Raw genomic sequence first — 230,686 nt, forward strand, 5'->3', positions numbered from 1 at the left:
TGCGTTTTGACCGCGATAACGCAGCGCAAACTGCAGAGGTTGATAACCGGGAAATGTTAACAGGGAAGCATATTCTCGTAATAGATTCAGAAAGTTACTGCCCATACTGCGAAAAGTTTAAAGCCGAGGTGGCCAGCAGTTATCAGGGCGATATTCCAATGCATTTCCGGTTTGCCAGTCAGTTGCAAGGCCTGAGCATTAAAACCGAAACCACGGCAACCCCGACCATTATCCTGTTACAGGAGGGCCGCGAAGTATTCGCCTTTAAAGGTTATCTGGCGCCGGACGAATTTTATCTGTTGCTAGGTAAATTTAAACTGGGCGACAGTGAAGCCTTCGATGTCGCGTTTGACAAAGCGACCGATCAGCGGTTTTGCAAAGAATATCAGATTTTTAAAAACACGCCGGATGGTATTTTCATCGATAAATTAAGTGGTGCAGCGCTTTTTGATACCCGCGATCGCTTTAATTCCGGTACCGGTTGGTTATCGTTTACCAAAGCGGTCGACGGCGCGGTGACCGAGCGGCCTGATAACCGCTATGGCATGCGCCGTACGGAAATCCGCGCCAAAGTATCGGGTATTCACCTTGGCCATGTCTTCCCCGACGGCCCCAACGGCCAGCCGCGCTACTGCATTAATGCCACCGTACTCGACTTCGTGCCCCGCCCTGCTGCAGGCTGATATCAGCCTGCTTTGCTGGCAGCTTTATCGCTAGCGGCTGGCAGCAGGTTCTGTTCATCAGACTGATCTAACTCAGCATTTAACTGCTGCTCAATAGTGTCGTCATTGCCTACATCCACCGTGGCATCTGTCGTCGCCACCGCCTTGGTGGCTGTCGGTTCCGGGGTTAATGCTTCTGCTACCGCGTTGATTGCAGCATCGCCAGATTTTTTAGAGAGGTGAATACGATAAATCGGCTCTGGCATTTCGATGCCCGCGTCATCAAAGGCGGCTTTTACTAAGCGGATCGCTTCACTGCGCGCTTTTAAATAGTCGGTTTCACGCTGGTCTATCCAGGCCATTAAGCGCATCGACACTGCGCTGTCGCCCAATTCCAGCACCAACGCCCGTGGCCGGGGGTCTGTCAGCACCCCGGGCATCGCCTGCAAGGTATTAATGGCCAACTGTCTTACCGGCACTAAATCCAGCTCTACCGACACGCCAACGGTAAATTCAAAGCGGCGTAGCGGGTTACGGGTAAAGTTGGTCATCGGTGAGGTAATAATCTGGCTGTTGGGGATCCGTAAATGGTTACCATCTAAGGTCATCAGTACAGTATCGCGTGAGGTCAGCCGCATTACTTTACCGCTCATATTATCAACCTGAATAAAATCACCAATGGCGAAGGGGTTGCGGGTACTGAGTAACACCCCGGCCAGGTAATTTTCGACAATATTGCGAAAAGCAAAACCCAGGGCAATACCAATAACCCCGGCCACCCCCAGCATCGCGCTGACCAGCGCGGTAGCATCCAGCAACTCCAGCGCAATCAGAATACCAATGCTGGTTATAATTAACCGCACAAAGCGCATACCCAGATTGGTAGCCAACTCGCTCAGCCCTAACCGGCGCAACAAGCCATTGCGCCTGGCCAGCCAGCTACCCAGCAGCGAAAACAGCACCACCGCCAATACCGCCAGCAGTAACAGCGGTAACATTTGCACTGTGGTGCCGAGCATTTCCCGGAACTTTTCAGCCGCGGGCTCAAGCCGCGAGCGCACCGCCAGCTGCTCCTGCAACTGGTTCTGCACATGTACCACCCCTTCCAGCCGACTGGCAATCACGGTTATTTCGTCTTTCAGCTGGGCGTTAGCCACCTCGCCCTGCAAGGTAATCACCCCGGCATTAACGCTGATCTGCACACCCTCCAGCCCGGCAATAGAGCCGGCAATCTCGCTAAGCCGCGCGGCAATTGCCTGGTCCTGCGGCGCATTAACCACCTTTATTTCCGCATCGGGCTGGTCGCTGCCAGCCTGCTGCGCCAGCGCGCTACTGCAACACAAGCACCAAACTGTTACCACCAGCGTTAACCATTGCCGCATTCTCCCTCCAACCCTCTGTTATTGTGCAATACGTCAACTATAGCAGCTTCGTTAGCCCGAATTACGCATGCCGGCGGCGATACCGGCAATACTGACCATCAGCGCGCGGCTGATCATCGGGTTTACCCGCTCGGGTTGATGACGTACCCGGTGTAACAGTTCAGCCTGCAGAATATGCAGCGGGTCAACATAGGTATTGCGCAGCATTATCGATTCACGGATCCAGCTCTCTTTTGCCATTAAGGTATCGCTGTGAATCAGCTTGAGCAGCAAATCACGGTCTGCTGTCAGCTGGGCTCGTAGTTCCTGCCCCAGGTGTTTCAGCTCGTCGGGCACCAGCACCTTGTCATAGTAAGCAGCGATGTCGACGTCGGCTTTTAAAAACACCATTTCCAGCATTGACATCCGGGTGGCGAAAAACGGCCACTGCTGCTGCATTTCGTCCAGCAGCGCGGTGTTATGCTGCTGTGCTACTTTCGCCAGGGCAGAACCGGCGCCCAGCCAGGCCGGCAACATTAAGCGGTTTTGTGACCAGGCAAATTGCCAAGGTATCGCCCGCAGGCTCTCCACGCCACCGGTAGGGTTGCGCTTGGCAGGCCGGCTACCCAATGGCAACTGGCCCAGTTCCTGCTCAGGTGTGGCGGCCCGAAAATAGCCAACAAAGTCTTTATTATGCCGCACCACGGCCCGATAGGCTTCGCACGAGTCATCGGCCAGCTGCTGCATCAGCTCACGCCAGCTTTGCTTCGGTACCGGTGGTGGCAACAATAAACCTTCCAGTACAGCACTGGCATACAATGCCAGGCTGCGTTCGGCCAGTTTTGGCAGGCCAAACTTAAAGCGGATCATTTCACCCTGCTCGGTTACCCGCAAACCGCCGGCCAGCGAACCGGGTGGCTGCGATAATATCGCGGCATGGGCCGGGCCGCCGCCGCGGCCAATAGTGCCGCCGCGGCCATGAAATAAGGTCAGTTGCACCTTGGCCTGCTGACAAATGGCCACTAAGGCTTCCTGGGCACTGTACTGCGCCCAGGCGGCGGCAAAGACGCCTGCGTCTTTGGCCGAGTCAGAGTAACCAATCATCACTTCCTGCTTACCGTTAATATAACCCCGGTACCAATCGATACTGAGCAGGCGCTGCATGCACTCCGGTGCATTCTGTAAATCGCTCAGCGTTTCAAACAATGGTGCCACCGGCATCGGGAAACTGATACCGGCTTCTTTTAGCAGCAATTGCACCGCTAATACGTCAGACGGTTTACCTGCCATCGAAATGACGTAGGTACTGAGTGCTTCACTACCATGACGGGCGACAATATCGCAGGTATCCAGTACTTCCTGCACCTCTGCTGACGGCTGCCAGTGTTTTGGAAATAACGGCCGGCGGTTGGCCAGCTCAGTCAGTAAAAAGGCCTGGCGGGCGCTTTCGTCCCAGGCACTGTAATCACCCAGGCCCAGATGCTGGGTTAATTCGGCCAATACCTGAGCATGCCGGCCAGCGTCCTGGCGGATATCCAGCTTTAGCAGGGTTAAGCCAAAGGCATAAGCGCGGCGAAGGGTGTCCAGCAAGCGGCCATTGGCAATCACGGCCATACCGCAGTCGAGCAATGACTGGTAACACAGCTGCAACGGCTCAAGTAATTGCTGATTGTGCCAGATTAAATTGTCTGGCCGCTGCAGCCGCTCATGCTTCAGCGCTTCGGTTAACCAGTCACGGCTGCGCAGCAGGCCCGCCCGTAACTGGTTCAACACCATGCGATAAGGTTCATTGGCGTCGCCGGCAACCTGACGCAGTTGCTCATTAGCCTGATGCATCGACAATTCGCTGCTGAGAAAGTCTAAATCAGCGGCAAATAAATCGGCCGCTTTCCAGCGGCTTAACAGCAACACCTGGCGGGTCACTTTGGCGGTAACAAAGGGGTTACCGTCACGGTCGCCTCCCATCCAGGAAGAAAATTTCACCGGCGCCGCGTCCACTGCCAAACCAGTGCCGGTAGCGCTTAACAGTTTCTGATCCAGTTCCCGCAAAAAGTCCGGAATCGCCTGCCACAATGAGCTTTCAATCACCGCAAAGCCCGATTTCGCCTCATCGACCGGGGTGGGCCGCTGCTCACGAATTTCGTTGGTATGCCAGGCCTGAGCGATCAGCTCACTTAACCGCAGTTCGACTTTTTGCTGCTGAGCGGCGCTTAACTCCTGTTCCAGCTCAGTTAAGCAGGCGGCAATTTCGGTCAGCTTGTGAATAAGGGTACGGCGCGATACTTCGGTCGGGTGGGCAGTTAATACCAGCTCAATTGATAAATTGGCGACCGCTTGCTTTACTTTGCCATCATCCAGCTTTTTATCCTGCAGCAGGCTGAACAGCTCCTGCAGCGGCTCGGGCTTTTCAATACTGGCATGGCCTATCCGGCTGATAGTGTGATGTTGCTCGGCCAAGTTGGCCAGGTTTAAAAACTGGGCAAAGGCACGCGCCACCGGCAGTAACTCATCGTCGCTTAAGCTGCGCAGTACTTGCTTCAGCTTATCGGCCTGCAATTCCTCGCCCTGGCGGGCCGCTTTCGCCAGCCCCCGGATTTGCTCTACCCGCTCCAGCACAGCGTCGCCCAGTTGCTGCCGGATCGTCTCACCCAGTTGGGTACCCAGCAGGCCAACATTGGTTTTTAGTGCAGCATAATGGTCCATTTCAGCTTCTCTGTTGTTGAATAAGTATCATCGATAAGCTCACCCTAGCCTGTTATCAATTGGTACTCAACTCTGACAGGTTACAAAAACAACAACAGAATTGGTAAGACCAAATTACCAAACACTGAAAATTTGACGAGACAAATTTGATTGCTGTACTCCAATCGACAGTGCAGAATGAACGTTGCAAAGTGAAAATAATGAAAAACTGAGATCACTGCAGACATGGAAGTGAAATGCGCAACGTAAAATTAGCAGGATTAATTGGCATCGGCTTGTCAGCGGCAATACTTTTTTCCTGCCTGCAGCCAGCATCATCATTAGCAGAGCTTCAGATTAAAGCTCAGTTGCTGTTTAAAAAAACCATTCTGTTTCTAACGCTCCCCGAAGTCTCAGCAGGTATTGAGCTTAGTCGATTAACAGCTGACCGCTATCAAACTCTGGTTGCCACCACTTCACAGCAGTTGCAGCGCCAGTTGGATGCACAATTACAGGCTGCAAAACATGCAGATTCTGATACTGAGGCAAATTTGTATCTGGAAAAAGCGTTATCTTTAGAACAGAAAAGTGCCATAGCTTTAGAAAGCTCTGGCGCCCTGCTTTTTAGCAGAGCTATGCTTCGGCTTCATTTGCAACAATATCAACAGGCCATCGATTTGCTAATGGCCTCTATCGATAAATTTGATCAGTCGGAATCAGAGCAACTGTTAAAGGGAGACGCTCTGAACCATATTTGTAGGCTACAAACAGATCAGGGACTTATTAAGTCGGCTATACAATGGTGTGAACAATTTACCCGCTGGACCAGGCAGTCGGAGCTTGCCACGCAAAATCAGCAAAGCAACGCATTAGACTTAATGGCAAATCTAAAACGCAACTCTGGATTAGCCGAACAAGCAAGAGATTTATACCTTGAATCAATTCAACTGCGTCGTCAATTCTTAGAAGGGCCTGACCTCAGTCTGGCAAATAGTCTACAGGGGCTAGCTGCCGCCTACACTGAGCTGCATCAATTTTTTTTGGCTGAAAAAGCCTTGCTTGAAGCCCTACATATTCTCAACACACATCTGGCAACCACTGCTATTGAGCAAAGTCAGCTACTACACAACATTGCAGAAAATCAGAAAGCACAGGGCAAATACGAGCAGGCATTCGACTATGCTGAACAAGCGCGAGCACTGCTGGAAAACTCAACGCTACGCGATGAAGGTCTGATGGGCGCGATTTATAACCAGATAGGTTCGCTGGCACAAGATCTGACACGATATGACGCTGCTGAGAAATATTATTTGTCGTCGTTAAACAGCTTTCAATCACTTTTTAAACATGATCATCCGAACACTGCCGCGGTATTAAACAACCTTGGCTCACTGTATTCACATATAGAAGATTACGAAAAGTCAAAAGTTTACTATCAAAAAGCACTACTAATGCGCAAAGCAGTTTATGGTGAAGCTCATATAGATGTGATTGTCACTGAGCAAAATCTAGCTCTTGTTTACCAGAATATGGACGATATGCCGGCAGCTATCAATTTGTTTGAGAGCAGCCTGGCCAGCATGAGTGCTTTGGCAGGCCCAAACCATCCGCATGTCAGTGTTATTGCGGTAAATTTGGGCAGAGCATACTCAACGCTGGGTGATCCCCGGGCTGAAACATTACTGAGAAATGCTTTGGTAGCGCAACAAAGCCAACTCGGAGCCTACCACCCGCAGCTTTTGCCAACGCTATACGGTTTAGCACAACATTATCGACAGCAACAACAGTTTACCGAAGCCGAAATGCTTTACTTGCGCGCCCTTAAAATCGCTGAAGCTTCTTTACCCGAACTACATCCCGATATCGCCGCCTGTTTATACAGTTTGGCCAAGTTGTATCAACTCAGTGGAAATTACCCGGCAGCAGAAGAGTTTTATAAAAAGGAACTGGCTATCCTGCAGCAAATTAATAGTTCACCACAGGAAATTCGTGGCACGCTAAAACGCTTAGTCCAAGTGCTGGAAGCTGCCGGAAAAACCAGCGAGGCACAACAAATTAATCAGAAGTTGCAATAAAAAAACCCGCCATCAAGGCGGGTTTTGGTTACGCAACCCCTATTGTTCAGGGGTTACTCAACAATTATCTCAAACAAACCACGCATATTGGCTTTGGCGGTATCTGAACGTAGCACCGCAGGCTTTGCTTCACGCTCAGCCGGATTACGCTCTCCAAAACCGATGGTTTTAAAGCGGTTCGCTGCGATGCCCTCGCTCACCAGAAAGGTTTTAATTGACTCGGCCCGGCGCTCACTCAGTGCCTGGTTATACTCTGCGGTGCCACTGGCCGAGGTGTAACCAGCAATCCGTACCTTAGCGTTGGGGTTGGCTTGCAGGGTACGCACGTGCTGGCGCAAAATAACTTTGGTATCGGCATTTAACTCTGCGGTATCAAAATTAAAGTGGACATCTTCCAGCACCAGCACTTCAGCTGCTGCTACCACAGGCGAGGGTTGCTTAGCAGGCACTGCTGCAGGTGATGCAGGCTCAGGCGCCACTGTTGCCGCGTAGCGTTGCTGATTGTGGCCAAACCGATACACCAGCCCTAATGAATACAGGTCAATGTCACCATCGTTTCCTACTAAATCATCTACCCGATATCGCTCTGCCTCCAACCGCACCGTAAACGCGGCAGAAATGTCATACTGCAAACCCAGACCAAACTTATGTTGGGTGTCATTGTCCTGCTGGTTATAACGCGCGGTGCTAATTAAACCATTGCTGCTAAAGCGGGTTTTAGTGTCATTTTGGGTAACACCAATCCGGCCAAACGCTGAGAAACGGTCAGTAAATGGCAAAATGCCAACCACGTCCAGGTTCCAGCCCTGCAGCTTAAGATTGCCGCCAAACTGAGTTTCCGGTTCCGTAGCCGCCTGAAAGCCAAAAGCACCGAGGTCAAAAAAGCCGCCTTCCAGTGCCAGATAACGCCCAAACTGATAGCCCAGATAAATTTTATAACCTTCAGTACTCGCGTCGGTGGCGATGGCATTAACCCCGAAGCCATTACTTTCCAGACTGGCCCTGATGGCAGCACTATCAATACTGGCTTCAGATTTACCGATATTCATCCCCGCAGACCAACCATTTTCTTGATAGTTGCTGTAGTCAGCAGTCTGGGCACTAACAGCCATCGTCGCCGGTAAACAACCAGCGGCAATCAGGATGACAAGCACCCGGTTTAACTTTGTAAAATTTTTCATATCATTATCCATTTATCCTGGTAACAAGCCTTATTCAGGCTTAGTTACCATATTGGCATCCAGGGTGACTTGCTCGGTCACGGAGAACAAACGACCGGTTATTTCAGCCCCGGTACCCAGGTTGATTTGTGGCCAGGCAAAAACATTACCGGCAAAACTGGTATTGCTACCGAACACCGTAGCCCCACCGGTGCGCCAGTACACATTGCTGGCCTGTGCACCACCGGTCAGGATCAGGTTGCCGCCAGGTGCGCCCGTGGTAAAGGTACCGCCAATGACAAAGATAAATACCGAATCAGGGTCGCCCTGCGCATCTAACGTCAGGTCGCCCTGCTGAATAATGACATTGCCCGCATTGCGGTATACGCCGCGGGTCATCACCAAACCGCCCAGTTCCGAAGGCAGTACCTGGGTAGCGGCCGCCGGGTTAGGATCGGCTGCAAGAAAGGTCGCTGCTACGCCCAGATCAGTACGAACCTGGTTAATAAAGGCCACCATAGAGGCATAAGGTGCAGGTACTACGTAAGGTGGAGTAGTATCATCCGGCGCAAAAGAGATGCCGTTAGTTAGCTCGGCAAACTCACCTGCCACCGGGCCTGGGGTAAAGCCAGCATAGGCGGTACGTGCTAAATCGAGAATGGCCATATCACCGTCGCTAATGGCAGAGCCCGCAGTAGTGGTTATGGCCTGACTGGCAATGATAATAAAGCGCTGTAACTCGCCCATCACTGGTGCCTGTGGATTGTCGGCTAGCGCGGCATTAACCGTTAGTTCTGCACTGCCTTGTATTGTGTTCAGTGTTGCGACAATATCGGCCATCCCCGGTGACATTGCTGTCGCCAGACCGCTGTTAGCCTGGCCGCTGGCGTTCATTACGGCAACTGTGGTATCAGCAGATGTCCAGCTAACTGCGGTGGTGATATTGGCGCTGCTGCCATCGCTGTAGGTGCCGGTAGCGGTAAATTGCGCCGTGTCGTTTGCTAACACTGTTGCCGACGCCGGACTAACTGTAATAGCTGTCAGCGTGGCACTATTAACGGTAAGCGTAGTGCTGCCGTCTATTCCGGCATAACTGGCCTGAATTAACGCCATCCCTGTTGATATCGCCGTAGCCAGGCCGCTGGTCGCGGTTTGACTGGCATTCATAGTGGCCACTTCTACCGTATCCGATGTCCAGTTGGCGGTGCTGGTTAAATCGGCCGTGCTGCCATCACTAAAGGTACCAATGGCATTAAACTGGCGGCTTAAACCTGCCAGTACCGTCGGATTTTCCGGGGTGACGCTTATGCTGGCTAAGTTGGCCGCAGTTACTGACAGCGTGGCGGCACCGATGATGTCGTTACCAGAGGTGTTTGCGCCTGAGCCATTGGCTACGGTAGCGCTAATTTGCACTACGCCTGCTGCCTGCCCGGTGGCTAAGCCACTAATTGAGCTACCACTGCTATTAAGCGTGGCAATGTCATTGTCAGCCGATGCCCACAGCACGCTGGCAGTGATATTTACCGTTGAGCCATCGGCATATATACCGGTTGCGGTAAATTGCCGGCTTACGTCCACGGCAACTGAGCTGGTTAGCGGTGTGACACTGATTGACAGCAGGTTGGTGGCCCGCACTGTCAGCGTTGCTTCAGCCGTAATGTCTGCGATACTGGCGCTAATTTGCACCGTTCCGGCAGCAACGCCGCTAATCAGGCCACTGCTACTGGTCATACTGGCATTGGGTAAAGCAACTGTATTATCTGACGATACCCAGTCTACCTGCGAGGTCAGATTGGCTGATGAGCCATCGGAATATACCCCTGTGGCAGTAAATTGCAGGTTCTGGCCAACAATCACTCCGCCGTTCGCAGGCGTCACCAAAATTCCGGTTAAGGCTGCTGTTACCGTCAGGGTGGTCTCAGCTGACTTACCCCCTAAAGTTGCACTGATTTGGCTGCTACCTGCGCTGATGCCTGTTGCCAGACCATGGGCTGCATTGTCGCTGTCGCCCGGGCTATTAGTAATGGTAGCAATATCCGGCGCACTGGATGTCCAGCTTACCCGGTTACTTATATCCAGCGCTGTACCATTGGCGTAAGTACCGGTGGCAGTAAACTGCTGGTTTTCACCTTCAGCAATGGTTGGGTTAACCGATGCAACCTCGATAGATATCAGGCCCTCTATCGGATCGGGTCCGAGAATTGGATCCTGGTTGCCCACGTTGCACGCGGCAAGACTCGTTAATATCAGCAGGCTGAATAACCACCTGCAACTTCTGCTAATTAACTTTTTCTGGTACCCGACCATAATGTGTATCCTTTATCGTTTTATGCACCTGCATAAAACATTTGTAAGCTGCCCAGCTTGTACCACTGCTAACCGACGCTATCTATGCGGTACCACACTTATAGCTTTTTATATATTGTCATTGCTGATGGCACTGGGCAGAAAGACAAAGCTTGGTATACTGTTGCCAGATTAATGTCAGGAACACTAGTGATGACCACAGCAGAGAATACCCAGCCGAAACCGGTGAAGCAGAAAAAATCCGGCTTTTTAAGCAATATGATTTTTAATATTGTGATCCCGGCGGTTATTCTCAGCCGTTTTAGTGGCGAAGACGCTCTGGGCCCGGTATGGGGCGTGGTGGTGGCGCTGGCCTTTCCATTACTGTTCGGCCTGTGGGAGCTGCTGCAATCGGGTAAAGTTAACTTTTACTCCATACTGGGGATTATCAGCGTGCTGCTGACCGGCGGCATCAGCTTATTGCAGCTTGACCCGGCATATATTGCAATTAAAGAAGCGATGATCCCGGCAATTATCGGCGTTATCGTCCTGATAAGCCAATACACGCCCTTTCCGCTGGTGAAAAAGCTGCTGATTAACCCCGATTTACTGGATACCGACAAGTTATATCGGGCCTTAGCTGAGCAGGCAAACCGCCAGCTGTTTGAACAACGGGTCGCCCGCGCTGGCTATATCGTCGCGTCGGCGTTTTTTGTCTCCGCTGTGCTGAATTATGTGCTGGCTAAAGCTATCGTTATCAGCCAGCCCGGCACCACAGCTTATGCCGAAGAGCTGGGCCGGATGACCTGGCTCAGCTATCCGGTAATAGTGTTGCCGGTCATGGTCATGCTGATGGGCGCCATTATTTATATGTTTGCCCAGATTGGTAAACTGACCAAGCAGCCACTGGAAGCGTTTATTCTGCCGTAGGTTTTTTTAACTCGCTGCGAAGCATCTGCAGCTCTTGTTGTAATTGCTGCATTTGCAACAACAGCTGCTGCTGGGTAGCCTGCTCCGCATCGTGCTCTTGCTGATGCTCTTCGTCATGCATGCTTTGTACGGCATTGACGATAACGGCAATAAACAGGTTAAGCATGGTAAAGGTGGCGATAAGAATAAAGGGCACAAAGAATGCCCAGGCATAGGGGAACTCCGCAATAACCGGCCGGGCGATGCCCATCGACCAGCTTTCCAAAGTCATGATCTGAAACAGGGTGTATAACGATGCCCCGAGACTGCCAAACCAGTCGGGAAAAGCTTCGCCAAATAGTTTAGTAACCATCACTGCCGCTACGTAATAGATTAGCGCCAGCACCATGGCGATAGACAGCATGCCATTTAAAGACTTAATTAAGGCGCCAACAATTTTGCGCATTGACGGTACAAAGGTCAGCACCCGTAACACCCGCAATACCCGCAGCGCCCGCAATACTGCGAATGGCCCACTGGCCGGCACCAGCGCAATACCCACTACAATAAAATCGAAAATACTCCAGCCATCTTTAAAAAAGGCCAGCCGATGGACATAAATTCGCAGGGCAATTTCCAGCACAAACACGGCCAGAATAATTTTATCAAACAGCAACAGCGCGGGACCTGCAGCCTGCATTATCGCTGCGGAGGTTTCCAGCCCAAGAATTAAAGCATTAATTAAAATCAGCGCCAGCAAGCTACGCTGGACACTGGTGCGCTGCAAAAAATGACCAACTTTATGCCGCAACGGGCTGACACCGGGGAAGCTGTTACTACTCATACTGCACCTCAGAATTACATTGGCGCTATTGTATGTCAGCCGGGCAACAGATCAATCGATTAAACGTGCAGACAAATAAAATATCATCGCCCAGGCCCGGCAGTGGTGCCGGGCCAGACCATTAAAGCTGTAAGCCAAAAATCTGAATGACACCTACCGCGATCAGGTAAATAGCTACAACATAATTTAGGATCTTTGGCCGGATCAGGATCAGAATACCGGCAATGATGGAGAGTACGGGAATAAGGTCTAGGTGCAGAGTCATAATCTTGTCCTTTGATGATGAAGCCCAGCCGGTTAAGAGTGGGTTAAGAGTGAATAAAGCAAAAGCATTGTGCGACCTGGCGGGGTTTATAGCAATTGATTTAGAAAACCAGCTAAGGGCGCAGGCATGCAGTGGTAATGGCAAACAAGACAAAACTTGCAAGACAATAAAAGGTTACATAAGCTTAACCACTATATTTCAACAGATAAGCACCATTAACCTTAAATTCTTTTAGCAACCTAATGCACAAGGGAACTTGCGGTGAGAGATAGCTTAGCCTGGCTGGGAAAGCGGGAAAAAACATTCTGGATGTGGCTGGCGTTAGTCGCAATGGCACTTTGGCTATTTATGGCCATTGCCGTGGAAGTTGTCGCCGGTGATGGCTTTATGCTGGATGAAAGAATTCTGCTGTCGATGCGAACTGCTGACAATCTGGCAGTGACTGTTGGCCCTGCCTGGTTACAACAGGTAGCGCAAGATATTACTGCGCTGGGGGGGAATGCCGTGTTATCGTTGGTCAGCATCTGGGTAATGCTTTTTCTGTGCCTGATTAATAAAGGCCGGCTGGCACTGGTAGTGCTACTGGCAACGGGCGGGGCGTTGCTGGCCAGTCTGTTATTGAAAAGTGGTTTTGATCGGCCCCGGCCCGATTTGGTCCAGCACGCGACAATGGTTTATACCTCAAGCTTTCCCAGCAGCCACTCCATGTTAGCAGCCAGCGCTTATCTTACTATGGGAGCACTGTTGGCCCAGTCACAGAGTCGCCGTCGCGTTAAAGCGCTGATTATTATTAGCTCAGTGCTCCTAACCCTGTTAATTGGAATTAGCCGCATTTACCTTGGCGTACACTGGCCGACCGATGTCGTGGCCGGCTGGGCCGCCGGTGCGGTTTGGGCTGTAAGTTGCTTTTTTCTGGCGCGTCAGTTTACCCGCAGAACCCATGCAAACGACTAAACAAAGGGAAACATAATGGTTAAGTTAAGTAGCCCCAAACCCTGGGCCAAAATGGGCTACGCAGCCCGGGGCCTCATTTATCTGACCATCGGGCTATTGGCGTTTTTCTCTGCAATGGGCTGGCAGGGCGAACAAACCGGCAGCAAAGGTGCCATTTTAAACCTTAAGACTCAGCCGTTCGGAGAGCTGCTGTTAGTGGTTTTGGTGGTAGGCCTGTTTGGCTATATTATCTGGCGATTTATTCAGGGCATAACGGATACCGATAATCACGGCTATTCCGTTAAAGGGCTGGCGATCAGAAGTGGGCTCATTATTAGTGCCGTGTCGCACAGCGTACTGGTGTACTGGGTGATTAAACTGCTGCTGTATCAGACCGATGATGACTCAGGAAAATCGGCTTCGGCAACGGCATCTGAATATCTGAATTCAGACAGTGTCACCGTGCTCTTTGCCCTGATAGGTGTTGCGGTAGTGGTCGTTGGTATTGCCCACTTAATTAAAGGCTTCAGATCCGGCTTTAAAAAATACATCAATTTTCCGGCCGATAAAAAGCAGTGGCTTGTGCCAATCTGTAAATTCGGCCTGATTTCCAGGGGCGTGGTGTGGTGCATTATTGGCTGGATTATATTGCGCTCAACATTCTTCGCCGGCAGCAGTGATCAGAAAGGCGTCAACGAAGCATTTGAGTGGCTCAGCTCCGCGCCTTATGGGAGTTGGCTTATTATTATTGTATCGATAGGCTTATTCGCGTTCGGTGTCTACAGCTTTATCGAGTCACTTTATCGTCGGATTGAATCGTAACTCAGGCTTTGCCACTAAGGAATAAAGTGTTGCAGCACGCATTACTACTTGTAAATCCGCACAGCCGCAACGGTCAGGCTGAAGAGCTGGATGGCGCTATCGCATTACTCAGGGCATCCGGCTTTGAAGTGAATGTTGTCGTAACACAAAGTCATACTGATATGCTGACAGAAATTACCAATTACCGGCGGGACGACGGTATCGTTATTATTGCCGGTGGCGACGGAACCATTAGTTCGGCGTTAGAGTCTATTTATCAGCAACAATGTACCCTGGCGATTTTACCGCTTGGCACGGCGAATGACCTTGCCCGTTCTGTTGGCGTGCCGCAGGAACTGGACGGCGCAGCGCAGTTAATTATTGAGGGTAAGCGGGAACGGATAAGCTTAGCCAGGGTCAACAATAAACTGTTTGTCAATGTTGCGCATATCGGTTTAGGGGTAGATGTCACCCATGAGTTAACCCCGGATTCAAAAAAACACTTTGGCGTTTTTGCTTATTTGGGTGCCTTTATCAGCGCATTTAAACGAAACAAAAGCTTCAGAGTAAATATAAAAGCTGATGGCTGGCATTGTTCGGTCAGAGCCATTCATCTGGCTGTTGGTAATGGCCGCTTTTACGGGGGTGGCAATGTGGTTGACGACGCGTCCACCTTACTGGACGGGCAACTGAATTTGTTTTGCATTAAACCCCACAGGTGGTGGCAATTACTGTTGTTAGGGCCGAGCTTACGTACCGGCAAGTTAAAAACGGCACAGCGGGTTATCTGTAAAACAGCGAGCAGCTTCAGCGTGCAGACCACCAAACCAATACAGCTTGAAGCTGATGGTGAATTTAAAACTAATACGCCTGCCGAATTTACCGTGATGCCGCAGGCAATAGAGATGATTGTGGGCAATCTACCAGTGCCTGATAAGGATGAATATGGCGATAATACGCAGCGACAATGAAGCCGATGGCGTAGAAATCCTGAAGCTGATTATTGAAACTACTGACTACTACCGCTCAATGGCCGAGCTGTTAGCAGAAGATAATCTTGAGGCGGCAATCGCTGAGATTGCCGGTAACAGAGAGAGCTTTATTGCGCCGTTTCAAGAAGTGGTTAAGCAGTTAGGCGAATTACCCGCCCGGCCCGACCCCGATAAAGAGCTGATGCAGAAGATTGGCGGCGAATTAACCAAGTTTTTCTCAGCAGATGCAAAAAACGCTATATTAGACAAGTGTCTGCATGAAGATGACAAACTTGCCGATCTTGTCCGGCGTACCGCCCTGGGAGAGCAATCCGCGGCATTCCAGCAAAAACTGGATGCGCTGGCTGACAATCTTAACGACACCAAAAAAGTAATTCAGGCATTAAAAGATTAAACCTTGTCTGACGGTGTCGACCAGCCTATTTGCTAGCCGCCTGATTAAAACGCTCAAAAGCCGCCGCTAAATCGGCCAGTAAATCGTCGACATGCTCCAGGCCTATATGCAGCCGGATCAGCGGCCCGCGGTATGGCCAGCTGCTGGCGGTGCGCAGCTTTTGTAGCTGCATGGTGGCGGTAATTAAGCTTTCATAGCCACCCCAGGAAAAACCCATTTTAAAATGGCTCATCCCCTCAATAAAAGCGGCGACCTGTTGTTGACTGCCCTGTTTTAACACGAACGAAAATAAGCCATTACTGCCGGAAAAATCCCGTTGAAAAATGGCGTGGCCCGGATGCGTTGGCAATGCCGGGTGCAGCACGGTTTCAACTTCTGCGCGTTGCCCCAGCCAGCTGGCAACAGTCAGCGCACTTTGTTCATGCTGTTGCAGCCGCACCGCCAGGGTACGCAAACCACGCAGTGCCGTGTAAGCATCATCAGCAGAGGCACAATACCCCATTAAATAGCTGTGTTCGCGAAGTTTTGGCCAGTGCTTTTCATTGGCGCTGGCGGTGCCCAGCATCACATCGGAGTGGCCGACAATGTATTTAGTGGCCGCTTGTATGGAGACATCCACTCCCAGCGCAAAGGGCTGACACAGAATAGGCGAGGCCCAGGTATTATCTAAAATTGTCACGATATTATGCTGCTTTGCCACGGCGCAAATAGCCGGAATGTCCTGCATTTCAAAGGTAAGAGAGCCGGGTGATTCCAGAAAAATAACCTTGGTATTCGCCTTAATTAAACCAGCAATGGCGCTGCCAATTTGCGGATCATAGTAGGTGGTTTCGATGCCGAAGCCTTTTAACAGCTTGTCGCACAAGGCCCGGGTAGGTTCGTACACACTATCGACCATCAGTAAATGGTCACCACTTTGTAAAAAGGCCAGCAAAGCACCACTAACGGCGGCAGCCCCGCAAGGATAAAGTGCGCAACCGGCGCCGCCTTCCAGCTCACATATTGCCTCCTGCAAAGCAAAATGGGTATCGGTACCCCGGCGACCATAAAAGGGCACCCGGTTGCCCCGCTGCAAGGTGGCCTGCTTCAATTCACTAAAGGTATCAAATACGATGGTAGAAGCCCGCACCACCGGTGGGTTAACCGCATAGCCGGTGTATTTTTTTGCCCGGCCGGCATCGATAAGTTTAGTGTTTTTGTGCATGGGTACGCTCCGTTGCGACCTTAGTCGGATATAAAAGCCATCTGGATGTCTGTAGCATGCTAACCTGTTTTTCGCTAAAGATCACGATACTAAATTTCAGGTTATTGATCCCAAGGCTGTTAACAGCAGTATTGCACAACAGATACAAAGTTTGCTGAAGTTTGACAAGCCTGATTCTGCCGCCTACGTTTTAATGATAACAACAAGGAGCTTACTATGCGCAGTGCAGCGTTACACCCTCTGGTACTGGCGATCAGTGCCGCTTTGCTCAGCCCGGCGTTTGTTGTACAGGCGCAAAGTACCACTAACCAAACAACCGACGACGAAAAAATTGAGCAAATTGTGGTTACCGGTACCCGGGTTGCCGGCCGCTCGGTTGATGATACGGCTGTACCTATCGATATCGTTGGTGTTGAAGCGCTGGAACGCTCTGGCTCGACTGAGCTTAATCAGGTGCTGTCAGTAGCTTTGCCATCTTTTAACTTTCCACGTCCTGGTCTGGCCGACGGCACTGACACCATACGCCCTGCCACCCTGCGTGGCTTGGGGCCGGATCAATCTTTGGTGCTGGTTAATTCCAAACGCCGCCATGCCGCCTCACTGGTAAATGTTAACGGTACCGTTGGCCGCGGCAGTTCGGCGGTGGACTTAAATACTATTCCGACCGCTGCGATTCGCAGTGTTGAAGTGCTGCGCGATGGCGCCTCCGCCCAGTACGGCTCGGATGCGATAGCGGGGGTCATTAACGTGCGGTTGCGCGATGCAAGCGAAGGTGGCAATGTCACACTATCCTATGGCTATCGCGATTCGGCTTATACAGTGCCGACCACGCCGCCGCCCGCTGATGCCACCTGGAGCGCACCGGGCGAGATTAAACGCAGTGTTAATGATGGTGAAACCATTAACTTATCTGGCTGGAAGGGCTTTGCCCTGCCCAGCAATGGCTACCTGACCCTGGCCGCCGAATATAAAGATGGTGAGCGCACCGAACGCGGTGGTTACGACTATCGGCAGCAGTATCCGCTGGTGGAGGGTGAATATGATCCGCGCGAACAAAGCATCGAGCGCTTTAATGCCTGGTATGGCGAGCCGGAGTTGCAGCAATTCACCTTGTTCGCCAATGCCGGCATGCTGCTGGACAGTGGCAAACTATACGGCTGGGCCAGCTTTCAGGATAGATCCGCCCGCTCTGGTGGCTTTTACCGGCGGGCAATTGATGATCGCAATGTGATTGAAGTGCACCCGGATGGGTTTTTACCGATCATTGCCCCTGACGTTACCGACACCAGTTTTGCCCTGGGTTATGAGTGGGATCTGGCCGACTGGAGTATGGATGCTTCTGTGGTATATGGCATGAACGAAATGGCCTTTACCATTGAAAACACCGTTAACCGCTCCATTGGCCCCAGCAGTAAAACCGAGTTTGACGCCGGCGGTTTTGACTACGACCAATGGGTATTTAATTTATCTGCAGTAACCTCTTTTGATGTCGCCAGCTTCGCGTCGCCGGTTAACCTGGCAACCGGGGTTGAGGTGCGCCGTGAGGGGTACTCGATTTTTGCCGGCGAACCCGACTCCTACCGCAACGGCGGCGTTTTGTTACCAAACGGTAACCCTACCCAGTCCGGCGCTCAGGTGTTTCCCGGTTTCCGGCCAGCCAATGAAGTGGACGAAAGCCGGCGGGCAGTTGGCGTTTATGTCGATATGGAAGCCAACCTGACCGACAACCTGTTGGGTTCGGTCGCATTACGGGCCGAAGATTATTCAGATTTTGGCAACAACGTTACCGGTAAACTGGCGCTGCGCTACGATGTTAACGAGAGTGTCGGTCTACGCGGCAGCGTGCAGAACGGCTTTAGGGCGCCGTCATTGCAACAGCAGTATTTTACCAGCACTTCAACCAACTTTATTGACGGCATTCCGTTTGATATTACTACCTTCCCGGTAAATGACCCGGCCGCTGTTGCGCTGGGCGCTACACCGCTGGACGCCGAAGAATCGGTGAACTTTTCCCTGGGTGCGGTGTTCCGGCTTGGTGATCTGACCCTGACGATAGATGGTTACCGGATAGACATTGACGACAGAATCGTGCTGTCAGAAAACCTGACTCAGCCTAATGTACGGGCTTATCTGGAATCGCTCGGTTTAATTGGTATTGGTGGGGGTCGCTTCTTCATTAACGGAGTTGATACCGAAACCCAGGGCGTGGACATTGTCGCTAACTACCCGGTGTACACCGCCGATAAGGGCCGCTTTGATTTAACCCTGGTGGCCAACTTTAACAGCACCGACGTGACCCGGATCCCCGAAACTGCTGAACTGTCGGCGCTTGATCCGGCCCCTGAGTTATTTGGCCGGGTAAACGTACTGACCTTTGAGAAAGGTAATCCGAAGAATAAGTTAGGCGCTCATGTTAACTGGAGCCTTGACCGTTTTGGTGCAACCTTCCGGGCGACCCGCTACGGTGAGGTACTCACTCCCAACGCCAGTGAGGCTAACGACTTTACTCTGGACGCAACAACCCTGATTGACCTGGAAGCGCGGTATCAGCTTACTGACAATATGAAGCTGGCGTTTGGCGCCGATAACCTGCTGGATGAGTATCCGGACGCCTTTCCGATTAACTTAAATGGTACCGGTAATACGCCGTTTTCGAACTATTCACCCTATGGCCGCTCCGGCCGGTTAGTATATGGCAGAGTAAGTTACGACTTTTAAAACTGACTCTCGCTCAATAACAGAGGCGCGTAAGCGCCTTTGTTATTTCATGCCGCTTAACTCAGCAGTAGTAACAAGCCGCTCCAGCTCGGGTCTGGCAAAATAATAACCCTGATAGTATCGGATGCCCAAACCCAGCAGACAGTCCAGTTCGGCTTTGGTTTCTACCCCTTCGGCTAATACCATGGTGCCCTGCCGTTCACATTGGGTAATGGTTTCCTCAACAATGAACTGCTTGGCCGGGTTAGCTTCAATATCGCGGATAAGCTGCATATCCAATTTTAAAATGTGCGGTTTTAGTTCAACCAGCCAGTCCAGGGTGGCATAGCCTGAACCGTAGTCATCAATTGCGGTTTTAAAGCCCCGTTTGGCATAGCTGCGAAAAATCCGGTTTAAATGATCTTTATCCGGAATTTGCTCACCTTCGGTGACTTCAAACACCAGCTTGGTTAAATCGAACCCATATAAATCGGCTGCTTCAATAGTAGCCTTAATACAGGTTTCCGGGTTGTACACCGCATTGGGTAAAAAGTTGATATTCAAATAGGTATTACAGCCAAGCTTGGCTGCCGTTTCTATGGCTTTAACCCGGCAAGCCTGGTCAAAATAATATTTATTATCGTCGTTAATATGCTCGAACACCCAGCCGGCGCCCTGACCTTCCGGACCACGAACTAATGCTTCGTAGCCACAAATAACCTGATATTTCCAGTCAATAATTGGCTGAAACGCCATCCGGATTTGAAAGCCTAAAGACTGACCACTTAAACAGTCACTGCAAGTTTGTTGTTTAATTTGGGCGGGAAAATCCATCAACAACCTTATCTACGTTGAGAAACACATACCCAAACTTTAGCGATTATCAGCCACTTTTACCAACTATAAATCGGCAATTCTCGTCAGGCAGGGCTAATGTCAGGACTAAGTGCTGCAGCATAGCAGGTGATCAGGCGCTGTCCGGCCTCTGCGGCAGTGCTGCCAAAGGCCACTACGCCATCTTCATGGCCGGCCATGCAAAACAGACCTTGCTGCAACACCGCGGTCTCGCTAAACAGCCTTGCAACTTCGTCGGCCATTGCAACAGTACCATAAGGAACGTCAGCCCGGGTTTGCGGCACACCGAGCGCACTGGCATGCTGCCAGATTTGCGGACAATGGGCATGAATAACAAAGTTAATGTCATCGTTTAACTGATATAACTGGCCATGGGTCATCGCCTCTGACGAGGGCTTGGTTAGCCCCTGCGCACTGATCTGGTTTCGCTCAGGTCTGCACTCGCTGACCAATGCATAATCAGCGGCGGTCATGTCAGTAATGCCGCCGGTCTGGCTGCCACTGATTATAAACTGGTTAGTATCACGATAGCGCTGGCTGATATTACCAAAACCATAGTTGTCATAACGCGCCGGGGTTTGGCCGAGCATGCCTAATTGCAACATGATCTGACGCCAGCTATTCAGCTGAACGATATCAGCAGAGGTCAGCCGCGCTTTTTGCTGATAATTTAACTGATATTTTATAACCCCTTCCTGCTCTGTCATCGTATCACCCTGCTCTGACTACTTAACCGCTATTATAAAGCCGGCAAAATGCCAGACCAGCCGCATAGCAGGCCAAAACTGGCAAGCCCCGGCCAGAGCTGTATAATAGCCGGCAACAACTTACAGGGCCCAATGCCAAGTATGAAATACAAAGACCTACGCGATTTTATCAGCCAGCTGGAACAGCGCGGTGAGCTGGTGCGGGTAACTGCTGAAGTAGACCCGGTGCTGGAAATGACCGAAATTGCCGACCGCACCCTGCGTGCTGCCGGCCCCGCCATCTTATTTGAAAACCCCAAAGGCTATAACATGCCGGTACTGGCCAATCTGTTTGGCACACCGCAGCGGGTAGCGCTGGGTATGGGCCAGGAGAACGTATCTGCGCTGCGCGAAGTAGGGAAATTACTGGCGTTTTTAAAAGAGCCCGAGCCACCAAAGGGCTTAAAAGATGCCTTTAGCAAGCTGCCGTTGTTTAAGCAGGTGCTGAATATGTCACCGAAACAGGTGAAAAAGGCAGCCTGCCAGCAAATTGTGCTAAGCGGTGAGCAGGTTGATTTAAGCCAGCTGCCGGTAATGACCTGCTGGCCGGGCGATGCGGCGCCGTTAATTACCTGGGGCTTAACGGTTACCAGAGGGCCGCATAAAGAGCGGCAAAATCTGGGTATTTACCGCCAGCAAGTGCTTGGCAAAAACAAACTAATTATGCGCTGGTTGTCGCACCGGGGTGGCGCGCTGGATTTTTATGAGTTTCAAAAAGCCAACCCGGGCCAAAATTATCCGGTTTCTGTCGCGCTGGGTGCGGATCCGGCTACTATTCTGGGGGCGGTGACACCCGTGCCGGATACCTTGTCCGAGTATGGTTTCGCCGGTTTGCTACGCGGTGATAACACCGAAGTCGTAAAATGCATCAGCAATGATTTACAGGTACCGGCCAGTGCCGAGATTGTACTGGAAGGCTATATTGCGCCCGGCGAAATGGCACCGGAGGGCCCTTATGGCGACCATACCGGTTACTACAATGAGGTAGATAACTTCCCGGTGTTTACTGTTACCCATATGACGATGCGTAAAGACCCGATTTACCACAGTACTTATACCGGCCGGCCACCGGATGAACCAGCAATTCTTGGCGTCGCACTGAATGAAGTGTTTGTGCCAATTCTGCAAAAGCAATTTCCGGAAATTACCGACTTTTATCTGCCGCCGGAGGGCTGCTCGTACCGGCTGGCGGTGGTTACCATGAAAAAACAGTATCCGGGCCATGCTAAGCGGGTCATGATGGGTGTGTGGTCTTATCTGCGCCAGTTTATGTATACCAAATTTGTGATTGTCTGCGATGATGATATTAATGCCCGCGACTGGCAGGATGTGATCTGGGCCATTACCACCCGGATGGACCCGGCGCGCGATACCACGCTGGTAGAAAACACCCCGATAGATTATCTGGATTTTGCCTCGCCGGTATCAGGCTTAGGCTCGAAAATGGGGATGGACGCCACTAACAAATGGCCGGGCGAAACCAGCCGCGAGTGGGGTGAGCCCATTGTCATGGATCAGGCGACAAAGCAGCGGGTTGATGCCATCTGGGACAGCCTGGGTATTCCATTGCCAGCGAAGGACGCCAGGCGGTGAGTTACCAGGTTACCATCGCCCCGGCCCAACTCAATTTTACGGTGCAGGATGGGGAAACTATTCTGGCCGCGGCGCTGCGCAGTGGTATCGATTTTCCCAACCGCTGCCGGCAAGGCGTTTGTACCAGTTGTGTCTGCAAACTGAAGAGCGGTGAAGTGCGTTATAACGAGCCGCAACCATTAAGCGAAGTGGACAAACAACAGCAGTTTACTTATTGTTGCCTGGCGTATCCGGTCAGCGATGTAGTATTGCATCACCCTTTTATTAGTGGCTAACTGCTATTAAAAAGTAACCCACAGGCCACCAGAAAACGAGAGCTTTATGTCCAACACTGCCAACACTACTGCTATTGCCTGCAACGTGAATTCTATAGAAGCGCTAACCCCAGGGATCAGCAAAATAGTCCTAAGCCCGCAGCAAGCGGCGGGATACCAGGCCGGCCAGTATCTGCAGCTGGTGTTAAGCGCTGACGACAAAAGACCCTTCTCCATCGCCAGTATTGCCAGTAGCAAGCTGCTGGAGCTGCATATTGGCACACCGGCGGGCGATAGCTGGTCCAGTGCCGCACTTACCCATATTGAACAACAATTCCGCGCGGGTTTGCCGGTGATGGCAGAAATTGGCCTGGGCCAGGCGCAGCTGCGCCAAGACAGTAAAAGGCCGGTGATTTTACTGGCCGGTGGTACTGGCTTTTCTTACGTCTATGCCATCGCTCAGGCGCTCAGCGCTGCTAACACCAGCCAACCGGTATTTTTATATTGGGGCGTGCGCCACGCAGAGGCATTGTATTATCAGAAAGAATTGCAACAATGGGCCAGCCAGCATAAGCAATTCCGCTTTATCCCGGTAGTGCAGCAACCCGGTACAGCCTGGCAAGGCCGCACCGGTCTGGTACACGAAGCAGTGTTAGCCGATTTTGTTTCGCTGGAAGCCTACGATATTTATATCGCCGGCCCCTTTGCGATGGCCGGAGTGGCCCGCGAAGCTTTTGCCGAACAAGGCGCTCACCGCGAGCATATGTTTGCCGATGCGTTTGCGTATATTTGAAACCTGCATAACAGCAGTATCAGCGCTGGTCACCCTTAGTCAGCGCACTCTTTAGATCCTTAGCAGCAGGATAACCACTGGCAATAGCGCTATCTAGTATCAGGTTGCCCTGCTCAATATCGCCACCAATAATATGTGCCACTCCACGCCAGGCTAAAACCTGGCCGTCACCACGTTCAAACAGATAATTTGCCCACCTGCCATCATATATACTCAGCAGACGCTGAGCTTGCGAGTTACCATTTGCTGCTGCAGTTTGCCACCAGAAGTCTGCACTAAACATTTCTGGTATTTGGATATAATGGTGTTCTTTCCCCAGCGCTGGCCGGGTGAAAACAGACCAGTCCGGGTTTGCCGGGTCAAGCGGCATTGATGGCTCAACGATCAAATTATTGGCGTTGTACTTTCCCAGCAAACTGAGCATCGTACCCAAAGCTTCCTGATATTGTGGTGAGCCCGCTATCGCATAAACCCAGAGCTTTTGTTGTTCGACCACGGCCAGTAGCGCCTCAGGCGTGATAACACTGCCACCCTCCAGAGAGAAAGTCATACTGATTTCTCTTGTTTCGAACTGACCCGTTGCCGGGTACTCAAACTTAAGCAACGCCCGTCTCGCGGATCGTTCAAAAACCTCTTTTGGAAAAGCATCTACTACATCGACTACTCTGACGTTGCCATTACCATCGACTAAATACCTCATCCTGACATAGCCTGTCACACCATGCATAGCCGCATTTCGTGGGAAAGTAGGTTGTACGGTTTTGATTGCAGAAGTCAGTGTTCTATCAGTCCCGCTTGCAGAATCGATTGCCATCACATAGTGGGTAGCTTTGCTTGATGCTTTTACCGGTTGAATTTTCAACGACTGTCGTAACTGCAAGCTCACATCCTTAGCTTGCTGTTGTTGCTGCTCATCTAATTTTGCTACCAATTGCTGGTAGACCGCCTCAGCGTCAGGATGGTTTAAGTAGCTGGCAAAGTGAAAGTAGCCTGCAGCTGCAGGTAAATCTGGCGCCTGACCTTGCCCATGATACAACATGGCCGCCAGGTTGAAGGCTGCCTGCGCGTTGCCAAGCGGTAATAATTCAGAGAATTGCTGCCTGGCTTCGTCATATTGACTATTCTGATACGCTTTTAGTGCATCCAACATATCAGCCTGCGCCATGGCTGTCAGCATACCCAGTACAACCAATAAACCACGCATTCGGTAATCCTTTTAGCCTTTAGCTGACAGCATATCAGAACCTTTTAGCAACGCTAGCTGCTTTTTTATGCAACAACTGGCGCTGGCAATCTGGTTTGGCCAGTTAAACTATGCCACACTTGGTGCCTTTCGGTAGAGTAGGAACCTCTTTATGCAACATAAAACCCTGATTAAAGTTCGTGGGTATCATCTGGATATTTATCAGCACGTCAATAATGCCCGTTACCTGGAGTTTCTGGAGGAAGCACGCTGGGGCTATCTGGAAGACAGTGGTGATATCGAGTGGTTCGCCAAACATAAGCTGGCCTGGATTATAGTGAACATTAATATTAACTACCGGGTAGCCGCCACCATGGGCGATACCCTGGAAATATTTACCCGCTTTAGCAAAATTGGCGGCAAAAGCGCGGTGGTTAAACAGGAAGTACGGATTGCCGGCAAAGATGCCATTGCCGCTGATGCCGAAGTGACCATTGTCTGTCTGGATCAGAAAACAGGTAAACCCGTAGTGATTGAGGGAGAGCTAAAAAACCGGCTCGAACAGCATATTGCTGAAAGCTGATTAACGCTTACTATGTTTTTCCAGCGCCAGCTTTAACAGTTCACTGGTGCTGATTTCATCGCCGCACGGCACGCGCTTTGCGGCCATCATCCCCGCAAAGCCATCCAGAGTAGGGTCGCCAATAACACAAACTCCTTGCCTGATGTGCACTATATGCTTGCCATCATCCAAATGCGCCAGCACCTGCTGCGCCGGGTTCTGACTAACCGGCCAGTGCTTTTTGTCTACCGTTAGCCGCGGCTGTTGCTGCTGTTGAATAAATTGCTGGTAACTGGCAGTTGCGGCGCGGTCAATGGCTGCCTGATCAGGCATGGCGACCTGGTTCAAAGCTCGTTGTGCCAGACTGCTATGCTTTGCCGGCTTAGCCAGACTTTCAGCTACTGCAGGCACTGCCTGCTCAATTGCCGGAGGGGTTGCCGGGGAAGCTTCAGGTTGCGGGGTTGGCGTACCGGCATTATCCGTTAGCTTTTGCGCTCTGGTTGCTGAGCGCTTTGGTATGCCCTGCTCTGGCGTCTGTTCTGGAGCAGCTGGCAGGCTAGGCGGTGGTGGTTGGTATAAATATGACGCAATGGGCTCGGCCGGCAGCACAGCATGCTGACTAACCGGCAGGCTAAGTAACAAGACAAATATCAGGCCGTGGATCAGCAGTGCCAGCAGAACAGCATTGCCATATTCACTGATAAAACGCTGTAAAGGGTGTTTAACAGCTGCCAAAATTTGCTGCCCTGGCCTGATGCTATGTCGTCAGCGTCAGACCCTTAGGACAGCCATTAATTCCATTGCCGTAATAACTTACTACATAAATTGTTTTTTCAGTTCAGTGGCGGGTTTATAGTTTTTCGCGATAGCCTGCTCCAGTAACTGCAACCCACGTTCACGCTGCCCTTCCAGAATTAACCGGGTGCCGGTCCAGGCCATTACTTCTGCATCATCTTTACTCAGCAGGTAATTTTCCCATTGCTCATCGTAGGCAGCCATAATTCGCTGTGCCGTCAGGCTGCCATTTTTAGCTGCTTGCTCCCACCAGAACCTGCCAGACATTGAGCGGGATACTTCGATTGAGGGTTTTGCCGCCAACCGTCCGGAGCGAATATCGCTTCTGCGATGCAAGCGATAAACATCAGTCTCCACCTTACCTTTCAATTTTAAGCCCACTAAATTAGTTATCTCGCTGCGGGGTTCAAACTCGGTTTTTAGTTGCTCTGTTATGGTGCCATCTGCAGCTACCCGAACCACGGCATAACCCCAGAAGCCATCAAAGTCCGGCTGCAATTCAGCACGCTTTTTGTATATCGAAAAGTCTGCTTTTGCTGCCAGCGGCAACTCAGGGTTATACCAGAAGCCATTACTACTTTGAATTTCAATCAGCGATAGCAACATGCCCAGCGCCAACTGATGCTGTGGTGACCCTGCTACGGCGTAATCCCATAAATTGTGGTCAGCAACTGTCTCCTCGACCGCTGAAACCTTAACCCCACCGCTCAGTGAATAACTTAGTCGCACTTTCATTAAATGCTTTTGACCACTGGGCTCATAACGCCACCTTTTGATAGCGCGGATGGAGGCTCTGTCGAATACTTTTGCCGGGTAGGCGTCTAATGTATCGACAGCCGTCACCCGACCTTGCTCATCAACTAAAAAACGCAGCTGGACATAACCGTATTGGCCCTTTCTTGCTGCCTCTACCGGATACTCAGGGTTAACCCGTTTAACAGGCTGCGGCAAATTGTCCACTACTGGTTTATCCAAATCCGTCGCCACAATAACCAGCCTGCGCTTTAACTGTTCAAAAAGCTGATTAGCCTGCTCCAGTTGCTGCTCTGAGGTATTTGTTACCAGGTCACGTAGAATATTTTTTGCCTGTGGATGCTCAAGCTCGGCCGCCAACATAAAGTAAGCCAGCGCCTGATTCAGATCTTTTTCCTGCCCTTCACCCTGATAGGCCATCGCCCCAAGGTTGAATGCAGCTGATTCATTGCCTAGCGGCAGCAGCTTGATAAAGTCTTGCTGTGCCTCGCTGTAATTTTTGTTTTCATAAGCTTTTAATGCTTCCAGCATATCGGCTTGCGCCACATTGCACCCAAATAAGGCTGCAAATAACCACTTTTTCATTATTAGTCCCTTTTAATTAACCTGCCGATACCATAAACAATAATTATTTGAATGCAACCCTTGTTAGTTAAATGTTATCTGAAACAGTGAGGACTTACGGCAGGAAACTCAGGCGAACATGATGCCCGCCTGAGTCAGCTTTTTAGTATGGGTTGCTTGGATTATAAAAATTACTGTTGTTACCGTTAATACTCAACCGGCTGGGGCTGACTGTCGTGCTGTTGTCCAGCAGGTTATAGCTCTGGCCTGGTAACAATTTGTAGCGCAGTAAATCGTTAATGATTACCGGCTGGCCACAACTGGTTTGCTGATACTGGGTCTGGCCATCGGCACGCAGCACATAAACTTCATGGCTACCATCGACCACACCATTACCGTCTGCGGTGACAAACAGTGATGTTGCCTCTGATACCGCCACAACCCGGCCAGTGCTGCCCAGTTTGGCCTGGAACACCGCCGAGCGGCCCATCCGGTCACGCTGTTTAAAGTGGGTATCGGTAATAATACCGTCTAACAATGGCAGCCCCAGAAAGTTGCCGCTAATGTTAATCGTTTCATGACAGAAATCGGTTACTGCTTCCGAGCTGATCGCTCCCAGCACCCCGTCCGGATCATAAATAAACTCGCCCAGGACATGGTTTCCAGCTGAGGTACCGCCCACTGCACCGCCTTTGTTATACACATGCATTAAGGCGTCCTGTACCTTGGTACCCTGCCACTGGTTCAGATAGTCAGACTGATCACCACCGGCAATAAAGACAAATTCAGCACTGCGAATTGCCCAGTCAACGTAGTCACTGTTGGCCTTGGTCCGGGTATTTACAATTAAGGTTTCTACCGAGGCGGCATCGGTTAAATCCTGCAAATAATCGTTATATGCTGCGGTGCCAGAGGTACGCAGCACCACCACATTGCCGCCATTAATATGCGGCTTTATCCGGTTAGCAAAGGCAGCATCGACATCAGCACCACCGCCCATCAGCAACAGTGCCGGGTTGTCCAGGCTAACACAAACATCGTTGCTGCTACCAAGCAATGTGGCGCTTAAGCCACCCGGTTTCGAGGGCCTGCTACCATAATTACAGTTCTCCGGTTCAGGCTCTGGCTCCGGATCGGTGCCACCACCGCCAGCTGCATCGCTAAAATTTACCGTTAGCTGGTAGCTGCCGGTACCACTGTAACGGGTCACCTTGACAAAGTGTGGCCCGGCCGGAGAGGCTGTGTAACTGGCGGTTTCCGGGTTGGCACTGCTCTGGCCCGACGCAATATAGCTGCCACTGGCCCGGTATAAAAACCAGTCAAAGTCATCGTTGTTATCATGACTCAGGCTGACGGTGATATCGCCGGTGGCGCTGGTGTCGAAATAAAACCAGTCCTGATCGTTACGGCTGCCAATACTGGACTGCACCGCTACGCCACTGCACAGCGGGCCATCGGCGCCACTTTCGCTATTATTGTTTTCGCTTTCTTGTAATAAACAGGCCTGCGCATTGCCACATAGCAATAGCGCAACGCCGCCTAACAGACTTAGTGCTTTCATTTTTACTTCCTGCATATAGTTTTGTTTTAGGAATGGCCCACAGGCCAGGTTTCTTTGCACGGCAAAGCGCCGGGCAAAAGATTTCAGAGCTTACTCAGAGGGAGGTTGCTATTCGTCGAACCACTCAGACAAGTGATAGTCGGTGGCGCACTCATGCAAACAGTTGTGCAGATTGGCCGGTTTGGCAACCGACCACAGTATTTTACTGGCTCCGCATAACAGTTTTTGCATAAGATTGGGTTCGTAACATAATTTGATGACTGGTTAATTACTATTCAATATTGACCTGAATAAAGATACTGTCAAGAAAACTTGTAAATTAATGTAAAAAATACCGACAGGTACCTGAGGTAGGAAAAATCTGCCGGCAGAAACTGCAGCACAGAGGAGGGCGCGGTTTCAGTTAAGATAACAGCTTATTTTTTGCCATTGTTGTAATTTATCGGCAAAACGCAGACTGGCATGGGCCGGACTGGTCGAAGGAAGCTTAATAAGTTGTAATCCCTCCGGTAACTGCTGCTTACCGATAACCTGACGCCGGAAACTTTGCCAGGCTTTGCCACCATTAAAGGCAATGGCCGCAATTTGACGATGATGTTGCATAAACTCAGTAAAATCATTGGGCTGCTCAGCACTGATGGCACTGTCCAGGCTGCCTTGCCGCTGGCAGTAGCCAATCACGTCCCATAGTGCCACCTGCCGTGCCAGCATAGCCTGCAGCTTGTTCTGATAACTCAGCGTGGGGTCAAAACCCAGAATATTAGCCATTATTGGCCAGAATGCATTGCGGGGGTGGGCATAATATTGTTGCTGTTGCAGTGATTTAGCCCCCGGCATGCTGCCGAGAATTAACAGCCTGGCATCTGGCTGCGCCACCGCAGCCAGCCCACTTAGCAAAGCTGACATCAACGCAGCCCGGGCTGATACTGCCGTGCTTTTTGCCAGGCTTGCTGCGCCTGTTGCTGCTCACCTTCCTGCTCCGCCAGAAACGCCAGCACTGCATACAAATAACCATTGCTGGGGTTATCGCGTAGCCAGTGCTGAACTTGTTTCCGAAGCCTTAATACTGAATGGCCGAGCGGGATCTGTCGTAAATGGGGCCAGGCTGGTGCGATATCGGCCAGCGACAATACGGCCACCAGCCGTTTTTCTGCAGCATCTGCCTGGCCGGCATTGGCTTCGGCCCAGGCCAAACCCAAAGCTGCAGCGGCAGATTTACGCTCCTTGGCGGGTAAGCCCTGCCAGTAATCCTGTTGTTGATCAAAAGCTGTTTCACCGCTTAAATGGCGAATGGCCTGCGGATAAATAGCAAAACGTTGTTGCCGCCAGCTGGCTTTATCGAACCAATGCCCGGTCGCCGCCCGCCCCGCCGCCACTAACAATTGCTGCCATTGTCCGGCTTGCTGCAACGCCCGCAGATATAGTTGGCCCAATGCAGCGTCCACAGGCGGTTGCTGCAACAAGGCTTCCAGAATCACTGCAGCCTGACTGGCATGGCCCTGATGTAACAGCATCTCCGCTTCCAGATACTGGCGACTCGGGTCGTCCTCTGCTAACTCTGCTATCAGAGATTTCGCTTGGTCATACTCACCGGCATAAAACGCCGCATACGCTGCCAGAAAACGTTTTTCCTGGCGAAAATCACCGCCAGTCAATGACTGCTGCAACTGACTGGCAGCTTGCGGCCACTGCCGTCTCGCATAGGCATGCAAGCCACTGGCAAACGCTTTTCTGGCTTTGCGTTCGCGGCGGGAGCTGAAAAAATTTAATGACGAATGCTGAATTCGCAGTAAATGGCGTACTAGTTTGACCAGCAAATACAGTACCAGCAACGCCGCTACGAGCACGATGGCAAAGCCCAGTGCGGTCATTTCAATAACATAACCGGCCAGCACCAGTTTGATATAACCCGGGTTATTAGTTAACACCGGCCCTAATAACATCGCCAGAGCCAGTATTGCTATTAGCAGAATGGCCTTGATCATAACTCTGTCTCCGCCATGCTTTGCAGGTAATCCTGCAGTTGCGGACCACTTTGCAAAGCTGGCAGCTGTTGTTGACTGATATCAATCGCGGCCAGTGCCAGCAGCTTTTCACTTAGCTGCTGTACTGTAGGCTCTGTCGCCTGAAAATGACGTTGCAGTTGGTCACTGGCTTGTTGCAAAGCACTGCGATACACCACCGGCTCGCCCGATAACACGGCCAGCTGTGCCAGCAATAATTGCTGGTTCAGGGCAATCCGTACCATCAGTTGCTGTTCTGCCGTTAAGCTGAAGTAATCTTCCGGCATCGCAACCCTGGCGGAAAACAATTGCTGTAAACTGCTTTCCCAGTAATACTTTAAGGTACTGCGCCAGTTTTTCAGCTCGCCTTCTGGCTCTGCCACAGTAACGCTGAGCTTAGTTTGCTGCTGTTTCAACGGCAAGCCCATACTGGTTTTACGCATTTGGGCCAGCTCAACATGTACCGCACTCAGATCGGGGGTTTTTAACGCGTCCAGCGCTGATAGATCCGCGGCGATCGCCTGACGCACGTTAATTAACGAGGCATCGTCCAGCTCTGCCAGCTGTTGCTGTGCCCGTTGCAGCAACAGACGGGCACTATTAATATCTTTGTTTAACCACAGGCTGTCATCAGAGCGTTTTAACAAAAACTGAATTTCTGCCAAGGCCCAGTGGCGGGGCGGAGCACCGTCACTTTGCTGCACCAGCTCGCGTACGGCCTGCATTTGCTGCTGCAACTGTTGTTGCTGGCGCTGCTGCTCGCTGACTAATTCCTGCTCAAAGGCGCTCAGGCTCTGTTGCTGGCTACTCAGGCTTTGCTGTAACTGGCTCTGGCTGCTGCTCAGCAGCTCGGCACTTTGCCGTTTAACCTCCTGCTGCGCCTGCTGCAATTGCTGCTGCTGGCTTTGCATTTGCTGCCATTGTGGCCATAACCAGTAAGCGGCAGCCACCACAGCAGCTGCCAGCAACAGTGAACACAGTAACGCCAGCACAGCTATGGTGCGGCCAGCGCCAGCAGGGCGTTGTTCCTGTTCGGCAATTTGCTGTTTTAATTGCTCCAGTGGTGCTGCGGATTCTTCAGCCGGGGTTAACTCTGCCTGCTCACTCATAATATTTCCTTGTTAAGCTGAATAATTTGCTGCAGCAACGCCTGATCATTGGCATTTTCTGCCAGGCTGATCTGCTGCTGACTTATACCAAGCGCTAATGCCTGCTCCTGCATGCGCGGGCTTACCAGCAGCCAGTGTCGCTGCTGTAGCCAGGCCACACCGGCTTCTGGCATTAACGCAAACAGCTGCTGCAAAATTTCGTTACTGGTCGCTACAATACAACGTACCTGTTGTTGCTGCCACAACTGCCATAGCTGAGCACCATCGAGTGGTAGCGGCAACCGGTTGTAACTTTGCACATATTTAACGGTAGCACCCCGGGCCAGTAATTGCTGCTTAATCAGTTCACGGCCGCTGTTGCCGCGTACCACCACCACCTGCTTGCCACTAACCTGTTGCAACTGCGGTAACGCCAGCAGGCCTTCGCTACGCTGATCCTGCGGAACTATTACTTCCCGCCCGCTCCAGCGTTGTAGCAGCCCTGCGGTAGTGCTGCCAACGGCAAATAAGTGTCCTGACAGTTGCTCTGGACTAATTTGTTGCTCCAGCGCGTGGACGGCGCTGACACTAACAAAAACAATCAGTTCGGCTTGTTCCAGCAAGCTGATGTCTTTTGCTTTAAGTGACACCTGCTGTGTGGTGATCAGGGGCTGATAACTGTAGGCCACACCCAGCTCATCCAGGCTGGCCAGTAAATTGTCTGCCTTACCGGCTGGCCGGGTGATCAGAAAAGGCGTGGCGATGCTCATGCGTTTGCCTGATAAACCTGTTGCAAAATAGCACCGGCGCCCTGTGCCAATAACTGCTCGGCAACGGCCAGGCCAATCTGCTCAGCCTGCTCTGCGTTGCCGGTTTGCTCGGCGCGGATGATCTGGCTGCCATCCAGCGCCCCTACCAGGCCCCGTAACTGCAGCTGATTGCCGTTGAGTGTAGCAAAAGCGCCAATTGGCACCTGACAGCCGCCTTGCAAGCGGCGGTTCATAGCGCGCTCAGCCAGCACACATAAGCGGGTCGGCTGATGTTCCAGCGGCGCCAAAAGTTGCTGAATAGCTGTATCGTCACTGCGACACTCAATACCCACCGCGCCCTGACCATTGGCCGGTAAACTTTGTTCAGGCTCAAGGTAACTGGCAATTCGTGCTGCAAAACCAAGCCGGATTAACCCGGCCGAAGCCAGAATAATCGCCGCAAACTCGCCATTATCGAGCTTGGCCAGCCGGGTATTAACGTTGCCGCGCAAGTCGCGCACCGTTAAATCAGGCCGCAACGCTTTTAGCTGACACTGGCGGCGCAGACTGGAGGTACCTACTACTGCGCCCTGCGGTAACTGCGCAATCGTCTTAAACTGATTGGAAACAAAGGCGTCCCGCGGGTCTTCCCGCTGGCAAATCGTTTGCAGCACCAGACCGTCCGGAAAAGCCACCGGCACATCTTTAATACTGTGTACTGCGATATCGGCGCGGCCATCGAGCATGGCAGTTTCCAGCTCTTTGACAAATAAGCCTTTACCGCCTATTTTCGCCAGGGGTGTATCCAGAATTTTATCGCCCTGGGTCGACATTGGCACCAGCTCAACCTGCAATGCCGGGTGGTGGCGCAGCAATTCCGCTTTAACAAATTCAGCCTGCCATAAGGCCAACGCGCTTTTGCGGGTCGCAATACGTACAATCTGGCTCATGTTAGCTTTCCTTTACTGTCATTAAGCGACGTTGCAAGAAGCTGCTGATATCGGCCACTTCCTGTGCGCAAACGCTGTGTTGCATCCGGTAGTCCTGCCAGCTGACGTTAAAGCCAAGATTTTTTAAAGCATGAAACGCCTGCTGGCCGGCGGCCATCGGCACGACCGGATCCTGGCTACCATGGCCGATAAACACCGGGGTTGCCTTATTAACTGATGTTGCCTCTGTGGCCAGTTTTTCCGGCGCGCAAATGTAAGTTGATAACGCCATCACCCCGGCCAGTTTATACGGCAGGCGAGCCAGTAAATGCAACGCTATTACTCCGCCCTGGCTAAAACCGGCCAGCACAATTTGCTCACTACTCAGGCCATCGGCTATTAACTTATCCAGCAACTGCTGCACTGCGCTGGCTGATTCACGTACCCCGGTTTCGTCGGCCCGGTGCGCTAAATCCATGGTTTTAATATCGTACCAGGCGCGCATCCGCATGCCGCCATTGACTGTTACCGGCCGCTCTGGCGCATGCGGGAATAAAAACCGGATACCTGCATCGGCAGGTAAACGCAACTCTGGCACTATCGGCGCAAAGCCATGGCCGGAATCACCCAGGCCATGCAGCCATACTACGGCAGCCTTAATTACACCGTTTGGTTTTACATCAACGAAAGGAAGTAACGCCATTTATTCTGTTCCAGCTTGCTGCGGGGCCAGCACCACCGGGCTGCCGGCCTGTTTTGAGGCCGCGTCTGACAACAGTTGCCAGAATTCGCTGCCGGTACGGTTATCAATCCACTGCTGATTGCGCCATTCAAAGTGATGGCCATTGAATTTTGTGGCCACCCACAGCTGTTGCAGCGGCGGTTGTTTATTAATAATAATTTTGCTTTGATCAGGAAAGGTTATCGACAATAAGCCACCGTGCGATTCGTAGTCTAAATCAAGCTCCAGTTGCTCAATCGCCTCTTCTACCGCTAACAGGGTATTGTCGGTTAATTCGTCATATTCTAAGTCATTCATCTGCGTCACCTGTTTGCTTTTATCGCTAAGGATGCGATTATAGAGCGTCAAGCCGTTAAAGAAATAGAAACCATGCAAACGAAGCGCATTTCATCCCAGTTTCTTTTGCCTGCCTGCTTATTGCTGGGCAGCATTATGCTAACCGCCTGTGGTCAAAAAGGGCCTCTTACCTTACCACAAGCTGCACCAGAAGTGGCAGAGCCGGTTCAAGAAAAGCCGGCTAAGCCAGACGACAGTGAACAGCAGCCAAGCGTCAGTGAGGAGCAAAACCGTGGACCACTTTAATTACCAGCACGAGACCTTGCACGCCGAACAGGTCGATCTGACTGCGCTGGCCGCGGAGTTCGGTACGCCTTGCTATGTATATTCCAGGGCGACTATTGAGCGTCATTATCAGGCCTTTGCCCGTGCGGCGGCAGCTCATCCACACAGCCTGGTGTGTTATGCGGTAAAAGCCAACAGTAATCTGGCGGTGTTAAATGTCCTGAGCCAACTGGGTAGTGGCTTTGATATTGTCTCAGGCGGGGAACTGCGCCGGGTAATTGCTGCAGGTGGCGATCCGGCAAAAGTGGTGTTCTCCGGGGTAGCAAAAACCGCAGACGATATGCGTTTTGCGCTACAACTGGGCATTAAGTGCTTTAATGTTGAATCAGAAGCTGAGCTGGAGCGCCTGCAACAGGTCGCCAGCAGCCTGAATATTGTGGCGCCGGTATCTTTGCGGGTAAACCCCGATATAGACGCCAAAACCCACCCTTATATTTCTACCGGCTTAAAAGCCAATAAGTTTGGCGTGGATATTTTAAAGGCACCGCAAATCTACCGCGCCGCCCGCGAAATGAGCCACCTCAAACTGGTGGGAGTAGATTGTCATATTGGTTCACAACTGACTGAAACCCAGCCTTTTCTGGAAGCATTGGAAAAGCTGCTGCAGTTAATTGAAGCACTGAAACAAGATGGCATAATTCTAAGCCATATCGATATTGGTGGTGGCCTCGGGGTCACTTACGACAAAGAAACACCGCCCGAGCCTTATGCTTATATCAGCAAGGTGGTTGAGCGCTTGCAACAGTATCCGGAGCTGGAACTGATTATGGAACCCGGCCGCGCCATTATGGCCAATGCTGGCATTTTGCTGACCAAAGTGGAGTTTCTGAAGCCTGGTCAGGAGAAGAATTTCGCCATTGTTGATGCAGCAATGAACGACTTAATCCGCCCAGCGCTGTACAGTGCCTGGCAGAATATTGTGCCGGTAAAGCAGCAAAGCAGTGCAACCGCCCAGTTGTATGATGTGGTAGGGCCGGTGTGTGAAACTGGTGACTTTCTGGGTAAAGACCGGATGCTGGCCATTGCCCAGGGCGACTTATTAGCGGTGCGCTCGGCCGGTGCCTACGGCTTTACCATGAGCTCTAATTACAATAGCCGGCCGCGGGTGGCCGAAGTGATGGTAGCGGGCGACCGCTGCCACTTAATCCGGGCCCGTGAGCAATGGCAGGATTTATGGCGCGGCGAACAGCTGCTTAGCGAATAGCGATAAGGCTTTGATGATAATTAACTTTTCAAAAATGCATGGCCTTGGCAACGATTTTGTGATGGTTGACAGTGTTAGCCAGAACTTGTTTCTGACCAAAGAGCAAATTCGCCAGCTGGCAGATCGGAATTTCGGCATTGGTTTTGACCAATTACTGATGGTCGAGCCACCTTATGATCCGGAACTGGATTTTCATTACCGGATTTTTAATGCTGATGGCAGTGAAGTAGAACAATGCGGCAACGGTGCTCGTTGTTTTGCCAAATTTGTTCGTCACCGCGGCCTAACCAATAAAAACAAAATTCAGGTTAGTACCAAGTCGGGCAAAATTACCCTTTATGTTGAACAGGACGGCCAGGTAACGGTGAACATGGGCATCCCGCAGCTGGACCCTGCCCTGGTACCTTTTAAAGCGCAGAAGCAGGAAGCCACCTACATTATGCGGGCTGATGAGCATACCGTGTTGTGCGGCGTAGCCTCGATGGGCAACCCGCACGCTGTGCTGGAAGTGGACGATATTACCAGCGCCAATGTGGCTGAGCTGGGCCCGCTGCTGGAGGTGCATGAGCGGTTTCCGCAAAAAGCCAATATAGGCTTTATGCAGGTAGTATCGCCACAGCATATTAAACTGCGGGTATGGGAGCGCGGCGCTGGTGAAACGCTGGCCTGTGGTACCGGTGCCTGTGCCGCTGCCGTGATAGGTCAGCTGCAGAAAAAACTGGGGCCACAGGTGCAGGTAGATTTGCCCGGTGGAACCTTACATATTCGCTGGAATGGGCCTGGCCAGGTTGTGAAAATGACCGGCCCGGCTGAACACGTATTTGATGGACAACTTTCGTTATGAACGACAACCTGGCTCAGAATAAAGAGGCAATCGCTGCCAGCGTGGTACTGGATTATTTGCAGGACCACCCGGAGTTTTTTCAGCAGTATCCGCAGCTGCTACAGCAGATGCGCCTGCCACATCAGCAACGCGGCAGCGTGTCGCTGGTTGAACGTCAGCTGGAAATGCAACGGACTAAAATTGCCGCGCTGGAAGATGATATTACCCGCTTAATGTCGGTCGCCCGCCAGAATGAGCATATCTTTCATGCCCTTAATACGCTGCACTTAAGTTTGCTGCAAAACCCGTCGCTGGCCGATGCCGAGCAGGCGCTGCAGCAGTTTGCCAAAAGTATGCCGCAGGTGCATGCCTGCCGTCTGGTGTGTCTGCAGCCTGACAGCAGTGCGATCAGCCAGTACCAGTTGCTATTATCGCGCCGCTTAAGCAGTGACAATGTTTATCTGGGCCGGTTAAACAAGGAAGAGCAGCAGCCGTTATTCGGCGAGTCCATTCATTCAGTCGCCTTACTGCAAATTGGCAGCGGCCCCGGTTTGGCACTGTTAGCCTTTGGTAGCGAGCAGGATGATCACTTTCAACCGGCCATGGACCGGCTGTTTATCCGCCACCTGGCCAAACTGCTATTGCTGGTATTGCCCGGCCATGACGACAGCTGAGCCGCGCTGGCAACGTGATTTAGAGCAATATCTTAGCTATCTGCGCTTTGAGCGTGGCTATGCCAGCCGCACCCTACAAACTTACCGCCAGCAGCTTAACCTGTTCGCCTCCAGCCAGAGCGCCCAAGCGTTGGACACTGAGCCAGCAGAGTTCAGCTGGCACAAGCAAACAGAAACTACGCTGCAAAGCTATCTGGCCAACGGCCGGCGCCGTGGCCTGAGTGCCCGTAGCCTGGCGTTAACGGTTGCCTCATTGCGCGGCCTGTACCGCTATCTGCAGCAACAGCAGCAAGTTGACGACAACCCGGCCCAATACCTGACAGTGCCCAAACCCAAGGCCAAATTGCCGAAAAATCTTGATATCGATGCCCTGCAGCATTTGCTCAGCTTTGATAGCAGCAATGATGTATTAGCGTGCCGGGATAAAGCCATGCTGGAGTTGTTTTACTCGTCCGGCTTGCGTCTGGCTGAACTAGTGGGCAGCAATATCAATGATATCGACTGGCACGAGCAGTTAATCCGGGTGCGCGGTAAAGGCAGTAAAGAACGGCAAATACCGATAGGCTCAGTGGCATTAAAAGCGCTGCAGCACTGGCTCAGTCAGCGCCATCTGTTATTAGGCGCCGCCACGCCGGAGACGGATCAAAACGCGCTGTTTTTAAGTAAACAACAGCAGCGAATTTCCGCGCGCCAGGTACGGCAACGGGTCGAACACTGGGCCAAAGTGCAGGGCCTCGGCCAGCAACTGCATCCGCATATGCTTCGCCACTCGTTTGCCAGCCACGTACTACAATCCAGCGGTGATCTGCGTGCCGTGCAGGACTTACTGGGCCATGCTAACCTTAGTACTACTCAGGTTTACACCCACCTTGATTTTCAGCATCTGGCTGCGGTGTATGACAACGCTCACCCGAGGGCCCGGAAAAAGCCGTAATGACAGTATCAGTGCATTTAGCCTTGTTTAGTCTGCTGTTGCTGCTGGCCAGTATCCCTGGATCAGCGACTGCAGATACCCCTTACCAGCAGGTGCGCTTGCAGACCAGTGATATGGCGCAGTTTGCCAAAGCCAGTATCAGCCTGCACCCTTATATTCTGGCGACCAATCGCACGGCGTTAACCTTAGACGTGCGGCTACCCGCCGCTGAACTGACAGCACTCGCCGACTTCGGCATCAGCTGGCAGCCCCTGGCGGCCAATGCCTACCCCGAGCTCAGCATACAGAGCCAAACCCAGGCAGGCAGCGACACAACTTTTGATACTACTGCTGACACCATAGCCGGCTACCCGTGTTACCACACAGTAGAGGGTACCTATCAGCAGGCAGCACAACTAGCCGCCGACTATCCTGACGTTGCGCAGTGGTTCAGTATTGGCAGTTCCTGGCAACATACTCAGGGCGAAGGCGGCTATCCGTTGATGGTGCTGCGACTGGGCCGGCGCGAGCCGGTCGCTGAGCAGGCTGATGCCAGGCCCATCTTATTTGTGCAAAGCGCCATGCATGCCCGTGAATATGTAACGGCTGAACTTAACCTGCAGTTTGCCCGGCAGTTATTAGAAAATTACCAGCAGCAGGCCGATGCCAACTGGCTGCTGAATTTCACTGAAATTCATTTGTTGTTTCAGATGAACCCTGATGGTCGCAAGTATGCCGAGCAAGGCCAGCTTTGGCGTAAAAATGCCAACCTTACGCATTGTCCGCAGGATGAACCCGGGGTCGATTTAAACCGCAATTTCAGCTATAGCTGGAATATCAGTAGCAATGGTTCCAGTGACGATGCCTGCTCTACCGTGTACCGCGGCCCGCAGGCAGGCTCAGAGCCGGAAACTAAGGCTGTCGAAAATTATGTTCGCCAATTATATGCCGACCGTCGTGGCAGCAGCTTTCAGGATCCGGCAGCAGCAGACACCGCCGGGTTTCACCTCGACTTACACAGCGCCGGCGAGCTGGTGCTCTGGCCCTGGGGCCATACTACTGCCCCGGCACCCAACGCCAGCCAATTACAAACGTTGGGCCGCAAGCTGGCCTGGTTTAATAATTATTACCCCAGTCAGAGCATAGGCTTGTACCCGACCGACGGCACCAGTGACAGTGTTAGCTACGGTGAGCTGGGTGTGGCAGCGATTACCCTGGAGCTGGGAACCAGCTTTTTTCAGGGCTGTCAGTTTTTTAGCAATTCACTGCTGCCGGCCAATTTAGCGCTGCTGAATTATGCGGCTAAAGTCAGCAAAGCGCCTTACCTGCAGCCAGCCGGGCCGGAGATTACTACCCTGAACGCTAACGGGGCTAGTCATGCCTATATTCAGGCCGGGGACGAAGTAACCCTGAGCCTTACCGCCGATGATCAGCGTTTTAGCCAGAACAATGGCCGTGAGCCGGCACAAACCGTGGTTGCCGCCCGGATCTACCAGCATGCACCGCCCTGGCACAGTAGCAGTGTCGAACTGGCCACTGCTGACATCGTTAACAGCAATGACAATGGTACAGTGGCCAATATGCAGGCCCAGCTACTGAGCAGTGACTGGCCAGCAGGCAGACAGCTGTTATTTGTACAGGCAGAAGACAGCGATGGCAATGTCGGTGCTGTCAGTGCTGTGTTTGTTACTGTTGGTGATTTACGCAGCCCGGTCGCCGATTTCAGCAGCCAGTGCGACGCCCTTCGCTGCACCTTCGACGCCGGCGCCAGTAACGCAGATTCTGAGATCACGGCGTTCCAATGGCAGCTGTCGGATGGCAGCAACTTCAGTGGTGCCACGGTAAACCAAAGTTTTACCAACGCCGGCAGTTATCAGGTAACGCTAACCATTACCGACAGCAATGAGTTAAGCGCCAGCACCAGCAAAACCGTTACCGTTACCGCTCCTCCTGCCCCGCCGCCACCGCCTGCCGCGGCCGAAGGCAGTGGCGGCAGCAGCAGCCTATACGTTTATAGCGGCTTGTTATTGCTGCTGTTTGTCCGTCGTTTTTTTGGGAAAGCTCATGTACATTTATAAAGCTCTGACGCCACTGCAAGCGTTGTCATTTGATTTGGATGACACCCTGTACGATAACGCACCGGTTATTGCGGCCGCTGAACAGGCAATGCTGAGCGCGCTGGCAGCGCACGCACCACAAAGTAGCCAGACCGACAGTGACTTCTGGTGGCAGCACCGCTTAAAGCTGGCAAAAGTTGAACCGGAACTGCGGCATGATATTGGCCGCTGGCGCTTGTTGGGGATTGAAGCAGGGCTACTTGAGCTGGGCATAGCGCGTGCAGAGGCTAAAAAAGTGGCGCAGCAGGGGTATGATGCTTTTCTGGACGCCCGCACCAGAATAAGCTTATCAGCGGAGGTCAAAGCGCTACTCGCAGCCCTTGCTAGACAGTACCGGTTAATCGCCATAACCAATGGTAATGCCTGTATTAACAAAATGGGCCTGGGCGACTTGTTTGAATTCAGCTTGCAGGCCGGACCCGACGGTAAAATGAAACCTTACCCGGATATGTTTAACGTGGCGGCAGAGCGGCTTAAACTTGCCCCTTCGCAAATTTTGCATATTGGCGACAGCCACCGCGCCGATGTCATGGGTGCCTTAGCCGCCGGTTGCCAAACCGCCTGGCTTGATCATCATCAGCAAGTGGTAAACATCTTGCCGCACATCCGGCTAACCGATGTGCGGCAGTTAGGAGCTTTAATTACAGCTTAACTGGCTGCCTTGGCTGATGACCGGAAGCCGGCAACTACCCAGAAAATAATTAAGTAGATGAGGATCGGCGGCACTACCGCCAACAGCAGCGCAGTGGTTATGGTGGTGGTTTTAGAATCTTGCACCTGATTTAACTGCTGCCCATAGTGCTCTGCTAATTGTGCAGGGCTGTGCCCGTTAATATGATGTGTGATTGAGCCTGCCAGGGTGCCGTCCGGTTCCGGCTGTGCTTCCATTCGCTGGACAGCTGCAGTAAGTTCCACAATACGTTCATCCGCAAAACTGAGGTCCGAATGGGCTGCAAATGCCAGATAGCCAACCCACCCGACAACGAGAATACAATAAAGTCGCTGCCAGCCATTTAAGCGCATTTTTATTTCCCTATTTTTATTCCAGGCAATTTTTTAACAGATAAATAGCTGTTGAGCAACAAGTAATCAGAATAATGATTGTTGGCAGTTTATATGAAAATCGATAGCGGGTTCAGAACTTACCAGGCCCTGCAGCAGGCAATAATGCTTATCAGGTATTGCAGTAGTGCGCCAGTGTAGCTCTGGCAGCAAAAGCGGTAGTATTGGCACAGCGCAATCTGAAATACTGCCACCATTAAGCGGCTCAGCGGCATCAACATAAGTTTTATTTCTAATTTGCTCAACCGGAACAGTCAGGCTTTGTCTCTCAGCTAACTTATTGGCAACGACGTCTACTTCAGCTACAGCTGAAACCCGCAGGTCATAACTCAAATAAACCCTGGTGTAGTTATCCTGCTCCGGATAATTGACGACGATGCGCTTAACCTGTCGATTCACCTCAACCGCATGCTCTGAGTAACCAATCGAGAAATCGGTAGGGTTAAGCCAAATCGACTTAGGTTTAAACAAATCAACCAACGGTTGCCAGAAAGTATCGGCAGTTTTGTTATGCAATGTTTGCATCGCGGTATTTAGTTGACTCAGTCTGGTGCTATCAAAAGTATGTTCAATAGCCAGCAACTCACTACTATCATGGCAATTGGCTGGCACTGCACTGGCAAACCGGCTAAGCGTCATATCAAGCGGTAGGTCAACACTAAGCTGTTTATACGCCGTGCCGGTTACTGGTTGGTCTTCGCCGCCGATCGCCAGCGACAGCAAAACCACGGCTATCGCGACCATACCTGCAAGACTAATAATTAATTTAAAAGGCATGCTATCGTCCTGACGCTTGTTTTTTAAGCAAAACATAACCAGTTCCTGAATTAAATACCAGCCTTTTGTCCGGTACAAATGTTAAAACTGCGCAGGATACTGGTTATTTATCCACTAAAACCTGCGGCTTTACTTGGCGCTTACCACAGGGCTGTTATAATGGCCGCAAATGGTTTACTGAGATGTGCTGATGGATGTATCCAACCTGCTGGATGGTTTAAACGATAAACAACGTGACGCGGTGGCCGCACCGGCGCAGCATATGCTGATTTTAGCTGGCGCTGGCAGTGGTAAAACCCGGGTCCTGGTGCATCGTTTAGCCTGGTTAATGCAGGTGGAAACCGTCGCCCCTTATAGCTTGCTGGCGGTAACCTTTACCAATAAAGCGGCGCAGGAAATGCGCGGCCGGATTGAAAGCACTATTGGCGTTAGTTTAAACAACCTGTGGATGGGGACCTTTCATGGCTTGTCGCACCGGATGCTGCGGGCCCATTATCAGCAGGCCGGTTTACCACAGGGCTTTCAAATCATTGATTCTGACGATCAGTACCGCTTGGTTAAACGAGTGCTCAAAGCGTTAAATCTGGATGAAAAACACTGGCCAGCCAAACAAATTCAATGGTTTATTAATGGCCGCAAAGATGATGGTCAGCGCCCGGGCATGATCGACGCCGGTGGCGATTTCAGCCTGCAGCAGATGGTGAAAATTTACGCCGCCTATCAGGAAATGTGTGACCGCGCAGGTTTAGTCGATTTTGCCGAAATACTGCTGCGCAGCTTTGAGCTGTTAAAAAACCACGCCGATGTCCGCGGCCATTACCAGCAGCGGTTCCGGCATATTCTGGTAGACGAGTTTCAGGATACCAACGCCATTCAGTATAACTGGCTAAGGTTGCTGGCCGGTACCGCAGCCAAAGTAATGATTGTTGGCGATGATGATCAGTCCATTTACGGCTGGCGCGGCGCCCGGGTTGAAAATATTCAACAATTCTTGCGCGATTTTGATGGTGCAGAAACCATTCGCCTCGAGCAAAACTACCGCTCAACCGCCACTATCTTAAAAGCCGCTAACGCTGTGATTGCCAATAACAGTGGCCGGCTGGGTAAAGATTTATGGACTGACGGCAGCGACGGGGAAACCATTTCGCTGTATACCGCTTTTAACGAGCTGGACGAAGCCCGTTTTATCGTGTCGCGTATTCGCAGCTGGCATAACCAGGGCGGTAGCCTGACTGAAAGCGCTATATTGTACCGTAACAATGCCCAGTCGCGGGTACTGGAAGAAGCGCTTATTCAGGAAGGCCTGCATTACCGTATTTATGGTGGTTTACGCTTTTATGAGCGGCAGGAAATTAAAGACGCCCTTGCTTATTTACGGCTGATCAGCAACCGCCAGGACGATGCGGCGATGGAGCGGATTATTAATACCCCGGCCCGCGGCATTGGCGATACCACCATGAACAAAGTGCGGCTGCACGCCCGTAGCGAGCAGCAGACCCTGTGGCAAGCCCTGCAGCAGATGTTGCAGCAAAAACAACTAAGTGGCCGCGCCGCCAATGCCATTGAACAGTTTATGCAGCTAGTGGACCGGCTAGAGCAGGAGCTGACCGATTTACCGCTGTTTGAGCAGGCCGAGCATATTATTAAGCAATCAGGCTTATATGCTATGTATCAGGCCGAAAAGGGCGAGAAAGCCCAGACCCGGATTGAGAACTTAAACGAGCTGGTTACCGCCTGTCAGAACTTTAACAGCAGTACTGTCGAAGATATGACGCCGCTGGCAGCTTTTTTATCACAGGCCGCGCTGGAAGCCGGCGATTATCAAGCCGAAGAGCATTCCGATGCGGTGCAACTGATGACCCTGCACAGTGCCAAAGGGCTAGAATTTCCGTTGGTGTTTATTTGCGGCTTGGAAGAAGGTATGTTTCCCAGCCAGCAAAGTGGCGACGACCCCACCCGGCTGGAGGAAGAGCGCCGGCTTTGCTACGTCGGCATGACCCGCGCCATGCAAAAGCTTTACTTGTGCCATGCTGAAAGCCGTCGCTTATATGGCCAGGAGCAATACCATAAAGCCTCGCGTTTTATTCGTGAGATCCCGGCGGAATATCTGGAAGAAATCAGGTTAACCACGCAGGTCAGCCGGCCGTCCCAGGCTGGCCGTTTTGGCAGTGCCGCCAGCCATGTTGCCTTTGAAAACACCGGTTTTAAACTGGGTCAACGGGTACTGCATGATAAATTTGGTGAAGGCACAGTGCTCAATTACGAGGGTGTAGGGCCGCAATCACGTATTCAGGTTAATTTTGACCAGCTTGGCAGTAAGTGGCTGATGACAGCCTACGCCAGACTGCAGGCTGCTGGCTAAATGCCGGTAACAGCCTGCCTGCAACCGCTACTGGCTGAGGCTGCCGCCCGCCAAATCCGTTTGCCGGTGCTGCTGCAAGGCAAGCAGGATGAGCTGCTGCCGCAGTGCCAGCAGCTGATTGCCACGATAGCCCCACAAACTCTTTACTGGCTGGGTGAGCAAGCGCCAGCGGCCAGTACGCAGCTCAAGCCCGGCAATAACTATCAGCTCCTGGGTAGCGAGTGCGACATGCTGGTGGTTAATGCTTTTTCTGGTTTTAATGCTGATTTAACCGCTGCCAGCGCCGGTTGTTTAAAGGCCGGTGGCTTATGGTTAATTCTGGCGCCAACTGATGAACACTGGTGCCAGCAACCAAACCCGGCGCACAGTGCTTTGTTGCCTTATCCGCTGGATCCCCAGCAGCATCATGGCCAATTTATCCGGTTCTGGTTAGCCCGGTTGACTGAGTGTCAGCTGCTTAAACTCACCCTGAATAACTCAACGCTCAATCTCAGCCAGCCGCTGAAACTACCAGATCTTCAGCCGTCATCAGCTGTAGCAGCCCCTTATGCCAGCATTGAACAACAGCTGGCTGTAGCCGCCATTTTAAAAGTGGTGTCGGGCCATCGCAGAAGGCCGCTGGTTCTGGTGGCTGATCGCGGTCGCGGCAAATCTGCCGCGCTGGGTCTTGCTGCAGCCTTGCTGGTGCAGCAAGGTAAAAAAAGACTGGTAATCACCGCAGCCAGCCCGAATGCAGCGGCTACTGCTATTAGTCATTACCAGCAGCAATTACCAGACACACCTGGCTTGTGTTTTATAGCAGTTGACCAGCTACTACTGGAACAACCAGAGCTGGACCTTTTATTAATAGATGAAGCCGCCGCCCTGCCAACAGCAGTTCTGAAGCAACTGGCTGATCGCTACAGCCGGATCGTGTTTGCCACTACCGAGCATGGTTACGAGGGCACCGGTCGTGGCTTCCAATTGCGTTTTCAACGTTATCTTGACGAAACTCAAAAGGGCTGGAAACGACTGCAAATTGTGCAGCCGGTACGCTATCAGCAGCAGGACCCGCTAGAGCAGCTTATTTTTAACAGCTTCCTGCTAAAACAAGTTTCCGCAGATCCAACTTTTCAACCGGGCCAAGCCTTGCAGTTGCGGCAGTTTCAGCACAATCACTGGCTAACTGAACCTGAACAACTTGCTGATGTGTTTCACTTACTTAGTCTGGCGCATTATCAGACTCAGGTTAAAGATCTCGCCGCGCTGTTGGACAACCCTCAGCTTACCGTTGTTGCCCTGTATCAGCGGGACCAGCTGTTAGCATGTGCGTTATTAAGTTATGAAGGCGAGCTGGCCTCTGAACTATGCCAGAAAATTTATCAGGGCGACCGCCGGGTGCAGGGGCATTTACTGGCGCAAAGCCTGGCATTTCATCTGGCTCAGCCACAACTGGCAAGCCAGCGCCTGGTGCGGGTTATGCGCATTGCCGTTGTCCGGCCTTTACAACGACATGGTCTGGGCAGCCACTTACTGGCTGAACTTGCTAATTTACTGAAACAACAAAATATTGACTGGCTGGGTACGAGCTTTGGCGTCAGTCCGGGCCTGCTGGCATTCTGGCAAGCGGCAGATTATACCCCGGTGCGACTTAGCAACTTTGCCGACAATGCCAGTAGTGAGCCGTCAGTGCTAATGCTTAAGCCAATTAATGGCAATAAGCAATTAGTGCAGCAGCTTAATCAGCAATCTGGCAATGAACTGTACCACTGCCTGCAAGAATATCCGGCAAATCTGAGTTTCGATGTAATCAGAAAGTTGGTGCTGCCACCGACAGTAGCGCTGGATGAAACAGACATCGGACAACTGCAGTTATTCGCACAGGGAAAACGACCTTATCAGCTTGTCGCTCGCCAGCTACTTTACTGGTTTAATTTGCACTATCTTCAGCTTGAGCCTGCTGCGTCCGCGGTTTTGGCAGCCCGGTTATGGCAAAAGCAAAGCTGGCAAACCATCGGTAAGCGGTTTCAACTGGCGGGCAAAGCAGCCTGTATTAAACTGATCCAGCAGCAAATTAGCAGTAGCTTGGCGTAACTGCAGGTAGAAATGCTGTTTTAAACGCAGGAAAAGTGCTACTGTGCGGCGTTTTTATTTGAATCTTACTGACCCTAACCTCTATGACAATGATAGCGCCTCTTCTATTAAGTCTGGCTGTAAGCAGCACAGCAGGCTTCAGCCAGAGTGAATTGCGTACTTTGCAGTATGCGGTAAACAGTTATGCTTACAGCAGCGCTCTGGAGCAATTTTACCAGAATTGTCTTCAGCTCGATCCAGAACAATATATGGTAAAAAAGCCTGATAACACCCGTTTGCAAATTTTACTGCAACAACAATTACAACTTGAGATTGGCCAGTTTGCCAGCAGCGTCGCCGCCAACCCAAAGTTCAGCCAGCGCGCACCTGCTGATATTGCACTGACTGATTGCACTGATTATGCTGCTTACCAGAAAGTGTTAGATCGCTATGAACTTGAATTATTTGCCCTGGAAATTGCTACGCCGGTTAAGGTAGTTAATCAGAATGCTGCAAGCCAACGTAAACAACAGCAGCAGTTAGCAAAAAAAAGTGCAACGGAACTACTTGGACGTAGTAAAGCGGTGGCAATGGTGAGCATTATCGACCGCAACAGCCTGAGTACGTTGGAACAGAGTAATTTTCTGCATCCGGATTACCAAGGCCGTTATATTTACCGAGTTGATCAGGGCTGGCGCAACATCCCTTCCAGATATATGGGGATGCAAAGTTATCTGACCGAGCAACAGTATGCAACAAGCCCTAAGAATTGGCTGTTGTTGCTGGACCAGCACAATCAGTTTCTGAAAGTATTCGACGAAACTGAAGCAAAAGTTTATCTGAACCTACTCGGTAAACCGGACTGGCAATTCGATAATCAGGGTAACCTGCAGCGTAAGTAAAACTTCTCAATCTCCTTATCCCCGAATCCCCCTTTTGCAAAGGGGGAGACTATATCGAGCCCGCAACTGTTATCGACTAAATATATGATAGGTATTTAATACACGGAAGTAGCATGGCGACAAATTCGTCAGGAACGAATTTGGACTGCCGCAGGCAGGCCCGGAGGGGCTGTGGCTGCCATGCGAGTGTAGTGCGCCGCAGGATGGCCTGCCCCGAGGCGCTTCAACGCAAAAAGACCGACCGGTTAGGGTAGGCCTTTTGCTTGAATTGGGAGCCCTCATGCCCCTCGCAGAGCGAGGGGCGTTCTGCCGGCGACAAGCCAAACTGTTGGCTTGTCGAAAGACCGGCATCACTGTACTACTCTACGAGCAGTCCACCGCCACCAAATCTCAACCAATAAAAAAGCCCCTGCTCTGTCGAGAGGGGCTGTTTTATTGAATTGGGAGCCTGGCGGTGTACTACTCTCGCATGGCGAATGCCACACTACCATCGTCGCAGCTGCGTTTCACTTCTGAGTTCGGAATGGGATCAGGTGGGTCCACAGCGCTATTGCCACCAGGCAAAAACGTGTCAGGAACAACGTTTTAACGCACTTTAGTGCGGCCGGCTTGCCGGTCAAATACAGGGATGTATTTGATAATAACTGTCGTTCCATCTTTATTTAGCAGGCTGATATTCAGTTACTCACAACTGTACTTCTAAACGCTTTCTCGCGCTCTAAAACATCTTGGGCGTTGTATGGTTAAGCCTCTCGGGCAATTAGTATGAGTTAGCTTAACGTGTCACCACGCTTCCACACCTCACCTATCAACGTTGTGGTCTCCAACGACCCTTTAGTAGACTCGAAGTCTAAGGGATGACTCATCTTGTGGCCGGCTTCCCGCTTAGATGCTTTCAGCGGTTATCCGTTCCGAACATAGCTACCGGGCAGTGCCATTGGCATGACAACCCGAACACCAGCGGTTCGTTCACTCCGGTCCTCTCGTACTAGGAGCAACTCCACTCAATCATCCAACGCCCACGGCAGATAGGGACCGAACTGTCTCACGACGTTCTAAACCCAGCTCGCGTACCACTTTAAATGGCGAACAGCCATACCCTTGGGACCGACTTCAGCCCCAGGATGTGATGAGCCGACATCGAGGTGCCAAACACCGCCGTCGATATGAACTCTTGGGCGGTATCAGCCTGTTATCCCCGGAGTACCTTTTATCCGTTGAGCGATGGCCCTTCCATACAGAACCACCGGATCACTATGACCTACTTTCGTACCTGCTCGACGTGTCTGTCTCGCAGTTAAGCTGGCTTCTACCATTACACTAACCGTACGATGTCCGACCGTACTTAGCCAACCTTCGTGCTCCTCCGTTACTCTTTAGGAGGAGACCGCCCCAGTCAAACTACCCACCAGACACTGTCCGCAACCCCGATCCAGGGGCCCACGTTAGAACATCAAACATACAAGGGTGGTATTTCAAGGACGGCTCCATCTGAACTAGCGTTCAAACTTCAAAGCCTCCCACCTATCCTACACATGTAGGGTCAATGTTCAGTGCCAAGCTATAGTAAAGGTTCACGGGGTCTTTCCGTCTAGCCGCGGGTATACGGCATCTTCACCGCAATTTCAATTTCACTGAGTCTCGGCTGGAGACAGCCTGGCCATCATTACACCATTCGTGCAGGTCGGAACTTACCCGACAAGGAATTTCGCTACCTTAGGACCGTTATAGTTACGGCCGCCGTTTACCGGGGCTTCGATCAAAGAGCTTCGCTTGCGCTAACCCCATCAATTAACCTTCCGGCACCGGGCAGGTGTCACACCCTATACGTCCTCTTGCGAGTTTGCAGAGTGCTGTGTTTTTAATAAACAGTTGCAGCCAGCTGGTCACTGCGACTCTCTATTGCTTACGGAGCAAGTCCTTCACAACAAAGAGCGTACCTTCTCCCGAAGTTACGGTACTATTTTGCCCTAGTTCCTTCAGCCGAGTTCTCTCAAGCGCCTTGGTATGCTCTACCTGACCACCTGTGTCGGTTTAGGGTACGGTCGCCAATACCTGAAGCTTAGAGGCTTTTCCTGGAAGCATAGCGTTAACAGCTTCGTGTCCTTAGACACTCGTCTCGTATCTCAGTCTTAGACATCCGGATTTACCTAAACGTCCAACCTACATACTTTCACGCGGACTACCAACGCCGCGCCTGCCTAGCTTTCTCCGTCCCCCCATCGCAGTATTGGCCGGTACAGGAATATTAACCTGTTTCCCATCGACTACGCCTTTCAGCCTCGCCTTAGGAGCCGACTCACCCTACCCTGATTAGCATGGGATAGGAACCCTTGGTCTTTCGGCGGGGAAGTTTTTCACTCCCCTTATCGTTACTCATGTCAGCATTCGCACTTCTGATACCTCCAGCCATCCTCCCGGATAACCTTCAACGGCTTACAGAACGCTCCTCTACCACTTGCACAAGTGCAAGTCCGCAGCTTCGGTGAATGATTTAGCCCCGTTACATCTTCCGCGCAGGCCGACTCGACTAGTGAGCTATTACGCTTTCTTTAAAGGGTGGCTGCTTCTAAGCCAACCTCCTAGCTGTCTATGCCTTCCCACATCGTTTTCCACTTAATCATTACTTTGGGACCTTAGCTGGCGGTCTGGGTTGTTTCCCTTTTCACGACGGACGTTAGCACCCGCCGTGTGTCTCCCGAGTAGTACTCATTGGTATTCGGAGTTTGCATGGGGTTGGTAAGTCGGGATGACCCCCTAGCCCAAACAGTGCTCTACCCCCAATGGTATTCGCTCGAGGCGCTACCTAAATAGCTTTCGAGGAGAACCAGATATCTCCGAGCTTGATTAGCCTTTCACTCCGATCCACAAGTCATCCCCTACTTTTTCAACAGTAGTGGGTTCGGTCCTCCAGTTAGTGTTACCCAACCTTCAACCTGCTCATGGATAGATCGCCCGGTTTCGGGTCTACACCCTGCAACTATTCGCCCAGTTAAGACTCGGTTTCCCTACGGCTCCCCTATTCGGTTAACCTCGCTACAGAATGTAAGTCGCTGACCCATTATACAAAAGGTACGCAGTCACCCCACGAAGGGGCTCCCACTGCTTGTACGTACACGGTTTCAGGTTCTATTTCACTCCCTTTACAAGGGTTCTTTTCGCCTTTCCCTCACGGTACTGGTTCACTATCGGTCAGTCAGGAGTATTTAGCCTTGGAGGATGGTCCCCCCATGTTCAAACAGGATACCACGTGTCCCGTCCTACTCGTTTTCACTAAAAAGGCATTGTCGTGTACGGGGCTATCACCCTGTATCGCTACTCTTTCCAGAGTATTCCACTAACACCAATTTAGCTTAAGGGCTAATCCGCGTTCGCTCGCCGCTACTAACGGAATCTCGGTTGATTTCTTTTCCTCGGGGTACTTAGATGTTTCAGTTCTCCCGGTTTGCCTCGTTACACTATGTATTCATGTAACGATAACGCATAAATGCGCTGGGTTTCCCCATTCGGATATCTGCGGGTCTAACGCCTCTTACCGGCTTCCCACAGCTTTTCGCAGGTTAGTACGTCCTTCATCGCCTCTGACTGCCAAGGCATCCACCGTGTACGCTTAGTCACTTAACCATACAACCCCAAGATGTCTTGAAGTGCACAGCTGTGAGTAAGGTATACAATTAAATGTAACCTTAGTTTGTTACTTTTTACATCAGCTTGCCAAATTGTTAAAGAGCAGTTTGAGATAAACTCAAATCAAATCATTCTGTTAAGAACGCTTTGATTTGAATTCTTAGAGCAAGAAGTGGTGGAGCCAAGCGGGATCGAACCGCTGACCTCCTGCGTGCAAGGCAGGCGCTCTCCCAGCTGAGCTATGGCCCCCATCTAACAAGGTAATTCGTTGTCAGACAAGGCGCTTTGATGCGAAGCATACTGAAGTATGCGAGTATCAAAGCAACGCCGTATGGCAGCGAATTTGGTGGGTCTGAGTAGACTCGAACTACCGACCTCACCCTTATCAGGGGTGCGCTCTAACCACCTGAGCTACAGACCCGTTCTAACTGGTCTGTTTTACTTATTGCTTTGTTGCCAACCTCGCTCAATCAGTCATGTACTTCAGTACACTCCTTCTTTCGCTCGGCTGTCGCCTCGCACTAAGCAAAACATCCTGCGTTATATATCTCTATATCGCGCATTAAACTTTATTTGCTCTATCTCATGCAATCAATCATCTGTGTGAGCACTTAAAACTAGCTCGTTATAGGTAAGGAGGTGATCCAACCGCAGGTTCCCCTACGGTTACCTTGTTACGACTTCACCCCAGTCATGAATCACAAAGTGGTAAGCGCCCTCCCGAAGGTTAAGCTACCTACTTCTTTTGCAACCCACTCCCATGGTGTGACGGGCGGTGTGTACAAGGCCCGGGAACGTATTCACCGTGACATTCTGATTCACGATTACTAGCGATTCCGACTTCATGGAGTCGAGTTGCAGACTCCAATCCGGACTACGATACGCTTTATGAGATCCGCTCACTGTCGCCAGCTTGCCTCCCTCTGTACGTACCATTGTAGCACGTGTGTAGCCCTACTCGTAAGGGCCATGATGACTTGACGTCGTCCCCACCTTCCTCCGGTTTATCACCGGCAGTCTCCCTAGAGTTCCCGACATTACTCGCTGGCAACTAAGGATAAGGGTTGCGCTCGTTGCGGGACTTAACCCAACATTTCACAACACGAGCTGACGACAGCCATGCAGCACCTGTCTTACGGTTCCCGAAGGCACATCAGCATCTCTGCTAACTTCCGTAGATGTCAAGAGTAGGTAAGGTTCTTCGCGTTGCGTCGAATTAAACCACATGCTCCACCGCTTGTGCGGGCCCCCGTCAATTCATTTGAGTTTTAATCTTGCGACCGTACTCCCCAGGCGGTCTACTTAATGCGTTAGCTGCGATACTCACGGTACAAGACCACGAACATCTAGTAGACATCGTTTACGGCGTGGACTACCAGGGTATCTAATCCTGTTTGCTCCCCACGCTTTCGCACCTGAGCGTCAGTATTGTGCCAGGGGGCCGCCTTCGCCACTGGTATTCCTCCAAATCTCTACGCATTTCACCGCTACACTTGGAATTCTACCCCCCTCTCACATACTCTAGCTCCCCAGTATCGAATGCAATTCCCAGGTTGAGCCCGGGGCTTTCACATCCGACTTAAAAAGCCGCCTGCGTGCGCTTTACGCCCAGTAATTCCGATTAACGCTTGCACCCTCCGTATTACCGCGGCTGCTGGCACGGAGTTAGCCGGTGCTTCTTCTGCGAGTAACGTCAAAATGCTGTTCTATTAAAACAACACCCTTCCTCCTCGCTGAAAGTGCTTTACAACCCGAAGGCCTTCTTCACACACGCGGCATGGCTGGATCAGGCTTGCGCCCATTGTCCAATATTCCCCACTGCTGCCTCCCGTAGGAGTCTGGGCCGTGTCTCAGTCCCAGTGTGGCTGATCATCCTCTCAAACCAGCTAGGGATCGTCGCCTTGGTGCGCCATTACCACACCAACTAGCTAATCCCATATAGGCGCATCCGATAGCATATGGCCCGAAGGTCCCATACTTTGGTCCGTAGACATTATGCGGTATTAGCCACCGTTTCCAGTGGTTATCCCCCTCTATCGGGCAGCTTCCTATACATTACTCACCCGTCCGCCGCTCGTCATCACCCGAAGGCATGTTACCGCTCGACTTGCATGTGTTAGGCCTGCCGCCAGCGTTCAATCTGAGCCATGATCAAACTCTTCAATTAAAGTTTTTTCGAGACTTTCGTCTCAGCTCAGTATTACTGACTAAATCTTTATAACTTGGTCACTCATACTGATTTGTTTCGTTTACACGAACATCATTATAAGTGCCCACACAGATAATTGATTGCTAATTGTTAAAGAGCGTGCTTCAAACTCGTTTCTTGGGAGAGTGAAGCGGGAGGCGTATGTTACACTTCCCAGATTTTAAGTCAAGCGTGATAAGTTGTCTTTTTTACTAAACAGCTTGTCGCGTTTGACGCGTTTCTTACTTAACACTGCTAACATCGCTTTTCGGGGCTTTCGTTACCACCCTGAAGCGAGAGCGCCATTTTAGTGATTTAAACCTGACTGTCAAGCCTCTTTTTTAAAGATTTTTGCAATCCGGCTTATCTCACCCGAAGCCTGCTTAGCGCAGAACCCCTTGGCATGGCGCGCATTATAGGGGGTTTTAGAGAGGCTGCAAGCGATAAAACTATAAAACTTAGTTTTTAGCGATCGTTCGGATAAAGTTTCAGCGAAACGCGTTTTTTAACAGCATTTGCTGCATAATAACTCAGCATTGCCGCCGATTTGGAGATGAAGATGTCGATTAGAGCTTATAAAGGAATACTGCCAAAACTGGCAGCAGGTGTTTACGTAGATGAATCCAGCGTACTGGTCGGGGATATTGAACTGGCAGAAGATGTTAGTATCTGGCCTTTGGTCGCCGCCCGCGGCGATGTAAATTATATCCGTATCGGAGCCCGCACTAATATACAGGATGGGTCGATATTGCACCTGTCCAGGCCCAGTCCCGGTAAACCCGATGGCTGCGCCCTGTTAATTGGTGAAGAGGTAACAGTCGGTCATAAGGTTATGTTGCATGGCTGCACCTTGGGCAACCGCATTCTGGTAGGGATGGGTGCCATTGTGATGGACGATGCCATAGTAGAAGATGACGTAATCATTGGCGCTGGCAGCCTGGTGCCGCCAGGTAAGCGACTACAGAGCGGCTATTTATATGTTGGCAGTCCGGTAAAACAGGCACGACCATTAACTGCAGCAGAGAAGGCTTTTTTACCTGAGTCTGCTGCTAATTATGTTGTTCTCAAAAATGAATATCTGGCACAAGGTAGTAGTTAGAGCCAGATCTCTCCGGCTGGATTAAACGCGTCGGCGGCAATTGCCTGCTCGGCGCTGTCTTCCCAACTAAAGGCCTCAGCTTTAACTGCTGTTAAAAACTGGGCGGGTTCTGTGCTGGCCGGCAGGACAATAAAACAATTCACTTTTAAACCTGCTATCAGGCAACTAAAGCGCACAGCCTGGCGTTCGGGGTCATACTGAAAGTCATTATTAAAAATCAGTTGCTGGTTCATACCGCTAACTGCTTTTTAATGATTGCCATTACCGGTTCAACATCGGGTGCGACCCCGCGCCAGATAGTAAAGGCAGCGGCAGCCTGCGCTAACAACATCCCCAAACCATCAGCCTGCTGTGGCACGCCCTGCTGTTTGGCCCACTGCATAAAAGCTGTCGGCAAAGCGCCATACACCATGTCATAAGCGAGCTGACTGTTGTTTAAATGTTTTACAGCTATCTCTGGCCGACCGCCACTTAGACCAGATGACGTTGCATTAATAATAAGCGGATAAGCTTGTTCAGGAATATCGCTTAAGCCGCAAGCAAAAACCCGGCTATCAAAATTGGCGGCTATCGCCTGCGCTTTACTGACAGTGCGATTCGCCAGTACCAGCTGCTTTACTCCGGCTTCCAGTAAAGGTCCAATAGCACCACGACTGGCGCCGCCTGCGCCCAGTAGCAACACCGTGCAGCCTGCTAAGTTAACCCCTAGCCTTGTTAAGTCAGCTACCAGGCCAATGCCATCGGTATTATCGCCACATAACCTACCGGCGCTATCGACATAAAGCGTGTTAACCGCACCCGCTTGCCGGGCCCGCGCCGATAGCACCTCTGCCAGCTGATACGCCTGCTCTTTAAAAGGCACGGTGACATTACCGCCCTTACCGCCGCTGGTAACAAAGTCCCGCCAGCTGTCGGCAAAGCCATCTGTCGGTGCTAGAATAGCCTCGTACTGCATTAGCTGCTTACATTGCAAAGCAAACTGGCGATGAATAAAAGGTGACTTTGACTGGCCTATCGGATTTCCAAATACAGCATAACGGTCCACAACTGATGTCCATCAAGAAATTAGTACAGATGATTGTTAATAAAACCACAGCAAATAGCAAGCCACACCCTACGCCGGCTCAAACGCCTTATGACCTGATGGGTGGCGAGCCAAAAGTCCGGGAACTGGCCAACCGCTTTTATGACATTATGGCAAGTGATCCACAAGCAGCTGAGTTATATGCTATTCACCCGTTGCCGCTGGATAATATCCGCCAGAAGTTTTTTGAGTTTTTATCCGGTTGGTTAGGCGGCCCGGCGCTGTTTGAACAAAAGTATGGCCATCCACGGTTACGCGCGCGCCACCTGCCGTTCCAGGTAGATGACAAACTCAGAAACCAATGGATGTATTGTATGGATAAAGCGCTGGATGAAGTGATAGATAATAAAGTACTGCGGGATGGCATTCGCCAGTCAATCGGTCAACTGGCGAGCCATATGATCAACTGCTAGTTTCCTGTTCCTAACCAGTCCTGCGGTTTTAGATAACGCTCATAGAGTTTTGCCTCTGCACTTCCGGTTTCTGGCTGATAACCATATTGCCAACGTACCAGTGGCGGCATCGACATTAGAATTGATTCGGTACGGCCACCGCTTTGCAGGCCAAATAAGGTACCTCGGTCATATACCAGATTGAATTCCACATAGCGGCCACGCCGGTATAATTGGAATTGCCGTTCGCGATCGCCATAGGGTGTGTCTTTACGCCGCTCAATTAGCGGCAGAAACGCCGGCAAAAAAGCTTCGCCCACCGCCCGCATTAAGCCAAAGCTCTGCGCAAAGCCTGGCGCGTTCAGGTCATCAAAAAATAAGCCACCAACACCGCGGGTTTCGCCGCGATGCTTTAAATAAAAATAATCATCACACCATTTTTTATATGCCGGATAATATTCTGCTCCAAATGGATCTACCGCTGCTTTGGCCGTCTGATGCCAGTGCACAACATCTTCTTCATAAGGATAATAAGGCGTTAAGTCAAAACCACCACCAAACCACCATACCGGTGCTTCACCCTCTTTTTCGGCAATAAAAAACCGCACATTAGCATGAGTAGTGGGTAAATGCGGGTTATGCGGATGTAACACCAGCGACACGCCACAGGCATGAAAGCTGCGGCCGGCCAGTTCTGGCCGGTGAGCGGTAGCAGAAGCCGGCATCTGTGCGCCAAAAACATGTGAGTAGTTAACACCGGCTTGTTCAAATACCGCACCGTCGGTCAGCACCCGGCTGCGTCCACCGCCACCTTCCGGCCGTTGCCAAACGTCTTCGACAAAACGACCGCTACCATCCGCCTGTTCCAGCTCTGTACAAATTGTATCCTGCAGTGCCATCAAAAATTGCTGTACCTGCTGCAGCTGCTCGCTGTTACTGCCTGCCATACTAACTCCTCACTACCTGACCACTGATGGCATCACGAATTTGACTGGGCTGAGCTGCGCCGCCCAGAGCCCCCTCAACTATAGCCGCCACTTTCAACCCTAACGTCGCCAGTAGCTGCTGATAGTCTGTGATAGCGGGCTCGCCAGCCAGATTAGCACTGGTTGAAACGATTGGCTTACCATACTGCTGACACAACTGCTGCACAACAGGATGAGCACTGACCCTGACTGCGATGCTGTCAAACTGGCCTGTAATCCATTTAGGCGCAGTTTTACTGGCAGGTAATACCCAGCTGATATGACCGGGCCAGCTGGAAATAATCTGGTAGCGCTTCTCCAACGGAATAGCTTTATCGTCAACATAAGGTAAAAGCTGGGAATACGTCGCTGCGACCAGGATTAGGCCTTTCTCTACCGGCCGTTGCTTTATCGCCAGTAACTTAAGCACAGCGGCTTCGTTGTCCGGGTCGCAGCCCAGGCCATAAACCGCCTCAGTCGGATAGCAAATTACTTCACCTTGTTGTAATAGTTCTGCTGCTGTGGCTACGGTGCACCCACTCATCAATTTACCCCTGATATCAGTAAAAATTCTAATCAGTCTCAGATGCCGCTATAATAGCGCCTTAGTCATTTCAGTTCATTAAGTTCAGAAGGAAACCGGCATGCAAGTGGGTATTATAATGGGTTCAACCTCAGACTGGCCAACCATGAAGCTGGCAGCAGATATGCTTGATTCGTTTGGCATCAGCTATGAAACCCGGGTGGTATCCGCGCATCGCACACCGCAGTTGCTGGCAGACTATGCCAGCAATGCTGCCAGCCGAGGCTTAAAAGTGATCATCGCTGGCGCCGGTGGCGCAGCCCATTTGCCGGGTATGGCCGCAGCGTTTACCAGCCTGCCAGTGTTAGGGGTACCCGTGCAATCTAAAACGTTAAAGGGTATTGATTCGTTATTGTCGATAGTGCAAATGCCGAAAGGCGTTGCTGTTGGCACTCTGGCAATTGGCGAAGCGGGTGCAGCCAATGCCGGCTTGCTGGCAGCGCAAATTCTTGCCACAAGCAACCCGGCTCTGCTAAGCAAAATTGATGCTTTTCGCCAGGCCCAAACTGATACTGTACTAAGCCAGCCAGACCCATCTCAGGTGAAAGCATGAAGGTATTAGTACTGGGTGCTGGTCAACTGGCCCGAATGATGGCACTGGCCGGGGCGCCGCTTAATATCGCAATCAGCGCCTTTGATGTTAATTCAGACGCTATTGTGCATCCGTTAACTCAGCAACAACTGGGCAGCGGTCTGGCCAATGCGATTGCCGAAGCGGACGTAATAACCGCTGAATTTGAGCATATTCCTTTACCAATACTTGAGCAGTGCCAGCAAAGCGGTAAATTTCTGCCTGGCAGTGACGCTATTCAGGCCGGCGGCGATCGTCGGCTGGAAAAAGCACTGCTGGCCCGTTGCGGTGTAGCCAGTGCCAGTTACCAGGTGATAAACAATCAAGCAGATTTTAACCAGGCCATTAGCAGCCTTGGTTTACCACTGGTCTTTAAAAGTGCCTTGGCCGGCTATGATGGAAAAGGCCAGTGGCGCTTAAAAGATCCCGCACAGACTTCTGCAGTATGGCAGCAGATAGCCGATTTTCTCGCGGCCGATAGCAAGCAGGCGATTGTTGCCGAGCAATTTATCAGTTTCAACCGGGAGTTGTCATTGGTTGGGGTAAGAGCAGCTAGTGGCGAAGTAAGAGTGTATCCGCTGACCGAAAACCATCATGTCAACGGTGTACTTAGTGTGTCTTTAGCACGGCCGGTAAATATGCAACTGCAACAACAGGCAGAGCAAATGTTTGCCGCTATCGCCAATGGCCTTAATTATGTTGGGGTATTGGCGATAGAATTCTTTGAAGTAGATGGCAATTTACTGGTCAATGAAATTGCTCCCAGGGTGCACAACTCTGGACACTGGACCCAGCAAGGCGCAGACGTCTGCCAGTTTGAAAATCATTTACGGGCGGTTTGCGGTTTGCCACTGGGTAATACTGAATTATTACGCCCGACCCTGATGGTTAATATCCTCGGAGAGGACACTTTACCCCAGGCTATCCTGAGTCTGGCGGGGTTGCATATTCACTGGTATGGCAAAGAAAAAAGGCCAGGCAGGAAAATGGGCCACATTAATTTGTCCGCTAACTCGCTGGCAGAGTTAAAAGCGCACTTTGCGAAACTAATCGACTTACTACCGGTAACCGCGTTTCCAGAGCTAGAGCAAATGCTGGGGCAGATCAGCGATTAATCTACTGCGCCGGCTTTATCAGCCGGCTGCTTTTTTTCACAACCTTTCTTTGCACAATACAATGCCGATTTCTTTTCCAGCAATAACGGATAGCTGCAAAAGTGGCATGGTCCGGCCTGTGGTTTTTCATTCAGTAAAAAGCGGCAGTCTGGGTAGCGATCGCAACCATAAAAATGTTTACCAAATTTATTAATGCGCTCTGTTAACAGGCCCTTTTTGCATTTGGGGCAGCTGAGCTGTGGCTGGTCTTTATTGTCTTCCTGTTGATCAACCACAAAATCACAAGCCGGATAACCAGTGCAACCGATAAACATACCGTACCGACCGTTTTTTACCGCCAGTTCGCCACCACACTGTGGACACACTTCTGTCGGCAATACTTTTACAATCGCATGGTCGTGCTGGTGTAACGGTTTAATATAATTGCAGGCAGGATAAGCACTACAGCCCAGAAAGGGACCGTTTTTAGACGACTTTATCTGTAGTGCATGCTGACATAACGGACAAAGCTGCTGCTGTTGCGGCAGCTTAAATAACGGTGATTCTTCGGTCATATCAGCAACAGCCGCTTAATGCAGCGGCCCGTCAGGCTCATCAAAAATCAGGTCTTCCATTTGGGCATAGGCATTTTCCCGGCCTGGCACATTAAACAGCACCATCAGCACCACCCATTTTAAATCTTCCAGGCTAAGCGCGGCACTGTCGAGATCCATCGCCCGATCGATGACCATTTCCCGGGTATTAGCATCGAGCACATTGATTTGCTCTAAAAATAATAAAAAGCCCTGATCGGCAACGTCCAACTTGCGCTGCTCTTCCGCCGTGTAAATACGCACAGCGGTTGAGTTAACCTTCGTCAGGTAGGGCTTTATATGGCTTTCCTGCAAAGCCGACAGGCTATCAAGCCATTTTAGGGCTTTAAAAATATCGTCATCATGAAAGCCGGCACGGCTGAGCTCTTTGGTCAGATCCGCGTGGTTTACATAAATATCAGATTCGTTATGAATATAGTTTTCAAACAGATAAACGAGGATATCAAACATTATCAGGCACTCCTCACTCTAATGTAACCACCGGGTACTGCTGCCACCTCACCCGCTATTTCCAGCTGCAGTAAGGTTATGGATACGTCTGTCACTGACATGTTAGACCGCTCAGCAATAATATCTATTGCAGTAGCGTCATCTCCTACGTTAGCCAACAACTGCTGCGCAGACAAGTCCGGCGCAGACTTTTTTTCATCCTGGGCTAAAGTACTTAAGCCATTCTGGGCAAAAAACTGCCACTCTTCCAATATATCGGCCACGCAAGTAACAAGTTTAGCGCCTTGTTGAATTAACCAGTGACAACCTGCAGATTGCCGGCTGTATATCGGTCCGGGCACCGCAAAAAGGTCGCGATTATATTCAGCAGCTAAATTCGCGCTAATCAGCGAGCCACTTTTCAGCGCTGCCTCTACCACTATGGTAGCTGAGCTGAGTCCGACCACAATACGATTACGCTGCGGGAAGAACTCAGCCCGGGCCTGAATATCGGGGAAAAACTCACTAACCAAAGCGCCACTGGCGGTAATTTGCTCTGCCAGTGCTCTGTTGCTGGCCGGGTATATCTGTTGCAGGCCGTGCCCCAGTACTGCGATGGTAAAGCCCCCGCCGTGCAGCGCGCCTTTATGGCTCTCACTGTCAATACCCCGCGCCATGCCACTGGTAACCATATAGCCTTGCTGCACCAGTTCTGCGGCAAAGTTCTGGGCAACTTTCCGGCCGGTTGGCGTAGGCTGGCGGGTACCCACCATCGCCAGTTGCTGCCTCGGTAACAACTCTGCCTGGCCTTTAACAAACAACAGCAAAGGCGGTTGTTTGGTTTGTTTTAATAATGGCGGGTAACGCGGGTCGTGGTAGGTAACGATATGATGCAAAGGTGACTGCACCAGCCACTCCAGCGCCAGGTCAACCCGGCGCGGACTATGCACTGCCAATAATTCGGCTTGGCGGGGAGTAAAACCAATATTGCGCAATGTACTTATTGGTAAGCTGACCAATTCGGTCAGTGAAATATGCTCGCTTAGTCGTTGGAACTTCAGGCCATCCAGGCCATGCACAGAGGCTAAAGCGAGCCAGTTGCGTAGATCATCCATGGCAAACTGGCTCCATCAGTTTTATTACAGGTTGGCGATAGCGTCTCCAACCCGGATTGGGCGGCGGGTACTGGTAACAATACCAAAGCTTACCCGCTCGGCAACTTTAAACACCATTAGCTCGCCTACTTTTTCCCGTGGCATGCTGATGCTGTTATCACCAAAATTACGGAACATTTTTTGGAGTTTATTGGCATCTTCCACATAGACAGGGCCATTCTCACCATCAATCACCGAGGGCGACTGACGATATATTCCTAACATCTGGCCTGCTTTCAGATCGTTAATTAAGCCGCGGTTAAGCACCACAATATCCATTTTAGAAAACTCTCTGAGCTGAGAGGTAGTATCGATAATAGTGCCGTCAACGTCAAAGTCCGGTTTGCTAATCAGGAAAAATGCTGGCAGTGACTGTCCTTCTAACGCAGGCATAACTCTATCACCCTGCTTAATTTCCCGCTTTACGCTAAGCACCTGCATTGACGCAGCTTCCAGTGGGCTGTCTTCTGTCGCTTCACGACCTGGCCTGAAAGCGCGGGCAGTAGCAATTAAACTGGTTTCATAACCCAGTACAGAACCTGACTCTGGGTCAACGTAAGGTTTGCCTTTACGATAGACACCATAAGACGTACCGGGTTGCAAAACCCCTTTTACATATACCGTGTGCGTTTCTGCCGCCATCTTAGTGGCAGTATTGGTACCCAGAATATAAGGCATGGCGGCAATTTGTTCTTCATTAAGTGCTTGTTCGTATGTTAAAAACGGCCGAATCATGCTAAGGGGTAATGTGGTAATAGCGCCGTCGCCTTTCAGGGTTTTGCGCGCTTCCGGCGATAAACGTTTTACATTTTCGTTCACAGACAAACGTGGCCGTCCCATACTGTCGTAAGTCAGCGTAAGCACATCGCCAGGATAAATTAAATGCGGGTTGTCGACTTGTGGGTTCATTTGCCACAATTGCGGCCATAACCAGGGCTCATTCAGGTACAGTGCAGAAATGTCCCACAGGGTGTCGCCTTTTTTCACCACATAGGAAGCGGGTGCATCCTCTCTTATTTGCAGTATGTCGGCTTGCAGGCTAAAAGATAACCAACAAAACAGCGCGATTACAGATATTGCAATTTTTTTCAGCATGCCTGCTTCCTTGAACTTATTCTTGTTGTAATTATTGCACACTATGCTGTTAATACAGCGGATTAATGGCTAAAATTAAAACATATCACACCCTTTGAAATAAAGCATATTTTTGTAGGTATTATGGCAGTTTTAAAAGTATTACATTTTCCTGATGATCGGCTTCGCACCGTAGCAAAGCCGGTTGCAGAAGTTACGCCGCAAATCAAGCAGTTAGTCAGCGATATGCTGGATACCATGTACGATGAGGAAGGTATTGGTCTGGCCGCTACCCAGGTCGATGTTCACCTGCGGGTCGTGGTAATTGACTTATCTGAGCAGCGCAATGAACCGCTGGTATTGATTAACCCGGAAATCGTCGAACGCGATGGCGTGACCAGCTATGAGGAAGGCTGTTTGTCAGTACCGCAAAACTATGCTTCGGTCGAACGAGCGGCTACGGTTAAAGTGACAGCGCTTGATCGCGAAGGCCAGCCGTTTGAACTGAACGCTGACGGCTTACTGGCTATTTGTCTGCAACATGAGCTGGACCATCTGGTTGGCAAATTATTTATTGATTATTTGTCCCCATTAAAGCGAGATCGCATCCGCAAGAAACTGGAAAAAGAAGCCAAAATGGCCCAGCGCCACGCGCTGTAATACAGGACTCACAGTGACTCAGCCTTTACGAATTATATTTGCCGGCACGCCCGATTTCGCTGCGCGTCATTTACAAGCCTTAATAACCAGCCGACATCAGGTTATTGCCGTCTACAGTCAGCCGGATCGCCCGGCTGGTCGCGGCCAGAAACTGCAATCCAGCGCCGTTAAGCAACTGGCCGAACAGCACCAGCTACCTGTTTATCAGCCGAAGTCTTTGAAAAAGCCCGCTGCGCAGGCCGAGCTGGCTGCACTGGATGCTGATGTCATGGTGGTAGTGGCTTATGGCCTTATCCTGCCATTGGCCGTACTGCAAAGCCCCCGGTTAGGCTGTATCAATGTTCATGGTTCCTTATTACCCCGTTGGCGCGGCGCTGCCCCCATTCAGCGGGCAATCTGGGCTGGGGATCAGCAAACCGGTATTACCATTATGCAAATGGATGAAGGGCTGGACACCGGCGCCATGTTAAGCAAAGTAAGCTGCATTATTGAACCGACCGACACCAGCGCCAGCTTATACGCGAAATTAGCTGAACTGGGTCCCGCAGCGCTGCTGGATGCATTGGCGCAATTAGCCGAACTACAAGCAAATGCGAAGGCCCAGAATGACCAGGATGCCTGCTACGCTGAAAAGCTGCATAAGGAAGAAGGCCTGCTTGATTTTAGCAAAAGTGCCGAAGCCCTCGACAGAGAAATCCGGGCTTTTAATCCGTGGCCGGCCAGTTATCTGCAACTCCCCCAGGGTACGGTTAAAATATGGCAGGCCAGCTGGCATGGCACAGATCATCAGGCACCAGCTGGCCAGATATTAGCTGCCGGCAAAAAAGGTATTGAAATTGCCTGCGTCAGTGGTGTGTTAGTACTTACTACCTTGCAACCCCCTGGTAAGAAACCTATGGCAGTGGCTGACTTCTTAAATGGCCGGGCTGACTGGTTTCCTCTGGGGACTACGTTGCAGCCGCCAGCATTGCTGACCGAAGCATGAGCCGTGATTGCCGGGCATTAGCTGCCCAATGCTGCTATCAGGTAATTGATCAGGGCCGCTCGTTGTCAGATGTGCTGCCCAAAGCTCAGCAACAGCTTACTAATCCGTTGGACAAGGCCTTGCTGCAGGAGATCTGCTTTGGGGTAATGCGCACCCTGCCACAATTGGAACATGTTTGTGCCCGTTTAATGCAAAAGCCGCTGGTAAAAAACTTCCGGGCACTGCAGTTTCTGATTTATGTTGGCATTTACCAGCTGCATTTTATGCGGGTACCAGACCATGCCGCCATTAATGCTACAGTAGATGCAGCGCGCGAATTAAAAGGCCAGTCACTCACTAAGCTGATTAATGGTGTGTTACGTAATGTGCAGCGCCAGCCGCAGTTGTTCGATTTCAGCCAGGCCGGACAAGCGGTACAATTCTGCCATCCGGGTTGGTTAATCAGTAGCCTGCAAGCTGCTTATCCGGATAACTGGCAGCAAATACTTGATGCCAATCAACAAAAAGCCCCATTGTGGTTGCGGGTGAATACCCGGCAAATCAGTCCACAGCAGTTTTGTACTGCCTTAACTGAGGAAGAAATAGCGCATAGCCAGCCAATATCTGAACTGCCGGGCGCAGTGTTGCTGGACAGTCCAACTGATGTTACCGAATTGCCTGGCTATCAGCAGGGTTGGTTTTCAGTGCAGGATGCAGCAGCCCAGTATGCGGGCTTGCTGTTAGCGCCGGAAAATGGCCAACATATTCTCGATGCCTGTTGTGCCCCTGGTGGCAAAACCTGCCACCTGCTGGAGCTGGCGCCCGACGCAAAGCTTACCGCGCTGGATAAAGACCAAGCCCGTTTAGTGCGGGTGCGGGAAAATCTGCAACGGCTTGGCCTGAATGCTGAAGTATTAGCAGCAGATGCGGCGAATCCTGATAGCTGGTGGGATGGCCAGTTGTTTGACAAAATATTACTGGATGTGCCCTGCTCAGCCACCGGGGTTATTCGGCGTCACCCCGATATTCGCTGGCTGCGCAAAAAAAGTGATATCGCACCGCTGGTGCAGCTGCAACAGCAAATTTTGCAGCAGTGCTGGGCGCTGCTGGCGCCGGGCGGTAAGTTGCTCTACGCTACCTGCAGTGTGCTGCCGGCAGAAAACCATCAGCAAATCACTCAGTTTCTTAGTAGCCATGCTGATGCCTGCCTGCTGCCGATTTCATTGCAAAGCAACAGTGATAGCGCCGCTGAGCCGGGCTGGCAACTGTTACCGGGCCAGCTGAACCGTGATGGCTTTTATTATGCGCTGCTACAAAAAGCGCCACAGGATAACCACAACGGATGAAAATTATAATCTTAGGCTCAGGCCAGGTTGGCGCCACCTTAGCTGAAAACCTGGTTGGTGAGCAAAACGACATTACCCTGGTTGATACCAACCTGGATAAATTACGTAATCTGCAAGACAGATTTGATTTACAGGTGGTGCATGGTCATGGCTCCCACCCCGATGTGCTGAAAAAAGCCGGCGCCGAAGATGCCGATATGATAGTAGCGGTAACCAACAGCGACGAAGTCAATATTGTCGCCTGTCAGGTCGCCTACAGTATTTTTAATACCCCGCTGAAAATAGCCCGCATTCGCACTAACCAGTATCTAAAATATCGGGATGAGCTATTTCACAAAGATGATATGCCGGTTGACCACTTTATTGCGCCGGAAGCACTGGTAACCAATTATATCCGCCGCTTAATAGACTATCCCGGCGCCTTGCAGGTGGTCGAATTTGCCGAAGGCAAAGTCAGCCTGGTCGCAGTCCGGGCTTACTATGGTGGCTTACTGGTAGGCCATGCCCTGTCGGCGTTAAAAGAACATATGCCCAACATTGAGACCCGGGTAGCAGCCATTTACCGGCGCGGCAACGCTATCAAGCCGCTCGGTACCACCATTATTGAAGCCGATGATGAAGTGTTTTTTGTTGCGGCGACCAAACACATCCGGGCGGTAATGAGCGAACTGCAAAAACTGGAACGCAGTTACCGGCGGATTATGATTGCCGGCGGTGGTAACGTCGGTTTTGGCTTAGCCAGGGCATTGGAAAAAACCCACAGTGTCAAACTGATAGAACGCAGTAAAGAGCGGGCTGAGTTTCTGGCATCAAGCCTGGACAGCACCCTGGTGTATGTTGGCGATATCTCTGATCCGGAGCTACTGGAAGAAGAAAGTGTTGAGCAGGTTGATGTGTTTATCGCCGTAACCAATGATGATGAAGCCAATATCATGTCGGCAATGCTGGCCAAACGGATGGGCGCCCAGAAAACCATGGTGTTGATTAAACGCGGTGCTTACGTTGACTTGTTGCAGGGCGGTGAAATAGATATAGCCGTCTCCCCGCAACAAGCGACCATTTCGGCGTTACTTACCCATATCCGCCGCGGTGACATTGTTAATGTGTACTCGTTACGCCGTGGTGCTGCTGAAGCAATAGAAGCCGTGGTCCGGGGCGACAGCAGTACCAGCAAGGTCGCAGGCAAAACCATTGGCAACCTGAAGTTGCCACCTGGCACCACCATTGGTGCCATAGTACGCGGTGATGAAGTGTTAATTGCCCACGATACAACGGTTATTGAAACAGATGACCACGTTATTCTGTTTATGGTAAACAAAAAGCATATTGTCGAAGTGGAAAAGCTGTTTCAGGTCAGTGCTATTTTTATCTGACCCTGTTGCAACAAGCAACTAGCCCTGGCCACAGTCAGGGCTAGTCGCGCCAGAATGCCGGGGTAAACAGCACCAGCAAAGTAAATATTTCCAACCGGCCAAATACCATTGCTAAAATCAGCAGCCATTTGGCAGCGTCAGGAATAGCACCAAAATGAGCGGCGACCTCACCCAGCCCCGGGCCAAGATTATTCAGGCAGGCTGCAGTGGCAGTAAAAGCGCTAATGTTGTCCATGCCAGTTAAAATCAGGGATAGCATAATTACTACAAACACCACGGCATAAGCCGCAAAAAAGCCCCATACTGCTTCGACAATCCGATCTTCTACCGGCCGGCGGCCCAACTTAATGGCATAGACCGCCCGCGGGTGCACCAGCCGGTTAAGTTCACGCCGGCCCTGCAAAAACAGCAGCAGTACCCGTACCACCTTCATGCCACCACCGGTAGAACCGGCACAGCCACCGATAAAGCTGGAGAAAATTAACAGAATAGGTAAAAACAGCGGCCAGGTTGAGAAGCCATCAGTGGTAAAGCCAGCGGTGGTTGATATTGATACCGCCTGAAAAGCAGCATGATTCAGCGCTTCACCACCTGTTTCGTACACGTTGGTGTTTAACAGCACCAGAAAGCAAATAAGCACCAGGCTGGCCTGGATACCTAAAAATACCTTGAACTCCGGGTCACGGAAATAAGTGGAAACACTTTTACCGCGGATTGCGGCAAAGTGCAGTGGGAAATTAACCGCACTAATCAGCAAAAAAATCACGCAAATCATATTAATGGTGGCACTGTTAAAGTACCCCATACTGGCGTCGTAGGTTGAAAAGCCACCAATGGCTACGGTGGAAAAAGCATGACAAATGGCATCAAACACTGACATCCCTGCCAGGTGAAATGCCAGTGCGCAGGCGATGGTAATGGCCAGGTAGATATACCATAAATGCTTGGCCGTATCGGCGATGCGCGGGGTCATTTTGTTGTCTTTGACCGGCCCCGGCGTCTCGGCCCGGTACAGCTGCATTCCCCCTACGCCTAACAGTGGCAAAATGGCTACCGCCAATACAATTATCCCCATACCGCCCAGCCATTGCAGCTGCTGACGGTAGTACAAAATCGCTTTAGGCAAGGTTTCAATTCCGGTTAATACTGTTGCACCGGTGGTGGTCAGGCCCGAGAAAGCTTCGAAAAACGCATCAGCCAGCCCCAGATCCGGGTTGCTGGTGAGCAGTAACGGAATAGCGCCGACTGCCCCCAATACCGTCCAGAACAACACCACGATCAAGAAACCGTCGCGGACTTTTAACTCAGAACGGTGCAGGCGATTCGGATACCAGATGGCAAAGCCCATTGCCACGCATAACAGGAACGACAGGATAAAAGGTACACCAGCCCCGTCTTTGTAGCCAAAAGCGACCAGTGCCGGCGGGATCATGGTGATGCTGAAAATGGCGATCAGCAACCCCAGGATCCGGATGATAGAGCGATATTGCATAGCGTCCCTTAACGCCCCGTCAGGCGAGCTGCAAATCCCGGGTCATGTTTTCATTACGGTCTCGATGGACAATAATATCGTCCTCGATCCGGATGCCGCCAAACTGCCGAAACGCGCCAATTTTGTCCCAGTTTATACTGGCGGCCGCATCAGTTTGTTTAAGGTCGGCCAGCAGGCTGTCAATAAAGTACAGGCCAGGTTCAATGGTAAACACCATGTCTGGCTCAATCAGCCGGGTGCAGCGTAAAAACGGATGATTATCTGGTGGCGCAATGTGGGTGCCGCGCTCGTCCAGCATAAAGCCGCCTACATCATGGACCTGTAACCCCAAATGATGGCCCAGACCATGCGGGAAGAAAGTGCGGCTGATTTCACGCTCAACAATAGTCGCCGGGTCCAGCCGGACAAAGTCAAAATCATGCAGAATTTGGGCAATACCCAAATGGCATTGCAGGTGTAAATCGGTGTAATTAATACCAGGCTTTAACCCGTCAACCAGGGTTAACTCTAACGCGTTCACTGCGCCAATCAGCTCGGCGAACTCATCGTTCTTGTTAAAACTATAAGTGCGGGTAATATCAGCAGCATAACCGTTAAACTCGGCGCCGGCATCAATTAAAAATGAGTGGTGCTGTGCCGGCTTTTTCCGCTCCAGTGCGGTGTAATGCAAAATGGCAGCATTCTGGTTTAAACCAACAATATTGCCATACGGCACTTCGTTCTCGGTTTGACCAACCGCCGCCAGATACGCCAGCTGGATATCAAACTCACTGCCACCGGCATAAAACGCCGCTTTGGCCGCCCGGTGGCCAGCCACCGCCATTTGGTTTGCCTGGCGTAAACAGGCCAGCTCATAACCGGTTTTGTAAGCGCGATAAAAATGTAAATAGCTTAGTACCGGCTCGGGGTTGATTTCGGTAAAACCCAAAGCCTGTGCCACTTCCAAATACTCACCAATATAAGCCAGCCGGGCTTTATCGTAAGGCAACAGAGTTTCAACCTTGTTCGCTTTGTCTAACAGCTGAATATCAAAGTACTCCGCCCAATAATCAGTGGGTTCGTCAGGTACGACGTGCCAAAAATCTTTTGGCCGGTAAAAAATCAGCTTGGGTTTATTCACGCCATCCAGCAACAACCAGCAATGCGGATTATCTACTACCGGTAACCAGGCTTTAAAGTGCGGATTCGCTTTAAACGGGTAATCCATATCATCCAGAAATTTTCGCTTGGCCTGGCCGGAGTGAATAACTAAACCATCCAGATTTTCGCGAGCCAGCACCTGCCGGGTACGCTGTTGTAACTGCGCAATATGTGCCTGATATAACGCCTGATAGCCTGAGTTCATAGCGACCTTTTATACGTTGTATTAACTGATAAGCGCAATAATAGCACTATTCGACTACCACCCCAATCTTCATAGCCACCAGTGGTTTAAAAACATCCTGGGCCACATTCATCCGGATATTATAAATCTGATAATACGCCATTACCGCTTTAACATATTCGCGGGTTTCCTGGTACGGGATGGTTTCTACCCAGACATCAGCTGGCAGCGCATAATCCTGCGGGATCCATTGCATGACCCGACGGTAACCGGCGTTATACGCTGCTGTCGCCTTCAACAAATTACCGTCATTGCGCTGCTTTAAATAATTCAGATAATCGGTGCCATAGTCGATATTGGTGACCGGGTTGTACAGCTGGCGGATCTGCACCTGCTTTTTTGCAATCTCGTTGGCCGTGCCGGGCATAATCTGCATTAAGCCACGGGCACCGGCCGGTGAGTAGGCATCCGCCATAAAGGAGCTTTCCCGCCTGGCAATTGCCATACTCCAGCCTGAGTCGATGTTAAATTTATCAGCCGACAGCTGCATCTCCTGTTGATAAGCCAGTGGAAAACGTAATTCGACGTCATCCCAGTAGCCAACGTCAGCCAGCGAAAATATCGCCCGCTCATGCCACTGCAGCTGATTGGCCAGTTTGGCTGAGGTTATTTTCTGCTGCTCGTCTGAGGTATCCTGCAAATGATTCCACTCCCGCCGGGCTTCGGTCAGCCGGCCCAGCGCCAGAAACTGCTGCGCACGCTGCACCGCCGGGTGCTGCTGCAATTGTGCTATTTCTTCGTCCGATACCTTTACCGGGTTATGGGCCAGGCTGGGCGGCAGGCCAATTCTGGCAGCAGCCATAAAACCATAATAATGACGCTGGCCGGCAATAGCCGTAAATTCAGCCTTGGCCAGCTCGGCCTCACCCTGCTCTTCCAGCGCCCTGGCGCGCCAGTAGCGCCAGTTAATATCGCCCTGCAATTCCTCCGGCAATTGCTCAATAACTTTTTGAACTTTGGGCCAGTCCAGCTCCCGTAATGCATGCGCAACCTGCCACTGGGCTAAATTGGCATCAAACAATTCAGCCGGCAAAGTGGTTAACCAGTTATCGGCGCGGCTGTCGCCTTTGCTGGCCAGGGCAATGGCAAACTGGCGTTGTACATCTAGGCGCTGCGCTTTGGTAAAGTAAGGGTCATTGACATGGCGCTGCCAGGTGGCCAGGGCCTGGTCGGGCGAGCGCCAGACTAAGCGCTTTAAACCATAAGCCAACACATCACGCTCAATAATATGTTTACCCGGAAAAAATTTTGCGCGGCCAACCACCGCAGGGTTGCGCCGGGTTTGCAGCCATAAATCAGCCAGATACTGCTCGTTGGCCGGTAATAAGGTTTTTAAATAGGGAATAAGCTGGGCCTGGCCGCCTTCTGCCGCCAGTTGCAGCCGGCGGTGTACCGTTTCGCTTTGCAGCGGTTTACTGTCGCGCCAGGCAGTAAATAACGGGTCACAGGCGCGCGGTTGCGATTTACCTTCAGTCCAGATTTCTTCGGTTTGCTGCCATATTTCTGCTTCAGGCAATGCTTTGGTTGTTAATTGAAAACGCAGGGCCAGACATTTTAGCTCGGCATCTGATGAGCCGGGGAAATTCGCCAGGAAACGCTCAGCCTGTTGTTGCTCAGCTAAACGTAGCAACCAGGGTTTACGCAGAGGCCAGTCCATCGGTGTGCCCTGATACTCGGTCAGAAATGTCTCAATGGCATCATGAGCATTTAAAAATTTTTGCAACCTTTTCAGGCGTAAATAGGGTTGCAGCGGATAGTCTTCCAGCTCAGCCAGCCAGCTTTCAGCCTGCTTGCGACTGACATTATCAATGTTGTGTTCCAGCGCTAAAAACCGCTGGCGCTGCTGCTTAAATGTGTCCTGTTCAGCCGCCCGGGCTGTCAATGCGCAGGACGCCACCGTCGAAGCGACTACTGTGGCGATGAATAATGAACGAAAAGTTATCACGACTTACCTCTGACTCCAGCGAAAAATAGAAAAGCAACTATAGTTAGTTACGTCTAATGGCAACGCTTAGCTGGGTTTAGCTACCTTTTTCAAACACCTGTTTAAATAACGGTTGAAATTTTTAGTAAAGCACGACACACTGAACCTGTTAACCTCATCGTACCAGTTGCGACCATCACCCTATAACGCGACCAAGGAGCATATTTATGATCTACCAGAGTGACACTATCAGTGTTGAATATATTAAACCTGGTATCGCCCGGTTTACCTTTGCTGCCGCAGGCTCTGTCAATAAGTTTGATCAACAGACCCTGACTGATTGTAAGACAGCTTTAGACAAGCTGCACACTGACAGTAACCTGAAAGGTGTGATCTTTACCAGTGGCAAAGACACCTTTATTGTTGGTGCGGACATCACCGAATTCTTAAGTACTTTCCAGCGTCCGGAAGCAGAACTGGTACCGTGGATCAAACAAGCCTCTGATATTTTCGATTTATGTGAAGACCTGCCGGTTCCGACCGTAGTAGCAATAAAAGGTTTCGCCTTAGGGGGCGGTTGTGAGTGGACCCTGGCCTGTGATTACCGGGTCGCCGATACCAGCACCAGAATTGGTTTACCAGAAGTTAAACTGGGCTTAATGCCCGGTTTTGGTGGTACGGTGCGCCTGCCGCGGATTATTGGTGCCGATAATGCGATGGAGTGGATCACCACCGGCAAAGACCATAGCGCCGAGCAAGCCCAAAAAGCCGGCTTAATTGATGCGGTAGTCGCACCGGAAAAACTGGAAGCGGCGGCACTTAGCGTATTAGAAGATGCCATTACCGGTAGCCTGAACTGGCAGAAAAAACGTGCGGTGAAGCTGCAGCCGTTAAAACTGAATAAAACCGAAGCCACCATGAGCTTCAGCACCGCCAAAGGCATGGTATTTGCCAGTGCAGGTAAGCATTACCCGGCGCCGATGGCAGCCGTGCAAACCATTGAAGCCGCCGCAACGCTGGACCGTGCCGGCGCCATGGCGCTGGAAAATGCCGGTTTTGCCAAACTGGCAAAAACCGATGCGGCTACCGCTCAGGTTGGTTTGTTTTTAAATGACCAGTTGATTAAGAGCAAAGCGAAAAAAGCCGGTAAAGTTGCCACTAAGTCGGTTAAAAAAGCTGCGGTATTGGGCGCCGGCATTATGGGCGGCGGCATTGCCTACCAGTCAGCATTAAAAGGCGTGCCAGTGGTAATGAAAGACATCGCCGATAAAGCGCTGGCGCTCGGTATGGGCGAAGCCACTAAGCTACTGAGCAAGCAGGTTGAGCGTAAAAAGCTTGATGTCGCCGGAATGGCTAAAGTGATTGCCAGCATTACCCCTACCCTTAGCAACGACATGGTAAAAGACGTTGATATCGTGGTGGAAGCGGTCGTAGAGAACCCGAAAATAAAAGGCGCAGTGCTAAAAGAAGTAGAAGGCTTAATCAGCGACGACGCGATATTAACCTCGAACACCTCAACCATTTCGATTAATGCCTTAGCGAAAAACCTCAGCCGGCCGCAAAATTTCTGTGGGATGCACTTCTTTAACCCGGTACACCGCATGCCTTTGGTGGAAGTTATTCGTGGCGAGCACACCAGCGATGAAACCGTGGCTGCCGTAGTGGCATATGCGGCGAAAATGGGTAAATCACCGATAGTGGTTAATGACTGCCCGGGCTTCTTTGTTAACCGGGTACTGTTCCCGTATTTTGCCGGCTTTAGCAAACTGGTGCTGGACGGCGCCGATTTCGCCCAGATAGATAAGGTTATGGAAAAGCAGTTTGGCTGGCCGATGGGCCCGGCATATTTGCTGGATGTGGTAGGCCTGGATACGGCCTTCCACTGTACTGACGTCATGGCAGATGGCTTCCCAACCCGTATGGCAAAGCTGGACAACGATCCGGTTGCCGCCATGTACAAAGCAGACCGCTATGGCCAGAAAAATGGCGTGGGTTTCTATGCCTACAGTAAAGATGCCAGCGGCAAGCCTAAAAAAGATATCGACCCGAAAAGTGTTGAAATCCTGGCCGGTATTGCGGCAGATAAAAAAGAATTCACCGCCGATGAAATTATCGCCCGGGTTATGGTGCCGATGATTAACGAAACCATTCGCTGTTTAGAAGAAGGCATAGTACAAACTGCCGCTGAAGCCGATATGGGCCTGATATTTGGTCTGGGCTTCCCGCCGTTCCGCGGTGGCCCGCTACGTTATGTCGATACCATAGGTTTAACTAACTTTGTCGCCCTGGCCGATAAATACGCCCATTTAGGCGAGATTTATCAGGTTACAGATAAAACCCGCGCTATGGCCGATAACGGCCAGCGTTTCTTCCCGGTTTAAGCGCAGGAGCAGAATAATGAAAAACGCTGTAATAGTAGATTGTATCCGCACCCCGATGGGGCGCTCTAAAAATGGTATGTACCGCAACGTCCGCGCGGAGCAGCTATCTGCCCATGTTATGGCATCCTTACTGGAGCGTAACCCGGCGTTAAACCCGGGCGATATCGACGACATTATCTGGGGCTGCGTCCAGCAAACCCTGGAGCAAGGCTTTAATGTGGCGCGCAATGCCTCGTTATTAGCCGGCATTCCGCATTCGGTGCCAGCCGTAACTGTGAACCGCTTATGTGGCTCGTCAATGCAGGCATTGCATGACGCAGTACGGGCAATTCAAACCGGTATGGGCGACGTGTATTTAATTGGTGGTGTCGAGCATATGGGCCATGTGCCGATGAATCATGGTGTCGATTTTCACCCGGGCTTATCAACCACTATCGCTAAAGCCGCCGGTATGATGGGCTTAACCGCCGAACTGCTGGGTAAAATGCACGGCATTAGCCGCGAGCAGCAAGACGAGTTCGGCGCCCGCTCACACCGCTTAGCCCAGGAGGCCAGCGAGCAGGGCCGCTTTAAAAATGAAATTATCCCCACCGAAGGCCACGATGCCGATGGTGTGTTAAAGCTGATGGACTACGACGAAGTTATTCGCCCGGAAACCACAGTAGAAGCACTGGGTCAGTTGCGGCCGGTATTCGACCCGGCTAATGGCACGGTAACCGCCGGTACCTCGTCTGCGTTATCTGACGGTGCTTCGGGCATGCTGGTGATGAGTGAACAAAAAGCCAAAGAGCTGGGCTTACCTATCCGTGCCTATGTCCGTGGTATGGGTGTGGCGGGCTGCGACCCGTCAATTATGGGTTACGGCCCGGTACCAGCCTCGAAAAAAGCTCTGAAAATGGCCGGTTTATCCATTAACGATATTGACTATGCCGAACTGAACGAAGCGTTCGCCGCGCAGGCGCTACCGGTAATGAAAGATTTAGGCTTACTGGAAGTTAAAGATCAGAAAGTAAACCTGAATGGCGGCGCCATCGCCCTTGGCCACCCACTGGGCTGCTCGGGTTCACGGATCAGCACCACCTTAATCAATGTAATGGAAGATAAAGGCGGCAAGTTTGGCCTGGCCACCATGTGTATTGGTTTAGGTCAGGGCATCGCGACTGTTTTTGAGCGGCCATAAGCTGACAGCAACAGGCTGGTAGCAACCAGCACAATCGCATAGAATAAGGGCCGTTTTTACGGCCCTTTTTTGTTGTTTGCTATGCAAGTAACGGCTGTAGGTTGCAACACCCACTGTGCTCGCCACAGCAACTCGGCTTTGCTCGCGCAAAACCTCAGACACTCTGTGTCTGCGCAAGTGGGGTTCCAACCATCGCCTTAGCTTAGCGACAACAGCCGCGACCCGAAAAGTGCAGCTTACACCTGCTCAGCAGGTTTCGTTTTACGGTAAGATTTTGGAGTATGAAGTAACAATGGACCCGCTTTTTAACAGCGCCACCCAAACCCTGGACGCCCTTGGCCTGCGCTGCCCCGAGCCGGTAATGATGGTGCGGCTGCAACTGCGCAAAATGCAGGTGGGCGATACCTTATTAATTATCGCCGACGACCCGGCCACCACCCGTGATATCCCGGCCTTCTGCCGTTTTATGGATCATGAGTTACTGGCCAGTGATACTGCTGAGCTGCCATATCGGTATGTGGTTAAAAAGGTTAGCGGTTAACCTTGGAACCATCACGTAGATAGTATGCCGTGCCATCCATCATGCTTCTTATAACTGCAGAAACTGGTATTGAAACCTTTGACAAATCCACCTCTGCTGCTTTCTTGTATAGCAGATCCATGTCGATAACCTCGGAAAATGTATTGTGGTCAACTTTTGTATAAGGTCCATTTGTCGAATCTGAGCCGATGTTACCAATAATCTCAGCTACCCTTATCACACCCTGCTCTCCCAATAAAATATTTGAGATAAGTGTTTTTGCTTTTTCTTTTGATGACCTCTTCAGTTCAAAAAATATATGGGACTCCAGATGGTTATCTAAGAACATTTTGTCATTAATCGCTTTCAAGGCGGAAACCTGAAACAGGCACTCCAATTCATTGAGCTGGCTATCAGTAAACAGAAGGTTATTGTCATGCTTACTTTTCATGTCTTTCCTAATGGCATTTAGTAAGTCAGCGGCAAGAGGTGCATTTTCTGACCTACTTATAATCTGACGACACAGACCGAAGCGTTCAGGGTTATTCAAAACAACTTTCTCTGTTAACCACTCCATGAATCTATAAGGATCGTTACGTAAAAATCCATAATTTGACTGCAAAGATTTTTTTAAAAGGTCCGATCTTAGGTATCCATCATAAATACACGTAAGTATCTTAAAGTGATTATCGGGATTTTCTGCCCCGTAATGCATCATCAACTCAAAAAATCGTTCAGTCGAACCATTAGCAATCACTCTTTCAATAAACTCTCCGCGGTCACTCTCTCCGAAAATAAATTGTCTGACCTCACGGTCTGAAACATAGCCGACTGGAGTATGGTAGTGCAAAGCTATGTGCAATCTCTGTAATGACGAAACACGTCCCGCAGCATCATCATTGGAAACACCAAATGCTCGATACTTTTTCAAATCTGTTAGTGGAAATAACTCTGCTACTAAACCCTTTATTAGATTAACTTCATGAGGTTCCATACCACCAAGCATTTCATTTCTAACTGTTTCTAATTCATCAACAGTTTCGTCTCTTTTCTTCGGCATTAGACCGTCATTGCTGAGATTCAACCCAAGATATGCTTCAGGTACTTTTTTTATATTTTCATAAACTTGGTTTGCTTTGGTAGCAAGAATAGACAAGGAAAAAAGATCCGAGAAGCATACCTGCCCTTCTATTTGGTTATGGACAAACCTTAGATGATTAAAAGTTCTTTTTATATCTCTCGGACTTTTGACTAAATTTTTGAAGTAGTGATGATATATCCAGCCCAATCGGTCACGATCTTTTTCAAAAACATCCATAGCCTTAACAGAATCAAACTTTGAAAGCTCAATTTCTGCTAAGTGCCTTAGATCTCCGTCTGAAATGAGAGGGAGTGGCACTCGGAGCTGAATTATCTTATTTATGTATTCTGTAGAATTTTCTATACCGTTTTTTGACAAAACTGAAGTCAAATATCGTGCGTCAAACGCAAGCAAAAAAGAGGTTCCGGAAAAATCCGCAACAGCTTTCACAAGTCGGAGTACTTCAAATGTCTCTGAAGGTGTAAGCCTATCAATATCATCAATAACGACAACAATCGATGAGTTCAATTTGCTGATTGCTGACGTAACCTTTTTCTTTTTTTCAATTAAATCTAGCTCTTTCAACTCTGCGATCTGCTTCGTAGCGCTGCCAGTCGTAGAAACTGCCTGTTCGATCAAAGAGGCCCAGGGTTCTGCCCCTGGTATTAACTTAGCTACACTGAATAAGCTCGAATAGGCCAAAAGCTGCTTTGATGCGTTTAAAGCTGCACGATTATTATTTCCTAAATGCAGTTTTGCTGAAAATTGTAATAAAAAATCCTGGATAAGAGACTCAGATTTTCCTGCCAGCCAGGGGTTATATTCTACAACTATTGGCTTGTTCTTCATGTTATTAAGCTTTAACTTTACGAGATTGATCAACGATGTTTTTCCATAGCCCCACTCTCCCTCTATAGAGACCGTTAGACAATCTTTAGCTGGTTTAACTAACAATACCTCCGCCAAATGCTTAGAAAAATTATCTCTGTTAAGTAAATCAGGGTCGCTAGAAGTACCCTGAATTGGCTGATCGTTGTGGTACAAACCCATATAAAATTTCTCTAAATTAACAAGTGATACGAGGTAACTTTATATTCTGATGCTTTATCTAACGGCGAACTGCCTTTCACAAGGAATACCGTCACCATCGCCGTCCATCTTTGTATCCGGGCAGTTTCGTAAGAAGTACTCCGCTTCTGCGCGGGAGTTCATCTGGCTGCAATGCTGGCGGCCATCACAACGGAAGTTTTGTTAGCTGCAACGTCACGGGCTTTTTGGATGGGCACGGTATAGTCAGGAAGTACCCGCGGCGCAGGCTCAACAATTGGCTTAGGCGTGCTTTGTTTTTGATAGTAATTCCAGGCGTCAAAGGCAATCAGCGCTAAAAGTAATAGTTTCTTCAATGATGAGCTTCCCTGTTCCAAGCCATTTCGCTGCTCTTTGGCAGCTGCAAGGTTCTAACTTAGTTTATAAAATAGGGAACGGCAATAGTTTTATGATGGAATGGATAAGCGCTTTAAATATCAAGCAGTTATTTTGATTTCAAAGGTGGGAAGGTTTTTACTACTTCTAAATCAAATTCTGCCAACTCTTTGTTCGTCAGTTCATACAAATCCGGGTCGGCCACTATTTGCCTGGCAATATCGTCATCAATTGTCGCCGCCAGCTTTTGCCTGTTGGTCACGCTCTTGCGCTGCCGAATTTGTTGCAAAGAGTAACGCACGACTTCATTTGGCATTGCTTAGCGAGCCTGATTTTTGACTAATACTAGCTCTCATTTAGGCTATCAAACGGTGGTTTTAGCAACTCAGCGAGGGGGATATTCACATTACCATTGGCCTCTTCCTGCCGGTAAAGTTTCACCAGTTTGGCTAGTTCCAGCTCAAACATATAGGAGCTTTCTTCATAATCGTCGGCATCGACAGTGGCCGACTGCGACAAGAAATCATTATGTTTTATTGCCGTTTGCAGCGCCTGAATGCAGACCGATAGAGACCTGACGTCAACCTGTGGCATAAGATTTTCCTTTTACTTTAATGCCTGCATTTTGCGCCAGTTTATCTAAAGCAGCAACAAAGTCGTCTTTTGGCATGTCGAAATTGGGAGATATCGAATAGTGCCAGCATTTCTTTCTGGCTAAATAGTGATCTTTAGTGATGATCAGCTCTTTCGGAATAGTAGTTCCTTTTGGGATGACATAATATTCCCAGCTCTTGTGACCAAAAAGCCCTTCCTTGTCTGTCAGAGAAGTTCCAACTCCCTCTTCAGACTTTACGATTTCTTTTCCCGTCTTGGGATCTCTGACTAATGTAACATCCGGCTCACGAATATCACCGTTCGGTAAATTCCGCGTATAGAAATCAGGATACAACGGATTTATTTTATCGTCTGAATTATGTAGACCACGCCACAGAGTTAACGCGATATTGGCTTTGTAAATTTTCTCTATTTCGCCACGGCTAATAATTATCTCTTCTAAGGTCAACATTAGATCACCAATAATTGTTAATTAAAATTAACACAATTAAAACATAATTATTTTAGGTGAGCGAGAGTTTTATATTGCCTTGTTGAGTTCTGCTCACTAGCGCAGGCAATTAGGCTTTTACACCATGAAGCATCCCACTTTCACACAAATGTACACTTTCACATTAGTGTGGCGGGTTTATACTTAGCAAAGTTTGCAGCAACACCGGAGCATGCAGTGAGCCGACTCTCAATTGAAGTAACGCCAGAGCAACATCAGCTGTTAAAAGCGATGGCTGCCCTGCAGGGTAAAAGCATTAAAGACTTTATTCTGGACAAAGTGCTGCCACATCAAGTAACTGAGCAGGCCAAACACTATTCAGTGAAGCAACTGGAATATCTCTTGCAACAACGGCTGCAAAGCGCTAGGCAAGGTAATTTTTCAGAGCAAAGCGTTACTGATATTTTCGAGCAGGCAATAGCGGCCGATAACAAACGCTAATCAGCGTTATCACTTAACCACTGAAGCAGCAAATGACTTACTGAATGTTGCTCTCTACACTGTTAAGCAATGGGGCGTGGAGCAAAGCCGGCGTTATACTGCGGAACTTGAGTATAATTTTGCTTTGCTTGCAGCCAATAAACTACCAGCCACAAATACATCATGATTATATTTGTGATTTCTGCGAGAAAGCCCTTTAAGATACTTTTAAGTGTTTTGTCAGCATTATTTACAATTTTATTTCCATAAAATAAATATTGGTTAAATATCAAACGCCTAGCTTTAGGCACGTTTATTGCCTACTCGCATTGCTCTGCCAGAGCAATGCCGTATGTGCAGTAATCAGTGAAGAGTTAATATAATGAAACTAAAAGTAGTATCAGCCCTGTTTCTTGCTTTAAGCAGCTTTAGTGCCTCAGCTGCACTAATCAACTCAGAATTACCCGATAACGCTTACATCACCATTAATGGTTATGATATTGCGTGGATATCACCATGGAGTCAGAATACAACTCCGGGTGGTATTGATTTCAGTTTTCAGTCATTGTTTGGCTGGGCACCAATGACGTTAGATATCTATAACGAAATCGGTGGTTTGACAGGTTATGACTTCGCCTTTGCCGGCGCGAATGTTGATTATGCTACCGGCAACAACCTGGACGAGGCTTCCGGCGCCCGTTTGGCTTATGTGTTGCCCATTACAGCACCGCAGTTTGATGTTGCTGTTGCAACACCATGGTTTACAAACTACACCTGGATCGACTGGTCCCAAGGTACTGATGGACAGTGGAGTCTTGCAGATTTCGACTTCCACGGTTGCACCAACGCCTGTAATGAGTCACTGGCCTTTCGCGTCAATCAAGCAGTAGTAGCGCAAGTACCAGAGCCCGCAACTCTGGCAATATTGGGCCTAGGCCTGATTGGCATTGCAGCAGCCCGCCGACGCCGCAGCTAAACACAACGTTTTTCACATCAGACAAGTCAGCATTTTACTGGCTTGTCTGCTCATCTTCCCGAATCTTTATTTATCTGTGCTCTTCTGTATTGCTGTTATTTGAACCATCAATTGATCAAGTACTGCAAATTGACGCTCCCTCCCTGTGACGGTCCAATATTTTATAGCAAATTGCTAATTACAGTGGCATCGCTGATTCCTTTTGCTATGGTTGTGATTACCCTATTTCTGTTTTGGACAAAGCACTACTATGACGTCGCAGTTTTCAGCCGAACTTGACCAGCTTCACAGCGCCATTTACCAGCCTGATATCAGTGAAGATGAGGCCCGGCAGCAGTTGCTGCAGTGTTGTCTTGATGGGCTTCAGATCCAACAAGTCGGCTTATGGCAGTTTGTTGATCATGACTTACTGCGCTGTCAGCTGCTATTGGATAAAGATAATGGCTTTTCGCAGGAGGCCTTGCTGGTCGATCGCTGGAGCTTCCCGGGATATTTTGCCGCGCTGGACCAGAAAAAAATTATCCGGGCGGTCGATGCCCTGAAAGACCCTGCCACTAAAGACTTAGCCGAGTTGTTTTTAAAACCTTTTAATATTAAGTCTTTACTCGATGTGCCTATTTATCATGGCGATAAAGCCACCGGCATTATTTGCTGTGAACAAACGGCAGTGATTAAACGCTGGACAGAGGAAGAAGTCGCATTTGTGGAAGCATTAGCTGACATTTACCGTTCACGCTTTAGTTAAGGCGTTTTGCCGCGTTGCACTGGCGCCGTAGCTAAAGCCTTGGCACACTGATCCGTATCTGCTACCCCTTATAATTCGAAAGGACTTGCCATGCGTCTGCTGCTTAGCACCCTATTGCTGGTAATCAGCACTACTTGTTTACCTATATTCGCCAATGACTCTGAACGAACGCCCTCTGCACCTGAGCGTATTCAAGGTGAAGGTGATGGCCCGTATAAGCGGTTAATTCTGCGCGGCGGCACTTTAATCAGCGGTGAAGGCGCACCCGCTATTGGCCCGGTGGATATTGTCATTGAAAACGACCGGATCAGTCAGGTAGTTGTCGTGGGCTACCCCGATGTGCCGGTACTTCAGAGCGGCCGGCCGGTGGCAAAAGAGGGTGACACCGAAATGGATGTCAGCGGCATGTACATTCTGCCCGGCTTTATTGATATGCATGGCCACATTGGTGGCTCTGCTAACGGTATCCCGGCTGAGTATGTGTTTAAGCTGTGGCTCGCCCATGGTATTACCACGGTGCGGGAACCCGGCAGTTTTAATGGTCTGGCCTGGACCTTAAAACATGTTAAGGCATCAAAAGAAAACCGCATAGTAGCGCCAAGAATAGTACCTTATGTCGGTTTTGGTCAGGGCTTGGCACAGGCGGTATTTAACCCGGAGCAGGCGCGCAAATGGGTACGAGATATTAAAAAAGCCGGCGCGGCCGGGATTAAATTCTTTGGTGCGACTCCTGGCATTATTGCCGCGGCGCTGGACGAAGCAAATAAACAACAACTGGGTACCATGATGCACCATGCCCAGCTGAATGTCGCCCGAACCAATGTACTGGACAGTGCCCGGATGGGTTTAGGCTCAATGGAACATTGGTATGGTTTGCCAGAAGCATTGTTCACCGGTCAGACTATTCAGAATTATCCGGCAAATTATAATTACCAGAACGAACAGGATCGCTTTGGTGCTGCCGGTGAGCTGTGGCGTCAGGCTGCTGCGCCGGGATCAGCAAAATGGAATGCTGTGCGCGACGAGTTAATTGAGCTCGATTTTACCATTAACCCTACCCTGACTATTTACGAGGCCAGCCGGGATGCGGCAGCACAGCGTAATGCCGAATGGCATCAGGATTATACCCTGCCAACGCTGACTAAATTTTTTACGCCCAGCCGCTATGCCCATGGCTCCTACTGGTTTGACTGGACTACCGACCATGAAATTGCCTGGCGCGAAAATTACCGGATCTGGATGCAGTTTTTAAATGACTATAAAAACCATGGTGGCCGCATTACCGTCGGCTCTGACGCCGGTTACATCTATAAAATATACGGCTTTGCCTTTGTGCAGGAGCTGGAGCTGCTGCGCGAAGCCGGCTTTAATGCTTTGGAAGTAATTCAGGCCGCCACCCTGAACGGCGCGCTTGCCCTTGGGCTGGAGCAGGACATTGGCAGCGTGGTACCGGGCAAAAAAGCTGATCTGGTAATAGTCGGTGAAAACCCACTGGCGAATTTTAAAGTGCTGTATGGCACCGGCCACTACCGGCTGAACGCCGATAATCTGGCCACCCGCACCCAGGGTGTTCGCTATACCATTAAAGACGGCATCGTATACGATGCGCAGCAATTGCTGGCTGATGTGCGGAAATTGGTTGAGTTGGCAAAGCAACAGGAAAACAACCCCTGACAACTATTGCTGTTGCACCACCTTTCTGTGCTAGGATAAATAAAAACAGGGGGTGGTGCTGTTGCAGGTAGCTCTGAACAAGGATAGTGCTCAGCAAGCTGAGAAAATTGACGCCCGACGCCGGCGTTATATTTTATCTTTTGTCAGTTACATTACATCTGTCGTCATGTTTATCTACGGTTTTAAAAACCTCGGTGGTGAAATTGCTTTGCTGCCGGTGATCTTATTCGGCACGGGCGCTACCTTTCTTATTAATATCAGTTATTTTCGCTGGTCCGGCAATTTAAACCTCGCCTGTAATATTGAAGCTGTGCTGGTCGGTTTTTTCGTACTTGCCCTGGTATATCAGGGCGGCTTTAATAATACCGCCCTTTACTGGGTATTTCCGTTTCCGGCAATACTATTTGGCTTACTCGGGGTTAAAAAAGCCCTGTTAAGCAATGCGCTACTGCTGGCAATACTAAGTGCAATGTTATTTATACCAGACCTAATTATGGCAGATTATAAAGAAGCCGAGGCCAGCCGGTTTATTGCGTCATTGCTTATCGTCATTATTGTCTGCTGGATTAACGATCACTACCGTGAGCGCAGCCATGAGGCCATGGATTTACTGCAACAAAGTAAAGAAATACAGGCCAATACCGATCCGTTAACCTCATTACTTAACCGCAGGTTTATTGATTCATCGCTGAACACTAATTTGCAGCAACAAGCTGACGCTTTTCTGCCTATGGCCGTTATTATTTGTGATATTGACCACTTTAAGCGACTCAATGACCAACATGGCCATGCCGCAGGTGATGCCGTCTTGCGCCATCTGGCCAATCTATTCCGGCGTATACTGCGCCAGCAGGATATTGCCTGTCGGATAGGCGGCGAAGAGTTTTTATTTTTCCTGCCGAAAACTACTACTGATGATGCCATGCGGGTTGCCGAAAAAATTCGCCTGGCGTTACTGGACAACCCACTGCAGCTTGGCAAATTGGCACTGCCGGTGAGTGCCAGCTTTGGGGTAGCCGGCTGCCACGATAGCACCAGCCTGGCGACCGCCATTGAGCAAGCCGACAAGCAACTATACCTGGCGAAAAACAGCGGCCGTAATCTGGTGTGTTAGCCAGCCGTTAGCTTGGCAACTGCCAATTCCAGCCTTTTTAACTCGCGCAAAGTAGAGCTACGGTTAGTTTCCATCCAGATCCACAGTTTTGTTGCCACCTGGGCCTGAAATACCAGCAATAGCGACACGCCCCAGAACAACTGCTGCCCCGGCTCTGCGCTAAAAAAGTGATAGCCGCAATAGAAAATTGCTAACGCCAGTAGAGTCGCCAGGATATAGGCTACTATCATAATGCCGCCCAGCCCGCCTTTAAAACCAGAAGCTAACACTTTTTCCAGCCCCTGCTCTTCCCGCATTAGTTTATCCAGCTCGGCCGCCTGTTTAGCCAGTTGCTGTTTAATATCATTATCAAGGGTCATAACCTGTTCCTCATTGTTGTAGCTGCTGTTGCAATTGCTGTCGTGCCCGGTGCAAACGTGATTTCACCGTGCCAATTGGTATTTCTATAATTAACGCTATCTGACTTAGTTCTAGCTCGTGTAAATAGTGCAACTGCAACACCAAGCGCTCATCGACTGCCAGCTGCGTCATAGCCTTGGCCAAGTCACTGCTGTCATCTTGCTGTACCAGCATGTCTGGGGTGGCAATAGCAGCGAGCGTGTTGTCGTCAAGCGGCTGCCGCTTGTGTCGTAATGTCTGGCGCTGATAATCCAGAACTTCCCAACGTACCGCCCGATAGAGCCAGCTGGTAAAAACCGCAGGGTCATTTAACCGGTCAATTCGCTGATTTACCTTTAACCAGACATTTTGCACCAGGTCTTCTGCCGCTACAGGGCTTGCCAGCAAGTAAGCAGCAAACCGGCGCAAGTCGCGGTGATAATGCTGGTACAACAGGCCAAAAGCCCGCCGGTCACCAGCCTGCATGGCCATCACCAATAAATCGAGTTGTGCCTGCTGCATTATTATCCCTAGTGTTGTGATTGCCTGTAAAAGACGATGCGAAGCGTTATCAGGTTCACGCTACTGCGGGTTTATTTTGTCGTTATCTCAGGCCAGGTGACTACGTTTTGAAATGACCTTAGTTATTCATGGCAGAAAATAATCATGAAAACAACTTGCCAAAATGAATTACAGGTGTAATCTTAAATGTATTACAAATGTAATCTAAGGTGGTTTTATGGCAATCGATATAAGCAATGCTGAACTTGAAGTGATGCAGGTTATTTGGCGTACCCAACCTTGCAGTGCTGCGGATGTTGTTCAGTATTTGCAGCAACAGAAAGACTGGCATGAAAAAACAGTGAAAACCCTACTTAACCGACTGGTTGCCAAAAGCGCGCTTTCTTATCAGAAAAATGGTCGGGCCTATTTGTACAGCGCATGTATTAGCCAGCAAGATTATCAACAACAAGTCAGCGGCAGTTTTGTGCAGCGGTTATTTGCTGGACGGGTGGCACCATTGGTCGCGAGCTTTGCCCGCAAAAATGAACTCAGTGCCTCTGACTTAGCTGAGCTGAAACAACTAGTTGCTGAGCTTGAACAACAGCAGGAGGATAAGTCATGATGTTATGGCTATGGCAAAGCAGCTTGTTACTGGCTCTGATCAGTGGCCTGCTACTGTTAGCTCACCCACTATTGTTAAAACGGTTTGGTGCCCGCAGTTGTTATCTGCTATGGCTGGCGTTGCCTGTTGCGGTGTTTTTGCCATTGTTACCTGCGACCAATGCCGCTGCCAGCCTCAACTCTGCAGTTGTTGATACGCTAGTAATAACCGCTGGCCAGGTGCAACAACAACTTGATATCAGTTCTGCCCTGCCAGGCTTACGTTGGCTCTGGCTAACCGGCGCTGTATTGATGGCGTGCTGGTGCATAGTGAGTGTCATCCTGCTAAAACGACAGCTCCGCCCTAGCCGGCAGGTAAAACACGGTAACCTCCGATATTATATTAGCCGCACGCAACAAGGACCTGCTATTTTTGGCGTGTTACGGCCACAGCTGATCCTTCCCGCAAATTTTTGGCAGCGCTTTAACCGCCAGCAACGCAGCTTGATTTTGCGGCATGAGCTGCGTCATTGGCAACGTGGTGATTTACACGCTAACTGGTTGGCCATCACCCTGCTTTGCCTGTTCTGGTTTCATCCATTACTTTGGCTGGCTTACCGCCGCTACCGTGCTGATCAGGAGCTGGCCTGTGACGCCGATGTATTACACCACCAACCTTTATCAACTCAAGTTTGCTACGCCAATGCGCTGTTGGCCGCAATGCAGTCTGTTTCTACGCCATCAGCGACCTTTCAACCTTTTTGTCATCATTACGGAGCGAAACAATCAATGAAAGAACGTTTATTACAACTCAATCAACAACATGGTACCAGTAAAACCCCCTTGCTGTTCTTACTTGCAAGCTTGGGTATTGCCGCTTTATTTTGGCAGCAGCCAGTGCAGGCTGATAACACTGCTACAACGGTAAAGTCAAGCCCAACACCCATCGTGCGGATCGAACCAAGATACCCCATACAGGCAGCTGAAAACCGCATAGAAGGTTTAGTGCAGTTGCAGTTTAATGTTCAATCCGACGGGTCTACCAGTGACATTATTGTTGTCCATGCGCAGCCCGAAGGCGTATTTGAAAAAGAAGCAGTAGCCGCGCTGAAACGTTGGCGCTATGCGCCAATGGCTGATCCAGCAGCCAATATTGGGTTAAAGGTACAACTAAACTTTGCGCTGGATTACGACCCTGATTTAGATATTGAGCAGTTAGATGTCAGACCTAAGCTCTGAATTACAAAAAGCCAGCGGTTAAGCTGGCTTTTTTATTTCCGAAGTTGAAGCCTGTATTACTGCAAGACAGAGATATCAGCCACCTGCAGAAACAATTCGCGGAGTTGTTGCAACAACGCCAGGCGGTTAAAGCGCACATCGGTATCATCCGCATTGACCATCACCTGATCAAAGAAATTGTCAATCACGCTACGCATACCAGCCAAATGGGCCAGGCTGTCGCTATAGCTATGGCCTTCTCTCTGATAGGCCTGCTCAGCGGTTATTGCCTGATAAAGCGCTTGCTCTGCTGGCTCTTGCAGTAAGTTAGTGCTTACTTGCACTGGTATGCTGTCAGTTACTTTAGCCAGAATATTGGCAACCCGTTTGTTAGCAGCTGCCAGAGCTGTTGCTGCCTCCAGTTTACTGAATTCGGCCACCGCACTGACCCGCTTGTCAAAGTCACTCGGGCTGGTAGGCCGGCGTGCCAGTACTGCCTGAATAACATCAACACTGTAACCTTCATCCTGATACCAGGCGCGGAACCGGCCCAGCATAAAGTCCAGTACTTCGTCGGCGACCTTAGGGTTAGTTAACTTATCAGCAAAGGTTTGCTGGCTAAAGGCAATCAACTCTACCAGATCTAGCGCTAATTGCTTTTCCACCATAATCCGCAGCGCACCTATAGCAGCGCGGCGCAGTGCGAACGGGTCTTTATCACCTTTCGGCGTTTGGCCGATACCAAAGATGCCGACTAAGGTATCCAGTTTATCGGCAATGGCTACCGCAGCGCCTTCTAAACGGCTGGGTAACTGATCGCCGGCAAAGCGCGGCATATACTGCTCGTTCAGGGCCAGGGCAACGGCTTCATCTTCACCATCCAAGCGGGCATAATGCATGCCCATAATGCCCTGCACTTCCGGAAACTCGCCAACCATATTGGTCATTAAATCGGTTTTCGATAGTAAACCTGCCCGCTCTGCGGCAGCCTGGTCGGCACCAATTTTCGTGGCGACAAAACCGGCCACTTTGCTAATCCGCTCCGATTTTTCTGCCAGCGTACCCAGCTGCTGCTGGAACAACACAGTTTTTAAGCTATCGAGCCGCTCAACCAGTTTGGTTTTACGATCAGTGTTAAAGAAAAATTCAGCGTCAGCCAGCCGCGGCCGTACCACTTTTTCATTGCCACTGACAATTTGTTGCGGGTCTTTGCTTTCGATATTGGTAACGAAGATAAACTTATTCATTAACTTGCCCTGCTGATCCAGCAACGGAAAGTATTTCTGATTGTCTTTCATCGTTGATATTAATGGTTCAGCAGGCACCTGCAAAAAGCTTTGCTCAAAGCTGCCGACTAAAATTACCGGCCATTCCACCAAAGACGCGACCTCTTCCAGCAAGGCATCATCCATCAGTGCTACTGCACCCAAGCTTTCAGCAGTAGCGTTGACTTGCTTAGCAATTGTCGCTTTGCGCTCGTTATAATCGGCTACCACGTAAGCTTGCTGCAAGGTTGGCAAATAGGCGTCAGCATTGGCGATTTCAACCAGTGCCGGTGCATGAAAGCGGTGGCCGTAGCTTTTGTTATTGCTGTTGCGGCCCAAAATAGTGGCAGGGACTAGCTCGTTACCATACAACATAACAATAGTATGTACCGGCCGGATAAACTCCGCATCAGAGTTACCCCAGCGCATTGGCCGGGCAACCGGCAATTTAGCCAGGGCAGTTTTGATAACGTCAGCCAATAATGCCGTGGTGTTCTGGCCCTTTTGTAATTGCTTATGCAGCAACCAGGCACCTTTGTCAGTTTCCAGCCGCTCGGCTTGCTCAACACTGATACCGCAGCCGGCCGCCCAGCCGGCAGCAGCCTTGGTAGGCTTACCATCGGCATCAAAGGCTGCAGTAATAGCAGGGCCGCGCTTCTCGACAACTTTATCGCTCTGGCTTTGTGCCAGACTGTTTACCCGCACGGCTAACCGCCGTGGTGCGGCATACCAGATCACATCGCTATGGCTAAGCTCTTGTTTTGCCAACTCGCTGGCAATATTGTCGGCAAAGGCACTTGCCAGAGTTTTCAGCGCTTTTGGTGGCAGCTCTTCCGTGCCAATTTCTACCAGAAAATCCTGTGCGCTCATTTGGCCTCCTGCTGTGATGGCTTATCTTTTTTGCATAGTGGAAAACCAAGTTTCTCGCGGCTGGTAAAATAAGCTTCGGCGCACGCTTTGGCCAGCGTCCGCACCCGCAGGATATAACGCTGGCGCTCAGTCACCGATATAGCATGACGCGCGTCGAGCATATTAAAGGCATGCGAGGCTTTCATTACTTTCTCGTAAGCCGGTAGCGCGAGGCCCTGCTCAATCAGGTAATGGCTTTCTTTTTCGCACTGGTCAAACTGGGCAAATAATGCCGGCACATCGGCATGTTCAAAATTATATGTCGACTGTTCTACTTCATTTTGGTGGAACACATCACCATAGGTAACCCGGCCTAACGGGCCGTCGGTCCAGACCAGGTCGTAAATAGAATCAACGCCCTGAATATACATCGCCAGGCGCTCTAAACCGTAGGTGATCTCACCGGTTACCGGCCGGCATTCCAGGCCCCCTACTTGCTGGAAGTAAGTGAATTGGGTCACTTCCATACCGTTTAACCACACTTCCCAGCCCAGGCCCCAGGCACCCAGCGTTGGTGATTCCCAGTTATCCTCAACAAAGCGGATATCATGTACCAGGGTATCAATGCCCAGCTCACGCAACGAGCCTAAATACAGCTCCTGAATATTGTCTGGCGACGGCTTTAAAATCACCTGAAACTGATAGTAATGCTGTAGACGGTTCGGGTTTTCGCCATAACGGCCATCGGTCGGCCGGCGGCAAGGCTGCACATAGGCCACATTGGTCGGCTCTGGCCCCAGTGAGCGCAGAAAAGTCATCGGGTGGAAGGTACCGGCACCCACTTCTAAATCCAGCGGCTGGACAATAACGCAGCCCTGGCGGGCCCAGTAATCCTGCAGGGCTAAGATCAGGCCCTGAAAGGTTTTAATATCATATTTATGCATGCGCTGCTAACTCGCTAAAATGACTGAGGGGCCGCAGCCCCTGTCTTGTTATCTGGTAAAAAAACTATACGTCTAAGTTGGCAACGTACAATGCATTCTCTTCAATAAAGGCGCGCCGTGGCTCAACATGGTCACCCATCAGGGTCGCAAACAATTGATCTGCGCCTACCGCATCTTCGATAGTAACCTGCAGCATCCGCCTGTTTTGCGGGTCCATGGTCGTTTCCCACAACTGATCCGGGTTCATCTCCCCCAGCCCTTTATAGCGCTGAATGTACAAACCACGTTTTGATTCCGCCATTAACCAGTTTAATGCTTCAACGAAGGTTTCTACCGGTTTAACTTTTTCACCACGGCGAACAAATGCGCCGTCTTCCATCAGGTCGCGGATCTCGTCACCCAGCGCAACTATATTTTGATAGTCCCGTGAGGTAATAAAGTCGTAGTGCAGCGCATATTCGCTGTCAATACCATGCTGGCGAATAATCACTTTCGGCTGGAACAAATGACGCTCGCGGTCTTCCAGCACATCGTACTTGTAACTTGAACCGTCACCTTCTTTTTCATCCAGCCGTTTTGCCAGCGTTTTTACCCAGGCTTCCACTACGGTTTTATCTTTAACGTTATCCGGAGAGAGGCCGGTAACATAGATAAGCTCGTTCAGCAGGTTATATGGGATTTTCCGGCTCAGGCGGTCAATAATAGCAGTAACCTTGTGATACAAGCGCACCAGCTTTTCCAGATGTTCGCCTGTAATGCCAGGGGCATCAGCATTAACGTGCAGACTCGCCTCATCCAGCGCCAGGGTGGTTAAGTATTCGACCAGCGAAGGTTCGTCTTTAATATATTGCTCTTGTTTACCCTTTTTCACCTTAAACAGGGGTGGCTGGGCAATATAAATATATCCGCGCTCTATCAGCTCTGGCATTTGCCGGTAAAAGAAGGTCAGCAATAAGGTGCGAATGTGCGAACCGTCGACGTCAGCATCGGTCATCAGCACGATGCTATGATAACGGGTTTTATCCGGGTTATATTCTTCACGACCGATACCACAGCCGAGCGCGGTAATTAAGGTGCCCACCTCCTGTGATGACAGCATTTTGTCAAAACGGGCTTTTTCGACGTTCAGAATTTTACCTTTTAACGGCAGAATTGCCTGATTCTTGCGGTTACGGCCCTGTTTGGCAGAACCGCCTGCTGAATCACCCTCGACAATATAGAGTTCAGAGAATGCCGGGTCTTTTTCCTGACAGTCGGCCAGCTTACCGGGTAAACCGGCAATATCCAGCGCGCCTTTGCGACGGGTCATTTCCCGCGCTTTACGCGCAGCTTCTCTGGCCCGAGCAGCATCAACAATTTTGCCGACTATTATTTTGGCATCTGCCGGGTTTTCCAACAGGTATTCGTTCAGCTTCTCGCCCATCACGCCCTCAACCGCTGAGCGTACTTCACTGGAAACCAATTTATCTTTGGTCTGTGAGCTGAACTTAGGGTCTGGTACTTTTACGCTGACCACTGCGGTTAAGCCTTCCCGGGCGTCGTCACCGGAGGCCTGTACCTTCATCTTCTTAGCATATCCTTCGTGCTCAATATAGTTATTCAGCACCCGGGTTAAGGCGCCACGGAAACCGGCTAAGTGAGCCCCGCCGTCACGCTGTGGAATATTGTTGGTAAAACAGAATACATTTTCCTGATAGCTATCGTTCCACTGCATCGCCACTTCAACCGAAATGCCATCTTCACGCTGATCGGTAAAATAGAAGGCTTTAGGGTGAATGCTGGTTTTGCTGCGGTTGAGGTACTGTACGAACGCTTCAATACCGCCTTCGTATTTAAAATGGTCTTTCTTGTCGTTGCGCTCATCTGTCAGAATAATACTCACGCCTGAGTTCAGGAATGACAGTTCACGTAAACGCTTGGCTAGAATATCGTAGTGGTAATCTATGTCGCTGAATACTGTCGGACTGGGCCAGAAGCGGATGGCTGTTCCGGTGTCTTCAGTTTCGCCAATAACAGCCAGGGGCGCCTGCGGTACACCTAAATGATATATCTGGCTATGAACCTGGCCTTTGCGGCGGATAGTCAGTTCCAGCTTGTCAGATAAGGCGTTAACCACTGAAATACCAACACCGTGCAAGCCACCTGATACTTTGTAAGAATTTTCGTCGAACTTACCGCCGGCATGCAATACCGTCATAATAACTTCAGCAGCTGACACCCCTTCTTCGTGCATTTCGGTTGGCACACCACGACCATTATCGCGTACTGAGACAGAGCCATCACTATGAATGGTTACCCAGATATCGGTGCAATAGCCAGCCAGGGTTTCGTCGATAGAGTTGTCGACCACCTCGAACACCATATGGTGTAAGCCAGTGCCGTCATCGGTGTCACCGATATACATGCCTGGTCTTTTACGAACGGCATCCAGCCCTTTTAATACTTTAATACTTGAGGAATCGTAATTATGTTGTTCGGCCATCTTCGTCTGTCCGTGCTGTTATCTGACCGTGTTCCACGTGAAACATTTTGCTACGCTCGGCAGCAATATAAGGTGAAACCTGATCAGCATTAATTGCAGTAATAAATACCTGTGAATTAATCTGGGTTAAATACTCAAAAACAAGTTGGGTCGAACTGGCATCCAGCTCAGACGCCAGGTCGTCAATTAACAGCAATGGTTGTTTACTTCCACTATTGCTAATGACATTGTTCTGGGCGATTTTAAGTGCAAATAATAACACTTTTAGCTGGCCGCGGGATAATACTTCTTCCACTGTCAGCTGCGCTTTTTTTAACTTTAAATCCGCTTTTTGCGGACCATATTGACTAAAACCTTGTCGGCAGTCTTGTTCAAAATTCTGTTGCAGTAATTCCAGTAGCGCTTGCTCGCTATTAATCCGTTCAGGCCAGCCACTTTGCAACTGCATCGTAATGTCAGCCAGTAACTCATTATCGGCCACCAACAGCTGATAGGCCTCGGTTAACCTATCAATATACAGCTGGCGCTGCCCCTGCAGTTGCCAGGCCAGGTTAGCAAACTGCTGGTCCCAGTACGCAAATTGGTCATCATAACGTCGTCGCTGCTTCAAAAGGGAATTACGCTGCTTAAGGACCCGGCTAAACTGCAACCAAACCGGAAAAAAATCAGGTTCCACGTGGAACACACCCATATCAAAGAATTGCCGGCGTTCTTTTGGACCACCAAAGAACAGCCGGAAACTATCTGGGGTAAGTAATTGCACCGGTAGCAGGCTGGCAAACTCGGCTAAGCGCTGCACGTTAGCACCATTTAACCGCAGCAGCAATTCAGCCGTCCGACTGCGTTGCAATCCCAGACTGTAGCTTTGCTGATTATTGCTGACTTTGGCATGCAGGGTAAAATGTGGCGCGTCGTCTTTAATTAGCCTCTGATGTACTCTGCTGCGAAAAGAACGACCATGTGCCAGATAATAAATGGCTTCCAGCAAACTGGTTTTGCCACTGCCATTTTCGCCATAAATAAGATTAAATTCAGGATGGACAGCAACAGCCAGCGCCGCCATATTGCGGAACTGGCTGACTTGCAAAGACAACAAGGCCATTATTTACAAGCGCATCGGCATAACAACGTAAGACGCGCCTTCGTTACCCACACCCTCAATTAGCGTGCTGGAGTTAGCGTCATTTAAATGCAAAATAACCAAATCCGTATTCAGAGTGTTGAGTACGTCCAGCATATAGCCGACGTTAAAACCAATTTCCAGTGGCTCCCCCTGATACTCAACTTCAATAACCTCCTCTGCCTGCTCATGCTCAGGGTTATTGGCCATAATTTGCAGCTCATCATTACTGAGGGTAAAACGGACACCGCGATACTTTTCGTTAGATAAAATAGAAGCGCGGGTACAGGCATCTTTTAATACTGGCCGATGGGCTGTGACTAACTTAGTGCTATTGCGCGGCAGCACCCGCCGGTAATCGGGGAATCGACCGTCGATCAGTTTACTGCTAAAAGTAAAGCCCTGATCTGACAAGCGGATATGGTTCTGGCCGAGACTTAACTGAATTGTCTGATCATCATTCGCCAGCAAGCGCATAATTTCTAATACCCCTTTACGTGGGATAATAATTTGTTTCTGCTGTAAATTAACGCCCGGCAGCGCTAATTTACTCAATGCCAGACGGTGGCCGTCAGTACCCACTGCAGTCAGGCTGCCATTGTCCACTTCAAACAACAAACCATTCAAATAATAACGAACATCCTGGTTCGCCATCGAGAAAGCCGTGTCGTCCAGTAATTTACGTAATTGTTGGCGGCTGATACTGATATCAACCTCTCCTTGCCAGCTTTCCAGATTGGGGTACTCAGCAGCACTTAACGTCGACAAGGTAAACTTAGTTTTGCCGCAGGTCAAAATACAACTTTCGGCCTGCATGACCACTTTAATATCACTATTTTCCGGCAGACTGCGACAAATATCCAACAGCTTTTTCGCGGGTACTGTAACCCGGCCAACCTGTTGCACCTGCACCGCGTCAGTGGTAGCAACCAGTTCCACTTCTAAATCAGTACCGGTTAATGCCAGCTGTTGCTCTGTTACTTCCAACAACACATTGGATAAAATAGGTAAGGTGTGGCGCCGTTCAATAGCACCAGACACCATTTGCAGTGGTTTGAGTAAGGCGTCTCTGTTGATAACAAATTGCATAGCTTAACCCTATTAGGATGACCCTGTTAAAACCTGCTATGAAGACAACGTGCGAATGAGGTTCTGAAAATCCTCTTTAATTTCGTGAGTTTCTTCTTTTAATGATTCTATTTTACGACAGGCATGCAGCACAGTCGTATGATCACGCCCACCAAACGCATCACCAATTTCTGGCAGACTGTGATTGGTCAGTTCTTTCGATAACGCCATGGCCATTTGCCGTGGCCGCGCCACCGAGCGGGACCGCCGTTTTGACAACAAATCAGCCACCCTGATTTTGTAATACTCAGCTACCGTTTTCTGAATGTTTTCTATGGTAACCAGTTTGTCCTGTAATGCCAGTAAGTCTCTTAAGGCCTCACGCACAAAATCAATGGTTATTGGCCGCCCGGTAAAATTAGCGTTGGCGATAACCCGGTTTAGCGCACCTTCTAATTCGCGCACATTAGATCGCAGGCGCTTGGCAACAAAAAAAGCCACTTCTTCCGGCAAACGAATTTGGTTTTCCTGTGCCTTGCGCATCAGAATCGCCACCCGGGTTTCCAGTTCCGGCGGCTCGATGGCGATAGTTAACCCCCAGCCAAAACGTGATTTAAGCCGGTCTTCCACGCCGTCGATTTCTTTAGGGTAACGGTCGCTGGTTAAAATGATTTGCTGGTTACCTTCGAGCAAGGCGTTAAAGGTATGGAAAAACTCCTCCTGCGAGCGCTCTTTATTGGCAAAAAACTGAATATCATCGATAAGCAGCGCATCAACCGAGCGATAATAACGCTTAAACTCTTCTATCGCATTGTTTTGTAACGCCTTTACCATGTCCTGCACAAAGCGCTCGGAGTGCATATAAATTACTTTGGCGTCAGGTTTCTTGGCCAGAATGCCATTGCCTACCGCATGTAACAGGTGGGTTTTACCCAAACCGGTGCCACCGTAAATAAACAATGGGTTGTAAGCGGTACCCGGGTTATCGGCAACCTGGCTGGCCGCTGCCCGCGCTAACTGGTTCGACTTACCCTCGACAAAATTGGTAAAGGTATAATTAGCGCGTACATTGCTGCGCACTATGGTTTTCGGGGCCGGTTCAGCAGTGTCACGCGGTGCCTGAGTATGATTATTCGGGCTGGCTTCCGGCTGCGGTAAATGGCTGTTACCCGGCGGGCGTTTAGTTTGCTGTTGGCTGTTGCCGACGTCAAATTTTAACCGGGGCGCATCGTCACCACAATAATCCTGGATCAGCTCCAGGATCCGGTTCAGGTACTTTTCGCGTACCCAATCCAATACAAAGCGATTTGGCGCATACAGGATCAGCGAATCAGACGAGCTATCTGCCTGTAACGGCCGGATCCACATACTGAAATGCTGGGCAGGAAGCTCGGCCTGCAATGCCTGTAAACAATTTTGCCAAACAGATTGATACACCGTCTCTCCTGAAGCCCTGGTTAAAATTATAAATTAAGGCTGGTGTCATTACGCAAGTCGGCCATTATCGTATGATCTTATCCACAAGTTCAATATTGACTTTTCAAAAAAAATTTCTGTCACAGAAAAACAAATATAGGTCTATGTTTCATATAGCAAATAATGCCTTATTCTATTTAATAATACTGAATAAATCCGGCAGCACTTTCTGACCTAAAAAAACAAATAACTCACATTTTATTCAGTAAGATCAGTGAGGCTGTGGAAAACTTATTAAAGTGGACCGTAAAACAACGATCAGATCAGAATAAAAGCAAGGATCGCATTGACTTTGCGGCCCGAACTACTTAAAATTCGCGCTCATTTTTGTCAGCTGCGTTTTGGTGTATTTGCTAAAACACAGGTAATCTTAGTAAATATTTCGACCGGACGGATGAAATTATGAGTAAAAGAACGTTTCAACCAAGCGTATTAAAACGCAAGCGCAACCACGGTTTCCGTGCTCGTATGGCCACTAAAAATGGTCGTCAGGTTTTAGCGCGTCGTCGTGCTAAGGGCCGTCAGCGTTTATCAGCGTAATCGGCTGTTAAGCGCTGCGTGGTCAGCCTGAACTTCGGCCGGGAGTTACGCCTGTTAACTCCCAGTCAATTCGACAATGTCTTCCAACACCCATATCGGGTTGCGTCTCCCCTGTTTACCATTCTTGCAAAACCAAATCTGCTACCACACCCACGATTAGGCCTTACTATCGCCAAAAACGTGTTAAATTGGCCGTGCAACGCAATCGTATAAAACGTTGTGTGCGTGACAGCTTTCGTTTGCATCAACACCAGTTGCCCGGCGTCGATCTGGTATTAATGGTAAAGGGTGATATCAGTAACACCCCGAATAGTGAACTGTTGAAACAACTGGAACGGCTATGGAGCAAAATCGCTCGCCAGTACATCGCTTTACAATCAAGCTGATGTTAATGCTGGTTCGTGGCTATCAGCTGGTAATAAGCCCGCTGCTGGGGCCACACTGCCGCTTCAATCCAACCTGTTCACATTATGCCATTACTGCTATTGAACGCTTTGGTGCGGTAAAAGGTGCTTGGTTAGCAGGCAAACGCATATTAAAATGTCACCCCTTACATAAGGGCGGTGATGATCCCGTTCCTGATAAGCATAATGAGAAAAGCTAACCCATGGATTCACAACGCAGTTTTTTAGTAATTGCCCTGGCAATCGTCAGTTTTTTCCTCTGGCAGGAATGGCAAAAAGATTACGGCCCAAAACCTATTGTTGCCCCCACTACGGCTGAACAAGCACAAAGTGTAACGCCCGGCAGCAGTAATACCGACAGTAACGGTGACATCCGGCTAACCGGTGATGATACGCCTAGTCAGGTAGCCGCTACGGCCACGCCATCGGCCCAACGGGTAACCGTAGCAACCGACGTATTAAATGTTGAGATTGATACCAGCCGTGGAGACATTGTTGGCCTGACCCTGCCTGAGTACGAGCTTACCAAAGACAGCGAGCTGCCTTATGTGTTAATGCGCAAACTACCTGGTTTTGAATATACCGCGCAATCTGGCTTAATTGGCGCCGATGGCCCGGACGATCAAACCAACAGCCGCCAACCTTATCAGTTTGCACAGCAGCAGTACCAACTGGCTGATGGCAGTGATGAGCTGGTAGTACCGCTGGTAACTAACTTTAATGGCTTACAAATAGAAAAACGCTTTATCTTTAGTCGGGGCCAATATGATGTCCGGGTAGAGTATTCTATTGTCAACGAAAGTGATGTCAGCAAGCGCATTCAGCCTTATCAGCACCTGGTGCAAAACATCGATAACGGCGAAAGCAGCAGCATGATGATGCCTATTTACCGTGGTGCCGCCTACGGTAGCAGTGAAGAGCGTTACGAGAAGTACAAATTCGACGATATGGCCAAGAAGAACCTGGCCATCAACAGCACCGGTGGCTGGGTCGCCATGCTGGAACACTACTTTGTTGCCGCCTGGGTACCAGACCAAACCCAACCGCAGCGCTTATACAGTATGGTCCGTCAATGGCCAAGGCGTTATTGGCTAAAGGCTCGGCAGTGAAGTAATTGAACTGCAGCCTGGCGCAAGCACCGTTGTTGGCAGCACCTTTTATGCCGGCCCGAAACAACAGGACAAATTAGCCGAGCTGGCCAATGGCCTGGATTTAACCGTTGATTACGGCTTTCTGTGGTTTATCTCGCAACCGTTATTCTGGTTACTGACCACCATTCAGGGCTTTGTAGTAAACTGGGGTCTGGCGATTATTCTGATCACCGTTATTGTTAAAGGCATTATGTATCCGCTGACCAAAATTCAATATGAATCAATGGCCAAGATGCGTAACTTAAAGCCAAAAATTGAAGAGCTGCAGGCCCGCTATAAAGATGACCGCCAGAAAATGGGCCCGGCGATGATGGAGCTGTACCGCAAAGAAAAAGTTAACCCTATGGGTGGCTGTTTACCGATGCTGGTGCAAATGCCGATTTTCCTGGCGTTATACTGGGTATTCGTAGAAAGCGTTGAGCTGCGCCATGCGCCGTTTATGCTGTGGATCACCGACTTATCAGCCAAAGATCCGTGGTATATCCTGCCGGTGCTGTTTGGTTTAAGTATGTTCGCCATGCAAAAACTGACACCGATGCAGGTTACAGACCCGCTGCAACAAAAAATTATGATGTGGATGCCAGTCGCGTTCTCAGTGTTCTTTATCTGGTTCCCAAGCGGCCTGGTACTGTACTGGTTTGTCAGTAACCTTATTTCACTGGCGCAGATGCTGTATATCTACAAAGGTATGGAAAAGAAAGGCTTACATACTAAAAAAGCCTGACGACAATACCGACAGGCTGAAGTCGGGTGTTCTTGCGTAGCAGCGGCAGGGATGCCGCGCAGGCTGAGAGAGCACAGGGATGTGCTGTCGAAGACGGCGAAGCAGGAATTTCCCGGCTCTGGCCAGATGTAAAAATTAGCCTGTCAGCATAACGCGACAGGCTTTTTCCATTAAGAGGCAACTATGTTTAGTACCGACACCATCGCCGCTTTAGCCACCGCGCCCGGCCGCGCCGGTGTTGGTATTATCCGCATTTCCGGCCCCGACACTAAAAAGGTTGCTGAGGCGATACTGCACAAGCTACCTAAACCGCGCTATGCCGAGTACTTACCGTTTTTTGATAGCGAAGCCCGGGTGCTGGATCAGGGTATCGCCCTGTACTTCCCCGGCCCCAATTCCTTTACCGGCGAAGACGTGCTTGAGTTACAAGGCCACGGCGGCCCGGTGCTACTCGATATGCTGTTAAAACAGGTGCTGGCTGCGCCGAACGTGCGAATAGCCCGCCCTGGTGAATTCTCGGAACGGGCTTTTCTGAACGATAAGCTCGATTTAGCCCAGGCCGAAGCCATTGCCGATTTGATTGATGCCAGCAGCGTGCAGGCGGCGCGCAGTGCTATGCAATCACTGCAGGGCGAGTTCTCGCGTCGTATTCACGAATTAGTGGAAAAGGTCATTTACCTGCGGATGTATGTCGAAGCAGCTATCGACTTCCCTGACGAAGAAATCGACTTTTTATCCGACGGTAAAGTCGCTACCGATTTAGCTGAAATAATTGACTACCTGACTACCGTTAAAAAACAGGCAGCCCAGGGCAGTATTTTGCGTGAAGGCATGAAGGTCGTCATCGCCGGCCGGCCTAATGCTGGTAAGTCCAGCTTATTAAACGCCTTAGCCGGGCGTGAAGCCGCTATTGTCACTGAGATTGCCGGCACCACCCGCGATGTACTGCGCGAGCATATTCATATTGATGGCATGCCTTTGCATATTATCGACACCGCCGGTTTGCGCGAAGCGACCGATCAGGTAGAACAAATAGGGATAGAACGGGCCTGGCAGGAAATTGCCCAGGCCGACCGGGTATTGTTTATGGTTGACGGCACCACTACCGATGCCAATGATCCGCACGCTATCTGGCCTGACTTTATTGACCGCCTGCCAGCGAGCTTAGGCGTTACCGTTATTCGCAATAAAGCCGATTTAACCGGCGAGCCAATGACACCAGATGAAAGCGGTAACTCGCCGGTGTTTCGTTTATCGGCCAAAACCGGCGCCGGTATCGATGCCCTGCGTGAGCACTTAAAGCAATGTATTGGCTTTGACGCCAGTACCGAGGGTAGCTTCCTGGCCCGCCGTCGCCATTTAGATGCGCTGGATCGCGCCGCCGAGCACCTGGCTATTGGCCAGGAGCAGCTGCACAGCTATATCGCCGGCGAAATCCTGGCCGAAGAGCTGCGACTAACCCAGCAGCACTTAAATGAAATTACCGGCGAGTTTAGCAGTGATGATTTACTGGGCCGGATTTTCAGCTCATTTTGTATCGGGAAGTAAGCGTGTTGCAGCTAGCCAGCTATTTTGCCAGATCCAGCTTTTGTGCAGTCTGATCGGTCACGATTAATATTGCTATCAGCAGTGCGCCCAAACCAACAAAGCCGGCCGCTAAATATAGCCCCAGCGTATAGTAACCACTTACTTCGGCCAGGTAGCCCGTTAAAGCGGGCGCAATGACCTGGGCACTGCCGTAGGCTAAGGTCATCTTTCCCATTAGTTTGGCCGGTTTACTGGGGTATAACCGCCCTGCCATAGTCAAAACCAAACTGACCACCCCGATAAAAGTAGCGCCAAATAAGGCGGCGCTTAACAGCACCACCGTTAATGAGCTGAACCATAACGGCAGTAAAATCGCCAGCATTTGCGCCAGTAGCGCCAACATTATTGCTTTAAGATAGCCGGTTTTGCGGGCGATAAAGTCCCACAGCAGCACGGCGGGGGCGGCGGCTAAGCCCAGTACAATAAAACTCAGGTTACCGCTGCCAGTTAAACCCGGCATGCGCTCTACTATGGTAACGATAAAAGTGGCGCTAATCACATAACCGTAACCGGCGCAAAAATAGCTGGCCAGCATCAGACGGTAAAAGCGGTTAGTGGGTGGGGTGTCAGCTGAGCGACTATACGCGGCAACGGTAACACTGGCAGGGCGAGGCAACCAACGCCAGGCCGGAATAGCCAGTAACACCGCCAGTAAGGTGAAGTATTGCCACTGAGCGCGCCAATCCAGCTGCAGTCTTAGCATCAGTTCTACCAGTACGGCAGCAAGGGCAACACCCAGGCCCAGCCCGGCAAAGTGAATACCCAGTTCAGCGCGCTGCTTATGGCTTAGCAGCCAATGCATGATCAGGCCGGAAGCAATCAACATAGAACCAGCACTGCTTAAACCTGCCACAAAGCGCCAGAATGACCACAGATAGACGTTCTGGGTGAGTGCCATTCCCAAAGTGCTTACTACCGCCAGCGCCAGACCTAGCCGGTACAGGCTGTCTTTTAGTCTAAGGTTAGTCAGGTTGGCTGCCAGCAGCGCGCCGGTCATATAGCCCAGATAATTAACAGCTGCCAGCATACCACCGCTGCTATCGGTCAGGATGGTTTGCTGCTGCATCAGCGGCAGTAGCGGCGTATAGGCAAACCGGGCCACGCCCAGGCAAAGTAACTGGCTGAAAAACCCGGCTAACAAGACATAGTAGCGCTGTGGCAACTGATACCCCTGCTGTAAGTTAATGGAGACTGGCATTACCAGTAAACAAAATCCAGCTTAGCTCAGAAAGAAAGGCCGCGATATGCGGCCTTAGTAGGAAAGGGCTTTACTGCTTCGGCAATAATCGTTATCGGGCGTATGTTGCGGTTAATGTCGCCTTGGCCAAGGCATTAGCATTTAGCATAAAACTGACCACTGCAGCACTGGCGTCATCCGGCACCGCCAAGGTGTCTTCCGGTAATGCCCATACGGTAAACTGATAGCGGTGCATACCATGGCCTTCAGGCGGACAGGCCCCACCAAAGTCTTTACTGCCGTAATCGTTGTTAAAGCTGCGACAACCCGGCGGTAAACGGCCTTTACCCACACCCCGTGCCAAGCCGGTCGCATCGGCCGGAATATCGGTTACCAACCAGTGCCAGAAGCCCGAACTGGTGGGTGCGTCCGGGTCAAATACTGTTAGCGCAAAACTTTTTGTATCCTGCGGCGGATGTTGCCACGCCAATTCAGGTGATACATTATTACCATTACAGCCAAAGCCATCAAACTCATGATCTTTGGCCATAAAATGGCCTTCTTTAATATCCGGACTGCTAAGGGTAAAACGCGAATCACTCATGTTGCCTCCATAGCTGATAAAAGGTTAGTGAATACTTACTTATGCTGGGATAACCATTGATAAAAGGCTTGCTTAGGCAGAGCGCCGGCTTGCTGCGCCAGCACTTTGCCCTGCTTAAATAACATTATGGTAGGAATAGAGCGAATATTAAACTGGCCTGCCAATTGTTGCTGCTGCTCAGTATCAATTTTGCCAAAGCGGTACTTCGGCTCCAGTTCAGCAGCGGCCTGGCTGAACACCGGCGCAAAACTTTTGCACGGCCCACACCAGCTGGCCCAGAAATCGACCACCAATGGCAACTCAGACTTGTTAGCGTGAGCAGCAAAGTTAGCAGCAGTCAGCTCTAACGGCTGACCGGCAAACAGGGCCTGCTTACATTTGCCGCAGTTGGCATTCAGGGCCGGCTTGTCAGCCGGTAAACGGTTAAGACTATGGCAATTCGGACAGGCAACAATCATTGCAGGCTCCCGCTAACAGATGTTCTCTGTTATATAGCGACGCAGCGGCAGATTTTAAAGTCGATGTTAAAAACTTATCTGCTGCCAGGCTGTTTTACTATCAAAACTTAAGGTTTTAACACCGCCCATACCTTCAATATTGACGGTGTTAACCTGAGCAGGCCACAAATCTTGCAACGAGCTGTGCTTTAAACGCAGCCCGGCCAGCTCTGCGGGTATAGCGGCTTCCTGGTAAACCCAGTAGAAACGACCGTCCAACTGACCGCCAACCAGACTTAACGTAATTGGCTCCCCCGCCAGCGAGCTGAGGCTAAAATGCTCAGCGACATATTGCTCAAACTGCTGCTGGGTCTGCTGGTTGTTAAGCAAGTCGGCATTTTTATCAAATAACTGTTTTACTCCATGCTCGGCATCATGCACATAAAAGCGGTGCATCACTTCGATATTGCCAGTGCGCTGATTAAACAGCACTTTGCTCAGTGCTGTTTTCATCTCATGCGCCGCTAGCTGGCCGCAGCAACCAGCCAGTAACAGCAGACCCAATAACCAGCGCATTAATTGCCGCCCTGCTCTGCTGGCTTGTCAGCTGCGGATTTTTTTGCCGGATCTTTCAACTCGGTTTTGCTGTCCTGCATAATATCGCGGCTGACTTTGGCTTTGCTCTTTTCAGACTTATAGGCCTCTATCCGTGACGGCACGATACGCCGTGGATAAAAATTATTTTCAATATCGACATCGGCAGTTTCCCATTTTGGATCAACCACCACGTCTAGCAGCACTTTATCTTTGGCCGTAACAATTAGTTTATTAACGGCCTTGGGACTACGACGCCAGATTTCTGCCGGAATATACTGCTGCTCAGAACTACCATCGGCATAGTTAAGTTGCAGCAAAATCGGCATCACCAGACCGCCTTTGTTACTGAACTGCAGCACGTAGTAGTTTTTATCTTCCGCTACTGCCCGCTCGAACGCTTTGCGTTCCCAGGGTTCCAATTCATGCAGAAACTTGTTGTAGGCATTGCGTTCTTTATTGGTAACAGTAAAGCGATCGTTTTCGTCGTAAAAATCGCGCACATCCGGGTTCTGATCTACCCAAAGTACCTTGCCCTCGGCTTTATTGCGTTCAACAAACAATGAAACGGGTTTATCCAGCTCCTGTTGACGCTGCCGTTGAAAATCGATATCCGGGTTTTTAGTATCTAACCGCAGCTGAAAAACTTTATCCAGCGAAATATCAACATGGTCGGTGCTGTAAAACCAGCCCCGCCAGAACCAATCCAGATCGACCCCGCTGGCCTCTTCCATGGTCCGGAAAAAATCCGCCGGCGTCGGCCGTTTAAACTTCCAGCGCGTCGCATATTCTTTAAAGGCAAAATCGAACAGCTCGCGGCCCAAAATGACTTCGCGCAGAATATTCAGCGCTGCTGCCGGCTTGGTATAGGCGTTTGGCCCTAACCGCAATACGCTGTCAGACTGGGTCATAATGGGCACCTGAATATCGGATTTCATATAATCAACGATATCACGCGGCTCAACACCCCATGGAATAGTCGGGTCCCATTCGCGACCGGCTACCCCGTCAAGAAAGCTGTTTAAGCCCTCGTCCATCCAGGTCCATTGCCGCTCGTCGGAATTAACTATCATAGGGAAATAAATATGGCCAATTTCATGGATCACCACGCCTATTAAAAAGCGCTTTTCGGCCTGTGAATAGGTGCGGCTGCCATCATCCTGCAATTTGGTACGCGGGCCGTTAAAGGTGATCATCGGGTATTCCATGCCACCGACCGGACCGTTAACCGATTGCGCGACCGGATACGGATAATCGAATGAGAAACGGGAATACACTTCCATGGTATGGACCACGGCTTCTGTGGAGTACTTCTGCCAAAGCTCACCGCCTTCTTTCGGATAGAACGACATCGCCATTACAAACGGCTGCTCGCTGCCGCCCTGCTGATAACCTTTGGCATCCCAGATAAATTTACGTGATGAGGCCCAGGCAAAATCGCGGACATTTTTCGCCTTGAAATGCCACGTTTTACTGCTGTCTGTGCCGGCTTTCTCGTTTTCCAGTGCTTCCTGCTCGGTAACAATAAATACCGGCCGCTTGGCCGTTTTTGCCTGCTCCAGCCGGTTCAGCTGCTCGCGGCTTAGTACTTTACTGCTATTTTGCAGCTCACCGGTCGACGACACTATATGATCGGCTGGCACGGTCAGCTTAACGTCGTAGTCGCCAAACTCCAGAGTAAACTCGCCCCGGCCCAGAAACTCTTTATTAGTCCAGGCCTCATAGTCGGTATAAGCAACCAGGCGTGGAAACCACTGCGCCAGTAAGAAAATATCATTACCGCCTTCGCGCTCATCATCCGGAAAATGCTCATAGCCGGCGCGGGCTGATACCGCATCTTCTTCGACGATATTAAAGGCAAAATCCAGGCTGAACCCGACTTGCTGGCCAGGCTTTAACGGTTTGTCCAGATCAATTCGCATTAAGGTGCCGATCACAGTTACCGGCAAGGCTTTACCGCTACTACTTTTAACATTCGATATAGCAAAGCCCAGCTCGTTGTCAGCCATAAACTGCTGCCGGCGCAATTCTTCCAGACTTAAGCGCGCGGTAATATCACCACCGCCGACCGACGTCGCTGGCCCGCGACGACCAATACCCCCAAAATCAGTACTCATTTCGGCCATTGAATCGTTTTTAAAGATATTCTGGTCAAGGTGCAGCCACAAATACTTCAGCGTATAAGGTGAGTTATTCTGATAGCTTATCTGCTGTCTGGTGCTGATCCGACGGGCTGACTCATCCAGCTGCACATCCATTTTGTAATCAACCTGCTGCTGCCAGTATTGCTGGCCCGGCTCGCCAGCAGCATTGCGGTATATATTCGGCGTGGGCAATACTTCATCTAACTGGCGAAACTTGTCTTCAAAATCACCTTTGGTCTGACGGATAGCACTGTCAGCAAACGCTGAGCTGCAAAGCAGCGTCGTCAGCAGACTAATCATTGATATTGATTTTAATGACAACAAAGATCGGGATGAAACAGCAGGCATAATCAGGTGCTCTCTTATTATTATCAGCGCTTACAACAAGCGAACTACAATAAGGAAGTTCTGGCAGCCAGACAAGCCGTGTTCAGCACGTTTATCGGTTAATCTGTCGCCATAAAAAAACCCCGCACAAGGCGGGGTTTAATCGTGAACCGGATTACAGAATATTAATCACGTGGTTTACGTGGAGCACGTGGCGCCGCACCCGGTCGTGGACCAGGCCCACTGCGCCGTTCACCACCGCTGTTCGGACTATTGTTGCCGCCTGCACTGCCAGTATCAATACTGATATTCAGCTTTTGCTTGCGCACATAGACCTTTTTCAGATGTTGAAAAATTTCAGCCGGAATATTGGCGGGTAATTCAACGGTACTGAAGTGGTCAAACAATTTAATGTTACCGATGAACTGGCTGTCGATATTGGCTTCGTTAGCAATAGCACCAACAATATCACCGGCGCGCACACCGTGCTCTTTACCTACTTCAATCCGGTAATTATTGTAATCACCTTTCATTTCCCGGCGTACCCTCGGACCACGCTCTGACCGCTCGCCACCGCGGTCACCTGAGCGCTCAGGACGATCACTGCGCTCCCGGCGTGGCCGCTCTTCCCGCTCGCCACGAGCATGCGGCTGGCGCAATTCCGGAAATTGTTTGGCTACATTTAACGGCTGATCTTTCTGAGCCAGATACAGCAACGCTGCCGCAAGATCAACGTCGGTGGTTTCCAGCTTTTCACGCCAATCTGTAACCAGCTCCTGAAAGAAACTCAGGTTCTGGGTTTCGATAGTTTGCGCCAATTGCTCGCGGAATGACTCAATCCGGCGCTGCTCAATCACCTGACCAGTAGGCAGTGACATTTGCTCAATCGGTTGCTTGGTGGCATGTTCAATGGTGCGCAACAGCCGACGTTCACGAGGCGACACAAAAAGTATCGCTTTGCCTTCACGACCCGCACGGCCGGTACGACCAATCCGATGCACATAGGCTTCACTATCATATGGAATATCATAGTTAACCACTAAGCTGATCCGCTCAACGTCCAGGCCCCGGGCAGCAACATCGGTAGCAACGATAATATCCAACTGGCTGGCTTTCATCCGACGAATGGTTTGCTCACGGTGTGCCTGATTCATATCACCATTTAAACAGGCAACGGCATAACCGCGGGCGCCCAGTTTTTCGGCAATTTCTTCAGTAGCACTTTTAGTGCGTACAAACACAATGCTGGCATCGTATTCTTCACCTTCCAGTAACCGGGTCAACGCATCCAGCTTCTGATTGGCGTCCAGCATAACGTAGCGCTGAGTGATCCGCTCAACCGTACTGGTTTTTGAGGCTATTTTAATCTCTTCAGCATTTTTTAAATGCTTCTGGGCAATTGCCCGGATCTGAGTTGGCATGGTAGCGGAGAACATCGCCACCTGACGGCCCGGTGGTGTGGCATCCATAATGGTTTGCACATCATCGATAAAGCCCATCCGCAACATTTCATCTGCTTCATCCAGCACGATAGCCCGCAGCTTGTCCAGCTTCAGGGTGCCACGGTCTAAGTGATCAAGGATACGACCCGGGGTACCGACAATAACCTGCGAGCCGCGTTTCAGCGATTTCAGCTGGTTGGTATAGCTTTGGCCACCGTATAACGGCAGTACATGAAATGCCGGCATATAGCGGGCATAGGCCTGGAAGGCTTCCGCTACCTGAATAGCCAGCTCACGGGTTGGTGCCAGCACCAGAATTTGTGGATCGTTTTGCGCAGGGTCAAGCCGCGCAAGTAAAGGCAGAGCAAAAGCACCGGTTTTACCGGTACCGGTTTGCGCCTGGCCTAACACGTCTTCACCAGCTAATAGTTTTGGGATAGCCGCCGCCTGGATAGGCGATGGTGTTTCATAACCAAGTTCAGTGACCGCGCGTACCAGCGGTTCCGGCAGCATTAGCTGGGAAAAAGACAAAGTTTCAGACATACGTTGTTATAACCTCAATCACACGCAGGCTTGTTGGTAAGTGCTATTGTTGTTTTTACCTGGCCTGCAATGCAGTAAAAACACGAAAACGGGCAAAAGACATAGCTTTCCCCGATTTTATTCCAGTAGTATAGCCAAACATTTACCACCTGGAGGATCACCATGATAGAAATCCTCGTTGGCAGCCAAATGGGCGCAGCGGAATATGTGGCAGAACAAGTTGCTGAAACACTGGTACAAGCGGGATATGAAGCATCACTTCATTTTCAACCCGATTTGGATCAGCTAAACCCGACTCACATCTGGTTAGTGATCACATCCACCTATGGCGCAGGAGATCTGCCTGATAATATTCAACCCTTTGCGGATCAATTAGCACAAGATCGGGGTGATCTTACCACACTTTCTTACGCCATGATCACTTTAGGTGACTCAAGCTACGATACTTTTTGCCAGGCAGGCAGAACATTGAGCAAATTGCTGCAGCAAAAAGGCGCAAAACCACTGTTGGCAAATCTTGAAATTGACGCACTGACTGCAGATTTACCTGAAGATCAGGCTTTGGTATGGTTGCCGCAATTTATTAAAAGTATAAAAAAAGGCGAGTGATAAACACTCGCCAAAACACAAGTATCTCAGGAAGAACAGATAGACAAATCTCTGCTCCCGGTTGACCTCAGCAATAAAACCAACCAGGCGCCAATGTATCCTGAAACAGCCAATCCTGCTTAACAATCACCTGATAAAGCGTTGATAAATTCTGGTTTTAGCACTTTTACGCTTGTGTCATAGGCTGCTTTACTACTGCCATTACCCCCAAGTTATCAACAATGTTTCAAATGCATAGTTCTGAATGTGTATAACTTAGCCTTTATTCGGTTACTAACCTGTACTTATGCTCTTTATAAAAAAAATGTCAGCTCCACCTGTGCATAACTAGCATGGTTGTCCACCTGTTCAGACTGAGTTGATCCAACCTTGATCACAGGATCAGATCCTATTTAAGCTATTGATCCCATATTGTAATAATCGCTTATCCACCGAAAACAGTCTGCTTAGTAGTAATAGTAGTAAAAAGATCTTTAAATAGATCTTATATATTTTAATGCGATCCTGATCCGCTTTAAACGTTTCACAAGCGATCGGATCGCGCTACAATACGCGCCCTATTTTCAAGTGGTGTTTAAGCCAGAGTTGAGGCAGAAATGTTGTATCAAGAAACTTTTGATGTGATCGTAGTCGGTGGTGGCCATGCTGGTACCGAAGCTGCTTTAGCTGCTGCGCGCATGGGTTTGCAAACTTTACTGCTAACTCATAATGTTGAAACCCTGGGCCAGATGTCATGTAACCCGGCCATTGGCGGTATTGGTAAGGGCCACCTGGTTAAAGAAATTGATGCGCTTGGTGGCGCTATGGCAATAGCGGCTGACAAAGGCGGTATTCAGTTTCGAACCCTGAACAGCTCGAAAGGTCCAGCTGTGCGGGCAACCCGTGCTCAGGCAGACCGCCAGTTGTATCGTGCTGCTATCCGGCAGATTCTGGAAAACCAGCCAAATTTACGGATTTTTCAGCAGGCGTGTGACGACCTGATTGTCGAAAATGACCAGGTGCAGGGCGTTGTTACCCAGATGGGCTTAAAATTCCGCGCTAAATCTGTGGTACTGACTGTCGGTACTTTCCTCGGTGGTCAGATCCATATTGGTCTGGAACAGTTTTCTGGCGGCCGGGCAGGTGACCCCCCATCCATTGCTTTAGCCCGACGGTTACGGGAACTGCCATTTAGAGTAGATCGACTAAAAACCGGAACACCACCGCGGGTTGACGCCAGAACAGTCGACTTTTCAGTAATGCAGCCGCAACCTGGCGATAACCCGACCCCGGTATTTTCGTTTTTAGGTAAGGGTACTGATCATCCACAACAAATACCCTGTTATATCACGTACACCAATGAACAAACCCATCAGGTTATCCGCGACAATTTGGATCGGTCACCGATGTACACCGGGGTTATCGAAGGTATAGGTCCGCGCTATTGCCCATCTATCGAAGACAAAGTCATGCGTTTTGCCGATAAAGATAAGCATCAGATCTTTATCGAACCAGAGGGCTTAACCACCCATGAATTATATCCAAATGGTATTTCTACCAGCTTACCTTTTGATGTCCAGTTATCAATTGTACGGTCGATTAAAGGTATGGAAAATGCCCATATTACCCGGCCTGGTTATGCTATCGAATATGACTTTTTTGACCCACGGGATCTAACCAGTTCATTACAAACTAAATTTATAAAAGGGTTGTTTTTTGCCGGTCAGATCAATGGCACAACCGGTTACGAAGAAGCCGGTGCTCAGGGACTACTTGCAGGGTTAAACGCTGCGCCTGTTTAGCCAGGAACAAGACAGCCTGGTCACCGAGCCGCGAACCAGGCTTATTTAGGCGTACTGGTTGACGATTTAACCACTATGAGGCACCAAAGAACCTTACCGCATGTTTACCAGCCGGGCTGAATACCGTTTGATGCTGCGCGAAGATAATGCCGATGCACGCTTAACCGCTAAAGGCCGTGAACTTTGGTTGGTTGATGATCAACGCTGGCAGGCATTTAACGAAAAAATGGAACAGATAGCAGTTGGAACGGCAACGCTTAAAGCAAAGCTGGATCCACCCGCAACATACAGCGCTAACTGCGAGTAAATGCAGTTACTGAAAACACCGTTAAGCCGGGAAGCCAGTTTGGAAGAATTGGTCCGCCGGCCAGAAGTGACTGTATGCAGCAACTGATGCAAATTAGTAGATTTAGGCCCGGCACTAGCTGATCCCATTGCCGCTGAACAAGTTGAAATTCAGATTAAATATGAAGGCTATATTCACCGCCAGCAAGACGAAATTGCCAAGCAACAACGTAATGAAGCCACTAGATTACCGACAACAGTTTGATTATAACCGCGGTTAAAGGTTTGTCAAACGAAGTCATTATTAAGCTAAATCAAACGCCAGCCAGCAAACTGTAGGCCAGGCATCACGGATTTCGGGTATTACCACCGGCGGCTATTTCGTTGTTGCTGGTATACCTGAAAAACAGGGTTTACTGCGTAAATCAGCGTAATAAGGCGTTATTAGCTGAAAGGAACAGTATGCTAGAACAACTGCGGCAGCTGGTAGCTGCAAACCAGCCTGACAACTGAACAGAGTCAGCAATTACAACAATGTATTGCATTATGTGCAGTTACTTGATAAATGGAATAGCGCCTATAACCTGACGTCAGTGCGAGATCCGGCAGAAATGTTGGTTAAGCATGTGATGGATAGCCTGGTTATAGCGCCGCATTTACAAGGCGCAACATTTCATTGATGTTGGCACTGGCCTGGTTTACCCGGTGTACTGCTGGCCATTTACTACCCAGAAAAACAATTCACCCTGCTAGACAGTCTGGGCAAACGGATCCGTTTTTAAATCAGGTAAAAATGCAACTGAGCTTGAGCCAATATTCAACCGCTGCAAAGTCGGGTAGAACATGCATCAACCTGCAACACTGTTACGATGGCGTTATCAGCCAGAGCCTTTGCCTCGGCTAGATGATATGCCGCAGCTGGTGTCGCCACCTACCTGCAGCCAAATGGCCATTTTTACGCAATGAAAGGCGCAGCGGTGCAAGAAGAAATTGCAGCTTTGCCGGATTTTGTTAAAGTAGCGCCGTTCATACCTTGCAGGTGCCAGCAACTGCAATGCTCAGCCGGCATCTGGTAATACTGTGACCAGCGCTTAACCGATAATCGAGGAGCATCTTGTGGCGTAAAGTCATCGCCATTGCCAATCAGAAAGGTGGGGTAGGTAAAACCACTACAGCTGTGAATTTAGCAGCATCAATGGCGGCAACCAAGCGCAAGGTTTTGCTGATCGATCTTGGACCCACAGGGCAATGCCACTATGGAGCAGCGGTGTCGATAAGTATGAAGTGCATGCTACCGCATCATGAATTACTGATTGATCGAAAAACCTCTGGCTGAAGTTGTCGTCAAAGAAACCAGCGGCGGTTATCACCTGATGGCAGCCAATTCTGATGTTACTGCTGCTGAAGTGCGCTTAATGGACGTATTTGCCCGCGAGCTTCGTTTACGCACTGCCTTAAAAGACTACCGCAGCAGCTATGATTTTATCTTTATCGACTGCCCGCCGTCACTGAACATGCTAACCGTTAACTGCCATGGCTGCCGCCGATACCGGTATTGGTGCCGATGCAATGCGAATATTTTGCGCTGGAAGGTCTAACTGCACTGGTCGATACCATTAATCAAACTGGCGGCAGTGGTAAATCGCCGAGTTAAAGATCGAAGGTATATTAAGAACCATGTACGATCCGCGCAACCGGTTAGCAAACGATGTATCAGAGCAATTAAAACAACATTTTGGTGACAAGGTTTACCGTGCGGTGATCCCGCGCAATGTGCGGTTGGCAGAAGCACCCAGTTTTGGTACACCGGTAATGTATTATGATAAAAACTCAACCGGGTGCAAAAGCTTATCTGGCACTGGCCGGTGAAATGTTGCGTCGGTCAGATAAAAAACCAGTGAGCAACGCAGCCTCTGTATGAACTACGATAAGTTAAAGGATACTTTTGCGCATGGCGGTGAAAAACGCGGCTTGGGCCGGGGCTTAGATGCCTTACTGACGTCGAACAGAACGACAGAGCAAAACCACGCTAATCAGCAGTCTGCTGAGCTGCAGCTATTGCCGGTCGAGTTTCTGACGCCAGGTAAATACCAACCACGCAAAGATATGTCGCAGGAAGCGCTGGAGGATCTGGCCAGCTCCATTCGGGCCCAGGGCGTTATTCAACCCATCAGTCAGTGCGGCCGCTGGCGAAAGACAGTTATGAAATCATCGCCGGTGAACGGCGTTGGCGTGCCAGCCAGCTGGCACAACTATCTGAAGTGCCCTGTATTGTTAAAGATGTACCGGACGAAGCTGCCGTTGCCATAGCGCTGATTGAAAATATTCAGCGCGAAGATTTAAACGCGATGGAAGAAGCGGTAGCGCTGGATCGGTTACTGACTGAATTTGCTTTGACCCACCAGCAAGTCGCCGATGCGGTGGGTAAATCCCGCGCCTCAGTTACCAATTTACTGCGGCTTAAATGCCAGTTGAATGACGACGTTAAAGTGTTGCTGGAGCATGGTGATATTGAAATGGGCCATGCCCGGGCCGTTATTAGCGCTGCTAAAGATAACGAGCAATCTGATACCGCGCGTTTGGTTGCGGCATAAACAGCTTACGGTGCGTGAAACTGAGAGTCTAGTCCGGCGGATTCTGGAACCTAAACCAGCAGTGGCAGAAAAAGCGCGTGATCCGGATGTTGATGGCGCTGGAACAACGCTTAAGTGAGCGTTTTGCTGCGCCGGTGCAGATAAGTTACAACAACAAAGGCAAAGGTAAGCTGGAAATCAGCCTACAGCAGCCTGGATGAGTTAGACGGTATTTTAGCCAAGTTGCAACATTGCTGGCGAGCATTAATGCACCAAATTGTACCAATTTTCTGTACCAGCCTGTACTATCGTAGGGCAGCTCGCCTTTGTGTTGCAAATTAAAGGCAGATAAGTATACTTTCGCAAGTTTTTTCGACCCCCTTCACGGGCTATTACAAGGGGGTACAAAGTGGCTGAAAATAATGCAGCGCAGAGCGCGAAAATCAGCTTATACAGCTGGTACTGTGCTCAGGCTTATCAGTAGCCGGGGTGTATCGCACTGGCTTTTTTTGCTGACCGATAGCAGCTGGCAGCCAAATCCGCTTTTAAAGGTGGTTTGGCTGCTGCAGTACCAAATTTGTGTGTTTGCGTTTTGCGTTTCGTTTCAGTGCGTTAGATGCAGGCAGAAAGCAGTAGCTGGCTAGCGCTTTATGCGCGGCCAGTCAGTTAAAATGTAATTGTTAACCGCTGTGTTGCTTGTGCAGTAGTATTCACAGCAGCAGCATTTGGTACTAGAAGCATTTGTTACTTGGTTTTGATCACCTTGACGCTGCTAGCACAGTGGACAGCACCAGTTTTCTTTAAACATTAAACTATTGGGATGAAACATGGCTGCAGGTGAAGAGTTAACACTCTCTAGCCATATTCAGCACCACCTTACTAACGCCAAAATGTGTACCGTTGATGGCAGTGTCGCATTTAATAAAGCGTGTAGTGAGGCCGGGTTCTGGACATGGCATCATTGATACCTTGGCGTGGTCTATTGGCCTTGGTATTGTTATTTCTGTGGGTATTCCGCAGTGCTGGCGAAACAAAGCCACTGTCGGTGTGCCGGGAAAGTTTCAGTGCTTTGTAGAAATGGTGGTCGAGCTTGTTGCTACCAACGTCAGAGATACCTACCACGGCAAAAGCAAATTAATCGCACCACTGGCACTAACCATTTTTGTCTGGGTGTTTCTAATGAACCTGATGGATTTAGTCCCGGTTGATTTCCTGCCCGCCTTTGCTGGCTTGGTTGGTGCTACAGGCTTTTGGTATGGACCCGCATGACGTCTACATGAAAATTGTACCTACCACAGATATCAATATGACGGCTGCGCTGGCTATCGGCGTGTTTATTCTGATGATTGGTTACTCTATCCGGATTAAAGGTGTATTGGGCTTTATTAAAGAACTGACGCTGCATCCTTTCAGCACCAAAATGTGCCGTTACAAATCATCCTTGATCCCAGCTAACTTGCTGCTGGGAAACCATTGCACTGGTTGCCAAACCGTTTTCCACTGGCGCTGCGGTTATTCGGTAACCTGTATGCCGGCGAAATGATCTTTATCCTGATTGGTGCTATTGGTCTGGCGCAGCTACCGTTGCACTTCGTCTGGGCCGTGTTCCACATTCTGGTCATTGTCTTACAGGCGTTCGTGTTTATGATGCTGACCATAGTGTACTTAAGTATGGCCAGTTCAGATAACCATTAATTTTTAACTTTAACTTTAACTATAGAAATATCGGAGATAAAAATGGAAATTGCAGTAGCTATTAAATTAATCGCTGTAGCGTTGTTAATCGGTTTTGGTGCTATCGGTACTGCACTGGGTTTCGGTAACATGGGTGGTAAGTTCTTGGAAGCTTGTGCCCGTCAGCCTGAACTGGCCCCTTCACTGCAAGTTAAAATGTTCATCCTTGCTGGTCTTATCGATGCCGTAGCTATGATCGGTGTTGGTATCGCTATGTACATGTTGTTCGCAATGTAATTGAAGGTTTTTGTTAAACGAACAACTAAATAAGGAGGAGCGGACGTGAACTTAAACGCCACTCTGTTAGGTGAATTAATCGCTTTTACCGTCTTCGTACTTTTTTGTATGAAGTTTGTATGGCCGCCGCTGATGAATGCCATCGAAACGCGCCAACAAAAAATTGCTGACGGTTTAGCAGCATCTGATCGGGCAGAAAAAGACCTGGCGTTAGCCCAGGACAAAGCCAAAGATCAGTTAAAAGATGCTAAAGCACAAGCGGCTGAAATTATTGAGCAAGCGAGAAAACGCGAAGCGAAGATGATTGAAGAAGCGGCCCAGAAAGCGAATGCTGAGCGGGATACTATCCTGGCGCAGACTAAAGCCGAAATTGAAGCGGAGCGAAACCGTTTACGCGAAGATTTGCGCAAGCAGGTAGCCGCCCTGGCGGTAGCCGGTGCAGAGAGAATTCTGCAACGTTCTATCGACGAAGCTGCTCACAGCGACATTCTGGAAAAACTGGTACAAGAACTGTAATGGGGATGAGCTATGTCTGATATTGACGAATATTGCTCGTCCGTACGCTAAGGCGGCCTTCGACTTTGCTGTAGAGCAAAATGCGCTGGATGCCTGGCTGCAAATGCTGGCGTTTGCTGCGCAAGTAGCAGAAAACGACCAGGTTGCAGCACTGTTGCGTACTTCTGGTGTTGCTGAAAAGCAAGCCGACCTGTTTCTTCAGGTTTGTGGTGAGCAACTCAACGAGCAGGGTCAGAACTTTATTAAAGTACTGGCTGAAAATCATCGCTTGTTGGCGTTGCCTGAAGTATTAGTTGCCTTTGTTGAACACAAAGCGGCATATGAGAAAGAAATAACCGTCGAGGTTACTTCCGCCACTGCCCTTGATAAAGCTCAACAAGACAAGCTGATAGCTGCATTATCGCAACGTTTGGCACGCAAAGTTAAATTGAACTGTAGCGTCAATCCTGACATGGTCGGCGGCATGCTGATCAAAGCAGGTGACATGGTTATTGATGGCTCGGTCCGCGGTAAGCTGGATCGTTTAGCAACTGCGCTGCAGTCGTAATTGGGGAATAGAGTATGCAACTGAATTCCACTGAAATTTCAGAACTGATCAAGAGTCGAATTGCTCAGTTTGAAGTGGTCAGTGAAGCTCGTAACGAAGGTACTATCGTCCAGGTAACTGACGGTATTATCCGGATTAATGGCCTTGCTGATTGTATGCAAGGTGAGATGATCGAGCTTCCTGGCAATCGTTATGCTATCGCGCTTAACTTAGAGCGCAATTCTGTTGGTGCCGTGGTAATGGGTCCGTACGCGGACTTAACTGAAGGCACTAAAGTAAAAAGTACCGGCCGTATTCTTGAAGTACCGGTAGGTCCGCAACTGTTAGGCCGCGTGGTGAATACCTTAGGTGCACCTATCGATGGTAAAGGCCCGATTGACGCTGCAGGTTATGCCCCGGTAGAAAAAATTGCGCCGGGCGTAATTGACCGTCAATCAGTCGACCAGCCAATGCAAACCGGTTATAAGTCAGTTGATGCCATGATCCCAATCGGTCGTGGCCAGCGTGAATTATTAATCGGTGACCGTCAGACCGGTAAAACGGCTTTAGCTATTGATGCCATTATCAACCAGAAAAATACTGGTGTTAAATGTATTTACGTTGCTATCGGTCAGAAAGCCTCTACCATCGCTAACGTAGTACGTAAGCTGGAAGAGCACGGTGCCCTGGCCAACACGATCGTGGTGGTAGCCTCTGCTTCTGAAGCCGCTGCGTTGCAATTCCTGGCGCCATATTCTGGCTGTACCATGGGCGAATACTTCCGTGACCGCGGTGAAGATGCCCTGATTGTATATGATGATTTGTCTAAGCAAGCTGTTGCTTATCGTCAGATCTCGTTGCTGTTACGCCGTCCGCCAGGCCGTGAAGCTTACCCGGGTGACGTATTCTATCTGCACTCACGTCTGCTGGAGCGGGCATCACGGGTTAATGCCGACTATGTTGAGCGCTTAACCAACGGCGAAGTAAAAGGCAAGACCGGTTCATTAACCGCTCTGCCAATTATTGAAACCCAGGCCGGTGACGTATCAGCGTTCGTACCAACCAACGTAATCTCGATTACTGATGGTCAGATCTTCTTAGAATCTGATTTATTTAACGCCGGTATCCGCCCTGCGGTTAACGCCGGTATTTCAGTATCGCGGGTAGGTGGTGCAGCGCAAACCAAGATCATCAAGAAATTAGGTGGTGGTATTCGTCTGGCATTAGCGCAGTACTCAGAGCTGGCAGCATTCGCTCAGTTTGCGTCTGACCTAGATGAAGCAACCCGCGCCCAGTTAGAGCACGGTCAGAAGGTTACTGAGCTGATGAAACAGCTGCAGTACAGCCCGATGAGCGTTGCCGAAATGGGTGTGTCTATTTTCGCTATCGAAAAAGGTTATCTGAAAGATGTTGAAGTGGCCAAAATCCAGGATTTTGAAACTGCTTTAATCAGCTTTATGAAAGCCGAGTATGCCGAGCTGATGGCTGATATCGCGAAAACCGGTAACTACAACGATCAAATCGAGTCGTCGCTAAAAGCGGCCATTGAGAAGTTTAAAGCAACTCAGACTTGGTAAATTACGCGGGTGGCAATAGCCACCCCGTTCGTTGAATGAAACGGAGATACAGTCATGGCCGGTGGTAAAGAGATAAAAAGTAAGATCGGGAGTATTAACAATACTCGCAAGATCACCAGTGCTATGGAAAAAGTTGCGGTCAGCAAAATGCGCAAAGCGCAGGAGCGCGTAGCTGCAACCCGCCCATACGCTGAAGGTATGCGCAAAGTAATCGGTAATATTGCTCAGGGCAACATCGAATATCGTCATCCGTATTTATCGGAGCGTGACGTAAAACGGGTTGGCTACATTATTATTTCAACCGATCGCGGTCTTTGCGGTGGCCTGAATACCAACGAGTTTAAGAAAGTTGTGCTGGAAATGAAAAGCTGGAAAAGCCAGAACGTCGAAGCTGAGTTTGCCGTTATCGGTAACAAAGCCACGGCGTTCTTCAAGCGTTTCGGCGGTAAAGTTGTAGCACAACAAACGGGTTCAGGTGACGTACCACGTTTGGCTGATGTGATTGGTTCGGTTAAGGTAATGCTGCAGGCATACCTGGATGGCCGGATTGACCGCTTATTCCTGGTATACAACACTTTTGTGAATACCATGAAACAAGAGCCAGTGATCGATCAACTCTTACCTTTGCCCAAAGCAGATATCGCTCAGAAAGAGCATAACTGGGATTACCTGTACGAGCCGGATCCGCAACCTATCTTAGATATGTTGCTGGACCGCTACATCGAGTCACAGGTTTACCAGGGGGTTGTTGAAAACGCTGCCAGTGAACATGCAGCGCGGATGGTGGCAATGAAAGCCGCTACCGACAACGCCGGTAATTTAATGGACGACCTGAAGTTGGTGTACAACAAAGCACGTCAGGCCGCTATTACCCAGGAGCTCAGCGAAATCGTCGCAGGTGCGGCAGCTGTAGGCTAAGGTGAACAGTTTTGAGAAATTTGAGGAAACATCATGAGTCAAGGTAAGGTCGTCCAAATCATTGGCGCCGTTGTGGATATCGATTTTCCACAAGAAGCGGTACCTAGCATCTATGACGCGTTAAACGTGACTGACGGTGATCTGGCTGGGTTAGTGCTGGAAGTACAGCAGCAGCTGGGTGGCGGTACAGTTCGTACTATCGCAATGGGCACCACCGACGGTTTACGTCGTGGTACACAAGTTGGAAATTCAGGCAAAGCCATTCAGGTACCTGTCGGTAAAGCGACCTTAGGTCGTATTATGGACGTTTTAGGTAACCCGATTGATGAAGCGGGCCCTATCGGTGAAGAAGAGCGCTGGTCAATTCACCGCGCTGCGCCTTCATACGAAGAGCAAGCTGCATCAAATGCCCTGCTGGAAACCGGTATTAAAGTTATCGACTTAGTTTGCCCGTTTGCCAAAGGCGGTAAAGTAGGTCTGTTCGGTGGTGCCGGTGTCGGTAAAACCGTAAACATGATGGAATTAATCCGGAACATCGCTATCGAGCACAGCGGCTACTCAGTATTTGCCGGTGTTGGTGAGCGGACCCGTGAAGGTAACGATTTCTATCACGAGATGAAAGACTCTAACGTACTGGATAAAGTATCGTTAGTGTATGGTCAGATGAACGAGCCACCAGGTAACCGTTTACGCGTTGCGTTAACTGGCTTAACCATGGCAGAGAAGTTCCGGGAAGAAGGCCGTGACGTACTGTTCTTCGTTGATAACATCTACCGTTATACCCTGGCCGGTACTGAAGTATCAGCCTTGTTAGGCCGGATGCCATCAGCGGTAGGTTATCAGCCAACGCTGGCGGAAGAGATGGGTGCGTTACAAGAGCGTATCACCTCTACCAAAACCGGTTCTATCACGTCGATTCAGGCCGTTTACGTACCTGCGGATGACTTAACCGATCCGTCACCAGCCACTACCTTCTCGCACTTAGATGCAACAGTAGTACTGAGCCGGAACATTGCGTCACTGGGTATTTACCCGGCAATCGACCCGCTGGATTCAACGTCTCGTCAGTTAGATCCATTGGTTATCGGTAAAGAGCATTACGATGTGGCCCGTGGCGTACAAACGGTACTGCAGCGTTACAAAGAACTGAAAGACATCATCGCCATCTTAGGTATGGACGAGCTGTCAGATGAAGACCGGACCTTAGTTTACCGTGCGCGGAAAATTCAGCGGTTCCTGTCTCAGCCGTTCTTCGTTGCTGAAGTATTCACCGGTTCGCCAGGTAAGTACGTACCGCTGAAAGAAACTATCCGTGGCTTTAAAGGCATTCTGGACGGTGAATATGATCACTTGCCAGAGCAGGCTTTCTACATGGTAGGCTCTATCGACGAAGCGATCGAAAAAGCGAAGAAGCTTTAAGCAACCAGGCTTTAGGAGAGCGAAATGGCGATGACAGTGCAACTGGATGTAGTAAGTGCTGAAGAGAAAATTTTCTCTGGCCTTGTCGAGTCCGTGCAGGTCACAGGCAGTGAGGGCGAGTTAGGTATTTTACCTTTTCACGCCCCGTTACTGACTCCTCTGAAACCTGGCATGGTCCGTATCGTGAAGCAGTTCGGTGAAGAGCACGTAATTTATGTAGCCGGTGGCGTACTTGAAGTACAACCCGACAGCATTACCGTGCTGGCCGATGTTGCGGTACGCGGCGAAGACCTGGATGAGCAGGCGGCATTAGATGCCCAGAAACGGGCAACTGAAGCAATGCAACATGCCGGGGCAGATTTCAATTATGCCGAAGCGGCAGCGCAACTGGCCGAGGCCATTGCTCAGCTGCGGGTAATTCAGAAACTGCGCAAAAAGTAACTTTACGTTTGTTAGAAAAGCCACCTTTATGGGTGGCTTTTTATTGCCGGAACTAACGGTCTGTTTTAACCTGATTAAAAACAAGCTAGTTTCTTATTTGTTACAAATGAGTATAATCAGTGGCTAAATTATAGGTGCAATGGACTGACTATTGGTTACTTCACATCCGGCAAAATACGCGCTGGCTGAATATACGCTTGATACCGGTAACTTTAACCTGCTGTTAAACGGCAAAACTATACCGTTAGAACCCAAGGTTTTCGCTGTTTTAATGCACCTTATCCAGCAGTATCCCCGTTTTGTTACCCTCGAACAATTGCATGAACAGGTGTGGCAGGGCCGGGTAGTCAGTGACACGGCAGTAAGACGCACTATAAGTAAGCTGCGACAGGCGCTGAATGATACAGACAGCGACCCCCCGCGTTTCATTAAATCGCAAATGAAACGGGGTTATGCCTTAGTCATCAGCCCGGATATCATTGAACGCGTAGCTGAGGACAGGTTAATTGCCGGGACTGCCAGCAATGTGTCCCCTGCTGCAGGTCCTCTGTTATCACCTTCGCTGGCGGCTGCGGAACAGTCAGTAAAACGGCGCCGGCCCGCTGCGGCGTTGATATTATTGCTGGTTTTTCTGCTTATTTTACTCGGGGTGGGCGGGTATCAATTTAGCAGCAGGCTGCTAAGCAATCCACAAAGCGCGCCGGCATCACTAGCACTCGCCGTCGGTGAAAGTTTGATTGATATTCCGGGCGAGAAAGTTGATTTGGCGCTGTCAGCTGACGGACGATTTCTGGCGTTTAGTGCCAGTGTAAAAGGACATGGTGGTTGGCAGCTATTTCTGCATGACCGCTTCAGCGGCCAGATTAAACCCCTGCCAACAACGGGTAGTCATGCTGTTACTACCCTGAGTTTTATCCGAGATGACAGTGCTGTGGTCTACATTGATATTGCGGGCGAGCGCTGTCGTTTGTATCTCCTGGAATTAAAAGAGGGGGCACAACCCCAGCTACTGGTAGATCAGCAGTTTACATTGGGAAATGTGCTGTACCACAGTGCACTCGATAGGCTTATTTATAATGCCACAGCGGCTCAGGGCGATAACGGCTATTATTACAGTTATGATTTAGCCAGTGGCGGGGTACAGCAACTCACCTTTAGTGCAGCATCGATGATTGTTGATTTAGGGGGGAGTCTGTCTCCAGACCAACAACAACTGGCAATGGTTCGTTATCGTGGTCAACATGATGAATTCCGACTGCAGATATATCAGCTGGCCAGCAAGCAGCTGTTGCAGGAAACCGCATTACCCGTGCGTGCTACACAAATACTGTGGCCAGAGCAAGACCAGCTGGTGTTATTAGACCAGGGCGGCACTGCCTGGCGCTATCAACTTAGTAACCAGCAACTTAGTGAGATCACGTTGGCTGGCAACAACCGGATCCGCCGCCTGTTTATCACGCTTGAGCAGCAATTGCTGGCAATTTTACGACCCGCTGTCGAACGCAGTTATATTGAGGCCAGCTGGCCCGACAGACAGACAAAGCAGTTTTATCGCTTTAACAAGCCGCCACTGGCATTAGCTTATAGCCCGGATCCGCAGAAACTCTGGTTAACTCAGCGTCATGCTGACGAGTATCAGCTACGCTTGTACGACACCAACAGCCAGCAACAACAGCCTGTAATATCGTTAGAAAACGATTTTCAGCTACTGTCACAAAGCCCGGACCAACAGTATTTGCTGCTTAAAATGAAAAAAAGGCTTTGGTTATTGCAGTTAAGCAACAATCAGCTTACCGCCATTTCGGCACAAACTCAGGTGGTCGAGTCGGGTTTTTTCAGTGCAGATAGCCAGCAAATTCTCTTTACCGAAAATGAGGCTGGCCGCTGGCGGGTTAATCGTTACCTGATCAGTGCCGGTACAACAGATCGGTTTAGCCAGGATTACCGCTTGTTTATTCCGCTCGGTAACGAATTTCTGGCCGTGGACCCGCAAGGCCAGTTTCACCGACTGGACAGTACCTTGCAGCAGGTTGTAAAACAAGATGCCAGAATGATGTTTGATGTACCTTACCAGGTGAATATTTATGGCGACACTTTGCTATTTAGTAATATGCAAATGGCTGATACGTTTCTATGGCAGTTTAGTGCACAACAACCTGATATATCGCAGCAGGTTTTGCCACGCAATGAGCTTGACCCGAGGTTGTCAATTAGCCCTGACGGCAAAAAAGCCCTGTATTTTAATATTCAACGCAATAGCGATCGCATTGTTAACCTTGGAAAAGTACTTTAATTTCATTGTTTTAAATAGTTATAACTGTAGTTATAACTAAAGTGTTTACTTCATCACAGTAAAGTCGCAAAGCCGTTATCGCTGTTTCTCTGACTGCTGGCTACAGTTTGCCCTGTCGCATAACAACGCCGCAGGAGGCAATCATGCAAACTAAGAAAAACACCCTTGTGAACATGTTAGTAGCGGGTTCTTTATTGTTGCCGGCTGGTATAACTATGGCTGAGCCCAATGCCCAGCTGAATGTTGATACTAACCCGCAAAAGGTAATATCGCTGGACGACTTTGACATTAAACTGGATTTGGAACAGACGTTAGTTCAATTGCAGCAACAGCTTAAACACGACAACTATAACAATGCGCGTAAAGCGCTGACCGAAACGTCATTACTGGGCAATGTTCTGCCACTGTTACAACATTGAACAGTTGTTAATGAGCAAGGAAAACGGTAATGTTTAAGCTGTTAAAAAAACAAGAACCAGCCCGGGTGCTGGGCTGGGGTTTGTTTTGGTTCGGTAGCTGGCTGCTGTTGCACTTGTTATTACTGCAGCATCCATTAGTTGGCTAACACCAGTAAAGCTTGGATATAACAATAATAATTGAACAGCCAGACGCGCGTGAGGCAGTCGGTTTAAGAGGTAACAACGTATGAGAGTAATATTGTTTAGTTGGCTGCTTTTTGCCTTTACCAGTGTTCAGGCAACAGAACAACTTACATTGGAAGATTACGCCAGACCGTCACAATTTCTGGAAATTGAAATTTCCCCTTCAGGTAAATACCTGGCGGCGACCAGTCGCAGTGAAGAAGGTAATATTTACCTGAATGTAATTGAGATTAAATCTAACAAAATAATCAGTGTCCGCCATTTTACCGGGCGTGATTCTATCGGCTCGATTGACTGGGCCAATAATGAGCGGTTGCTAATTACCCTGGTACGGGATATTGGTGCGCTGGAGCAGCCTGTTAGTACCGGTGAGATTTTTGCCGTAAATGCCGATGGTTCTAATGCCAGAATGTTAACCGGTTACCGGGCCGACAATGAAAAAGATCCGGCCCAGGTGATTAACTACTTACCTGAAGAGGAAAAGTTTGTACTGATTGTTACCAGTACGCCAAACCGGCGGGGCTCGTTCAGTCTGGTAAAACGGCTGAATATCGAAACCGGCCGGACCCGGCAAATTGCCCGGGCGCCGATGCGTTCTTCCGGTATGATCACCGATAACAACGGGATTGCCCGGATGGCTATTGGTATTGATCAGGAAAATGACAATGAGATGATTATGATGTACCGGAAGGATGAAAAGTCTGACTGGCAAACGTTACGCCGTTACGGCCAGCGTGATGGCAGTTTTACGCCTATTGCCTTTTTACCGGACAATAAACGGGTAGTTGGTTTAAGTGATACTCAGACCGATACCAAAGCCATAAGCATTATGGACCCGGAGACCGGTAAAGAAGAGGTGGTAGCGCACCACCCTAAAGTGGATGTTACTCCTCAGTTCAGCATTGAAGATGGCTTCCTGAAAGAAGTAATTGGCGCATCCTACGAGTATGAAACGCATGAAGATGTATTTTTTGCTGATGTCAGGGATAAAACCTTCAGTGGTTATTTGCAAAGCCTGAAAGCGGCGTTCCCGGGTAAAAAAATTGCGATCAATTCAGCAACCAGTGATAACAATATTTTAGTATTGACCGCGCGCTCGGCTAACCATCCGCCAGAGTTTTACCTGTTCGATACCAAAAATAATCAGCTGAGCTTTTTATTAAATGGCCGGCCCTGGATGAAGCCTGAGCTACTGGCGCAAACTAAAGCCATTATTTATAAAAGCCGCGATGGTTTGGATATTCAGGCAATTTTAACCTTACCACGGGATATGGAAGCCAAAAATCTGCCGTTAATTATGCTGCCGCACGGTGGACCACATGGTATTCGGGATACGCTGGAAATTGATACCGATGCCAAAGTATTAGCCCAGCATGGTTACGCCGTATTGCAGCCAAATTTTCGCGGCTCAGGTGGCTTTGGGCGGGAGTTTCTGCAAAGTGGTTACCTGAATTGGGGCACCACCATGATAGACGATATGACTGACGGTGTTATGCATCTGGTTAAGGAAGGCATCGCCGACAAAAACCGGGTATGTATTTATGGTGCCTCGTATGGGGGGTATGCGTCGTTAACCAGCGTAGTGCGTGAGCCTGATTTGTATAAGTGTGCAGTAAGTTTTGTCGGTATGTCAGATCTGAACCTTATGTATGAACACGGTGACACGACAGAATCACAAGGTGGTTTAAATACTCTGGAAATGTATATTGGCCGGGATAAAGCGCGGTTAGACGCCCAATCTGCGATTAAAAATCTGGACAAGCTAAAAGCGCCAATCTTCATTATTCACGGTACTGAAGATCGGCGAGTTCCACTGATCCAGGCTGAAGTGCTTAGAGATGAGCTGGAAAAGCGCAACCATCCTTATGAGTGGCTGGTGAAGGAAAAAGAAGGCCATGGTTTTTATAAACCGGAGAATAACGTAGAACGTTGGCAGAAAATGCTGGCTTTCTTCGATAAATACATCGGTGAAACAGCAGAAAACTAACCGCAGCCAAGCTGTAACAGCAAAGCGCCACCTTCGGGTGGCGTTTTTCATTCAGCAAAACTTCACGCCATACCTGTAATCTGCTGTCATATCTATTAGAATACTCACCTATTAGCTTAAGCGCAGTATCAACGATACTCGATTACAGGATTTATTTTATGGCACTCAATGTAGTAATTCTGGCAGCCGGTAAAGGCACACGGATGAAATCAGACTTACCCAAAGTATTGCACCAAGTAGCAGAACGGCCAATGGTGCAGCATGTTATTGACACTGCCCGGGCGCTCGGTGCAGCTAAGCCGCAGCTGGTGTATGGTTACGGTGCCAACGCCCTGCAAACAGCCCTGGGTGAACAGCCTTTACACTGGGTATTGCAAGCCGAGCAACTCGGTACCGGCCATGCGGTAGCGCAGGCTATTCCGAATATTGCCGATGACGATACCGTGTTGGTGCTTTATGGTGACGTACCGCTTACCCGTCTGGAAACTCTGCAACAACTGTTAGCTGCAAAGCCGGCTGATGGCCTGGCCATTTTGACGGTAAATTTAGCGAATCCGACCGGCTATGGCCGGATAATGCGTGCTGGTGAAAATAACAGCGGTAAGGTAGTGGGTATTGTCGAGCAAAAAGATGCCACGCCAGAACAGCTGCAAATTAACGAAGTGAACAGCGGCATTATGGCGCTGCCAGGCAAACAGCTGAAAAGCTGGTTGGGCAAGCTGTCAAACAGCAATGCGCAGGGTGAATATTACTTAACTGATGTGATTGCCATGGCGCATCGTGAAGGTATCGAAATTGCCACGGCGCAGCCGCAGGATCCAATGGAAGTGGAAGGGGCCAATAATCGGCTGCAACTGGCGGCATTAGAGCGTGCCTATCAGCAGCGCAAAGCACAGGAGCTGATGCTGGCAGGTGCCAACCTGCGTGACCCGGCCCGGCTTGATGTGCGTGGCAGCGTTGAGGTTGGCAATGACGTGATGATCGACATTAATGTTATTTTCGAAGGCAAAGTGGTGCTGGGTAAGGGCGTAACCATTGGTGCTAACTGTATTTTAAAAGACTGCAGCATTGGCGATAACACAGAAATTAAACCCAATTCCATGATTGAAAAGGCCACGGTTGGCAGCGACTGTTCAGTCGGCCCTTATGCCCGGTTACGACCAGATAGCGTGATGCTGGATGACAGCCATGTTGGTAACTTTGTCGAGATGAAAAAAACCACCTTAGGCAAAGGCTCAAAAGCCAATCACTTAACTTATCTGGGTGATGCGGTCATTGGCAGCAAAGTAAATGTGGGTGCCGGTACCATCACCTGTAACTACGATGGCGCCAATAAGTTTGTTACTACCATTCAGGATGGCGCCTTTATCGGCTCGAACAGCTCGCTGGTAGCGCCGGTAACGGTAGGGGTTAACGCTACGGTTGGTGCTGGTTCAGTGCTCACCCGCGATGCAGCTGACGGCGAACTGGTGGTTGCCCGCGCTAAACAACGGCATATAGAGGGCTGGCAGCGGCCGGTGAAGATTAAAAAGTAATCAGGTAAAACAGCCCGCATTTGCGGGCTGTTTTACAACATGACTATTTAGGCTGCGGGTTGAAATCCCGGATTGGGCGCCACAGAGTGTCTGAGTCCTGCCGTAGGCAAAGGACGACAAATTCGTCTGGAGCGAATTTGAACAGCTTTGCTGGCCTGCAAGGGCGTGGGCAGGATGCTCACGCTACTTGCTGTGGCGAGCCGGAACGGGAGTTGCAACCTGTCAGCCTTTCTCATAACTACTCAGCCTTATCTACCAGCACCGCAATAGCACCATCGCCGGTAACATTACAGGCGGTTCCAAAGCTGTCCTGCGCCATATACAGCGCTATCATCATCGCTACTGCCGCTTCGCCAAAACCGAGCATAGAGCCCAGCAGGCCAACGGCCGACATTACCGCGCCGCCAGGCACGCCAGGGGCAGCCAGCATTACGACGCCTAAGGTCAGAATAAACGGCAGCATGGTGAGCAGTGACGGAATTTCCAGGCCATTTTGCATTACCATTACCGCCACCGCACAACTAACAATAGTGATAGTAGAGCCGGCTAAGTGGGTGGTAGCACACAGCGGCACGGTAAAGTCAGCAATATTAGGTTTTACACCATTAGCTTTGGTGGCCTGTAGTGATACCGGAATAGTGGCCGCGCTCGACATGGTGCCTAATGCAGTGAAGTAGGCTGGCAGCATATTTTTAATCAGCAATAGTGGTGATTTACCGGCCTTAATACCGGCAATGCTATATAAAATAATAATCCACAGCCAGTGCAGCAGCAGTGCCAGAATTAACACCACGCCAAAGGTTCTAAGCGTTGCAAACACCGTACCTGCGGCGGCTAATTGAGCAAACACGCCAGCAATATAAACGGGCAGCAGCGGTATTATCACTTTTAACAGCAACAGCTGAATAATATCGCGGCCCTGATCAGACAACTGCTTAAGTTGCTGCGCCTGGGTGGCGGCAATGCCCAGGCCAAAAATAAAAGCCAGCGCCAGCGCCGTCATAATGCCAAATACCGGCGGAATATCCATTTCAATATAGGGTGTTAATTCAGCCACTACGCCAGTTGATGTTGCACCAGCAGCAGGGGCCAGCATCGGTACCACGACCACTGCGACTAAAAACGCCAGGGTACCGGCCAGAATCGTCGATAAATAGGCAATTCCCAGAGTGCGGCCGAGTAACTTACCGGATTTTTGCGGCAGGGCGGCAATGCCGCTGGTAATAAAGAACAGAATAAGAAGTGGAATAGTAAAAAATAAAAGCTCACCAAACAGCGCTTTAAAGGTGATTAAAATTTGGGTAAGCCAATGCGGCGCATAAAGGCCAAGCAGCATGCCCAGCACGATACCGGCAATCAGTTTCAGGATAAGTTGCATAGTGGGTTCTCGTTTATTATTAGCGGTTGTATCGATCTGAATTTAGCGTTTTGAGCATAACATAAGTTATAGCAGCCAGTCTGCAGTGGCTTTAGGCAGCTTACTCTGCAGGTTGAACGTGAGTATGAACTGCACAGAGAGGTATCGGAGCCGGCTTACCAAATAGGTAGCCCTGAAACAGATCGCAGCCCATTTCAGCGAGTGCATCAAATTGCTCTGATTGCTCTACACCCTCTGCAACCACCGTTAGGTTCAGCGCCTCTGCCATCGCGAGAATGGTGCGTACAATGGCATAATCAGTGTCCTGAGCAAGAAATTCTCTAACAAAAGACTGGTCAATTTTTAACACGCCTATAGGTAGGTTTTTTAAATAGGACAGGGAGGAATACCCAGTACCAAAGTCATCTAAAGAGAAGGTAACACCGGCTTCACTTAAGGCCAGTAACTTGCTGCGGGTTGCGTCCAGGTCATCATGTAACATGCTTTCCGTTATTTCCAGTTCAAGCAGCGTCGGTTGAATACCTGTTTCACTGATGATCTGTTGAACGGTCTTTACAAAGTCCTTTTGCACCAACTGGCGCTGGCTGACATTAACCGCAATAACTAGCGGTGTTCCCTGCTCCATAAAACACTTAATTTGTTGGCAAGCAGTTTTGAGCACCCATCTGCCAATAGGGATAATCAGCCCTGAGCTTTCTGTCAGTGGAATAAAGTGATCAGGGGAAACCATGCCCAGCTCAGGGTGGTGCCAGCGGATTAAGGCCTCATAGCCGACTAGTTGTTGGTTGTTGTTAACCTTGGGCTGGTAGTGAAGTGAAAATTGCTGCTCTGCTAATGCCAGCTTTAATTCCTGCTCCAGTTTTTGTCGCTGTCGCAACTGATGCTGCATATTTTGTTCAAAAAAGTATAGTTGATTACGGCCATTTTCTTTTGAGTGATACATGGCCAGATCAGCTGATGACATTAACTCATCTATATCTTTGCTATTGTCATTAAACAACGCAATACCAATGCTGGCAGTTATGTGATACTGATGGCCTTTTAATGCAAAAGGCTGGCGTATTTCTTCGAGTAATTTATTACCTAATACTTCTGCATCCATAGCAGCGGTTACCGGGTCAGCAGTGAGCAACCTGGCCAATAAGATAAATTCGTCACCGCCAGGGCGGGCTAAAGTGTCGGTAGCACGTATACTTAGTTGTAGCCGCTCTGCTAACTGGTACAGTAAATCGTCACCATAAGAGTGCCCGAAGCTATCATTGAGCCGTTTAAAGTGATCCAAATCAATAAACAATAATGCAGAGAAGTCGCCACTGCGCTGGGATTCTGTTTGTGCTTCTTTAATTTTTTCCAGCAATAAGCGCCGGTTTGGTAAATGAGTTAAGGGATCATAAAAAGCTAGACGATGAATGCGTTGCTGATCCGCTTTCGCCTTACTTATATCGTTAAAACTGGCGATATAATGGGTAATCTGGCCATCCTGGTTTTTCAGTGCATTAATGACAACATGTTCCGGATAAACTTCGCCATTTTTCCGTCTGTTATAAATTTCACCACTCCAGACATCATACTGCGCCAGCATTTGCATCATATGCTGATAGAACGCCTGATCATGTAGCCCAGAGCTAAGCACTGAAGGTTTTTTACCAATCACTTCAGCTTCGTTAAAGCCAGTAATATCGGTAAAGGCTGGGTTAACCCGGATAATGCGACGCTCAGCGTCGGTAATCATGATGGCTTCGCGGGTGTGAAATGCCAGGGCATTCAGCTGTTCTGTCGCCTGGGTGTTTTTTTGGGCGGTAATATCCCTGACAGCCAAAATAAAATGCGGAATCACGTTATTATCTGTTTTCAACGCAGCAATAACCTGAAACCAGCTTGGCTCGTTGTCTTGCTCTATGGTCAACGCATATTGATGTGCATCTGAGCAGCCTCGCCGGCTATAGGCTTCAGTTATTGCTTTTTCCATCGCTGCTGTTACGTTGTTGGGCAACACTTCAGCTGCTTTTTTGCCAATAAACAGGTCAGGGCTAAGATAGAGTTTGCTTTCGGGTCTGAAATGAACGTGGTGAAAACGCCCTTCAAAATCAACATCAAATAAAATATCCGGCACCGCGGCCAGGGTGGCTGAAAGTTCGGCCTTAGATTGCATCATCTGAGCATAGGGCGCCGCCAGTGTTTCAAAAACCAGTGCCCGGTATAAAAATAAGTATGAAAGTAGTTTCAGGCCATGGCCTAGAATATTAAAGCTGTCACTGAATTTACCATATAAGGTGAAGTAAAATTCGCTTAAAATCATGGTAATAACCGCAGCAAACAAAGCTGGAGTATGAAAAGGTCGCTGCTGATGACGGTAACGCAGAATAAAAAAAATTGTTATCAGGTTAATCAGGATTACGACATACTCAGCGAGTATTTTTGCGTTAGTCAGGCCCGAGCCTTCAATATAAAAAACTGGCAAGGTATCGGGATGAACAATAAACCAATAATTTAAGGCTAATACGCTGAAGACTGCAGCCAGTAATGTCTGGTAATACGTTGTCAGCCCGGTACTTTTATCGGCAATCGGCAACACTGCGAAACATAAGGCAAGCGCCGCGATAAAGCGAGCGGCTAACCAGAAATGTATCGCTTTCTGCGGGTCATTTTGGCTGAAATAGTCTGGCATGCCTTGGTACGATAGCAGATGGCCAAGATCTAACCAAAATATGGCAAAAAAACAGCATGCTAATATCACCCCACGCAACGTCATGTTAACTAAAGCTTGTTCACGGATAATGGCAAAAATCATGGCGGCGATGACAACGGCAATAATTTCAAAAACAGTATGCAGTGGCAAGTAGGCCTGATGACTCAGTTCAGGTAGGTCTATGTTCAGCAAGAGTGGTAAAAATGTAATTAATGTCAACGCTAATAACAATAGAACCAACTTAACCGAGTGTGATCGAGCAGTAACGGTTAACAAGGGTTTCATCTGCATTAAAGCGCGCCAATTAAATTAGACTTATCTTATGTCAGAATACCCGCTTTAATGGCTTTTTCAAGCGACTTCGTATTCTGATTTGTTCTCGCTGTATTCACTGAATAATTTGTGCAGTTGGCAGGTATTGTTTTAGCCAGGCTTGTAATGCCGGCAGCTGGCTGGCCGGAAAGCGCATCGCCAGCTTTTGGTAAACGTTGAATGGAAAATCAATAAGGGCTTCTTTATCATCTAACTGATCCACAACCACTTTTTTGATATCGATGATTTGCAGCTGGCGATGTTTCACGTGAAGCATCTGTTGCTCCAGCTTAAGTTGGGTAAAAATATCAGGCACGAATTCAGCCTGCTGCCACCGCTGCTGACTTTTGTCTGATATCAGGCACTGGATTGCAATAGCGAACATTATCAATGCTGAAAAATAATGTTGCTGCCAGACAAACCCGGTGGTGACGATGATTGCTGCGCATGCACACAGACAGCGGTCCGGATATTGCCGGTAAAAAGATTTTATTTTGAGCCAAGGGCCAGATTTGGATTCAATCATCAGACATCCTGTCAAATACCTCTGAAAGTGCTGATAATACCGTATCTTTTGGCAGCTGCAACTGTTGGGCGGCCAATGCCAGTTGCTCCAGTTGTGGCAACACTTGCTGCAACCTGCTTTTTTCACTTTGCCCGGGTGAAGCCTGGCTGGCAATGGTCATTGGTTTACCGCGCTGGCGCTCCAACACGCCTTCGGCTTCCAGCAAGCTATAAGCTTTGGAGATTGTCATTGGGTTTACCGCATACTGCGACGCCAACTCTCTTACTGACGGCAACTCATCACCGGCTTTTAACTGGCCGCCGGCCACCATCCGTTTAATTTGGCCGGTAAGTTGCCGGTAAATTGGTTCGCCACTGCTCGGATTGATACTAAACATGGCGTTTCCTTGTGTTTGTAGCCTTTTGGCTGTAATCACGCCTTTTCCAGTGTTTTACGGCAAAATGACGCAGCACCATGGCGGCCAGCAGCAGACTCAGTAAACTATATAGTTGCACCTGGTGTGAGGCTGTAAAAAGCCGATATCCAGATGAACTGTAATACAAAAAAGTCAGGATAAAACCACTTTTGGTATTGTTCGGGAAGCACAGCATCAGGTAAGTGATAAACAAAAGCTTGCCGAGCAGAAGTGCACTACTTAGCAAAAAAACAGGATTTTGCGGTTGCCAACAGTAAAGCAACACCAGCACAGGCAGAGTGAAAATAACTAACTGGCCTAAAAAATGGCGCTCGTAAAAATAGAACAGTTTATATCTGGATACAGGCAAATATAGCCAGGCAGTTTTAGTTTTGCCGGTTGCTGAGTCAATAGTGTACAGCCAGTAAATCAGAGGTACTAGGAACAGAAATTGGTTCAGCACTTGCCAGCCTTCAAGTTCAGGAAACCACTGCCAATTGCTGTGATACCAGTGATGTACTGCACTTTGCAGCAATGGCACCGCAGCGCAAACAGCTGAAAAAACCAACAGGCGCGAGAAAGGCTTGGCATTAAAATGAAACAGATAGCTGGCCGCCAACGTCGAATGAAATTTAGGGATAGCGCGCCATCGAAAATGCCAGAGATGAGCAGATTGTTGTCGTTCTGTGTCGCGCCGCAGTCTGGAAAGTTTTGGTAAATAAGCAGCCGCAAACAAGCTAAGGGTGTAAAAAAGGATCATTGGTAATGGCTGAACTATGGGTAATAACCAACTCGTTTGTAAAAACCATTGCGGATTGAACAGAACCAGCCAAACCGGAAAGACAACCAGCCCTGAGGCGGAGCTACGGCCTTTATCAGCAAATACAATAGCATGCAGTAACAAATGGCTGCAGAATAACGTTAGTAATGCCTGTGGATATGACAACGCCGTATATTGCACCACGCCCAAAGAGGTAAGCAAGGTAACAACACTTACAAGTAAAAAAGGGATAAAAGCTGATTGTGACTTACTTAGCAACATCCGGCCGTAGCTGCCAGTCATAAAAGTGGCTATTGCCGGCAATAAGCGCGCATAGTAATAAATAAACAAAACAATATTTGCTATATATAAGCTGGCATTGCTGGCAAACCCGAGGAACCAGAAAAAGGCGATAAAAAACCACCAGCCAACACTCATTTCAAGCAGGGTAAGCATCCGGTAAAGTTGGATAAGTAGCACCGGGAATTTTAAAGTTGTCATCGCAGGCCGCTCCTTAGCATTCATGCAACTCCAGAAAAATATCTTCCAGATTCAGTTGTTCTACCCGAATTTGTGCCTGCAGCTGTTTCTCGAGCGCGGCCAGCCCGGTATCCTGCCAGTTTTGCACTGTTACTGTTGCTACTTTGCCCTGCACTTGCTGGTGTAATAGATCAGGTAGTGATAACGGATTAGGCAGTAGCTGCGAGGAACTGATATGCAGCCGCACCACAGACTCTTTCAGGGTGTCCAATTCACCCTGCCAGGCAAGCTGTTGATCTTTTAGCAGCCACACTTTATTGGCGACCCGCTCCATATCAAACACAATATGAGATGAAAAAATAATGGCGCTTTGCTGATCGGCGGCGATATTAACCAGCTCAGTTAAAAACTGGCGCCGGGCGATGGGATCGAGGCTGGCGACAGGTTCATCCAGGATCAGTAGCTGCGGTTTATGACATAGTGCCAGAATAATCGCCAGCTTCTGGCGTTGCCCCACCGACAACTTACTAATACGCTTCGTCAGCGGAATTTGCCAGCTTTGACAGAGCCGGTCGCATAGTCCCTGATCCCAATTGGGTTGAAAGCGGGCAAACAATTGCAGGTGTTCGTCCGGAGTCATTTGTTCCAGCAATTCGTCTTGCTGTGGCACAAACCCGATAAGCTGTTTCTCTCTGGCATCTATCTCTGTACTGGGTGTGCCAAACAACTTTACTTCGCCCTGTTCTGGTACAGCAAACCCAAGTAAGGTTTCAAGTAATGTGGTTTTGCCAGCACCGTTTTTTCCTAACAGGGCTATCACGTCACCCTGTTGTACCCGGGCACTGATATTCTGCAGCACATTTTTTTCGTTGTAACGTCGATACAAGCTGGTTATTTCAATAATGTCGGGCATGTCCCTGTCTCCAAAACAAACTGTATTAATACACTAATACAGATGATGCTGAGACACAAGCTGGTTATTCAACAAAAATAACAATAGCGTCACAACCTGCTTTGCGAATTGGACTTAACAAATTGTTATTCAGGTTATACTAAGCTACAACCGGTACTGTGTAGACCGGACAATAGTGTGATACAGGAAAAACTTATGCGTACTGTAATTGGTTTAATGTTCATATTGCTGTTGGCCAGCTGTGCCCAGCTTGGCTCACTGTCGACTTATAACGTCAGCGAGGCAGACTTAGAGCAGATGTTAAGTTCACAGTTACCGAAACTCACCCGCCAGGCCAACGTGGCGGGTATTCCGCTGAAAATGGCAGTGGAAAAAATGCAGGTTGATATTGGCCCGGATAACAGTGATTTGGTGCGGATTAACACCGATGCCTCTGCGGTATTATCCTTGTTTGGTTTAAGTTATCCGGCTAATTTGCAGTTGCAAATAGAAGGTGCGCCTTACTATGACGCGACCGAAAAAGCGATTTTTATCCGTTCAGTTAAGTTGCTGGACAGCAGTATTGAAGCGGCCGGTTATCGCGGCAATTTAGCCCCGGTAAGTAATGAATTACTGCAGCTGGTTAATGGTTATCTGGCATCAAACCCGGTGTACCGACTTGATCAAACCCACCCCACCATCAGGTTACTTACTGCAGTACCGGTAAATATGGCGGTACAGGATGGCAAACTGGCATTTAGTCCCAGCGGCCAGTAGCCGTTGCCTCAAACCCTATGACAGCGTGAAAAAAAGGGTGGCGAAAGCCACCCCAAAGTGCAAGACAAGTAAAACAACGACCAGAGATGGCCATCCGGGGCCAGTCTGTGTCAGTCCGTGACAAGCGAGACTATAAACCAGTAAATTTATAAATGCAAATAGTTATCATTAAGAAGTGGGCGGTGCTCTGAGTTTTTTTGTGGTAATTTGCAGCAACCGCTTGCAATTAAGGCCTGGATCTCTAAAATATCTTTCGTTTTGAAACTTAATCGAAAGATATCGCTTAGTAAAACTAATGAACAAACGCAATACCCAACAGCGGCGCCATCTGATCGTCAGTCAACTGCAGCAACAGGGCGAACTTTCAGTAGAGCAACTAGCCGAACAATTTCAGACCTCTGAAGTCACAATTCGGAAAGACTTAACGGTATTGGAACAAGCGGGGCTGTTGTTGCGGCGCTATGGTGGTGCGGTACCGGTACCGCAGGATTTTATTGCCGACTCCAGCTTTGAAAAAGTTTCAAAGCGAAAGTTGGCAATCGCCAAAGCCGCCGCCAGTCTGATTAAAGATCATTACCGGATAATTATCGACAGCGGCCGCACTACCGCGGCTTTATTGCCTGAACTGGCCAGTAAACAAGGCCTGGTGGTAATGACCAACTCATTGGGTATTGCCAACGCCCTGCGCGAACTGGAAAACGAGCCTACCCTGCTAATGACCGGTGGTACCTGGGACCCGCAGTCAGAAGCCTTTCAGGGCCAGCTGGCCGAGCAGGTATTGCGTGCCTATGATTTTGACCAGCTGTTTATTGGTGCCGATGGTGTCGATTTAGGCCGGGGTACGACAACTTATAACGAGCTGTACAGTTTAAGTCGGGTAATGGCCGAATGCGCCCGCGAAGTGATAGTAATGCTGGAATCAGATAAGTTAGGGCGGAAAATTCATAACCTGGAACTGCCCTGGGCCATGGTGAAAGTACTGGTTAGCGACGATGGTTTAAGCGACGACGCTGCGGCCCGGATAACTGAACAAGGGGTAAAGGTGATTCGGGTTAATGCCTGATTCACCCACTCAAATTAAACTGCGTTTAACGGAGAGAAAATATGTGTGGAATAGTCGGCGCAGTGGCGCAACGTGATGTGGTGGATATTCTGGTTGAAGGCCTGCGCCGCTTGGAATACCGCGGTTATGACTCGGCCGGTGTCGCGGTTGTTGACGCCAGTGGCCAGCTGACGCGGCTTCGCCGCTTAGGCAAAGTAAAAGAGCTGGCCGATGCTGTTGCCTTAACACCTGCCACCGGCGGTACCGGTATTGCCCATACCCGTTGGGCCACGCATGGCGAACCGAGTGAGCGCAATGCGCACCCACATGTATCCAGCAATATAACCGTGGTGCATAATGGCATTATTGAAAACCACAGCCCGTTGCGTGACGCCCTGAAAGCCAAAGGCTATGTCTTTACCTCAGACACCGACACCGAAGTTATCGCTCACCTGGTAGAGGAAGAGCTGAAAAGTGCCGGTTCGTTGTTAGCGGCAGTGCAAAAGTCAGTTAAGCAGCTGCATGGTGCTTATGGCACAGTGCTAATGGATAAAACCGATGCCAGCCGGGTGGTGGTAGCGCGTTCAGGCAGCCCGCTGGTGATTGGTCTGGGCATTGGCGAAAACTTTATTGCCTCTGATCAGCTTGCGCTATTGCCGGTGACCCGCCGCTTTATTTTCCTGGAAGAGGGCGATGTGGCAGAGATCACCCGCCACAGTGTCAGTATTTTCGATACCGCTGGTAACGCCGTTGAGCGAGAGGTACACGAGTCGAACGTAAGTTACGATGCGGGCGACAAAGGCCAGTACCGTCATTTTATGCTAAAAGAAATTTACGAGCAGCCGCATGCCATCAGTAATACCCTGGAAGGCCGCTTAAGCAGCGATTCGGTGCTGGATGAAACCTTTGGTAACGGCGCGGCCGAGTTGTTCAAGCGGGTTAAACATGTCCAAATTGTTGCCTGTGGCACCAGCTATCACTCCGGTATGGTCGCGCGCTACTGGTTGGAATCGTTAGGTGGCATTTCCTGTAACGTTGAAATTGCCTCAGAGTTTCGTTACCGCAAGTCGTTCGTGCAGCCGGGCAGCCTGCTGGTCAGTATTTCGCAGTCGGGTGAAACAGCCGATACCCTGGCGGCACTGCGCCTGGCCAAAGAAGCCGGTTACGTTGGCAGTTTAACCATTTGTAATGTGGCGGGCTCGTCGCTGGTGCGTGAATCTGATTTAGCCTTTATGACCCGCGCCGGTGCTGAAATTGGTGTAGCATCGACTAAAGCCTTTACTACTCAGTTAGTTGGCCTGGCCATGTTAACCCTGGCCATCGGTAAATATAACGGCTTAACTGGCACACAGCAGCGGGAGCTGACGGAGGCGCTGCAAAGCTTACCGGGCAAACTGGAACAAGCCCTGGCGCTGGCACCGCAAATTGAAGCGCTGGCCCAGGAATTTGCCGACAAGCACCATGCCCTGTTTTTAGGCCGGGGCGATCAGTACCCCATTGCGATGGAAGGGGCATTAAAGCTGAAAGAAATTTCCTACATCCACGCTGAAGCCTATGCGGCCGGTGAATTAAAGCACGGCCCGCTGGCGCTGATTGATGCCGATATGCCAATTATCGTAGTTGCACCAAACAACGATTTACTGGAAAAACTGAAATCAAATGTCGAAGAAGTACGGGCCCGCGGTGGTATTTTATATGTGTTCGCCGACACCGACGCCAAGTTCCAGTCCGACGCCACCATGCGGGTTATTAACGTACCACACGTCGCCGACATCCTGGCGCCCATCGTCTACACCCTGCCACTGCAGTTACTCAGCTACTACGTTGCTATTATCAAAGGCACCGATGTGGATCAGCCGCGTAATCTGGCGAAGAGTGTAACGGTAGAATAAGACTCGCAAGAAATACTGAGGCCATCAACAGCATTCTGTGATGGCCTTTTTATCTGTTGAGTTTGGAGGTTTTTAAGAGCCTGCTTTCAGTTTGAAATTTGACGCTGATCGCTGCCTGGTGGTTAAGCATGTTGCATCAGTAAACTATACAACGGATGATTAATGTAATAGTTACTGCGGCCCTTTTTTTCTTTGTGCAGAAAACCGTGCTGGACAAGTTCTTCTAAATACTTAGTTGCGGTAATGCGCGACACTCCAAGGTCAATCATTACGAACTCAATTTTAGTATACGGATGGTTGAACACATTGTTCAGCAACTCCTGACGATAAATTTTGGGGAGCTCGTCCCGGATTCGGTGTTTGTAGGTTAGCATCAGGGTTTTTATTTCAGTGATCAGCGAAATGGTATTAATTGCAGTATCTATTACACCATCAAGCATATAGAGCAGCCATGACTCCCAATCGCCAGTTTCGCGCAGTTGCTGTAATTGCGTGTAATAAGCTGCTTTGTCACGAATCATAAATCTGCTTAGGTATAAAACCGGCAGGTTCAGCAGTTCTTTGGCAACCAGATACAAGATGTTCAGGATCCGGCCTGTGCGGCCATTACCGTCGTAGAATGGATGTATGCTTTCAAACTGGTGATGGATAATAGCCATTTTTACCAGCGGGTCAGCATCACAGAGTTCATCATTGTTAATGTATTCGATAAGGTTGTGCATTAACTCGGCTATGGTTTCTGCATGCTGTGGTGGCGTATAAATGATTTCTCCTGTGCGGGCGTTTTTAAGATCAGTTCCCGGCAGTTTGCGTAAACCTGCCTGATTTCTCTCCAGATTTTCCTGCACTTGCAATACATCGGTCAGTCGAATTATTTTTTGCCGTCTGACAGTTTGAAAACCTTCTTTTAAGGCAAGCACATAGTCCTGCACCTCTTTGGCGGCAGGGTTGGTAACCGCATCTGCAAACAGATTGGCTTTAAATAATTCATCGTGAGTGGTGATGATGTTTTCTATTTCTGAGCTGTCTTTTGCTTCTTGCAAACTTAGCGTGTTGATCAGAATGGCTTCGTTGGGGATACTCGCAGCAACACCTTTCAGTTCGGCTAGATAACGATGTGCTTCTGCGGTCTTCTTTAATACCGCGCGGGTTTCCCATTGCTCAATGCTTGGTAGTGGCAGTGCTGTTAATACGTAGGACATGCAAAGTTCCCGGTGATTTTTATATATGTTGATACAGTATGTATAAAAAATTCAAAAAACTATACGCATCGGGGCAAATATGTATAAATTTATTGATTTCCTATATCTGAAAAGCTGAAACGTACAGAAAAGCCATTTAGTGAACAAGTAAGGATGTTGTACATGAGATTTGCTGGCCCACTCGTGTCATCAATTTAATGCAAGTCCAGCCGCGTAATCTGGCGAAGTCGGTTACTGTCGAATAAGCTGCACCAAAATTTAGCAAAGGGCCTTAGGGCCCTTTTTTATTGGTGCATGCTTATTCTTTGAAATTTAATGAAAAAGTCATTTAGTTGACATATTTTGCACCGCTTTGGTCCGGCTTTTTATCGCAGCGCTATTGACGGCTGAAATTTAATCATCTACCTTTTGTAAGCGCTTACATTTTTATGTTGCAGATACCTTTATTGGTGTTGGCGTTTCAGTCAGCAGGTAGCAAAGACCCAGGGGATGATAATTAAAATGAAACAGATTTCAACGTTAACCGCCTTACTAATGGCGGCAGGCCTGGCCGGTTGTGGTGGTGATACCGCTACCAAAACCGATTTAACGGTTGTTAACCCAACCGAGCCGGTAAGTGACTGGCAACTGGTTTGGAGTGACGAATTTGATGGCACCAGCATAGATGACAGCAAATGGACGCATGAAGTCAATTGCGCCGGCGGCGGTAATAACGAAAAACAATGCTATACCGACAGCCCGGAAAACTCTTTTGTGTCAGATGGCACCCTGAAAATTGTCGCGTTACCAGCAGCTGAAGATGCCCCTTTGCCGTATACGTCGGCGCGGCTGAATACCAAGTACCAGGGTGACTTTAAATATGGCCGCTTTGAAATGCGGGCCAAGTTACCGTCAGGTCAGGGTAGCTGGCCAGCGTTCTGGATGCTGCCTACCGATGAAGTCTATGGTGGCTGGCCGAAATCGGGCGAAATTGACATTGTTGAAGCGGTTAATTTGAAAGTAGCAGGTGAAGATGGTGTAGCGGAAGCTAACGTTCACGGGACCCTGCACTACGGTCGCGACTGGCCGAATAATGCCAGTTCGGGCAAAGCCTATATGTTGCCTGATGGCGCCAACCCGGCGGATGATTTTCATACCTACGCTATTGAATGGCAAGAGGACGAAATTCGCTGGTACGTAGACGGTTATTTGTATCAGACCCAGATGGCGTCAAAAGTGCGCTTTAACAGCCGCGGTGAAGCCGTGGGCCTTAGTCATCGTGGCTGGTTCGCCGAGTACTTCGATATTGTGACCGGTGAGCTGGAAACCCAGTGGAACAGCGCCCCCTTTGATCAACGCTTTCACTTACTGCTGAATTTAGCGGTAGGCGGTAACTGGCCGGAAAATGTTAATAATCTGGGCATTGATGCCGAGGCGTTTGCCGATGGCCAGACCTATGAAATTGATTACGTGCGGGTATACCAGTGCGGCCAGGATTTAGACAGTGGCAAAGGTTGTGAAACCGTTCGTGCCGGCTATAAAGATGAAAACACATTAGTAGAAGGCATGGCACCTATTCCTGTGCCACCATCAACAGGTGTGGCTCAAAACTTAACTATTTTTGAAGATACACCTAACCCGAACTGGCCTGCCTGGGATTGCTGTGGTGGCTCTACCCCTGCACTGCTTGAAGTTGAAGGGCGTGGCAATGTATACGAGTTTATAGTTGGCGAGCAGCCTACAGTGAATGGTTTTATTACCCGTTCGGCCTTTATTGATGATGACGAAGGGGGTGTGCCCAGCCCGTTTGACGCCTCGCCATTACTTGAGAACGGCAGCATCAGCTTTGATATGCTGGTGGTATCGGCGCCGTCTAACCCAGCCTCAACCTGGATATTTAAAGTTGAAAGTAATGGAGGTGTTAATGGAGGTGGGACTGAAGTTGAAATCCCTATTACAACAAGTACAGAAGGTGTGGCACCTGTAACGGGCCAATGGCAAACCTATACTTTCCCATTGCAAATGCTGGCTGATTCTGGCCTGGATTTATCAGCGATTGATGTGGTGATGATATTTCCGGCCTGGGACACGGGCAATGGTGCTGTTTACCAGGTGGACAATGTGAAAATTGCCCAGCCAGATACCGCATCGCCGCAACTTACTATCTTTACTGATGAGCAAAATCCAGCCTGGCCAATGTGGGATTGCTGTGGCGGCACCACCCCGGTTGAAGTGATGGATGATGAAGCACATGGTCTGACCGCTGAGTTCAGTATTGGTGCGACACCAACGGTAATGGGCTTCAACACCCGGCTGCTGGAAGCTGCTGCAGAGCCGTTTGACGCGTCCGCTTTACTGAGTGAAGGCGTAGTGCAGTTTGAGATGAAAGTGGTTAGTGCGCCGACCAACCCGGATTCAACCTGGCTGTTTAAAATTGAAGCTGATGGTGCTGAATCCGCTGTTGAGCTACCGCTAAGTGACGGCAATGGTGGCCAGGAGCCAGTTACCGGAGAATGGGCAACTTACACCTTTAGTATTCAGAGTTTGTCAGATGCCGGCCTGGATATCAGTGCAATTGATGTGCTGATGGTATTCCCGGCATGGGATACCGGTAATGGTGCGGTATACCGGCTGGATAATGTGCGGATTTATAACCCGAATGCCAGTGCTGATGGTCCGATAACCCTGTTCCGTGATGCGGTTAACCCGGATTGGAGCCTGTGGGACTGTTGCGCAGGTTCAACCCCGCAGGTGGTTGATGCTGGTGCTCCCTATGGCAATGTCGCGCAATTCTCGGTACTGGGTTCGCCAGACACTGTGCAGGGTATTTTAGCCGACGAAGGCGTATCTTATGACGCAACGCCATTACTGGCCAGCGGCAGCGTCAGTTTTGATATGCGGGTAGTCGATGCGCCTGCCGATCCGGATTCAACCTGGTTATTTAAAATTGAATCGACTGATGCCGCCAGTGCGGTTGAACTGCCATTGGCGGCAGGTAATGGCGACCAGGCCCCGGTTACCGGTGAATGGCAACGTTACAGCTTCCCGTTACAAAGCTTGTTTGACGCTGGGTTAGATATCAGCGACATCAACGTGATAATGGTATTCCCAGCCTGGGGTACTGGTTCGGGTGCGGTTTATCAGCTTGATAACGTTGAAATTTCTAATAACTAATCAGTGCGACGAGAGTAAAACGATTATGAAACCAATATTATTTAATAAAAGCCGGGTTGCCATTGCCGTATCTGTTGTACTGACAGCTGGCCTGCTAATGCCGGTACAAGCCCAGGACGCGACTGAAGAGCAGGCACAGGACGTCAGCGTAGAGGTTATTCAGGTAAAGGGTATTCGCGGCTCGCTGGCGCGTTCGATGGATGTGAAACGCGAAGCCTCGGGTGTGGTGGATGCCATTTCTGCAGAGGAAATGGGTAAGTTCCCGGACACTAACCTGGCTGAATCGTTGCAGCGGATTACCGGGGTATCGGTCAGTCGGGCGAACGGTGAAGGTAGTCAGATTACCGTCAGGGGCTTTGGTCCTGAATTCAACCTGGTTACGCTAAATGGTCGTCAGATGGCCGGAACGGGTTTTTCACGCTCGTTCAACTTCGAAAACTTATCTTCCGAGGGCGTCAGTGCGTTAGAGGTATACAAAACCGCCCGTGCAGAGGTGCCAACAGGCGGCCTGGGTGCAACCGTTAATATTGTTACCGCTAAACCCCTGCAAAACCCGGGAGAGCGTTACTCTGTGATGGCGAAGGGGCTGCATGATTCCTCGAATAAAGCCGGTGACGATGTGACGCCTGAATTAGCCGGTATTTACAGTAATACCTTTATGGATGACCGCTTCGGTGTTACCGCTAACTTCTCTTACCACCGCAGAGACTTCCAGCGGCAGTCAGCCAATGTCCGCTCCTGGCAGTTAAACCCGTCTTTGTCGGTGGATGAGGCGGATATTGTTGATGGTCGGCCAGTGGATGCCAACGGCGAGGTCATTCCCCGTTTCTGGAGACCGGATGACGATGGCGTTTTACAACCTGTTGCGGCAGCGTTCTTTCCTCAGGAAATCAGTTTTGCCCGCGATGATATTCAGCGCGAGCGAAGCAATGGCCAGGTGACCTTTCAGTTTGCGGCAACGGATGATGTGATCCTGACCCTGGATCACACGATTTCTAATGCGGTGAATGGCAATAACTCGCTGTCCTGGGGCGTGTGGAACGGTTCTTTCGGCGGCAACGCCAATGCCTATGAGTTGGATGAAAATGGCACGGCCATTTATTACAACTCATCTGGCGATGATGGCTCTTTCACAGGGTTCAGGGAAACCACCGAGGTCGACTCAAAAGCGACTGGTTTTAATGTAGCGTGGGCGTTTTCTGATTCACTAAACTTCAACTTTGATGCCCATACCTCTAAAACCACCACAGACAATGGTAAGGATAAGGGCTTGGGGGCACAGGCCCGGGTTATTCTGGGCTCGGCTGCTCTGTCATCCAAGGAATATTTTTTCCGCGACGGTGAAATTCCTGGCTACAACATCAGGTGGCAAAATGGCTCCAATGAACTCAGCCCGAATGAAATAGGATCAAACTTCAGCATCTTCACCCGTACGCCGGGTGAGTCAGAAGTTACCCAGTATCAGTTTGACGGCGATTGGCTGCCCGATCTCGGTTATGGCCTGATGGGTGTTTCATTCGGTGCCGCATACACCGAACAATCTCTGAGTGGCTCAGGCGGCTCTAACAACGCAAACGCGCCGGGATTTAACAACGGCACCTTTGCCGAAATCTTCCCGGATAGCATGTTTCAACGTGTTGATCTGAGTGACTTCCTGGATGAATTTTCCTTTGGATCAGCTGGGGTATCGCCAGGGTATGCTTATACCTATGATATCGATGAAGCCATCACCCGCCAACTGGCCTTCCTGACACAAGATGTGCTTGGGGCTGATGCCTATGAAATTGGCACCTTCGGGCCGGACATGTTCCCGGTAAATCGCATCGAAGAAGAAACGGTCAGCCTTTTTGTTTCAACCGAGTGGGAATTTGAGGTTCAAGGTTACTACGTCGATGTTAACTTGGGTCTGCGCTACGAAGAAACCGACATTGTCAGCCCGGCCAAGAGCCGCGTGCCTGAGTATGTCTATTGGGCCGGCGGGTCAGAGTGGTTGACGCAGTTCGCTGGTGGCGGAGACCTGGTAGAGGTCGAGTTCACCGGTAACTATGACTTACTGCTGCCGATGTTTGACCTGAAAGTGGATATTACCGAAGACTGGGTGGGTCGTTTCTCGGCAGGTAAGACCATTACCCGGCCAACCCTGGGGCAGATGCTGGGTAACCTTAGTCTGACGCCTTCGCCGAAGATTGGCGCCAGAAGTGGTAGCCGCGGCAACCCTAATTTGAAACCATTTGAGTCAACCAACCTGGATATCTCGTTTGAGTATTACTATGGTGACGCGAGCTATGCGGCCATAGGACTGTTCTGGAAAGATGTTGACGATTGGATCGATAATTCACAAGTCACCACAACCTTCGAGGGCTTACATGACGTTTATCAGGGCCAACGTTGGAATAATGCGGTTGCAGCCATCGAGGCGCGTGGCGAGCAGGCAACCGATGGCGCTATTTACAATGAGATTGTTGCCAATGGCGTGGGTATAGGTGAAAACAACCGTGTGTTGCCGGATCCTGCTACCGATCCTCTGATTGAGTGGACCATCAACTCGCCTGAAAACGTCGGCGCCAGAAAAGTGAACGGTTTGGAGTTTGCGGTGCAGCACGTGTTTGGCGACAGTGGTTTCGGTACCGGCATAAACGGCACATTGGTAGACGGTGATGTCGAGTACGATAATTTCGTGCTGGCGGCACAGGCGATTCTACCTGGTCTGAGTAACTCGGCTAACTGGCAGGTCTTCTACGAGAAAGAGGGCTTGTCTGTCCGGTTAACGGCCGCGTGGCGTGACGAATATCTGGCGGGACAAGGCCAGCCAGACACAACCGATGCGCCGCCAAATTATGTTGAAGAATACTTACAGTGGGATTTAAGCGTTAACTACGATATTAATGAAAACCTGACCGTATTCTTCGAAGGCATTAACCTGACCAATGAAACCGAGCGCAGCTTTGGCCGGTTTGAAAGGCAGTTTTTAAGTGCTGCGCAATATGGCCCGCGCTATGCCATTGGTGTCAGATACGCCATGGGTAATTGATTATATTGTAACACCCTCCCTGTTGTAACTCCGGTTTAGTGCCCGCATGCGGGCACTTTTTTTTGCGCTTATTTTGTATAATGCTTTACCCTAAACACCGATCTGGAAGGGCTGGGTAGCTGGTGTGCTAAAAACAGGTGTCGTAGAGATCGGTGAAAAGGCACAGTGACTGGAGATACTTACTGCGCCAGCTTCAAGGATCACATCCCTGTGCCCTTTCAGCTTCCGCGGCATCCCTGCCGCTGCTTCGTAAGCACACCAGTCACTGTGCCTTGAGGCAGGTGTAGTGGCTGTAGCTTCTTACTACGCCACCTTCAAGGATCACATCCCTGTGCCCATTGAGCTTCCGCTGCATCCTTGCCGCTGCTTCGTAAGCACACCAGTCACTGTGCCTTGAGGCAGGTGTAGTGGCTGTAGCTTCTTACTACGCCAGCTTCAAGGATCACATCCCTGTACCCATTGAGCTTCCGCGGCATCCTTGCCGCTGCTTAGTAAGTACACCAGCCACTGTGCCACTCGGAGTTAATTTTAGTATCAGTTTTAGTAGCTCTTACATACAGGGGCTAAAGTTGCGAGGGTTTAAAAAAGGGCGCCTTGCTGGCGCCCTTTGGGTTTGTATTGGTCTGCATCAACGCTTTTACTGGCAAGCTACCACAGTGTGTTGTTGGTTAGCTACCGGGCTTATTCTGGCATCAGCCAGGCTCAGGGTCAGCTTACCGCTGCTTTGCACCGATAACACCTGAAACACCTGGCCCAAATTCATGCCCTGCTGTTGCAGGCAGCTTAAATTTACTGCCAGTGGCTGCCACTGATCTTCCGGCATTGCCGTGAGTGCCGCACTGATATTTACCGCGCCACGACAGTCATCACCACAAGCCATACTCAGCATCACTTCAGCCGGCACATCACCTTGCCGTTTAACCAGCACCGCTAACTGGCTGTCGGCTTCGGCAAAAGCTCTTAAATCTCGCGGAAACGGGCTGATAAAGCTGAACGCTGCGCTGACACTGCCATCAAATTCAAAGCGGCGGGCATCTTCCTGCACTTCTTTATCAAAGGTGCGGCTGTTAATCGCCCCCAACTGCTGAATACTGCTGCTTATCATGGTGCTTTCGCTATTATTGGCACTACCACTTTGTAGTTGTAACTGCCATGGCGAGCGGGGTGAGCGTTCAAAAATTACCAGCTCTGTTAACTGATTACTTTGTTCGACCTGCTCCGAAAGTTCGGTGGCCAATACGTCAGCCTCACCATAACGCAGGCCAAAACCATAAGGCAGTAGCGGCTGATAATCCGTATCGCCATAATTTACCGCCGTTTGCTGCGGGCTGGCTGGCCAGGAAAAGGGTAATTTGCCATGAAAGTCATGCTGCACAGTACCATCGGCTTTTGCCAGAATAACGTCAGCTACCCCTTCTCCTTCACTGCCCGGCAGCCAGACGGCGACAAAGGCGTCAGACGCATTCAGTTCAGGATTCACCCACAGCGGCCGGCCACTGATAAACAACGACACCACCGGAATACCCTCTGCTTTTAACTTCTTAAGCAGCGCTAAGTCAGTTTTATTACCGCGTTGATATTCCAGATTATCAATATCGCCATTGCCCTCGGCATAAGGCTCTTCACCAAACACCACTATAGCAACATCAGGTTTTTGCTGATAACTGCCATCGGCCGACAGTTCAACTGAGCCACCGGCAGCTGCAACCTGGCGGGCAATGCCGTCGTAAATGGAGCTGCCACCGGGGAAGTCGGCGTTAGTATTACCGGTGCCCTGCCAGCTGATGGTCCAGCCACCGGCTTGCTGGCCGATATTGTCAGCACCCGGCCCGGCCACCAGAAAACGCTGGGTTGGATTGAGCGGAAGCAGGTTTTGCTGGTTCTTCAGTAATACCAGTGACTGGCGCACCGCGTCGCGGGCTACCGCCCTGTGTTCGTCTGCGCCAATCAGTTCGGTTTTACCAGCCAATGGCCGCTGCGCCGGGCTGGGCTTATCAAATAAGCCGGCGCGCATTTTTACCCGCAAAATACGCCGTACTGCATCATCTATCCGCGCTATGCTTATCTCACCAGCCTCAACCTGCTTAATCAGGTTGTAATACAGCGGTTTCCAGGCAGCGGTTGGCACCATGTAAATATCCAGCCCGGCATTGGCGGCCTGTGGGCAATTGTCGTTAGTACAGCCCGGGATCTGGCCATGGCCATTCCAGTCACCGACAATAAAACCATCGAAGCCCATCCGGTTTTTCAGCACGTCGGTCAGCAAATACTGATCACCATGAATTTTACTGCCGTTCCAGCTGTTAAACGACGCCATCACCGACTGCGCGCCGGCCTGCAGGCCACCAACATAGCCCTGGGCATGAATATCAAACAGTTGTTGTTCGGTGACTTCAGTATTGCCTTGATCAATACCGCCAGTGGTGCCGCCATCGCCAACAAAGTGTTTAACGGTGCTAATCACTTTATCATCGCCCAGAAAGTCGCCATCTGCTGCGCCTTGCAACCCTTTCACAATGGCTGCGGCATAGTCGTGGACAATTTGCGGATGCTCTGAATAACCCTCATAAGTGCGGCCCCAGCGATCGTCCCGCACTACCGCTACCGTGGGCGCAAATACCCAGTCAATACCGGTTACCATAACTTCACGAGCGGTCACTTTGGCTATTTGTTCTATTAATGCCGGGTTGTTGGCAGCACCGAGGCCAATATTGTGCGGAAAAATGGTCGCGCCAATTACATTGTTATGGCCATGCACCGCGTCCGTGCCCCACATGGTAGGAATACTGCTACCATCCTCGCTGGCATCAACTGAAGCCTGATACATCGCCTCAGCCAGTGCTATCCAGTCGGCTGGTGTGGCGTATTTATCGTCATTCGGAAAAGCACCACCACCATTTAAGTACGAGCCAAAACCATACTGGCGCATGTCGTCGACGGTAATGTCGCGAATTTCCGGCTGGATCATCTGGGCAACTTTTTGCTGTAACGTCATCCCATCCATTAGCTCGGAAATAGCTTGTTCGATAGCCGGGTCTTGCGCTACAGGCAACGTCAGCTGTGGCCAGATAGCCGTTTGATCGGCTGCGCTGTCAGGTTGCACCGACGGTGAATCGGGTGCTGGCTTAGAGCAGGCCGCCAGCAGCAAGCCTGCGCTTAGCGTCAGCAAATAGGGCTTTATATAAAAAGGTTTTTTTAACAACATTACAGAGCTTCCTTAATAGCGGTGTCAGACATGGCAGCAGCGCGAGGCTTGCAGCCATTCAGGCCGTAAAAGGCGATATAGATATAACAAAGCAGTGGCAGAATAAACGCCAGCTGCACGCCGAAGCTGTCAGCTAATGCTCCTTGCAGTAATGGCAGGATAGCGCCACCGACAATAGCCAGGCACAAGATACCTGAACCCTGGCTGGTGTATTGTTTTAAGCCGGCAATGGCTAAACTGAAAATAGTCGGGAACATAATTGAGTTACACAGCCCGACTAATAACAACGACCACATTGCCAGCTTGCCCGATGATAAAATAGTTAATGCCAGTAATAACACGGCACAGATGGCATTGAAGGCCAGTACCTTGCCGGCGTTAACTTTTTGCATCACCACCGCACCAATAAAACGGCCAACCATAGCGCCTCCGAAATACCAGGCAATATAGTGCGACGCTGCGCCTTTAGACATGCCGCCAATTTCCGGCATCGACAAATAACTGACCAGAAAGCTGCCAATGCCGACTTCGGCGCCGACATACACAAAAATACCCAGCGCGCCCAGCATTAAGTGGCGTTGTTTCCAGGCTTCGCCATCCAGCGGCAAGGCTTCGGTAGGGTCTTTCTTACCCATAGCCGGCAGTTTTAACCAGGCAAAGATTATCGCCAATAGCACCAAACTGGCAGCCAGAATTAAATAGGGTAACTGCACCGTTGACTCGGTAACGGCACCGGGGACCGGCTCGGGCGCGTCCATACCACCAAAAATAAGCCAGGCACCGAAAAACGGGGCTAGCGTGGTACCCAGTGAATTGAAGGCCTGAGTCATGGTTAAACGGCTGGAGGCGGTTTCAGGTTGGCCCAGTACACTGACATAGGGGTTAGCCGCGACCTGTAATATCGTAATGCCTGACGCCAGTACAAACAGCGCCAGTAAAAACATCGCATACACATGGGCGGCCGCCGCGGGAACAAACAACAGACAACCCGCGCCGGCGATCAGTAAGCCGGTAACAATACCGGCTTTATAACCAATTTTGCTGACCAGCATACCGGCCGGTACTGAGACAATAAAATAAGCACCAAAAAAGCAGAACTGGATCAGCATGGCCTGGGTGTAGCTTAAATCAAACAGCATTTTTAAGTAGGGGATCAAAATGTCATTCAGACAGGTAATAAAGCCCCACATAAAGAACAGTGAGGTTAGCGCAGTCAGCGCAAAGCGGTAGTTTTCGCTGCCGCTGCCGGCGCTGAGGCCTGCCGTTGTTGGTAATGGTGAAGTAGCCATCTTGTTCCCCTCGGGTGAATAGTGTTTTTATTGACGGGCGGGTTGTTGACGTACAAGCCTGCGCCGTCTAGTATTATGTAAGCGCTTTCATTTATAGCATATATCACGCTGTTGGCAAATTTTTTGTCGACCAGCTGCCAGTAACTTTACGTTCGGAAGATAGCCAAATTGATGAAAATCTCCTTAGCTGCCAACTCAGCCTTACTTAACCCCGACTTTACCTTTGGCGTGGCGACAGCCTCATTTCAGATCGAAGGTGCTGCCGACAGCCGGTTGCCCTGTATCTGGGATACGTTTTGTGCCGAACCTGGCCGGATTAAAGACGGCTCGAACGGCCTGATAGCCTGTGATCACATCAATCGCTGGCGTGAAGATATTGAGCTTATTGCTGCTCTGGGCGTTGATGCTTACCGTTTCTCGATTGCCTGGGGCCGGGTAATTAATGTTGATGGCACTGTTAATCAGGCCGGGCTGGATTTTTATCTGCAACTGCTGGACGCCCTTAAGGTAAGAGGCATAAAAGCCTTCGTCACGTTATACCACTGGGATTTACCACAGTACTTACAAGACAGCGGCGGCTGGTTAAACCGGGCGACAGCATATAAATTTGCTGAATATGCTGACCTGATCAGTAAGGCATTTGCTGACAGAGTGTACTCTTATGCCACATTGAACGAGCCCTTCTGCAGTGCCTACTTAAGTTACGAAGCCGGTATTCATGCGCCGGGTATGCAAAATCGCAAGCAGGGCCGTCAGGTGGCCCATCATCTATTATTGGCCCATGGTCTGGCAATGCAGGTGTTGCAACAGAATGCCCCTCAGGCGCTGAACGGTATAGTGCTTAATTTCAGCCCATGCCATCCGGCCAGCAACAGCGATGCCGATATCCGGGCGGCCCGGATGGCCGATCAGTATCACAATCAGTGGTATATTCAGCCGTTGATGGAAGGTTGTTATCCGGCGCTATTGCAGCAGTTACCGCTTAGCGAGCAGCCGGACATTGCCACTGGCGATATGGATATAATTGCCCGGCCGCTGGATTTTCTCGGCGTTAATTACTATACCCGTACAGTATATCGTGACAACGGCAAAGGCTGGTTCAGTGATGTGCCACCAACCGCGCCACCGTTAACAGATATGGGCTGGGAAATTTACCCGGCGGGGCTGACCGAGATTTTGCTGGATATAAACCAGCGCTATCAGTTACCACCGGTTTATATCACGGAAAATGGCGCGGCCATGCCGGATAGCTTGCAGCAGGGCCAGGTGCAGGACAAGGAACGGGTAGCATATTTTCAGCAACACCTGCAAGCCGTGGAAAACGCCATAAATGCCGGCATGCGTATCGACGGCTACTTTGCCTGGAGCCTGATGGATAATTTTGAATGGGCCGAGGGCTATGCCAAACGGTTTGGTATAGTCTATGTAGATTACACCACTCAGCAACGCACGTTAAAAACCAGTGCCATAGCCTTGCGCGACTGCTTTGCCAGCAGACAGGTGAACGACCAGAAAATTGCTAACAAATAACAACAAACAGAATTAAGGCGCCATCATGGGGTTAGCATGCTGACAAAAAAAGAAAAAGTGGCCTACGGCCTTGGCGATACGGCCAGCAATATCGTGTTTCAGACGGTCATGCTGTTTTTAACCTTTTTTTATACCGATATTTTTGGTATTTCGCCGGCGGTAGTAGGCACTATGTTTTTGCTGGTGCGGATCATCGATGCGGTAACCGACCCATTAATGGGCGCGCTGGCCGACAAAACCAAAAGCCGCCATGGTAAGTACCGGCCTTATTTGTTGTGGCTGGCGCTGCCATTTGCCCTGTGCAGCGTGCTGGCCTTTACCACTCCCGATTTATCAGCCAATGGCAAAGTGATTTATGCTTTTGCTACTTATACGCTCCTGATGCTGGCTTACACGGCTATCAACATTCCTTACTCGGCACTGGGGGGGGTATTAACCGCCGACCCGACCGAGCGGGTTTCAGTGCAGTCGTACCGCTTTGTGTTTGGCATGCTGGGCGGCCTGCTGGTTACTGCCTGCACCTTGCCGTTAGTTAATTACTTTGGCAATGGCGACAACGCCAGAGGCTATCAGCTAACTATCGCTGCAATGAGTGCGCTGGGTTTACTACTGTTTTTACTGTGCTTTTATGGTACCCGCGAGCGGGTGCATGCGCCGGCCAATCAGCAGCTAACCCTGGCGAATAGTTTCAGCTCGTTGTGGCAAAATGATCAGTGGCGCATCTTATGTGTGGCGGCGTTTTTCCTGTTAACCGGTATGGTGCTGCGCACTACCCTGGCCATTTACTATGTGAAATACTTTCTGGGGCGGGAAGACTTAATCACCGCTTTTATTACCCTTGGCATGCTGGGAAATATTGCCGGTTGCGCCGCTGCCCAGTGGTTAAGCCGTTATATCGACAAAGTTAAAGCCTATATTGGTTTACAACTTATTTCGGCGTTTATTTGTGTTATCAGCTTCTTTATTGGTGCTGAACAATTGGTACTGGCCTTCGGTTTGTATTTTCTCTGGGGGTTCTTCTTACAAATGGCGACGCCGCTGTTGTGGGCGAAAATGGCCGATGCGGTTGATTACGGCCATTATAAAACCGGGGTGCGGATCACCGGTCTGGTGTATTCCTCTATCGTCTTTTTTATAAAACTGGGGCTGGCCCTGGGTGGCGCCTTGGCCGGCTGGCTGTTGGCCGGTTTTGGTTATCAGGCCGATGTGGTCCAAACGGCTAGCGCCCAGCATGGTATCTTGCTTAGTTTCACTCTGTTACCGGCCATCGGCTCAGTATTGGTGGCGCTGGTTATGAGCCGCTACCGGCTTAACAGCGAGCGGGTGCTGGATATTCACCGGCAACTGGCACAGCAATCTGGTGATATCGCGCCAGAGCATGCTAGAGTAAATGCCTAAAATAATAAGTACAGGCCCAACATGGCAACCATATACCAGGTATCTGAATTAGCGGGCGTATCACTGGCCACAGTTTCCCGGGTGATGAACAATAATGTCCGGGTAAGTGAAGCCACCCGCAACAAAGTGTTGCAGGCAATGGAGCAGCTGGGATACCGGCCAAACTCTATTGCCCAGTCGCTGGCGTCCAGCCGCTCCAACAGTATTGGTATTCTGGTATCCGAGTTACACGGGCCTTTTTACGGTGAAATGCTGACCGGGATCGAGGCGGAATTCCGGGCGGCGGGCAAACACGTTATTATTGCTGCCGGCCACAGTGAGCGGGCGACTGAAGAAGATGGTATCGAGTTTTTGCTAAGCCGTAATTGTGACGCGCTAATTTTGCATGTTGAAGCAGTCAGCGATCAGTATTTAATCGAGTTAAATAAGAAACAAACCCCTTTCGTGCTGTTAAACCGCCAGATAGCGGCGCTGGCTGACCGCTGTATCAGCCTGGACAACGAGCTTGGTGGCTATTTGGCCACCCGTTACCTGTTAGAGCAGGGCCACCGCCATATCGCCTATATTGCCGGACCCATGTGGAAAACCGATGCCCGAGACCGTTTTCATGGCCATCAGCGGGCGCTGGCCGGGTATCAGTTAACCGCTGAACAGGCGTTATTTTTTGAAGGTGATTTTCGGGAAACTGGTGGCAGCAAAGGTTTGCAGGCACTGCTGGCCAGCGGCCGGCCATTCAGCGCCGTGGTGTGCGCCAACGACGAAATGGCATCGGGTGCCCTGACCGCCGCCCGCGAACTGGGTTACGAAGTGCCGGCTGACTTTTCGGTAATGGGCTTTGATAACGTTAACTTTGCTTATTACACCTATCCGAAACTCTCAACTATTGATTATCCGGTTAGTGCTATGGGCCAGATGGCGGCCCGCTGGGTGTTGAAACAGGTGTATCAACAAAGCAGCATTGAAGTACAGCAAGTTTTTAATCCTCAGCTTATCCCGCGTGATTCAGTGGCAGAAGCTGCCATTACCTGAACCGCCGTGCACTGAATAATGTGATAGCTGGCAATTGGTTATAAAATAATCGAATTTTTCGTTTAATTTATTAGGTTAAATTCATTAGTTTTGATTAAAACAACAGCGTATAGTGCGCGCTTTAACGTGCAACGGGTACGTTTGCAGTAGAGGTAGAGTTATGCAGAGTACGCAGTCGATGACCGTCGCAATGCGCTTGGCTTTGGGTTTCGGCGTTGTGCTGTTACTGATGGTGGGGCTGACCTTATTTGGGGTGCAACGGGTCAGTCAGATAAATCAGACGCTAACCACTATAACCGAAGTAAATTCAGTCAAGCAGCGCTATGCCATTAATTTCCGTGGCAGCGTACATGACAGGGCCATTGCGTTGCGTGATGTTACGCTGGTGCCTAACCTAACAGATCTCCCCCCCGTGCTGGCTGATATAAACCGGCTGCAGGACTTTTACCAGCAATCGCGCCAGCCAATGGACCAGTTGTTTCAGGCCAACCCTGACATCAGCGCGGCCGAGCGGCGTTTACTGGATGCTATTCATCAGGTAGAACAACGGGCACAGCCGTTGGCCACTGACGTGATCCGGTTACGCCAGCAAGGACAACAAGTGGCAGCGCAGCAGTTGCTGTTGCAGCAAATGAGCCCGGCTTTTGTCGACTGGTTGGCCAGCATCAATGCTTTTATTGATTTTCAGGAACAGAAAAACCAGCAGGCTACCGCTTACGCCCGTGATGTGGCGGCAACCTTTGCCCTGTCGATGGTACTGTTAACCTTGCTGGCGATACTGATTGGTGGTGTTACTGCCTGGTATATCAGCCGCTATTTACGCAACGCACTGGGCGGCGAGCCTGCACTGGCGGCGGAAATTGTCAGCCAGATAGCCGGTGGCGATCTGACAACCCGGATCAAAGACAGCCAGCCAGACAGTATGCTGGCCGCAGTCGCCAGTATGCAGCAGCAGCTGCGCCAAACCTTAAAAGAAGTGATCAGCGCAGCTAATACAGTGTCAAAGCAGGCGACAGAGCTTGATCTTGCTTCAAAAGAAGCATTACAGGCCTCTGAGCTGCAGGCGTCATCATCAACCGCATCAGCGGCCAGCATTGAGGAAATGACGGTCAGCCTGAATGAAGTAGCCAATACCGTGCAGCTGACCGAGCAAAACTCGGAGAAGACTGCAGAATTATCAGCGCAGGGCGCCAAACTGGTGCAAGATGCCGCAACCGAAATTGGCGTTGTCGCTGAAACCGTACAGCAATCTGCCAGCCAGATTGGTAGCTTGCAGCAACGCTCGAAAGATATTGCCGGTATTGCCGGGGTTATCCGCAGCATTGCGGAACAAACCAACTTGCTGGCATTAAATGCTGCTATTGAAGCCGCCCGGGCCGGTGAGTCTGGCCGGGGGTTTGCGGTAGTGGCAGATGAAGTGCGCCAGTTAGCAGAACGCACCAGCAAAGCGACCACCGAAATTGCCGGCATGATCCAGTTAGTACAGGATGAAACCCAGCAAGCCGTGCTGGCGATGGAAACATCGGCTCCGAGGGTAGCTCAGGGGCTGGCTCTGGCCAATCAGGCAGCAACCATGCTGGAACAAATTCGCTTGCAGGCCGAAGATTCACTGCACAATGTCCGTGATGTGTCACGCTCTACCAGTGAGCAAACCGCGGCAGTAAGTGAGCTGGCCCGGCATATTGAACAAATTGCTACTATGTCTCGTGAAACCACGCTAACCCTGCAACAAAACCGTGGCGCCGTTACCGCGCTGCAACAGGTTGCGACAGGGCTAAGCGGTCAGGTTGGTCGTTTTAAAACAGACTGATTCACGGTAGCGCAGCACCGCGGGCACTAAGGTATAACGCATACCAGTGCTCGCGGCTTAATTTTACAGCGCTTGCGTCTGCGCAGGCTTTAATCCGCGTAGTATTGGTAGTGCCTATCACCGGTTGAATATGCGCCGGATGGCGCATTAACCAGCCCAGCACTATTGCTTCTCTGGTTACCTGATACTCAGCCGCTAATTGCTGCACCAGCGTCGCGGTCGCCCTGACATGTGCTGGCGCCTTACTGATATCTTTGCCGGTGAACAGGCCCTGGCTTAAGCTACCCCAAGCCTGCAGCTGAACGTTATGCCGGCGGCAATATTCGATAGTTCCCGCGCTAAAATTGACCGCGGGTTGGCCACTGCAACCGGCGGTAGTGCCTTCATCCAGCCAGGCCAGATGACTTAAACTCAGTTCCAGCTGATTAACCAGCAGCGGGTTCACCAGTGCGCTTTGCAATAACGCTAACTGGTGTTGTTGCATATTCGACACGCCAAAGTGTTTTACCTTGCCGCTCTGGATCAGCTGGCCAAACGTCGCTGCTACTTCTTCTGGCTGCATTAATGGATCAGGTCGGTGCAGTAACAAGATATCCAGCTGTTCAATTTGCAGCCGGCGCAGGATATTATCAACGGACCGGGCTAGCCATTGTCCCGAAAAATCATAACGCTGCGGGCCTTCATCGTCTGCAAAACGGATGCCGCACTTTGACTGCAGTGACATCTGCTGACGAAGTTCCGGGCGCTCTGCCAGTACCTTACCAAAAGCCTGCTCGGCCTTACCAAAGGTATAAATATCCGCATGATCAAAGATCCGGATCCCCGCCTCCAGCGCCGCGTCTATCACCTTATGGGTTGCACTAATATCAGCGGCAGACAACGGGTTGCTGTTCCAGCCACCGCCTAAATTCATACAGCCAAACACTAACGGGCTGTGCTGGCGCAGCTGATTAGCCAGCGGATAACAGTTCTGGGTTGTGACGGTAGCGGGCATAGCGGGTCCTAAAACGTTAAAAAATCAGCCGCAATCTGCTTTTAGCCACTTGCCGCTTTGTTGCATGGTCATTTGTTCGGCTTTGCCATTTACTTCAGTAGTAAAACTGGCATTGCCACTATAAGCTTTGCGGCTGCTGAAGGTCATATCTCCTTCGCCACTGGTCGGTGGGTTGGTATCGCAGCTAAAGGTAAAACTGTAGCTGTTATCACCGGTCTGGCTGATTTGCTGCTCGCAGCCATCCTGTTGCGGTAACTGGCCACGGTCAATTTCCTGTTGGGTCAGACACACCTGGATTGAACTGCCTTTCAAATCGAGCGATACGCCTTGACTGGCCATCATTTTTTCCACCATTTGCCGCTGTGCTGCCGGCATACTGGCCAACTGCTGTTCTGCCTGTTGCATGGCACGTTCCAGCTCGCCACTGGCGGTTTTAATACTGAAGTTATGTTGCCATAAACCGGGTTCGACATCCAGTTTCAGCGTTTCGGCGCTGGTCGACAGGCTTAAACCCAGCGCGGCAGCGCACAGGGTAGCGACAAAGGTGGGCTTTGCTGACATTTTAAAATCTTGCATGATGATCCTCCATGACGGTTAAACAAGACAACTAAAACAAACAGCAAGCATAGAAGCTAACCGGAAAAACTGCAAAGTGAAAGCCTCACGGCAGCGGCAGCTGATATATGTCCCCTTGGGGCAGCTGGCGTTTGACAAAATATATTGCCCGGTTGCTGACACTGTAGTGATGCACTAGTTCTGGGCTTTGGGCCAGCAGCAACTCCGGTTCGGTTTCAGCGGCCAGTGATTTACGAAAAATGCCGGCGCCCGGCTGGTAATACACAATACTTTCGCCCTGCAATTGCCAGTTCAGCCAGTTAATTTTGTCAAAATCGGCCAGTAGTAATTGCTCTTCACCGTTTGCCAGATCCAGCTGCCATAAGCCATCCTGATGAAATTTGCTGTAATAGAGCGTATCACCAACCTGATACCCGCTATAGCCGCTCTGAGTTGTCAATTGCTGATGGGTTTCACCTTGTAGCTGATAGCGCCACAGTTGCCAGTCGCCGGTTTTGTTGCTGCTGTAGATCAGGCTGTTATTGTCCGGGCCGCGGTTAACAACATAGGCCTGATGTTCAGCAGAAAATAACTGGCTCAACTGACCATCGGCTAATTCCAGTTGATACACGGCTCCTTGTTGACTGAAATAAATACTCCGCTGATCATTAGACCAACTGAGCCTGACAAAACCGGCCGGCGCCGGCAGCGCTGCCAGCATATGCTCGGCACCGTTGTGCGGTTTGCGCCAGATCTGATGCACGCCCTGGCGGGTAGTTAAAAACAGCATCTCCGTATCCTGCTGATTAACCCGGGGTAAAATGTCCAGCCGCGAGCTGTAAATAAGGGGTACAGCATTGCCGCCAGTATCTGTATCAGCATCCTGCAGCGGTTGCCTCCAGATATCGGCCTGTTGTTGCTGGCTGGCAAAGTACAGGTGTTGTGCGGTACTGGTTATCGAGTTCACAGGCTGCTGCGAGTAAAAGTAATGCTGCAGACTGTAATCAGCTGCCAGTGTATAAAGCTGGTTACTGGCGGCCAGAATCAGTGGTTGGCCGGCTGGCCAGCTTAAATCGACCACAGCAATATCCAGGTCTGTAGTGTGTTGCAGCTGTGGTGGCTGGCCGTTAGCCAGCTGAAATAAGCTGAGCCGGCTGCGCTGTGCTGTCAGATAACTGGCGATGGCCAGTTGCTGGCCATCTGCGGCCACCGCCAGGGCAATGGCCCCGTTAAAACTGGCGGGGTCAGCCAGAGTAAGTTGTTGCTGGTTAGTGGTGGCAAGCTGATAACGATAAACCAGATAGGGCTGGGTTTTGCTCTGGCGCAGCCGGTAGAAAAAGTGTTCGCTGTCCGGGCTCCAGCTGGCCTCAAATGCACTGTCGGTCGGACAGTCAAATAAAGCACGTTCAGGCGAGGCCGGACGTACTGGCAATAACATTATCTGGCATTGGTTGCCGTCCAGCCTGCGATAAACCAGCTTTCTACCATCTGGACTGATGCTGCCATTTAACGCCTGCACCGGCGTCGCGATAAGGGGCCTATCCTGTTGCTTACTGCGTAACCATAGCTGCACTCTGCCCTGGGCATCGCGACGATGATACAGCAGCTGACCATCGGCACTGCTACTAATATCAAACTCTGCACCATCAAAGCTGGTAAGCGGTTCGGGGATTAACACTTGCTGCGGTACCGTATCGACGGCTGGCACTGACTGCCGCCAGACCCAGCCAGCCACTGCAATTACAAATACAAAAGCTACCAGTAGCCACATTGCTTGGCGGTGGCGGCTTGCTGTTGGCGGCTTTTCAGCCAGCCTTGTGGCAGATTGTGCCGGCCTGGCCACATTAAGCGGTGGGATAAGCGGCGCAGTACCAGCCTGACCAGCGGTTTCAGTTACGGCACTGTGCAAACGGGCTTCAGGTAGCAGGCAATAACCCAGCTTAGGAATAGTGGCGATATAGTCGGTTGCCGGGTCCAGGCTGGCACAGGCTTTTCGTAATAAACTAACTGCCCGGTTAATGGCGCTTTCGCTGACCACCCGGCCCTGCCATACCTGATTAATCAGTTGTTCGCGGCTTACCGGTTCAGCGGCATGTTCTGCCAGCAACAATAACAGTTGGGCCTGTTTCGGCTCCAGGGTGCACTGTTGGCCGGCTCGCTGCAGGGTGCGGCGTTGCGGGTCAAATATCAGCTGGCCCAGTTGCCATTGCTGTTTATTCATATAAAAGCGTAACCCCTTGTTTAACGGCCAAAAACGAATAGTAAGCTTTTCATCATAAATCCATCACCTGGTCATTATCGCTATGTTTGCGGTTTAACCTTAGTTTGGCTGGCGACTTTATGTTAACAGGAAAGCAATATGAAATTACAACTAAGATTTTTACTGCTGCTGTCAGCGACACTTCTCGTTGTGTTACTGACGGGGTGCGGCGGTGGCGACAGTGAGCCGGATAACAGTAACCTGATGAAACTGGGCGATCGTAGTTATTTACTGGTGCTACCCGCCAATTACCGTCCGGAGCAGGAATATAAGCTGTTGCTGGCCTTTCATGGCTCGGGTGGCAGCAGTGCAGATATGCAACGGACGGCGGACTTCAATAGCTACAGTAATGACTACATTGTGGCTTATCCACAAGCGGGCACTATTGAATGGAATGAAGGTTGTAATTGTAATATTGCCAACCGGCTGGGCATTGACGATTTAGCTTTTGTTGACGAGGTTATTGCTGATATCAGTGCCAGCCATCGTTTGCAGCAAGGGGAGATATATGCAGCCGGGTTCTCTCAGGGCGGCTTATTTACCCAGAATCTGGCCTGTAATCGCAGCGACCGCTTTAAAGCTGTTGCGGTGGTAGCCGCACCGATGTCAGGTCAGTTGTGGCAGAGCTGTGCACCAGAGCAACCGGTGTCGATAATGATGGCCATGGGTAAAAACGATACGGTGTTACCCTACAATGGTTATACAGACTCCAATTTTGGTCTGGTCTCAGCCAAACAGGCGATAGCCCGTTTTGCGACTCTGAACAACAGCTTGCCGCTGGCCCAGCAGCAGACACTGGCAGCTGATCAGGTTGAGCTGCTCAGTTACAGCAACGGCAGGCAAAAAGCCGAATTGTTCAGTATTAAGCAAGGCCAGCATCAGTGGCAGTTCAGCCAGTTTGATACCTCAGCCGAAATTCTGCAGTTTTTTCAACAGTTAGACAGCCCGCGTTTGCCTGAAGCGTCCAGTCTGGTGCAGGTTGGCGACAAGCGTATGCACGTGCGGTTGATGGGCGAGCAACATGCCGGCCCGGCGGTGGTGCTACTGGCCGGCCCCAATGAAAATTACCACAGCGACAGCGCCTGGTTTGCCGTGTTGCAACCGCTGCTGGCACAAAAGTACCGGGTATACAGTATAGATCGGCTGGGTAATGGCTTCAGTGATAGCGACGATGAGCTGTCATACCGACGTTTTGCGGAGGATTTGGCAACGGCGTTACAGCAGCTGGACGAACAGCAGGTGGTGATAGTGGCGATGGCCAGTGCCAGTATCAGTGCCAGATTATTCTATCAGCAACAACAGCAAGCTTTTGATATTAAAGCGATGTTGCTGGTAGACCCGGACGTGCCCACCCCTAATGCACTTAGTGTTTATCAGGGCTATCCGGCAGACTGGTATCTGGCAAATTTAGAGGCACTGCTGCCGCATCTGGCGACCGGCGCCTGGACTGAACGCACGTCGCAAAAGTTGCAGGCTGAGCGCAGCCATGCCGAGCAGCTGGTAGGCGATACGCCGTTAATGGACTGGCACTATTTTGACCTGATCAGCCAACAGCGCTTGCTGATACCCCATCAACAAAGCCGGGCCCGGGAAATAGCGGCCTACAGCGCTGATTTAGACGCCTATGCCGCATTACCGATGCTCAGTGCGATACCGGTTTCGGTTATTGATACTGATTTTGAGCAGGCGCAAATTGATGCGAACCCGGAAAGCGCAGAGCTGCTTAGTTTATGGCAACAGGAAAGTACCAACTGGAATCAGCAGCAGGCTGAGCAGGCTAATGGCCAGTATATTGCACTGAGCGACAGTGATCATCTGGTGGCGCTTGAACAGCCTGAAAAAATTAAAGCCGCGCTGGACTGGCTGTTTGCCCAGCTGCAATTGCCATGAGCTGCCGACGTAACAAGTGGCTAGTTAGCGCATTGCACCAGCGTTTGATATTCGTCAAAAGCGAAGTGATCGGTCATACCGCTGATAAAATCCTGCAACAGCCGGCAGCGGTAATAGAGCTCCAACGTTGAGTGCAGTTCAAGCCCGCTGTGGTCGTTGCCGATAGCCGCAACTGCCAGCTGATAAGCCGCAACATGTTTATTGGGCAGGCGGTGCGCCAGCCGCTGTTCGCGGCCAAAGGCATAGCCCCGGTCGGCCAGCACGGCAGTAAAATCGGCAGCGGATAACAGCAGCAGCGGTTGGTAGCAGTCAAGCAGGCCGCCAATAATCCGCTGGCCCTGCAATTCCAGGGTTTCAACTTCCGGTTGGTTAAACACAAACTGGCGGGCTACCTGTTTAAAGGTGCTGGTAATCGCATGGTACTGGCTGTTATCTTCCAGTAAGGCGCGGTTTAAGCTGCCATGATACACCCCATAGATATTAGCGATAAACTGCTCTGCGGCGTGGCGCACCAGGGGGTGGATCATCCCAACCCTTAGTTTGATAAAAAACTCGGAGTTTTTATTAATGGGTTCGGCCTCGGCTTTATCCAGCGCCGCTTTAACCAGTGCTGAAAAGCTTTCACTGCCGCCGCTGTGAGTGGCAATCAGCCGGCCCTGCGGCTCCAGTTTACTAAACGCCAGATTGAGTTGCTGCGCCAGCTCGGCCAGGCTAAACAGGCCCTTTTCAACCGCATCTTCCAAATCGGCCAGACAATAGGAAATATCATCGGCGGCCTCCATAATATAGGTTAGCGGGTGGCGATTGCCCGCTTCGGTCTGCACTTCTTGCCACAGCAACTTTACAAACTCCTGCTCGGCAAAATAGTAGCCGGGCTTTTTCTGTAAGTAGCTTTGGCTATGGTTTTTGTCAGGTTTACCCTCAGTCCCTAAACGGGTGTATTTTAAAATGCAGGCCACTTGTGCATAGGTCAGGTTCATCCGTTGCAGGCTGTGTACCAGCCGGATGGCCTGCGCGTTACCCTCAAACTGGGCCAGCTCAACGCTAAGGGTTTGCCACAATGGCTGATCCTGCAACTGATGCCGGGCAGTAAGCTCAGGCAGGGCCTGATTAAACCAGCTATTAATCGCGCTTTCACCGCTATGGCCAAACGGCGGGTTGCCGACATCGTGCAGCAGGCAGGCCATTTCTACCAGCGACTCTATTGGCCGCGCTAAGCCGGTTAAGCCGCAGGCGTCCTGTTGTTCTGCTGATAGCAGCCGGAAGATGGTCTGGACAATAAAGCGGCCGGTTTGTTGTACCTCCAGCGAATGGGTCAGTCGGCTGCGCACTGCTGCATTGCGCTCCAGCGGAAACACCTGGGTTTTTTGCTGCAGCCGGCGTACAGCGGCCGAGTTAATTATCCGGCCGCGGTCACTTTCCAGCGCATTATGCAGGTCGCCACTGCGGCTTTGTAGTGGCCTATCGGCTTTGATTTTATTGCGAAAATCCATATCAATGTCCGCCATTGCAGCAAATGGCCTAAGTGTGGCGTAAAAAGCGCCTGGCTGTAAAGCTTTTAGGATAACAGGCAGTTTGGTCGCAACCGGTTAACCCACGCCAACACGCCGTGAACCCATCCATGGGGGCTCGTTTCCGCCCGTCCAGGGCTTCAACGGTCGGCTTAGGGTTAATCGGTTACTTCTAATCGAATCTGTCGTCGATCAAAGCCAGCCTTTTTGCCGGGCAATCCTAGCGGCGTCAATCCGGTTGGCGGCGTGCAGTTTGCTAATGGCTTCTGATAAATAATTACGGGCGGTGCCCTCGGCGATATACAGCGCGGCGGCAATCTCACTGGTACTTTTACCGTCAGCCGCCAGGCGCAGTGCCTGGCGTTCTTTGTCGCTGAGTGGGTCCTGCTCGCCCAGCGAGTTTAATAACAATTCACTGCCAACCACCTTTTTACCAGCCATGACTTGTTGGATGGCCTGCACCAGCTGCTCTACCGGGGCATCTTTCAGTAAAAAGCCACCGACACCGGCGTCCATCGCCCGCTTAACATAGCCGGCCCGGCCAAAGGTGGTAATGATCACCACCTTGGTGTCCAGCTGCTGTTGCTGAATATACTGTGCCAGCTCAATCCCGCTTAGACCGGGCATTTCAATATCGCTTAGCAGTAAATCGAAAGGCTGCTGTTTCAGTAGTTTCAGCGCGGCGCTGCCATCAGCCGCCTCCGTCACCTGAAAGTCCGCTTCCAGCTGCAGCAGGCTGGCCAGCGCGGTGCGGATCATTGCCTGATCTTCTGCCAGTAAAATATTCATTGCGTAGCGTCCTGTAACAGTGAGGGCTCCTGCAACGGTAATTGAATGGTTGCCGTTACGCCATGGTGCTGTTGCAACGCCAGAGTGGCACCTATCGCGGCCAGCCGTTCCCGCAGGCCGGTTATGCCGTTGCCTTCGCTAATCTCTGTCGCCGGGCCATTGTCACTGAGGCAAATGTGTAAATTGTTGTCCTGCTGCAAAAACTGCAGCTGGCAGCTGTCGCCTTTGCTATGACGCATTATGTTGGTTACCAGCTCGGTAAGAGCAAGAATGACAGCAGTTTCCCGACGATTACTGAGTACCGGTACTTCACCTTTTAACGCGGCCTGAAAGCCAGCATCCCGCAGCCGGCCAAGTAATTTAGCCACTTCAGCGGTAAGTCCCTGGTGCTTGTAACCCGAAACACTTTGCCGTACCTGGCTCAGGGCATCGCGCGCAATCTGGCTAAGCTCGGCTAACTGCTGTTGGGCAGGCTCTGTTTGCTGATGGGCCAGTAGTTTGGCGGCCAGATCGGCTTTTAAAATTACACTGGATAAGGTATGGCCCAGAATATCATGTAAATCACGGCCAATCCGCTCGCGCTCCACCATGGTGGCCAGTTGCTTTATTTCATCTTCGCTCTGTTGTTCTGCCAGACGATGGCGAAGTTTAGCCTGCTCGGCCCGGCCCAGAAAACTAACTGCCAGCACAATAGGAATTCCCATAATTAAAAACAGGTTCCAGTGAATGGTCAGCGTTATTTCAAGCAGCACCATCAGGCCGGTCAGTAGCGCCATCAGCAGCAGATAGCGGCGCAGTGAATAGGCGAAGCCGATAAAAAAACCGGCATAAGCAAACATGGAGACAGAGCCCGGGTTAACCGGAGTGATCAGGGCGGCCACCAGCACGATGCCGGCGACAGGCCAGTGCATGGTGTGGCGGTTACACCGATAGGCCCAGAAATAACAGGCCAGAAACAGCAGCAAAGCCGCTACCATACTGACGTATTGCCATACTGCAAAGTGCACAGTAAACAGCGGAATAAAATAGAATATAAGGTTTATCAGGTAAACCCAGCTCATTTTCCGTTCCAGCTGTGGATTCATTGCGCCAATGCCTGTGCGGTTAAGGTGTTCACTGGTTGCAGCTTACGCCAGCGCCGTTCCAGCGTCACGATGCTGATGGCATAAATTGCGACAATAATTAATGGCATAGTAACAAAACTATGCTCTGGTGCCACTATCCACGCCACAGTGCAGCATGCAGTGCGGGCCAGGGTATGAAACAGGCCAATCCAGTGCTGAATAATCCAGCCCAGCGGCAACCACATTAGTCCGGTAAGAATGCCAATACTAAACGGCAACGAGCGATAATCTGCCAGAAAATAAGGGATGGCGATGGCATAAACCAAGGCCGCCATTGCTACCCCGTACAGAAATAAACTATCAAACGGGTTGTTCTGTGACTTTTTAAAACTCATTTTCTCACCGGTCAGCCGTGCTATTGCCATTGCCAGATAGACAATACTGCCGGTGCCGATAAACAGCGCCATAATTGCTTGTTGCGGCGGCAGCAACGCGCCGGTAACCGCCATAGCAGTCCATACCAGCATGCCGGTTAACGGCATGGCCAGAAAGCGCCGCTGGGCAAATTGTGTTCTGTATTGCTCTAAAGTAAGGGTAGTCATTTCTCTGTCCTCTGCTCTGTTGTTGCCGGTAAGTATTGGTCAGCAACGAAAAATTCGGCAGTGTGCTTTGTCAGTGATTTTAATGACAAATGTCACCCGCAACTGATGACAACTGTGAGCCTGATAGCGGTCTGGTTCGGGTTAGGCTAGTGGCAGCTGAATAACAGCCGCTACTTAACAGGAATCGCCCTATGAAACGCACAACTTTGAACCACACCATTACCGTGAAAATCAAAACCCTTTGTACAGTTGCCTTGTTGGCCGCAACAGTAATGACTCCCGCCAGCGCGCTGCTGGCTAAACCCGCAGCCGTTGTCGCTGATGCTGCCAGCCAGCAGCAACCTGCTTGCGCCTGCTTTAACGTCGAGGTCATCGGCGAGGGGCCGGCTGTCATACTCATTCCGGGGGTGGCCTCGTCAGGTGACGTCTGGCAAAGCACCGTTGAGGCATTACAGGCTGACTATCAATTGCATATTCTCACCCTGGCCGGATTCGGTGGGGTAGAACCGATACCAATGCAAAACTGGGGTGAGGGCTATCTGGCATTGCAGCAACAGGCCATTTTAAGCTACATAAACAAGCAGCAACTGGATAAGCCTGTCGTCATTGGCCATTCTTTAGGGGGATATCTGGCACTGGCGCTGGCAGCAGGCGCTCCGGAGCAGATCGGTGGGGCGATTAATGTTGATGGCTTACCGGCGCTCGGTGCGTTGTTTTCACAAAACAGCGCGCCGCCGGAAAATGTGACCACAGACAGTGACAGTAAGCCGGCGCAACGTCGTGGTTTCGACCCTATGGCCATGGCTCGCAGCATGGCATCTGACCCCGGCTGGCAGCAGCGTATTGCCAGTGACATGACCCGCTCGGATGGCCCAACTTCCGGCAGGGTGATGGGCGAGCTGATGCGCGCAGATTTGCGGCCGCAATTGGCTGCTATCCGGGTGCCGGTGCTGACCCTTGGCGCGCTGCAACATGGCGCGCCTTACAGTACACCTGAGCAGGTACAAGCTAACTATGAGCAGCAACTGGCCAAGGCACCGGCTGCATTTCATCGTTTCGCATTTGCCCGCAATTCCAAACATTTTATTATGGCTGACGCGCCTGATTGGCTGAACCAGCAAATTCGCCAGTATCTGACTGAGCATCATCAAGGCTGAGGAAACGGTATGAAACCACAGTTATTCACCAGTGCCGGGCTAATTGCTGATTTAAATACCGACTTAACGGCCCGCAGCGGCGGCTATGCGGCCAGCAGCGACAGCATGATGCAGGGCAAGTTCCAGTTTGAGCTGGATAATATCGAACTACTTTAACTTATACTCAAAGCCGGCCTCTGCCTCAGTGTCATGGAAGGGGGTAACCCGGCTTTTTTTGTTCAGGCTGGCATTTACCAGTGAGTTTGGAAATACTTCAATGCCGTTATTAAAGTCTTCCACATTCTGGTTAAAAATCCGGATGGCGGCGCCGATGTTTTCCTGCTGCTCAGCTATTTCCCGCATCAGGTTATTAAATACCTCAGAGGCTTTTAACTCCGGGTAGGCTTCTAGCGCGATGTTCAAACCCTGCATTAGCTCCTTGGTACGGCTTTCTACCTGCTCAAGCTGGCCGGCGTCAATCTTATCGCTTTGCAGCTGGGCAATGCCGCTGCGCAGCGAAGTGATTTGAGTTTGCAAATTGGTTTCATGCAACTGAAACTGCGCCACTACCTGCTCCAGATGCGGGATCATTTTATTTTTCTGCCGCTCCTGAGTAATCACATTGGCCCAGCCGCGCTCTACCGCGTTCATCCGGGTAATAATGCCGTTGTAAATCACTACCACAAATACTGCCAGTAGAATAATGACGCCGATAATAATGCCTGTTGTCATCTGCTGCTCCTGCCGCGCTAAATAATTAAACGCATTAACATTAAAAGTTTGAGTCAGAGTGTCGCATTAACTGATGCATGCCAGCCAGTGTTTGTTGCAATTTTGGCAGCGCCGTCGCCTGCTCAATGCTTTGCCGGAACCGGCTGAGCTGCTCCAGGCCGCAGGGTGGCCGGGCATCCAAAAGGTCAGCATTGGCGAAACTAATGCAGAGCACGCCATCGGCACTGAACTCCAGGTTAAGCTGACTCAACTGGCCGGCTAAATCTTCCAGCGCTACCACTACCGCCGGTTTTAAAAAGCGCGCCGCCTGCATTTGCTCGCGGGCACGCACGTTAAATATTTTATTAAAGCGGCCGGAGTCACTCTGATATTTCTCGCCACTAAAGCCCTTTGGCGCAAAGCTGCAGATAAACAGGCTTTGCACATAGCTAAAGGGCAGCATTAAGCCATAGCGGTCATAATGAGTATATTCGGTGCGGGTGCCTTTGCCGTTGGCACGGCTTACTGTGCGCCGGTCAACGTAGTGAAAATGCCAGTAGTGATAGTCAAACTGGTGCTCATCACCAGCATAATGGCCGGCGAGAATCTGTTTAAATTCACGTTTGTGGTTGCCGCGGTCAAATTCGGCAAACTGCTGTTGCCAGCTGCGGCTATCGGGCCACTGGCCCGGGCGTAGCAGCTGCAGTTGGTTATCCAGCAGCGCATTGTGCCAGTATAGCTGCCGGCTCAGTTTTTTCAGGCTGGCATAACGCCAGCCAATCACCAGCAGCGGCAGCAGGCTCAGGCCCAGCAGGGTCCAGCCAATGGCCGGCAGCCAGGTCAGTTCAACCAGATAATGATAAAGCCAGATGCAGCTAAGTGCGCCGGCAACTAGGCCTGCACTGCAAAGCCACAGCGGCAGATGCTGATAACGTATTGGTTGCGGTAACCCACCCAGTTTATCCAGCAACTGCAGCAGCTCGGTTTTGCTGTTTACCTGTCCGCTGCGTCGTTTTACCAGTGCCAGTGTGGCCGCTAGCGTTTTATTATGTTGATAGGCTGACATGTCTCCTCCCTGAGATAAGCAACATAAGCAAAACCAGCGACAGATGCAAAGAAAACCGCCATTGCCGCTGTGGCGGCAACGGCCATACTCAGCCGGTTAACCGGTATTTTTCCAGCCGGTATAGCAGAGTTTTATAGGGTAACTGCAGCAGTTTTGCTGCCTGGGCTTTATTGCCGCCGGCGCGATTAAGGGCCTGCTGCAGGCAGTCGCGTTCATGTTGCTGCCAGTTCAGGCCGTCTGGCGGTAACTCAAAGCCGCCTGGGGTGCTTTGTGTGGTTAAATCAGCCAGTAATTCGTTTTCGTCACCCAGGAGCACAAAGCGTTCAATCCGGTTGGCCAGTTCCCGTACATTGCCCGGCCAGGGGTAATCCATTAGTTGTTTCAGCGTCGCTTTGGTTAACGCCGGTGCTGAAAGTTGATAACGCTGCTGGCTGATTTGCAGAAAATGCTGAATTAACTGCGGAATATCCTCGCTGCGCTGGCGCAGCGCCGGCATATGCAGCGGCACCACATTCAGCCGGTAGAAGAGATCTTCGCGAAAGCGACCATCCTGCACCGCCTGGGCTAAATCCTGATGACTGGCGGCGATTAGCCGCACATCCAGGGTGATCTCCTGGTGGCTGCCCAGCCGGGTTACTTTGCCCTCCTGCAGCAAGCGCAATAGTTTCGCCTGCAGGCTTAACGGCAGTTCGGCTACTTCATCCAGAAACAGCGTGCCGCCGGCGGCCGCTTCAAACTTACCGGCTTTGGCCTGATGCGCGCCGGTATAAGCGCCTTTTTCCGCGCCAAACAGCTCTGCTTCAGCCAGTTGCTCGGGGATGGCACCACAGTTGATGGCAATAAAGGGCCCTTTGCAGCGTGACGATAGCTGATGCAGCGCCCGGGCTGCGAGCTCTTTACCGGTGCCGCTTTCGCCACTGATCAGTACCGTGGCATCGCTGTTCGACACTCGGTTAATCCGCTGAAATAGCTGCTGCATACAGGGCGCTTTACCAATTAAATCGACCAGCTGGCGTTGCTCGCTAAGCTGCTGGCTCAGTTGCCGGTTCTGGCTGCGCAGCCGCTTGGCGGTTAACCCCTTGCTAACGGCCAGCAGCAGTTCCTGGCGCTTAAAAGGTTTGGTTAAATAGTCATCGGCGCCGGCCTGGATAGCCTCGACCGCATGGCTGACCGAACCGTACGCCGTTGCTACGACAAAACCCAATTCCGGCAGGTTGCTGCGCACATAATTTAAAATCGTTAAGCCGGTGTAATTACCCAGCTTCCAGTCGCTGAATACCAGCTCAATTTGTGGCTGCTGTTTTAGCAGCACCAGGGCGTCTTCCACGGTGGCGGCGCTGAACACCTGATATTGCTCGGCGTGTAGCAGCTGACATAACAACTGGCGTTGTTGGTTGTCATCCTCTACCAGTAGAATCCCAGCCTTCATGATTGTGCTCCTGCTGCGGTAAAGGTATCGGTTTTACTAAAAATAATGGTGACGCAGCAGCCACCCTCGGAGCGGTTTTTCAAGCTAATGGTACCCTGATAATAAAGCTTCAGCAGCCGGCTGGCGATATATAGACCCATGCCCGCGCCATCAGCTTTGGTAGAGCAGTGCGGACTAAATAAACGACTGGCAATATCCGGACTGAGCCCCGGGCCATCGTCACAAATTGTTATCTGTAGCTGCTGGGCCAGCGATTGGACGTCAATGCTGATCTGGCCTTTACCACCGGACGCTTCAGCGGCATTCGCTAACACGGTATGAAAAATACTGCGTAGCTCTGCTTCGGCTCCCGCCAGCTGAGTAGTGCCAGCGCCACTGACTGTAAAATGTAATTGCTCGGTGCTGAATTCCAGCAGCAAATCATTAATTACATTTTGAAGTGACACCGGCTGGCTGCGATCAATATCGGCACAGCTCAGGGTCAACATCGCCGTCAGGTTGCGGTTGATATGCTGCATTTTCTGCTCGGCCTGTTCACTTAACCGTTGCCGCAACGCCGGATCATCACTGCTGGCTACCTGCTCCAGCAATAAACTTAAGGTATGAATGGGGTTACGCAGCGCATGCACCATGCCGCGGCTTATTTCACCCAACTCAGCTAAATGCTGTTGCTGCTGATGTTGCTCTGCCTGAGCAGCCAACGCAGCCAACTGACTGCTCATCTGATTAAATTGCTCGCTGACATAGCGGTATTCTGCTAACCCCGTTGTGGCCACCTGCTGACCAAGCTGACCCTGTTGCAACTGTTTAAAACCGGCCACCAGCCGCTGCAGTGGCTGGATCAAACGATGTCCCAGCCATAGCGCAATCAGCATGGCCAGGGCGGTGCTCGCGGCAATCAGCAGCATGGTATAACGGGTAAATTCAGCAATAAGTGGCCCGGCTTGATTAAAGCGGCCGCTGCGATGTAATTGTTCAGCGCGGTCTTGCAGTTTTTCGGCGGCAATTTGCTGCAGTAAATGTGCTACCGCCTGCTGCTCCTGCTGCCAGTCAATATCCGCCAGTGATTCGATGTTAAGTTGCCGGCCGTCTTTTTCAATCTCAATAATCTGCACCTTGGGTTCGCGCGGCGCAGCCTGCTCGCGAGGTGCCTCACCTTTGGCGGGCACTGGCGGCGCAGGTGGTGGGGGCGGTCGTCGGATTATGGTTTTCAGCTGATCCGCGGTTTGCGCCAGAACTACCCGGGTTATTTCTGAACTACTGCTGCTAATTTGCTGCTCTATCTGGCCCTGAAAAAACCGAACCAGCCAAATCTGACTAGCCGCCATAACCAGTAACAGGCAAATTATGCCTAAACTCAATGCCCAGCGAATTGACATACTGCCGCTCTCAATAGTGCTAATAGTGCTTAGCTTACAACCCCTGTGCCAGTTTGCCAAAGCCCCGGATATCGCCTGCTGCCGGCAGGTAGGCAGCAAAGGCCGGTCGGCGGGAGGTCAATATATCCCGATATCGGGATATATAGCAGCAGATATCGGGACTATCAACGTAACCACATTTTCAACATTATTGATTTTAAACAATAAAAATTGTGGCATTAAACTTTCATTGTAAGGCCTGCAGCAACAGCTACATACCGACAAATGGAAGGAGCAACAACATGAAGATGAGTATACTGAATGCCGCGCTAATTACTTTACTGACAGGCTGTGCTTTACCGCAGGCCCTGGCTGAACAGCCGGAAACCGTGAAAGAGCAGGAAACCCGGATTGTGGTGATGCATGATGGTGAGAAAAAAGAATGGCGGTTTACAGGGGATAACTGGCGGGACAGTGCTGAGTGGCAGCAGTTCAGTGCTGAACTGGAGCCAGAGCAGCGGCATAAGCTGGAAAAACTGTTAACTGAGGGGCCGCCGAAACCACCTGCGCCACCACACCCACCAAAAATCGACTGGCAGGAGCTTGAGAACATAAAACATATCGTAATTCAGCGGGGAGACGGCGAGTTAAGCGAACAGCGGTTAATCGAAATCCATGCTGAAGCCAGAGGCCATCAGTATGAAGCAATAAAGCGCTTACTGCAGACCGCTGAATTAAACAAAGAGCAGTTACAGCAACTGCAGGCAATGCTGGACGCCAAGTATTAACTACACTTTTCGGCTTTGATCTCGTACTTTTTGTCAGAGCCAACGCCGCTGTGCCGGTCCGCTAACCCGGGCCGGCTTTTTCCGTTACCAGGGTAACTCGCTGCCGTTACTGTGATAAAACTTGCCACTATTGGCCGGGCTCAGTTCGCTGATCAAGCCGGTTAAGCGACGGGCGGCCTCATCGGGGCTGATATCGCCGCCAAAGCCAACCATTTCAGTTTGCACATAGCCTGGGTGGTAAATGCCAACACTTATCTGGCGTGGCGCCAGGTCGTGCGCCAGCGATACACTGCTGGCATTTAACGCGGCTTTGGCCATCCGGTAGCCGTAATAACTGCCGGAATCATTGTCGGCTATCGAGCCCATCCGGCTGCTGATCATGGCAATTTTGCCACCATCTTTAAGCGCAGCCAGCAGCTGCTGGCTTAGCAACACTGGCGCAATGCTGTTTACCTGAAACTGCTTTAAAATCGTCGTTTCATTAAAGTTATCCAGGGTCTCGTTGCAAAAGATACCGGCGTTGTTAATCAGCACATCGATGCTATTTTCGGCAAATTTTGCAGCAACGTCTTTAATTTTCTGCGGCTCGCCCAGCTCAACACCGCTGTACAGGGTGACGTCTAAATCGGCCAGTTCGGCCGAGGGCTGGCGGCAAATTACCGATACTTTATCGCCCTTTGCCAGATACTGCTTCACCAGTGCCAGGCCAATGCCTTTATTGCCGCCGGTTATCACGATATGTTGCATAATGCTGCTCCTGTTATCTGGCAATTAACGTTAATGATAAACAGAATATCCGGCCGCCGGCGCAATAATTCAAGGTCACAGTCCAGATCAGAGCTGGCGGTTAACGTGGCAGCGACTTATTGTGCGGCAAGTAATTCCGCTGGCAACGGCCAGCTGGTGGTTAGTACTTCGCCCTGCCAGGTTTGCAGGGTCAGCCAGACTTTATCGGTGGCCGCGAGTTGCGGTGGCGCTATGGCGTGCACATGCTGGCCATGGCGGCTGCCATGCAAAATACCCTCTTCGCCTTGCTGCAGTTCTGCCAGTGGCAGCGGCGTAGGGCCGATATTCAGATATCCCTGCCGGATAGCAGCAATATCACCCTGACTAAAGCTCAGATAAAAGTCTTTAACGTATTCATCATGGTGCGCATACGGCGGTTTTAAATCCAGTGGCATTGGCGCTATTTCAAATGCGCCCAGCTGCTGTGCCGGCCAGGCAGGCGGAAATTCCGGGGTCAGCGAGTCATATAAAAACCACAGCGGTAACAGCAGCACCAGGCCATTTAATTTAAATTTATGCCGTTGCCAGAATGTATTATTGCGCGCCATTCGGCACCTCCTGCGTGTAGCTTGCTTGGCGACTGGCCCGCACTGCGTTGACGGTGCGACTGCCCCAGATCATAAAGCCGCTGATCGACATGCCCGATAATAACAAGCCAAACAAAAACCAGATGGCTTTGGTCCAGATGCCACCCAGGGTGCCATAGTGCAGCGGGTCGGCGATATGCATCACCGTTTGCAGTGCGCTCATGCTGGCCGGCGATTTTTCCTGGGCAATCTCGCCGGTCCAGGGGTTAATGCTCAGATTGTACGAGTACTGATCATAAAAAATATGATCGCCGCCGCCCATCAGGGTATACATACCGCGGTTATGTTCGGGTAGCATTAAAAAGCTGGGTTGAAAATCGGGGAAACGCTCAGTGGCAATTTGCATCGCTGCGGCAAAATCAACCGGCGGCGCGCTCTGCGTGGCCGGCAGCTCTGATACCGCGACCAGCGGCGCATGTGGCTCAATATCAATATCGGCATGCCACATCACCGCTTGCACCAGATACCATAGCCCGGTGGCACTCATCACCATTAAAAACCAGATAGACCATACCCCGGCCAAGCGGTGTAAGTCAGTTAATACGGTTTTTTTCCCCTGATGTAAGCGGATTTTCGGTTGAGTAAAACTACGCCAGAAGTTTTTATAAATAACTAAACCGGTGATTAACGCACCCAGCATGACAATAGCCATCGCCGACACCAGGTAATAACCCACGCTGTAGCCGCTTTGCCATGGAAACAGCAACCAGCCATGCAGGCTGCGCATAAAGTTGATAAAGGTCATGCCTTCATTAATCTGCTGAATGTCGCCGCTGTACTGATTAACGTAGGCAATCGCAAACGGCTTGTCGTGGTCGGTAAAAATAACGGCATTCACCAGATAGGGCTCAAACAGCATCACACTGCCAACATCGGCGGTCGGGTAAGCTTGTTGCACCTTGGCGACCAGTTCGGCTACCGGTTTGGCCGGTAATTTATCAGGGTTAGTGGCGCGCGCCGCCGGGTTGGTTAACCAGGTCAGTTCATGGCTGAATACCGCTATGGTGCCGCTCAGGCAGACAAAGCAAAAAATCAGCCAGATTGGCAGTGAACACCAGCCATGTAATTGAAACCAGAAACGATTGCTGAGTTTTGCCATGAAAGCTTTGCCTGTGAGGTTAACGCTGAAGTTTATATCAGGCCGCCATAATAATAGTAATAGGAATGATTATCAACACTATTGTAATTGAGAGTTATTTGCATTTAGAATGCCGGGCAATGTTAATCACAAGGAAATACCAGCATGAAGTATTCGGTGTTAGCCGGCAGCATTGCTATTGCATGCAGTCAGCCATTATTCGCAGTAGAAAAAGACCCGGCCAGTACCAGCGAAGCCGCGGTTGAAGTTATCACGGTAAAAAGTCAGCGTGGGCTTATTTCTTACGTCAGCGCTTCGGGCACCAAGTCTGATACGCCAATTATTGAAACGCCGCTATCCGTTTCGGTACTGACCGAAGAGCGGATTGCTGATCTGGGTGCGTTAACGGTGCAGGATGCGCTGGGCTATGTTTCAGGATTATATAATGGCCCTTACGGCCTGGATACCCGTGGTGACTGGGCACAAATTCGTGGTGTGTCGCCGGTGCAATATCTGGATGGCTTAAAATCGTTATTTGGCTTTTATAATAATGTACGGGTAGCACCTTATACGCTGCAGCAAATTGAAATACTGAAAGGCCCCAGTTCAGTGTTGTATGGCCAGGGGTCAATTGGCGGTATCGTTAATTTAGTCAGCAAAAAACCAGAGCCGGTGACCAGTGGCCAGCTATGGGCCCAGCTGGGCAACTATTCGCGGAAACAATTGGCGGGTGACATTACCGGTGCCTTAAATGATGATGCCTCATTGCAAGGCCGGCTGCTGGCATTGTGGCGTGACAGTGATACCCAAACCGACTTTGTACCGGATAACAGCCTGGTGCTGGCACCGTCAGTCAGCTGGCAGCCGGCTGACAATACCAAAATAACGGTGCTGGCCAATTGGCAGCAGAATGAGGCGGGTTCCAGCACCCAGTTTTTTCCGCATAAAGGCACTATTTTACCGAATGAGTTTGGCCAGATCCCAAGCAACCGCTTTGTCTCCGAACCGGGCTTTGATAAATACGATACTGAGCAAACCGCCGTAACGGCAATTGTTGAACATGATTTATCTGCCGACTGGCAGTTGCGTCTGGCCAGCCGGTACAGTGACAGCCATGCCGATTACCATACTATGTATGGCTGGCCGCCAGTGCTGCAGGATGACAACCGCAGCGTTAACCGGGTGGTGTATTTAAGCGATGCCGATGCGCGAGCCCTGACCAGTGACTTACAGCTACATGGTAACTTTGATACCGGTGCTGTACAGCACTCCCTGGTAGCCGGTTTTGATTATCAGCATGCCTATACCGACAACGACACCTTCTATGCGGCAAGCGGCGGTTTGCTGGATTTATATAATCCGGTTTATGGCCAGGTTGCTAACCTGCCCACCGCGGCCAATATCGCCGACAGCCCGTCCAGCACGACTTACCAGGCCGGGGTTTACCTGCAGGATAATATGAAAATCGCCGACAAGTGGCTGCTGTCGGCGGCACTGCGTCGCGACCGCGCTACCACCAAACCGCAAACGGGTAGCAGTACCAGCCAACATGCCACGACGGGCCGGCTGGGGTTAATGTACTTATTTGATGGCGGGATTTCACCCTATCTGAGTTTCAGCGAATCGTTTGAACCCTTGCTGGGCACAGATGCCTTCGGCAAACCGTTCCAGCCGAAAACAGGCCAACAGTGGGAGGCGGGTTTAAAATATCAACCCAAAGGCACGGAACATCTGTTAACCGCCGCTGTGTTTGATATTACCGAGCAGAATCGCACCACCACCCTGTCGGCAGCTCAGGCGGCAGACCCGGCGGTAATTAACCCCAACGGCCAGGTGCAGGATGGCGAAGTAACGTCTAAAGGCCTCGAGCTGGAAGCGCAGCTGGCCTGGGACGAGCTGGATATTTACGCTAGCTATGCCTATATCGATGCTTATATCAGCCAGAGTAATACCCTGGCTGAGCTGGGCGCAACCTTAGCAGCGCAGCCGGATCAGTTAGCATCACTCTGGGCCACCTGGCGCCCGGCGGTACTTGCTAACTGGCAGTTTGGCGCCGGTGTGCGTTATCTGGGTGAAACGTCAGATGGTACCGCCTATGTTGAGCAAAACGGTGTGGTATTAAACCAGCCGCTGACTACCGCCAGCTATACCCTGTTTGATGCAATGCTGGGTTACAATTTTGGTGCTTACAGCCTGAGCCTGCAAGCACAGAATATTACTGATAAAACGGTGATTACCTCTTGTTTAGCCCGTGGTGATTGTTTCTACGGTCAGCGCCGCGCTATTAGTGCTAACCTGCGGTATAACTTCTAACCGGGCGGGAAGAAGCATGACTGGTTTGCTTTAAATCAACCGGTGGAGGCCATGGATGGCCCGACGAATGGAGCCTCATGGATAATTTATGGCGTGTTGATGTGAGCAAACCATGTCATGCAGAGTTTGTCAGATTACACAGACAAAAATGGCCGCAAACGCGGCCATTTTTATTATCAGCTTTTTATTTAAAACGACCAGGTTACGCCGAGGCTGAAGTTACGTGGTGCGCCGTAATTATATTGTTGGGTTAAGCCGTTATAATAGGTTTTATCAAACAGGTTATGCACGTTCATTTGTACCGAGAATTGCGCGTTAATCTCATAGCGCGCCATCAGGTTAGCCAGCACAAAGCTGTCCTGTTTTATCTGATAGGTTTGATCGCTCAGCAACAGCGGCAGCACATCACTGTACGATTCACTCTCCCAACTGAGGCCTGCGCCCACAGTTAAGCCAGCCAGCGCCTCGAAAAACTGATAGGTGGAGAACAGGTTCAGTTTTTTGCGTGGATGGTTAACATTGATATCTGCGCCGTTACTGGCTTCAGCTTTAAACTGTGAATAGCCGGCACTGATATTCCAGCTGTCATTAACCCGGCCAATAACTTCCAGTTCAAAGCCTTCACTGGTGGCGCCTCTGGCGGCAAATGACGGGAAAAAATTGTTCTCCGGGTCATTATACGCGGCATCGGCCTGCGCTAAATTATCCTGCTCAATCCGGAATACCGCTAGCGCCGTTTGTAAGGCGCCGTCCAGATAACTGCTTTTCAGGCCGAGTTCCTGATTACTGCCGGTTACAGCATCCAGAAAATCACCATTGCGGTCATAGGCATTTTGCGGCATAAAAATTTCGGTGTGACTGGCGTACAACATATGGTCGTCTGTTAACTGATAGGTCAGGCCAACATAGGGCACAAACTGGCTATCGCCAAAATCCTGTACTGCCCCGTAGTTGGTGCCGGCACGTTGCCAGTCTGTGTAGCGGCCACCGGCAATCAGCTTAAGCTGCTCGGTTATGGCAAAGCGGGTTGCGGCGTACAGGCCTTGCTGTTCAGTATCCAAATCGACATCTTTAGTCGGGGTGGCGGCCCAGCCAGGCTCAGCCACACTGCCGTCCCAGTTATAGAAGTTACCGGTACCCGGCCACTCCAGGGCAGCATACACCAGCACTTCAGATTGCTGTTCACTGTGCAGCGCGCCTACTACCACTTCATGCTCGCGCCCCAGTAAGCTGTAACTGCCCTGTAACTGTATATCCAGGCTGTCCTGCTGGCTGAAGCCTTCACTGTTATATGGCCAGGCAATCAGGCCTTCACCCGTGTCGATATCAGCGGCACCATAAATGTACAGCAGGCGGGTGTCGGCGGTATTTTTGTTGTGGTTGTAGTTGGCTTTTAGCTGCCAGCCGTTATTGAACTGCTTCAGCAGGCTGACAAAGTGGTTTTTGCTGGTCGAATCCCAGCGGGTCCAGTCGGCAGCGGTGGTAGTTGCACGGTCCCAGTTAGTTGGCGTATCGTCACTGAATAACGGCGGCAAGGCGCCCCAGGTAGAGGCCGTCGGGTTATTGTCCTGATAGCTGCTGCCCAGGCTAAGCGAGATGCCATGCTCAAAATCGGCATCCAGCACCCCGTACAATACGGTTTTATCTTCTTTTGCTAAATCGCGGAAGCTATCGCTGTTCTCTTTCTTCGCTACCAGCCGGGCCCGGATATTGCCGTCGCTAGTGAGTGGTGTGCTGATATCAGCAGTAATATGACGCTGATTCCAACTGCCAATACCGCCTTCGACGCTGCCACTTAATTCGCGGGCATTGGCATGCTTGCGCACCAGATTAATTGAAGCTGATGGCTCACCCACGCCGGTCAGCAGGCCGGTGGCACCGCGTACCACTTCTATCCGTTCATAAATCACCACATCAGTAATGGTTTCACCGGAATCGCCTGCTAAACTCCAGGCCAGTGGCACACCGTCCAGCTGAAATTTATCGATATCAAAACCGCGGGCACTAAAGGTGTTACGGGTGCTGTCAAAGGCTTTAGAGGTCAGCCCCGGCGTTTGCGTTACCGCATCCGCAATTGAACTGATATCTAAATCTTTAATCCGCTGCGCTGTCATCACACTGACGGACTGCGGTGTTTCCAGCAGTGTCAGGCCCAGGCCAGTGGCGGTATCAATGGTTTCATTTACTGTGTAATTACCTGTGACGGTAATAGTTTCTACTGCTTGCTCATCATTAGTTTGCGCTATTGCCGCTGCAGGCAGCCAGGCCAGTTGTACGGCCAATGCCAGTTTTAATTTATTCATGGTTAACTGCATACTCACCTCCGAAATTGGCGCTGATCATACAGTAATGATAACCATTATCAATACTGTTCGTGCTGGCGATCAGTTTTTATTTTCGGGATCCCGCCAGGCAAGGCCATTACGGCTTTAGGCGGCGGTCAGCGCCCGCTCGAGCAGGCCAATAAAATCCAGCAAGCTGGGCTCGTCAGCATCAGCAATACCAATTACTAAGCCGCGTTCAGCTTCTTTTAAAAAACAATAGCGGCTAAATGGCTGCAGTTTAAAGCCATGCTGATTAATGTCCCGGCACAATGCGACATCATCTTTCAGGCCGGGCAGCAGCAAGCTCAGGTGCAGGCCGGCGTCCTGGGCCAGAATGGTAGCTGCAGGAAAATGCTGCTGCAGCAGGTGCACAGCACGTTGTTTTTGCTGCTGATAGCAGCGGCGCATTCTGCGCAGGTGGCGGTTAAAATGGCCCTCGTCAATAAAGTCGGCCAGCACGGCCTGGGGCAGCAAAGGCACATCACCATGCAATGCCTGCAACATCGCACTGGCCTGGCCTGCCAGTTCCGATGGTAGCACCAGGTATCCCAGGCGCAACGCCGGAAACAGGGTTTTACTAAACGAGCCGGCAAACATTACGCCTTGGCCATTCGCCAGCCCCTGCAAGCTGGCCATTGGCCGGTGGCGGTACTGAAATTCGCTGTCGTAGTCGTCTTCTACCAGCCAGCACTGCGCAGCACTGGCCCAGTTCAGTAAGGCCAGACGCTGGCTTAGCGGCATAATGCCGCCGCAAGGGTACTGATGGGATGGTGTCAGAAACAATGCTTTCGCCTGACTGGCGAGCGGTAAGCTGGCAGGATCCAGGCCGCTTGTGCTGGCCGCTGGCAGAAAGCCAATATCCAGTTCTGCCAGTTGCAGTGCCTGCTGTAATCTGGGATAGCCTGGCGATTCCATTAAAACGCGCTGGCCGCTGCGGCCAACCAGTTTGGCGGCGATAAATAGCGCCTGCTGGGCACCGGCCGTAATTAGAATGGTATTTTCATCACAAACCAGTTGCCGGGACTGCCGCAAATATTGCACCAGTGCCCGGCGCAGTGGCAAATAACCCAGCGGCTCAGTGGCCATGCCACATAGCGCTGGGCGATTAGCATGACGTTGCAGCAATTGCTGCCACTGCCGGAACGGAAATTGTCGCAACGCTGATACCCCGGGTTGCAAGCGGCCCGCGGGTGCAGATGCTTTGGCGCTTAGACCATAGTGCTGGCTGGATAACGCCGCTACTGCTTTGGCGCCTGGCGGGTCGGCAGCAAAAAAGTGATCCGGTAGTACCGCGACAATGGCATAACCGCGGCCGTGCTGTGCTTCAATATAGCCTTCTGCCACTAACTGTTGTAATGCCTGTTGCACGGTGCTGCGGCTTAGCTGCAGATCTGCAGCCAGTTGCCGCTCGGAGGGCAACAATGTCCCCGCGGGCCATGACTGGCCAAGCAATTGCTGGCGCAGGCTAAGATATAACTGGCGGTGTAATTCGCCAGCACCTGTTAAGGTCAGGGCGTCGGTACTCAGGCGAAAGGCTGGCAACTGGTCTGCTCCATTTGTTAAAACTGGTTATTTATATCATGCCAGTTTAGCGGTGCAATAGCGCCAGGCCCAATAGATAAAAGCACAACAGGACAGGTCGCTATGTCATTCACATTTACCGTTGAAACTGAGCTTAACCCCGATGAGGCAATTGCGTTGTATATTGCTTCGGGCATTAACCGCCCGACTGAGCAGCCTGCGCGGATGCAGCGCATGTTGCAGCACGCCAATTTAGTGATTACCGCACGCCAGGATGGCAAGTTGGTGGGATTAGCCCGCTGCTTAACCGATTATAGCTTCGTGGTGTATATCGCTGATTTGCTGGTTGATAAAGCCTGGCAGCAACAAGGCATTGGTGCGCAGTTGCTGGCCGAAGTGCAGCGGCATACCGGGCCGCAGGTGCAGCAGTTGTTGTTAAGCGCGCCATCAGCGATGGAATATTACCCCAAAGTGGGCTTTCAGCCGCTTAACAATGCTTTTGCCATCGCCCGTAAAGCGTAGCGACAGGAGTACCAGATGCTGTATTGTCCGCCAAAAATGGCCTTTACTGACAAAAACTCACTACACGATTTTATAACTCAGCACAGTTTTGGCGCCCTGATCAGTACGCCATTCTTCTGCAGTCATTTACCCTGGCTGTTGCAGCGTGAAGAGGGGGAGCACGGTGTATTATATGGCCATATCGCCCGGCAGAATCCGCACTGGCAGCAACTTAACAAACAACAGGTGCTGATTACTTTCACCGGCCCGCATGCCTATATTTCGCCACGCTGGTATCAAACCGAAAAAGCGGTGCCAACCTGGAACTACGCCGTCGCTCAGGTGCTGGGCCAGGCAGAATTGCTGCAGCCTGCAGCAACGCGGGCACATCTGGCATTACAGATCGCCAAATATGAGCCTGATGTCGCCGCCGCAATGATAAAAATGCCGGACACTTACCAGCAAAAACTGGCAGCGGCTATTGTCGGGGTAAAAGTAACCATTACCGAACTTAGCGGCAAATTGAAGCTGGGCCAGCACAGAAGTGTGGCCGATCAGCAGGGCGTATTTGCGGCGTTAAGCAATAATCCAAAGCCCGAAGCGCAAGCACTGGCGGCGTTAATGCAGCAGTTACAATTGGCAACGGGTGTTAGTTGAGTTTTTCAGTCAGGCAAAACGCAGCACCAGACTAATAATTATGCCGGTAACAACCAGCTGCAGCAGGCAAAAGCCCATAATGTCTTTGGCTTTTAAGCCGGCTATTGCCAGTACCGGTAGGGCCCAGAACGGTTGAATAAGGTTAGTCCAGGCATCACCCCAGGCAACGGCCATCGCTACCCGGCTGACATCGGCCCCCAGCTCCAGTGCTGCGGGCAGCATAATGGGGGCCTGCACTGCCCACTGGCCGCCGCCGGAGGGCACGAATATATTGACGATACCAGCGCTGATAAAGCTCCAGAACGCCAGTGTCTCGGCTGTGGCAAAGCTGACAAACCACTGCGACATACTTTGTGCCAGCCCCGATTGCACCATAATCGCCATAATGCCGGCGTAAAACGGAAACTGGATCACTATACCGGCCCCGCCCTGTATTGCCTGCTGCAGGCTGTGTAGCAAGCGCCGCGGTGTGCCATGCAGCACTATGGCCAGAAACAAAAACAGATAATTGACGATATTCAGGTTCAGTGTGCCGCCCGCTACAAAGTACTGCAGCAGATAAGCGAGTCCGGCAAACCCCACCAGTAAACCCAGCAACAGGCTGTTTTCCAGCTTGTCAGCCGGCCGAGCGTTATCGCTCTGCGGCAGTGGTGCATCCTGCAGCTTGGCTGGGTCGACATAGACACTATCGCCGGCTTTAGGCAGCATCAGATAATTGACCAGCGGTATGGCAACAAATAGTAACGCCAGTAACAGCAGATTAAAGCTGGCAAAAATAGTATTGCCGGTGCTGATAACTCCAATTTGGGTTTCACTGAAATGACCGGGCGTGGCAATAGTCAGTGGCACCGACCCCGCTAAGCCGCCGTGCCAGACCACAAAACCGGAATAGGCACTGGCCACCAGTAAGCGGTAATCGACTTTTACCCGGCGGGCCAGCGCTTTGGCAAATAAAGCGCCTACCACTAAGCCAAAGCCCCAGTTCAGCCAGCTGGCAATAAGGGATACCACTGTAACCAGAATAATCGCCTGACCAGCTGAGCGGGCCAGCCCGGCCAGGCGATTAAGCATGGCGGTAACCAGTGGCGTACTGGCCAGCATAAAACCGGTTACCAGCACCAGCAACATTTGCATCGAAAAGCTCAGCAGGCCCCAGAAACCATCGCCCCAGTATTGCAATACCTGCAGCGGCGCTTGTTGTTCAAGCAGCACGGCCGCGGCAAAAACGACCAGGCTTAGCAATAATACAAAAATATAAGGATCAGGCAGGTAACGGTCGACCAGTTTTACCAGGGGTTTGGCAGCAGCATTTAACATGGCAGGCTCTTTGGCTAGGTTTTGAATAAAGTGTCGGAATACTTATACCTTAGCCAGTTTGCCCCAAAATGAAAAGGCACCTTGCGGTGCCTTTGTCGGAGGAGGATAAAATTGGTTATTCGGTATCGGCCATTTCCAGAATACGGTTGCGCAGCTCTTCATCCTGCTGTGCCTGTTGAGCAATTTGATTGTATTCTTCAGTTGATAAGCCAGAAGACTGCACAGCCTCTACCATTTCCTGTTGAGCTGCCTGCTGAATTTTCTGCGCTTCAGCGGCGTCTTCGGCGTTCTGAAACTCCGCTTCATATTTGCTGCCGACTTGCTGCACACCTTCCATCGCCATGCTGAACTTCAACAAAGTAGCGTCGTCAAAATTTTTCATTTCCATTTGCGGTTGTGCCTGAGCCGGCGGCGTTGCCGGATTGGCCTGCGCCTGAGCTAACTGAGCGGTGCCTGCCATGGTTAAGCCTGCTAGTACAACTGCCAGATATGATTTACGCATAGGTTTCTCCTTTATTTGAGTTCATCCTTACTATAGCCAGTTCCGTGCCAACATATAAAACCTAAATAAATCATAAGCTTAAATTAATTTAAGTTGGCGTTCAGTTAATAAGGTGCATTTTTATGTATACTTTAGACACACTAAAGGAGGGGTTGTGACAAAACTAACCAACTTATGGCGCTGGCCGCTGGCCAGTTTGCAGCGACGTTTATTTTTTTATGTGGTGTTGCCGATGTTATTGTTGGCTGCGCTGGCTATGCGGTTTGGCCTGAGCTTTACAAATACACTGGTAGCCGACAGTTTGCGGTCTGATCTGGAGCTGATAGGCCGGGCAATCCGGGTGCCAATCAGTGATGCTTTATTGCAGCAGGATACCGCTACTATTACCACTTATCTGGAGTCAGTATTTACCATTGGCCGGGTATATGGTGCCTCAGTTTATGATACCGACGGCGGCCTGGTTGCGGCCAGCGGCGTGACCGAGCGCGATTTGTCACGCAGTCTGGTCGCCTCAGAGGTAGTACGAACCGGCCAGTTACAGGATAGTTATCGTTCGGTATCGGGTGAGTCAGTATTTTCGCAGTTTCTGCCCATTGTCGACCGTTCCGGCCGGATCCACGGCCTGTTACAAATAAACCGCAAACAAAGTGATTTTTCCAAATCATTAAACCAACTGGCTGAGCTGGCTTGGCTCAGCTGGCTGGCACTGGCGGTATTAAGCTTGCTTATTATGTGGTTAGGCCATAGCAGCGCGGTGGGTCAGCCGGTTGCCCGGTTAGTGGCAAGCATGCGCCGGGTAGCCGCTGGTGACAGCCAGCACCGGGCTGATAGCAACGGCCCGACCGAGTTGCAAGAGTTGAGCCGGGGCCTGAACAGCATGCTGGACCACATAAATAACAGCAATGCCGCTATTTTGCGCCAGCAACAGGAGCGGGAGAAACTGGCACAGCAGTTAAAAGCTCAGGAAACGATGGCAGCCGTTGGCCAGGTGGTTAGTGGTGTCGCTCATGAGCTTGGGGCACCGCTCAGTGTAATAGATGGCCGGGCCCAGCGCCTGCTGCGTCAGCAAACTGATGACGACAGTAAACGCCAGCTGGAAGCGGTGCGGGGCCAGGTCGCCCGGTTAAACCGGATGGTGCAGCAATTACAGGCCTTTGCTCACACCCCGGTGGCGCCCCAACAGCAAATTGCCCTGGACCAGTTGTTGCAACAAGCGCTGCACAGTTTAAGTTTCGAGCAACAAGAGCAGGATGTTATACCAAAGCTGGCGCCAGGTTATCCGCAGCTTAGCCTGCAAGCCGATGTGCCGCGGTTGGAACTGGCATTGGTTAATGTTTTACGTAATGCCATGCAAGCTGCTCACAGCCGGGTTGAGTTAAGCGCTGAAATTCAGGGTACTGAGCTGTGGCTGCGGGTTCAGGACGACGGCCCTGGCTTGCCCACCAGCCTGACGGCTGACGAACTGGTTGCGCCTTTTGTCTCAACCAAAGTGCAGGGTAAAGGTACCGGGCTTGGCCTGGCGATTGTGCAGCAAATTGTCCAGGCACATCAGGGGCGGGTGTTGTTACACAATCTGGCAGCAGGCGGCTGTGAAGTCTGCCTGATCCTGCCATTAACTTCAGCATCGGCAGCCTCATCAGTATAGGAGTAAGTTATGGCAGGCCCACAACAGATAGCCGTGGTGGAGGACGACCCGGCTTTAAAAGAACTGCTGCAGGAAGAGCTGACCGGGCTGGGGTATCAGGTTAGTGCCTGCGACAGTGCCGAGGCGCTACTGGCGCTTTTGGCTGAGCAGCAGTTTTCGCTGGTGATAAGCGATATCCGTTTGCCCGGGATCAGCGGTATGGAGCTGCTGACTCAACTTAAACAGCGCAATGAACCACCAGCATTGTTGCTAATCACCGCCTTCGGTACCGTGCGTCAGGCTGTCGCCGCGCTGAAACAGGGTGCGGATGACTTTCTGACAAAACCGCTGGATCTGGAGCATCTGGCATTAGCTGTTCAGCGTTTATTGCAACGCCAGGCGTTGCAGCAGGAAGTGCAGCAGTTGCGCCAATCAACCCGCCAGACCGGCCCGGGTGGGTTGGTGGGTAACAGCCGGGCGATGCGTCTGCTGTATCAACAAATTGCCCAGCTGGCCCCGGCGCAGGGGGCTGTGCTTATTTTGGGGGAAAGTGGCACTGGTAAAGAACTGGTAGCGCGGGCAATTCACCAGCAAAGCCCGCGAAATGCTAAACCTTTTATCGCCGTAAATTGCGCCGGTATTCCGGCCGAGCTGATGGAAAGTGAGTTTTTTGGTCATGCTGCCGGCGCTTTTACCGGGGCCCGCAATGCCCGTACCGGCTTATTAAAAGAAGCCGATGGCGGGACCTTATTGCTGGACGAAATTGCCGAAATGCCGCTGTTATTGCAGGCCAAACTGCTGCGGGTATTGCAGGAAGGTAAAATCCGGCCGGTGGGTAGTGATCAGGAAGTAGCAGTTGATGTGCGTATTCTGGCAGCGACCCATCAGGATTTAGAACAAAAAGTCGAGCAGGGTGAATTCAGGGCTGATTTATTCTACCGGCTGGAAACCTTCAGCCTGGCCGTGCCGCCACTGCGCCAGCGCGCCGAAGACTTAGAACTGCTGGCGAATCATTTTGTCAGCCAGTTTCAGCAGCAACAACAAAAAGCAGTGCAGGGCTTAAGTCAGCCGGCCTTAGATTGTCTGTATCGTTACCCGTTTCCCGGTAACGTTCGCGAACTGCAAAATGCCATCGAGCGCGCTTTTACCTTTGCCAGTGGCCAGCACATTGCGGTGGCTGATCTGCCCGAACGGATCCGTAACTACCAACCGCCAGCCAACAGTGACGCCCTGCCAGCCAACAAAAGCTGGCCAACTTTGCAACAACTGCAGCAAAATTATGTACAACAGGTGCTTAATCATACTGCTGGTAATAAGCAACGGGCGGCGCAGATCCTGGGGATTACCCGCCGCACCCTGTATCGCTGGCTGGAAGAGCCATCGGCGGAACCGGAATGAACCCGGTTAGTGTCATTATCAGCCAGCTGCAGCTGACACCTGCGGCAGACGCTGCGTATAAGCAGTTATTGTTACAACTGCTCAAGCCATTATTGACTTTGCCAACACCCGCTGTCATTGGTATCAGTGGAGCCCAGGGCACAGGGAAAAGCACCCTGGCAAGGGCTCTGACCGAGTTGTTGGTGTCCAGAGGGATTGCCGCCGGCAGCGTATCGCTGGACGATTACTATCTGAGTCAAGCGCAACGGCAACAGCTGGCGCAAACTATTCACCCGTTGCTGGCGCAGCGCGGTGTGCCGGGCACCCATGATATACAACAGGCTATTCGTGATGCTAAAGCCGTGCTGGCTGGCCAGCCGGTGGCCTTGCGCCAGTTTGATAAAGTGTTGGACGAGCCTGTTGCTGCTTTGCCGGCACAACAGCTGGATCTGTTAATAGTCGAAGGCTGGTGTCTGGGCATCCAGCCCCAGGCAGAGGCTGATCTGGCTGTGCCGGTGAATACAATGGAAGCGCTGGAAGATACAGTGGGCCAGTGGCGGCACTATGTTAACCAGCAACTGGCAGGCGCTTACGCCGATTACTGGCAACTGTTAAAACCGCTGGTCTGGCTACAAGCACCTGACTGGGAATGCATTTGCCGCTGGCAGGCCCAGCAGGAACAGCAACTGAGGCAAGCACGTGGCCGTGGTATGAGTGACAATGAACTTGCGCGCTTTATGCTGCCATTTCAGCGCTTAACCCTGGCCAGTTGGCAACAGCTGCCAGCTATTGTCACCGCAACCGTGCTGTTGGATCAACAGCACATACCCACCTTACTGGCTGCTGATTAACTGCAGCACCGGTTGTAAGGTGCGACCAAAGTGAAGTTGCAGGGTGGTTTGCTGGCGCGGTGCCAGCCGTATTTCAAATTCCTGCGGAAATATCCGGGTACAATCGGCCATAACTGCAACGATATGATCCTGATTATATATCCGCTGGCCACCGGCGCTGTTAGTCAGGGTAACAATCGCCACCCGCTCACCATTATCGGCGGCCAGCAAGGCATAATTATCCAGTTGCAGTTCGCTGCGCTTGGGGACAATATTTTTGTCGCGCTCACAGCTCAACTGGACATTTTGCAACGGAGAGGGCTCAAAACGCAGCACCTGCTCCGGATCAGGTTCGTAAGCAAAGGCAGGCACGCTTACTACAGCAAACAACAGCCAGAACTTCATGGGTTATCCTTGTAATTTACAAAGACGTTACATTAGCGGTTTTATTGCCTGACGCCTAGTTCCTTGCCAGAAAAACCCCCTATTTTTTGACCTAAGCAGGCGGCTGGTTGAATCTGCGATACAGCCCGGGTGTTAAGCGTTAGAATAGCGACATTACTCTGTTAATTAGTGTTTTCACTATGCCGCTGATACGCCGGGTCTTATCCCGTCTTACCGGGGATTATTTATTACTGACACTGCTGATGCTGCTGCCGTTATTGTTATGGCTGCAGCCTACGTCAGTGCATGGTGTAATTGTCCTGATAGACTGGCATACCGTAGCCGCGCTGGCTGGCCTGATGCTGCTAAGCCGGGCATTAGAAGACAGTGGTTATCTGGCGCGGTTTGCCGCCAGGTTGTTGCCGTGCTGCCACTCTGAACGGCTGTTAGCATTGCTGCTACTAGTCTTTGCTGCGCTATTGTCAGCCATCGTTACCAATGATGTGGCCTTATTTATTCTGCTGCCTGTTACCTTAACTATTGGTCGCCTAACCGGTGTAGCTGTGGGTCGGCTGATTATTTTTCTGGCGCTGGCGGTAAATGCCGGCTCTGCCTTAACACCGATTGGCAATCCGCAAAACCTGCTGTTGTGGCAGGCCTCCGGCTATAGCTTTTGGCAATTTTCCTTAATGATGGCGCCACTGGCGCTGAGTTTACTGCTGCTGATCCTGCTGTTAAGTTGCGCTGCCTTCAGTAGCCGTAAGCTACACATAGTGGTGCCACACGATAACAGTGCTGACAGCCGTCGCTTATTTGGTTGGTCGCTGGCTGGTTATCCGCTGATTATTCTGGCAATGGAATATCAGCTGGCGCCCGCTGCGGCCCTTGCAGTACTGCTAATCTATACGCTATTTAAGCGCGGCGTGATTCTGGGTATCGATTGGCTGCTATTACTGGTATTTATGCTGATGTTTATCGATTTGAGCCTTCTGGCGCAATTGCCACTGCTGCAGCAACTGGCAATGCAGTTAGTGGCGCTGCCCGCCGGTAGCTATAGCGGGGCAGCGTTGCTGTCGCAGCTTATTTCTAATGTGCCGGCAGCGATATTCCTGCAGCACTTTACCAATGAATGGCGGGCACTCAGTTGGGGTGTTACCGTGGGCGGTTTTGGCCTGGCTATTGGCTCGCTGGCTAATTTAATTGCGCTGCGGCTGGCAAAACAGCCGGGGCTATGGCGCGAGTTTCACTACTGGTCGCTGCCCGTTTTTGCCGGCAGCCTGGTGGTGGGATGGATACTGTTATGAGGGTTGTCAAACTAAGGTAGGAATCCTGATGGCGCAGCCGCAGAGTGTCAGAGAGTTTCGTTAGTAACCTCGGGTTGCTGTGGCGAGCATAGCGGGAGTTGCAACCGTTCCTGAGCTTTTTTACAGACTTACACTATCACCCTCATTTAAAATCAGCAGCGGCACCTGGCTATCCAGTTGCTGCTGCATATTCAGTAAGCGCAGCAATGCCGAGTGTGAGCTGTGATCGCCCATTTGCCAGCTGGCATTGCCATAACCCCAGGGGATCATCACTTTACAGCCCAGCTCGCTGGCCACCATCAGCGCATCTTCCGGGGTCATATGCACAGCCCGGTAATTGGGGCCATGGTAGGAGGCAATAGGTAGCAGGCAGATATCGATAGTGCCGTAGCGTTGCCTGATATCAGTGAAATGCTGCGAATAGCCGGTATCGCCGGCAAAAAACAGCTTACTGTCACCATGTTGAAGTAACCAGCCAGCCCAAAGCGCCTGATTTTCATCGCTGAAGGTCCGGCTGTTGAAGTGCCGTGCCGGTAACGCATGAATAGTGAGTTTGCCTTGACGGGCACTACTGTACCAGGCCATCTCGGTGGCGTTATAACCCCCGTCAGGCAGATAAGAGGCCATGCCATAGGGCAGGTAATAATGGGCGTCGGTGCCAATCCGTTTAATATCGCGGGTACTGAAATGATCATAATGCAGGTGAGAGTATAATACCGCATCGGCCCGCCGTAGCAGTTCTGCACTAAGTTCTGGCGTCGTGCGCCGTTGTTTAATGCCCGTTAAATGTGCTGCCCAACTAACCGGCCAGTCGAACTGTCCGGTTACCGGGTCCAGTAATACGTGCTGGCCATCAGGTGTTGTAATGCTGAAGCTGGCATGGCCGAGCCAATGCACATTAAAACCGCTTTTTAGTTCAGGCGCTCGTTGCGGCCCGGCGTAATGACATTGCTCTGCCGGGGCTTTGCATGCTAACTGCGGATGGGGCTTATAGCAGTTTTGTTCACAATCAGCAGGATACGGAATATTACCGTAATACATATTACGAAATGGTTGCCTGGTTTTAAGCAACTCAGCTGCGTTGTCAGGCTGGCCGGCAAGTTGCTCTACATTATTGCTGCTACTGCATCCATGCAGCCCGGTTACTATGCTCAGTAATACTATGATTGTCAGTAACCGGTACGTCATAACGTCTCTGGCTTAATCCCTGTTAATTACTGCGGTAAGGCCATATGGACATGGCCGCCTTTATAGTCGATGGTGATCAGAAAGTGCTGTAATACATCGTAGCCAATCAGGCCCTGGACTCTGCGTCCGCGGATCCGCGAACCCAGCGCGGAATGCTGGCTTTGCAGGTTAGCGGTTTCACCTTCGGCAGGTATCGAGACCAAGACGTCTTCCAGGACAAAAGGACCTATTTTAAATTCGGGGATCCTAAAGCTCTCAGTGACTGCAGTTTTATTAACACCGGAGCTCAGATGTGTTTCTACTTCAAGTTGATCTAACCAACCCAGACTTTCTGCCACTAAGCGGTCGATTAGCATGCCACCACTGTTGCCGGTATCCAGCAGTAACCAGACCTTTTTGCCCTCTGCTATTTCTACTTCAACAATCGGCATGCCACTGCCTTTATCTTGTTCAGCCCGGACATTTCTTAACTTACGCATATTAATCGCGTCTTGACTGACAAAGCGCATTTTCTGGTTAGGATAATCCAGCTGCAAAATAAACATATTAAAGAATCCGGCTCCCAGTAGCAGGGCATTTTCATGAAAGCCAAGATTTACTTCCACCAGCGAATTCAGTTTGGTATCAATGCCCAGCAAAGATATGGGTACACCATTATACGTAGTGCGCTGCTCTGTGCCATACACACCTTCAATTTTCATACTGCCAACAGCATTGAGTTTTAACTCATTTTTGCCAATAAAGCTGGTGTTGATTGCGTTAACCTGGGCACCGGTATCTAAGATGGCGTAGCCAGGTATGTTTGCTACTGTGACCGGTACTTTTACATGGCCATTTTGCTGGCTGAATTCCATCCACGGAGTGGCACTGGCCAGGCTATTTGTGCAACTAAACAGGACAGCAACGCAAAACAAAGCACGAAATGATTTTATCAGCATAAGGTTGGACTTTTTAATTATTTGTAGCTGAAGTTAGCAGTGTCCCTGAAATGAGTCAATCAGATTTTTAGCAGAGGGTGGCCGGCTTAAGTACTAAGCCGGCACAACTTATTATGTCGCGCTGTTAACTGTTATTTAATGCGCCTTCACCGAATCTTTTTGAAGATCGCGCAATTTTTGCTCCAGCTTTTCAATTTTTTCCTGCGCCTGCTCACGATAACGGGTTAGCCGTTCAATGGTGGCTGTTGCATTACTTTTAACAAAGCTGACTTGCTCTTCCAACTGTTGTTTTTGTTTGGTCCAGCCGTTCTTATCAACCAGCATTTCCTGCATTTGATCACGTTGTTGCTGCAATTCATCCCGCAGCTGCTTAATGGTTTCCCGCTGTTCTGCCTGATGATTGGCTGTTATTGCACTTTGTTCTTTCATCATATTATTACTGGCACGCAGCTGATCGACCAGTTGTTGTAAATCGGGTTGATCACTGCCTTGTTCACTTTGTACCTGTTGCAGGTGGTCAATTTGTTGCTGCAGCTCGCTGACCAGATTACGTTGAGAGTCAGCTTCTTGCTGAGCCGCTTCCCGTTCTACTTTGAGGCTGTCTAAAGCTGCTTTATGATCTGCAACCAGCTGTTGCTGTGCGGCCAGTGCCGCTTCCAGTTCCGCATTATTGTCAGGTTGCTGCTTACTTTGCAGTTTTGCCAGTTGCTTCTGTTCAATAGCAACCTGATCCAGTGCGGCATCACGCTCCTCCGTCAGGCTGGCTCGCAGCGCTTCCAGTTCGGCAACTTGCTGTAATGCCTGATCGCGCTCAGCAATAATTTCCGCTTGCTGGCCGCTGTCTGCACTGACAGCGCCACTTTCTTGTTGCGCCTGTTGCGCCTGTTGCAGCTGGTCCAGCTGTAATTGCAGCCGGCGACTTTGCGCAACCGCCTGCATTTCTGTTTTGGTTGCCTGTTGTAGTTTGTTTTCAAACTCACTGAGCATGGTTTGCAGCTCAACAATTTCATTGTTGCTTTGTTGTTGCTCTGCGGCATATTTTTTCGCAACAGTTTGCAGTTTTTCTAACTCTTGTAGCTGCTGTTGATTAAGCTGTTGCTGGTCCTGTAGTTTTTGTTCCAGAGCCAGGGCGTTAGTCAGTTTGTCCTGTAACGCCTGTTGCTCTGAGTTGGCTTCGGCAAGCTTGTTTTGCAGTTCGGCTAACTGCTGACTGTGCTGCTCGCTTTGTTGCTGCAGTTGTTGCTGTAGCGCATCGTTAGCTTGTTGCAGCGCTTTGAGCTCATCTGCTGCTTTAACAGCTTGCTGTTCAGTGGCCGCCAGTTTGTTATTCGTTTCTTCCAGTTGCTGTTGCAACTGTTGCAGCTGTTGCTGACTTTTCTGAAGTTCGTTTGCTGCTTTTTCCAGTTCTTTCTGCAGTTGCTGTTCGCTTTGTTGTCGTTCAGTTGCGGCTATTTCCAGCTCTTTGTGCAACTGATCCAGCTGCATCTGATGTTGTTCCTGAACCTGCTTTGATTCGGCCAGCTCCTGCTGCTGACTTTTTGCATGCTGCAATGCCTGATCCCGTTCATCGCGGATGGCACTGTACTTTTCTGCCTGCACGGCCAGTTGCTGTTGCTGATGGGCCAGGCTGACCTCAAGCTCTGAACGCTTTTGCTGCAGCTGCTCAAGATCTTTCTGAATTTGCTGATTATGTTCTGCGGCCTGTACTTCAGCCTGGATAGCCTGGGCTAACTGCTCATTTAACTGCTCCAGTTGTTTGCTGGCGTGTTGCTGAGCTTCCCGTTGAAAGGCCGTGACAAAGTCTTCACTAAAAGATGTTTCGGCGACGGTAGGGGTGCGGGTAGCCTGCTCGTTACGCCATTTCTGATAATGCACAACCAGACTGGCCTGAGCACCAGACACTTTGGCCAACAGATAATCGAGCGAGACCGGTTTGCCAGCTTGCTGCAATTCATCACAGATCTTTTTGACTTCACTATATTGGGTCATAGTTATACATCCGATTCACTACTTTGATTTTGCAGAACAACTTTAAACAGCACAAGAAGCATACTGTAGTCGTTTTTGACTAAAAACTAAATTTTTATCACATAATTTTTGCATTTATCTGTCATACCAACTAAATTAACTGTTAATTTATACAGTATTGGTGGTTGCTATGATTCTATACATCGCTGAAAAACCCAGTATGGCCCGCGCTATTGCTGCTGCATTACCCAAACCTCAGCAAAAAGATACCGGCTGCATCCGCCTGGCCAATGGTGATGTGATCAGTTGGTGCATAGGCCACTTACTGGAGCAGGCAGAACCACAAGACTACAACCCTGATTATAAACGCTGGCAGGCAGAGCATCTACCTATTATTCCAGAGCAATGGCAGGTAAAAGCCCGTAAATCTGCACAACAACAGCTTAGTATTTTGCAGAAGCTGATCAAGCAAGCCGACCAACTGATCCATGCCGGCGATCCTGACCGCGAAGGTCAGTTACTGGTAGATGAAGTGATTGCCTGGTGCAAAGTGCCTCAGGCAAAGCGGGACAATGTTAAACGTTTATTAATCAATGATCTGAATACAGCAGCTATTCGGCAGGCCCTTAAACAGCTGCAATCCAACAAACATTTTGTACCGCTTTCCACCTCGGCGCTGGCCCGCAGCCGGGCCGACTGGCTGTATGGCTTGAATATGACCCGGGCTTATACGCTGCGCGGTAAACTGGCGGGATATCAGGGAGTGCTGTCGGTCGGTCGGGTACAAACCCCGCTATTGGGTCTGGTGGTGCGACGTGATGCAGAAATAGCTGACTTTAGCAGTGTCACTTACTATCAGGTACAGGCGGAGCTGGTCAGTACAGACGGCGCCACTATCAACGCCTTGTGGCAGCCCAGTGAGGCCTGTGAGCCTTATCAGGATAACGAAGGGCGGATATTATTGCGGGCGCTGGCGGTTAAAGTGCAGCAGGCAGTAAAAGATCAGCCAGCAGAGGTGACCAAGTTGCAGCAGCAGGATAAAAAGCAGTATGCACCACTGCCCTACAGTTTGTCTGCTTTGCAAATTGATGCCGCCAGAACTTATGGATTAAGTGCCCAGCAAGTGCTGGATAGCTGTCAGCAATTGTATGAGCGGCATAAATTAATTACTTATCCGCGGTCAGACAGTCGGTACCTGCCAACAGCGCATTTGGCAGAGGCAGCCAAGGTAGGGCAAGCAATAATTACCAATGTACCGGCGCTTAAGGCTGCATTAGCCGGGGCAAATTTGCAGCTAAAAAGCAAGGCCTGGAACGACAGCAAAGTAGAGGCTCACCATGCCATTATTCCGACAATTAAAACATTGTCGGCTGCCAGGCTGACAGCCACTGAACAAAAACTTTATGGCCTGATTGCCCGTCAGTATCTTATGCAGTTTTACCCGGCTTGTCGCTTTTCAGACAGTAAAGCAGAGTTTCGGATTGCCGGTGGTTGCTTTGTGGCTAAAGCACGGCAGCAAATTCACCTGGGTTGGAAAGTCTTGCTACCAGCCGCCGCTGATAATGAGCGAAATGTTGTTACAACGGGCAATGAGCCACCACTGCAACAAGGCCTGCCTGCACTTGCTGTCGGGCAGCAATTGCGTTGCTGCGATAGTCAGCTGCTGGAGAAGCAAACTCAGCCGCCAGCGCCGTTTACCGATGCTACTTTGTTAAGTGCTATGACTGGTATTGGCCGTTTTGTGCAAGACCCACAAATTAAGCGGATTTTAAAGGACACTGATGGTCTGGGCACTGAAGCAACACGCTCCGGCATTATTGAGTTGTTATTTAAGCGAAACTTTTTACAGCGTGAAGGAAAACACATCCGGGCGACTATAGCAGGCAAAGCATTAATTGCGGCATTACCGCCAGAAGCCTCTTTGCCTGATATGACCGCGCGCTGGGAGGCTGCACTAAATAATATTTGCCAACGCCAGCAAAGTTATCAGGCATTTATGCAACCGCTGACAGAGAATCTGCAACGGTTAATCAGTCAGGCCGGTGCAGTAAATCCGCAGGGGCTGGGGACAGGTAAGCCTGCAAAGTGGTCATCAAAAGCAGCTAAAAAACGAGGAGCGTCAATGTTTTCTGGCAGCAAAACCAGCAAACAGCCGAAGTTATATCGCAGTAAAACGGCAACTAAAAAAAGGTCTGGTTCTGCAGCAAATACCGCGACAACTGTATGAATTAGTTAATAAGTGTAATAGCGCTGGTAAGCCGGGCGTTAGCTGATTATCCTCACTGCACTATTTATAACTGTGGGTGCAGGAGAAAGCTTTGAGTAAACTAACATTAGTATCAGCGATGGTTGCAGCCTCTATGCTGCTGGTCAGTCAGCAGGCATTGGCTACTATCGTTCAGGTTAAAACGAGTCTGGGTGATTTTGAAGTAAATTTATTTGATGAAACCACGCCGGTAACAGTGCAGAATTTTCTAAGTTACGTCAACAGTGGCCGCTACGATGAAACCGTTATTCACCGCTCGGTGCCCGGCTTTATTATCCAGGGCGGTGGTTTCCGTTTTATTGACCAACTGCCTTTAACTCCTATCCAGACCAGTGCCGCTATCGTCAATGAACCAAAGCTTTCTAACGTGCGGGCAACCATCGCTATGGCGAAGTTACCAGGCAACCCGAATAGCGCAACAAGCCAGTGGTTTATTAACCTGGCAGATAACAGCGCGGGCAGTCCGAAACTGGATATTGTAGAGGGGGCTTATACGGTGTTTGGTCAGATTAGTGCGGCCGATATGGAGGTGGTCATGGCGATTGCCAACTTGCCTACCTATAACTTTACCGGTATTCAGGGGTTACCTTTGAGAAATTATACCGCTGATGATCGTGCCGACAATGTGCCATTAAACAGTACTAATATGGTCACTGTCGAAAGCATTACTGTAGTTGATGCCAGACCAAATACGGCAGCAGGTTTAAACCCGAAACCCAACACCTTACTACCTGAGCCAGAAAGCAGTTCAGGTAGCAGCAGTCTGGCGTTACTATTACTTGGACCTTTACTATGGTGGCGTCGGCGTCAACAATAATTCTGCCAGGTTATTGATAATCAGGGATAGCGCGGCAAATTTGTTGCTGCGCTTTGTTCTGTCCTTGTTGACTATTCATTATTAAAAAACTGGTATTTATATCAATTAGTTCTGTTGAATCAGCCTGATATCGGTTTTCCTCGCCTACACTTAACTCTTTATGCATCCAATAGTGCAACTCTATGTTGTTGCTTTATAAGAAGGTGACGTGAATGATAGTGTTAGTTGGTGGTGAAAAGGGCGGTAGTGGTAAAAGCTGTCTGGCTCAGAATATAGCGGTCTATTTTTCCCGTGAGAAACAAGCCAATGTTATGCTGGTTGATTGCGATCCGCAGCGAACAACGTCTGACTGGGTACAGGAAAGGCATATGGATGCCAGTTTGCCCTGGATTAACTGCGTGCAAATGTATGGCAAAATTCGCTTTGAATTAAAAAGCCTTGAACAGCATTACGATGTGGTTGTGGTTGACTGTGGTGGCCAGGACAGTGTGGCACTTCGCTCGGCAATGGTGGTCGCCAGTCATGTGTTGTTTCCGTTGCGGCCAAAGCGGCGGGATTTAAAAACACTTGAGCATCTGGAGGACCTGGTCAGTGCCTGTAATATTGTGAACCCGGATATGATAGTCGGCTGTGTTATGACCCAGTGTCCGTCGTTACCCAACCAGGCTCCACGGATCATCGATGCCAAAGAAGTGTGTAAGTCATTTAATATCAGGGTGCTGGAAAATATTACTTATAGCCGGAATATTTATGACGATAGTGAAGAGAAAGGCTTGTCAGTAATGGATGTCGATGGTGACGGTAAAGCTGCCGGCGAAATCCGGGCAATTATTGAAGAACTCCTGGCAATGAAGGCGATACAAGAAGATGGCGCTGAGCGACCTGAAGAAAAAGTGTTTGCAGTCAAATAAACCAGCCTTTACCGCTGATGAATTTATTGATGATGCTAATAATTACGCGCTTGGCTTGCCGCGTATTGTCAGCCTGCGCAAACAATTACCGGAAGAAGACGACAGTACCCGTCTGCCAATGCGCCATGCAACCTTTACCCTGAGTGAAGAAGCGATAGCGGCATTAAATGATCTCAGTGAGCTGACCGGTGAAGCCAAGTCAAAGTTAATTCGGCGATTAATACTGCGCGCAACTCAGGCCGTGCAGCTGGAACTGACCCGGTTGCCTGCCACAAAAAATAAAACCGGCCCTGATTAGGCCGGTTTTATAATCTGAGCAGTTAAGGTGTTATTTCGCCAGAAACGCATAAGCGATGATAAAGGCGGTTTCCTGAAAACCTTTTAATCCGGTGTCTTTAAAATCGACCGGTAATGGATGCTGTTTCAGTTTTTCTTTAATCGCATTAGCAGATAATATCTGGCTGGGACAATTGTTGATAAGCTGGATAGCCGCTTCAATTTTAAAGCCCACGGCACCGCCGGCAAATTTACCTTTCTGTGGCCGCTCTTTAATGACCAGTTGCTCAATTTTGTAGTCTTCGATCAGTTTCGCCAGATTAAACTGAAACTTCTGTAAACTTTCTGCGTCTTTATCATTAGTTAAAGCCAGTCTGGTTTGCCGGCACTCCGGTAAGTCGAATAAGCCGTCTTTAAATGCCATCAGGCATAAAATTGCTTCACTACCTTTAATTTCAATTCCACATACACGCATAATAAGTCTCAATAATTTTGTGGCCGGGTTAAGGGCTGGTTAGTGCTTCCAGCTGGCTGTCGATAATGCTGCAGCTCTGACGAAGTGGTTCACCAAACAAAATAGGGTTAAAGTCACGGTTAACACAGTAACGCTGGTGAAAAATCAGCAGATTTTCTTTTGACGAAACTGCTTTGGCTAACTGTTGTTGCTGGCCTTCGCCCCAGTTAGCGGCAAGGTCTTTGAATTGCTTTTGAATTTGCCGCATGGCCTGCTCGTCAGACATTTTTCCGGAGCTTGGCGCGTTGTCCAGAATCAAACCATAAATCTGATCGCGATACGGCCTGAGCAACTCATGATCAGAGAAAGTCAGGAGCAATAAAATAATAACAGCCAGCCAAAAAAACTTTTTCATCTGATAGCGCACCTCAAAAATCGCAGCCGCTATTGTAAAGTATTTTTGGCAAAGGCGCATCTGCTGCTCTGTGGCTTATTTTATATCAAATATTCTGCTGCCAAGGCTGTTATACTTGCTCCCAGCGCAGCAGCGGGTAAGAGGTAGCAGTGGACAACAACCGTATCGATATAAAGAACATCCCGGTAAAGGTAGAAACCTATAAACCAGAGCAGCCAAACCAAACCAAATATGCTTCCCGTGACCGGATATATGTCCGCTCAGTTAAAGGCTTGCACCAGAGCTTGCGCCGTAATATGGGCTTTATTTTCATGGCGTTATTTATGCTGTTGCCATGGATCCAATACAACGGCAGCCAGGCTATTCTGCTTGATATCGGTGAGCAGAAGTTTAATATTTTCGCCCTGACCCTGTGGCCGCAAGACTTTACCATCCTCGCCTGGATTTTTGTCATCGCCGCTTATGCCCTGTTTTTTGTCACCGCATTTTATGGCCGGGTCTGGTGTGGTTATCTTTGTCCGCAATCCGTGTGGACCTTTATTTTTATGTGGTTTGAAGAGAAAATTCAGGGTAGTCGTAACCAGCGCATGACCTTAGATCAGGCGCCATGGACAGTGTCGAAGTTCGCCAAAAAAGCCCTGACCCACTTCTGCTGGTTGGCGTTTGCTTTACTTACTTCTCTGATATTTGTCGGCTACTTTACCCCTGTCGGTCCGCTTTTTATTGACTTCTTCACTTTTCAAGCCGGCTTCTGGGCGGTGATCTCCGTGCTGTTTTTTGCTGCCTGCACTTATGGCAACGCCGGTTGGATGCGGGAAATTATGTGTACCCACATCTGCCCCTATGCCCGTTTTCAGTCGGCAATGTTTGATAAAGACACCTTTACCGTCACCTATGATGAAAAACGCGGCGAAACCCGGGGCCCGCGCAGTCGCAAGGATAAAGACTATAAAGAAAAAGGCCTGGGCGATTGTATCGACTGCAACCTCTGTGTCCATGTCTGCCCTACCGGTATTGATATCCGCAACGGCCTGCAATACGAGTGTATTAACTGTGGCGCCTGTATCGATGCCTGTGATGACACTATGGCAAAGATGGGGTATCCGCCAGGGTTAATAAGTTACACGACGGAGCACAGCTTAAACGGTAAACCTACTAAGGTACTGCGGCCCAAGCTGGTGGGGTATTTCGTTATTCTGTTGGTAGTGTGTGCCGCCTTTGCCACCAACCTGTATCTGCGTAAACCGTTGGAGCTGGATATTATCCGCGACCGCGGCGCCTTATACCGGGAAACGCCGGAAGGCCTGATTGAAAATACCTATACCCTGAGCATTATTAATAAATCGCAACAGACTAAGACCTACCAGCTAGCGGTGTCAGGGGTAAACAATTACACCTGGCTTGGCCCAACCGAAGTAACGATTGCCGGCGGTGACAGCACCAATGTACCGGTTAGTTTGGCGCTTGACCCATACAGTGCCGCTAAACCGGTATTGGATATTGAGTTCAGCGTTACTGAGTTGTCGGACGATGGCCATAAAGTCAGCCAGGGGAATAAATTCTTTGCCGGCCGTTAATAGTGAAATAATCAGCCGGTTTGATTTTGCCACCCTGGGGCCGGAACTGATATTAGATGCGTTGCTGCAATTGGGGCTCGATGTCAGCAGCGGCCTGCTGGCACTAAACAGCTATGAGAACCGGGTGTATCAATTTACGGCATATCCTGATCAGAGCCTGCAACCGCAAAAGTATGTGGTGAAGTTTTACCGGCCAGAGCGCTGGAGCCCGCAGCAAATTCAGGAAGAACACGACTTTGCGTTTGAGCTGGCAGACGCTGATATTCCAATGGTGGCGCCGCTGCGTTTTAACGGTGACAGTTTATTGCAGTATCAGGGCTATTATTTTGCCGTGTTTCCGAGCCGCGGTGGCCGCACTCTCGAGGTAGACAACGACGAGCAGCTGGCCATGCTGGGGCGTTTTTTAGGCCGGATGCATCAGGTAGGCGCGAAAAAACCGTTCAGCAGCCGGCCGACCTTCAGTGTCGACAGCCACTTGCTGCAAAGTCGGCAGGTGCTGGCAAAACTGCAGCTTATTCCTGACTATATGCGACCAGCATTTGATACCGTGCTGCAGCAGGTAATAGCAGAAGCGAGCCGTCAGTATCAGCCCGGCCGGCAAATCCGCCTGCATGGCGATTGTCATGCAGGTAACTTGTTCTATGTTGATCAGGGCCCGTTTTTTGTCGATCTGGATGATTGCCGCACCGGCCCGGCCATTCAGGATATCTGGATGATGTTATCCGGTGATCAGCAGGAGCAGCGGCTAACCCTGGAGCTGATGTTAGACGAATACGAGCAATACTGTGATTTTGATCCTGCGGAACTAAAACTGATCGAGCCACTCAGAGCAATGCGTATAGTGCACTATATGGCCTGGCTGGCACGGCGCTGGCAGGATCAGGCATTCGTGCAAAGCTTTCCCTGGTTTGCTACCGATAAATACTGGGAACAACAATGTCTGGTGCTGAAAGAGCAATTGGCGTTATTGCAACAACCGCCTTTATCGCTAGTGCCAGGTTACTGACAATTTGCTAAGATATTGGCTGTATCAGCCTGATTAAGGATGTAAGTTAAAATGAAAAAGCTGTTATCTCTGGGTTTATTTGCCTTGTTGCTGCCGCTCGCGTTCAGTGCTAACGCCAAGTTTGTTGAAGGTAAACACTATCAGGTTATCGCTGAGCAAACTGCGGCCAAGCCTGTAGTAAAAGAATATTTCTCATTCTATTGCGGTGGATGCTATGGGTTTGAGCCGGTAGCACAAAGCCTGGCTAAAAAGTTACCTGACGGCACTGAGTTTAAGAAGGTGCATGTCGACTTTATCCGTGCTGCCTCACCGGAAATTCAGAATATGCTGGCCCGGGCTTATCTGGTAGGCAAAAATATGGGAAAAGGCGACCAGATCGCGATGGCAATTTTTAACCAGATCCACCGTAGCCGGGTGCCGTTCGTCAATGAAGATGATGTACGCAGCCTGATGCTGGTAAACGATATTGAAGCTGAAGAATACGAAAAAGCTATGCGCAGTTTCTCAGTACGCGGTGCAGCCAGCCAGATGAAAAAAGAGCAGACTGAATTGTCAGAAAGCCGGGTGTTAAGCTCAGTACCGATGCTGGTGGTGAATGACAAATATAAAATTGTTAATGAAGCACTGAATCAGCGGAATCTGGAAAATGAGTTACAGGAGCTGATAAGCTACCTGCTGGCGAAAGATGCCTGAGTAAACAAAGAGAACTGGTACGGGGTGGCATTTGCCACCCTTTTTTATGGTTACAGCAGAGTAAAAAATGATGTCCAGTGGCGAAGTAGGTTTAGGCAATAGCCAGGCCGGGTTCCGGGTATATATTGCTAACCGGCCGCCAATGGCGGAGTATGTTGATTTAGCCAGAGTGCAGCCATTGCAACGCGGTGAGATTGAGCTGATAAACAACGCCTGCGGCAATGGCTGGCGCAAGGTATTTAATGTTTACGCCAAATTACTGTTTGCGCTGGACGCTCAGCAATTCAGCTATAGCCGGCAGGCTGCCAGCTGGCAACAGTTTCGCGACCAGTATTTACTGCAGAGCAGTAGCGATACCGCGTTGCTGTTTAGTCCGCCTGAACTACAACCAGACAATAAAACCGTGCATATTATTGCCGGCCGCACTTATGCCAAAGCGCTGCTCGATGCCGGTTTACCGGCTCAGCTAAGCTGGCTGAACAACGAATTTGCTATAGATAAGTTTAACCGCTTGCTGGTGTGCCCGTATTTTGATTACCGCCAGCTTAATAATGAAAAGCTGGCTTTTTTAGCGCAGCTGATCAGGAAATTAGATGAAAAATGAAAAGTTACTGGCGCAGCTGCAGCAGCTGAGCGAATTATTGCGGCCGTTTCAGTTCGGGGTGGGTGGCAGTTGTCTGCTGTGGCAACTGGGACTGGAAACTTCGCCAAATGATATTGATATTGTATGCAGCGAAGACGACTTTGCGGCTATTTGTAGTGAGCTGGCAGCAGAGTATCAGTTACAGGAAAAGGCATCACACAGTGAATATGCCAGCAAACACTTTGTCCGCTTTAGTCGTGCCGGCTGGCCTGATATTGAGTTAATGGCCGGTATCGCGGTAAAAACAAAGGGTAAAATCCAGCGCTGGCAGTTTAATCCGCAGCGTTGCCACTGGCAAAATAACGTGTGCTGGATGCCGCCCGCCGATTGGTTGCAACTGTATCAGTTGTTTAACCGGCCACAACGGGTGGCGCAGCTACGCCAGTACTTAGTGCAATTGCGACTGGGTACGGTCAACTAGTCGGCTATTTCCACAGCTGTAGGTACCAGCTGATAACCATCGGCTTTATCTTCGCCTTGTGGCCACAGCGTTACTACACCAGTGGCATAGGCTGTTTTACCTTTGGCGCTTAACGGAAACACCATATCGCCATCGCGCACTTTTATCCGGAACGGGCCATTTTCACTGTCCACAGTAAATTTCATCCAACAGCCCTGCTTACTACATACCGAGTCGACAGTGCCTGAAATTGTCACTACCTGTTGCAAGTGAGTTTGCGGTGCAGTTAATAACTGCTCTACCGGCATCGCTGCAGCTTTATCAACCACCTCGCCAAAAACGGTAGCGGCCTGCGCGCTGAACAATGAGGCGGAAAGTGTCGTAGCAAATGCCAAAGCCAGAAAGGGTTTAAACATAATTATTCTCCTGTGCGAATGTTCTATTCTGGCGTAACAAGCAAAAAAGGCAAGTGATTGCCTTACATGATAATCGGCGCAGTAACAGGCTTAACGCCATGTTGATGGGCAAATAAACTAAGGTAGCTTACAAAGTAAACAAAAAGGCTTTAATGTAAAATAAATATGAACTTTTGTTTTACTTTGTGGTTGGTCGGCTGTAGTATGCGCGCCGCAATCACCAACTTAGGGAAATAAAACAATGACGTTGAAGTACATACTGCCTGTTATCGCACTGACTGCTACTGCTGTTTCTGCCGAAGAATACCAATTATTCACTGAACTGCGCGCTGATCATGTGCGCGTTAGTGGCGACAAAGAAACACTGTGGTCACTGGACGGCACTTATTTTTTTGACAAAAAGCAAACCTTAGGCCCGCTGGATCAATTTGAATACATTAATAAAGTAAGCAATGTTTCAGCATCCTTTGCCCGTGCTTATGACGACAACAGCTATGGCATCGGTGGCGAGTACTTCGCTGAAAACAAATTTGTTGTTTCAGCCAGCCACCAGCGTTTAGGTGATTTCGACGTAACGTCTTTAGGCTTAGGCTACCTGATTTCTGATGACTTTATTGTGCGTGCCCTGGCCGTAAAGCCAGAAGGTGACGATACCAGCTTCCAGTTCTCTGCCAGTTACAACCACCAGCTGCAGGGCAATGACTACCTTGGTTTTACCGCTACGGTAGATGACGAATTCGATTTCTTTACCATCAGCAGCAAATATTTTGCCAGCCTTGGGGATGACCGTTTTATCAGCATCGGCGCCGCTATTGCTGACAATGACGGCAGCACCAGCTGGGCAGCTGAAGCAGATTACTACTTCTCTAAAATGACCTCAGTTGGCGTGTCTTACAATAAAGAAGACAGCTACAGTCTGAATGCCAAGCACTTCTTCAACCAAAACTGGGCGTTAGAGGCCGGCTTTGGCAGCAATGCCGACAACTCAGATCTTAAGGTTTATAGCCTGGCGGTTATCGGCCAGTTCTAAGTTTCTCTGGTAGTTCCACTGGTGTTTTGGGCAACTTAGGTTGCCCTTTTTTATGCCTGTGCCCATTTCGCTTTTACGTTATATAACTGATAAATGAAAAGAGGATAAAGCAGCAATCCCAGGTCAATTTTTCCCTTGTTCACCAGGCTAAAACAGGCGTCGGCAAGACCCAGGTACCCCAGAATAAGACAGGCAATCAACCCCCAGTAGCGACCGGTAATCAAACCATAAAAGCTGGCGGCAGCGGCGATGAAAAACAGCCACATCATGCCAAATGCCACAGTAGCATTCTCAGCAGTAATGATAATAAAAGCCGGCAGTTGCTGCTGATAAAGGAAGCTGGTGATATACACCAGAAAAAGAAAATGAACGCCCAGCAGACACACACCCAGAAACTTTAACCAGACAGGCACGCTAAGACTGCGCTGATTTAGCAGATTATAGTCGGGGGTAAAAACTGTTTGCATAGCTTATCCTTATTTAGCAAACCAGGTAATCAGCCAAGTGTTGCATGATTGTAAACTTGAGGCAATTGATTAATATGCTGTAAAGTTTGCAGGCGTGTCCTATAGCAGCTGCACACTTTTCTGCGCATAAAAGTGTTGTACTAAACATAATTTGGTCAACAAACCATGATAAATAGTATGATACGTAAACGAAAAATCATGGAAGGTTGTAATGCAGGCATTAGAACTTAAAATACCCCCGGTTATTCTGGTAGTGTTATTTTCCCTTGCGATGTGGTTACTGGCAAAGCTTGTTCCGCAACCGGCGTTGCCTCCGGTTTGGGGTTGGATATTGGCTGGAATTCTTGCTGCTTCAGGTATAGCAGTAGCGTTAGCTGGGGTGCTGGCGTTTCGCCGCGCTGATACCACCGTAGATCCGCGCGTACCGCAGCAAACCTCCAGCCTGGTAATTCGGGGTATTTACCGCTATAGCCGTAACCCTATGTACTTAGGGTTTTTATTGCTGCTTGCTGCGCTGGCCTGTTACTTAATGAGCGCGGCCGCTATGGTATTGTTGCCGTTGTTTGTGCTGTATATGAACCGCTGGCAGATAGCGCCGGAAGAGCGCTATTTGCTGGAAAAGTTTGGTGCGGAGTATCAGGCGTATTTGATACAAGTGCGGCGCTGGTTGTAAGCGCCGCACGTTATCAGACTACTTATCCCAACAGCATTGCCTACCCCAGCAACGGCTTTAAATACTGGCCGGTGTATGACTTTTTACAAGCGGCGACCTGCTCCGGGGTACCGGCGACCAGTATTTTGCCACCGCCATTGCCGCCTTCCGGGCCCAGGTCGACTATCCAGTCGGCGGTTTTTATTACATCCAGATTATGCTCAATCACCACTATGGTATTGCCGTGATCGCGCAGCCGGTGCAGCACGTTCAGTAGCTGCTGAATATCGTAAAAATGCAGGCCGGTGGTGGGTTCGTCCAGAATGTATAGCGTTTTGCCGGTGTCGCGTTTACTCAGTTCACGTGCCAGTTTTACCCTTTGTGCCTCACCGCCCGATAAGGTAGTAGCCGACTGGCCCAGTTTAATGTAGGTCAGGCCCACGTCCTGCAGGGTTTGCAGTTTGCGTTTTACTGCCGGGATCGCTTCAAAAAAGGCCAGCGCATCTTCCACAGTCATATCCAGTACTTCGTGAATATTTTTGCCTTTGTATTTAATTTCCAGGGTTTCCCGGTTGTAGCGTTTACTTTTACAAACATCACAGGGCACATAGACATCAGGTAAAAAGTGCATCTCTACTTTAATCAGGCCATCGCCCTGACAGGCTTCACAGCGGCCGCCTTTGACGTTAAAGCTGAAACGGCCCACCTGATAACCGCGCGACCGCGCTTCCTGGGTCCCGGCAAACAGCTCGCGCACTGCGGTAAAAATACCGGTATAGGTGGCGGCATTCGAGCGCGGCGTGCGGCCGATCGGGCTCTGGTCGATATCGATAACCTTATCGAAATGCTGCAGGCCTTTAATTTCATGATGCGGTGCCGGATCAGCGCCCTCGCCTTTATTAAGCACCCGGTGCGCTACCCGGTACAGGGTGTCATTAATCAGGGTTGACTTACCTGAGCCTGACACGCCGGTAATGCAGGTCATTACCCCGAACGGAATGGCTAAATCGACATTTTTCAGGTTATTGCCGCTGGCGCCAACTACTTCCAGCCATTTATCCGTTAGCGGCGTGCGTTTTTCCGGTACGGCAATTTTGCGGGTACCGGCCATATACTGACCGGTTAACGATTTGGGCTCGGCCATAATTTGCTCAATGGTGCCCTGAGCAACAATATGGCCGCCATGCACCCCGGCGCCGGGGCCAATATCAATTATATGATCGGCCAGGCGCACCGCATCTTCGTCGTGCTCGACCACGATAACGGTGTTCCCTAAGTCACGCAGGTGGGTCAGGGTGCCGAGCAGCCGTTCGTTATCGCGCTGGTGCAGGCCAATTGACGGTTCATCCAGCACATACATTACCCCGACTAAACCGGCGCCAATCTGGCTGGCTAAGCGAATACGCTGCGCTTCACCGCCCGACAGGGTTTCGGCACTGCGCGACAGGTTCAGGTAATTTAAACCCACGTTCACCAGAAAGCTCAGCCGGTCCTGAATTTCTTTTAATACTTTCTCTGCAATTTTCGCCTTCTGGCCTTGCAGACTTAGCTGCTGGAAAAAGGCTAAACAGTCGCCTATGGATAACTCAACGATTTCCGGCAGATTGGTTTTACCAATAAACACATGGCGTGCTTCGGTGCGCAGCCGGGTACCATGACAACTGGGGCAGGCCTGGGTGGCCAGGTATTTACTTAATTCTTCCCGTACTGAGTTTGATTCAGTCTCGCGGTAGCGTCGCTCCATATTGGGCACTATGCCTTCAAACGGGTGGCTGCGCAGTACCACATCACCGCGATCGTTCAGGTATTTAAAGTCGACCACGGTTTTGCCGCTGCCGTATAAAATCGCGTCCTGCTGTTTTTTTGTCAGGTTGCTAAAGGGCACATCCAGCTTAAAGCCGTAATGTTCGGCCAGCGCTTTCAGCATCTGAAAATAATAAAAATTCCGCTTGTCCCAGCCGCGAATAGCACCGCCGGCCAGGCTAAGCTGGTTACTGACAATCACTTTATTCGGGTCGAAAAACTGTTTGACCCCCAGGCCATCACAACTGGGGCAGGCACCGGCCGGGTTGTTAAACGAAAACAGCCGCGGCTCCAGCTCGGTCATCGAATAGCCACAGGTAGGGCAGGCAAAATTAGCTGAAAACACCAGCTCAGCTGCATCCGGTTCGTCCATAAAGGCGACTTTGGCGACGCCTCCCGACAGCGCCAATGCGGTTTCAAACGATTCAGCCAGGCGCAGCTTAATATCGTCGCGTACTTTAATCCGGTCGATCACCACTTCAATAGTGTGTTTTTTATGCAAATCCAGCGTTGGCGGGTCAGATAAGTCACATACTTCACCATCTATCCGCGCCCGGATATAGCCCTGGGCAGCCAGGTTTTCCAGGGCTTTCACATGCTCGCCTTTGCGCTCCTGCACCACCGGTGCCAGTACCATCAGTTTGGTACCCTCGGGAAAAGCTGTGACCTTATCGACCATTTCACTTATGGTTTGGGCCGCTAACGGCTGGTCGTGTACCGGACAACGTGGCTCGCCTACCCGGGCAAATAACAGCCGCAGATAGTCATATATTTCAGTAATGGTGCCGACAGTAGAGCGCGGGTTATGCGAAGTCGACTTTTGCTCAATCGAAATGGCCGGCGACAAGCCTTCGATATGATCGACATCGGGCTTTTCCATCATGCTTAAAAACTGCCGGGCATAAGCCGACAACGACTCGACATAGCGGCGCTGCCCTTCGGCATACAGGGTGTCAAAGGCCAGTGACGACTTGCCGGAACCCGATAAGCCGGTGATCACAATCAGTTTATCGCGCGGAATTTGCAGCGAAATGTTTTTCAGGTTGTGGGTACGGGCACCCCGAATATCAATTTTATCCATTGTGGTTTCCGGTTGTAGGCGTTGAAGGCACGAAGGCTGTACAAATATACACTACATGGCGTTAATAAAAAACCAGTCAGCCGAACTTACTTAGTTTAGCGGGTTATGTTAGTTAGGTAGAGCGTAGGGTTAGAACCCCGTTTCGGTCACCACAGAGTGTCTGAGGCTTTACGCCAGTAAAGCCGAGTTGCTGTGGTGAGCCGGGGCGGGTGTTGTAACCTGAAGCACCAGGTATTCTAATACGTTGCAGGCTTTAAATTGGCTTTAAAAAGGAAATTAAAAAAGCCCCCGCACGAAGCGGAGGCAATACGGGTGAAACCAGGGAGATAAAAGTAAAATTAAAAGGTATAGCTGATACTGAACTCGACACTACGCGGCATAATATAGCGGCCATTCGGGCTGCCGGCACTGCGCGGGTCGCCTTCGGTAATGCCGTCTTTATCGGTCAGGTTACTTACCGCCAGCTGGGCTTTCAGTTGCTCGGTCAGCTCCAGTTGCAGACCCAGGTCAATTTTGGTGTAGCCTTCCAGCTTAACGGTATTGCCGTTGTCGCCAAAGCGGTCGGCTACACTGGCCAGCGTGCCATACACCGTGGCGTACATGTCCTGCACGTCAAAGCCGTAGCTTGGGGTCATCCGCAGCATCCACTCTGGTTGGCGAATGGCTTGTTTACCAATTACCAGCGGATCCGGGTGGTTAGTAATTTCGGTATCCTGCACGGTTGCATTCAGGTTAATGGCAAAGCCATTGTCGGCCCGGTAGTTAGCGTCAAACTCAACACCCAGCGCTTCGGTGGTTAACACTTCGGCCGGCGCGCCGGGGCGGGAGACAAACAACTCGCCATCTACTTCATTAGCAAAACCCGTGATATACAGGCTGTAGTTTTGTTCTGCCCATTTGTAGCCCAGCTCGTATTGAGTGACTTCTTTAATTAACTTATCGCCACTTTCAAACGCGCCGAAGTTATCGCGAAAGTCATCAAAAAACGGCATTTTATTGCCTTTGTTAATGCGGGCGAACATGCCCATATTCGGCTGCCACATCCAGTTTACGCCGCCAGTCCAGGCAATTTCTGACTCGTCGTAATCAACGGCTTTGCTGATGGCGCCGGTTAAACCTTCATCAACCACATAAGTAATTTTGTGGTTTTCCCGGCGCAGGCCAACATCTGCCCGCCACTGATCATTAAACTGATATTCTACTGCGCCGTAAAAGGCACTGGTATTTCCATCACCGGTGGCATCTATATCGTAGTTCCAGCTGCAGCTTTCCAGGCTGTCATTACAGTCGATGCCAACCAGCGCTTCGCCACCTTTTTCAACCACATGCCATTGCTGGTTACCGATAGACCACCAGTCCTGCACCGAGAAATTGGTGGCGTAGTAACCCAGGGTAAATACCGCCTTGTCGGTGGTTTTGCTAAAGGCAATGTCGTTGGTAAAGGCTTCAATATCTTTTAACACCACCCAGCGGCCAATTTGCTGCACCACGGTATCGTCAGCATAGCTGTTGCCGCTGGCTGCGCCGGTAACCGGGCCGTTAACACCGGCCACATTACCCAGGGTGGTGGCACCGCCCTCCGGTACTAAACCAAAGGTATTGGCTTCACCGGCAATATGACTAAAACGGTACATTAAGCGCCAGCTGTCGGTTAAGTCTAAATCGACAGTACCGCCGGTAATACCGCCCTTCCAGCCGCGGCCATCGCCAAAGTCATAGCTTTGCTGTTGGTTGTCCGGGCCATAGGCAATGCGGCCTAAGCGGTTATTCGGGCCAATCTGGCTGTAGCTGTTATCGACCCCGGCCACGTCAATCGGCACCGGTAAATGCCAGACGCCGCTGTCATCGGTCTGACGGGTGTAGACATTAATGGTGCCGTTATCTAAATCTTTAGTCAGGTTAATGGTGAACTGATGACCTTCTTCGGCATTAAACCCGACTTCGCGCGGGCCTTCAGAGCTGCTGATATAACCGCCGGCCATAATGTATAAGTCATCTGCAATTTCGCCGCTGATCACCCCATCCACCCGGCGCAGGCCGTAGCTGGAGGTTGAAAACTTCACCAGCCCCTCAGTAACATCACTGCCTTCTTTTAATAAAAAGTTAGTGGTTAAACCGGGCTGGCCGTTCGATAACACCGGGGTAGAGCCGCCGCGCAGCGCTTCCATAAAATGAATGGTTTCATCGAGGCGGAAAATAGAAGAGTTTTCTAAAAACGATAAAGTTGGCGGCGGAAATATCGGCGCGCCGTTTAACTGAATAGTCAGAAAAGGTGCGTCACCGGTGCTGGGAAAGCCCCGGACAAAGACGTTGGCACCGGCCACCCCGCCTGAACTTTCCGCCCAGACCCCGGGTACCACGGTAAACAATTCCGCAGTGCTTTTTGGGGAGAGCCGGGTAATGTTTTCAGCCGAGACATTAGTGACTGCATAGCTGGTATCAACCTTTAAGCCGGTCATGCCGCTGGCTTTACCGGTAACTACTATTTGTTCAATCTGGTTGTTTTCAGTGCGGTTGGTGGCTTCGCTGTCGCCACTTTGTTGGGCAGCCACCGGTAAACTAAACAGCAACACCATGGCCGTGGTAATTTTATTAAGCTGTAACGCCATTATTATTCTCCTGTCCTGTTGATAGAAACACGGCTGTATTTTGTAATGTTATGCCGGTTGCGACTAACCATAAGACACTTTTGGTAATAATGCAATCGATTGCAATATGGTTTTTAATGCTTTTGCATACGATTGCATAGACGTAATTAGCATTAAACCGGCGTTTGTTATATTCAACTTTACGCTACCGTTGCTCCTGCGGGGTGCTTGAGGCATTATGTTTGTTAAAACGGTGCAGCCTGGCGCCAAACTGATAAACGGAAAGATGTGATGAAACAAGCGGCAAAAGTGATGACCCTGGCCGATATTGCCCGACTGGCTGGCGTGTCAGAGTCAACTGCCTCGCGTGCTCTGCGCGACAACCCGGTAATAAACGCCCAAACACGGCAAAAAGTTCAGCAAATTGCCGCTGATCATCAGTTTAAAGTAAATGCCACGGCCCGCAGTCTGCGCACCCAGAAAAGCCATACTATTGCCGTAATTATTTTATTTGATGCTAAAACCCAGCAGGCGATCAGCGACCCGTTTTTACTGGATATTCTGGGCGTTATCGCCGACGAGCTGACCGCTAAAGGCTATGACATGTTGCTGAGCACCAGCAAAACGACCGATAAAGACTGGCGCAGTTATTATTTTGATTCAAAACGGGCCGATGGCCTGATAGTCATTGGCCAGGGTGAACATGATGCGCGGGTCGATCAGCTGGCCGCGGCCGGGGTGCCTTTTGTGCTTTGGGGGGCAGCAACCGGCACCGAGCAGTATCCGGTAATTGGCTCGGACAACCGGCAGGGAGCACAACTGGCGGTGGCTCATTTAATAAAGCAGGGCTGCAAGCGGGTGGCCTTTTTAGGTGATATTCGCCATACCGAAATTGAAATGCGTTACCTGGGTTATCAGGATGCGTTACGCGCCGCCGGCATTCAGCCAGAGCCGGCATTGCAACTGAATACCGACTTTACCGCCCAGGCCGGTTATCTGCAGACCCAGCAAGCGTTATTTGACCAGCTTGACAGTCTGGATGGCATTTTTGCGGCCAGTGATGCCATTGCCATGGGCGCGATGAAGGCCTTGCTGGAGCACGGTATTAAGGTGCCACAGCAGGTGGCGATAGTCGGTTTTGATGATATTGCGATGTCGGCTTACTGCACGCCGTCGCTGACTACAGTAAAGCAGGATACCCATGCCGGCGGCCAGTTGCTGGTCGCAGAATTGTTAAGTCGGATTGACGGCGGACAAGCGGCATCACAGTTGTTGCCGGTTAAGCTGGTCGACAGGCAGTCTAGTTTGCGATCAGACCTTTAGAGCGGAAGACTGGAATACCTGTTGGGGCGGGCGCCCCGTCAGCAAAGCTAACCTCCACTTGCTTCAGTGTGTATCATAGTTCAAGAACGTCAGTTAGCTTTAATGCCTGTATTGTTGGGTAAACCTTAATAGCATTGTTAAGTACATTTGGTTCACCAATGCCTATGGCCTGCATGCCGGCGGCGTTAATGGCTTTTATGCCAGCTACCGCATCTTCTACCCCAATACAGTGCTCGGGTGCTACCCCCAGCCCTTTGGCGGCCAGTAAAAACACTTCCGGGTCGGGTTTGCTGTTAACCACATTATTGGCATCGGCAATGTAGTCAAACTGGCTGGCGATACCTAAACGCTCTACTACCATAGCAGCATTTTTACTGGCTGAGGCCAGGCCAATTTTAATGCCGTTCTGGCGCAGCTCAGCGAATAACGGCTGCACCCCGGTAAACAAGTCAGCCGGACTCATATGGGCAATCAGCTCCAGATAATGCTGATTTTTCTGCTGCATCAGCTGACTTTCCTGCTCTGGGCTCAGTTGCCGGTGGGCTTTAGCCAGAATCCAGCGCAGCGAGCCTAAGCGATCGACTCCTTTTAGCTGTTCATTGTCCTGCTCGGTAAAGCCAATACCCAGCTGATGGGCCAGCGCCTGCCAGGCCTGAAAATGATAATGAGCGGTATCGGTTAATACACCATCCAAATCAAAAATTACCGCTTTTACTGTCATCTCAGCCCCCTGTTTTACAAAGCAAAGGCGTGTCAACACTCAGTTGCAGCGACTGGCCGGCATGGTGCAGGGGCAGTGGCTCGCCACTGATTAACTGATAACACGCCTGTTCCCGGGTTAAACTGACTTTTAACACCCGGCCCTGATAACACAGCCGGAATTCCAGCTCAGGCAAACCTTGTGGTAAGCGCGGCTGAAAATGTAAGCCGTCGCTGCGTACCCGCAAACCGGCAAAACCCATTACCAGCGACAACCAGCTGCCGGCCATGCAGGCAATATGCACCCCCACTTCGGTATTGCCGTGATGGTTATCTAAATCCATCCGCGCTGAATCGCCAAAAAAGGCATGGGCCTGTTCGATGCTGCCACTCTCGGCAAAAGCGATACTGTGAATACAGCCTGACAAGCTGGAATCGTGGGTGGTCAGCGGCTCGTAGTAAGCCAGGTCGCGCGCTTTCTGCGCGGGGCTTACCCGGTTATCCAGCAGTACATTGGCCAGCACGGTATCGGCTTGCTTTAACACCTGATGGCGGTAAATAACCAGCGGGTGATAGTGCAATAACAGCGGGTACTTATCGCTTGGGGTATTGGCAAAATCCCACGGTTTTTTAGTTAAGAAGCTGTCGTCCTGAGCCTGCACCGCCAGCTCGCTATCATAGGGCAGATACATATTGCTGGCCGCGCGCTGCCAGCTGGTCAGCTCGTCGTCACTTAGCGCAAATTTTGCTTTCAGCTTCGGGTAGTCGGCAAAAATCTGCAAGCTGAACTCCAGTTGCAGCTGCACCATGGCATTGGTATAAAAGTTATTATTTACAATGGCAGTGTATTCGTCCGGGCCGGTCACCTGATGAATTTCAAAACGGTTATCTGCACGTGGGTTAAAAAAGCCCAATTCCAGCCACAGCCGGCTGGTTTCAGCCAGCATTTCAGCGCCCATCTCGCGGATAAAATCACCATCAGCCGTGGCCAGATAATAGCTGCGAATGGCATAGGCAATGGCGGCGTTAATATGATATTGCGCCGTGCCGGCCGGGAAATAGGCCGAACATTCTTCACCACCAATAGTACGCCATGGATACAACGCGCCGCGCGGATGCGACATTTGCCGGGCACGCGTGCGGGCCGCGTCAAGCTGGCCGTAACGATGGCTTAGTAACTGGCGGGCAATATGCGGCTGGGTCAGGCTGAGTACCGGTACCACATAAATTTCGGTGTCCCAGAAGTAATGTCCATCATAGCCCGGGCCGCTTAAGCCCTTGGCGCCAATATTACTTTTACCATTGCGGCCGGCGGCCTGGGCCAGACTGAATAAGTTAAAGCGGATCCCCTGTTGCAGCGCACTGTCGCCGCCAACTTTTACATCCGCCTGCTGCCAGAAATTTGCCCAGTATTGCTGATGCGCCGCCAGATGGCTGCCAAAACTCTGACTGCTGGCCTGCAACAACAAGTTGTCGGCCTGCTGTTGCAGCGCGTCGGCTGCCGTAGCGGCATCAGCATGACAATACACCACCAGTTTATGCAGGGTTAAGGTGTCGCCCTGGGTCAGGCTTAAGCCGAACTGCTGACTAATACATTGCTCCGTGCACTGGTTTGCCAGCCAGCGGGCATTAGCAGGTAACTGATGGCACATAGCAGCAGCAACCTTGCTGGCACTGCCATGGGCCTGATGTAACATTATCGCCCGGGTGTCATCGCTATGCTGCTGTAACAAACTCAGGCTATCGGCAATCGACATCACGCCGACCCGTGGGTCATCTTTTTTCTGAAAGCCGGGATAACCTGAGTCCAGTATACTATCGAGCTGAATATCGCCGCTGAAGTTCAGCGCGGTAATAGCCAGTTCAATTGCCAGTAGATGCGGGTTAGCCTGCGAAACAAAGCGCCGGCTTTGCAGTTGCAGTTGTTTGCCGGTATGGCTTTGCCACTGCCATTGCCGCTCAAGTACCCCGGTTTTTAAATCCAGCTGACGACTATGCTCGCTGGCGCCACTGATCGTCACCGCTTCGCCGTCTACGGTCAGTTGCAGTACCTTGCCATTAGCTACCTGCAGCATTTTATGGTTGTTGCGGGCAAAGCCGTAGGCGCTTTCGCCATAGGTTATTGGCTCGCTGCTGTAAACGCCGTTCAGATAAGTACCTTCGCAGTGGTTGACGCCTGCGGGCAGGGCTTCGTCAAAGCTGCCGCGGCTGCCGATATAACCATTGCCCAGACTAAGCAGGGTTTCTTTTAACATATGCAGCTCTGGGTCGAAGCCGGCATCAGGCAGTTGCCAGTCGGCTACAGCCAGTGCCCGGGTTAAATCTGCATGCAATGTCATCAGTATTCCTTTAAGCAACTAACACTAATTGGCACTATACACGGTTTTAAATTGCTTTTGCAATCGATTGCATTTAACAAATAAAACATTGTATAGTCATGGGCAACAGGGTAAAAAACCAACAACTGCCCGCAGGCAGTGCCTGAAAAGAGTATAACAATATGGCAACGCTCCGAATAAAACTGGCTTTACTGCTCACCTACTTTGTTTTTGCAATACTGCTGAACAGTGTCGGTACCGTAATTTTGCAGGTGATCCATACCTATCAGATCAGCAAAGAAGCAGCCAGCGTGTTGGAGGGCTTTAAAGATATCCCGATTGCTATAGTGTCATTTCTAATTGCGGCCTGGCTGCCGCGGCTGGGCTATAAAAATGCCATGGTTATTGGGGTTAGTCTGGTTACTCTGGCCTGTCTGGCGATGCCGCTCCTGCCCGCTTTCCTTACTACTAAATTGCTGTTTTTAACCGTGGGGGCCAGTTTTGCCTTAGTAAAAGTATCAGTCTATGCCAGCATAGGGGTGGTGACCCGCAGTAATGCCGAGCACGCGTCGTTACTGAATTTTATCGAAGGCTTTTTTATGCTGGGGGTACTTAGCGGCTACTGGGTATTTGCCGCCTTTATGGACCCAACCGCACCGCAATCCGCCGACTGGCTGCAGGTATACTGGTGGCTGGCCGGCTTATCGGCACTGAACCTGTTGTTGTTGCTCAGCACCCGTTTTCCAGTACTCGACCTGCCGAAAGTAAGCCATGCCGCCCAGGATTTTCTGGCGATGCTTAAACTGGTATACCGGCCGCTGGTGTTTGTGTTTGTGGTATCGGCCTTTTTGTATGTGTTGATTGAGCAGGGCATTGGTAGCTGGTTACCTACCTTTAATAACGAGGTGCTCAGCCTGCCTAATCAGTTAAGTGTGCAGCTGACCAGTATTTTTGCGGCCAGTTTAGCGCTGGGCCGGCTGGCCGCCGGAGTTGTATTAAAGCATGTCAGCTGGTACTGGCTGTTAAACACCTGTCTGGCCTGTATGGCAGCGCTGATTCTGCTGACGCTGCCACTGACCCATAACGTGCAGGTGGCCGCCGATGTCAGTTTATTCAGCGCACCATTGGCCGCTTATTTATTTCCGTTAATCGGCCTGTTTATGGCGCCGATTTACCCGGTTATAAATTCGGTGATTTTAAGTGCGCTACCGAAAGTGCAGCATGCCCCAATGACTGGCCTGATTGTGGTTTTTTCAGCATTAGGCGGCACTACCGGCTCTATTATCACCGGTTATACTTTTGCCAGCTTCAGTGGCCAGACTGCGTTTTATTTATCGTTGTTACCATTAAGCTTGCTGGTATTGTCGGTAGGCTTGCTGCGTCAGCAAAGTAAATTAACTAATGGCTAAATGGTGCTATGGTCATCGCTTTGCTACAGTAAATTATCATTATTTGCAGCAGAGCCTCGGATGAATAACCAACCATTGGTAAGAGTAACCCTGATTTCGCTGGCCGCCGCCCTTGGCGGCTTTTTATTTGGTTTTGACAGCGGGGTTATTAACGGTACTGTTAGTGCGCTGCAGCTGGCGTTCAACTCTACAGCTGTCGGCACGGGGTTTAACGTTGCCTCTATGTTACTTGGCTGTGCGATAGGGGCTTTTTTTGCCGGTACGCTCGCCGACAAAGCGGGCCGGCGGCCGGTGCTACTGATAACGGCGTTGCTGTTTATAGTAAGTGCCTGGGGCTCCGGGATTGCCGGTAGCTCGGCCGAGTTTGTGTTATTCCGGGTGCTGGGCGGCCTGGCGGTAGGTGCTGCCAGTATTCTGGTGCCGGCTTATATTGGCGAAATTGCTCCGGCGTCGCTGCGCGGCCGCTTAATTTCTCTGCAGCAACTGATGATCGTGCTGGGACTGTTTTTTGCGTTCTTAAGTAACTACCTGATCGCCAATGCCGCTGGTAGCGCTATTGCCCCGTTCTGGGCAAATTTTAACGCCTGGCAATGGATGTTCTGGGTCGAAATTATTCCGGCCAGTTTGTTTTTTATCTGCTTATTACTGGTGCCTGAATCGCCCCGTTATCTGGTGGCCGCGGGCAAGCCTCAGCAGGCCGCAGCGGTGTTACAGACACTGACACCGGCAGACAATGCTGAGGCTAAAGTGGCAGATATTCAGTCAACGCTGGTGGCTGAGCGTAAACCAGCGCTGCGTGACTTGCTAACCCGCAGTGGTAAATTACAGCCCATCGTCTGGGTGGGGATAATGTTAGCCGTTTTACAACAATTTACCGGGATCAATGTGGTGTTTTACTATGGTGCCACCTTGTGGCAGGCGGCGGGGTTTAACGAAGCCGATGCGCTGGCCGTAAATGTGATAGGGGGTGCAGTTAATATCAGCTTTACGCTACTGGCAATAGCACTGGTTGATAAAGTTGGCCGCAAACAGTTGCTACTGATTGGGTCGCTCGGTCAGGCACTGATGCTGACAACATTAGCGGCTATTTTTGCTACGTCCGAACTAACCGCAGCTGGTAATTTGCGGCTCGATGGCAATATGGGGATATATGCGCTGCTGGCAGCCAATGGCTATATTGCTTTTTTTGCTACGACCTGGGGCCCGGTGGTATGGGTTATGCTGGGGGAAATGTTTCCCAATCAGGTGCGAGGGGCCGCCCTTGCGGTTTGCGGCATTTTGCACTGGTTATCTAACTTTACTATAACCATGAGTTTTCCGGTGTTGTTGGCGTCGTTCGGTCTGGGCTGGGCCTATGGTATGTACGCCGCCTTTAGTTTACTGGCGTTTTTTCTGGTAAAAAAGCTACTGCAGGAAACCCGCGGCCGTACTCTGGAGCAAATATCGCGCGATGCGATGCAATAGCCGGTTAATCCGCTTAAAGCGTGCCGGTTCTGTGCTACACTTGCGCGCTTATTTCGGCTGTTAATTAAATTTAATGGATCATCTGAACGCTATAGAAAAAAGAGCGGCGTTGGCGCTGGCGCTGGTGTTCTCTACCCGGATGCTGGGCCTGTTTATGTTGCTGCCGGTGTTTGCACTTTACGGCACTGAACTTATTGGCTACTCACCGCTGTGGATCGGTCTGGCTATTGGTGCCTATGGCCTGACGCAAGCTATCCTGCAAATTCCGTTTGGCTGGTTGTCCGACCGGATTGGCCGGCATAAAGTGATGCTACTGGGCCTGGCGTTATTTGCTGCAGGCTCAGTGGTGGCTGCATTGGCCGAGTCGGTTTATATGGTTACCTTGGGTCGGATTTTACAGGGTGCCGGTGCTATTGCCGGCGCAGTATTGGCGCTGGCCGCCGATTTGACCCGCGATGAGCAGCGCCCGAAAGTGATGGCCATTATCGGCGCCAGCATCGGCTTATCGTTTGCACTGGCAATGATTGCCGGGCCGCTGCTGGCAAAATGGGCGGGCCTGAGCGGTGTATTCTGGTTTACCGCAGTACTGGCCTGCTGTGCCATGTTAATCGTCGCGTTTCTGGTACCGAAAAGCGTTAGTAAGGCACCAGCTGCCGAGACATTGGCGGTGCCGGCTACCTTGCTGAACATTGTCAGACATCGCCAGTTACTGCAGCTTGATATTGGCGTATTGCTGCTACATTTAATGCTAACGGCGATGTTTGTTGCCCTGCCGATATTGCTTAGCCAGTATCAGCTGGCCGCCGATCAGCATTGGCAGGTGTACTTACCGGTGCTGCTTGCCTCCTTTGTGCTGATGGTGCCAATGATGATCATTGCCATGCGCCGCCAGCAGGAAAAAGGCTATTTTCTGGTTGCGATTAGTTTGCTGGTTCTTGCCATGTTGCTGGCCTTTCTGGCTACAGATTTATGGTGGCTGATTACCGCCCTGTTATTATTTTTTACCGGCTTTAATTTTTTAGAGGCGAGTTTACCGGCAATGGTTTCACGAGTAGCGCCTGCCGGACAGCGCGGCAGCGCTATGGGCATTTATTCCAGCAGCCAGTTTTTTGGTGCCTTTGCCGGCGGCATAATCGGCGGTATGGTAGCTGAGCAATTTAGTTACCCAATGGTGTTTGCCGTGCTGGCCGGTATTGGTTTAATATGGCTGCTTATTGCCCGAACCATGTTGGTGCCTGCCCGGGCCCAGCGCTTGTCGCTGGCGGTGCAGGTAACATCAGAGCAGGATGCCAGCGCACTGGCCGGCCGGTTGGCGGCACTTACCGGTGTGCAGGAAGTCACTATTTTACTGGCCGAACAGCGCTGTTATTTAAAGGTCAGTTCGCAACAATTTGATCTGGCACAGGCCAGATCTTTGGTTGGCGCAGGCCAACCCTAATTTTTTCAGGAGAAATCGCATGGCGCGTGGAATTAACAAAGTAATCTTAATTGGCAATCTGGGCGCTGACCCGGAAGTGCGTTACATGCCACAGGGCGGCGCTGTTGCTAATATGACCCTGGCAACCTCAGAGAGCTGGACCGACAAAAATACCAACGAAAAAAAAGAGCAAACCGAATGGCACCGGGTGGTGATTTATCAGCGTCTGGCTGAAATTGCCGGTGAATACCTGCGTAAAGGTAGTAAGGTTTATATTGAAGGTAAGCTGAAAACCCGCAAGTGGACCGACAAAGACGGCGTAGAGCGGTATACCACTGAAATCGTCGCCAACGAGCTGCAAATGCTGGATGGCCGGGGTGATGGTCAGCAGCAGGGCGGCGGCATGGGTGGCGGCCAGCAGGGTGGTTACCAGCGTCCGGCACAACAACCTGCTCAGCAAGGTGGCGGCTATCAGCAACCACAGCAAGGTGGTGGCTATCAGCAGCCTGCTCAGAACGCACCACAGCAGGGTGGTTATCAGAAGCCGGCGCAGCAGGGGGGCAACCAGCCTGCTCAGGGCCAACAACGGCCCCCCATGGAACCACCTATCGACTTTGATGACGATATCCCGTTCTGACCTAACACTTTCTATTTTGTAAAGACAAAGTGTAAAGTAGTCGAAAAAAGCCTCTTTAATTAGAGGCTTACTTCTAAAAAGGGGGTTGTTTACCTTTTGGGGAATTTGAATGCTTTTACAATAAATTCGAACACTTTAAAATGTAAAGACAAAGGTAAAGTTGTCGAATAGTGTCTACATACGCCTACCCTTTAAATAAAAACACTCGTTTTTAATCACAATAAAACCAATCGATTAGCAAAAAATGACGTCATAAATATTGGTGCTATACTTCGGTCAAGTCGTTAGGCTTTCGAGGAGTTTTGCTGTGGCCTATTCAGTTCGTCTTATCCAGGTTGAGTCGCATGGTGATCGTGAAGTTATCGTTTGTGACAGAGAAGGGTTGCCCCCTATTGACATCAATATGTACATCATTCGATTTCGTGGCCGCTCACACTTATATCGATTGAAGTTAGCTAGCACCATTACGAAGATCCATCTGTGGGCATATGAGAGAAACATCGACATTACTGAGCGAATGAAAAGTGGTGAGTTCCTCGATTTCTTTGAGATGGAATCATTCAGAGAGTACCTGCGCCTTCGTGCCGATGCACCAACCGCCTCTCCTCAGACTATTGAACTTGCGCATAACACTTTCGTGGGTGCGGACACTTATCGCCAGCGAGCAAATCAGATCATCAGTTACCTCCAGTTTCTAGGTCATGTGTTCACCGGCACCCGAAAGCGAAGCGATCCTTATTCCAAGAATTTGAATACATTCCTTACACATTTTGGTCAACTCTTGAAAGAGCATCAAGGCCTCAAGTATGCGAACCAGCGTTACGGACTCACAGAAGAGGCAGTTAATAAACTACTGTGGTGGGTCGATCCAGGTAACCCGGAGAATCCATTTCAAGACAGAGTAAAACTACGTAACCAGCTTATCGTTCACATACTGTTGCTAACTGGTGTCAGGGAAGGTGAGTTACTTTCGCTAAGGCCCGATGCGTTGATTCGAAAATCGTATGGTCATGCATTGAGGGTGACACAAAATACGACCCTAAATCTCGATCCGCGAGCTAACCCGCCAAATGTCAAAACATACGAGAGGGATATCCCTGTCAGTGAAAGGATTGCTCAGATGACGGACATCTACATCATGACTGAGCGTAAACAGCGAGGAAGGGAATCAGCAAAGGCGCCGCCTTACCTTTTCCTAAACTCTAACGTGTCGCCAAAGCCGATGACGAACAGGGGGATTACTCACCTTTGTGATCGGATCCGAGCGCTAGATCCAACAATGTTTAAATCACTTTTTCCTTACTTGTTGCGGCATACCTTTAATGATCTCCTGGTGCTAACCTCTGGCCTGGACGTAGACACTGAGGAGTTTAAAAATCTGCATCGGGAACTATGTGGATGGGCAATTGATAGCCGGCAGGGGATAAACTACACCAAACGATCAAGAGAATTTTTAGCTGCGCAGTACTTGCAAAAAATTGAAATGCAGTTTATGTTCTAATTGTTATTTCTGACAGGAGCAGGAAATATCGTAAAAACCAACGCAATTCAGTGTAGGTTAGTTTAATACTTTTTTGTAAGTAAAGCCCATTCAAGAAATGGTCACTTTTACCTTACTTAGCCATTAAAACGAAGTACACCCGCAAGCCTTATGCAATAGGGAGGGGTATTTCATGGCCAAAGAGGTAAGAGCCCATGACACAACCACGCCGCTCGCGTTTAAAATTCAACGCCGTTATCCCACCTTTAGAAAGACCTTTGTTCAACAAAACGTCAATCAAAAGTCGTTCACGTCAGATTGATACATTAGGTGACGTTTGGCAGATAGGGGAAAGCGACGCTGTAACTCTCAATTGGTCGTTTCTCTCAAGATTACCAGAAGAGCTTACCAGCCAAGTTAAATATACATTCGAGTATTTCCTCTCTGGCCTCGCGCCAGATACGGTGAGCGGTTATTTTGACGTGCTCAAAAAATTCTTTAACTCAGTAGATGAGTGGGAATCAGACGAGAGCGTAGGTGATCAACTGAGTGAATACCTCTTTGATTACATCGCAACTCAGCGGACTCAAAACGACGAGACAAGTCTGAGCTCCTTGCGCCACTGGTATACGCAATCACACCAATTAGCGTTATCGCTCTTTCAGCGTAAGACGTGCCAGGTTCTGTCAAAGTTGAAATTCAAAGGCAACATGAAAGGACAGGATGTACTCGCCTACATTGAAGGTCGCTCCCCTTTTCGGTCTGATGAACTCAGTAAGCTTAGAAAAGCGCTGACAGAGTGCTGTAGTCACATTACACCTTACGATCCGCTTTTTCCTAAACTGGTGGCAACCTGGATTTTTGTTGTCCTTGGTGTCAGGCCAAGGCAATTGATGTTGCTCATGACCTGTGATTTCGCTGTTAACATCGACAAATCCAATGGGCACAAAACTTATATGCTCAATGTTCCCTCGGTGAAAAAACGCTATACCTTACCCAGGCAGCGTTTTAAGCAAAGAGTGCTTCCGGCATTTCTCGGAGAGCTGATTGAGAAACAGATCTCCGCTCAGTACAGAGATCTGTTTTCTGATCGCAGCATCCTGACCCAGGATGATCAGCCTATTTTTCGCGGTACAAACGCCTCTGAACGAAAGGCCAAAAAGGTAACGTTTGAGCGTTTTGCTGCCTCACCGGGGAAGGACTATTTCGCCAAATTGCCCTCTGAGGTTATGGCGTTTATTGATGAAAAACGTGTTAAAGACGGGTTACCTGCGTTAGGTCTTAAGTTGACGCCGAGGCGACTTCGTAAAACCTTTGCCACTCACGCCGCGGCAATGGGAACGCCTTCCTATGCGCTGATGGAATTGCTGGACCACGATGATTTGCAGCATGTGATGGTTTACTACCAGTTGGGTGTGAGCTTTGCATTAAAGATCGATGCGGTTTACCAAAAACACTTCACGGATCACCTGGCTTACTTTGATGGGAAAATCACTCTGAAAGAGCTGGTTGAACGCAATAACGTGCGTACCGTGTTTGGCCCAGATTCACTGCGAAAGTTGGTTGGGATCGGCTTGTGTGCAAAGGGGGCTCCCTGCCGACTTCAGCCACCCTATTCTTGTTACGGTTGCAATAAGTTCGAAGCATCGAACGATGTCTCGGTCCACCAGGAGGTGCTTGTTGCGATGCAAAACGAGATCAGGGAGAAGTTTGGTGACGATGCCCCACCCGGGTTCTACACCGTCACACACGTTAAAGCTTGTAGTGAATTAGTCGAGCGTCTGGAGGTGGGTCATGAGTAAGTCGAACGCATTGCAGTTACAGGTGCTATTACCAAATCAAGACGCACAGGAACACGACAATCCGCTTGGCAAGATTGTCCAACTGTGGACGCCGACGACCAATTGCGAGCAGAACTTTGCCCTCCTGGTCAAGGTGAGCCAGAAGTTGTGCAAATTGATTTTCCGGGACAAGGTTGACTGGCAAAGTCATATTTGGGATCTCAGGGGGTTTGAGTCAACCGTCAGCCTAAGAAGCACAACGCAGAAAAGTAATGTGTTGTTTACGCAACGCTCTGGGCTTAAGAAACGTCATAAACAAAAAAAAGGAGATGAAACGCCTTTTACTGAGCCGTTTTCGTCATTTGCAAAGGCTCTAATCGTAACGGCGCACGCGAACAAGCCAATCAGCCACAACGCGCATATGGTCGCAATGCGTGCCTTGCGCTACTTGTACGAAGTGGCAGAGTTGAATGGATGTCGACACGTCATTGATTTAACGCCAGGACTATTCGACGAAGCGTTGAAACTTGCCATGGCCCAAGGCGAAGAAGCGACCACGCTCTATACCACGGGAGAGAAGTTAAGTTACATTTCCGACAGAATGCAGCAGCTTGGTTTGTCGGTGATGCCAATCAACTGGGAAAACCCGATCCCCAGGGATTTTAAGCACGGCGGGCGACTTCAATCCGGCAATGCCCCAGAGCATGTTAAACATCGTGCCGAGAAATTACCAAAGTCGGCTGTGTTGGTTTTTATTTCTGCGCTTTGGTTTCACTACGATGAGCTTGAAGAGCGTGATAAAGCGCTTACTTGTATGGCTGTTATTTTGATGGCTTGTGGTTTTCGGATGGACGAATTTGTCAGTTTAGACTTGAACTGCGTTCCGTCACGTGAGGAGTTTATGGCGTACGAGCCGGAACTTGATCCTCAATCTGGTCGTTTCTGCCGGATATTGAAAATCAGAGTGCTGGCCAGAAAACGCTATGTATGGGATAGCAAAATCGTTCCCCCAAGCATGACTGATCTTATCTTCACCGCGATCGATCGCCTTAAGATGTTATCTGAAGAGCATCGAACCGTGTGCCGCACTTTATTGGAACAAGGCAAATGGACAAAGTTCATGCAGTTTGATGATGAACAGCTGCTTACCTCACGTCAAATCATGGACGTTTTTGGAGCCTCGTCGATCAGCAACACCATCACGACATTAAAGCGCTATGGTGTTATGCCTGCCCCCGGCTCAAAACGCAAGAGCACGTTCTTCAGGGTCGCAGATATCCACAAAGGATTTAGTGATGCCTACAAAGAACGCATTCACGCCATTCTTGACGGGGTCGGCATGGGCAGAATTAAAGTGCCGGTGTGGGATCTCATCACTTTGCGTTTTAAGGATCAGTATACCCCCAAAGAAATGCTCAATGTTTTTGCTGAGCCTTTAACCGGCACGCAAATCCAGGACTTCTTTAAGGGGCGGGATTACGTGTCCAGGGTGTCAAAAGACGAAGCACGCATGAAGAACGTATTCGAACGCTATTCGTTTCCTGAGCTTGAGGGGTTTGAAGACGCGCCAGAGGTGCGAACACATCAATTCAGACATCTGCTAAATACCATTATGCAGGAGTCGGACATGTTCTCTCAGGAGGATATTGCCAAAAACTTCCTGCGTGCGGGGACGCGTGACAACAAGGCTTACAATCATCGGCTTCAGCCTGAAGCCGCCAGAAATGTGATGCACAATGTGCAAAAAGCCATATTCCAACCCAGGGCAGATGTGTCAGTTGAACAAGCGGCTACCCTAGCAAGGCAATTCCCGTTGCTTACACCAGATGAGCTAACACAAGATCTGGAAAGCTTAGGAAGCTCGCATCTGATGGATATTGGCCGCTGCCGGCATGACTATGTACAGGGGCCCTGCGGACTGCATTATGCTTGCTTACACAACTGCAAGCATTACCGCAGAACGAAAGGTGATCCCAGCGAAATTGCCCGGCTTACTGAGCGCAAAAAAATTGCGCAGGTGCAAATGGAAAGAGCACTTGAAGATGCTGAGGATGGTTTTACCGGCGCCAACGAGTGGTATCGCCATCATAAAGAGCTAGTGGATGGTTGCAACACAGCATTGGCCATCGAGAAAGACTCCAGCTATGCCCCGGGGGATATTGTTCAAATTTTCCCCAACGGCCGTGACTCATGTGAGGTGTAGTGATGCTCAACAGGTATATCACTAAATCACACGAGCAGCAGATCATCGCCTTACTGGACGAGTGGGCGACAGGACTACTTGGACCAGGATTAACCTGGGATTATCTCGTAAAGGCATTTGGGTTTTCCCGTCAGGCGCTCAGTGCAAATTCGGCAATTAAGGATAAGTTTGATGAGGCTAAGAAAGCGCTTAGGGAACGTAAACGCACGTTGTCGAAAAAAATATCCGACAAGGAAGAGGTTGAGGTACTCCGAGAGGAAAATGCTGCGTTGAAAAAACGTGTTGAGGAATACGAAAAGCGGTTTACACGCTGGATGCATAACTGCCACTTAAAAGGTATCAACCCGTTAGAGTTGGATAATCCAATGGGAATTAGCTTTAAAACAGCGATGCGAGGTAGGGACAGAAACCCCCAGTAATGGAAGATACCATAAAATATTTGTATATTTAACTTGACTTATGTCGATTATAATCTACATTTAGGGTGAGCAACTGAAAATGGCTAAGTAAGTGCTGAAGTAGGGATATCCATATTCGCCAGGGATGGTCAGGGTTTCATACAGGAGAATTCTATGATAACCATCTCGGCGAATACGTTTTTGCAGTCAATGCACGAGCATAAATCACAACAGAGGCGTTTACGCAGCTTGCGAGACTACTTGCTTACCTCACTTCAGATCAATCCTCGCAGCCAGAACCTTGTTGTTGCCATGGGAAATGGCAATGAGAGGAGTAATGCGGATGCACTTCTGAGCTGGCTTTCGGGGACGTCACATCAGGATTCATTTCTGGCAGATTTGCCAGCGGGAGAAGTTAAGAGTCTATTGCTACGCCATTTGCAGCGGACATTGGATTGTTGGCCGGACTAAATCTGTCTTGATTAACTACTTATCAGGAATGTGTTCGATGATCTGTTCAACGGGAACCTGGAAAAATTTGCAGAGGCGATCAATGGTATCAAGTGTGACATTGCAGCCCGGGGCGTTAATCATTTTAGATAGGGTCGCACGATGTATCCCAGTTGCATCGGAAATATCGTTAATCGTAACGCGTCTCCCATCATCAAAAGATTTCTTCTCGATTAGTGTCATCAAATGGTACCTAAACATTTGCCCTCCCCGGTTGCCTAGTTTTAATCATAACTGGTTTTTCACAAAAAGAGCACGCGTTCTTTGTGGAGGTGTGAAATGAGAGCGATTGTAAGTGATACAGAAGGCAATCTGGTACTACGCCTAAAAATCCTGGGGCATCACTTTTCTGAGCAAACGATGTTTACAGACATCTCAAAGAACCGGGCGTTTTTGCATGCGACGCTTAAAAAAATAAATGACGAAATAAAAACAGGTGTTTTTGACTACGCCCTGCATTTTCCGCACAGCAAAAATACACTTGTTATCAACGCATTAAAATCAAAATTTTTATCACCAGGTTGGCGGGGGCTGCCAACGTTTAAACATTTTCTCTTAAATGAATATCACGGTAAGCAAGACGAAGTAGGACAGATCCTAATGATCTGCATTATGGGTAGTTTAGGTGACCAACGTGTTGACGAAATCCTGGGTTACAACATCCTCAAACTGAAAGATATGCTCAAGACTATAAAAGGAATTACAAAACCAAATTACGTCGCAGCGATGGAGTTTGTTTTCAAGATCTTAGATCAAGCTGCGCTAGTCTATGTATTTCCCAGACCATTCAAACTAGTGCTTAAAGACGATGGTGGGCAATATGCTAGACCATTATGTCACAGAGACATATTGAAAATAGTCGATAACGTACCATCAAAATACCGCGAGGTTTTCCTGTTGCAATATTATACGGGTCTCTCTTCAAGAGAGCTGGTAGAGCTTGAATGGAAACAATACAGCGTTAAGGATACAACGTTTTTTTTGCCTGGGCGGGACGTGTATATCGATCCTTATGCAAGACGTCTTCTCTTTCAACTGCGTAAAAAATCGGGTAACAGCCGCTATGTATTGGGCGCACCTTTTGGCAAAAAGTTGAAAATAAACCATTGCTGGCTCAGTAAAGAATGCTGGCCAAAAGCTTGCCAGGAGATCGGAAGAGAAGCGCTACCTATTCATGTGCTGAAGCGGGCTTCAGTCTTTTATCTCTATGAAGCCGGACTAAGTGTCGACCAAATTTGCCAACAAACACAGATCCAGTTTCGGCCTGTTATCCATCAAATTTTATCGCAACATGTGCTCAATTAGATATGTCAAAACGAATAATCAATAGACGGTATGCCGGTATTTTACTAGAGTATTTTCTGGTTAAAGATCCGGAGCTACCTTTCCAATACGCCTATGGAATTCGATATTCCGAGCAATATGGAATTCATTATATTCGAACGACTCCGGTGACCAGAATAAACCATAAAAAAAACAAGTTATTCACCCTGACGTGTATATATACAGTACAGCATTACAATCCGGATACAGGCTTTAACGAAATGATAGAAGCCTTATTTTCTTACGTTGATATGCCGATATGGGATGATGAATTGATTATTGCCACCATGAATCTGACGTCACATTAAAAAGAGACATGGCTGCTCATGCCATAATTTGCGATGGTGTTCGTCAGGCCAGTGAGGATGGCGCGCACTTTATCAGAACAACGCCGATAGAAAAGGTCGATTAAAGTACAAAACGTATATACGAGGTTAAATAGGCAGACTTTAGACAATGTTTTGCGTATATAACATCCATCAGCTTATTGTGAATGAAGCATACAAAGCACAGATCCTACTGGTGTTTGAAAACCGTGTTTTGCCCTTCAATGACGATGAGCTCATATACACTATCGTAAGTCTATACTTGCACTAGCTCATCAATGTGTGGACCCTTAATTCTCCCTAGAATGTGTATTTTGCTACCGGTTCTCTTCCCACACCATATAGCGCATTGCCCGACAATAATTAATACCATGGGCCCTACTAAGTTTATATGTTTATGCCATCTGGATTTCTCTATATCGGAGGGAGAAGGAAATTTCTCAGGATGAACGTACAACACCGCATCTGCAGAGCGCTTCTTCCAATCATTGACGGTTAAAGTGATCCACAACGAGCCAATAACAATGCGCAAACCGTATTTTGAATACATTTAGTAGATTACAACAAGACGAGGAAACATAGTGCTCTTGGCTATTAGCCCTTAGAATTTTGAAATGAAGAACAGTGCTTGGTAAAGTGTCCACTTTTCTGGTACGGATTAGCGACTTTAAAGTAAATATTTCGATAATAGAAAGCTAATCTTCTTGTTGTCCAACATAAGCCACTTTTTACCCAACAAACTTCATTTTGTATTTTTCATGAATTTTATAGTAAAGCAGGTATGTTTTGCTGAAGACTCAGCATGGATATCACCCCCATTAATCTTCATTATAGACTTAGCAATCGTTAAGCCAAGTCCAGCGCCTTGTCCGTCTCGTTGACGCGAGAAATCGGTTCTATAAAAACGGTCAAACAAACGACCCAAATGCTCTTTAGGGATCATGTCACCATGGTTGACTATTGTAATAGAGATAGTGTCAAGAGAATCCTTTATTTCAATTACGATTTCATCATCGTTAGGGGAGTAACGAATCGCGTTAGAAATTAAATTGCTTAGTGCTTGGCGCAACATTGTTTTATCACACACGATTTCTAATGGCGGTCCGCTCAGGGTAAGGCGTATATTTTTCTCATCAGCGAGCACCTCAAAATACTCGATTAAATCCTTTACTACTTGATTGATCGCTACCGTATCTCTTTTAGGCTCAATTAATCCATGCTCGGTTTGCGCAAGCAAGAGCATGTCACTTATCATTTTGCTCATGCGTTCATATTCTTCGAGATGCGAATACAGTATATCTGTGTAATCGTCATTGGTTCTTTTTCGGCTCAACATCACTTGCGTTTGTGTTGTTAGATTGGTGATTGGTGTTCGTAATTCATGTGCGATATCAGCGGAGAAAAAAGACAATCGTTCAAACCCATCTTCTAATTTTTGAATCATGGTGTTAAATGAGTCGACTAAAACGGTGAGTTCAGTTGGCACGCCATGTGTGCTTAATCTGGCATCTAAGTGGTCAGCCGATATTGTTTCAATTTTTCTACTCAATTTTCTAAGCGGCGAGTGGCCTCTATGAATAGCGAACCTTGCAGCCAGTATTGTCACAATAGCTGCGAACAGCGTGATTATCCAAAGCGTTGTCTTAAAGTCTTCCATGTAAGACATGTGGAATTCCATATTTGAAGCAACAATTACGCTATAAGTTTTTACTGTGCCGCTTAGACTAGTATTGGTTGTCAGTTTGGTTGCGCGAAACAAATGTTGTGTGTCTTCAAATAAAATTAAATTATCAGGTGCGACCACTTTGAACGATGGTGAACTCATAGGGAAAAAACTAAAATCGGCGCCCTTACTTGAGAAAAGCGTTTCTCCCTTTGCGTTCTCAACATGATAGTAAACACCATGATGACCAGACACTGCTTCAAATAGTGTGTCAGACGGAGGTGTATTGTTCAAAGCGGCCTCTTTGAGCTTGGCATCAACCGCTAGGTAAACTTCGTTAAGCTCAGAGGCATCTTGCTCAGTAAAATGCTGCTCTATTGAATGAATAACAATTGCATGCATCACGGAAAAGCATAATAAAACCGTTATTCCAACTAGACTGGTTGTGCGAAAAGCCAGGGAGTTAGGTATTCTAAACCACTTACTCATTATTAACTGCTGATAATTTATAACCCATCCCCCGAATAGTTTGGATTAATTTTGGTGAAAAATCATCGTCAATTTTCACTCTGAGTCGTCTAATCGCGACGTCAATAACGTTGGTATCGCTGTCAAAATTAATATCCCAGACTTGTGAGGCAATAAGTGAACGGGGCAGCACTTCTCCTTGTCGCCTAACCATTAGTTCAAGTAACGTAAATTCTTTGGTCGTGAGATTTATAGTTTTACCTGCACGAGTGGCGATGCGAGAGGGAATGTCTAGCGTTAAATCGGCTATTGCAAGGGTGTTGGTAGGCGCGGTAATGCCACGTCTTAGCAGTGAGCGTACCCGAGCAAGCAATTCAGCAAATGCGAAAGGTTTTACGAGGTAGTCGTCGGCTCCTAATTCAAGACCTTTAACTCTGTCTTTT

198 protein-coding genes, 2 tRNA genes, 3 rRNA genes and 6 pseudogenes (2 of these 209 cut by a window edge) are annotated in these 230,686 nt (G+C 50.1%); 109 read left to right on the plus strand and 100 right to left on the minus strand.

The features are described from left to right. Window positions 1-683, plus strand: the 3' portion of a protein-coding gene (msrA, locus tag KG631_RS03185; protein ID WP_213995185.1) for a peptide-methionine (S)-S-oxide reductase MsrA. It extends 610 nt beyond the left edge of the window; the window shows 683 of its 1,293 coding nt (coding positions 611-1,293); its start codon lies beyond the left edge, outside the window; it ends in the stop codon at window positions 681-683. 2 nt (window positions 684-685) lie between these two features. Here msrA and KG631_RS03190 read toward each other — a convergent pair whose 3' ends face one another. Beyond that, window positions 686-2,044: a mechanosensitive ion channel family protein gene (locus KG631_RS03190; RefSeq protein ID WP_213995186.1), complete on the minus strand. Its 1,359-nt coding sequence runs from the start codon at window positions 2,042-2,044 to the stop codon at window positions 686-688. A 51-nt stretch (window positions 2,045-2,095) separates the two neighbouring features. After that, complete coding sequence (gene ppc, locus KG631_RS03195) at window positions 2,096-4,726, minus strand: phosphoenolpyruvate carboxylase (protein WP_213995187.1); 2,631 nt, start codon at window positions 4,724-4,726, stop codon at window positions 2,096-2,098. Between the two features lie 236 nt (window positions 4,727-4,962). On the opposite strand from ppc, the gene KG631_RS03200 reads away from it, so the two are divergent. Beyond that, window positions 4,963-6,780: a tetratricopeptide repeat protein gene (locus tag KG631_RS03200; RefSeq protein ID WP_213995188.1), complete on the plus strand. Its 1,818-nt coding sequence runs from the start codon at window positions 4,963-4,965 to the stop codon at window positions 6,778-6,780. Between the two features lie 53 nt (window positions 6,781-6,833). Here KG631_RS03200 and KG631_RS03205 read toward each other — a convergent pair whose 3' ends face one another. Together KG631_RS03205 and KG631_RS03210 are read right to left on the minus strand one after the other, a co-directional pair. Then, window positions 6,834-7,961, minus strand: a complete 1,128-nt coding sequence (locus tag KG631_RS03205; protein ID WP_213995189.1) for an OmpA family protein — start codon at window positions 7,959-7,961, stop codon at window positions 6,834-6,836. A 30-nt stretch (window positions 7,962-7,991) separates the two neighbouring features. Beyond that, window positions 7,992-10,160 (minus strand): ice-binding family protein, encoded by a 2,169-nt coding sequence (locus tag KG631_RS03210; protein WP_365868109.1) that lies wholly within the window; start codon window positions 10,158-10,160, stop codon window positions 7,992-7,994. Window positions 10,161-10,439: 279 nt separating this feature from the next. On the opposite strand from KG631_RS03210, the gene KG631_RS03215 reads away from it, so the two are divergent. Continuing rightward, window positions 10,440-11,156, plus strand: coding sequence for a VC0807 family protein (locus KG631_RS03215; RefSeq protein WP_213995191.1), 717 nt, complete (start codon window positions 10,440-10,442; stop codon window positions 11,154-11,156). Here KG631_RS03215 and KG631_RS03220 read toward each other — a convergent pair. Next, window positions 11,143-11,979: an ion transporter gene (locus KG631_RS03220; RefSeq protein WP_213995192.1), complete on the minus strand. Its 837-nt coding sequence runs from the start codon at window positions 11,977-11,979 to the stop codon at window positions 11,143-11,145. The genes KG631_RS03215 and KG631_RS03220 overlap by 14 nt on opposite strands. A gap of 121 nt (window positions 11,980-12,100) precedes the next feature. Next, complete coding sequence (locus tag KG631_RS03225; protein WP_213995193.1) at window positions 12,101-12,244, minus strand: DUF3096 domain-containing protein; 144 nt, start codon at window positions 12,242-12,244, stop codon at window positions 12,101-12,103. 261 nt (window positions 12,245-12,505) lie between these two features. On the opposite strand from KG631_RS03225, the gene KG631_RS19150 reads away from it, so the two are divergent. The 4 genes from KG631_RS19150 to KG631_RS03245 are packed head-to-tail and all read left to right on the plus strand — an operon-like array spanning window position 12,506 to window position 15,364. Beyond that, a complete protein-coding gene (locus KG631_RS19150) occupies window positions 12,506-13,198 on the plus strand; it encodes a phosphatase PAP2 family protein (protein WP_213995194.1) in 693 nt (230 codons plus the stop codon). A gap of 15 nt (window positions 13,199-13,213) precedes the next feature. After that, complete coding sequence (locus KG631_RS03235) at window positions 13,214-13,999, plus strand: DUF1206 domain-containing protein (protein ID WP_213995195.1); 786 nt, start codon at window positions 13,214-13,216, stop codon at window positions 13,997-13,999. Window positions 14,000-14,025: 26 nt separating this feature from the next. After that, entirely contained in the window at window positions 14,026-14,949 is a 924-nt protein-coding gene (locus KG631_RS03240; protein ID WP_213995196.1) for a lipid kinase, read from the plus strand. Next, complete coding sequence (locus KG631_RS03245; RefSeq protein ID WP_213995197.1) at window positions 14,924-15,364, plus strand: hypothetical protein; 441 nt, start codon at window positions 14,924-14,926, stop codon at window positions 15,362-15,364. Before KG631_RS03240 ends, KG631_RS03245 begins: the two co-directional genes overlap by 26 nt. Before the next feature lie 25 nt (window positions 15,365-15,389). Here the strand turns inward: KG631_RS03245 and KG631_RS03250 are convergent, their stop codons facing one another. Then, window positions 15,390-16,568: a cystathionine beta-lyase gene (locus KG631_RS03250; protein WP_213995198.1), complete on the minus strand. Its 1,179-nt coding sequence runs from the start codon at window positions 16,566-16,568 to the stop codon at window positions 15,390-15,392. Window positions 16,569-16,784: 216 nt separating this feature from the next. Here KG631_RS03250 and KG631_RS03255 point away from each other — a divergent pair, with 216 nt between their 5' ends. Next, entirely contained in the window at window positions 16,785-19,286 is a 2,502-nt protein-coding gene (locus KG631_RS03255; protein ID WP_213995199.1) for a TonB-dependent receptor, read from the plus strand. Between the two features lie 42 nt (window positions 19,287-19,328). On the opposite strand, the gene KG631_RS03260 is transcribed toward KG631_RS03255, so the two are convergent. Together KG631_RS03260 and KG631_RS03265 are read right to left on the minus strand one after the other, a co-directional pair. Continuing rightward, window positions 19,329-20,099, minus strand: a complete 771-nt coding sequence (locus KG631_RS03260) for an EAL domain-containing protein (RefSeq protein ID WP_213995200.1) — start codon at window positions 20,097-20,099, stop codon at window positions 19,329-19,331. 86 nt (window positions 20,100-20,185) lie between these two features. Then, window positions 20,186-20,827 (minus strand): class II aldolase/adducin family protein, encoded by a 642-nt coding sequence (locus tag KG631_RS03265; protein ID WP_213995201.1) that lies wholly within the window; start codon window positions 20,825-20,827, stop codon window positions 20,186-20,188. A 141-nt stretch (window positions 20,828-20,968) separates the two neighbouring features. On the opposite strand from KG631_RS03265, the gene ubiD reads away from it, so the two are divergent. From ubiD to fre, 3 genes are read left to right on the plus strand one after another with little or no spacing between them, the layout of a single operon-like run. After that, window positions 20,969-22,459, plus strand: coding sequence for a 4-hydroxy-3-polyprenylbenzoate decarboxylase (gene ubiD / locus KG631_RS03270; protein ID WP_213995202.1), 1,491 nt, complete (start codon window positions 20,969-20,971; stop codon window positions 22,457-22,459). Further along, a complete protein-coding gene (locus tag KG631_RS03275) occupies window positions 22,456-22,734 on the plus strand; it encodes a 2Fe-2S iron-sulfur cluster-binding protein (RefSeq protein ID WP_213995203.1) in 279 nt (92 codons plus the stop codon). Before ubiD ends, KG631_RS03275 begins: the two co-directional genes overlap by 4 nt. A 46-nt stretch (window positions 22,735-22,780) precedes the next feature. Continuing rightward, window positions 22,781-23,506 (plus strand): NAD(P)H-flavin reductase, encoded by a 726-nt coding sequence (gene fre / locus KG631_RS03280; RefSeq protein WP_213995204.1) that lies wholly within the window; start codon window positions 22,781-22,783, stop codon window positions 23,504-23,506. 19 nt (window positions 23,507-23,525) lie between these two features. Here fre and KG631_RS03285 read toward each other — a convergent pair whose 3' ends face one another. Beyond that, window positions 23,526-24,710 carry a TonB family protein gene (locus KG631_RS03285; protein ID WP_213995205.1) on the minus strand — a complete coding sequence of 395 codons (1,185 nt, stop codon included), beginning with the start codon at window positions 24,708-24,710 and terminating at the stop codon, window positions 23,526-23,528. Window positions 24,711-24,861: 151 nt separating this feature from the next. Here KG631_RS03285 and KG631_RS03290 point away from each other — a divergent pair, with 151 nt between their 5' ends. Continuing rightward, window positions 24,862-25,272, plus strand: a complete 411-nt coding sequence (locus KG631_RS03290) for a thioesterase family protein (RefSeq protein ID WP_213995206.1) — start codon at window positions 24,862-24,864, stop codon at window positions 25,270-25,272. Here KG631_RS03290 and KG631_RS03295 read toward each other — a convergent pair whose 3' ends face one another. The 10 genes from KG631_RS03295 to cyaY all read right to left on the minus strand — a co-directional run bounded on the left by KG631_RS03295 (window position 25,273) and on the right by cyaY (window position 34,732). Further along, window positions 25,273-25,986 (minus strand): hypothetical protein, encoded by a 714-nt coding sequence (locus tag KG631_RS03295; protein ID WP_213995207.1) that lies wholly within the window; start codon window positions 25,984-25,986, stop codon window positions 25,273-25,275. It abuts the gene before it with no gap. Between the two features lie 81 nt (window positions 25,987-26,067). Further along, window positions 26,068-27,384, minus strand: a complete 1,317-nt coding sequence (locus KG631_RS03300) for a TonB family protein (protein ID WP_213995208.1) — start codon at window positions 27,382-27,384, stop codon at window positions 26,068-26,070. Between the two features lie 142 nt (window positions 27,385-27,526). After that, on the minus strand, window positions 27,527-28,924 hold the full coding sequence (locus KG631_RS03305; RefSeq protein WP_213995209.1) for a Type 1 glutamine amidotransferase-like domain-containing protein: 1,398 nt from the start codon (window positions 28,922-28,924) through the stop codon (window positions 27,527-27,529). Window positions 28,925-29,323: 399 nt separating this feature from the next. Then, window positions 29,324-29,830, minus strand: coding sequence for a DNA-deoxyinosine glycosylase (locus KG631_RS03310; protein ID WP_213995210.1), 507 nt, complete (start codon window positions 29,828-29,830; stop codon window positions 29,324-29,326). Next, entirely contained in the window at window positions 29,830-30,909 is a 1,080-nt protein-coding gene (locus KG631_RS03315) for a heme biosynthesis HemY N-terminal domain-containing protein (RefSeq protein WP_213995211.1), read from the minus strand. The genes KG631_RS03310 and KG631_RS03315 overlap by 1 nt, the downstream gene beginning before the upstream one ends. Continuing rightward, the gene (locus KG631_RS03320) at window positions 30,906-32,036 is read right to left on the minus strand and encodes a uroporphyrinogen-III C-methyltransferase (protein ID WP_213995212.1); all 1,131 of its coding nucleotides are present in this window, start codon (window positions 32,034-32,036) and stop codon (window positions 30,906-30,908) included. The genes KG631_RS03315 and KG631_RS03320 overlap by 4 nt, the downstream gene beginning before the upstream one ends. Further along, window positions 32,033-32,785, minus strand: a complete 753-nt coding sequence (locus tag KG631_RS03325) for a uroporphyrinogen-III synthase (RefSeq protein ID WP_213995213.1) — start codon at window positions 32,783-32,785, stop codon at window positions 32,033-32,035. The genes KG631_RS03320 and KG631_RS03325 overlap by 4 nt, the downstream gene beginning before the upstream one ends. Then, entirely contained in the window at window positions 32,782-33,714 is a 933-nt protein-coding gene (gene hemC / locus KG631_RS03330; RefSeq protein ID WP_213995214.1) for a hydroxymethylbilane synthase, read from the minus strand. Before hemC ends, KG631_RS03325 begins: the two co-directional genes overlap by 4 nt. A gap of 1 nt (window position 33,715) precedes the next feature. Beyond that, window positions 33,716-34,396, minus strand: a complete 681-nt coding sequence (locus tag KG631_RS03335; RefSeq protein ID WP_213995215.1) for an alpha/beta fold hydrolase — start codon at window positions 34,394-34,396, stop codon at window positions 33,716-33,718. Continuing rightward, window positions 34,397-34,732: an iron donor protein CyaY gene (gene cyaY, locus KG631_RS03340; RefSeq protein ID WP_213995216.1), complete on the minus strand. Its 336-nt coding sequence runs from the start codon at window positions 34,730-34,732 to the stop codon at window positions 34,397-34,399. It abuts the gene before it with no gap. A gap of 72 nt (window positions 34,733-34,804) precedes the next feature. Between cyaY and KG631_RS03345 the strand changes: the two genes are divergently transcribed. The 7 genes from KG631_RS03345 to KG631_RS03375 are packed head-to-tail and all read left to right on the plus strand — an operon-like array spanning window position 34,805 to window position 41,439. Next, window positions 34,805-35,017, plus strand: a complete 213-nt coding sequence (locus KG631_RS03345) for a lipoprotein (RefSeq protein ID WP_213995217.1) — start codon at window positions 34,805-34,807, stop codon at window positions 35,015-35,017. After that, a complete protein-coding gene (lysA, locus tag KG631_RS03350; RefSeq protein ID WP_213995218.1) occupies window positions 35,004-36,260 on the plus strand; it encodes a diaminopimelate decarboxylase in 1,257 nt (418 codons plus the stop codon). The genes KG631_RS03345 and lysA overlap by 14 nt, the downstream gene beginning before the upstream one ends. Window positions 36,261-36,273: 13 nt before the next feature. Next, window positions 36,274-37,104 carry a diaminopimelate epimerase gene (gene dapF / locus KG631_RS03355; protein ID WP_213995219.1) on the plus strand — a complete coding sequence of 277 codons (831 nt, stop codon included), beginning with the start codon at window positions 36,274-36,276 and terminating at the stop codon, window positions 37,102-37,104. Then, window positions 37,101-37,757, plus strand: a complete 657-nt coding sequence (locus KG631_RS03360; protein WP_213995220.1) for a DUF484 family protein — start codon at window positions 37,101-37,103, stop codon at window positions 37,755-37,757. The genes dapF and KG631_RS03360 overlap by 4 nt, the downstream gene beginning before the upstream one ends. Further along, window positions 37,744-38,691, plus strand: coding sequence for a tyrosine recombinase XerC (locus KG631_RS03365; RefSeq protein WP_213995221.1), 948 nt, complete (start codon window positions 37,744-37,746; stop codon window positions 38,689-38,691). Before KG631_RS03360 ends, KG631_RS03365 begins: the two co-directional genes overlap by 14 nt. Beyond that, a complete protein-coding gene (locus KG631_RS03370) occupies window positions 38,691-40,748 on the plus strand; it encodes a M14 family zinc carboxypeptidase (protein WP_213995222.1) in 2,058 nt (685 codons plus the stop codon). The genes KG631_RS03365 and KG631_RS03370 overlap by 1 nt, the downstream gene beginning before the upstream one ends. Next, on the plus strand, window positions 40,735-41,439 hold the full coding sequence (locus KG631_RS03375) for an HAD-IA family hydrolase (RefSeq protein WP_213995223.1): 705 nt from the start codon (window positions 40,735-40,737) through the stop codon (window positions 41,437-41,439). Before KG631_RS03370 ends, KG631_RS03375 begins: the two co-directional genes overlap by 14 nt. Here KG631_RS03375 and KG631_RS03380 read toward each other — a convergent pair. Together KG631_RS03380 and KG631_RS03385 are read right to left on the minus strand one after the other, a co-directional pair. Beyond that, window positions 41,436-41,810: a hypothetical protein gene (locus KG631_RS03380; protein ID WP_213995224.1), complete on the minus strand. Its 375-nt coding sequence runs from the start codon at window positions 41,808-41,810 to the stop codon at window positions 41,436-41,438. The two genes, KG631_RS03375 and KG631_RS03380, sit on opposite strands and share 4 nt — an antisense overlap. A gap of 66 nt (window positions 41,811-41,876) precedes the next feature. Beyond that, a complete protein-coding gene (locus tag KG631_RS03385) occupies window positions 41,877-42,662 on the minus strand; it encodes a hypothetical protein (RefSeq protein WP_213995225.1) in 786 nt (261 codons plus the stop codon). Between the two features lie 154 nt (window positions 42,663-42,816). Between KG631_RS03385 and uvrD the strand changes: the two genes are divergently transcribed. The 3 genes from uvrD to KG631_RS03400 all read left to right on the plus strand — a co-directional run bounded on the left by uvrD (window position 42,817) and on the right by KG631_RS03400 (window position 47,942). Further along, window positions 42,817-44,988 carry a DNA helicase II gene (gene uvrD, locus KG631_RS03390; RefSeq protein ID WP_213995226.1) on the plus strand — a complete coding sequence of 724 codons (2,172 nt, stop codon included), beginning with the start codon at window positions 42,817-42,819 and terminating at the stop codon, window positions 44,986-44,988. Then, window positions 44,989-47,061, plus strand: coding sequence for a GNAT family N-acetyltransferase (locus tag KG631_RS03395; RefSeq protein WP_213995227.1), 2,073 nt, complete (start codon window positions 44,989-44,991; stop codon window positions 47,059-47,061). 83 nt (window positions 47,062-47,144) lie between these two features. Next, the gene (locus KG631_RS03400) at window positions 47,145-47,942 is read left to right on the plus strand and encodes a hypothetical protein (RefSeq protein ID WP_213995228.1); all 798 of its coding nucleotides are present in this window, start codon (window positions 47,145-47,147) and stop codon (window positions 47,940-47,942) included. Window positions 47,943-48,388: 446 nt separating this feature from the next. Here the strand turns inward: KG631_RS03400 and rrf are convergent. The 5 genes from rrf to KG631_RS03425 all read right to left on the minus strand — a co-directional run bounded on the left by rrf (window position 48,389) and on the right by KG631_RS03425 (window position 53,736). Next, a 5S ribosomal RNA gene (rrf, locus tag KG631_RS03405) occupies window positions 48,389-48,503 on the minus strand. 178 nt (window positions 48,504-48,681) lie between these two features. Further along, window positions 48,682-51,566: ribosomal RNA gene (locus tag KG631_RS03410) — 23S ribosomal RNA — on the minus strand. Window positions 51,567-51,742: 176 nt separating this feature from the next. Further along, window positions 51,743-51,818 (minus strand) — tRNA-Ala (locus KG631_RS03415). A 95-nt stretch (window positions 51,819-51,913) separates the two neighbouring features. Continuing rightward, window positions 51,914-51,990 (minus strand) — tRNA-Ile (locus KG631_RS03420). A 211-nt stretch (window positions 51,991-52,201) separates the two neighbouring features. After that, window positions 52,202-53,736 (minus strand): 16S ribosomal RNA (locus KG631_RS03425). The 16S, 23S and 5S rRNA genes sit together here with 2 tRNA genes alongside, the layout of an rRNA operon. A 580-nt stretch (window positions 53,737-54,316) precedes the next feature. On the opposite strand from KG631_RS03425, the gene KG631_RS03430 reads away from it, so the two are divergent. Continuing rightward, complete coding sequence (locus KG631_RS03430; RefSeq protein WP_213995229.1) at window positions 54,317-54,856, plus strand: gamma carbonic anhydrase family protein; 540 nt, start codon at window positions 54,317-54,319, stop codon at window positions 54,854-54,856. On the opposite strand, the gene KG631_RS03435 is transcribed toward KG631_RS03430, so the two are convergent. Both KG631_RS03435 and aroE read right to left on the minus strand, forming a co-directional pair. Continuing rightward, the gene (locus KG631_RS03435; RefSeq protein WP_213995230.1) at window positions 54,853-55,089 is read right to left on the minus strand and encodes a DUF1488 family protein; all 237 of its coding nucleotides are present in this window, start codon (window positions 55,087-55,089) and stop codon (window positions 54,853-54,855) included. The genes KG631_RS03430 and KG631_RS03435 overlap by 4 nt on opposite strands. Then, window positions 55,086-55,901, minus strand: coding sequence for a shikimate dehydrogenase (gene aroE, locus KG631_RS03440; protein WP_213995231.1), 816 nt, complete (start codon window positions 55,899-55,901; stop codon window positions 55,086-55,088). Before aroE ends, KG631_RS03435 begins: the two co-directional genes overlap by 4 nt. A gap of 5 nt (window positions 55,902-55,906) precedes the next feature. Between aroE and KG631_RS03445 the strand changes: the two genes are divergently transcribed. Continuing rightward, complete coding sequence (locus tag KG631_RS03445; protein WP_213995232.1) at window positions 55,907-56,353, plus strand: group II truncated hemoglobin; 447 nt, start codon at window positions 55,907-55,909, stop codon at window positions 56,351-56,353. Here the strand turns inward: KG631_RS03445 and hemF are convergent. Together hemF and KG631_RS03455 are read right to left on the minus strand one after the other, a co-directional pair. Then, window positions 56,350-57,279 (minus strand): oxygen-dependent coproporphyrinogen oxidase, encoded by a 930-nt coding sequence (hemF, locus tag KG631_RS03450; RefSeq protein ID WP_213995233.1) that lies wholly within the window; start codon window positions 57,277-57,279, stop codon window positions 56,350-56,352. The two genes, KG631_RS03445 and hemF, sit on opposite strands and share 4 nt — an antisense overlap. Before the next feature lies 1 nt (window position 57,280). Continuing rightward, the gene (locus KG631_RS03455; RefSeq protein WP_213995234.1) at window positions 57,281-57,841 is read right to left on the minus strand and encodes an L-threonylcarbamoyladenylate synthase; all 561 of its coding nucleotides are present in this window, start codon (window positions 57,839-57,841) and stop codon (window positions 57,281-57,283) included. 100 nt (window positions 57,842-57,941) lie between these two features. Here KG631_RS03455 and purE point away from each other — a divergent pair, with 100 nt between their 5' ends. Together purE and KG631_RS03465 are read left to right on the plus strand one after the other, a co-directional pair. Next, entirely contained in the window at window positions 57,942-58,433 is a 492-nt protein-coding gene (purE, locus tag KG631_RS03460; protein ID WP_213995235.1) for a 5-(carboxyamino)imidazole ribonucleotide mutase, read from the plus strand. After that, on the plus strand, window positions 58,430-59,566 hold the full coding sequence (locus KG631_RS03465) for a 5-(carboxyamino)imidazole ribonucleotide synthase (RefSeq protein ID WP_213995236.1): 1,137 nt from the start codon (window positions 58,430-58,432) through the stop codon (window positions 59,564-59,566). Before purE ends, KG631_RS03465 begins: the two co-directional genes overlap by 4 nt. Here the strand turns inward: KG631_RS03465 and KG631_RS03470 are convergent. The 4 genes from KG631_RS03470 to KG631_RS03485 are packed head-to-tail and all read right to left on the minus strand — an operon-like array spanning window position 59,563 to window position 62,837. Further along, window positions 59,563-60,120: a topoisomerase DNA-binding C4 zinc finger domain-containing protein gene (locus KG631_RS03470; protein WP_213995237.1), complete on the minus strand. Its 558-nt coding sequence runs from the start codon at window positions 60,118-60,120 to the stop codon at window positions 59,563-59,565. The two genes, KG631_RS03465 and KG631_RS03470, sit on opposite strands and share 4 nt — an antisense overlap. A gap of 15 nt (window positions 60,121-60,135) precedes the next feature. Continuing rightward, window positions 60,136-60,609, minus strand: a complete 474-nt coding sequence (locus tag KG631_RS03475) for a DUF494 family protein (RefSeq protein ID WP_019676260.1) — start codon at window positions 60,607-60,609, stop codon at window positions 60,136-60,138. Window positions 60,610-60,611: 2 nt separating this feature from the next. Further along, on the minus strand, window positions 60,612-61,703 hold the full coding sequence (gene dprA, locus KG631_RS03480) for a DNA-processing protein DprA (RefSeq protein WP_213995238.1): 1,092 nt from the start codon (window positions 61,701-61,703) through the stop codon (window positions 60,612-60,614). A 24-nt stretch (window positions 61,704-61,727) separates the two neighbouring features. Then, a complete protein-coding gene (locus KG631_RS03485; RefSeq protein WP_213995239.1) occupies window positions 61,728-62,837 on the minus strand; it encodes a LysM domain-containing protein in 1,110 nt (369 codons plus the stop codon). 123 nt (window positions 62,838-62,960) lie between these two features. Here KG631_RS03485 and def point away from each other — a divergent pair, with 123 nt between their 5' ends. The 4 genes from def to trkA are packed head-to-tail and all read left to right on the plus strand — an operon-like array spanning window position 62,961 to window position 67,159. Continuing rightward, window positions 62,961-63,476 carry a peptide deformylase gene (def, locus tag KG631_RS03490; protein WP_213995240.1) on the plus strand — a complete coding sequence of 172 codons (516 nt, stop codon included), beginning with the start codon at window positions 62,961-62,963 and terminating at the stop codon, window positions 63,474-63,476. A 13-nt stretch (window positions 63,477-63,489) separates the two neighbouring features. After that, window positions 63,490-64,461, plus strand: coding sequence for a methionyl-tRNA formyltransferase (fmt, locus tag KG631_RS03495; protein ID WP_213995241.1), 972 nt, complete (start codon window positions 63,490-63,492; stop codon window positions 64,459-64,461). After that, entirely contained in the window at window positions 64,458-65,786 is a 1,329-nt protein-coding gene (rsmB, locus tag KG631_RS03500; RefSeq protein WP_213995242.1) for a 16S rRNA (cytosine(967)-C(5))-methyltransferase RsmB, read from the plus strand. The genes fmt and rsmB overlap by 4 nt, the downstream gene beginning before the upstream one ends. Further along, entirely contained in the window at window positions 65,783-67,159 is a 1,377-nt protein-coding gene (gene trkA, locus KG631_RS03505) for a Trk system potassium transporter TrkA (protein WP_097110470.1), read from the plus strand. The genes rsmB and trkA overlap by 4 nt, the downstream gene beginning before the upstream one ends. A gap of 40 nt (window positions 67,160-67,199) precedes the next feature. On the opposite strand, the gene KG631_RS03510 is transcribed toward trkA, so the two are convergent. From KG631_RS03510 to KG631_RS03520, 3 genes are read right to left on the minus strand one after another with little or no spacing between them, the layout of a single operon-like run. After that, window positions 67,200-68,651 (minus strand): TrkH family potassium uptake protein, encoded by a 1,452-nt coding sequence (locus KG631_RS03510; protein WP_213995243.1) that lies wholly within the window; start codon window positions 68,649-68,651, stop codon window positions 67,200-67,202. Window positions 68,652-68,670: 19 nt separating this feature from the next. Next, complete coding sequence (pepQ, locus tag KG631_RS03515) at window positions 68,671-69,996, minus strand: Xaa-Pro dipeptidase (protein WP_213995244.1); 1,326 nt, start codon at window positions 69,994-69,996, stop codon at window positions 68,671-68,673. A 46-nt stretch (window positions 69,997-70,042) separates the two neighbouring features. Beyond that, on the minus strand, window positions 70,043-71,980 hold the full coding sequence (locus KG631_RS03520; RefSeq protein WP_213995245.1) for a transglycosylase SLT domain-containing protein: 1,938 nt from the start codon (window positions 71,978-71,980) through the stop codon (window positions 70,043-70,045). Window positions 71,981-72,186: 206 nt separating this feature from the next. Here KG631_RS03520 and fadB point away from each other — a divergent pair, with 206 nt between their 5' ends. From fadB to tusA, 3 genes are all read left to right on the plus strand, one after another. After that, the gene (gene fadB, locus KG631_RS03525; RefSeq protein ID WP_213995246.1) at window positions 72,187-74,340 is read left to right on the plus strand and encodes a fatty acid oxidation complex subunit alpha FadB; all 2,154 of its coding nucleotides are present in this window, start codon (window positions 72,187-72,189) and stop codon (window positions 74,338-74,340) included. Window positions 74,341-74,356: 16 nt separating this feature from the next. Beyond that, window positions 74,357-75,520 (plus strand): acetyl-CoA C-acyltransferase FadA, encoded by a 1,164-nt coding sequence (fadA, locus tag KG631_RS03530; RefSeq protein WP_213995247.1) that lies wholly within the window; start codon window positions 74,357-74,359, stop codon window positions 75,518-75,520. Window positions 75,521-75,812: 292 nt separating this feature from the next. Beyond that, the gene (gene tusA, locus KG631_RS03535; protein ID WP_213995248.1) at window positions 75,813-76,061 is read left to right on the plus strand and encodes a sulfurtransferase TusA; all 249 of its coding nucleotides are present in this window, start codon (window positions 75,813-75,815) and stop codon (window positions 76,059-76,061) included. Here the strand turns inward: tusA and KG631_RS03540 are convergent. The 6 genes from KG631_RS03540 to KG631_RS03560 form a co-directional block, all read right to left on the minus strand. Continuing rightward, window positions 76,051-78,171: a P-loop NTPase fold protein gene (locus KG631_RS03540; RefSeq protein WP_213995249.1), complete on the minus strand. Its 2,121-nt coding sequence runs from the start codon at window positions 78,169-78,171 to the stop codon at window positions 76,051-76,053. The two genes, tusA and KG631_RS03540, sit on opposite strands and share 11 nt — an antisense overlap. A 54-nt stretch (window positions 78,172-78,225) precedes the next feature. Continuing rightward, a complete protein-coding gene (locus tag KG631_RS18720) occupies window positions 78,226-78,333 on the minus strand; it encodes an excalibur calcium-binding domain-containing protein (protein ID WP_301003560.1) in 108 nt (35 codons plus the stop codon). After that, window positions 78,330-78,524, minus strand: a complete 195-nt coding sequence (locus tag KG631_RS18725) for a hypothetical protein (protein WP_301003561.1) — start codon at window positions 78,522-78,524, stop codon at window positions 78,330-78,332. The genes KG631_RS18720 and KG631_RS18725 overlap by 4 nt, the downstream gene beginning before the upstream one ends. 128 nt (window positions 78,525-78,652) lie before the next feature. Then, window positions 78,653-78,859, minus strand: coding sequence for a hypothetical protein (locus tag KG631_RS03550; RefSeq protein ID WP_213995250.1), 207 nt, complete (start codon window positions 78,857-78,859; stop codon window positions 78,653-78,655). Window positions 78,860-78,888: 29 nt separating this feature from the next. Beyond that, entirely contained in the window at window positions 78,889-79,137 is a 249-nt protein-coding gene (locus KG631_RS03555) for a hypothetical protein (RefSeq protein WP_213995251.1), read from the minus strand. Next, window positions 79,124-79,609, minus strand: a complete 486-nt coding sequence (locus KG631_RS03560; protein WP_213995252.1) for a hypothetical protein — start codon at window positions 79,607-79,609, stop codon at window positions 79,124-79,126. Before KG631_RS03560 ends, KG631_RS03555 begins: the two co-directional genes overlap by 14 nt. 216 nt (window positions 79,610-79,825) lie before the next feature. On the opposite strand from KG631_RS03560, the gene KG631_RS03565 reads away from it, so the two are divergent. The 6 genes from KG631_RS03565 (at window position 79,826) to KG631_RS03585 (ending at window position 84,577) form a co-directional block, all read left to right on the plus strand. Continuing rightward, entirely contained in the window at window positions 79,826-80,089 is a 264-nt protein-coding gene (locus KG631_RS03565; protein WP_213995253.1) for a DUF1778 domain-containing protein, read from the plus strand. Continuing rightward, window positions 80,076-80,255: a type II toxin-antitoxin system RelE/ParE family toxin gene (locus tag KG631_RS19155; RefSeq protein WP_365868169.1), complete on the plus strand. Its 180-nt coding sequence runs from the start codon at window positions 80,076-80,078 to the stop codon at window positions 80,253-80,255. Before KG631_RS03565 ends, KG631_RS19155 begins: the two co-directional genes overlap by 14 nt. Before the next feature lie 195 nt (window positions 80,256-80,450). Continuing rightward, complete coding sequence (locus tag KG631_RS03570; protein ID WP_213995256.1) at window positions 80,451-81,044, plus strand: PEP-CTERM sorting domain-containing protein; 594 nt, start codon at window positions 80,451-80,453, stop codon at window positions 81,042-81,044. Window positions 81,045-81,294: 250 nt separating this feature from the next. Then, complete coding sequence (locus KG631_RS03575; protein WP_213995261.1) at window positions 81,295-81,789, plus strand: GAF domain-containing protein; 495 nt, start codon at window positions 81,295-81,297, stop codon at window positions 81,787-81,789. A gap of 90 nt (window positions 81,790-81,879) precedes the next feature. Then, entirely contained in the window at window positions 81,880-83,463 is a 1,584-nt protein-coding gene (locus tag KG631_RS03580) for an amidohydrolase family protein (RefSeq protein WP_213995265.1), read from the plus strand. A 61-nt stretch (window positions 83,464-83,524) separates the two neighbouring features. Beyond that, the gene (locus KG631_RS03585; RefSeq protein ID WP_213995271.1) at window positions 83,525-84,577 is read left to right on the plus strand and encodes a GGDEF domain-containing protein; all 1,053 of its coding nucleotides are present in this window, start codon (window positions 83,525-83,527) and stop codon (window positions 84,575-84,577) included. On the opposite strand, the gene KG631_RS03590 is transcribed toward KG631_RS03585, so the two are convergent. Both KG631_RS03590 and KG631_RS03595 read right to left on the minus strand, forming a co-directional pair. Further along, entirely contained in the window at window positions 84,574-84,936 is a 363-nt protein-coding gene (locus tag KG631_RS03590) for a DUF6768 family protein (protein WP_213995278.1), read from the minus strand. The two genes, KG631_RS03585 and KG631_RS03590, sit on opposite strands and share 4 nt — an antisense overlap. Window positions 84,937-84,946: 10 nt before the next feature. After that, window positions 84,947-85,477, minus strand: coding sequence for an RNA polymerase sigma factor (locus tag KG631_RS03595; RefSeq protein WP_213995283.1), 531 nt, complete (start codon window positions 85,475-85,477; stop codon window positions 84,947-84,949). Window positions 85,478-85,694: 217 nt separating this feature from the next. Here KG631_RS03595 and KG631_RS03600 point away from each other — a divergent pair, with 217 nt between their 5' ends. Together KG631_RS03600 and KG631_RS03605 are read left to right on the plus strand one after the other, a co-directional pair. After that, window positions 85,695-86,081: a BlaI/MecI/CopY family transcriptional regulator gene (locus KG631_RS03600; protein WP_213995288.1), complete on the plus strand. Its 387-nt coding sequence runs from the start codon at window positions 85,695-85,697 to the stop codon at window positions 86,079-86,081. Beyond that, the gene (locus tag KG631_RS03605) at window positions 86,078-87,298 is read left to right on the plus strand and encodes a TonB family protein (RefSeq protein ID WP_213995294.1); all 1,221 of its coding nucleotides are present in this window, start codon (window positions 86,078-86,080) and stop codon (window positions 87,296-87,298) included. Before KG631_RS03600 ends, KG631_RS03605 begins: the two co-directional genes overlap by 4 nt. A 56-nt stretch (window positions 87,299-87,354) precedes the next feature. On the opposite strand, the gene glyS is transcribed toward KG631_RS03605, so the two are convergent. The 6 genes from glyS to dnaA all read right to left on the minus strand — a co-directional run bounded on the left by glyS (window position 87,355) and on the right by dnaA (window position 96,442). After that, entirely contained in the window at window positions 87,355-89,412 is a 2,058-nt protein-coding gene (gene glyS / locus KG631_RS03610; RefSeq protein ID WP_213995300.1) for a glycine--tRNA ligase subunit beta, read from the minus strand. After that, on the minus strand, window positions 89,409-90,335 hold the full coding sequence (glyQ, locus tag KG631_RS03615) for a glycine--tRNA ligase subunit alpha (RefSeq protein WP_213995306.1): 927 nt from the start codon (window positions 90,333-90,335) through the stop codon (window positions 89,409-89,411). Before glyQ ends, glyS begins: the two co-directional genes overlap by 4 nt. Before the next feature lie 64 nt (window positions 90,336-90,399). Next, complete coding sequence (gyrB, locus tag KG631_RS03620) at window positions 90,400-92,817, minus strand: DNA topoisomerase (ATP-hydrolyzing) subunit B (RefSeq protein ID WP_213995313.1); 2,418 nt, start codon at window positions 92,815-92,817, stop codon at window positions 90,400-90,402. Then, complete coding sequence (gene recF / locus KG631_RS03625; RefSeq protein WP_213995317.1) at window positions 92,801-93,919, minus strand: DNA replication/repair protein RecF; 1,119 nt, start codon at window positions 93,917-93,919, stop codon at window positions 92,801-92,803. The genes gyrB and recF overlap by 17 nt, the downstream gene beginning before the upstream one ends. A gap of 3 nt (window positions 93,920-93,922) precedes the next feature. Further along, the gene (gene dnaN / locus KG631_RS03630) at window positions 93,923-95,026 is read right to left on the minus strand and encodes a DNA polymerase III subunit beta (RefSeq protein WP_213995324.1); all 1,104 of its coding nucleotides are present in this window, start codon (window positions 95,024-95,026) and stop codon (window positions 93,923-93,925) included. A 36-nt stretch (window positions 95,027-95,062) separates the two neighbouring features. Beyond that, complete coding sequence (dnaA, locus tag KG631_RS03635) at window positions 95,063-96,442, minus strand: chromosomal replication initiator protein DnaA (protein WP_213995333.1); 1,380 nt, start codon at window positions 96,440-96,442, stop codon at window positions 95,063-95,065. Between the two features lie 441 nt (window positions 96,443-96,883). Here dnaA and rpmH point away from each other — a divergent pair, with 441 nt between their 5' ends. From rpmH to mnmE, 7 genes and pseudogenes are all read left to right on the plus strand, one after another. After that, a complete protein-coding gene (gene rpmH, locus KG631_RS03640; protein WP_083923053.1) occupies window positions 96,884-97,021 on the plus strand; it encodes a 50S ribosomal protein L34 in 138 nt (45 codons plus the stop codon). A gap of 18 nt (window positions 97,022-97,039) precedes the next feature. After that, window positions 97,040-97,407 (plus strand): annotated as a pseudogene (gene rnpA / locus KG631_RS03645) (ribonuclease P protein component). Continuing rightward, the gene (gene yidD, locus KG631_RS03650; protein WP_046557160.1) at window positions 97,362-97,625 is read left to right on the plus strand and encodes a membrane protein insertion efficiency factor YidD; all 264 of its coding nucleotides are present in this window, start codon (window positions 97,362-97,364) and stop codon (window positions 97,623-97,625) included. Before rnpA ends, yidD begins: the two are co-directional and overlap by 46 nt. A gap of 3 nt (window positions 97,626-97,628) precedes the next feature. Continuing rightward, window positions 97,629-98,534 carry a membrane protein insertase YidC gene (gene yidC, locus KG631_RS18730; protein WP_301003562.1) on the plus strand — a complete coding sequence of 302 codons (906 nt, stop codon included), beginning with the start codon at window positions 97,629-97,631 and terminating at the stop codon, window positions 98,532-98,534. Between the two features lie 10 nt (window positions 98,535-98,544). Beyond that, window positions 98,545-98,655, plus strand: a pseudogene (locus KG631_RS18735) (YidC/Oxa1 family insertase periplasmic-domain containing protein); the annotation flags it as partial. 111 nt (window positions 98,656-98,766) lie between these two features. Then, window positions 98,767-99,300 (plus strand): membrane protein insertase YidC, encoded by a 534-nt coding sequence (gene yidC / locus KG631_RS18740; protein WP_301003563.1) that lies wholly within the window; start codon window positions 98,767-98,769, stop codon window positions 99,298-99,300. A 183-nt stretch (window positions 99,301-99,483) separates the two neighbouring features. Further along, window positions 99,484-100,848 carry a tRNA uridine-5-carboxymethylaminomethyl(34) synthesis GTPase MnmE gene (gene mnmE / locus KG631_RS03660; RefSeq protein WP_213995339.1) on the plus strand — a complete coding sequence of 455 codons (1,365 nt, stop codon included), beginning with the start codon at window positions 99,484-99,486 and terminating at the stop codon, window positions 100,846-100,848. 19 nt (window positions 100,849-100,867) lie between these two features. On the opposite strand, the gene KG631_RS03665 is transcribed toward mnmE, so the two are convergent. The 6 genes from KG631_RS03665 to KG631_RS03690 all read right to left on the minus strand — a co-directional run bounded on the left by KG631_RS03665 (window position 100,868) and on the right by KG631_RS03690 (window position 108,155). Beyond that, window positions 100,868-102,085 (minus strand): YbfB/YjiJ family MFS transporter, encoded by a 1,218-nt coding sequence (locus tag KG631_RS03665; RefSeq protein WP_213995346.1) that lies wholly within the window; start codon window positions 102,083-102,085, stop codon window positions 100,868-100,870. A gap of 91 nt (window positions 102,086-102,176) precedes the next feature. Beyond that, window positions 102,177-102,668, minus strand: a complete 492-nt coding sequence (locus KG631_RS03670) for a YbhB/YbcL family Raf kinase inhibitor-like protein (protein ID WP_213995352.1) — start codon at window positions 102,666-102,668, stop codon at window positions 102,177-102,179. Between the two features lie 35 nt (window positions 102,669-102,703). Then, window positions 102,704-103,126 (minus strand): thioredoxin TrxC, encoded by a 423-nt coding sequence (gene trxC / locus KG631_RS03675; protein ID WP_213995359.1) that lies wholly within the window; start codon window positions 103,124-103,126, stop codon window positions 102,704-102,706. A gap of 66 nt (window positions 103,127-103,192) precedes the next feature. Next, complete coding sequence (locus tag KG631_RS03680) at window positions 103,193-103,681, minus strand: DUF6702 family protein (RefSeq protein ID WP_213995364.1); 489 nt, start codon at window positions 103,679-103,681, stop codon at window positions 103,193-103,195. Continuing rightward, entirely contained in the window at window positions 103,681-106,143 is a 2,463-nt protein-coding gene (locus KG631_RS18745; protein WP_301003565.1) for a M1 family aminopeptidase, read from the minus strand. Before KG631_RS18745 ends, KG631_RS03680 begins: the two co-directional genes overlap by 1 nt. A 212-nt stretch (window positions 106,144-106,355) precedes the next feature. Then, entirely contained in the window at window positions 106,356-108,155 is a 1,800-nt protein-coding gene (locus KG631_RS03690; protein WP_213995370.1) for a DEAD/DEAH box helicase, read from the minus strand. 162 nt (window positions 108,156-108,317) lie between these two features. Between KG631_RS03690 and mioC the strand changes: the two genes are divergently transcribed. The 20 genes and pseudogenes from mioC to glmU all read left to right on the plus strand — a co-directional run bounded on the left by mioC (window position 108,318) and on the right by glmU (window position 127,188). Further along, complete coding sequence (gene mioC, locus KG631_RS03695; protein WP_213995376.1) at window positions 108,318-108,764, plus strand: FMN-binding protein MioC; 447 nt, start codon at window positions 108,318-108,320, stop codon at window positions 108,762-108,764. 596 nt (window positions 108,765-109,360) lie between these two features. Beyond that, a pseudogene (gene mnmG, locus KG631_RS03700) lies at window positions 109,361-111,264 on the plus strand (tRNA uridine-5-carboxymethylaminomethyl(34) synthesis enzyme MnmG). 114 nt (window positions 111,265-111,378) lie between these two features. After that, window positions 111,379-111,612 (plus strand): annotated as a pseudogene (locus KG631_RS18750) (RsmG family class I SAM-dependent methyltransferase). A gap of 332 nt (window positions 111,613-111,944) precedes the next feature. Then, entirely contained in the window at window positions 111,945-112,166 is a 222-nt protein-coding gene (locus KG631_RS18755) for an AAA family ATPase (RefSeq protein WP_301003566.1), read from the plus strand. Continuing rightward, window positions 112,144-112,428, plus strand: a complete 285-nt coding sequence (locus KG631_RS18760) for an AAA family ATPase (protein ID WP_301003567.1) — start codon at window positions 112,144-112,146, stop codon at window positions 112,426-112,428. Before KG631_RS18755 ends, KG631_RS18760 begins: the two co-directional genes overlap by 23 nt. A gap of 79 nt (window positions 112,429-112,507) precedes the next feature. Continuing rightward, entirely contained in the window at window positions 112,508-112,699 is a 192-nt protein-coding gene (locus KG631_RS18765; RefSeq protein WP_301003568.1) for a ParA family protein, read from the plus strand. 48 nt (window positions 112,700-112,747) lie between these two features. Continuing rightward, a pseudogene (locus KG631_RS03715) lies at window positions 112,748-113,652 on the plus strand (ParB/RepB/Spo0J family partition protein); the annotation flags it as partial. A 2-nt stretch (window positions 113,653-113,654) separates the two neighbouring features. Then, complete coding sequence (locus KG631_RS19160; RefSeq protein WP_365868171.1) at window positions 113,655-113,717, plus strand: hypothetical protein; 63 nt, start codon at window positions 113,655-113,657, stop codon at window positions 113,715-113,717. A 513-nt stretch (window positions 113,718-114,230) separates the two neighbouring features. Next, window positions 114,231-115,098: pseudogene (gene atpB / locus KG631_RS19165) on the plus strand (F0F1 ATP synthase subunit A). Between the two features lie 42 nt (window positions 115,099-115,140). Next, complete coding sequence (atpE, locus tag KG631_RS03725; protein ID WP_062483651.1) at window positions 115,141-115,374, plus strand: F0F1 ATP synthase subunit C; 234 nt, start codon at window positions 115,141-115,143, stop codon at window positions 115,372-115,374. A gap of 45 nt (window positions 115,375-115,419) precedes the next feature. Next, complete coding sequence (gene atpF, locus KG631_RS03730; RefSeq protein WP_213995383.1) at window positions 115,420-115,890, plus strand: F0F1 ATP synthase subunit B; 471 nt, start codon at window positions 115,420-115,422, stop codon at window positions 115,888-115,890. 16 nt (window positions 115,891-115,906) lie between these two features. Beyond that, window positions 115,907-116,437: a F0F1 ATP synthase subunit delta gene (gene atpH / locus KG631_RS03735; protein WP_213995642.1), complete on the plus strand. Its 531-nt coding sequence runs from the start codon at window positions 115,907-115,909 to the stop codon at window positions 116,435-116,437. Between the two features lie 14 nt (window positions 116,438-116,451). Continuing rightward, window positions 116,452-117,993, plus strand: coding sequence for a F0F1 ATP synthase subunit alpha (atpA, locus tag KG631_RS03740; protein ID WP_213995389.1), 1,542 nt, complete (start codon window positions 116,452-116,454; stop codon window positions 117,991-117,993). 54 nt (window positions 117,994-118,047) lie between these two features. Next, entirely contained in the window at window positions 118,048-118,911 is an 864-nt protein-coding gene (gene atpG / locus KG631_RS03745) for a F0F1 ATP synthase subunit gamma (RefSeq protein ID WP_213995395.1), read from the plus strand. A 33-nt stretch (window positions 118,912-118,944) separates the two neighbouring features. Continuing rightward, a complete protein-coding gene (atpD, locus tag KG631_RS03750) occupies window positions 118,945-120,330 on the plus strand; it encodes a F0F1 ATP synthase subunit beta (RefSeq protein WP_213995402.1) in 1,386 nt (461 codons plus the stop codon). A 24-nt stretch (window positions 120,331-120,354) separates the two neighbouring features. Then, complete coding sequence (locus tag KG631_RS03755) at window positions 120,355-120,771, plus strand: F0F1 ATP synthase subunit epsilon (protein ID WP_019676211.1); 417 nt, start codon at window positions 120,355-120,357, stop codon at window positions 120,769-120,771. Window positions 120,772-120,922: 151 nt separating this feature from the next. Then, entirely contained in the window at window positions 120,923-123,064 is a 2,142-nt protein-coding gene (locus KG631_RS03760; RefSeq protein ID WP_213995409.1) for a winged helix-turn-helix domain-containing protein, read from the plus strand. A gap of 143 nt (window positions 123,065-123,207) precedes the next feature. Further along, window positions 123,208-123,483, plus strand: a complete 276-nt coding sequence (locus tag KG631_RS03765) for a hypothetical protein (RefSeq protein ID WP_213995413.1) — start codon at window positions 123,208-123,210, stop codon at window positions 123,481-123,483. A 226-nt stretch (window positions 123,484-123,709) separates the two neighbouring features. Then, window positions 123,710-125,653, plus strand: a complete 1,944-nt coding sequence (locus KG631_RS03770) for a S9 family peptidase (RefSeq protein WP_213995414.1) — start codon at window positions 123,710-123,712, stop codon at window positions 125,651-125,653. A gap of 158 nt (window positions 125,654-125,811) precedes the next feature. After that, on the plus strand, window positions 125,812-127,188 hold the full coding sequence (gene glmU, locus KG631_RS03775; protein ID WP_213995420.1) for a bifunctional UDP-N-acetylglucosamine diphosphorylase/glucosamine-1-phosphate N-acetyltransferase GlmU: 1,377 nt from the start codon (window positions 125,812-125,814) through the stop codon (window positions 127,186-127,188). A 238-nt stretch (window positions 127,189-127,426) separates the two neighbouring features. On the opposite strand, the gene KG631_RS03780 is transcribed toward glmU, so the two are convergent. From KG631_RS03780 to KG631_RS03805, 6 genes are all read right to left on the minus strand, one after another. Beyond that, entirely contained in the window at window positions 127,427-128,566 is a 1,140-nt protein-coding gene (locus tag KG631_RS03780; protein WP_213995425.1) for a dicarboxylate/amino acid:cation symporter, read from the minus strand. Window positions 128,567-128,666: 100 nt separating this feature from the next. Continuing rightward, window positions 128,667-131,486 (minus strand): EAL domain-containing protein, encoded by a 2,820-nt coding sequence (locus KG631_RS03785; RefSeq protein ID WP_301003573.1) that lies wholly within the window; start codon window positions 131,484-131,486, stop codon window positions 128,667-128,669. Window positions 131,487-131,643: 157 nt separating this feature from the next. Continuing rightward, entirely contained in the window at window positions 131,644-131,952 is a 309-nt protein-coding gene (locus tag KG631_RS03790; protein ID WP_213995432.1) for a hypothetical protein, read from the minus strand. 133 nt (window positions 131,953-132,085) lie between these two features. After that, window positions 132,086-132,469: a GntR family transcriptional regulator gene (locus KG631_RS03795; protein ID WP_213995439.1), complete on the minus strand. Its 384-nt coding sequence runs from the start codon at window positions 132,467-132,469 to the stop codon at window positions 132,086-132,088. Continuing rightward, window positions 132,462-133,748: a hypothetical protein gene (locus KG631_RS03800; RefSeq protein ID WP_213995447.1), complete on the minus strand. Its 1,287-nt coding sequence runs from the start codon at window positions 133,746-133,748 to the stop codon at window positions 132,462-132,464. Before KG631_RS03800 ends, KG631_RS03795 begins: the two co-directional genes overlap by 8 nt. Window positions 133,749-133,761: 13 nt before the next feature. Next, complete coding sequence (locus KG631_RS03805) at window positions 133,762-134,640, minus strand: ABC transporter ATP-binding protein (RefSeq protein WP_213995454.1); 879 nt, start codon at window positions 134,638-134,640, stop codon at window positions 133,762-133,764. 195 nt (window positions 134,641-134,835) lie between these two features. On the opposite strand from KG631_RS03805, the gene KG631_RS03810 reads away from it, so the two are divergent. The 3 genes from KG631_RS03810 to glmS all read left to right on the plus strand — a co-directional run bounded on the left by KG631_RS03810 (window position 134,836) and on the right by glmS (window position 138,330). Then, window positions 134,836-135,396 (plus strand): DUF1439 domain-containing protein, encoded by a 561-nt coding sequence (locus tag KG631_RS03810; RefSeq protein WP_213995460.1) that lies wholly within the window; start codon window positions 134,836-134,838, stop codon window positions 135,394-135,396. A 295-nt stretch (window positions 135,397-135,691) separates the two neighbouring features. Continuing rightward, window positions 135,692-136,459 (plus strand): DeoR family transcriptional regulator, encoded by a 768-nt coding sequence (locus KG631_RS03815; RefSeq protein ID WP_213995464.1) that lies wholly within the window; start codon window positions 135,692-135,694, stop codon window positions 136,457-136,459. Window positions 136,460-136,500: 41 nt separating this feature from the next. Further along, complete coding sequence (gene glmS / locus KG631_RS03820) at window positions 136,501-138,330, plus strand: glutamine--fructose-6-phosphate transaminase (isomerizing) (protein WP_213995470.1); 1,830 nt, start codon at window positions 136,501-136,503, stop codon at window positions 138,328-138,330. A gap of 122 nt (window positions 138,331-138,452) precedes the next feature. Here glmS and KG631_RS03825 read toward each other — a convergent pair whose 3' ends face one another. Beyond that, complete coding sequence (locus KG631_RS03825; protein WP_213995476.1) at window positions 138,453-139,532, minus strand: Fic family protein; 1,080 nt, start codon at window positions 139,530-139,532, stop codon at window positions 138,453-138,455. 501 nt (window positions 139,533-140,033) lie between these two features. Between KG631_RS03825 and KG631_RS03830 the strand changes: the two genes are divergently transcribed. Further along, complete coding sequence (locus tag KG631_RS03830; RefSeq protein WP_301003574.1) at window positions 140,034-142,685, plus strand: glycoside hydrolase family 16 protein; 2,652 nt, start codon at window positions 140,034-140,036, stop codon at window positions 142,683-142,685. 25 nt (window positions 142,686-142,710) lie between these two features. Next, window positions 142,711-145,716 (plus strand): TonB-dependent receptor, encoded by a 3,006-nt coding sequence (locus KG631_RS03835; protein WP_301003575.1) that lies wholly within the window; start codon window positions 142,711-142,713, stop codon window positions 145,714-145,716. Between the two features lie 637 nt (window positions 145,717-146,353). On the opposite strand, the gene KG631_RS03840 is transcribed toward KG631_RS03835, so the two are convergent. Together KG631_RS03840 and KG631_RS03845 are read right to left on the minus strand one after the other, a co-directional pair. Then, entirely contained in the window at window positions 146,354-148,921 is a 2,568-nt protein-coding gene (locus tag KG631_RS03840) for a glycoside hydrolase family 3 N-terminal domain-containing protein (RefSeq protein WP_213995489.1), read from the minus strand. Continuing rightward, entirely contained in the window at window positions 148,921-150,210 is a 1,290-nt protein-coding gene (locus KG631_RS03845) for a sugar MFS transporter (protein ID WP_213995495.1), read from the minus strand. Before KG631_RS03845 ends, KG631_RS03840 begins: the two co-directional genes overlap by 1 nt. A 171-nt stretch (window positions 150,211-150,381) precedes the next feature. Here KG631_RS03845 and KG631_RS03850 point away from each other — a divergent pair, with 171 nt between their 5' ends. The 4 genes from KG631_RS03850 (at window position 150,382) to KG631_RS03865 (ending at window position 155,977) form a co-directional block, all read left to right on the plus strand. Beyond that, complete coding sequence (locus KG631_RS03850) at window positions 150,382-151,740, plus strand: GH1 family beta-glucosidase (RefSeq protein ID WP_213995501.1); 1,359 nt, start codon at window positions 150,382-150,384, stop codon at window positions 151,738-151,740. Between the two features lie 36 nt (window positions 151,741-151,776). Continuing rightward, on the plus strand, window positions 151,777-153,138 hold the full coding sequence (locus KG631_RS03855; RefSeq protein WP_213995508.1) for an MFS transporter: 1,362 nt from the start codon (window positions 151,777-151,779) through the stop codon (window positions 153,136-153,138). Window positions 153,139-153,159: 21 nt separating this feature from the next. Continuing rightward, the gene (locus KG631_RS03860; protein ID WP_213995514.1) at window positions 153,160-154,167 is read left to right on the plus strand and encodes a LacI family DNA-binding transcriptional regulator; all 1,008 of its coding nucleotides are present in this window, start codon (window positions 153,160-153,162) and stop codon (window positions 154,165-154,167) included. Window positions 154,168-154,327: 160 nt separating this feature from the next. After that, entirely contained in the window at window positions 154,328-155,977 is a 1,650-nt protein-coding gene (locus KG631_RS03865; protein ID WP_213995520.1) for a methyl-accepting chemotaxis protein, read from the plus strand. A 1-nt stretch (window position 155,978) separates the two neighbouring features. Here the strand turns inward: KG631_RS03865 and KG631_RS03870 are convergent, their stop codons facing one another. From KG631_RS03870 to KG631_RS03880, 3 genes are all read right to left on the minus strand, one after another. Next, a complete protein-coding gene (locus KG631_RS03870) occupies window positions 155,979-156,971 on the minus strand; it encodes an aldo/keto reductase (RefSeq protein ID WP_213995527.1) in 993 nt (330 codons plus the stop codon). A 24-nt stretch (window positions 156,972-156,995) separates the two neighbouring features. Continuing rightward, window positions 156,996-157,547 (minus strand): DUF3617 domain-containing protein, encoded by a 552-nt coding sequence (locus KG631_RS03875; RefSeq protein WP_213995533.1) that lies wholly within the window; start codon window positions 157,545-157,547, stop codon window positions 156,996-156,998. Between the two features lie 85 nt (window positions 157,548-157,632). After that, complete coding sequence (locus KG631_RS03880) at window positions 157,633-159,747, minus strand: winged helix-turn-helix domain-containing protein (protein WP_213995540.1); 2,115 nt, start codon at window positions 159,745-159,747, stop codon at window positions 157,633-157,635. A 138-nt stretch (window positions 159,748-159,885) separates the two neighbouring features. On the opposite strand from KG631_RS03880, the gene KG631_RS03885 reads away from it, so the two are divergent. Continuing rightward, window positions 159,886-161,676, plus strand: a complete 1,791-nt coding sequence (locus tag KG631_RS03885; protein WP_213995547.1) for an alpha/beta hydrolase — start codon at window positions 159,886-159,888, stop codon at window positions 161,674-161,676. A gap of 20 nt (window positions 161,677-161,696) precedes the next feature. Here the strand turns inward: KG631_RS03885 and dgt are convergent, their stop codons facing one another. The 4 genes from dgt to KG631_RS03905 form a co-directional block, all read right to left on the minus strand. After that, window positions 161,697-163,169 carry a dGTPase gene (gene dgt, locus KG631_RS03890; RefSeq protein WP_213995553.1) on the minus strand — a complete coding sequence of 491 codons (1,473 nt, stop codon included), beginning with the start codon at window positions 163,167-163,169 and terminating at the stop codon, window positions 161,697-161,699. Between the two features lie 210 nt (window positions 163,170-163,379). After that, complete coding sequence (locus KG631_RS03895; protein ID WP_213995557.1) at window positions 163,380-163,976, minus strand: response regulator transcription factor; 597 nt, start codon at window positions 163,974-163,976, stop codon at window positions 163,380-163,382. Next, window positions 163,973-165,061, minus strand: coding sequence for a sensor histidine kinase (locus KG631_RS03900; RefSeq protein ID WP_213995558.1), 1,089 nt, complete (start codon window positions 165,059-165,061; stop codon window positions 163,973-163,975). Before KG631_RS03900 ends, KG631_RS03895 begins: the two co-directional genes overlap by 4 nt. Beyond that, complete coding sequence (locus KG631_RS03905) at window positions 165,058-165,642, minus strand: hypothetical protein (RefSeq protein WP_213995559.1); 585 nt, start codon at window positions 165,640-165,642, stop codon at window positions 165,058-165,060. The genes KG631_RS03900 and KG631_RS03905 overlap by 4 nt, the downstream gene beginning before the upstream one ends. A gap of 191 nt (window positions 165,643-165,833) precedes the next feature. On the opposite strand from KG631_RS03905, the gene KG631_RS03910 reads away from it, so the two are divergent. Beyond that, complete coding sequence (locus tag KG631_RS03910; RefSeq protein WP_301003576.1) at window positions 165,834-166,799, plus strand: alpha/beta hydrolase; 966 nt, start codon at window positions 165,834-165,836, stop codon at window positions 166,797-166,799. 9 nt (window positions 166,800-166,808) lie between these two features. Then, window positions 166,809-166,955 (plus strand): hypothetical protein, encoded by a 147-nt coding sequence (locus tag KG631_RS03915; RefSeq protein ID WP_213995560.1) that lies wholly within the window; start codon window positions 166,809-166,811, stop codon window positions 166,953-166,955. Here the strand turns inward: KG631_RS03915 and KG631_RS03920 are convergent. The 4 genes from KG631_RS03920 to KG631_RS03935 all read right to left on the minus strand — a co-directional run bounded on the left by KG631_RS03920 (window position 166,947) and on the right by KG631_RS03935 (window position 171,363). Then, window positions 166,947-167,510, minus strand: coding sequence for a LemA family protein (locus KG631_RS03920; protein WP_213995562.1), 564 nt, complete (start codon window positions 167,508-167,510; stop codon window positions 166,947-166,949). The genes KG631_RS03915 and KG631_RS03920 overlap by 9 nt on opposite strands. A 40-nt stretch (window positions 167,511-167,550) precedes the next feature. Further along, window positions 167,551-168,555, minus strand: coding sequence for a hypothetical protein (locus KG631_RS03925; RefSeq protein WP_213995565.1), 1,005 nt, complete (start codon window positions 168,553-168,555; stop codon window positions 167,551-167,553). Between the two features lie 88 nt (window positions 168,556-168,643). Next, window positions 168,644-169,984 (minus strand): sigma-54 dependent transcriptional regulator, encoded by a 1,341-nt coding sequence (locus KG631_RS03930; RefSeq protein WP_213995566.1) that lies wholly within the window; start codon window positions 169,982-169,984, stop codon window positions 168,644-168,646. After that, the gene (locus KG631_RS03935; protein WP_213995567.1) at window positions 169,981-171,363 is read right to left on the minus strand and encodes a HAMP domain-containing sensor histidine kinase; all 1,383 of its coding nucleotides are present in this window, start codon (window positions 171,361-171,363) and stop codon (window positions 169,981-169,983) included. The genes KG631_RS03930 and KG631_RS03935 overlap by 4 nt, the downstream gene beginning before the upstream one ends. 281 nt (window positions 171,364-171,644) lie before the next feature. Between KG631_RS03935 and KG631_RS03940 the strand changes: the two genes are divergently transcribed. Further along, on the plus strand, window positions 171,645-172,130 hold the full coding sequence (locus KG631_RS03940; protein WP_213995568.1) for a hypothetical protein: 486 nt from the start codon (window positions 171,645-171,647) through the stop codon (window positions 172,128-172,130). A gap of 84 nt (window positions 172,131-172,214) precedes the next feature. Here KG631_RS03940 and KG631_RS03945 read toward each other — a convergent pair whose 3' ends face one another. The 3 genes from KG631_RS03945 to KG631_RS03955 form a co-directional block, all read right to left on the minus strand. Then, entirely contained in the window at window positions 172,215-172,877 is a 663-nt protein-coding gene (locus tag KG631_RS03945; protein WP_213995569.1) for an SDR family oxidoreductase, read from the minus strand. 116 nt (window positions 172,878-172,993) lie between these two features. Further along, window positions 172,994-173,464, minus strand: coding sequence for a hypothetical protein (locus KG631_RS03950; protein ID WP_213995570.1), 471 nt, complete (start codon window positions 173,462-173,464; stop codon window positions 172,994-172,996). Continuing rightward, window positions 173,451-174,602 carry a PepSY-associated TM helix domain-containing protein gene (locus KG631_RS03955; RefSeq protein ID WP_213995571.1) on the minus strand — a complete coding sequence of 384 codons (1,152 nt, stop codon included), beginning with the start codon at window positions 174,600-174,602 and terminating at the stop codon, window positions 173,451-173,453. Before KG631_RS03955 ends, KG631_RS03950 begins: the two co-directional genes overlap by 14 nt. Window positions 174,603-174,746: 144 nt before the next feature. Between KG631_RS03955 and KG631_RS03960 the strand changes: the two genes are divergently transcribed. Then, on the plus strand, window positions 174,747-176,894 hold the full coding sequence (locus KG631_RS03960; protein ID WP_213995572.1) for a TonB-dependent siderophore receptor: 2,148 nt from the start codon (window positions 174,747-174,749) through the stop codon (window positions 176,892-176,894). A 188-nt stretch (window positions 176,895-177,082) separates the two neighbouring features. Here KG631_RS03960 and KG631_RS03965 read toward each other — a convergent pair whose 3' ends face one another. Together KG631_RS03965 and KG631_RS03970 are read right to left on the minus strand one after the other, a co-directional pair. Then, window positions 177,083-179,197 (minus strand): TonB-dependent siderophore receptor, encoded by a 2,115-nt coding sequence (locus KG631_RS03965; protein WP_301003577.1) that lies wholly within the window; start codon window positions 179,195-179,197, stop codon window positions 177,083-177,085. Window positions 179,198-179,323: 126 nt separating this feature from the next. Then, window positions 179,324-180,760, minus strand: a complete 1,437-nt coding sequence (locus KG631_RS03970; protein ID WP_213995574.1) for a PLP-dependent aminotransferase family protein — start codon at window positions 180,758-180,760, stop codon at window positions 179,324-179,326. Window positions 180,761-180,862: 102 nt separating this feature from the next. Between KG631_RS03970 and KG631_RS03975 the strand changes: the two genes are divergently transcribed. Both KG631_RS03975 and KG631_RS03980 read left to right on the plus strand, forming a co-directional pair. Continuing rightward, window positions 180,863-181,261, plus strand: coding sequence for a GNAT family N-acetyltransferase (locus KG631_RS03975; RefSeq protein ID WP_213995575.1), 399 nt, complete (start codon window positions 180,863-180,865; stop codon window positions 181,259-181,261). A gap of 15 nt (window positions 181,262-181,276) precedes the next feature. Continuing rightward, on the plus strand, window positions 181,277-181,897 hold the full coding sequence (locus KG631_RS03980) for an FMN-binding negative transcriptional regulator (RefSeq protein WP_213995576.1): 621 nt from the start codon (window positions 181,277-181,279) through the stop codon (window positions 181,895-181,897). A 9-nt stretch (window positions 181,898-181,906) separates the two neighbouring features. Here the strand turns inward: KG631_RS03980 and KG631_RS03985 are convergent, their stop codons facing one another. Together KG631_RS03985 and KG631_RS03990 are read right to left on the minus strand one after the other, a co-directional pair. Beyond that, window positions 181,907-183,214 (minus strand): TIGR00366 family protein, encoded by a 1,308-nt coding sequence (locus KG631_RS03985; protein ID WP_213995577.1) that lies wholly within the window; start codon window positions 183,212-183,214, stop codon window positions 181,907-181,909. Between the two features lie 115 nt (window positions 183,215-183,329). Beyond that, window positions 183,330-183,716 (minus strand): DUF4168 domain-containing protein, encoded by a 387-nt coding sequence (locus tag KG631_RS03990; RefSeq protein ID WP_213995578.1) that lies wholly within the window; start codon window positions 183,714-183,716, stop codon window positions 183,330-183,332. Between the two features lie 154 nt (window positions 183,717-183,870). Here KG631_RS03990 and KG631_RS19170 point away from each other — a divergent pair, with 154 nt between their 5' ends. The 3 genes from KG631_RS19170 to KG631_RS04005 are packed head-to-tail and all read left to right on the plus strand — an operon-like array spanning window position 183,871 to window position 187,568. Further along, the gene (locus KG631_RS19170) at window positions 183,871-185,361 is read left to right on the plus strand and encodes an ATP-binding protein (protein WP_213995579.1); all 1,491 of its coding nucleotides are present in this window, start codon (window positions 183,871-183,873) and stop codon (window positions 185,359-185,361) included. A 9-nt stretch (window positions 185,362-185,370) separates the two neighbouring features. Next, window positions 185,371-186,738 (plus strand): sigma-54 dependent transcriptional regulator, encoded by a 1,368-nt coding sequence (locus KG631_RS04000; protein ID WP_213995580.1) that lies wholly within the window; start codon window positions 185,371-185,373, stop codon window positions 186,736-186,738. Then, window positions 186,735-187,568, plus strand: coding sequence for an ATP-binding cassette domain-containing protein (locus KG631_RS04005; RefSeq protein ID WP_213995581.1), 834 nt, complete (start codon window positions 186,735-186,737; stop codon window positions 187,566-187,568). Before KG631_RS04000 ends, KG631_RS04005 begins: the two co-directional genes overlap by 4 nt. Here the strand turns inward: KG631_RS04005 and KG631_RS04010 are convergent. Beyond that, window positions 187,551-187,952, minus strand: a complete 402-nt coding sequence (locus KG631_RS04010) for a hypothetical protein (RefSeq protein ID WP_213995582.1) — start codon at window positions 187,950-187,952, stop codon at window positions 187,551-187,553. The genes KG631_RS04005 and KG631_RS04010 overlap by 18 nt on opposite strands. A gap of 179 nt (window positions 187,953-188,131) precedes the next feature. Here KG631_RS04010 and KG631_RS04015 point away from each other — a divergent pair, with 179 nt between their 5' ends. Then, entirely contained in the window at window positions 188,132-189,235 is a 1,104-nt protein-coding gene (locus KG631_RS04015; RefSeq protein ID WP_301003578.1) for an SLC13 family permease, read from the plus strand. Between the two features lie 120 nt (window positions 189,236-189,355). Here KG631_RS04015 and KG631_RS04020 read toward each other — a convergent pair whose 3' ends face one another. The 3 genes from KG631_RS04020 to KG631_RS04030 form a co-directional block, all read right to left on the minus strand. Beyond that, a complete protein-coding gene (locus KG631_RS04020) occupies window positions 189,356-190,423 on the minus strand; it encodes an MBL fold metallo-hydrolase (protein WP_213995583.1) in 1,068 nt (355 codons plus the stop codon). Between the two features lie 26 nt (window positions 190,424-190,449). After that, on the minus strand, window positions 190,450-191,361 hold the full coding sequence (locus tag KG631_RS04025) for a pepsin/retropepsin-like aspartic protease family protein (protein WP_213995584.1): 912 nt from the start codon (window positions 191,359-191,361) through the stop codon (window positions 190,450-190,452). Window positions 191,362-191,496: 135 nt separating this feature from the next. Then, complete coding sequence (locus KG631_RS04030) at window positions 191,497-193,350, minus strand: DNA-binding protein (protein ID WP_213995585.1); 1,854 nt, start codon at window positions 193,348-193,350, stop codon at window positions 191,497-191,499. 169 nt (window positions 193,351-193,519) lie between these two features. Here KG631_RS04030 and KG631_RS04035 point away from each other — a divergent pair, with 169 nt between their 5' ends. The 4 genes from KG631_RS04035 to KG631_RS04050 all read left to right on the plus strand — a co-directional run bounded on the left by KG631_RS04035 (window position 193,520) and on the right by KG631_RS04050 (window position 197,621). Further along, window positions 193,520-195,556 carry a DNA topoisomerase III gene (locus KG631_RS04035; RefSeq protein ID WP_213995586.1) on the plus strand — a complete coding sequence of 679 codons (2,037 nt, stop codon included), beginning with the start codon at window positions 193,520-193,522 and terminating at the stop codon, window positions 195,554-195,556. 91 nt (window positions 195,557-195,647) lie between these two features. Then, entirely contained in the window at window positions 195,648-196,412 is a 765-nt protein-coding gene (locus KG631_RS04040; protein WP_213995587.1) for a peptidylprolyl isomerase, read from the plus strand. A 212-nt stretch (window positions 196,413-196,624) separates the two neighbouring features. Continuing rightward, window positions 196,625-197,323, plus strand: coding sequence for an AAA family ATPase (locus KG631_RS04045; RefSeq protein WP_213995588.1), 699 nt, complete (start codon window positions 196,625-196,627; stop codon window positions 197,321-197,323). Beyond that, entirely contained in the window at window positions 197,310-197,621 is a 312-nt protein-coding gene (locus tag KG631_RS04050; RefSeq protein WP_301003579.1) for a replication protein RepA, read from the plus strand. The genes KG631_RS04045 and KG631_RS04050 overlap by 14 nt, the downstream gene beginning before the upstream one ends. 30 nt (window positions 197,622-197,651) lie before the next feature. Here the strand turns inward: KG631_RS04050 and KG631_RS04055 are convergent, their stop codons facing one another. Together KG631_RS04055 and KG631_RS04060 are read right to left on the minus strand one after the other, a co-directional pair. Next, window positions 197,652-198,074 (minus strand): DUF3010 family protein, encoded by a 423-nt coding sequence (locus tag KG631_RS04055; protein WP_213995590.1) that lies wholly within the window; start codon window positions 198,072-198,074, stop codon window positions 197,652-197,654. A 28-nt stretch (window positions 198,075-198,102) separates the two neighbouring features. Continuing rightward, window positions 198,103-198,468, minus strand: a complete 366-nt coding sequence (locus KG631_RS04060) for a hypothetical protein (protein WP_301003580.1) — start codon at window positions 198,466-198,468, stop codon at window positions 198,103-198,105. Between the two features lie 149 nt (window positions 198,469-198,617). On the opposite strand from KG631_RS04060, the gene ccoG reads away from it, so the two are divergent. The 5 genes from ccoG (at window position 198,618) to KG631_RS04085 (ending at window position 202,808) form a co-directional block, all read left to right on the plus strand. Continuing rightward, window positions 198,618-200,045: a cytochrome c oxidase accessory protein CcoG gene (gene ccoG / locus KG631_RS04065; RefSeq protein ID WP_213995591.1), complete on the plus strand. Its 1,428-nt coding sequence runs from the start codon at window positions 198,618-198,620 to the stop codon at window positions 200,043-200,045. Continuing rightward, window positions 200,032-201,051, plus strand: coding sequence for a serine/threonine protein kinase (locus KG631_RS04070; RefSeq protein ID WP_365868152.1), 1,020 nt, complete (start codon window positions 200,032-200,034; stop codon window positions 201,049-201,051). The genes ccoG and KG631_RS04070 overlap by 14 nt, the downstream gene beginning before the upstream one ends. Before the next feature lie 51 nt (window positions 201,052-201,102). Then, window positions 201,103-201,744: a thiol:disulfide interchange protein DsbA/DsbL gene (locus KG631_RS04075; RefSeq protein WP_213995593.1), complete on the plus strand. Its 642-nt coding sequence runs from the start codon at window positions 201,103-201,105 to the stop codon at window positions 201,742-201,744. A 67-nt stretch (window positions 201,745-201,811) separates the two neighbouring features. After that, the gene (locus tag KG631_RS04080) at window positions 201,812-202,348 is read left to right on the plus strand and encodes a hypothetical protein (protein ID WP_213995594.1); all 537 of its coding nucleotides are present in this window, start codon (window positions 201,812-201,814) and stop codon (window positions 202,346-202,348) included. Beyond that, window positions 202,338-202,808 (plus strand): hypothetical protein, encoded by a 471-nt coding sequence (locus tag KG631_RS04085; RefSeq protein ID WP_213995595.1) that lies wholly within the window; start codon window positions 202,338-202,340, stop codon window positions 202,806-202,808. Before KG631_RS04080 ends, KG631_RS04085 begins: the two co-directional genes overlap by 11 nt. On the opposite strand, the gene KG631_RS04090 is transcribed toward KG631_RS04085, so the two are convergent. Next, window positions 202,805-203,203: a DUF4920 domain-containing protein gene (locus KG631_RS04090; RefSeq protein ID WP_213995596.1), complete on the minus strand. Its 399-nt coding sequence runs from the start codon at window positions 203,201-203,203 to the stop codon at window positions 202,805-202,807. The genes KG631_RS04085 and KG631_RS04090 overlap by 4 nt on opposite strands. A 241-nt stretch (window positions 203,204-203,444) precedes the next feature. Here KG631_RS04090 and KG631_RS04095 point away from each other — a divergent pair, with 241 nt between their 5' ends. Next, window positions 203,445-204,233, plus strand: coding sequence for a putative porin (locus KG631_RS04095; RefSeq protein WP_213995597.1), 789 nt, complete (start codon window positions 203,445-203,447; stop codon window positions 204,231-204,233). A gap of 50 nt (window positions 204,234-204,283) precedes the next feature. Here the strand turns inward: KG631_RS04095 and KG631_RS04100 are convergent, their stop codons facing one another. Beyond that, window positions 204,284-204,700: a hypothetical protein gene (locus KG631_RS04100; RefSeq protein ID WP_213995598.1), complete on the minus strand. Its 417-nt coding sequence runs from the start codon at window positions 204,698-204,700 to the stop codon at window positions 204,284-204,286. A gap of 211 nt (window positions 204,701-204,911) precedes the next feature. On the opposite strand from KG631_RS04100, the gene KG631_RS04105 reads away from it, so the two are divergent. Further along, window positions 204,912-205,373: an isoprenylcysteine carboxylmethyltransferase family protein gene (locus KG631_RS04105; protein WP_213995599.1), complete on the plus strand. Its 462-nt coding sequence runs from the start codon at window positions 204,912-204,914 to the stop codon at window positions 205,371-205,373. 40 nt (window positions 205,374-205,413) lie between these two features. On the opposite strand, the gene uvrA is transcribed toward KG631_RS04105, so the two are convergent. Both uvrA and KG631_RS04115 read right to left on the minus strand, forming a co-directional pair. Then, a complete protein-coding gene (gene uvrA / locus KG631_RS04110) occupies window positions 205,414-208,236 on the minus strand; it encodes an excinuclease ABC subunit UvrA (RefSeq protein ID WP_213995600.1) in 2,823 nt (940 codons plus the stop codon). 338 nt (window positions 208,237-208,574) lie between these two features. Next, window positions 208,575-210,845 carry a TonB-dependent receptor gene (locus KG631_RS04115; RefSeq protein ID WP_213995601.1) on the minus strand — a complete coding sequence of 757 codons (2,271 nt, stop codon included), beginning with the start codon at window positions 210,843-210,845 and terminating at the stop codon, window positions 208,575-208,577. A 270-nt stretch (window positions 210,846-211,115) separates the two neighbouring features. Between KG631_RS04115 and KG631_RS04120 the strand changes: the two genes are divergently transcribed. Continuing rightward, complete coding sequence (locus tag KG631_RS04120) at window positions 211,116-212,147, plus strand: LacI family DNA-binding transcriptional regulator (RefSeq protein WP_213995602.1); 1,032 nt, start codon at window positions 211,116-211,118, stop codon at window positions 212,145-212,147. 73 nt (window positions 212,148-212,220) lie between these two features. Here KG631_RS04120 and pgmB read toward each other — a convergent pair whose 3' ends face one another. Together pgmB and KG631_RS04130 are read right to left on the minus strand one after the other, a co-directional pair. After that, entirely contained in the window at window positions 212,221-212,868 is a 648-nt protein-coding gene (gene pgmB / locus KG631_RS04125) for a beta-phosphoglucomutase (RefSeq protein ID WP_213995603.1), read from the minus strand. Between the two features lies 1 nt (window position 212,869). Continuing rightward, window positions 212,870-215,185, minus strand: coding sequence for a glycosyl hydrolase family 65 protein (locus tag KG631_RS04130; protein ID WP_213995604.1), 2,316 nt, complete (start codon window positions 215,183-215,185; stop codon window positions 212,870-212,872). 161 nt (window positions 215,186-215,346) lie between these two features. On the opposite strand from KG631_RS04130, the gene KG631_RS04135 reads away from it, so the two are divergent. From KG631_RS04135 to KG631_RS04170, 8 genes are all read left to right on the plus strand, one after another. Further along, window positions 215,347-216,573 (plus strand): MFS transporter, encoded by a 1,227-nt coding sequence (locus KG631_RS04135; RefSeq protein ID WP_213995605.1) that lies wholly within the window; start codon window positions 215,347-215,349, stop codon window positions 216,571-216,573. 60 nt (window positions 216,574-216,633) lie between these two features. Then, window positions 216,634-218,037, plus strand: coding sequence for a sugar porter family MFS transporter (locus KG631_RS04140; protein ID WP_213995606.1), 1,404 nt, complete (start codon window positions 216,634-216,636; stop codon window positions 218,035-218,037). 73 nt (window positions 218,038-218,110) lie between these two features. Then, window positions 218,111-219,475: an MFS transporter gene (locus tag KG631_RS04145; RefSeq protein ID WP_213995607.1), complete on the plus strand. Its 1,365-nt coding sequence runs from the start codon at window positions 218,111-218,113 to the stop codon at window positions 219,473-219,475. A 19-nt stretch (window positions 219,476-219,494) separates the two neighbouring features. After that, window positions 219,495-220,091, plus strand: coding sequence for a single-stranded DNA-binding protein (gene ssb, locus KG631_RS04150; protein WP_213995608.1), 597 nt, complete (start codon window positions 219,495-219,497; stop codon window positions 220,089-220,091). 307 nt (window positions 220,092-220,398) lie between these two features. Further along, the gene (locus KG631_RS04155) at window positions 220,399-221,592 is read left to right on the plus strand and encodes a hypothetical protein (protein ID WP_213995609.1); all 1,194 of its coding nucleotides are present in this window, start codon (window positions 220,399-220,401) and stop codon (window positions 221,590-221,592) included. Between the two features lie 194 nt (window positions 221,593-221,786). Further along, window positions 221,787-223,373 carry a tyrosine-type recombinase/integrase gene (locus KG631_RS04160; RefSeq protein WP_213995610.1) on the plus strand — a complete coding sequence of 529 codons (1,587 nt, stop codon included), beginning with the start codon at window positions 221,787-221,789 and terminating at the stop codon, window positions 223,371-223,373. Beyond that, the gene (locus KG631_RS04165; protein ID WP_213995611.1) at window positions 223,366-225,555 is read left to right on the plus strand and encodes a hypothetical protein; all 2,190 of its coding nucleotides are present in this window, start codon (window positions 223,366-223,368) and stop codon (window positions 225,553-225,555) included. The genes KG631_RS04160 and KG631_RS04165 overlap by 8 nt, the downstream gene beginning before the upstream one ends. 2 nt (window positions 225,556-225,557) lie before the next feature. Continuing rightward, window positions 225,558-225,974, plus strand: coding sequence for a hypothetical protein (locus tag KG631_RS04170; protein WP_213995612.1), 417 nt, complete (start codon window positions 225,558-225,560; stop codon window positions 225,972-225,974). Window positions 225,975-226,439: 465 nt separating this feature from the next. Here KG631_RS04170 and KG631_RS04175 read toward each other — a convergent pair whose 3' ends face one another. Next, the gene (locus KG631_RS04175; RefSeq protein ID WP_213995613.1) at window positions 226,440-226,664 is read right to left on the minus strand and encodes a helix-turn-helix domain-containing protein; all 225 of its coding nucleotides are present in this window, start codon (window positions 226,662-226,664) and stop codon (window positions 226,440-226,442) included. Window positions 226,665-226,742: 78 nt separating this feature from the next. Here KG631_RS04175 and KG631_RS04180 point away from each other — a divergent pair, with 78 nt between their 5' ends. Further along, complete coding sequence (locus KG631_RS04180) at window positions 226,743-227,768, plus strand: DUF3596 domain-containing protein (RefSeq protein ID WP_213995614.1); 1,026 nt, start codon at window positions 226,743-226,745, stop codon at window positions 227,766-227,768. A 1,086-nt stretch (window positions 227,769-228,854) separates the two neighbouring features. On the opposite strand, the gene KG631_RS04185 is transcribed toward KG631_RS04180, so the two are convergent. Together KG631_RS04185 and KG631_RS04190 are read right to left on the minus strand one after the other, a co-directional pair. Then, complete coding sequence (locus KG631_RS04185; protein ID WP_213995615.1) at window positions 228,855-230,264, minus strand: heavy metal sensor histidine kinase; 1,410 nt, start codon at window positions 230,262-230,264, stop codon at window positions 228,855-228,857. Next, window positions 230,257-230,686: the 3' portion of a heavy metal response regulator transcription factor gene (locus KG631_RS04190; protein WP_213995616.1), read on the minus strand. 251 nt of this gene lie beyond the right edge of the window; 430 of the gene's 681 nt are visible here — the last part of the coding sequence; the start codon falls outside the window, past its right edge — the gene reads right to left on this strand; it ends in the stop codon at window positions 230,257-230,259. The genes KG631_RS04185 and KG631_RS04190 overlap by 8 nt, the downstream gene beginning before the upstream one ends.

The organism is Arsukibacterium sp. (assembly GCF_018402695.1).
GTDB lineage: Bacteria > Pseudomonadota > Gammaproteobacteria > Enterobacterales > Alteromonadaceae > Alishewanella.

Excerpts from the sequence above, each read along its gene's own strand:
- purE (WP_213995235.1), top strand. The coding sequence starts at position 57,942 with ATGCAAGTGGGTATTATAATGGGTTCAACCTCAGACTGGCCAACCATG.
- KG631_RS03935 (WP_213995567.1), bottom strand. The coding sequence starts at position 171,363 with ATGTCAATTCGCTGGGCATTGAGTTTAGGCATAATTTGCCTGTTACTG.
- rpmH (WP_083923053.1), top strand. The coding sequence starts at position 96,884 with ATGAGTAAAAGAACGTTTCAACCAAGCGTATTAAAACGCAAGCGCAAC.
- KG631_RS03265 (WP_213995201.1), bottom strand. The coding sequence starts at position 20,827 with ATGACAGAGCAGGAAGGGGTTATAAAATATCAGTTAAATTATCAGCAA.
- KG631_RS04075 (WP_213995593.1), top strand. The coding sequence starts at position 201,103 with ATGAAAAAGCTGTTATCTCTGGGTTTATTTGCCTTGTTGCTGCCGCTC.
- KG631_RS04185 (WP_213995615.1), bottom strand. The coding sequence starts at position 230,264 with ATGAGTAAGTGGTTTAGAATACCTAACTCCCTGGCTTTTCGCACAACC.
- KG631_RS03400 (WP_213995228.1), top strand. The coding sequence starts at position 47,145 with ATGACAATGATAGCGCCTCTTCTATTAAGTCTGGCTGTAAGCAGCACA.
- KG631_RS03570 (WP_213995256.1), top strand. The coding sequence starts at position 80,451 with ATGAAACTAAAAGTAGTATCAGCCCTGTTTCTTGCTTTAAGCAGCTTT.
- KG631_RS04020 (WP_213995583.1), bottom strand. The coding sequence starts at position 190,423 with ATGACGTACCGGTTACTGACAATCATAGTATTACTGAGCATAGTAACC.
- KG631_RS03835 (WP_301003575.1), top strand. The coding sequence starts at position 142,711 with ATGAAACCAATATTATTTAATAAAAGCCGGGTTGCCATTGCCGTATCT.
- KG631_RS03860 (WP_213995514.1), top strand. The coding sequence starts at position 153,160 with ATGGCAACCATATACCAGGTATCTGAATTAGCGGGCGTATCACTGGCC.
- KG631_RS03225 (WP_213995193.1), bottom strand. The coding sequence starts at position 12,244 with ATGACTCTGCACCTAGACCTTATTCCCGTACTCTCCATCATTGCCGGT.
- rsmB (WP_213995242.1), top strand. The coding sequence starts at position 64,458 with ATGAGCCGTGATTGCCGGGCATTAGCTGCCCAATGCTGCTATCAGGTA.
- glmU (WP_213995420.1), top strand. The coding sequence starts at position 125,812 with ATGGCACTCAATGTAGTAATTCTGGCAGCCGGTAAAGGCACACGGATG.
- KG631_RS03470 (WP_213995237.1), bottom strand. The coding sequence starts at position 60,120 with ATGACCGAAGAATCACCGTTATTTAAGCTGCCGCAACAGCAGCAGCTT.
- KG631_RS03865 (WP_213995520.1), top strand. The coding sequence starts at position 154,328 with ATGCAGAGTACGCAGTCGATGACCGTCGCAATGCGCTTGGCTTTGGGT.
- KG631_RS03670 (WP_213995352.1), bottom strand. The coding sequence starts at position 102,668 with ATGAGTGATTCGCGTTTTACCCTTAGCAGTCCGGATATTAAAGAAGGC.
- KG631_RS04175 (WP_213995613.1), bottom strand. The coding sequence starts at position 226,664 with ATGTTTAGGTACCATTTGATGACACTAATCGAGAAGAAATCTTTTGAT.
- KG631_RS04105 (WP_213995599.1), top strand. The coding sequence starts at position 204,912 with ATGCAGGCATTAGAACTTAAAATACCCCCGGTTATTCTGGTAGTGTTA.
- KG631_RS03850 (WP_213995501.1), top strand. The coding sequence starts at position 150,382 with ATGAAAATCTCCTTAGCTGCCAACTCAGCCTTACTTAACCCCGACTTT.
- KG631_RS03965 (WP_301003577.1), bottom strand. The coding sequence starts at position 179,197 with ATGAATAAATTAAAACTGGCATTGGCCGTACAACTGGCCTGGCTGCCT.
- KG631_RS03560 (WP_213995252.1), bottom strand. The coding sequence starts at position 79,609 with ATGTTGACCTTAGAAGAGATAATTATTAGCCGTGGCGAAATAGAGAAA.
- KG631_RS03895 (WP_213995557.1), bottom strand. The coding sequence starts at position 163,976 with ATGAATATTTTACTGGCAGAAGATCAGGCAATGATCCGCACCGCGCTG.
- KG631_RS04030 (WP_213995585.1), bottom strand. The coding sequence starts at position 193,350 with ATGACCCAATATAGTGAAGTCAAAAAGATCTGTGATGAATTGCAGCAA.
- KG631_RS03875 (WP_213995533.1), bottom strand. The coding sequence starts at position 157,547 with ATGCAAGATTTTAAAATGTCAGCAAAGCCCACCTTTGTCGCTACCCTG.
- KG631_RS03605 (WP_213995294.1), top strand. The coding sequence starts at position 86,078 with ATGATGTTATGGCTATGGCAAAGCAGCTTGTTACTGGCTCTGATCAGT.
- KG631_RS03300 (WP_213995208.1), bottom strand. The coding sequence starts at position 27,384 with ATGAAAAAGTGGTTATTTGCAGCCTTATTTGGGTGCAATGTGGCGCAA.
- atpG (WP_213995395.1), top strand. The coding sequence starts at position 118,048 with ATGGCCGGTGGTAAAGAGATAAAAAGTAAGATCGGGAGTATTAACAAT.
- KG631_RS04015 (WP_301003578.1), top strand. The coding sequence starts at position 188,132 with ATGCCGCTGATACGCCGGGTCTTATCCCGTCTTACCGGGGATTATTTA.
- KG631_RS04135 (WP_213995605.1), top strand. The coding sequence starts at position 215,347 with ATGGCAACGCTCCGAATAAAACTGGCTTTACTGCTCACCTACTTTGTT.
- KG631_RS03960 (WP_213995572.1), top strand. The coding sequence starts at position 174,747 with ATGAAGTATTCGGTGTTAGCCGGCAGCATTGCTATTGCATGCAGTCAG.
- KG631_RS04000 (WP_213995580.1), top strand. The coding sequence starts at position 185,371 with ATGGCAGGCCCACAACAGATAGCCGTGGTGGAGGACGACCCGGCTTTA.
- KG631_RS03245 (WP_213995197.1), top strand. The coding sequence starts at position 14,924 with ATGGCGATAATACGCAGCGACAATGAAGCCGATGGCGTAGAAATCCTG.
- atpA (WP_213995389.1), top strand. The coding sequence starts at position 116,452 with ATGCAACTGAATTCCACTGAAATTTCAGAACTGATCAAGAGTCGAATT.
- KG631_RS03855 (WP_213995508.1), top strand. The coding sequence starts at position 151,777 with ATGCTGACAAAAAAAGAAAAAGTGGCCTACGGCCTTGGCGATACGGCC.
- KG631_RS03335 (WP_213995215.1), bottom strand. The coding sequence starts at position 34,396 with ATGGCGTTACTTCCTTTCGTTGATGTAAAACCAAACGGTGTAATTAAG.
- KG631_RS03930 (WP_213995566.1), bottom strand. The coding sequence starts at position 169,984 with ATGAAGGCTGGGATTCTACTGGTAGAGGATGACAACCAACAACGCCAG.
- KG631_RS04130 (WP_213995604.1), bottom strand. The coding sequence starts at position 215,185 with ATGACATTGCATGCAGATTTAACCCGGGCACTGGCTGTAGCCGACTGG.
- mnmE (WP_213995339.1), top strand. The coding sequence starts at position 99,484 with ATGTTTAGTACCGACACCATCGCCGCTTTAGCCACCGCGCCCGGCCGC.
- KG631_RS03445 (WP_213995232.1), top strand. The coding sequence starts at position 55,907 with ATGTCCATCAAGAAATTAGTACAGATGATTGTTAATAAAACCACAGCA.
- KG631_RS04055 (WP_213995590.1), bottom strand. The coding sequence starts at position 198,074 with ATGCGTGTATGTGGAATTGAAATTAAAGGTAGTGAAGCAATTTTATGC.
- hemF (WP_213995233.1), bottom strand. The coding sequence starts at position 57,279 with ATGGCAGGCAGTAACAGCGAGCAGCTGCAGCAGGTACAGCAATTTTTG.
- yidC (WP_301003562.1), top strand. The coding sequence starts at position 97,629 with ATGGATTCACAACGCAGTTTTTTAGTAATTGCCCTGGCAATCGTCAGT.
- KG631_RS03475 (WP_019676260.1), bottom strand. The coding sequence starts at position 60,609 with ATGTTTGATATCCTCGTTTATCTGTTTGAAAACTATATTCATAACGAA.
- yidC (WP_301003563.1), top strand. The coding sequence starts at position 98,767 with ATGTATCCGCTGACCAAAATTCAATATGAATCAATGGCCAAGATGCGT.
- atpE (WP_062483651.1), top strand. The coding sequence starts at position 115,141 with ATGGAAATTGCAGTAGCTATTAAATTAATCGCTGTAGCGTTGTTAATC.
- KG631_RS04140 (WP_213995606.1), top strand. The coding sequence starts at position 216,634 with ATGAATAACCAACCATTGGTAAGAGTAACCCTGATTTCGCTGGCCGCC.
- KG631_RS03950 (WP_213995570.1), bottom strand. The coding sequence starts at position 173,464 with ATGGCGCGCAATAATACATTCTGGCAACGGCATAAATTTAAATTAAAT.
- KG631_RS04005 (WP_213995581.1), top strand. The coding sequence starts at position 186,735 with ATGAACCCGGTTAGTGTCATTATCAGCCAGCTGCAGCTGACACCTGCG.
- gyrB (WP_213995313.1), bottom strand. The coding sequence starts at position 92,817 with ATGGCCGAACAACATAATTACGATTCCTCAAGTATTAAAGTATTAAAA.
- KG631_RS03485 (WP_213995239.1), bottom strand. The coding sequence starts at position 62,837 with ATGCTGAAAAAAATTGCAATATCTGTAATCGCGCTGTTTTGTTGGTTA.
- KG631_RS03220 (WP_213995192.1), bottom strand. The coding sequence starts at position 11,979 with ATGAGTAGTAACAGCTTCCCCGGTGTCAGCCCGTTGCGGCATAAAGTT.
- pgmB (WP_213995603.1), bottom strand. The coding sequence starts at position 212,868 with ATGACAGTAAAAGCGGTAATTTTTGATTTGGATGGTGTATTAACCGAT.
- KG631_RS03385 (WP_213995225.1), bottom strand. The coding sequence starts at position 42,662 with ATGTTTTGCTTAAAAAACAAGCGTCAGGACGATAGCATGCCTTTTAAA.
- KG631_RS03810 (WP_213995460.1), top strand. The coding sequence starts at position 134,836 with ATGCGTACTGTAATTGGTTTAATGTTCATATTGCTGTTGGCCAGCTGT.
- glmS (WP_213995470.1), top strand. The coding sequence starts at position 136,501 with ATGTGTGGAATAGTCGGCGCAGTGGCGCAACGTGATGTGGTGGATATT.
- mioC (WP_213995376.1), top strand. The coding sequence starts at position 108,318 with ATGATAGAAATCCTCGTTGGCAGCCAAATGGGCGCAGCGGAATATGTG.
- KG631_RS03290 (WP_213995206.1), top strand. The coding sequence starts at position 24,862 with ATGCAACATAAAACCCTGATTAAAGTTCGTGGGTATCATCTGGATATT.
- KG631_RS04165 (WP_213995611.1), top strand. The coding sequence starts at position 223,366 with ATGAGTAAGTCGAACGCATTGCAGTTACAGGTGCTATTACCAAATCAA.
- KG631_RS03845 (WP_213995495.1), bottom strand. The coding sequence starts at position 150,210 with ATGGCTACTTCACCATTACCAACAACGGCAGGCCTCAGCGCCGGCAGC.
- KG631_RS03370 (WP_213995222.1), top strand. The coding sequence starts at position 38,691 with ATGACAGTATCAGTGCATTTAGCCTTGTTTAGTCTGCTGTTGCTGCTG.
- ubiD (WP_213995202.1), top strand. The coding sequence starts at position 20,969 with ATGAAATACAAAGACCTACGCGATTTTATCAGCCAGCTGGAACAGCGC.
- KG631_RS04085 (WP_213995595.1), top strand. The coding sequence starts at position 202,338 with ATGAAAAATGAAAAGTTACTGGCGCAGCTGCAGCAGCTGAGCGAATTA.
- uvrA (WP_213995600.1), bottom strand. The coding sequence starts at position 208,236 with ATGGATAAAATTGATATTCGGGGTGCCCGTACCCACAACCTGAAAAAC.
- KG631_RS03235 (WP_213995195.1), top strand. The coding sequence starts at position 13,214 with ATGGTTAAGTTAAGTAGCCCCAAACCCTGGGCCAAAATGGGCTACGCA.
- dprA (WP_213995238.1), bottom strand. The coding sequence starts at position 61,703 with ATGGATGATCTACGCAACTGGCTCGCTTTAGCCTCTGTGCATGGCCTG.
- KG631_RS03320 (WP_213995212.1), bottom strand. The coding sequence starts at position 32,036 with ATGAGTGAGCAGGCAGAGTTAACCCCGGCTGAAGAATCCGCAGCACCA.
- KG631_RS03375 (WP_213995223.1), top strand. The coding sequence starts at position 40,735 with ATGTACATTTATAAAGCTCTGACGCCACTGCAAGCGTTGTCATTTGAT.
- dapF (WP_213995219.1), top strand. The coding sequence starts at position 36,274 with ATGATAATTAACTTTTCAAAAATGCATGGCCTTGGCAACGATTTTGTG.
- dnaN (WP_213995324.1), bottom strand. The coding sequence starts at position 95,026 with ATGCAATTTGTTATCAACAGAGACGCCTTACTCAAACCACTGCAAATG.
- KG631_RS03985 (WP_213995577.1), bottom strand. The coding sequence starts at position 183,214 with ATGTTAAATGCTGCTGCCAAACCCCTGGTAAAACTGGTCGACCGTTAC.
- KG631_RS04095 (WP_213995597.1), top strand. The coding sequence starts at position 203,445 with ATGACGTTGAAGTACATACTGCCTGTTATCGCACTGACTGCTACTGCT.
- KG631_RS03205 (WP_213995189.1), bottom strand. The coding sequence starts at position 7,961 with ATGAAAAATTTTACAAAGTTAAACCGGGTGCTTGTCATCCTGATTGCC.
- KG631_RS03315 (WP_213995211.1), bottom strand. The coding sequence starts at position 30,909 with ATGATCAAGGCCATTCTGCTAATAGCAATACTGGCTCTGGCGATGTTA.
- recF (WP_213995317.1), bottom strand. The coding sequence starts at position 93,919 with ATGGCCTTGTTGTCTTTGCAAGTCAGCCAGTTCCGCAATATGGCGGCG.
- KG631_RS04060 (WP_301003580.1), bottom strand. The coding sequence starts at position 198,468 with ATGAAAAAGTTTTTTTGGCTGGCTGTTATTATTTTATTGCTCCTGACT.
- KG631_RS04010 (WP_213995582.1), bottom strand. The coding sequence starts at position 187,952 with ATGAAGTTCTGGCTGTTGTTTGCTGTAGTAAGCGTGCCTGCCTTTGCT.
- trkA (WP_097110470.1), top strand. The coding sequence starts at position 65,783 with ATGAAAATTATAATCTTAGGCTCAGGCCAGGTTGGCGCCACCTTAGCT.
- KG631_RS03990 (WP_213995578.1), bottom strand. The coding sequence starts at position 183,716 with ATGCGTAAATCATATCTGGCAGTTGTACTAGCAGGCTTAACCATGGCA.
- KG631_RS03815 (WP_213995464.1), top strand. The coding sequence starts at position 135,692 with ATGAACAAACGCAATACCCAACAGCGGCGCCATCTGATCGTCAGTCAA.
- KG631_RS03595 (WP_213995283.1), bottom strand. The coding sequence starts at position 85,477 with ATGCAGCAGGCACAACTCGATTTATTGGTGATGGCCATGCAGGCTGGT.
- KG631_RS03825 (WP_213995476.1), bottom strand. The coding sequence starts at position 139,532 with ATGTCCTACGTATTAACAGCACTGCCACTACCAAGCATTGAGCAATGG.
- KG631_RS04100 (WP_213995598.1), bottom strand. The coding sequence starts at position 204,700 with ATGCAAACAGTTTTTACCCCCGACTATAATCTGCTAAATCAGCGCAGT.
- dgt (WP_213995553.1), bottom strand. The coding sequence starts at position 163,169 with ATGGATTTTCGCAATAAAATCAAAGCCGATAGGCCACTACAAAGCCGC.
- KG631_RS03955 (WP_213995571.1), bottom strand. The coding sequence starts at position 174,602 with ATGGCAAAACTCAGCAATCGTTTCTGGTTTCAATTACATGGCTGGTGT.
- KG631_RS03310 (WP_213995210.1), bottom strand. The coding sequence starts at position 29,830 with ATGTCAGCTTTGCTAAGTGGGCTGGCTGCGGTGGCGCAGCCAGATGCC.
- KG631_RS03925 (WP_213995565.1), bottom strand. The coding sequence starts at position 168,555 with ATGTCAGCCTATCAACATAATAAAACGCTAGCGGCCACACTGGCACTG.
- fre (WP_213995204.1), top strand. The coding sequence starts at position 22,781 with ATGTCCAACACTGCCAACACTACTGCTATTGCCTGCAACGTGAATTCT.
- KG631_RS03455 (WP_213995234.1), bottom strand. The coding sequence starts at position 57,841 with ATGAGTGGGTGCACCGTAGCCACAGCAGCAGAACTATTACAACAAGGT.
- hemC (WP_213995214.1), bottom strand. The coding sequence starts at position 33,714 with ATGAGCCAGATTGTACGTATTGCGACCCGCAAAAGCGCGTTGGCCTTA.
- KG631_RS03190 (WP_213995186.1), bottom strand. The coding sequence starts at position 2,044 with ATGCGGCAATGGTTAACGCTGGTGGTAACAGTTTGGTGCTTGTGTTGC.
- KG631_RS03540 (WP_213995249.1), bottom strand. The coding sequence starts at position 78,171 with ATGGGTTTGTACCACAACGATCAGCCAATTCAGGGTACTTCTAGCGAC.
- KG631_RS03305 (WP_213995209.1), bottom strand. The coding sequence starts at position 28,924 with ATGAAAGCACTAAGTCTGTTAGGCGGCGTTGCGCTATTGCTATGTGGC.
- KG631_RS03980 (WP_213995576.1), top strand. The coding sequence starts at position 181,277 with ATGCTGTATTGTCCGCCAAAAATGGCCTTTACTGACAAAAACTCACTA.
- KG631_RS03435 (WP_213995230.1), bottom strand. The coding sequence starts at position 55,089 with ATGAACCAGCAACTGATTTTTAATAATGACTTTCAGTATGACCCCGAA.
- KG631_RS03790 (WP_213995432.1), bottom strand. The coding sequence starts at position 131,952 with ATGTTCGCTATTGCAATCCAGTGCCTGATATCAGACAAAAGTCAGCAG.
- KG631_RS03665 (WP_213995346.1), bottom strand. The coding sequence starts at position 102,085 with ATGCCAGTCTCCATTAACTTACAGCAGGGGTATCAGTTGCCACAGCGC.
- KG631_RS18745 (WP_301003565.1), bottom strand. The coding sequence starts at position 106,143 with ATGATTAGTCTGCTGACGACGCTGCTTTGCAGCTCAGCGTTTGCTGAC.
- KG631_RS04170 (WP_213995612.1), top strand. The coding sequence starts at position 225,558 with ATGCTCAACAGGTATATCACTAAATCACACGAGCAGCAGATCATCGCC.
- KG631_RS04120 (WP_213995602.1), top strand. The coding sequence starts at position 211,116 with ATGAAACAAGCGGCAAAAGTGATGACCCTGGCCGATATTGCCCGACTG.
- KG631_RS03555 (WP_213995251.1), bottom strand. The coding sequence starts at position 79,137 with ATGCCACAGGTTGACGTCAGGTCTCTATCGGTCTGCATTCAGGCGCTG.
- KG631_RS03360 (WP_213995220.1), top strand. The coding sequence starts at position 37,101 with ATGAACGACAACCTGGCTCAGAATAAAGAGGCAATCGCTGCCAGCGTG.
- pepQ (WP_213995244.1), bottom strand. The coding sequence starts at position 69,996 with ATGAACTCAGGCTATCAGGCGTTATATCAGGCACATATTGCGCAGTTA.
- KG631_RS03900 (WP_213995558.1), bottom strand. The coding sequence starts at position 165,061 with ATGAATCCACAGCTGGAACGGAAAATGAGCTGGGTTTACCTGATAAAC.
- trxC (WP_213995359.1), bottom strand. The coding sequence starts at position 103,126 with ATGATTGTTGCCTGTCCGAATTGCCATAGTCTTAACCGTTTACCGGCT.
- glyS (WP_213995300.1), bottom strand. The coding sequence starts at position 89,412 with ATGAGCGCACAGGATTTTCTGGTAGAAATTGGCACGGAAGAGCTGCCA.
- ppc (WP_213995187.1), bottom strand. The coding sequence starts at position 4,726 with ATGGACCATTATGCTGCACTAAAAACCAATGTTGGCCTGCTGGGTACC.
- KG631_RS03920 (WP_213995562.1), bottom strand. The coding sequence starts at position 167,510 with ATGACAACAGGCATTATTATCGGCGTCATTATTCTACTGGCAGTATTT.
- KG631_RS03690 (WP_213995370.1), bottom strand. The coding sequence starts at position 108,155 with ATGTCTGAAACTTTGTCTTTTTCCCAGCTAATGCTGCCGGAACCGCTG.
- uvrD (WP_213995226.1), top strand. The coding sequence starts at position 42,817 with ATGGATGTATCCAACCTGCTGGATGGTTTAAACGATAAACAACGTGAC.
- KG631_RS03590 (WP_213995278.1), bottom strand. The coding sequence starts at position 84,936 with ATGACCCTTGATAATGATATTAAACAGCAACTGGCTAAACAGGCGGCC.
- KG631_RS03395 (WP_213995227.1), top strand. The coding sequence starts at position 44,989 with ATGCCGGTAACAGCCTGCCTGCAACCGCTACTGGCTGAGGCTGCCGCC.
- KG631_RS04180 (WP_213995614.1), top strand. The coding sequence starts at position 226,743 with ATGAGAGCGATTGTAAGTGATACAGAAGGCAATCTGGTACTACGCCTA.
- tusA (WP_213995248.1), top strand. The coding sequence starts at position 75,813 with ATGGACCCGCTTTTTAACAGCGCCACCCAAACCCTGGACGCCCTTGGC.
- KG631_RS03840 (WP_213995489.1), bottom strand. The coding sequence starts at position 148,921 with ATGTTGTTAAAAAAACCTTTTTATATAAAGCCCTATTTGCTGACGCTA.
- KG631_RS03770 (WP_213995414.1), top strand. The coding sequence starts at position 123,710 with ATGAGAGTAATATTGTTTAGTTGGCTGCTTTTTGCCTTTACCAGTGTT.
- cyaY (WP_213995216.1), bottom strand. The coding sequence starts at position 34,732 with ATGAATGACTTAGAATATGACGAATTAACCGACAATACCCTGTTAGCG.
- KG631_RS04145 (WP_213995607.1), top strand. The coding sequence starts at position 218,111 with ATGGATCATCTGAACGCTATAGAAAAAAGAGCGGCGTTGGCGCTGGCG.
- KG631_RS03830 (WP_301003574.1), top strand. The coding sequence starts at position 140,034 with ATGAAACAGATTTCAACGTTAACCGCCTTACTAATGGCGGCAGGCCTG.
- KG631_RS03945 (WP_213995569.1), bottom strand. The coding sequence starts at position 172,877 with ATGCAACATATCGTGATAACCGGCGGCAATAAAGGCATTGGCCTGGCA.
- KG631_RS03200 (WP_213995188.1), top strand. The coding sequence starts at position 4,963 with ATGCGCAACGTAAAATTAGCAGGATTAATTGGCATCGGCTTGTCAGCG.
- KG631_RS04160 (WP_213995610.1), top strand. The coding sequence starts at position 221,787 with ATGACACAACCACGCCGCTCGCGTTTAAAATTCAACGCCGTTATCCCA.
- KG631_RS03550 (WP_213995250.1), bottom strand. The coding sequence starts at position 78,859 with ATGCCAAATGAAGTCGTGCGTTACTCTTTGCAACAAATTCGGCAGCGC.
- KG631_RS03260 (WP_213995200.1), bottom strand. The coding sequence starts at position 20,099 with ATGGATTTTCCCGCCCAAATTAAACAACAAACTTGCAGTGACTGTTTA.
- KG631_RS03250 (WP_213995198.1), bottom strand. The coding sequence starts at position 16,568 with ATGCACAAAAACACTAAACTTATCGATGCCGGCCGGGCAAAAAAATAC.
- KG631_RS03800 (WP_213995447.1), bottom strand. The coding sequence starts at position 133,748 with ATGACAACTTTAAAATTCCCGGTGCTACTTATCCAACTTTACCGGATG.
- KG631_RS03975 (WP_213995575.1), top strand. The coding sequence starts at position 180,863 with ATGTCATTCACATTTACCGTTGAAACTGAGCTTAACCCCGATGAGGCA.
- KG631_RS03755 (WP_019676211.1), top strand. The coding sequence starts at position 120,355 with ATGGCGATGACAGTGCAACTGGATGTAGTAAGTGCTGAAGAGAAAATT.
- KG631_RS03575 (WP_213995261.1), top strand. The coding sequence starts at position 81,295 with ATGACGTCGCAGTTTTCAGCCGAACTTGACCAGCTTCACAGCGCCATT.
- ssb (WP_213995608.1), top strand. The coding sequence starts at position 219,495 with ATGGCGCGTGGAATTAACAAAGTAATCTTAATTGGCAATCTGGGCGCT.
- KG631_RS03905 (WP_213995559.1), bottom strand. The coding sequence starts at position 165,642 with ATGACTACCCTTACTTTAGAGCAATACAGAACACAATTTGCCCAGCGG.
- KG631_RS03940 (WP_213995568.1), top strand. The coding sequence starts at position 171,645 with ATGAAGATGAGTATACTGAATGCCGCGCTAATTACTTTACTGACAGGC.
- KG631_RS03380 (WP_213995224.1), bottom strand. The coding sequence starts at position 41,810 with ATGCGCTTAAATGGCTGGCAGCGACTTTATTGTATTCTCGTTGTCGGG.
- KG631_RS03765 (WP_213995413.1), top strand. The coding sequence starts at position 123,208 with ATGCAAACTAAGAAAAACACCCTTGTGAACATGTTAGTAGCGGGTTCT.
- KG631_RS03510 (WP_213995243.1), bottom strand. The coding sequence starts at position 68,651 with ATGCAATATCGCTCTATCATCCGGATCCTGGGGTTGCTGATCGCCATT.
- KG631_RS03870 (WP_213995527.1), bottom strand. The coding sequence starts at position 156,971 with ATGCCCGCTACCGTCACAACCCAGAACTGTTATCCGCTGGCTAATCAG.
- KG631_RS03600 (WP_213995288.1), top strand. The coding sequence starts at position 85,695 with ATGGCAATCGATATAAGCAATGCTGAACTTGAAGTGATGCAGGTTATT.
- fadB (WP_213995246.1), top strand. The coding sequence starts at position 72,187 with ATGATCTACCAGAGTGACACTATCAGTGTTGAATATATTAAACCTGGT.
- KG631_RS03880 (WP_213995540.1), bottom strand. The coding sequence starts at position 159,747 with ATGAATAAACAGCAATGGCAACTGGGCCAGCTGATATTTGACCCGCAA.
- fadA (WP_213995247.1), top strand. The coding sequence starts at position 74,357 with ATGAAAAACGCTGTAATAGTAGATTGTATCCGCACCCCGATGGGGCGC.
- yidD (WP_046557160.1), top strand. The coding sequence starts at position 97,362 with ATGGAGCAAAATCGCTCGCCAGTACATCGCTTTACAATCAAGCTGATG.
- KG631_RS03255 (WP_213995199.1), top strand. The coding sequence starts at position 16,785 with ATGCGCAGTGCAGCGTTACACCCTCTGGTACTGGCGATCAGTGCCGCT.
- KG631_RS03215 (WP_213995191.1), top strand. The coding sequence starts at position 10,440 with ATGACCACAGCAGAGAATACCCAGCCGAAACCGGTGAAGCAGAAAAAA.
- KG631_RS03365 (WP_213995221.1), top strand. The coding sequence starts at position 37,744 with ATGACGACAGCTGAGCCGCGCTGGCAACGTGATTTAGAGCAATATCTT.
- KG631_RS03325 (WP_213995213.1), bottom strand. The coding sequence starts at position 32,785 with ATGAGCATCGCCACGCCTTTTCTGATCACCCGGCCAGCCGGTAAGGCA.
- KG631_RS04080 (WP_213995594.1), top strand. The coding sequence starts at position 201,812 with ATGATGTCCAGTGGCGAAGTAGGTTTAGGCAATAGCCAGGCCGGGTTC.
- KG631_RS03345 (WP_213995217.1), top strand. The coding sequence starts at position 34,805 with ATGCAAACGAAGCGCATTTCATCCCAGTTTCTTTTGCCTGCCTGCTTA.
- KG631_RS04090 (WP_213995596.1), bottom strand. The coding sequence starts at position 203,203 with ATGTTTAAACCCTTTCTGGCTTTGGCATTTGCTACGACACTTTCCGCC.
- KG631_RS03910 (WP_301003576.1), top strand. The coding sequence starts at position 165,834 with ATGAAACGCACAACTTTGAACCACACCATTACCGTGAAAATCAAAACC.
- KG631_RS03580 (WP_213995265.1), top strand. The coding sequence starts at position 81,880 with ATGCGTCTGCTGCTTAGCACCCTATTGCTGGTAATCAGCACTACTTGT.
- KG631_RS03915 (WP_213995560.1), top strand. The coding sequence starts at position 166,809 with ATGAAACCACAGTTATTCACCAGTGCCGGGCTAATTGCTGATTTAAAT.
- glyQ (WP_213995306.1), bottom strand. The coding sequence starts at position 90,335 with ATGCATAAATATGATATTAAAACCTTTCAGGGCCTGATCTTAGCCCTG.
- atpD (WP_213995402.1), top strand. The coding sequence starts at position 118,945 with ATGAGTCAAGGTAAGGTCGTCCAAATCATTGGCGCCGTTGTGGATATC.
- KG631_RS04045 (WP_213995588.1), top strand. The coding sequence starts at position 196,625 with ATGATAGTGTTAGTTGGTGGTGAAAAGGGCGGTAGTGGTAAAAGCTGT.
- KG631_RS04115 (WP_213995601.1), bottom strand. The coding sequence starts at position 210,845 with ATGGCGTTACAGCTTAATAAAATTACCACGGCCATGGTGTTGCTGTTT.
- KG631_RS03885 (WP_213995547.1), top strand. The coding sequence starts at position 159,886 with ATGAAATTACAACTAAGATTTTTACTGCTGCTGTCAGCGACACTTCTC.
- KG631_RS03680 (WP_213995364.1), bottom strand. The coding sequence starts at position 103,681 with ATGCGCTGGTTATTGGGTCTGCTGTTACTGGCTGGTTGCTGCGGCCAG.
- def (WP_213995240.1), top strand. The coding sequence starts at position 62,961 with ATGGCAGTTTTAAAAGTATTACATTTTCCTGATGATCGGCTTCGCACC.
- KG631_RS03780 (WP_213995425.1), bottom strand. The coding sequence starts at position 128,566 with ATGCAACTTATCCTGAAACTGATTGCCGGTATCGTGCTGGGCATGCTG.
- KG631_RS18765 (WP_301003568.1), top strand. The coding sequence starts at position 112,508 with ATGTACGATCCGCGCAACCGGTTAGCAAACGATGTATCAGAGCAATTA.
- KG631_RS03795 (WP_213995439.1), bottom strand. The coding sequence starts at position 132,469 with ATGTTTAGTATCAATCCGAGCAGTGGCGAACCAATTTACCGGCAACTT.
- KG631_RS03285 (WP_213995205.1), bottom strand. The coding sequence starts at position 24,710 with ATGCGTGGTTTATTGGTTGTACTGGGTATGCTGACAGCCATGGCGCAG.
- KG631_RS04035 (WP_213995586.1), top strand. The coding sequence starts at position 193,520 with ATGATTCTATACATCGCTGAAAAACCCAGTATGGCCCGCGCTATTGCT.
- KG631_RS03465 (WP_213995236.1), top strand. The coding sequence starts at position 58,430 with ATGAAGGTATTAGTACTGGGTGCTGGTCAACTGGCCCGAATGATGGCA.
- KG631_RS03805 (WP_213995454.1), bottom strand. The coding sequence starts at position 134,640 with ATGCCCGACATTATTGAAATAACCAGCTTGTATCGACGTTACAACGAA.
- KG631_RS18720 (WP_301003560.1), bottom strand. The coding sequence starts at position 78,333 with ATGAACTCCCGCGCAGAAGCGGAGTACTTCTTACGAAACTGCCCGGAT.
- KG631_RS03430 (WP_213995229.1), top strand. The coding sequence starts at position 54,317 with ATGTCGATTAGAGCTTATAAAGGAATACTGCCAAAACTGGCAGCAGGT.
- KG631_RS04025 (WP_213995584.1), bottom strand. The coding sequence starts at position 191,361 with ATGCTGATAAAATCATTTCGTGCTTTGTTTTGCGTTGCTGTCCTGTTT.